General features: G+C 49.0%; 175 protein-coding genes, 1 tRNA gene and 9 pseudogenes (1 of these 185 cut by a window edge). 59 read left to right on the top strand and 126 right to left on the bottom strand.

Annotated features, from left to right (window positions below; translation table 11 throughout):
* Positions 1-99: the 3' portion of a hypothetical protein gene (locus tag WC959_03305; GenBank protein MFA5688164.1), read on the top strand. The gene continues 162 nt to the left of window position 1, outside the view; only the last 99 of its 261 coding nucleotides appear in the window; the start codon falls outside the window, past its left edge; the stop codon is at positions 97-99.
* A gap of 206 nt (positions 100-305) precedes the next feature.
* Here WC959_03305 and WC959_03300 read toward each other — a convergent pair whose 3' ends face one another.
* The 4 genes from WC959_03300 to WC959_03285 are packed head-to-tail and all read right to left on the bottom strand — an operon-like array spanning position 306 to position 3149.
* Complete coding sequence (locus WC959_03300) at positions 306-1184, bottom strand: hypothetical protein (protein ID MFA5688163.1); 879 nt, start codon at positions 1182-1184, stop codon at positions 306-308.
* A 41-nt stretch (positions 1185-1225) separates the two neighbouring features.
* Positions 1226-1975 carry an energy transducer TonB gene (locus WC959_03295; GenBank protein MFA5688162.1) on the bottom strand — a complete coding sequence of 250 codons (750 nt, stop codon included), beginning with the start codon at positions 1973-1975 and terminating at the stop codon, positions 1226-1228.
* 5 nt (positions 1976-1980) lie between these two features.
* A complete protein-coding gene (locus WC959_03290; protein MFA5688161.1) occupies positions 1981-2385 on the bottom strand; it encodes a biopolymer transporter ExbD in 405 nt (134 codons plus the stop codon).
* Between the two features lie 11 nt (positions 2386-2396).
* Positions 2397-3149 (bottom strand): MotA/TolQ/ExbB proton channel family protein, encoded by a 753-nt coding sequence (locus tag WC959_03285; GenBank protein MFA5688160.1) that lies wholly within the window; start codon positions 3147-3149, stop codon positions 2397-2399.
* Positions 3150-3323: 174 nt separating this feature from the next.
* On the opposite strand from WC959_03285, the gene WC959_03280 reads away from it, so the two are divergent.
* From WC959_03280 to folB, 4 genes are all read left to right on the top strand, one after another.
* Positions 3324-5450: a tetratricopeptide repeat protein gene (locus WC959_03280; protein ID MFA5688159.1), complete on the top strand. Its 2127-nt coding sequence runs from the start codon at positions 3324-3326 to the stop codon at positions 5448-5450.
* A 110-nt stretch (positions 5451-5560) separates the two neighbouring features.
* Positions 5561-5842 carry a heavy-metal-associated domain-containing protein gene (locus tag WC959_03275; protein ID MFA5688158.1) on the top strand — a complete coding sequence of 94 codons (282 nt, stop codon included), beginning with the start codon at positions 5561-5563 and terminating at the stop codon, positions 5840-5842.
* A 76-nt stretch (positions 5843-5918) separates the two neighbouring features.
* Positions 5919-6617: an SDR family oxidoreductase gene (locus WC959_03270; GenBank protein MFA5688157.1), complete on the top strand. Its 699-nt coding sequence runs from the start codon at positions 5919-5921 to the stop codon at positions 6615-6617.
* A gap of 38 nt (positions 6618-6655) precedes the next feature.
* A complete protein-coding gene (gene folB / locus WC959_03265) occupies positions 6656-7006 on the top strand; it encodes a dihydroneopterin aldolase (protein ID MFA5688156.1) in 351 nt (116 codons plus the stop codon).
* Positions 7007-7139: 133 nt separating this feature from the next.
* Here folB and WC959_03260 read toward each other — a convergent pair whose 3' ends face one another.
* The 4 genes from WC959_03260 to WC959_03245 form a co-directional block, all read right to left on the bottom strand.
* Positions 7140-8345: an argininosuccinate synthase gene (locus WC959_03260; GenBank protein MFA5688155.1), complete on the bottom strand. Its 1206-nt coding sequence runs from the start codon at positions 8343-8345 to the stop codon at positions 7140-7142.
* A gap of 88 nt (positions 8346-8433) precedes the next feature.
* Positions 8434-8787 carry a DUF3127 domain-containing protein gene (locus tag WC959_03255; protein ID MFA5688154.1) on the bottom strand — a complete coding sequence of 118 codons (354 nt, stop codon included), beginning with the start codon at positions 8785-8787 and terminating at the stop codon, positions 8434-8436.
* Positions 8788-8974: 187 nt separating this feature from the next.
* On the bottom strand, positions 8975-10114 hold the full coding sequence (locus WC959_03250; GenBank protein ID MFA5688153.1) for a tetratricopeptide repeat protein: 1140 nt from the start codon (positions 10112-10114) through the stop codon (positions 8975-8977).
* Positions 10111-10503, bottom strand: coding sequence for a secondary thiamine-phosphate synthase enzyme YjbQ (locus WC959_03245; GenBank protein ID MFA5688152.1), 393 nt, complete (start codon positions 10501-10503; stop codon positions 10111-10113). The genes WC959_03250 and WC959_03245 overlap by 4 nt, the downstream gene beginning before the upstream one ends.
* 60 nt (positions 10504-10563) lie before the next feature.
* Here WC959_03245 and WC959_03240 point away from each other — a divergent pair, with 60 nt between their 5' ends.
* The 3 genes from WC959_03240 (at position 10564) to WC959_03230 (ending at position 15741) form a co-directional block, all read left to right on the top strand.
* Positions 10564-11523, top strand: a complete 960-nt coding sequence (locus WC959_03240) for a type I phosphomannose isomerase catalytic subunit (protein MFA5688151.1) — start codon at positions 10564-10566, stop codon at positions 11521-11523.
* Between the two features lie 72 nt (positions 11524-11595).
* Entirely contained in the window at positions 11596-12759 is a 1164-nt protein-coding gene (locus WC959_03235; protein MFA5688150.1) for a family 10 glycosylhydrolase, read from the top strand.
* A gap of 87 nt (positions 12760-12846) precedes the next feature.
* A complete protein-coding gene (locus WC959_03230; GenBank protein ID MFA5688149.1) occupies positions 12847-15741 on the top strand; it encodes an insulinase family protein in 2895 nt (964 codons plus the stop codon).
* A gap of 34 nt (positions 15742-15775) precedes the next feature.
* Here the strand turns inward: WC959_03230 and WC959_03225 are convergent, their stop codons facing one another.
* The 7 genes from WC959_03225 to WC959_03195 form a co-directional block, all read right to left on the bottom strand.
* Positions 15776-16495, bottom strand: coding sequence for a pseudouridine synthase (locus WC959_03225; GenBank protein ID MFA5688148.1), 720 nt, complete (start codon positions 16493-16495; stop codon positions 15776-15778).
* A gap of 118 nt (positions 16496-16613) precedes the next feature.
* The gene (locus WC959_03220; GenBank protein MFA5688147.1) at positions 16614-16766 is read right to left on the bottom strand and encodes a small basic protein; all 153 of its coding nucleotides are present in this window, start codon (positions 16764-16766) and stop codon (positions 16614-16616) included.
* Positions 16767-17217: 451 nt separating this feature from the next.
* Positions 17218-18672, bottom strand: coding sequence for a CRTAC1 family protein (locus WC959_03215; protein ID MFA5688146.1), 1455 nt, complete (start codon positions 18670-18672; stop codon positions 17218-17220).
* 143 nt (positions 18673-18815) lie between these two features.
* Positions 18816-20915: a beta-galactosidase gene (locus WC959_03210; GenBank protein MFA5688145.1), complete on the bottom strand. Its 2100-nt coding sequence runs from the start codon at positions 20913-20915 to the stop codon at positions 18816-18818.
* 64 nt (positions 20916-20979) lie between these two features.
* Positions 20980-22626, bottom strand: coding sequence for a sulfatase-like hydrolase/transferase (locus tag WC959_03205; GenBank protein ID MFA5688144.1), 1647 nt, complete (start codon positions 22624-22626; stop codon positions 20980-20982).
* A 75-nt stretch (positions 22627-22701) separates the two neighbouring features.
* A complete protein-coding gene (locus WC959_03200; GenBank protein ID MFA5688143.1) occupies positions 22702-23535 on the bottom strand; it encodes a PEP-CTERM sorting domain-containing protein in 834 nt (277 codons plus the stop codon).
* 82 nt (positions 23536-23617) lie between these two features.
* Positions 23618-24391 carry a hypothetical protein gene (locus tag WC959_03195; protein MFA5688142.1) on the bottom strand — a complete coding sequence of 258 codons (774 nt, stop codon included), beginning with the start codon at positions 24389-24391 and terminating at the stop codon, positions 23618-23620.
* A gap of 230 nt (positions 24392-24621) precedes the next feature.
* On the opposite strand from WC959_03195, the gene WC959_03190 reads away from it, so the two are divergent.
* The gene (locus tag WC959_03190) at positions 24622-25776 is read left to right on the top strand and encodes a DNA-binding transcriptional regulator (protein ID MFA5688141.1); all 1155 of its coding nucleotides are present in this window, start codon (positions 24622-24624) and stop codon (positions 25774-25776) included.
* 185 nt (positions 25777-25961) lie between these two features.
* Here WC959_03190 and WC959_03185 read toward each other — a convergent pair whose 3' ends face one another.
* From WC959_03185 to WC959_03125, 13 genes are all read right to left on the bottom strand, one after another.
* Positions 25962-27572: a sulfatase-like hydrolase/transferase gene (locus WC959_03185; GenBank protein ID MFA5688140.1), complete on the bottom strand. Its 1611-nt coding sequence runs from the start codon at positions 27570-27572 to the stop codon at positions 25962-25964.
* A 138-nt stretch (positions 27573-27710) separates the two neighbouring features.
* Entirely contained in the window at positions 27711-28577 is an 867-nt protein-coding gene (locus WC959_03180) for a hypothetical protein (GenBank protein MFA5688139.1), read from the bottom strand.
* A gap of 169 nt (positions 28578-28746) precedes the next feature.
* On the bottom strand, positions 28747-30141 hold the full coding sequence (locus WC959_03175) for an MFS transporter (GenBank protein MFA5688138.1): 1395 nt from the start codon (positions 30139-30141) through the stop codon (positions 28747-28749).
* Between the two features lie 38 nt (positions 30142-30179).
* Positions 30180-31382 carry a hypothetical protein gene (locus WC959_03170; GenBank protein MFA5688137.1) on the bottom strand — a complete coding sequence of 401 codons (1203 nt, stop codon included), beginning with the start codon at positions 31380-31382 and terminating at the stop codon, positions 30180-30182.
* 21 nt (positions 31383-31403) lie between these two features.
* Positions 31404-33017: a sodium:solute symporter gene (locus WC959_03165; GenBank protein MFA5688136.1), complete on the bottom strand. Its 1614-nt coding sequence runs from the start codon at positions 33015-33017 to the stop codon at positions 31404-31406.
* A 15-nt stretch (positions 33018-33032) separates the two neighbouring features.
* Positions 33033-34994 carry a glycoside hydrolase family 2 TIM barrel-domain containing protein gene (locus WC959_03160; protein ID MFA5688135.1) on the bottom strand — a complete coding sequence of 654 codons (1962 nt, stop codon included), beginning with the start codon at positions 34992-34994 and terminating at the stop codon, positions 33033-33035.
* A 142-nt stretch (positions 34995-35136) separates the two neighbouring features.
* The gene (locus tag WC959_03155; GenBank protein MFA5688134.1) at positions 35137-37575 is read right to left on the bottom strand and encodes a sulfatase-like hydrolase/transferase; all 2439 of its coding nucleotides are present in this window, start codon (positions 37573-37575) and stop codon (positions 35137-35139) included.
* Between the two features lie 277 nt (positions 37576-37852).
* Positions 37853-39943, bottom strand: a complete 2091-nt coding sequence (locus WC959_03150; protein ID MFA5688133.1) for a sialate O-acetylesterase — start codon at positions 39941-39943, stop codon at positions 37853-37855.
* A gap of 205 nt (positions 39944-40148) precedes the next feature.
* The gene (locus WC959_03145) at positions 40149-40877 is read right to left on the bottom strand and encodes a hypothetical protein (GenBank protein ID MFA5688132.1); all 729 of its coding nucleotides are present in this window, start codon (positions 40875-40877) and stop codon (positions 40149-40151) included.
* Between the two features lie 129 nt (positions 40878-41006).
* Positions 41007-41663, bottom strand: coding sequence for a hypothetical protein (locus WC959_03140; GenBank protein ID MFA5688131.1), 657 nt, complete (start codon positions 41661-41663; stop codon positions 41007-41009).
* A gap of 78 nt (positions 41664-41741) precedes the next feature.
* Positions 41742-44171 carry a sulfatase-like hydrolase/transferase gene (locus WC959_03135; GenBank protein ID MFA5688130.1) on the bottom strand — a complete coding sequence of 810 codons (2430 nt, stop codon included), beginning with the start codon at positions 44169-44171 and terminating at the stop codon, positions 41742-41744.
* A gap of 172 nt (positions 44172-44343) precedes the next feature.
* Positions 44344-45450: a carbohydrate kinase family protein gene (locus WC959_03130; protein MFA5688129.1), complete on the bottom strand. Its 1107-nt coding sequence runs from the start codon at positions 45448-45450 to the stop codon at positions 44344-44346.
* Between the two features lie 91 nt (positions 45451-45541).
* Positions 45542-46708, bottom strand: coding sequence for a DNA-binding transcriptional regulator (locus WC959_03125; GenBank protein MFA5688128.1), 1167 nt, complete (start codon positions 46706-46708; stop codon positions 45542-45544).
* A gap of 121 nt (positions 46709-46829) precedes the next feature.
* On the opposite strand from WC959_03125, the gene WC959_03120 reads away from it, so the two are divergent.
* From WC959_03120 to WC959_03105, 4 genes are all read left to right on the top strand, one after another.
* On the top strand, positions 46830-48020 hold the full coding sequence (locus WC959_03120) for a carbohydrate kinase family protein (protein MFA5688127.1): 1191 nt from the start codon (positions 46830-46832) through the stop codon (positions 48018-48020).
* An 8-nt stretch (positions 48021-48028) separates the two neighbouring features.
* Entirely contained in the window at positions 48029-48856 is an 828-nt protein-coding gene (locus tag WC959_03115) for a hypothetical protein (protein ID MFA5688126.1), read from the top strand.
* A complete protein-coding gene (locus WC959_03110; GenBank protein ID MFA5688125.1) occupies positions 48853-50049 on the top strand; it encodes a hypothetical protein in 1197 nt (398 codons plus the stop codon). The genes WC959_03115 and WC959_03110 overlap by 4 nt, the downstream gene beginning before the upstream one ends.
* Before the next feature lie 492 nt (positions 50050-50541).
* Positions 50542-50676: a hypothetical protein gene (locus WC959_03105; GenBank protein ID MFA5688124.1), complete on the top strand. Its 135-nt coding sequence runs from the start codon at positions 50542-50544 to the stop codon at positions 50674-50676.
* 7 nt (positions 50677-50683) lie between these two features.
* On the opposite strand, the gene WC959_03100 is transcribed toward WC959_03105, so the two are convergent.
* The 14 genes from WC959_03100 to WC959_03035 all read right to left on the bottom strand — a co-directional run bounded on the left by WC959_03100 (position 50684) and on the right by WC959_03035 (position 60868).
* Complete coding sequence (locus tag WC959_03100) at positions 50684-51022, bottom strand: NifB/NifX family molybdenum-iron cluster-binding protein (protein MFA5688123.1); 339 nt, start codon at positions 51020-51022, stop codon at positions 50684-50686.
* Positions 51023-51024: 2 nt separating this feature from the next.
* Positions 51025-51717 carry a class I SAM-dependent methyltransferase gene (locus WC959_03095; GenBank protein ID MFA5688122.1) on the bottom strand — a complete coding sequence of 231 codons (693 nt, stop codon included), beginning with the start codon at positions 51715-51717 and terminating at the stop codon, positions 51025-51027.
* Entirely contained in the window at positions 51701-52033 is a 333-nt protein-coding gene (locus WC959_03090; GenBank protein MFA5688121.1) for a CGGC domain-containing protein, read from the bottom strand. The genes WC959_03095 and WC959_03090 overlap by 17 nt, the downstream gene beginning before the upstream one ends.
* Positions 52034-52115: 82 nt before the next feature.
* Complete coding sequence (locus WC959_03085) at positions 52116-52985, bottom strand: ATP-binding protein (protein MFA5688120.1); 870 nt, start codon at positions 52983-52985, stop codon at positions 52116-52118.
* Positions 52982-53881, bottom strand: a complete 900-nt coding sequence (locus WC959_03080) for an ATP-binding protein (protein ID MFA5688119.1) — start codon at positions 53879-53881, stop codon at positions 52982-52984. Before WC959_03080 ends, WC959_03085 begins: the two co-directional genes overlap by 4 nt.
* Complete coding sequence (tsaA, locus tag WC959_03075) at positions 53829-54311, bottom strand: tRNA (N6-threonylcarbamoyladenosine(37)-N6)-methyltransferase TrmO (GenBank protein MFA5688118.1); 483 nt, start codon at positions 54309-54311, stop codon at positions 53829-53831. Before tsaA ends, WC959_03080 begins: the two co-directional genes overlap by 53 nt.
* Complete coding sequence (locus WC959_03070) at positions 54308-54670, bottom strand: NifB/NifX family molybdenum-iron cluster-binding protein (GenBank protein ID MFA5688117.1); 363 nt, start codon at positions 54668-54670, stop codon at positions 54308-54310. Before WC959_03070 ends, tsaA begins: the two co-directional genes overlap by 4 nt.
* The gene (locus tag WC959_03065; GenBank protein ID MFA5688116.1) at positions 54667-54942 is read right to left on the bottom strand and encodes a DUF5320 domain-containing protein; all 276 of its coding nucleotides are present in this window, start codon (positions 54940-54942) and stop codon (positions 54667-54669) included. Before WC959_03065 ends, WC959_03070 begins: the two co-directional genes overlap by 4 nt.
* A gap of 23 nt (positions 54943-54965) precedes the next feature.
* The gene (locus tag WC959_03060) at positions 54966-55328 is read right to left on the bottom strand and encodes a DUF134 domain-containing protein (protein MFA5688115.1); all 363 of its coding nucleotides are present in this window, start codon (positions 55326-55328) and stop codon (positions 54966-54968) included.
* Positions 55329-56011: 683 nt separating this feature from the next.
* A complete protein-coding gene (locus WC959_03055) occupies positions 56012-57820 on the bottom strand; it encodes a sodium/solute symporter (GenBank protein ID MFA5688114.1) in 1809 nt (602 codons plus the stop codon).
* A gap of 12 nt (positions 57821-57832) precedes the next feature.
* Entirely contained in the window at positions 57833-58897 is a 1065-nt protein-coding gene (locus WC959_03050; protein ID MFA5688113.1) for a kelch repeat-containing protein, read from the bottom strand.
* Entirely contained in the window at positions 58894-59448 is a 555-nt protein-coding gene (locus WC959_03045) for a hypothetical protein (protein ID MFA5688112.1), read from the bottom strand. The genes WC959_03050 and WC959_03045 overlap by 4 nt, the downstream gene beginning before the upstream one ends.
* Entirely contained in the window at positions 59448-59936 is a 489-nt protein-coding gene (locus WC959_03040; protein ID MFA5688111.1) for a hypothetical protein, read from the bottom strand. Before WC959_03040 ends, WC959_03045 begins: the two co-directional genes overlap by 1 nt.
* 2 nt (positions 59937-59938) lie before the next feature.
* The gene (locus WC959_03035; protein MFA5688110.1) at positions 59939-60868 is read right to left on the bottom strand and encodes a dihydrodipicolinate synthase family protein; all 930 of its coding nucleotides are present in this window, start codon (positions 60866-60868) and stop codon (positions 59939-59941) included.
* A 186-nt stretch (positions 60869-61054) separates the two neighbouring features.
* On the opposite strand from WC959_03035, the gene WC959_03030 reads away from it, so the two are divergent.
* Positions 61055-62122 carry a GntR family transcriptional regulator gene (locus WC959_03030; protein MFA5688109.1) on the top strand — a complete coding sequence of 356 codons (1068 nt, stop codon included), beginning with the start codon at positions 61055-61057 and terminating at the stop codon, positions 62120-62122.
* Positions 62123-62530: 408 nt separating this feature from the next.
* On the opposite strand, the gene WC959_03025 is transcribed toward WC959_03030, so the two are convergent.
* The 6 genes from WC959_03025 to WC959_03000 form a co-directional block, all read right to left on the bottom strand.
* Positions 62531-64756 (bottom strand): discoidin domain-containing protein, encoded by a 2226-nt coding sequence (locus WC959_03025; protein MFA5688108.1) that lies wholly within the window; start codon positions 64754-64756, stop codon positions 62531-62533.
* Between the two features lie 34 nt (positions 64757-64790).
* Complete coding sequence (locus WC959_03020) at positions 64791-66053, bottom strand: hypothetical protein (protein MFA5688107.1); 1263 nt, start codon at positions 66051-66053, stop codon at positions 64791-64793.
* Between the two features lie 99 nt (positions 66054-66152).
* Positions 66153-67115, bottom strand: coding sequence for a hypothetical protein (locus WC959_03015; GenBank protein MFA5688106.1), 963 nt, complete (start codon positions 67113-67115; stop codon positions 66153-66155).
* A gap of 71 nt (positions 67116-67186) precedes the next feature.
* Positions 67187-67936, bottom strand: coding sequence for a hypothetical protein (locus tag WC959_03010; GenBank protein ID MFA5688105.1), 750 nt, complete (start codon positions 67934-67936; stop codon positions 67187-67189).
* Positions 67937-68522: 586 nt separating this feature from the next.
* The gene (locus WC959_03005; GenBank protein MFA5688104.1) at positions 68523-69944 is read right to left on the bottom strand and encodes a platelet-activating factor acetylhydrolase IB subunit; all 1422 of its coding nucleotides are present in this window, start codon (positions 69942-69944) and stop codon (positions 68523-68525) included.
* Positions 69945-70016: 72 nt separating this feature from the next.
* Positions 70017-70748, bottom strand: a complete 732-nt coding sequence (locus WC959_03000; protein MFA5688103.1) for a hypothetical protein — start codon at positions 70746-70748, stop codon at positions 70017-70019.
* 440 nt (positions 70749-71188) lie between these two features.
* Between WC959_03000 and WC959_02995 the strand changes: the two genes are divergently transcribed.
* Both WC959_02995 and WC959_02990 read left to right on the top strand, forming a co-directional pair.
* A complete protein-coding gene (locus tag WC959_02995) occupies positions 71189-71974 on the top strand; it encodes an SDR family oxidoreductase (protein ID MFA5688102.1) in 786 nt (261 codons plus the stop codon).
* An 8-nt stretch (positions 71975-71982) separates the two neighbouring features.
* A complete protein-coding gene (locus WC959_02990; GenBank protein ID MFA5688101.1) occupies positions 71983-72816 on the top strand; it encodes an aldo/keto reductase in 834 nt (277 codons plus the stop codon).
* A 93-nt stretch (positions 72817-72909) separates the two neighbouring features.
* Here the strand turns inward: WC959_02990 and WC959_02985 are convergent.
* Together WC959_02985 and WC959_02980 are read right to left on the bottom strand one after the other, a co-directional pair.
* A pseudogene (locus WC959_02985) lies at positions 72910-73937 on the bottom strand (IS481 family transposase).
* Between the two features lie 21 nt (positions 73938-73958).
* Positions 73959-74195 carry a hypothetical protein gene (locus WC959_02980; GenBank protein ID MFA5688100.1) on the bottom strand — a complete coding sequence of 79 codons (237 nt, stop codon included), beginning with the start codon at positions 74193-74195 and terminating at the stop codon, positions 73959-73961.
* A gap of 45 nt (positions 74196-74240) precedes the next feature.
* Between WC959_02980 and WC959_02975 the strand changes: the two genes are divergently transcribed.
* The 4 genes from WC959_02975 (at position 74241) to WC959_02960 (ending at position 78417) form a co-directional block, all read left to right on the top strand.
* Positions 74241-74924, top strand: a complete 684-nt coding sequence (locus tag WC959_02975; protein MFA5688099.1) for an IS1595 family transposase — start codon at positions 74241-74243, stop codon at positions 74922-74924.
* A gap of 426 nt (positions 74925-75350) precedes the next feature.
* A tRNA-Cys gene (locus WC959_02970) sits at positions 75351-75424 on the top strand.
* A 26-nt stretch (positions 75425-75450) separates the two neighbouring features.
* A complete protein-coding gene (gene gcvH / locus WC959_02965; GenBank protein MFA5688098.1) occupies positions 75451-75834 on the top strand; it encodes a glycine cleavage system protein GcvH in 384 nt (127 codons plus the stop codon).
* A 120-nt stretch (positions 75835-75954) separates the two neighbouring features.
* Positions 75955-78417, top strand: a complete 2463-nt coding sequence (locus tag WC959_02960) for an AsmA-like C-terminal region-containing protein (protein MFA5688097.1) — start codon at positions 75955-75957, stop codon at positions 78415-78417.
* Between the two features lie 99 nt (positions 78418-78516).
* Here the strand turns inward: WC959_02960 and rsmB are convergent, their stop codons facing one another.
* Positions 78517-79809 carry a 16S rRNA (cytosine(967)-C(5))-methyltransferase RsmB gene (gene rsmB / locus WC959_02955; protein ID MFA5688096.1) on the bottom strand — a complete coding sequence of 431 codons (1293 nt, stop codon included), beginning with the start codon at positions 79807-79809 and terminating at the stop codon, positions 78517-78519.
* 137 nt (positions 79810-79946) lie between these two features.
* Between rsmB and WC959_02950 the strand changes: the two genes are divergently transcribed.
* Positions 79947-80798, top strand: a complete 852-nt coding sequence (locus WC959_02950; protein MFA5688095.1) for an alpha/beta hydrolase — start codon at positions 79947-79949, stop codon at positions 80796-80798.
* A 56-nt stretch (positions 80799-80854) separates the two neighbouring features.
* On the opposite strand, the gene WC959_02945 is transcribed toward WC959_02950, so the two are convergent.
* The 4 genes from WC959_02945 to WC959_02930 form a co-directional block, all read right to left on the bottom strand.
* Positions 80855-81004, bottom strand: a complete 150-nt coding sequence (locus WC959_02945; protein MFA5688094.1) for a hypothetical protein — start codon at positions 81002-81004, stop codon at positions 80855-80857.
* Positions 81005-81072: 68 nt separating this feature from the next.
* Positions 81073-81207 carry a hypothetical protein gene (locus WC959_02940; GenBank protein MFA5688093.1) on the bottom strand — a complete coding sequence of 45 codons (135 nt, stop codon included), beginning with the start codon at positions 81205-81207 and terminating at the stop codon, positions 81073-81075.
* Positions 81208-81232: 25 nt separating this feature from the next.
* The gene (gene carB / locus WC959_02935; GenBank protein ID MFA5688092.1) at positions 81233-84445 is read right to left on the bottom strand and encodes a carbamoyl-phosphate synthase large subunit; all 3213 of its coding nucleotides are present in this window, start codon (positions 84443-84445) and stop codon (positions 81233-81235) included.
* Between the two features lie 239 nt (positions 84446-84684).
* The gene (locus tag WC959_02930) at positions 84685-86205 is read right to left on the bottom strand and encodes a DUF1846 domain-containing protein (GenBank protein MFA5688091.1); all 1521 of its coding nucleotides are present in this window, start codon (positions 86203-86205) and stop codon (positions 84685-84687) included.
* A gap of 653 nt (positions 86206-86858) precedes the next feature.
* On the opposite strand from WC959_02930, the gene WC959_02925 reads away from it, so the two are divergent.
* The 5 genes from WC959_02925 (at position 86859) to WC959_02905 (ending at position 95082) form a co-directional block, all read left to right on the top strand.
* Complete coding sequence (locus WC959_02925) at positions 86859-90086, top strand: helicase-related protein (protein ID MFA5688090.1); 3228 nt, start codon at positions 86859-86861, stop codon at positions 90084-90086.
* Between the two features lie 156 nt (positions 90087-90242).
* Positions 90243-91223 carry a Fic family protein gene (locus tag WC959_02920; protein ID MFA5688089.1) on the top strand — a complete coding sequence of 327 codons (981 nt, stop codon included), beginning with the start codon at positions 90243-90245 and terminating at the stop codon, positions 91221-91223.
* Complete coding sequence (locus WC959_02915) at positions 91220-92257, top strand: Fic family protein (GenBank protein MFA5688088.1); 1038 nt, start codon at positions 91220-91222, stop codon at positions 92255-92257. The genes WC959_02920 and WC959_02915 overlap by 4 nt, the downstream gene beginning before the upstream one ends.
* A 52-nt stretch (positions 92258-92309) precedes the next feature.
* A complete protein-coding gene (locus WC959_02910) occupies positions 92310-92966 on the top strand; it encodes a hypothetical protein (protein MFA5688087.1) in 657 nt (218 codons plus the stop codon).
* Positions 92890-95082, top strand: coding sequence for an N-6 DNA methylase (locus tag WC959_02905; GenBank protein MFA5688086.1), 2193 nt, complete (start codon positions 92890-92892; stop codon positions 95080-95082). Before WC959_02910 ends, WC959_02905 begins: the two co-directional genes overlap by 77 nt.
* Before the next feature lie 2 nt (positions 95083-95084).
* Here the strand turns inward: WC959_02905 and WC959_02900 are convergent, their stop codons facing one another.
* Complete coding sequence (locus WC959_02900; GenBank protein MFA5688085.1) at positions 95085-95933, bottom strand: TaqI-like C-terminal specificity domain-containing protein; 849 nt, start codon at positions 95931-95933, stop codon at positions 95085-95087.
* Positions 95934-95987: 54 nt separating this feature from the next.
* Here WC959_02900 and WC959_02895 point away from each other — a divergent pair, with 54 nt between their 5' ends.
* The 3 genes from WC959_02895 to WC959_02885 all read left to right on the top strand — a co-directional run bounded on the left by WC959_02895 (position 95988) and on the right by WC959_02885 (position 103058).
* A complete protein-coding gene (locus tag WC959_02895) occupies positions 95988-96602 on the top strand; it encodes a master DNA invertase Mpi family serine-type recombinase (GenBank protein MFA5688084.1) in 615 nt (204 codons plus the stop codon).
* A gap of 257 nt (positions 96603-96859) precedes the next feature.
* Positions 96860-99469: an ATP-dependent chaperone ClpB gene (clpB, locus tag WC959_02890; GenBank protein ID MFA5688083.1), complete on the top strand. Its 2610-nt coding sequence runs from the start codon at positions 96860-96862 to the stop codon at positions 99467-99469.
* A gap of 202 nt (positions 99470-99671) precedes the next feature.
* A complete protein-coding gene (locus WC959_02885; GenBank protein MFA5688082.1) occupies positions 99672-103058 on the top strand; it encodes a homocysteine S-methyltransferase family protein in 3387 nt (1128 codons plus the stop codon).
* A 39-nt stretch (positions 103059-103097) separates the two neighbouring features.
* Here the strand turns inward: WC959_02885 and hflX are convergent, their stop codons facing one another.
* The 5 genes and pseudogenes from hflX to WC959_02860 form a co-directional block, all read right to left on the bottom strand.
* Positions 103098-104378 (bottom strand): GTPase HflX, encoded by a 1281-nt coding sequence (gene hflX, locus WC959_02880; GenBank protein ID MFA5688081.1) that lies wholly within the window; start codon positions 104376-104378, stop codon positions 103098-103100.
* Positions 104379-104618: 240 nt separating this feature from the next.
* A complete protein-coding gene (gene thrC, locus WC959_02875) occupies positions 104619-106037 on the bottom strand; it encodes a threonine synthase (GenBank protein ID MFA5688080.1) in 1419 nt (472 codons plus the stop codon).
* A gap of 196 nt (positions 106038-106233) precedes the next feature.
* Positions 106234-106683, bottom strand: a pseudogene (locus tag WC959_02870) (IS5 family transposase).
* A 78-nt stretch (positions 106684-106761) separates the two neighbouring features.
* A pseudogene (locus WC959_02865) lies at positions 106762-106914 on the bottom strand (IS256 family transposase).
* Positions 106904-107383, bottom strand: a pseudogene (locus tag WC959_02860) (IS481 family transposase). Before WC959_02860 ends, WC959_02865 begins: the two co-directional pseudogenes overlap by 11 nt.
* 400 nt (positions 107384-107783) lie before the next feature.
* On the opposite strand from WC959_02860, the gene WC959_02855 reads away from it, so the two are divergent.
* A complete protein-coding gene (locus WC959_02855) occupies positions 107784-108569 on the top strand; it encodes an IclR family transcriptional regulator (GenBank protein MFA5688079.1) in 786 nt (261 codons plus the stop codon).
* A gap of 3 nt (positions 108570-108572) precedes the next feature.
* Here WC959_02855 and WC959_02850 read toward each other — a convergent pair whose 3' ends face one another.
* From WC959_02850 to WC959_02775, 16 genes are all read right to left on the bottom strand, one after another.
* The gene (locus WC959_02850) at positions 108573-110195 is read right to left on the bottom strand and encodes a sialate O-acetylesterase (protein ID MFA5688078.1); all 1623 of its coding nucleotides are present in this window, start codon (positions 110193-110195) and stop codon (positions 108573-108575) included.
* Positions 110168-111676: a sulfatase gene (locus WC959_02845; GenBank protein ID MFA5688077.1), complete on the bottom strand. Its 1509-nt coding sequence runs from the start codon at positions 111674-111676 to the stop codon at positions 110168-110170. Before WC959_02845 ends, WC959_02850 begins: the two co-directional genes overlap by 28 nt.
* 18 nt (positions 111677-111694) lie before the next feature.
* Positions 111695-112375 carry a hypothetical protein gene (locus tag WC959_02840; protein ID MFA5688076.1) on the bottom strand — a complete coding sequence of 227 codons (681 nt, stop codon included), beginning with the start codon at positions 112373-112375 and terminating at the stop codon, positions 111695-111697.
* A 16-nt stretch (positions 112376-112391) separates the two neighbouring features.
* Entirely contained in the window at positions 112392-113741 is a 1350-nt protein-coding gene (locus WC959_02835) for a sulfatase-like hydrolase/transferase (GenBank protein ID MFA5688075.1), read from the bottom strand.
* Between the two features lie 147 nt (positions 113742-113888).
* Positions 113889-116723, bottom strand: a complete 2835-nt coding sequence (locus WC959_02830) for an FAD-dependent oxidoreductase (GenBank protein ID MFA5688074.1) — start codon at positions 116721-116723, stop codon at positions 113889-113891.
* 69 nt (positions 116724-116792) lie between these two features.
* Positions 116793-117506, bottom strand: coding sequence for a hypothetical protein (locus WC959_02825; protein MFA5688073.1), 714 nt, complete (start codon positions 117504-117506; stop codon positions 116793-116795).
* Positions 117507-117611: 105 nt separating this feature from the next.
* Complete coding sequence (locus WC959_02820; protein MFA5688072.1) at positions 117612-118241, bottom strand: hypothetical protein; 630 nt, start codon at positions 118239-118241, stop codon at positions 117612-117614.
* A 34-nt stretch (positions 118242-118275) separates the two neighbouring features.
* Complete coding sequence (locus WC959_02815) at positions 118276-119169, bottom strand: metallophosphoesterase (GenBank protein ID MFA5688071.1); 894 nt, start codon at positions 119167-119169, stop codon at positions 118276-118278.
* Positions 119170-119241: 72 nt separating this feature from the next.
* Positions 119242-119940 (bottom strand): hypothetical protein, encoded by a 699-nt coding sequence (locus WC959_02810; protein MFA5688070.1) that lies wholly within the window; start codon positions 119938-119940, stop codon positions 119242-119244.
* Positions 119941-120059: 119 nt separating this feature from the next.
* Positions 120060-120692 (bottom strand): hypothetical protein, encoded by a 633-nt coding sequence (locus WC959_02805; protein ID MFA5688069.1) that lies wholly within the window; start codon positions 120690-120692, stop codon positions 120060-120062.
* Between the two features lie 29 nt (positions 120693-120721).
* Complete coding sequence (locus WC959_02800) at positions 120722-122542, bottom strand: right-handed parallel beta-helix repeat-containing protein (protein ID MFA5688068.1); 1821 nt, start codon at positions 122540-122542, stop codon at positions 120722-120724.
* Complete coding sequence (locus WC959_02795; GenBank protein MFA5688067.1) at positions 122539-124878, bottom strand: right-handed parallel beta-helix repeat-containing protein; 2340 nt, start codon at positions 124876-124878, stop codon at positions 122539-122541. Before WC959_02795 ends, WC959_02800 begins: the two co-directional genes overlap by 4 nt.
* A 9-nt stretch (positions 124879-124887) precedes the next feature.
* On the bottom strand, positions 124888-126054 hold the full coding sequence (locus WC959_02790) for a glycoside hydrolase family 43 protein (GenBank protein MFA5688066.1): 1167 nt from the start codon (positions 126052-126054) through the stop codon (positions 124888-124890).
* A gap of 13 nt (positions 126055-126067) precedes the next feature.
* Positions 126068-127675, bottom strand: a complete 1608-nt coding sequence (locus WC959_02785) for a solute:sodium symporter family transporter (GenBank protein ID MFA5688065.1) — start codon at positions 127673-127675, stop codon at positions 126068-126070.
* 8 nt (positions 127676-127683) lie between these two features.
* Positions 127684-129207 carry a sulfatase-like hydrolase/transferase gene (locus tag WC959_02780; GenBank protein ID MFA5688064.1) on the bottom strand — a complete coding sequence of 508 codons (1524 nt, stop codon included), beginning with the start codon at positions 129205-129207 and terminating at the stop codon, positions 127684-127686.
* A gap of 160 nt (positions 129208-129367) precedes the next feature.
* Entirely contained in the window at positions 129368-131911 is a 2544-nt protein-coding gene (locus tag WC959_02775; protein MFA5688063.1) for a PQQ-binding-like beta-propeller repeat protein, read from the bottom strand.
* A gap of 351 nt (positions 131912-132262) precedes the next feature.
* Here WC959_02775 and WC959_02770 point away from each other — a divergent pair, with 351 nt between their 5' ends.
* Positions 132263-134125, top strand: a complete 1863-nt coding sequence (locus WC959_02770) for a sodium/solute symporter (GenBank protein MFA5688062.1) — start codon at positions 132263-132265, stop codon at positions 134123-134125.
* 149 nt (positions 134126-134274) lie between these two features.
* On the opposite strand, the gene WC959_02765 is transcribed toward WC959_02770, so the two are convergent.
* A complete protein-coding gene (locus tag WC959_02765) occupies positions 134275-134703 on the bottom strand; it encodes a family 43 glycosylhydrolase (GenBank protein MFA5688061.1) in 429 nt (142 codons plus the stop codon).
* Positions 134704-135275: 572 nt separating this feature from the next.
* On the opposite strand from WC959_02765, the gene WC959_02760 reads away from it, so the two are divergent.
* Positions 135276-135650, top strand: a complete 375-nt coding sequence (locus tag WC959_02760; GenBank protein ID MFA5688060.1) for a hypothetical protein — start codon at positions 135276-135278, stop codon at positions 135648-135650.
* Positions 135651-135732: 82 nt separating this feature from the next.
* Positions 135733-136071: a transposase gene (locus tag WC959_02755; protein ID MFA5688059.1), complete on the top strand. Its 339-nt coding sequence runs from the start codon at positions 135733-135735 to the stop codon at positions 136069-136071.
* Between the two features lie 22 nt (positions 136072-136093).
* Here the strand turns inward: WC959_02755 and WC959_02750 are convergent.
* The 16 genes and pseudogenes from WC959_02750 to WC959_02675 form a co-directional block, all read right to left on the bottom strand.
* Positions 136094-136335, bottom strand: a pseudogene (locus WC959_02750) (IS5/IS1182 family transposase).
* Positions 136336-136452: 117 nt separating this feature from the next.
* Positions 136453-137412, bottom strand: a complete 960-nt coding sequence (locus tag WC959_02745) for an HAD family phosphatase (protein MFA5688058.1) — start codon at positions 137410-137412, stop codon at positions 136453-136455.
* A gap of 7 nt (positions 137413-137419) precedes the next feature.
* The gene (locus WC959_02740; GenBank protein MFA5688057.1) at positions 137420-140194 is read right to left on the bottom strand and encodes a glycoside hydrolase family 38 C-terminal domain-containing protein; all 2775 of its coding nucleotides are present in this window, start codon (positions 140192-140194) and stop codon (positions 137420-137422) included.
* Between the two features lie 23 nt (positions 140195-140217).
* Positions 140218-141555 carry an FAD-dependent oxidoreductase gene (locus WC959_02735; GenBank protein MFA5688056.1) on the bottom strand — a complete coding sequence of 446 codons (1338 nt, stop codon included), beginning with the start codon at positions 141553-141555 and terminating at the stop codon, positions 140218-140220.
* Between the two features lie 236 nt (positions 141556-141791).
* The gene (locus tag WC959_02730; GenBank protein ID MFA5688055.1) at positions 141792-143729 is read right to left on the bottom strand and encodes a hypothetical protein; all 1938 of its coding nucleotides are present in this window, start codon (positions 143727-143729) and stop codon (positions 141792-141794) included.
* 34 nt (positions 143730-143763) lie between these two features.
* Positions 143764-144408, bottom strand: a complete 645-nt coding sequence (locus WC959_02725) for a hypothetical protein (protein MFA5688054.1) — start codon at positions 144406-144408, stop codon at positions 143764-143766.
* 53 nt (positions 144409-144461) lie between these two features.
* Complete coding sequence (locus tag WC959_02720; GenBank protein MFA5688053.1) at positions 144462-147572, bottom strand: hypothetical protein; 3111 nt, start codon at positions 147570-147572, stop codon at positions 144462-144464.
* A gap of 86 nt (positions 147573-147658) precedes the next feature.
* Positions 147659-148507, bottom strand: a complete 849-nt coding sequence (locus WC959_02715; GenBank protein MFA5688052.1) for an alpha/beta hydrolase — start codon at positions 148505-148507, stop codon at positions 147659-147661.
* A 24-nt stretch (positions 148508-148531) separates the two neighbouring features.
* Positions 148532-149140, bottom strand: a complete 609-nt coding sequence (locus WC959_02710) for a hypothetical protein (protein MFA5688051.1) — start codon at positions 149138-149140, stop codon at positions 148532-148534.
* A gap of 23 nt (positions 149141-149163) precedes the next feature.
* Positions 149164-150879, bottom strand: a complete 1716-nt coding sequence (locus tag WC959_02705) for a right-handed parallel beta-helix repeat-containing protein (protein ID MFA5688050.1) — start codon at positions 150877-150879, stop codon at positions 149164-149166.
* An 88-nt stretch (positions 150880-150967) separates the two neighbouring features.
* Positions 150968-152704 carry a right-handed parallel beta-helix repeat-containing protein gene (locus tag WC959_02700; GenBank protein MFA5688049.1) on the bottom strand — a complete coding sequence of 579 codons (1737 nt, stop codon included), beginning with the start codon at positions 152702-152704 and terminating at the stop codon, positions 150968-150970.
* A 19-nt stretch (positions 152705-152723) separates the two neighbouring features.
* Positions 152724-153344: a hypothetical protein gene (locus WC959_02695; protein ID MFA5688048.1), complete on the bottom strand. Its 621-nt coding sequence runs from the start codon at positions 153342-153344 to the stop codon at positions 152724-152726.
* 128 nt (positions 153345-153472) lie between these two features.
* On the bottom strand, positions 153473-154582 hold the full coding sequence (locus WC959_02690) for a uroporphyrinogen decarboxylase family protein (protein ID MFA5688047.1): 1110 nt from the start codon (positions 154580-154582) through the stop codon (positions 153473-153475).
* A 264-nt stretch (positions 154583-154846) separates the two neighbouring features.
* Positions 154847-155884, bottom strand: coding sequence for a LacI family DNA-binding transcriptional regulator (locus WC959_02685; protein ID MFA5688046.1), 1038 nt, complete (start codon positions 155882-155884; stop codon positions 154847-154849).
* A gap of 48 nt (positions 155885-155932) precedes the next feature.
* Positions 155933-157309, bottom strand: coding sequence for a Gfo/Idh/MocA family oxidoreductase (locus tag WC959_02680; GenBank protein MFA5688045.1), 1377 nt, complete (start codon positions 157307-157309; stop codon positions 155933-155935).
* Between the two features lie 82 nt (positions 157310-157391).
* On the bottom strand, positions 157392-158066 hold the full coding sequence (locus WC959_02675; GenBank protein ID MFA5688044.1) for a PEP-CTERM sorting domain-containing protein: 675 nt from the start codon (positions 158064-158066) through the stop codon (positions 157392-157394).
* Positions 158067-158339: 273 nt separating this feature from the next.
* Between WC959_02675 and WC959_02670 the strand changes: the two genes are divergently transcribed.
* Positions 158340-159935, top strand: coding sequence for a trehalase family glycosidase (locus WC959_02670; protein MFA5688043.1), 1596 nt, complete (start codon positions 158340-158342; stop codon positions 159933-159935).
* A 258-nt stretch (positions 159936-160193) separates the two neighbouring features.
* Here the strand turns inward: WC959_02670 and WC959_02665 are convergent, their stop codons facing one another.
* The 3 genes from WC959_02665 to WC959_02655 all read right to left on the bottom strand — a co-directional run bounded on the left by WC959_02665 (position 160194) and on the right by WC959_02655 (position 165889).
* Entirely contained in the window at positions 160194-163403 is a 3210-nt protein-coding gene (locus WC959_02665) for an alpha-amylase family protein (GenBank protein ID MFA5688042.1), read from the bottom strand.
* Positions 163404-163517: 114 nt separating this feature from the next.
* Positions 163518-164903, bottom strand: coding sequence for an FAD-dependent oxidoreductase (locus WC959_02660; protein MFA5688041.1), 1386 nt, complete (start codon positions 164901-164903; stop codon positions 163518-163520).
* Between the two features lie 8 nt (positions 164904-164911).
* Positions 164912-165889, bottom strand: coding sequence for a D-2-hydroxyacid dehydrogenase (locus WC959_02655; protein ID MFA5688040.1), 978 nt, complete (start codon positions 165887-165889; stop codon positions 164912-164914).
* Between the two features lie 117 nt (positions 165890-166006).
* Here WC959_02655 and WC959_02650 point away from each other — a divergent pair, with 117 nt between their 5' ends.
* Positions 166007-166894: an AraC family transcriptional regulator gene (locus WC959_02650; protein MFA5688039.1), complete on the top strand. Its 888-nt coding sequence runs from the start codon at positions 166007-166009 to the stop codon at positions 166892-166894.
* 129 nt (positions 166895-167023) lie between these two features.
* On the opposite strand, the gene WC959_02645 is transcribed toward WC959_02650, so the two are convergent.
* A complete protein-coding gene (locus WC959_02645; protein MFA5688038.1) occupies positions 167024-168598 on the bottom strand; it encodes a right-handed parallel beta-helix repeat-containing protein in 1575 nt (524 codons plus the stop codon).
* Between the two features lie 146 nt (positions 168599-168744).
* Here WC959_02645 and WC959_02640 point away from each other — a divergent pair.
* Positions 168745-169297 (top strand): annotated as a pseudogene (locus tag WC959_02640) (IS1595 family transposase).
* Between the two features lie 145 nt (positions 169298-169442).
* Here WC959_02640 and WC959_02635 read toward each other — a convergent pair.
* Together WC959_02635 and WC959_02630 are read right to left on the bottom strand one after the other, a co-directional pair.
* Positions 169443-170192: pseudogene (locus tag WC959_02635) on the bottom strand (IS5 family transposase).
* A 50-nt stretch (positions 170193-170242) separates the two neighbouring features.
* Positions 170243-172123 carry a C10 family peptidase gene (locus WC959_02630; GenBank protein ID MFA5688037.1) on the bottom strand — a complete coding sequence of 627 codons (1881 nt, stop codon included), beginning with the start codon at positions 172121-172123 and terminating at the stop codon, positions 170243-170245.
* Positions 172124-172349: 226 nt separating this feature from the next.
* Between WC959_02630 and WC959_02625 the strand changes: the two genes are divergently transcribed.
* On the top strand, positions 172350-175349 hold the full coding sequence (locus WC959_02625; GenBank protein MFA5688036.1) for a DUF2723 domain-containing protein: 3000 nt from the start codon (positions 172350-172352) through the stop codon (positions 175347-175349).
* 274 nt (positions 175350-175623) lie between these two features.
* On the opposite strand, the gene fni is transcribed toward WC959_02625, so the two are convergent.
* Entirely contained in the window at positions 175624-176640 is a 1017-nt protein-coding gene (fni, locus tag WC959_02620; protein ID MFA5688035.1) for a type 2 isopentenyl-diphosphate Delta-isomerase, read from the bottom strand.
* Positions 176641-176805: 165 nt separating this feature from the next.
* Here fni and WC959_02615 point away from each other — a divergent pair, with 165 nt between their 5' ends.
* The 5 genes from WC959_02615 (at position 176806) to WC959_02595 (ending at position 181595) form a co-directional block, all read left to right on the top strand.
* Complete coding sequence (locus WC959_02615; protein ID MFA5688034.1) at positions 176806-176979, top strand: hypothetical protein; 174 nt, start codon at positions 176806-176808, stop codon at positions 176977-176979.
* Between the two features lie 300 nt (positions 176980-177279).
* Positions 177280-177561, top strand: a complete 282-nt coding sequence (locus WC959_02610; GenBank protein MFA5688033.1) for an HU family DNA-binding protein — start codon at positions 177280-177282, stop codon at positions 177559-177561.
* An 81-nt stretch (positions 177562-177642) separates the two neighbouring features.
* The gene (locus WC959_02605; GenBank protein ID MFA5688032.1) at positions 177643-178539 is read left to right on the top strand and encodes a methylenetetrahydrofolate reductase; all 897 of its coding nucleotides are present in this window, start codon (positions 177643-177645) and stop codon (positions 178537-178539) included.
* A gap of 74 nt (positions 178540-178613) precedes the next feature.
* A complete protein-coding gene (gene hisG, locus WC959_02600) occupies positions 178614-179492 on the top strand; it encodes an ATP phosphoribosyltransferase (GenBank protein ID MFA5688031.1) in 879 nt (292 codons plus the stop codon).
* 129 nt (positions 179493-179621) lie between these two features.
* Positions 179622-181595, top strand: coding sequence for a tetratricopeptide repeat protein (locus tag WC959_02595; GenBank protein MFA5688030.1), 1974 nt, complete (start codon positions 179622-179624; stop codon positions 181593-181595).
* A gap of 35 nt (positions 181596-181630) precedes the next feature.
* On the opposite strand, the gene fmt is transcribed toward WC959_02595, so the two are convergent.
* Positions 181631-182551: a methionyl-tRNA formyltransferase gene (gene fmt / locus WC959_02590; protein ID MFA5688029.1), complete on the bottom strand. Its 921-nt coding sequence runs from the start codon at positions 182549-182551 to the stop codon at positions 181631-181633.
* An 87-nt stretch (positions 182552-182638) separates the two neighbouring features.
* Positions 182639-184471, bottom strand: a complete 1833-nt coding sequence (locus WC959_02585) for a glycosyltransferase family 39 protein (GenBank protein MFA5688028.1) — start codon at positions 184469-184471, stop codon at positions 182639-182641.
* 201 nt (positions 184472-184672) lie between these two features.
* Between WC959_02585 and WC959_02580 the strand changes: the two genes are divergently transcribed.
* Positions 184673-185623 (top strand): ketose-bisphosphate aldolase, encoded by a 951-nt coding sequence (locus WC959_02580; protein MFA5688027.1) that lies wholly within the window; start codon positions 184673-184675, stop codon positions 185621-185623.
* A 186-nt stretch (positions 185624-185809) separates the two neighbouring features.
* Here WC959_02580 and WC959_02575 read toward each other — a convergent pair whose 3' ends face one another.
* Entirely contained in the window at positions 185810-186697 is an 888-nt protein-coding gene (locus WC959_02575; protein MFA5688026.1) for an SDR family oxidoreductase, read from the bottom strand.
* Positions 186698-186837: 140 nt separating this feature from the next.
* A complete protein-coding gene (locus tag WC959_02570; protein ID MFA5688025.1) occupies positions 186838-187275 on the bottom strand; it encodes a divergent PAP2 family protein in 438 nt (145 codons plus the stop codon).
* Positions 187276-187522: 247 nt separating this feature from the next.
* On the opposite strand from WC959_02570, the gene mgtE reads away from it, so the two are divergent.
* Positions 187523-188896 carry a magnesium transporter gene (mgtE, locus tag WC959_02565; protein ID MFA5688024.1) on the top strand — a complete coding sequence of 458 codons (1374 nt, stop codon included), beginning with the start codon at positions 187523-187525 and terminating at the stop codon, positions 188894-188896.
* A gap of 1 nt (position 188897) precedes the next feature.
* Positions 188898-189638, top strand: coding sequence for a DNA repair protein RecO (recO, locus tag WC959_02560; GenBank protein ID MFA5688023.1), 741 nt, complete (start codon positions 188898-188900; stop codon positions 189636-189638).
* Here recO and WC959_02555 read toward each other — a convergent pair.
* Together WC959_02555 and WC959_02550 are read right to left on the bottom strand one after the other, a co-directional pair.
* Complete coding sequence (locus WC959_02555) at positions 189635-190999, bottom strand: DUF2961 domain-containing protein (protein MFA5688022.1); 1365 nt, start codon at positions 190997-190999, stop codon at positions 189635-189637. The two genes, recO and WC959_02555, sit on opposite strands and share 4 nt — an antisense overlap.
* 50 nt (positions 191000-191049) lie before the next feature.
* Positions 191050-191802, bottom strand: a pseudogene (locus WC959_02550) (DUF2961 domain-containing protein).
* Positions 191803-192089: 287 nt separating this feature from the next.
* On the opposite strand from WC959_02550, the gene WC959_02545 reads away from it, so the two are divergent.
* From WC959_02545 to WC959_02535, 3 genes are all read left to right on the top strand, one after another.
* Positions 192090-192797, top strand: coding sequence for an FkbM family methyltransferase (locus WC959_02545; GenBank protein ID MFA5688021.1), 708 nt, complete (start codon positions 192090-192092; stop codon positions 192795-192797).
* Between the two features lie 302 nt (positions 192798-193099).
* Entirely contained in the window at positions 193100-193519 is a 420-nt protein-coding gene (locus WC959_02540) for a hypothetical protein (GenBank protein ID MFA5688020.1), read from the top strand.
* On the top strand, positions 193474-194007 hold the full coding sequence (locus tag WC959_02535) for a glycosyltransferase (GenBank protein MFA5688019.1): 534 nt from the start codon (positions 193474-193476) through the stop codon (positions 194005-194007). Before WC959_02540 ends, WC959_02535 begins: the two co-directional genes overlap by 46 nt.
* 483 nt (positions 194008-194490) lie before the next feature.
* Here WC959_02535 and WC959_02530 read toward each other — a convergent pair.
* The 4 genes and pseudogenes from WC959_02530 to WC959_02515 all read right to left on the bottom strand — a co-directional run bounded on the left by WC959_02530 (position 194491) and on the right by WC959_02515 (position 199762).
* Positions 194491-195473, bottom strand: a pseudogene (locus WC959_02530) (IS481 family transposase).
* Positions 195474-195545: 72 nt separating this feature from the next.
* Entirely contained in the window at positions 195546-196421 is an 876-nt protein-coding gene (locus WC959_02525) for a polysaccharide deacetylase family protein (GenBank protein ID MFA5688018.1), read from the bottom strand.
* An 11-nt stretch (positions 196422-196432) separates the two neighbouring features.
* Entirely contained in the window at positions 196433-197449 is a 1017-nt protein-coding gene (locus WC959_02520) for a DUF6786 family protein (protein ID MFA5688017.1), read from the bottom strand.
* Positions 197450-197512: 63 nt separating this feature from the next.
* On the bottom strand, positions 197513-199762 hold the full coding sequence (locus tag WC959_02515) for a hypothetical protein (protein ID MFA5688016.1): 2250 nt from the start codon (positions 199760-199762) through the stop codon (positions 197513-197515).
* A 255-nt stretch (positions 199763-200017) separates the two neighbouring features.
* Here WC959_02515 and WC959_02510 point away from each other — a divergent pair, with 255 nt between their 5' ends.
* The 3 genes from WC959_02510 (at position 200018) to WC959_02500 (ending at position 201076) form a co-directional block, all read left to right on the top strand.
* The gene (locus tag WC959_02510; protein MFA5688015.1) at positions 200018-200236 is read left to right on the top strand and encodes a hypothetical protein; all 219 of its coding nucleotides are present in this window, start codon (positions 200018-200020) and stop codon (positions 200234-200236) included.
* The gene (locus WC959_02505; GenBank protein ID MFA5688014.1) at positions 200233-200535 is read left to right on the top strand and encodes a hypothetical protein; all 303 of its coding nucleotides are present in this window, start codon (positions 200233-200235) and stop codon (positions 200533-200535) included. The genes WC959_02510 and WC959_02505 overlap by 4 nt, the downstream gene beginning before the upstream one ends.
* A 241-nt stretch (positions 200536-200776) precedes the next feature.
* The gene (locus WC959_02500) at positions 200777-201076 is read left to right on the top strand and encodes a hypothetical protein (protein MFA5688013.1); all 300 of its coding nucleotides are present in this window, start codon (positions 200777-200779) and stop codon (positions 201074-201076) included.
* 170 nt (positions 201077-201246) lie between these two features.
* Here the strand turns inward: WC959_02500 and WC959_02495 are convergent, their stop codons facing one another.
* The 3 genes from WC959_02495 to WC959_02485 all read right to left on the bottom strand — a co-directional run bounded on the left by WC959_02495 (position 201247) and on the right by WC959_02485 (position 203889).
* The gene (locus WC959_02495) at positions 201247-201999 is read right to left on the bottom strand and encodes a PEP-CTERM sorting domain-containing protein (protein MFA5688012.1); all 753 of its coding nucleotides are present in this window, start codon (positions 201997-201999) and stop codon (positions 201247-201249) included.
* 239 nt (positions 202000-202238) lie between these two features.
* Positions 202239-202937, bottom strand: coding sequence for a hypothetical protein (locus WC959_02490; GenBank protein ID MFA5688011.1), 699 nt, complete (start codon positions 202935-202937; stop codon positions 202239-202241).
* Between the two features lie 151 nt (positions 202938-203088).
* Positions 203089-203889 (bottom strand): PEP-CTERM sorting domain-containing protein, encoded by an 801-nt coding sequence (locus WC959_02485; protein MFA5688010.1) that lies wholly within the window; start codon positions 203887-203889, stop codon positions 203089-203091.
* Positions 203890-204360: 471 nt separating this feature from the next.
* Here WC959_02485 and WC959_02480 point away from each other — a divergent pair, with 471 nt between their 5' ends.
* On the top strand, positions 204361-205779 hold the full coding sequence (locus tag WC959_02480; protein MFA5688009.1) for an arylsulfatase: 1419 nt from the start codon (positions 204361-204363) through the stop codon (positions 205777-205779).
* 645 nt (positions 205780-206424) lie between these two features.
* Here WC959_02480 and WC959_02475 read toward each other — a convergent pair.
* The 5 genes from WC959_02475 to WC959_02455 form a co-directional block, all read right to left on the bottom strand.
* The gene (locus tag WC959_02475) at positions 206425-210342 is read right to left on the bottom strand and encodes a glycoside hydrolase domain-containing protein (GenBank protein ID MFA5688008.1); all 3918 of its coding nucleotides are present in this window, start codon (positions 210340-210342) and stop codon (positions 206425-206427) included.
* A 155-nt stretch (positions 210343-210497) separates the two neighbouring features.
* Positions 210498-212255 carry a hypothetical protein gene (locus WC959_02470; protein MFA5688007.1) on the bottom strand — a complete coding sequence of 586 codons (1758 nt, stop codon included), beginning with the start codon at positions 212253-212255 and terminating at the stop codon, positions 210498-210500.
* A 23-nt stretch (positions 212256-212278) separates the two neighbouring features.
* On the bottom strand, positions 212279-213400 hold the full coding sequence (locus tag WC959_02465; GenBank protein ID MFA5688006.1) for a Xaa-Pro peptidase family protein: 1122 nt from the start codon (positions 213398-213400) through the stop codon (positions 212279-212281).
* Between the two features lie 156 nt (positions 213401-213556).
* On the bottom strand, positions 213557-214954 hold the full coding sequence (locus WC959_02460; GenBank protein MFA5688005.1) for a sulfatase-like hydrolase/transferase: 1398 nt from the start codon (positions 214952-214954) through the stop codon (positions 213557-213559).
* 15 nt (positions 214955-214969) lie between these two features.
* Positions 214970-216331 (bottom strand): Gfo/Idh/MocA family oxidoreductase, encoded by a 1362-nt coding sequence (locus WC959_02455; protein MFA5688004.1) that lies wholly within the window; start codon positions 216329-216331, stop codon positions 214970-214972.
* Positions 216332-216707: 376 nt separating this feature from the next.
* Here WC959_02455 and WC959_02450 point away from each other — a divergent pair, with 376 nt between their 5' ends.
* The 3 genes from WC959_02450 (at position 216708) to WC959_02440 (ending at position 219098) form a co-directional block, all read left to right on the top strand.
* On the top strand, positions 216708-217085 hold the full coding sequence (locus WC959_02450; protein MFA5688003.1) for a hypothetical protein: 378 nt from the start codon (positions 216708-216710) through the stop codon (positions 217083-217085).
* A gap of 56 nt (positions 217086-217141) precedes the next feature.
* Positions 217142-217867, top strand: a complete 726-nt coding sequence (locus WC959_02445) for a hypothetical protein (GenBank protein ID MFA5688002.1) — start codon at positions 217142-217144, stop codon at positions 217865-217867.
* Positions 217868-218030: 163 nt separating this feature from the next.
* Entirely contained in the window at positions 218031-219098 is a 1068-nt protein-coding gene (locus tag WC959_02440; protein MFA5688001.1) for a LacI family DNA-binding transcriptional regulator, read from the top strand.
* A gap of 22 nt (positions 219099-219120) precedes the next feature.
* Here the strand turns inward: WC959_02440 and WC959_02435 are convergent, their stop codons facing one another.
* The 5 genes from WC959_02435 to WC959_02415 all read right to left on the bottom strand — a co-directional run bounded on the left by WC959_02435 (position 219121) and on the right by WC959_02415 (position 224832).
* On the bottom strand, positions 219121-219612 hold the full coding sequence (locus WC959_02435) for an IS1595 family transposase (protein ID MFA5688000.1): 492 nt from the start codon (positions 219610-219612) through the stop codon (positions 219121-219123).
* 117 nt (positions 219613-219729) lie between these two features.
* Positions 219730-220542 (bottom strand): amidohydrolase family protein, encoded by an 813-nt coding sequence (locus WC959_02430; protein ID MFA5687999.1) that lies wholly within the window; start codon positions 220540-220542, stop codon positions 219730-219732.
* Between the two features lie 55 nt (positions 220543-220597).
* Positions 220598-221470 carry a DMT family transporter gene (locus WC959_02425; protein MFA5687998.1) on the bottom strand — a complete coding sequence of 291 codons (873 nt, stop codon included), beginning with the start codon at positions 221468-221470 and terminating at the stop codon, positions 220598-220600.
* Positions 221470-222345 carry a hypothetical protein gene (locus WC959_02420; protein ID MFA5687997.1) on the bottom strand — a complete coding sequence of 292 codons (876 nt, stop codon included), beginning with the start codon at positions 222343-222345 and terminating at the stop codon, positions 221470-221472. The genes WC959_02425 and WC959_02420 overlap by 1 nt, the downstream gene beginning before the upstream one ends.
* Positions 222346-223575: 1230 nt before the next feature.
* Positions 223576-224832 (bottom strand): hypothetical protein, encoded by a 1257-nt coding sequence (locus tag WC959_02415; protein ID MFA5687996.1) that lies wholly within the window; start codon positions 224830-224832, stop codon positions 223576-223578.
* Positions 224833-225533: 701 nt separating this feature from the next.
* On the opposite strand from WC959_02415, the gene WC959_02410 reads away from it, so the two are divergent.
* The 4 genes from WC959_02410 to WC959_02395 all read left to right on the top strand — a co-directional run bounded on the left by WC959_02410 (position 225534) and on the right by WC959_02395 (position 228291).
* Positions 225534-225875 carry a hypothetical protein gene (locus WC959_02410; protein ID MFA5687995.1) on the top strand — a complete coding sequence of 114 codons (342 nt, stop codon included), beginning with the start codon at positions 225534-225536 and terminating at the stop codon, positions 225873-225875.
* A 377-nt stretch (positions 225876-226252) separates the two neighbouring features.
* Positions 226253-227044 carry a type IV toxin-antitoxin system AbiEi family antitoxin gene (locus WC959_02405; GenBank protein MFA5687994.1) on the top strand — a complete coding sequence of 264 codons (792 nt, stop codon included), beginning with the start codon at positions 226253-226255 and terminating at the stop codon, positions 227042-227044.
* Complete coding sequence (locus WC959_02400; protein ID MFA5687993.1) at positions 227037-227948, top strand: nucleotidyl transferase AbiEii/AbiGii toxin family protein; 912 nt, start codon at positions 227037-227039, stop codon at positions 227946-227948. Before WC959_02405 ends, WC959_02400 begins: the two co-directional genes overlap by 8 nt.
* A gap of 58 nt (positions 227949-228006) precedes the next feature.
* Entirely contained in the window at positions 228007-228291 is a 285-nt protein-coding gene (locus WC959_02395) for a sigma factor-like helix-turn-helix DNA-binding protein (protein ID MFA5687992.1), read from the top strand.
* Here WC959_02395 and WC959_02390 read toward each other — a convergent pair.
* A complete protein-coding gene (locus WC959_02390) occupies positions 228251-230077 on the bottom strand; it encodes a site-specific integrase (GenBank protein MFA5687991.1) in 1827 nt (608 codons plus the stop codon). The two genes, WC959_02395 and WC959_02390, sit on opposite strands and share 41 nt — an antisense overlap.
* Positions 230078-230357: 280 nt before the next feature.
* On the bottom strand, positions 230358-230686 hold a 329-nt coding region (locus tag WC959_02385), incomplete at its 5' end, for an integrase core domain-containing protein (protein ID MFA5687990.1).

The raw sequence follows: 230686 nt of genomic DNA, 5'->3' as shown, positions 1-230686 counted from the left end.
GTGACAATAATCATTACACTGCTTTTGCTCATTGCCGCATTTTCGCGCTACGGGTTTAAACATCTGCATCATCACCGTGCCGGTTACAAACGCGGATAGGTGATGTCTGCAAATTTTTGATGGAATAGTTTAAGAATTCTTTCTACAGCAGCAGCGCCTGATGTGTTTTTAATCCGGTTCATCGCCTGTACGCTGAAAAGCAGCCTAAAAACAGAATGTCTTATTTAGCAATAAAACGCACAAAAAGCGGCGGAAATATCCGCCGCTTGAATTCCCTGCAGTCAGTTTTGTTAGCAAAGAAAAATTTAATCTCTTTGGGGGGCACGGGCACGGATGCGATAAAACTTTGACGGGTCAGATTCAAGGTCAGGCTGAATATCTCCACCGGCGACCGTTTGGACATTTGTAAATCCGGCCATCAAATCGGTTGTCCACTCAATCTCATACGTCCGGCCAGCTTTGGCACGCCATCTTAATCTGCCATGTTCATCTGTACTGAGCGCGAGAACATCATTTTCATCCGTCGGGTCGAGTCCGGCGATGAAATTTTCTAACATCGTCATACCGTTTGCCGGTGTTGCACTATCCGACAGGCCGTAATGCGCTGCCCAGCCCGCCGGCACAGAATCGTCTTCCTGGACGGCATCATCTGTGATAATTAATGTATCGAGATAGACAGAATCACTGCTATTGTTCGCAATAACAACAGATTCAATGGCAATTCCGGGACTGTAAAATTCAAGACCGCCGGCGATTTTTTGTCCGTCCATGCTGATCGACCAGGCCTGGTTTTCTGAATAATCGCAATAGATGTCGAATCGCGCCGGTTCACCAACGATGAGCTGAGCTGAGGTTTCTTCACTTTGTTCGCCATTAAACACGACTAAATTACAATTCGTATTCACATAGAAAGCAACACTGGTATTGCCCTGGAGAGTTGTTGAAGGCTCTTGCGGCATTGCCGTGATTTTCGCAGTGAAACTGATACGAATCTGCTGAACGTTTTCTGCAGGAACCGTTCGTGTTGCTGAGCCGGCCTGGATCTTTAAGGCGCTGTTTTCGATACTTGCTCCGCTCGTCGTCCAATAGTTTGTATCAAGCGCGGAATCGAAATTTTCAATAACGGGCAATGACGCAAATACGCCGCCTGCCACAGCTGACAGAATTACAATGAATGTTTTCATGTCAATATATATACACCTGAACCTGACATTTAAAAAGGAATTTATTCAGATAAAATGAAGGTTATTTCGATGGTCCGGCTGGGCAAATCGGATGGTGGCGGAGACAATCGGGGCACGGCGTTAAGGGCCGCGCGAACGGACTGGTCGAATTCGGCATTGCCGCTGGGTGTGCGAATAGCGCGGTAGGAAATGGTGCCGTTTGGCTCGACGGTGATTACGGCGGTGGCGGTCATGCCTAAAACGGCGGTGGACGGCTGGCGCCAGGCGGCATACATACGGGTTTTTATCTCTGCGTAATACCATCCGAATGAAGCACTTGAGCTGCCGGTCGGTCCGACGGAAACCGCATTTTGAAGTGCCTGTTGAATGCGGTTGACATCAATTTTCGGACGTTCCGGTTCTTTCGGTGCGTCCGGGTTTTGAATACGGCGATTCTGCCGGACAACTTCCGCCGGCTTCCATTTCGGTTGGGGCGGTTCCGGCTTGGGTTCAGGTTTCGGAACGGGTTTGGGCTCGGGTTTAGGTTCCGGTGTGGGCGGCGGCGGAATTTCCGGTTTGGGTTCCGGCGGAGGTTCGGGAGCCGGTTCAGGCTGTGGAGGCGCCGGCGTCGATGCCGGCGCAGCGGACGGAGCGTCCGAAGGCGCCGCAATATCGACATATGTGATGATTTCCACCGGCGCCGGTTTCGGGCGGCGCGTACACTGGATGATCGGAAAAACCGAAATGATGGAAATGACGGCAATATGCGCGATCAAAACCCACCAGAACGTTTTTTTTGATTTTTCCCCCACCGCAATTACTCCTGTGTCACCAGCGCCATGCGGCTGATTCCGGCCTGATGCAGCAGCACCATAATATCGGCAACGAGTTCGTATTTTATCTCTTTATCGGCGCGCACATAAACCGGCGCTTCGTTGCCGATTCCGGCAATGATCTGCAGTTCCACCGCCAGTTCGTCACGGGTTACGGGAAGCTGATCAAAATAGAGCCGGCCGTTTTTATCAATTGTGATGCTGCGCGATTCGAGGTTACCGATGTTCGAGGCTTTTCCGGTGGGCAGATTGACCGGCACGCCCTGTTCAATCAGCGGGAAAGTAATGATAAAGGTAATGAGCAGAATAAATGTTAAATCCATTAACGGCGTCATGTTGATGTCGCTAATTTCTTTAAGTGCAATCAGGCTGGTTTTACGACGTGACATTTCAGGATTCCTTATTCTGCGCCGTAAACACTGTAACGCTGCTGAACGGCTGAACCGAATTCCTGCACAAAATTATCCATTTGTACGGTGAGCTGCCGGATTCGTGCCGTTAAAATGTTGTAGCCAATCGACGACGGCAGCGCAACGATGAGCCCGACAACCGTTGTCAGCAGCGCCGATGAAATGCCCGGCGCCACCGCCGACAGCACCGCCGACCCGGCGGTGGCGATTCCGGCGAACGCTTCCATTACGCCCCACACGGTACCGAGCAGACCGAGGAACGGACAGGCATTCACCGCCGTTGCCAGTACGCCCATTTTTTCTTCCAGCCGCAGTGCTTCATCCGCCATCGTCCGGTCCATCACAATCCGTATGGCCTCGAGCTGCGACGGATTCAACCGGCGGAAGTCTTTTTCGTCCAGCGCGCCGGAAAGCAGTTGATCAAACTGTACTCCGAGCAGTGCAAACTCATTTGACAGCGCTTTCATGCCGATTTCGTACAGTGCATACAGCGGCGATTGCGGATAACGGATATTTTTCATTTTCAATCCGCCGATCAGCCGTTCGGAATGAAACGCACGCAAAAAACCGTCCGACTCTCTGCGTGCGGCGTTAATTTGCGAAAATTTTGTAATCATTACCGTCCAGACGCCGACAGAACTTGCAAGCAGAATCCAGACAATAACTTTTCCGGAAAGTGAACTGTCGCCGTATGCGGTGAACAGCACGCCGGAAATCAGAAGAGACGATAATCCAAAAACCATAAATACCAGCTCCGTTTTAAGAAATTTAAACTATGCGATAAGAGAGTGGAAATTGGAAATTCGAAATTGGAAATCCGGCGGAAAAAATATGCATATAAATTATAAAAGCAAGTAATTTTTGGTTTGAAGAGTTGAAGTCCGAATTTTCATAGGACATTATACATTTTCTTGGTTATGGAAAATATTTTCACAGATTATCCGGGCGTGGTATGGAAAGCGGACTGGGCTTTCCGCTCCAGTCCGGCGGATCGGACCGTTTTTGTTACCGGCGCCGCAAGCGGTTCGGTGACCATGCGCGGTGCGAGCTGGACGCTGCACGTAATGCCGCCGGCGGTTTCGTCGGGTGCGCGTTTTCTTTCGAATGGATTCTCGGTTCGCCCGCGCCGCAGGCATAAAGAAATTGTTGAACTGCTGGCGGTGGCGCCCGGCGTCATTTCCGGCCGTACTGCCAATCCTTTTGAACCGCAGTTGAAAGCACCGGATTTAAAAACCGGCATGGACGATGCGGTGTGGGTTGAAAACAATAAAATAATTACGCTGCTGCTTTGCCGTGATGACCGGTTCGCGCTGGTGCACGGCGAATGGTCGCCGGACATCGCGTTCGGCAAAGCAGTTGCGGCGGTGGAAGAAAAATTTCATCTGCGGATTGCGGTAGAAACCTGGAAACGCGCGCCGGTGGCAAAAACGTTTAGTGTGAGCCTGCAATATAATCCGCCGGCAGCGCTCGCGGCGGAAGCGTTTTTCACCCGGTTGCGTCCGCGTGCCGGAATTTTATCCGGCATGTGGAGTGTTACCGATGGATTTGACACCGAAACATTTTCACTGAACGAACTTTATCCGTTGGTCAACGCATGGAATATCATTGATCCGGCCATTGCACTGGAACTGGTAACCACTGCACTCGCACTGCAGCAAGCCGGCGGCGGATTTCCGGCGTGGGTAGAAAAAAGCGGCCGCACGTCCACCGCCGCCGCGTGGCCGTTGATTGCCCGGGCATTCGAACTTGCATGGAAAAACTCCGGCGAGAAAACACTGTTGCGTAAAACACTGCCGGCGCTGCGGAAATATATTCAGTGGGCGCTGCTCTATTTCGATCCGCACCGCGATTCCCTGCCCGCGTGGCAAAACGAACTCGAAGCGTTCATTCCGGACAGCTATGAACGCAATAAAGCCACGCCGGAATTAACCGTAATGCTGATTACGGAGATAGAAGTCATTCTCCGGCTGTGTGCCGAAAACGATCAGGTTGAGCCGGTGGTTGAAACGCTGGAAACTGAGCGCGCAAATTTAATCAAAACACTAAACACCGCATTCTGGAATCCGGACACAAAATCATTTTCTAACGCGTGGCGCAACGGACACCAGCTGACTGAGATCACCTTCGGCTCCTTCATGCCGCTTTTCTGGCAGGAACTCGATGTTGAAAAACGGCAGGCCGTTCTGCGTGCTTGCGAAGAATCGCACGTCATCCCGGGACAGCCTGAAACATCCGGGCGGAAATATGACCGGCTGCTGGACGCCATGCGCATGCCGTCGATTCACCAGTTCTTTGCGCTGGCGGCGCTGCAGCAGAGTAACGCTGCGCGCGGAATGCGGTTGGCGTTTATTAACACCGCACGCGAAAGTTTTGTCACCTGGTTCGAAACGGAAATAAAAAAGAATTCCGGCGGCAATGAATCGCCTTATTCGCCGGGACCGGTAACATCCGCGCTGATTCTCGCCGTGCAGGACGAATTCCGTCATGAAGCGGAACGTGCGCCGGTCATTAACCGGCAGGTGCAGAAAATCGGCCGGCGGTTTAAGCTTGATGTGTCCGACTTGAAATTTTTTATCATTCTTGCATTTCTGATTATTGGCGTACGCATGATCTACAGCATCAACCGCAACCGGAATAAGTCGGTGAACGTCACCGAAGCGATGCTGTGTTACCGGCACGGGCGTTACACCGAAGCGTTGCAAATTGCACAGCGCCATCCCGATCATCCGGTCGCACAATTTTTGCAAGCCAATCTGCTGATGATTTCTGAACGCGCGGATGAAGCTGAACAGCTTTATCTTAAAGCATTGAAAAAGAATATGGACAGTCCGTCTGCACTTTTCGGACTCGCGCTGGCGCATCAGATGAGCGGCAAATTTGATGCCGCCGTAAAACGCTATACAAACTTTATCGACTTATATTCCGCCGACTATTCCGAAGCCGCTGCACTTGCCGAAGAATATCTTGATCTTGCACTTGAACATTTTGATAAACCGCCGGGCTGGCGCCGCGTCTTTTCGCTGGCAATGATGAATGATTTCTAAAAAGTCGAAAGCCCGGCGATATTTGACTTATGACGTTCAGACTTTCGACAAAATCCTCTCTTTTATCCTCATCTTTTTTTGTTATATTTTGCGGCATGAAAACACTGTTTATGCTTTTGCTCATTGCTGCTGCATTGTGTGCCGGCGCCGGATGTCTGCGCAAAGACACACGCACTGAAACATTTCACATTGAATCACTGCAAGGAGCCGGCGACGTTGCAAAACTTGATCGTGCGCTGCGCTCTGTTGAAGGTGTCATCGACGCGCGTTTCGATCTCTCCGGAAAAACTGCCACCGTCATTTTTAACGGGCGTGTTCTCTACTTAAAAAACATTGAAGACACCATCGTTCGCGCCGGTTACGGCCTGCCGAATAATCCGGTAAAGAAGTAAACACTTCCGATCTTCATTCGCGCAGTCCCTTTTTCTGAACCCGTTTATATCCGTGCAATCTGTGATTAAGTAAAAAATGAATCTTACAGGCAAAAGAGCGTTGGTGACCGGCGGTGCGGTGCGCATCGGCAGAGCCATTACCGAGGCGCTGATCGCCGCCGGTGTTGACGTAATTGTCCATTATAAAAATTCCGGTGACAACGCCGGCACACTTTCACAAACGACAATTCAGGCCGACTTAAACGATCCGGCGCAATGCGAAACACTCATCGCGCGCGCCGCCGAAAAATTCGGCACAATTGATATTCTCATCAACAATGCCGCCGTTTTTTATAAAACCGGTTTAATGGAATCGACGTACGAAAAACTGCTGAACGAACTTCAACCCAACCTGTTTGCACCGCTGGCACTCATGCGCGGATTTGCCAGGCAAATGACCGCCGGGAAAATTATTAACATGCTCGACCGGCGCATCACGTCGCACGACACATTGTGTGTTCCATATATGCTCGGCAAAAAAGGACTGGAAGAATTGACCAAACTCGCCGCACTCGAATTCGCACCGGAAATCACCGTCAATGCCGTCGCACCCGGCGCTGTTCTTCCGCCGCCGGAGCAGGCAAACGACATCGCCTGGGAACCCGCCGGAAAAATTCCGCTTGAAAAACGTCCGACGCCCGCCGACATCGCCGGCGCAGTCATCTACCTCTTAAAAACCGATGTCATCACCGGGCAAATTCTCTATGTCGACGGCGGACAGAATTTGCTACATTGAAACTCTAAAATCGGGAATCGACAATCGGAAATGCCTGTATGGATAAAATTTATATTCGAGATTTAGCCCTGCGCTGCATCATCGGCGTCTATCCTGGGGAGCGCGACAGCAAGCAGGACATACTCGTCAGTGTCACCATGGAAACCGATCTGCACGCCGCCGGGGAAAGCGATAACCTCGCCGACACCGTAAACTATAAAGCCATCAAACTTGAAATCCTCGACTTCGTTGAAAACAGCAGCTTTCAGCTGATTGAATCCCTCGCCGAAAATATCGCCGCCATCTGCCTCAAATATGCCGGTGTTCAAACTGTTACGGTTACCGTCGATAAGCCCGGCGCTCTTCGTTTTGCCCGCAGCGTTGCGGTTGAAGTGACCAGAACAAAATAAGCACCGCAGTGTCTAACGTTTGTTGGCTTACATCGTGTGGAGCAGACATTCCTGTCTGCTCTTCTTATGTAAAAAGGCAGACAAGAATGTCGGCGCCTCATCTCTCCGATGAATAAAAAAGTGAACAGGAATCCTAATCTTTGTTTGCTTGCATGGCTGCACGGACGCGCAGGCGCAGGGCATTGAGCTTAATGAATCCGGTCGCGTCAGTCTGATCGTAACCGCCGGCCTCATCAAAACTGACGATTTCCGGATTGTAGAGCGAGTAGGGTGAGCGGCGTCCGCAAACATGCACACCGCCTTTAAACAGTTTCACACGTACATCGCCGGTGATCATTTTCTGACTTTCTGTAATTGCCGCCTGCAGCATTTCGCGTTCCGGCGCAAACCAGAACCCGTTGTAAACCAGCGTGGCGTATTTCGGAATCAGCGAATCGCGCAGATGCATCACTTCGCGGTCCATTGCAAGCGACTCAATCGCACGGTGTGCGTGATGCAGAATGGTGCCGCCGGGCGTCTCGTAAATACCGCGGTCTTTCATGCCGGTGAAGCGGTTTTCAACAATATCAATCCGGCCGATCGCGTGATTACACCCGATGGCATTCAGTTTACGCATCAGTGCCGCCGGCGAAAGTTTTTCGCCGTTCACCGCCACCGGAACTCCTTTTTCAAAACTGACTTCAATATATTCCGGCGCATCGGCGGCCTGGCTCAGCGGCTTTGTCATCGTCCACATGTTTTCGTCCGGCTCCTGCCACGGATCTTCCAGAATGCCGCCTTCAAAACTGATGTGCAGCAGATTGCGGTCGGTGCTGTACGGTTTTGATTTTGTCACCGCCGTCGGAATGTTATGTTCTTCCAGATAGTTGATCATATCGGAGCGGCCTTTAAAGGTGAATACGTCCGGCATGCGCCATGGCGCAATAATTTTAATATCCGGCTTCATCGCATACGCCGTTAATTCAAACCGCACCTGATCGTTGCCTTTGCCGGTTGCACCGTGACAGATCGCTTCTGCGCCTTCAGCGATGGCAATCTCCATCATGCGTTTGGCAATCAGCGGACGAGCAATTGATGTGCCGAGCAGATAGGCGCCCTCATAAATCGCGTTCGCCTGCATCATCGGGAAAATAAAATCGCGCGCAAACTCCTCTTCAACATCATCGACGATACATTTCACCGCGCCGTGTTTCAGTGCCTTTTCTTCCAGTCCGTCGAGCTCCTCCTCCTGCCCGACATTTGCGCAATAACAAATCACCTGTGCGCTATACTGTTCCTGCAGCCACGTCAGCAAAACTGTTGTGTCCAGTCCGCCCGAATATGCCAAAACTACTTTCATGATTTCTCCTGTCTAAAACGTCAAAAGTTTCAGGTCTTAAAATCCAAAGTCTGACATTTGACTTTCAGACCTTTGATCCCGGACTCTCTCAAAACGGAATATCATCCTCAAAATCCGCCGGTGCTTCGACATCGCCGGGGACCGGCGGGCGGTCATCATCGGCGTCATCGTCCTGTGCGCCGGCTTCAATTTTCCACGCCTGCAGATTATTGAAATAGCGCCCGTTATATTCACGGCCGCGAATATCAAATGTCACCGTAACCGTCTGTCCTTCTTTCAAATCGTCCAGCAGTTTCACTTTATCCTGAACGCACTCCAGACAAATGTCCTGCGGATAACGCCCGTCCTCCACCGTCACTACAAACTCGCGCTTGGTAAAACCGCTGGCAAATGTCTGCGGCTCTTGCAGCACCTTCACTTTTCCTGTCAAATCATACGCCATCGAAAACTCCTCACTTTTTAAGCGGCGTACTATCCGTCAGAACAGGCAAGATTTCAACCATTCAATCTGCCTCTTTAAAAATTTGCCCGGCGGAAACGGCCGACAGCCTTTTCGTTGCCGGAATCCCGGCACGAAGGTGTAAAACCATTTGCGCCCGGCGGTTGCAGGAAGCACTCAATTTAGTAACTCATCTCTGAAGCAGCGCCTTCAAGTCGATGGCCGGTTGATACTTTGGCTGCTGCTCGAGGACAGTATTGAGTTCGCGAAGAGCGGCGCTGGTGTTGCCGAGCCGGCAATAAACCAATGCATTATTGTAACGCGCAGACGTAAATGCCGGATTGAGTTGTACAGCATGCGTGAATGCTTCACCGGCTTCTTTATTTCTACCTTGTGCGTAATAGGCAAGTCCAAGATTTAAAAAGGCCTGTTCATACGTTTCATCACCGGCAACGGCCTGCCGTAAATTTTTTATGGCGTCGTCATATCTTTTATCACGGTACGCCGCAAATCCGGTGCGGAAAAACCGTTCGGCGACGGCACGGTTGCGCGCGCCGGTAGAGGGGATGATTGCCGGTGTGCCGGAAATAAGTTCAATCTGTTCGCGTGCAAATCCGGCATACGCACCGGAATTTTTCGTAACGGTAAGATAGCGTTCAAACTCTTTTTTGGCTTCGCCGGAGTTGTTTATCCATTTTTGCTGAATTACGGCGATGTTAAAAATCGCCGGCGCATAGCCGGAATTCTGCCGCGCGGCGGTTTGCAGCCGTTTCAGCGCATCGCCGGTTTTTCCGGTATGCAGCTCGGCGAGCGCGAGCGCGTTTTGAATCCGCGGATCGGCGGGATTGCGCTGTATGGCGCGGTGCAAATTACGTTCGGCTTCCGCCCATTTTTTATTGCGCAGAAATACGGCGCCGGCGAATGTGAGCGGACGGGCATCGGCGGGATTCATGAGCGACGCTTCGCGAAATACGCGTTCAGCTTCACCGGGATCGTTGTTTACGCTGAGTGCGACACCGAGGTTGCAGAGCACTTCGTATTGCGCCGGATCAATCCGGTTGCTTTCGGTAAATGCGTTTACCGCACCGGCAATGTCGCCGGTTTCATACAGCAGGAGCCCGAGCTGATTGCAGGCGCCGGCATTTTCCAGGCTGCCGGCGCGCCGGCGAATCGATTTTTCAAGCAGCGCGCGCGCGCGAACAAGATGCCCTTTCTGCCACTCAACCATTGCTTCATGATAAATTTTTTCGCCGGGTTTTTGTCCGCAGCTAAAAAAAAACAGACCGGCGAACACCGGAAAAGCCAGGATGAAAAAACTCCGGCGTTTCATACCGACTCCTTCAGCCAGACGCGCCGCGTGCGGGGACCGTCGAATTCGCAGAAGTAAACACTTTGCCAGGTACCGAGCATAAGTTTTTCGTTTTCAACAATTACCTGAACGGATGAGCCGCACATAACGGCTTTGGCGTGCGCGGCCGTGTTGCCTTCGAGGTGCCGGTAATTCCCGTGCCACGGCACAACGCGATCGAGTACGGCATCCAGATCGGCGGTAACGTCCGGATCGGCATTTTCATTGATGGTGATTCCGGCGGTAGTATGCGGCACAAAAACAGTGATAACGCCGGAAATGATTTTTTTTGCCGCGACAAACCGCTGCACATCGGCGGTGATGTCAACGAAGGCGGTGCGCGATTTTGTCTGGACGGTAATTTCGTTCATGCTTAACCTCAGCACTTTAATCATCCCGAAAAACGAAACCAGAAAAAAACAGGAACGAAGATGGAAAAACTTTATCCTTTACGGTTTGTGCCGGTATATAAAGATTATATCTGGGGCGGCAGCCGTATCCCGCAAATTTTCCACCGCAATATGCCCGCCGGTACGTACGCGGAATCATGGGAAATTTCAACACATCCGGACGGCGCTACTAAAATTGCCAACGGTCCGCTTGCCGGCAAAACGCTCACCGACCTTTTACCGGCACAGAAAAACGAACTGCTCGGCACGAATGTGAAAAGCGACGATTTTCCGCTGCTGATTAAACTGATTGATGCGCGTGAAAACCTCAGCGTACAGGTGCATCCGAATGACGCGACTGCCGCCGCCGTAAACGGTCAGGCGAAAAGCGAAATGTGGTATTTTCTCGGCGACGCCGAGCCGGCGTATATTTATTGCGGCTTAAAATCCGGCATCGGCAAAACCGAATTTATGCGCGCGCTGGAAAATAAAACCTTTGCCGATATTCTGCAGAAAATTCCGGTGAAACAGGGTGGCGCAGTATATGTTCCCGGCGGGCGCGTGCATGCAATCGGTGAGGGCTGTCTGATTTTAGAAATCCAGCAGAATTCAAATACCACCTACCGTGTCTATGATTGGGATCGCGTCGATGCCGCCGGGAAAAGCCGGGAGCTGCATATCAACCAGGCACTGCAGGTGATCGATTGGGAACATAACGGCAATCCGGTCTGCACGCCGGACGGAACGACAGTCTGCGCATCGCCGTACTTCCGGCTCGCACAGTTTAAACTGAATGAACAAACCGCATTTCCCGTAACCGGCGCAACATTCCACGCGCTGTTTATTGCCGCCGGCGGCGGAAAAATCTGCTGGAACACAGCCGCCGGACGCGTTTCCGAAGAACTGCTGCCGGGACAATCGTGGTTGATTCCGGCGGTACCCGGGGAATATTCCATCGCGCCGGAAACTGAAATCATGGTTCTGCAAGTAACGGTGCCGTAACAGGCAGAACTTCGGGTTTGGTTTATAAAAATTCAGATTTTAACCTTCAAATTTCACCGCTATGGTGCTGGCATGAAAGTTTGTTTCCTGAAAATACCGGTGATCGGCCTTCTGCTCCTGCTTTTTTCCGGCGGGGCGCAAGTCAAGCTGCCGGAAGTGCGCGCCATTTGGATTGTGCGTTACGATTATAAAACGCCGGAAGATGTCGCCGCAATTATGTCCAACTGTGCACGTGCCGGATTCACCGATGTCTTTTTTCAGGTGCGAGGCAATGCCACCGTTTTTTATCCCAGTAAAATCGAGCCGTGGGCGTGGGAACTCGCCGGAAACTCGGCGGCCGATACCGGTAAAAACCCCGGTTTTGATCCGCTAAAAATCGCCGCTACTGAAGCACGCCGGCACCGATTAAACCTGCACGCTTATATTAATGTGCTGCCCGGCTGGCGCGGATTTGCTGATCCGCCGGCGGAATCCGGACAGCTGTGGGCGGTGCACCCCGACTGGTTTATGGTGGATTCGACCGGCACGCGTATGCGCGCCACCAGTGCCTGGTACAATTTCCTCGCGCCGGCAAATCCCGCAGTTCAGCGTCATCTCGCGCGCATCGCCGCCGAACTCGCAGCCTATGATCTCGCCGGACTGCATCTTGACTACATCCGTTTCCCGTATGATTACAAAGATGTTGCCCGCGAAATTTATAAAACCGCCACGCCCGATGAGATCAAAGCACACTCCGATTTTACGTACGATGAAGCCACGCTCACCGCCGTAAAAAAATCATTCGGCAGCGACATTTCGCGCGATCACTGGAACAGTTTCCGGCGGGCATCCATTACGCACACCGTCGACAATCTGCGCACTGTTTTCAAAGCCCGGCGCGGCCCGCAAGCTATCCTTTCGTCCAGTGTTCTCGCCGATTTAAACGACGGTTACAACGACGCTTTTCAGGACAGTAAAAAATGGGCACGCGAACGCAAAGTCGACTGGATCGTACCGATGAATTACAACGCCCGGCTTTTTGATATCCGTCTCAACCGCCTGCGCAATGCACTTGGCAAACGCTGCACTGCGACTCAGCTGGTTATCGGAATCGACTGCAAGGCTGAACCCGCTGAAATCCGGCGGCAGATCAACACCGTCCGTTCCTCCGGCGCACGCGGCTTTGCTCTTTTCGCGTATTCACACCTTTTCAAAAACCATGCACCCACTGAAAAAGCATCTGTTCTTTTCCCGTAAAACTAAACCTTTCGCTTACCCGGATGAAATATCTAAAGTTCACTGTACTTGATTCCAGCATACGCAAATTCTACTCTCACCGGCTTTATGCAAAACGGCGCAAACCACTTTAAGCTGATCCGCGAACTGTTCGTAAAAGAGTTTAATGGAACAGTAAAAGAATACCGGCACGAACCGACCGGCGCGGAATATATTTCAGTTGAAAATAACGACAATAACAAAGTTTTCGGAATCACATTTCGCACCCCGCCAGACAGCTCCACCGGCGTTGCGCATATTCTTGAGCACACCGTGCTGTGCGGCTCACGCAAATATCCGTTGAAAGATCCGTTCGTTCAGCTGCTGAAAAGTTCGCTGCAAACATTTCTGAATGCGATGACCTATCCGGACAAAACCGTCTATCCGGTTGCCAGCCAGAACGAGCAGGATTTTTATAATCTGGTGGATGTATATCTCGATGCGGTTTTTTTCCCGCGCATTACACCGGCGTTTTTCCAGCAGGAAGGCTGGCACTATGAACTCGAAAATTCCGGCGCTCCGCTGACGATTAAAGGTGTGGTGTATAACGAGATGAAAGGCGTCTATTCATCGCCGGACACCCTTTTAATCGAACGCTCACAGCAGGCGCTTTTCCCGGACACCACCTACGGGCTTGATTCGGGGGGAAATCCGGAAAAAATCCAGGAGCTCACCTATCAGCAATTTCGCGACTTTCACGAACAGTATTATCATCCGGCGAATGCGCGTATCTTTTTTTACGGCAACGATGATCCGGCGCGCCGCCTGAGAATTCTTGGCGAATATCTCGATGGATTTAAATCGCCGGCCATACTGCCGGATACATCTGTTCCATTGCAAAAACCGTTTTCGACGCCGGTGGAAATCACGGAGTCATATGCCGCCGGCGAAGAAGATTCCAAAGCATACATCACCGTCAACTGGGTCATTCCCGACGGTATTCTGCATTTTGCACTCGTCATGCTTGACCAGATTCTCACCGGAAACTCCGGCTCGCCGCTGCGTAAAGCATTAATTGAATCCGGCCTTGGTGAGGATATTTCCGGCTTCGGACTCGACACACATTTGCGCCAGCCCGCCTGGTCAATCGGCATGAAGGGCGTCGAACCGGATGATCTCGCAAAAGTGGAACTGTTGATTTTTGATACACTAAGCCATCTCGTTCAAACCGGAATCAATCACGGCGATATCGCAGCGGCGCTCAATTCGTTTGAATTTGATTTACGTGAAAATAATCATGGCAGTTTCCCGCAGGGGCTTTCCATCATGCTTAACATGCTGGAAACATGGCTTTACGGCGGGGACCCGCTCGGTCTCGCCGCCTACGAATTCCCGCTTGCTGAGCTCAAAAAAGAGATCGCCGGTAATCCGCGCTATTTTGAAGAACTCATCGAAAATGTTTTACTGAAAAATCCGCACCGTGCCACCGTTAAATTTATTCCCGATTCCGGTAAGGCCGCACGCGATGAGACCGAAGAAAAAGAGCGCCTGGCCAGAATAAAAGAAAAAATGATCCCCGATGAAATCAAGCGCGCAGTGAATGCTGCCGCGCGCCTGCTGGATATGCAAACAACGCCGGATTCGCCGGAGGCGATCCATTCACTGCCGCTGCTCCGCCGCGACGATCTGCAAAAAAACATTCATGTCATTCCGCGTGATATTGAACACCGTGATAATGCCGATGTCCTGTTTCACAACATTTTTACCGGCGGCATTGTTTATGTCGACATCGGTTTAAATCTGCATGTACTCGACGCCGAAGAGCTTCCCTGGGTGTCACTGTTCGGCAGTGCATTGCTCGAAATGGGAACGCAGAAAGAAGATTTTGCGGAATTTTCGCGCCGGATTGCGCGCGTTACCGGAGGGATTTATACCTGTCCGTTTGCTGCCGCGCCGCAAGAAGAATCTGCTGCCGTCGGCCGTCTGTTTTTGCGCGGCAAGTGTATGAGCGGACAAGTCGAAAAACTGTTCGCAATTTTCAGTGATATTTTCTTTGCACCGGCATTTGATAATAAAAAACGCTTTCGCGAAATTCTGCTCGAACAGAAAGCTGAAATGGAAGGCGCACTCATCCCTTCCGGACATTCCGCCGTACTGTCGCGACTGAAAGCACATTATCACGAAGCACACCGCACCGCTGAAATACTCAGCGGAATCGATGCTCTTTTTTTCCATCGCGCCGTCGAAAAACTGGTAAAAAAAGACTGGACCGGTATCGCTGCTAAACTCGAAACGATTTTGCAGAAACTGATTTCCGGCGGACTGATTATCAATATCACGGCTGACGAGAAAGATCGCGCTGGAATTGAAAAAGAGTCCAATGCATTTCTTAAAAAATTCCCGGCGATCACTGCCGGAGTTACACAGTGGAACTTTTTCAGTACCCCGGAAAAAGCCGAAGCGCTGATCATTCCCTCACGCGTGAATTATGTCGGACTGGGAACCAATTTGTTTACAAACGGCTATCAGGCACACGGCTCTGCGCTTGTCATCACCAAATATCTGCATACGGCCTGGCTGTGGGAAAAAATCCGTGTACAAGGCGGCGCATACGGCGCAGTATGTGATTTCGATCCGAATTGCGGCGCATTCACCTTTGCATCCTATCGCGACCCGAATCTCGACGCCACGCTGCGTGTTTATAAAGAAACGGCGGACTTCCTGAAAAATCTTCAGCTGGACAATGACGAACTCACCCGCGCGCTGATCGGCGCTATCGGCAGCGTTGACGCCTATCTTCTGCCGGATGCCAAAGGGTTTGCGGATACGGTTCGTTATCTGACCGGACAAACGGATGAAAAACGCCAGCAGCGCCGCGATGAAATGCTTGCAGCCACCGCCGAAAATTTCCGGCAGTTTGGAGAATTTCTCTCCGTCGGCGATACCGCAATCTCCGTACTCGGTTCGCCGGATGAAATTAAAAAGAGCGATGTGACATTTGAGCAGACGATTAAGGTTTTGTAGAAAATACAGACGCAGCATCCCCCCGCCGCATATACTATAGGCCTACAGCCTTTTTCAGTTTTTCAACTTCCCAGTTCTCAAGATTCCGGTATTCACCGGAACGCAGTTTTTCGAGTCGCAACGGACCAATCGAAACGCGCATTAACCGGATTACTTGCCGGTCGAGCGCATCCATCATCCGGCGGATATGCCGGTTACGCCCTTCGCCGAGCGTCAGCGTATACCCTGGCTGACTTGCAATCAGCCGCTTCAGCGGTTCAACCTTCAATGCACGCAGTTTTTCGCCGCGACAGCTCAGCCCTTTCAGCATCCGGTCAACTTCCGGTGATGTTAATTCACGGTCAATCCAGACCTGATATTTTTTTTCAATCGCATGGCGCGGATGCATCAGCCGGTGCGCCAGTTCGCCATCGTTTGTGACCAGAATCAGGCCTTCGCTCATTACATCGAGACGGCCGACAGTGTAAAGCCGGCCCGGGGCATCCGGCAGCAGATCAATCACGCGCTCGCGTCCTTCGGGGTCGGCGGAAGTGCAAATCACACCGGCCGGTTTATTCAGCATAATCCAGGTTTTTTCTTCGCGCGCCACCGGCTTGCTGTTGCAAACCACCGTCTGTACCGCCGGATCGATTTTTGTGCCGAGTTCCGTCACTGTTTTGCCGTCCACCTGAACCAGACCGGCGGTAATCAGCTCTTCTGCCGCCCGCCGGCTCGCCACACCGCACTCTGCTAAATATTTTTGTAAACGAATCATATTTTAAATGAGTCAACGGTCACCAATATTAATTCCGGCTTCCTAATGTCCGCCTCTTTGTTAAATACAAAAAAGCTCCGGCGAACCGGAGCTTAAATTCCTGCAAACCGCCAGCGGTTTATTCGGGCTTGGTTTTCGGCAGACCGAAACCGCGGTCACCGTCCTGCCATTTGCCTTCGACTTTGAGCTTATCAACGCGCTCAAACCGCTTCAGGACGTTGCGTTTAATTTCCATTTTTGCAGCGTTCTTTAAACTGGAATGCATTGTCATTGGATTACTCCTCTAAAATTGAGCTATGTAGAATAACCAACCGCCGGTAAACGTAAAGCGTAATGTACAGAAAAATCTGCATTTTCCGGCGCGGGGTAGATTGTAAAAGCAAGTGTCCGGTTGAAACTTTTTGATTCATGCCGCGATTCCCCGGGTGAACCGTTCTTCCGCTGTTTTAAAATTCAATATCTTACACGGATAGGCGTTAATCCATGTTTCGATCTCCTGGAGTATGGTTTCTGTTGATTTTAAAAGAATGTGAGTTCCGTTTCAATGATGGCACGGTAACAATGCTGTTGCGGATAGATCAAACCGGAACAGAGAGTCGGATGAGGTTTTAGCGGCTATCGATGCCTGCCCCAATAAAAAGTATTCCAAAGGTATTAACGAAGAGAAATTAAAAAATGTAATTCCGGTATCGACCACTGAGTGCGGCTTCAGTTCGACGTGACTATTTTTCCTGTTTTTTGATTATGATCAATTGATTTGCATTTATGATCTGCATGGTTTGTACACTTCTGTCTGTCCAGATAACTTTCAGTTTCAGCGGAAAAGAGGGATTTTCACCCAGTCCAAAATGCATGATAAAATCATTTTGATTTAAATGCCCAACAGCGCTTTCAACCTGACGACTGTAAATCCGGTTTCCATCGGACAAATAGACCTGACTGCCGATTGCCAGTTGCGGCACATTTCCGCTCCCTGTCAACCGTACTTTCAACCATTGATGCGATGTCCCCTGATTCCGGAACAGGCGGCCGCCGGAAAACAAATCTAAATGTCCATCATTATCAAAATCTGCGACCGCCGTCTGATATGTCTCTTTAATTTCGCCAAGATTTGCGGTGCCGGTAACATCCGAAAATGTCCAATCCCCGTTGTTCCGGAACAATACGCCGTGGTCACGCGGATATGCAGTGGACATATATACATCCAGAAAACCGTCATTATCAAAATCTCCGGTTGTTGCCGACACATACGACTCCTGCCAGAAAACCCCACAAGTTCCCTTGTCTTCAAACCGGAACCCGCCGGAGCGTCCTTTATTCCGAAAGAAATCTGATTCCGGCTGAATTCCATCCCTGCCCCACTGTTCACCGCGATGAGAAAAATTTACAGAAAACAGATCGAAAAAACCGTCATTGTCAAAATCCGCCCAGCACGCACCGGTGGAATGACCTCCCTGCCATCCTCGTTCCGTACTAAGCACATGATATTCTGCAGCTTTGTTTTTAAAACCTCCGTTACCATCATTAATCAGCAGAGTATTCGGGCTTAACCGGTAGTTGGAAATATAAATATCCAGATCGCCGTCCTGATCGAAATCACACATCACAACCCCGCGTGCCGGAGAACCGGTTTCCGCCTTGACAGATTCAAGATATTTACCGCGCCGGTTTATCATGACAACATCATCCGAGATCACCGTTCTATCCTCATTTTCATATCCGGAAACAAACAGGTCCAGAAAACCGTCGCTGTTAAAATCCCCCCAGGCAGCACCAATCGAATTGCTTACGGCCGCATTATTCCACCGGAGTTTTTCTTTCGCCTGAACAAATGAACGGCCATGATTGTTAATAAAAAGGGTCCTGGCTGCATAACAATAGGCGTCCGGATATCCGTCATTATTGAAATCACCCCAAATGCATGCTGTTCTCATCTGCGGCGGAATTTCCTGTAAAACAAATTTTTCCCCGGTGATATTCCGCCACAACTTCCCGCCTACAAATAAATCGACCCAACCGTCCTGATCATAATCAATCCAGGTTGCCTGCAAATTCAGATCAGCGGGAGTTTTCAAATGCAGTCCGACCTGTTCAGTCACATCTTCAAATACCGTAAATATTTGCGCACAGACACAGCCGGCCCGACACAAGCATACGGTGTGAATCAGAAAAATCATTATTCTTATCCTGCACGAAAAACGTGATGGCAATATCATATCGCGCCGACTTTCGCAGATTTTGTGTTCCGGACAATATTATTCATTGTGTTCTATGCACGCCGGTTCCTTTGCGAACTGAATAATCCTGTTATATATACTGCTTATATTCCTTCGAAGAGAAAAACACAAGATGCATAAGGATCGAGATGTATCACCGCTTTTGCCCCTGCCTCGTCTTTTTCAAATGCAATGACACATTCATTGTAAATATCATTAGCATTTGCAACATCGGCATTAACGGTCAGGCATGTATCGACAGCCTGATCGGTTATGTTGAAAAGAAATACAATCCGTGCTCCGTCGGCTTCCATGATTTTCAAAAATGTCTGTTCTGATGCACTCGTCGCCGCCCAGCGTGAAATGCCGGCGTGAAAACGCTTTTCAAAGAAATTGCAGACCTCTGCCGCCGGTGAATGATAATATTGATTGAAAACGTTTGATCCGAAATAGACCGCTTTTCCTTTCCCGTAATGATTCAGTGTGATGGCAGGTTCGCCGGTTTCATACCTTCCGATAACTTCTGCACTCTCAGGAATCAATATCTCGCGCAAAAAGCGTGCAGTCAAACGCCCCCCATCAACATGAATCGTTACGGGGGTATCTTTTGTGTTGCCCATGATTTCGCGCCGGCAGCCAAACACCTCATGCAATCCCATGCCGGGAACTGTATCTGCAGAATAATAATCGGTTTCAATCAACGCCAGCGACGGCTCAGAAATCACTGTTCCGCCCTGTTCAACAAACTGTCTGATTTTTTCTGCAGTTTTCTCATCCATCCACAGCGCAAGAGGGATATACAGCACTTTATAGCGTGTAAAATCATCATCCACAGCCTGAATATCCAACCGGACAATATCCACGGACGACACATTTGCATTACACAGCATCCGGTAAGTACCCAGATACGAATGGTCAAACGCAGCCACCGACCCATCGGCGACATACAACATCAGCGGATTCATCGGGGAATAGCCGACCGCTATTTCCGCCGGCTGCGGTTTCATGCGTGCAAACAGTGCTTCATTATTAAGCATCAGCCGCCCGACACGTTCCACAGCTTTCAAGCGCTGATTAGGCGAACCGTCAAGGTTTACAAGATTAAATCCATATTCAGCACCAAACTGCTCTGTCCGGAACTGCCACATCAACAATCCTTTTGCCCCTTGAGCAATTGTTGTCAGCGCCCAGCCGGCGACACGATCGCCCGGCAAATCAACCGGCGGAATATCCAGCCCTATTCCATACGGTCCTGATGCAAGTTCATGCATCCAAAATTCTTTCCCTTGAGCCGCTGCCCGGTTGATGTCTCCGGCCATGGCATGATCCAGTATCGAAACCTCCGCCGGAAAGCTGGCAAACCCAAAACTATCCACGAACTGCGAAAGCCTCCAGTCATCCGTGCAATCAAAAACAATATTACGTCCGGAAGATGCAGAGCGGGTGTGAATCATTACAGGATGATCCGGATCATTATCGCGGATTACCTGTGTTCTCCATTTATCCTGTTCAACGAGATCTTCGATATGGAAAAGCCGCCAGTCAGCCCAATCGGAGTAACTGCCCCGTTCAACCGGCGGAATAATTTCATCAAAAAAGCCGTACCGGCGCTGCCAGATCTGATTCAATAGGTTAATCTCATTATTATATTTAACTTTGAGCCATTCGATAAATTTTTCCAGCGTTTTATCACAGTAACAGAACAGCTCTCCGTTTCCGTCGCGATAATACCGTGCCGGCTCATGCAACGGTTCATTATGAGGCTCCCACCCGTAAAGCGCCGGATGCCCGGCAAACTTTTTAACCAGCGCTTCAATAAACTCAACCGCTTTTCCCTGTATCTCCGGCCAGTGCAAACAATGCCCGGGGAATCCGCCGCAGCAGGTATTATGAACCGTATGCGGAACAACCTTTATACCACGCTGGTCAGTATACAACGTTTCAGGATATTTTTTATACAGCCAGGCCGGTGTGCTTTCGAGATTCACCAGAAGAATCGTTTTAATATCATATTTGAGACCGAGATCGCAGAACCGCTCCAGTTCTGAAAAATCAAAAACGTCCTCTTTTGGATTCAGCCAGCCCCACATTGCCCAGCCGCGAACCATATTGAATCCGTGGTCTTTCATCGTTTTAAAATCGTTTTCCCACTTATCCATTTTTGGTGTTGGCGGACGATGGTACTGCGTTCCAAATGCAAACATTATTTCTCCCTTCCTTATCATTAATTAAATTGTTCCGGAAACGGTGAATCTGAAATTAAATGCTCTATCTTTCCGACCAGGGATCAACTGCATACTCGTCCAGAAACGGAAAACCGTTTTCTTCAAGGACGCTGCGGAGTTTGGCATGATACGCTTTAATCTGCGTTCTGTATTTCGAGTCCTTAAACAGATTCCTCTCCTCAAAGGCATCATTTTTTACGTCTATAAACCGCGGGCCGCAGTATTGATCATTCTTGGCCTTATTATTAAACCGGGTATAAATGTATTTATAATTTTCATCTCTGATCCCTATTGCATAGTAAAAACCGTTTTCTACAAATGTATGGTCCGGGTTCCGCACAACTTCCATAAATTTTTCTAATAGATGATAATCACGCCATTCAGCATCAGTTTTTTCTATCAACGGCCGTAACGATTTCCCGTCCAGATTATCAGGCAGAGAAATTCCGGCATAATCGAGCATGGTTGGCTTAAAATCCACATGCATAACCGGCTTGTTTACAACCTTCCCGCCCTTTATCCCGGCGGGATAACGGATGATGCATGGCGTGTGGAACAGTCGATCATACAGGTTATTGTTGATTTTCCCCAGATTCTTGTGCAGTCCAAGCATATCACCGTGATCGGATGTAAAAATAACCAATGTATTTTCCGTTAAATTCAGCCGGTCGAGCGTGTCTAAAACCCTGCCGATATATTCATCCATCATCACAACCTGTGCGTGATAAATGGCCATATATTCCTGAATACCACGGTCATCAACGCGCTGGCCTACGCGCCACGAAATACTGCTTCGATGATCATCCGGATCAGCGTTTCCCGGAATCTCCATCTTATCCACCAGCGGCATGGCAATGTCGGAATAATACGGCTCCGGCACGTTCCACGGATCATGCGGCGGGCTGATTGATACAGTCAGCGTCCACAGCCGGTCTTTGTTTTTTTCTATAAATTGAATTGAATCTTCTATGATGGAATATTCCATTGTCATTTCAGACGGAATAAGCATCTCGCCAACAATGGCCCAGTCCGGCAGCTGTCCTCTGTCAAACACGGCCTGCCAGCTGGGAGTTAAGCGCGTCGGCTCGTCAGTTTTTCCTTTAACATAACCGCCCTTGCCGGTTTTCGTTGTCCGGTCCCAGGGAAACTCCTGCAAAATTTGCGGTTTGGTGTTTTTAACCCATGTTGGACAATAGCTTTCGGAAAAATCCGGGTCGGCCGTAAAACAGGTGCCCCAGTCTCTTTTTGATCCGGTATGCCACTTGCCCCGATGCCCAACCATATAACCGGCATCCTGCAAATATTCTTCAGTAAGCCGGTACCCGTCCAGCGGTGTTATTCCTTCAAGACCCCTGTCTGCATGAACATTATCACACAGATTATGATTAAACGCATATGCGCCGGTAACAACCGTCGCACGGGACGGGGAACAGGATGGATAGGTACAAAACGAATTTAAAAACAAAACACCCTCTCTGGCCAGTCTGTCAAGATTCGGCGTTTGAATGTATTTATTTCCTTCGCAGCTCAACATTCCGAAATTCTGCTCATCCGTCCAGATAAACAGAATATTCGGCGGCGGCTTTTCCTGGGCGGTCACTGTAACGGCGAATGAAAATCCGGTTTTAGCCAGAACTGTGGCACCCAGACCAACTGTTTTTGCTAACATTCTTGCTGTATTCTGTTTCATAATATCTATCCTTCAGAGCCCGCAAAATGCAGGCTCCATATGATCAATGTGTTCTCTCCTTGAGCAGAAAATGCCCTAAAACGTCTGGCAGGCTTTATGCAACGATTTTCTGGCTGATAAAAAGATCCAGCAACCGACGATAAACAGCACGACAGACCCCGGCTCAGGCACAACGGTTAAACGTGTTACATCAGCAACAGAATCATACGCCATCGTTATTGCATCAGCACCGTAGATCTGACCGTCATTAATATATCCTTGCAATATTGCATTGCCTGTCCGGTTGCCTGAAAGTTCTATCACACCGGATTCGCCGATATAAAGATACCCGTTACCCTCAATGGTTAATGCATTTGTAACAGTGCCATGCAGTGTTTTCAGAGTCCCGTCAACTGTAACGTTTCCGTTCGTACCGATCAAAAACCGTCCGCTGGTTTCATAAATACCGCCGGACTCTACAGTCAGAGTCCCGGTATACCCTTCCGTTCCTAAAAGCGTGCGTGCGGCATTTTTGGTTATTAGCACGTTCCCGCCATTCGCCACAACCAGAGCGCCATTTGCCAGCACGCCTAAGTCTAAAAAGTTATCAATTGTAAAATTTGTTGATACCAGCAGCGTAGGAGTCCAGTCCGTGCCGACGGTCTGATAATTTGATCTGAAAGATAGAACTGTTACCGCACCACCGGAAATCGTCACCGTATAATTGACGGGTTTCGCTGCCATTTGAACATTACTTCCCGATTCTGCGGGCTTGACTCCATTATTCCAAATCGCATCTTCGCTCCATTCATGCGATGTCTGCCAGAACTCCACATTTAGATTTTGAACAGTAGGCTGTTGCGAGACTCCCGTGTGTCCAACACACAGCACGATCATCCCGACGGTTATTATTAAACGAACTCTCTTCATGACTTCTCCTTGTGTTATAGTTAACTCCGTCCTATCGACTTCAACCAACATCTGTTTATGAAATTATATAATTGATTTACAATCACTGCTCTGCAGTTAAAAGCGTCTGACCCGACACGATATCATAGGCCGGTTTGATTTCACCTGCTCCGCTGATCTTCCCGTCGCTGATATATTTCAGCAGCGTTCCGTTCGCAGTAAGATCTCCGCGCAGAATAACCTTGCCGTCTTTACCAATATACAGGCGTCCCGATTCACTAATGGACAATGAAGTATTAAAAACCGGGTAAAGCGATTTTAATATACCGTTAACCTTAACCGTACCTTTTTCGCCGATCTCAAATGCACCGCTGCATTCAAAAATTCCGCCGGACTCTACAGTCAAAGCCCCGGAATATCCTCCCGCTCCAAAACACGAGCGTCCGCTACGTAAAGATACGTGCCCGCCATCCGTCACAATCAGAGCGCCATTCGCCTGCACGCCTAATTCTAAAAACTTCTCAATTGTAAAATTTGTTGATACCAGCAGCGTAGGAGTCCAGTCCGTGCCGGGGTTCTGATAATTTGATTTGAAAGAGAGGACTGTTACCGCACCGCTGGAAACAGTCACCGTATAATTGGCGGGTTTCGCGGCCATCATCGTAGCGCTTCCCGATGCCAAGGGCTTGATTCCCTTATTCCAAATCGCATCTTCACTCCATTCATGCGATCTCTTCCAGAACGCTGCATCCAGATTTTGAACAGTAGGCTGCTGCGAGACTCCCGTGTGTCCAACACACAGCACGATCATCCCGACGGTTATTATTAAACGAATTCTCTTCATGACTTCTCCTTGTGTTTCATCGCTTAATTCCACCTGCTCCGCTGATTTTTCCGTTGTCTGCGGCATGAAATATCGTCCAGCGTCAATTTTTTTACCATGTAAAATTTTGACGACTATCTGTCAAAAAAGGATGTGATGAATAATATAACGACGCTGATCTGCAATACATTGAGACGATGAGCTGTGCTCTTCCAGAGAACAACGAATGCCGCAGGAGCATACAGACGTTGACTTGATAAAAACAGACATGTTAAAAAAAACAGATGACACAAATTAAAAAACGAAAACGGGTTTTACTGGCGCTGGGCTGGCATTCCTACCTGTTGCAACGCGGCGTTGCGCGTTATGCAAATCAAGTGCGGTGGGTCCTCAATGTTGAAATGGAACGGACAGGAACTGTTCCGCCATACTGGCGGGGAAACGGCGTGATCTGTGTGCTGGGAGTTGATGATAAACTGGACAGACAGATTCTGGCACTGAATCTTCCCACCGTAAGTATCAGTCCCGTTGCAAAGCCGCATATTCCGCGTGTTTTCTGTGATAATAAAATTATGGCTGAAATGGCGGTGGAGCATTTCAGCGCCAGGGGATTTAAACATTTCGCCTATTATATCTGTTCCGGCGGACCCGTAGAAGAAATGCGGGCGACAGAATTCTGCAAGGCGCTTCGGTCTCAACCAACTGCCGAACTCCACGAATTAAACTGGATTGCCGCAAATAAAAACCGGAACGCCGGCAGTGCCATGCGTATTGACTGGCTGGGAAAACGTTTAAAACAGCTGCCTAAACCACTGGCGGTGATTACTGAATTCGATGACCGGGGTGTCGAAGTTTTACAAGCCTGTGAAAACGCCGGATTGCGTGTTCCGGATGATGTTGCGGTCCTCGGAGCGGATAATGACGATCTGCTATGTGATTTTGCCCCTGTTCCCCTCTCCAGCATTGATACGGATCTTGAGAGACAGGGATATGAGGCGGCGGCTCTGCTGAACCGCATTATGAGCGGGAAAAAACCGGCCAGGCGGACATTACTGGTGCCGCCGACAGGAGTGATTATGCGCAAAAGCAGCGATCTGCTCGGGATTGAACATCCGCATGTTGTCGCCGCACTGGGTCAAATACGGGAACGTTACCGGGAACCGGTGACAACTAAAGAGTTATGCAGGGAAATCCCGATGTCTTATCGCTGGCTGCACGCCGCGTTCCAAAAACATGTCGGACATACCATGGCGGAAGAGTTGCGCAACTGCCGCATCCGGCAGGCTGAAAAACTTCTATTGGATTCTGCCAGACTGAAAATGGAGGACATTGCGGAACAGGCCGGCTTTTCTTCCGCCGGGCAAATGACCCGTGTTTTTTCACATTTTAGAGGGGTGTCACCCTCAAATTACCGTAAAAAGCACACATTTAATGAGTGAATTGCTGATGTGATCACCGGCGGGATTGTTATTTAAGCTTCATCCATTTCTGCGCAGCATCCCGGCAAAAAATGCTAAATAACCGGCACTGAAAGAGACGATCTTCCAGCGCCGGCTATGTAAGGTACGCCTGGAATAATTTTTTGTGCGATCAGACGCAAATCGTCACGAATACAGCGTAAACATTAAAATGTCTTTCCACCTCCTGCCGGGGCTCCACTCCATCCGGTTCTTTCCAGCCATGCATTCAACTCTGCGAACATCTCTTTTTTCACCGGAAGATATTTCGATTTATCAGCAAGATCGGCAACCTCTCCGGGATCTTTTTTAAGATCGAACAGGTAGTCTGTTCCGTCGGGATAGATCATGTATTTGAATCCTCTTCCCCGAATCATAAAGCTGCCCTTGGTGTCCGGGAGCACCTCTCTTAATCCGGAGGGATGCCCATCCACCCGTTCGCTGAATGTATAGGGATAAGCATCTGAAGCAGTTTTTGTTCCGGTCATATACGGCACTAAACTTTTCCCCTCAGCCTGTGCCGGAACAGGGCGGTTAAGCATTTCCAGAATCGTTGGCATAAGATCCAGAGTCTCTGCCGGGACATCATTCACCCGGGGCTTAATAAGCCGGGGATAACGGATAATAAGCGGAATAACCACGACCTCTTCATAAAATGACCGTGTCTCTTTCCAGGCCATTCCATGCCCCCCGACCATGTCACCGTGGTCAGCAAGAAAAATGATTATTGTATTATCAATCTGTCCGGTCTCTTCCAGTGCCGTTAAAATGCGTCCGACCTGATCATCAAGAAATTTAACTGCGCCATAATAAATGCGCATAAATTCGCGCAAACCGGTCTCTTCCCCGTTCGGTCCCCGCATCTGTGTAACAACCTGGCGCCCCCAATCCCTTTTAAAACTCTCTTCGAGAACTTTGTGGTTCGCCGGCAGCTCAATTTTATCAGGATCAAACATTTCATAGTAAGGCGAATGCAACGCATAAGGATCGTGCGGAACGTTGAAGCCGGCCGTAATCATAAAAGGCTGTTGCTGCCCGCTGCATTTTTTTATCATGTTAACCGCGCGATCTCCGACACGTTTATCAAACACGTCTTCTTCGCCCAGCCTGAACCGTCCCTGCTTCATTGCAAACTGTGCGAATGTGCGGTCAGCCCATTTTTTTTCTAAATCGTTGTATTTAATCGCAATTTTCATCGGGTCACTGAGCTCCACCGGCAGAATGATCCCATACCAGTCCTGATATCCGAGAGGATCTGTTCCTCTGTGTGTTTTAAACAGCTCCAAAACTTCATCGCGATATTCAGGGAACTGGCGATACTGATCAGAATAATACGGCATTGTATCGCCCATGCGGACCGGTTCCAAATGCCATTTTCCATAATGATGCGTGCTGTACCCTGAATGATTTAAAATTTTTGCATATGTCTCATCATTGAGCGTCATGCCATTCTGCTTCCATCCGCAATTTTGAACTATACCGTGCTGGTGCGGATACAGACTGGTCTCTAATGACATACGCGAAGGTGAGCAATACGGCGTTGGACAGGTCGCCTGAGTAAACTTAACGCCTTCCGCGGCCAGACGATCGATATTGGGCGTTGGAACCGGCCCTCCATAGCAGCTTAATACATTTCGGTTTAATTGATCCGGAAAAATGACCAGCAAATTGGGCGCCGGACACTCCTCCCCGAATGCAATACCGGATGAAAATGCAGAAGACAATATTCCTGCGCCAACTGTTTTAAAAAACAGATTCTGTTTATTATATATTCTCACGTTTTGTTCTCCTTTCTGTTGTCTACTTTATATTAGGCATATTATTACCGTTATTCAAAACTCCCCGGAGGGAACAAGGATCATCGTCTTTTCGTCCGCGGATCACTGCATATTCGCCAGAATAAGAAATCGTTTACGTCAAAAATAGCGCGACATTTTGCACGATAGATCTGAATCCGGTTTTATATGCAGATTAAAAACTACTGAATAACATGCCAATGTATTGAAAATATTGTGACTCAAAATAATTAACCGGACTGGTTTTTTCGGCACAACGGTTAAACGTGTTACATCAGCAACGGAATCATACGCCATCGTTATCACATCAGCGCCGTAGATCTGACCGTTGTCAATATATCCTTGCAACATTGCATTGCCTGTCCGGTTGCCTGAAAGTTCTACCACACCGGATTCGCCGATATAAAGATACCCGTTACCCTCGATGGTTAATGCATTTGTAACAGTGCCATGCAGTGTTTTCAGAGTCCCGTCAACTGTAACGTTTCCGTCCGTGCCGATCAAAAACTGTCCGCTGGTTGTATAAATACCCCCGGACTCTACAGTCAGAGTCCCGGAATACCCTCCTGTACCTAAAAGCGAACGAGCGGCATTCTTACTGATTAATACGTTTCCGCCATCCGCCACAACCAGAGCGCCATTTGCTTGTACGCCTAATTCTAAAAAATTATCAATTGTAAAATTTGTTGATACCAGCAGCGCAGGAGTCCAGTCCGTGCCGACGGCCTGATAATTTGATTTGAAAGACAGGACTGTTACCGCGCCACCGGAAATCGTCACCGTATAGTTGACGGGTTTAGCTGCCATCATAACAGCACTTCCCGATGCTGCGGGCTCGAGTCCATTATGCCAAATCGCAGCTTCGCTCCATTCATGCGATGTCTGCCAGAACTCTACATTTAGATTTTGAACAGTTTGCGAGATTCCCGCATGCCAGACACACAATACTATCGCCCCGGCAGTTATTATTAAACGAACCTTCTTCATCGTTTTCTCTTTTTATTTATTTCGCCCAATCTCCTTAAGCCTGTGTCGCAAGAATAATCCCGGCGGCAAATGTTTTGCTATGTAAATTTTTGATGAGTGACAGTCAAAAAATGATGTTCGGTGAAAGCCGCAATCTTCAATTGGATTGCTGTTTGAAGGTTATCAGGTTTTAATCCGTTTCAGCCGCTGACTTCAAGTTGCACATCCGCAAAGAACTCTCGATCTCTTTTTCCATTTCTCCGTCAATTTTATAAAAGCAGGTTGTCAGCGCTGTAAGCAATGCAAAGGCTGCCGGAACGAAACTCATCAGCAACCGCAAGGTGTGCACTGTTTCCGGCGTCTGATTTGCATTTGCAACATACCCCGCCGTTCCCAATATCCACATCGCCACAGCCGGCCCGATTGACCAGCCGATTTTCTGCGAGGCTGTCCCGGCGGAAAAAATGATGCCTGTAGAGCGGTGCCCGAACTTGATTGCGCCGTAGTCGGCCGTATCGGCGATCATCGACCAGAAAAGGGGCATCATCGGCGCCGCGATAAACGCCATTAAAATCTGATTTGCAACCATTAATTTAAATGAATCAGCAGGGATAAAATAAAACCAGGCTAACAGCGCGGCAAAAAGCAGATTCAACGTGATATACGTCCGCTTTTTATCTCCGATTGCGGAACAGATCCATTTACTGAGCAGGACGGCGGCCACGGCGGTGATACTGTTATATAAAAGAAGCCTGGTACCCCACTCCTCCCGTCCGGACACATACTTAAAATAGTGCAGTGTTGTAGTAGCTCGAATCGCCTGACCAAGCACCGTCAGAATACTCAGCGTAATCACCAGCAGCCACGGACCGTTTCTGGAGAGTTCTGCTAACTCTTTCCGTAAGGGCTGATATTTTTTCTCTACTGGACGAATGCGCTCTGTACTGGTTTTAAAGGTAATAAAAAACAATACACCGGACATCACGGCCAGAACAGCTGCCGTTCCGGAATAACCGAACCGGTCGTTTCCCTGTCCTAATGTTTTTACCAGATACGGCAGAAGCAGAGTTACGGTAAAAACACCGCTGTTCGCGCCCACAAAGCGAAATGATGCAAGTACTGTCCGTTCATCTGATTTAGCAGTCATTACGCCCATTAAGGCACCGTAAGGAACGTTAATTGCCGTATAGACCATCGTAAGCAACGTATACGTCACATAAGCATATACGATTTTCATAACCGGACTCAGGTTAAACGTAGTGAATGTTAAAATCCCCAGAGTCATATACGGCAGAATCATCCATAACAGCCATGGCCTGAACTTTCCCATCCGGGTATTCGTGCGATCTGCAATGGCCCCCATAATCGGATCATTAATCCAGTCCCAGGTCCTGGTAAAAATCAGCATCGTTCCCAGAGCCGCCGGTGTTATGCCAAACACATCTGTATAAAAAATTGCGAGGAAGTTCATGAATATGCCGAAATAGAGGCACGACGCCATATCGCCGGCGGCATATCCCAGTTTTTCCGTCATCCTGAGTTTTACCGCCGGATCGTTTTCCGGCGATTGAATCGGTTTTCCCATTCTACCCCCTGGATTGTAATGTTCTGCATTAAAAACAGTTAATTTGTTACTTTTAATAATGTTTTCATTTTAGGAATGAATTTCTCCGGCGCAGGCGGAGTTCCGTCGGTTCCGAAATTTTTCCTCAGATACTCTCTGGCTTTCCGGTAATACCCTTCAAGCATATAATATACCGGTTGTTTTACGCCTTTATCATCAATCAACCAGTATCCTTCATACCTTCCATTTTCAAATTCGTTATCATACAATTGCCAGTAAAGAACAAACGGACATCCCCAGGTAACAGCATTTTTTATAAAGGCAATGCTGTTACGGCATTGTACTTCCGGAGAAAATGCCGCACCTTTGTAGCCGAACTCACCGATAAAGACACGAGGGCCGGAAATTTCTTTTTTCTCCGGAAGATGTTTTTTGATGAAATTCAGCGCTTTAAACAATATATCCGACTTTTCAGGATTTGCCTGAGCGTCATACGCAGAATATGAAACGAAATCGACATTTACATGCGGCAGAACCTCTGTTGTTAAACAAGGTCCGCCATTCATTCCTTTAATGACAAGATTAACCTCGGTGTAATGAAAAACTGCCACATCATGATGCGGCGTATCATGTTTTGCATCATCCACGGCCTTCTGCCGCAGATTCAGCCAGTGAATCATATTCTGAACACACCACGGCTCCGGATCGATGGTCCGGTCATATCCGCGCAGTAGCAGCCAGTCGCCCTCCCAGTGACCGAGGTAAAATGATTTTCCGGATCCGGAATATTTTTCCAGCAGGTAACAGGTCAGATCATATAACTCCTGATATTCGATTTTTGCATCTTTTTCAGAAAACGGTTTTTTATCTTTTCTCCACTGCCATTCTGATTTAGCCATCGGATTCACCCAAAGAAAATAGTAATAAAACGGCATATCAAAAACCCGGGCGATAGAAGGCTCATACTCCGCAAGTTCAACCAGACTGTTAAATTTCCCGGGGTGTGCTCCGGCATAATTATCGCGACCGAATGCCGGACCCAGATTAAACTTTATGATATTGGAGCCCATTCCGAGAATGATATCCGCCGTCTCAATCAGCCGGGTTTTTTCTGTAAACTGGTATTGTGAACCGATCGTATGGATGCCGACAACATAGTTATACCGTGCAACCATTTCAGCCCGGGTTAACTCTTTACTTTCTGCTGCCAGCGTACAAAGCGCGACCAGTGCGCACCCAAATACTTTAACCAACCTCAGCATATTATCTCCTGTTTGCAATTGTTACCGGAACAGAATCAGCTCAACAATACAAAGTCCAAGCAGCACTGCACCCCAAAATAAAAAACGTTTTAACACAGGGTACTGTTTCTGCTCGGCCAGCTCGGTCTTCATTAAAGACAGCGTCCAGATCGAATCACGAATCGCGTTCATATCCGGGGATTTTGTCAGCAGACTGACTGTGATAATCAGCACGGCACTCAGTCCGAAATACAGTGGAACAGTCAATAAAAAATGTATGTTTCCGAAAACTGACCCGCAACCGGATATTTTAAAACAAATCGCAATCAGCCCCAGTATCATTCCCCCCATCAACCCTGCGAAAGCACCGGCGGCATTCGCCCGTTTCCAAAATACACCGATTAGAAATACAGCAACGATCGGAGGCGCAACCATCGACAGCATTTCCTGATAGTATGTAACAAGAGAGCTGTAACGGGCAATCATCGGAACCCATGCGACTGCGATCAGCAGCACGATAAATGAAACCGCACGACCCGCCCATACAAGATGCCGGGAAGAACGATCCGGTCGTATCTTCACATAAAAATCCATTGTAAACAGTGTCGCTACGGCGTTCAACAGTCCGCTGACCGAGGAGGTTAATGCGGCAATCAGTGCCGACAGAAGAAATCCGATCAGTACATTCGGCAGCAACTCAATCACCAGTTTAGGGTAAACCATATCCCCCTTTTCCAGTCCCGGAAACAGCTGCTGCGCCATGATGCCGGGCAGATGGATTACAAACAGAGTAAATAATGTCAATGCACCGGCGAGCAGTACGCCCTTGCGGCCTTCGTCCACATTTTTTGCCGTCAAACAGCGCTGAACCAGCATTTGGTTATTGCCCCAGAAAAAAAATCCGAGCACTGGAATTCCGATAATCAGTCCAAGCCACGGTACCGTGGGATCATCCATCGGACGGATGAGATGCAGCATCATATTTTCCGGATCGGACAGTAACAGACGGACATATTCCGCGCCGCCGCCGCGCGCTGCAGCAAATGTGATAATAATTGATCCGGCCAGCAGGATAATTCCCTGAATAAAATCCACTCTGATTGCGGCCGAAAGTCCGCCGGGAATCGTATAAACTGCAACCAAAACGGCAAATATAGCTGCAAGTAAAATCAGGCTTGCTTCCGGGAAAATCAGTTTCATGACCAGTGCCGCAGCATAAAGAGATCCCGCCGCGTCCAGAAAAATATTTACCAGAATGGTTACTCCCGAAAAATAATACCGGGATGCAGCACTGAAACGCCGTTCTAAAAATTCCGGCATCGTATAAATTCCCTGCCGGATATAAAACGGCAGAAAAAAACCGGCAAAAAATACCATAACCGTCACAGATATCAGGTTATAATTAAATACCGTCAGCCCGGTGTTGTAGGACTCCCCCGCCTGTCCGATTAAGGTTGAGCTGGATATACTTGCTGCAAAAAGTGAAATCCCGATGATCGGCCATGTCATACTCCGTCCTGCCAAAAAATAGGACTGTGTATCTTTGCTCTTTCCGTATTTTATACCCAGTAAAACGATCCCCAGAAAATAAACTGCGATAATAAGTATATCCCAGAGATTTATACCTTGCACGTGTTGCGTAAGCAGACTGTTCATCCATTCCATAAATTTTTACTTCAATTGTTTTTCGTACGTTGCAGGTACTGGACTGCGAAAAACCTCCCGCAACACAAAAAAAGCCGGTTTTGGATTCAACTCGAAATCAATGATTGATGTGTTCGCAGTACATGGAAATGAATCGTGCCCCATCCAGATAATAAATCCGCCGCATTCCGGAAAACGGGCTTTGCAATACTGTGCAGCTACTTTGAGCTCACAGGCCTGATATTCAGTGCTCCACACAGTAAACTCTTCCAGTGATACAGGCGTGCGGCCAAAATTTTTTTTAAATACCGCCCAGTCATTCCACCAGGGCATCCGCCGCCAAAGAGGATTTGCTTCGTCCGCCGGAAACGCAATAATATCTTTTCTGTATTTATTTATAAGTTCGGCAGAACTCGCTCCCGCCGCGCCGGTTTCGGAGCGGAGCAGTGCATCGTCAGAGCGCCAGTATGCCTCCCATTCAGAAAAATCCGCATACGGGTTTTTCCATGGCCCGTGAACATCCCAGTGTATATGTTTACCGTAATTCTTTTCATCAGCAGAAAAAGCCGGTCCGGTCGGTGAGGTTGGAACAAATCTCCGGCCTGGATCAAATTTCTCAACCAGTTCCCTAAACCTTTTTAACAAAGGCTCGGTTCCGTCACACGGTGTTCCCATCCCGTCCCGGCCCTGCCGCCTATTTAATTCGTTTCCGCCACCCCATAAAATAAGCGCCGGGTGGTGCTGCAAGCGCATAATATAACTGTATGCCGCTGCTGAAAACATTGTCAGGCTGTATTCATCGGACGGCGGAATACTTTCCGTTCCTGACGATGATAATGGAAATTCCTGCCATAGCATGAGTCCTGCCCGGTCGCATAACTCATAAAAAATCTCTTTTTCCAGCGCTGCACCGCCCCATATACGCAGGATATTGCATCCCATGTCTCGATAAAGACTGATTAACCGTTCATACTGTTCCAGAACAGTGTCTGCAAAGTTGGGAAGCACCGGCGTCCAGTTCACTCCCTGCAGAAACACCGGCTTATTATTAACCGTACAAAGCCATGGATCTGCATCATCAGCTGAATTTTCGCACCGTTCCCAGTGAATATCTCTGAATCCGATCCGCTTATCCCATTGATCAAGAATCCGCCCGGCGTCATCCATCAGAACGCAGGATAATTGATACAGCTTCTGTTCTCCCATCCCGTTCGGCCACCATTGTTCAACAGGCAGATGATCCGCTGTTTCAAAAAACGACCCGGCAACCGGAATATTTTTTTTGAAAAGAAGTTGTTCCCCATCGAATAATTGAACGCGTAATATCCCGCGATCGCCGCAAACTTCCCCGTGAACTGTGAATCCGGAGGATGTTGTAGTTGCAGACAAAGAATTAAAAATTGATCCTTTTCGTTCTTCCAGTGTAATCCGGTCCCAGATTCCAATCTGAACCATGCGCGGCATCCAGTCCCATGTATAATAAAACCGCGGCTTCTGGACGGTATAATCGGCGGTTTTACCGAACTGACCCTGATAGCGGGGAGGCGTATCAAATATAATCTGAAGTATGTTTTTCTGTCCGGAAGTCAGGTATGCGGAAAGGTCGAATTCATATGGAATGAAAGCACTTTCAAATGTATGTGCCGGAATTCCGTTTATTAAAACCCAGCCGGCATGATCGAGACCCTGACAGCACAAAATATATCTGCTGCCGGCATCCGGATGAAAAACAGGCAGCTCTGTTTCAAAAATCCAGTGCCGGTTTTCCACCCATTCACACTGCAGCGCATCCAGCCCGTAATTCCAATCCGGAATAATCCCGGCATTGCGTAATGCAAACTGCACAGAACCGGGAACTTTCGCCGGAACAGCATCCAGCTCAGAGTTCAACTTCACACCGGTTTCCATGGAAATTCCAAACTGCCAGCTGTACGGAGTCACTCCTGTCAGTGTCCATTCATTATCGGATAACTTATATATTTTTCTCATCTTTTTTTTCTAAAAAATCAGTGCGTTTTCTAACAACCATCTATCACACTGTAACCAACCGGAAAGCGGACAGCCGCGGCTGCAAAAATTCTTTTACAGCCGCACAGATACCGGTTTGTTTTTACGCAATCTTATGAATGCGTCAGTTGCTCCCCAGCCTGACGTCTTTAAACTCAAATTCCATTTCAGGCAGTACACAAAATCCCGGTTTCCCCGGCGGCAGCGGATCGGGATCGGTAAAGACAGATACCGGAACATCATTGCACAGGATTGTAATTTCCGAACCGCTCATTTGTACGCCGAGACGATTCCACTCCCTGGGATTGACTCCCGGAACAGCGACCTCATGCAGCGTTTGAATCGCCCGTCCGGAACCGTTCATTTTTTCAAGCGCGATGCTTCGATTATTTTTTAGCGTCAGCTGATAAAAATAGTTGCAATCCGTATAGTTAAATACAACAGAACCCATGTCCCATGCTTTCGGTCCGGATTTCGTTGTGCGTACCATCGCACTGAAGGAAAAATTTCCATCCAGCCATTGCCGGGCAATAATAAACGAATTATTTGAACACACTGCCGTTTCATTCGATATACTCAACGGATAGCCTGTCCATATCCAGTCGATCCCTTCAAACGTTCCGCCGTTCCATGACACATATTTTTTCGTTTGTATTTCTCCCGGAACCGCCTGAATATCCACACGCCCGCTGGCAGGCAGCACGCGCGGATACTTTGCCGTCAAAACCGGGGTTGTTCCGTAGCGCTGTTTCCCTAGCTTATCAGTGAACACCTGCGTCAACGGGACATCAGCCATCACCCAGTATGAATAGTGCGCACCGGCATTAACGGATGAATCGGTATACGTCAGCTGCCGTATATTTTTCCCTACCGGCACTGCTTTTAAGGCATCCGGCGAATCAGACCGGAAGAGTGTGTAAACCGCACCTTCCCCGGCCGGCTGCCAGTTCAATGTAATGTGCTTTTCAGCGGCGGCGGCCTGGATTTCCAGTTGCGGATAGTTGTCCAGCTCCCAGCTCTCAAGTGTTAGGAATTTAAGCTGCCGGCACGTCTCATTGTATAAGGATTTTACCGCCAGATTCTCCAGCTCCTGCGGATCCTTTACTCTGTCGAACAGCTGATCAATGCATCCGTGTGTATAAACGTATTTATATTGATCAGTAACGGCCATGCGCATCGGCACCTGCGGTCCTTTCCATCCCATATACCCTGTTTCATAAAATTCTGAAAAAACCAGTCTTGATGGCGCAGTCCCGTTAATCACTGATTGCAAGGAAACGCCTTCCAGCGATGCCGGACGCGCGATCCCGCACAAATCTACCAGCGTCGGAAAAATATCGATAAGACCAACCGGCACCGCACAATGAGTTTTCGGTTTAAATATTTGTTTGTATTTCACGATTAAGGGAACATTGACAGCTTCTTCATACATGTTCTGTTTGCTGCACATACCGTGATCAAACAGCATCTCGCCGTGATCGCTGGTAAAAACAAATACTGTATTCTCATCAATGCCGAGTTCTGTGCATAACCCCGTAATGCGCCCCACCTGTTCATCCATGCTGGCAACACATGCGTAATATGCGGCCATTGCATTCTTTATCCTGTCATCCAGCATACTCATACCGCTATGAATCCACTCCAGATGTGTCGGCAGCATGCCTTTTTCCCGCCATTCTTTCCGTGTTTCCGGCAAGGGCATTTTTTCCGGATCAAACAGATCCAGAAACCGCTGGAATGTATCCCAGCGCGGATGCGGTTTTTCCAATCCGATGTAAATAAAAAACGGAACGTTCTGCTGCACACTTTCCTCGATAAATTTGAGCGATTCCGTTGTTACCATGTAATCAAACATTTCCTCTTCGCGTTCAACCAGTGTTTCCAGATAATACGGGTTTAAGTTATTCTCTACCACGGTCAGCCCCGCCGGTGCATTTTTAAACCGTTCGGCATCGATGTCCTCAAATTTTTTATGTTTGTAGTCATAGGCGCCGCGATATCGTGCATTTACATCTCCATCACGAAGATCCGCATAGTGATCCCCCGGAAACACTGTATAAAATCTCAATTTTGTGACATCGAAACCCATATCCCAGACATCCTTCAACTCTCCATGCGTATGCATTTTGCCAATCCCAGCGGTACGGTAACCGGCGGTGCGGAATACTTCTCCCATTGTAAGAACGCCTTCTCTGATTCCCGGAAAGCGGGTAATTCCCGGATTCCGGCGGTCAGGCTGGTGTAGGATCGCCGTTGTGGTATGAGGATACGTGCCGGTTATGAACGATGCCCGGGACGGGGCGCACAGCGGAGAGTTGCAATAGGCATGATCAAACCGTACACCGTCCGCCGCCAGCTTGTCAAGAAACGGCGTCGGGGACGATCCGTCTTTCCGGCGGACCGGGGAATTATATGCACCGCATGAATCAGAACGCTGCTGATCGCATGTTATAAAGACGACGTTTGGCCGGCGGGATATCTGATCTGAAGCAACTCCGGAAATTTGGAACAAAACAGGCCCGATACTCAGGTATTGGAAAAAAGTTTTTTTGCGCGTCATCATAATAAACACCCTTTCGTTATAACTGTCTGTTTTATCGACAAACCATATATTCTGTATTCAGTAAACATATTATTTACGCTGATGCATACAGCATTTTTTGATGATGATTTGTATTTTTATGACATTTTTATTTTTGAATTTACGTTGCCCGGATACGACGGAAGAACATCTGTTTTTATACTGACCCCCTCTCATTTTTGACAAAATGAATCGCTTTGAGGGTTGAAATGAAAACTTCGACTCCTGGTTATCATCGTAAAAGCTATGTCGTGCCGCATCAGTTCGAAAATTGTATGCTATCTAAAATAATATAATTTTCAGACAATGCGCCGGACGGTATTTCAAAAATTATTTCAATTTCTCTCACTTCTGAAATCCCAGCCAGCTGTGTTACACCATCTGAATCTAAATAAGGTGATTCAAACGAAAACCAGAGTTCATGCCAGCCCGGTCCGGAGACAGGTACGATTCCGTTCATGTGACTTTGTGGCTGCGCTGTTCCTTTAAGGCGCCGCCGGACACCGTCTTTTCCCGTAAATACAAGCGAGACATTTATCGTTTCATCTACCGGTTTATACAGACTCAAACTTAATCCCGGATATTTATTAAACAATAAATTACCAACCTCAAGAACAGGCGATACAATCACCCGGTTCGTCGATAAATTCCGGATATTATAATCAATCCGGAGCGCGGCATCGCCTTCACATCTGTGATCAGTCAGTGATATTTCTGTAACTCCGGAACCGGCAGACCACGTATTGGTGAAATATGCATTTGTTTTGACATTGTACCAGTTTGTCACCGTATCGCAATGCATCCACAGGAGCGGCGCATTGTATACTGAAGCAGTTTTATCTGTCCGGAACGGCATGGCCGGCAGTCCGGCTCCATTGGCGAGGTTCGCAAAATAATTCAACGATGAAAACGCATACGTCGCGGCAACCGGAGCCTCTACACTGGGATTTGACAGTTTTACTGTATTACTGTTGATAATTACTGCATCTGCCGGATAAAATACACGGTCAGTCCCGCAAATTGAAAATCCCCGCAGTGTTTCTCCTTTCCCCTCGAGTATTTTTAATCCGCCGGATGTATGGGTAAAGGTTATTTCCAGGCCGGCTCCGTCCGGATGTATCGATGTATATACGGGTCCGGAATATTCAATATCGCCGGCGTAGTGAGTTGCATACGCGGCATTACCCAGACGGGTTCCCACCTCCTGCTTTGTTAACGGATGAATCGGCGCTTTAGACGGGAAGGTATCTGAATACCACGTCTGCGAAAGATCATAGATCGGGATCACTGTCCCCCCAGGATTTATATCAAAACATAACGCTTCATATTGCGCTTCGCGGATATATGCGGCAGCTTCAAGTACGGGCCAGTAGTGATGCGATGCGAGCAGAACGGAAAGCACCGCAGCCTCATTGGATGCAAAATCTTTTCTCCAGCTTTTTATTAATGCGGCCATCGCACCCCGGTAATAAACTCCCGCTGCTTCATTCCCTACATTATTTTCCCCCTGATACCATATAATCCCGGCAATGCATAAATTAGTTAACGGTCCAATCAAATGGTTATAGCAGGCGGTCGCCTGATTAAAATCACTGACGGCGCTTCCGCTGCCGCTCCATGTCCCCGGATATTTCTCCATCAGCGCCGGGCTTGCCTGCGTTGCATCATAAGATAACCATGCGTGAATGCTTGTCCCGCCCCTGGTCTGGCTGAGAATTGCCACCGGTACTTCATTGCCGTTCTGATTAAGCAATTCAAATAATCTCCGTGCAAATGTAATACCTACACCGGAAAGATCTGCAACTCCTGTAAAATTTTTAGCAGAACCCCACCGGGCTTCAGGAATATCATCCAGAGGGGTCTGTGAACAGGCTGTCGATCTAACCACAATACCTTTCGTACTGTTCAATCCCCTGATATATTCGTTGCCGGCGGCATCGACGGCCGATTTTATTTCCTGATTATTTTGAATGTATTTCAGTGCCAGGTTCATATTTGACTGTCCGCTCGCCAGCCAGACCTCGCCAAAAAGCACATCGCGAATCGTGATCACATCCCTGCCGTCTTCGATCTTAATTTTATATTTCGTATACGAAGCGGTCTGTTCAGACATCAACACCTGCCATTGGCCGCCGGCATCGATCAATGCTGATTTTACATCAATAACAACCGCATCGTTTTCCCGGGATAATGTCACGGTAACTGTTCGGCCGGGAGTTCCTTTCCCCCAGACTTTCACAGGCTTGTTTTGTTGAAAAACAACTCCGTCAGACAGCACATTCGGAACTTCTAATTCCGAATGCGCAACGCTGATTGCCATGAATAACAATAAATGAATAATAAAATGCATCTGTGTATTTCTTTTCAATTTTCCCGGCGGTTATTTCCAACGTTTAAATGTCCGGACCTTACCCTGTTACTGCCGGTTTCAAATCTGCACCTTTGCAGAAACACCTTCAATTATCTGTTAATACATGGATATTTGTATACGCAAAAACTACGGTTCTGCGCTGCAGTCTTTGATTTCAACCTGCTGGCACAAAAGCCCATCATCTTTATTTATTGAGACGCAAGCTGCGATATCCAAAAATCCCGACGGCACTGATGAGAAAAAGATTTAGTGTGGCCGGCTCAGGAATTACAACCACGATTCCGCCCAGCCCCCAGTCGTTAGTTCCTAATGATTCCACCGTAATTTTTTTCCCGGCAGCAATCGTAACAGGGGTATCGAATGTATAAACACGGTCTTGTTGTGTGCCGGTCCAGGATGCCACCGGCGTAGACTGTGCGTAAATTTCATATGTACTGCCATCTTCGACCGTTATTTTCGCAATATCCTGAAGATAATTAAATCCTGTAAACAGCAACTGCTGGAGCGTAACATCTTTATTGAATTCAAACGTCCAGGTCGTTTGCGCCGCCGTATTAAACACCGCATCATTATAAACTGATCCGGCAGCATTAATTCCCAGTGCACGGCCGGACACGACAGTGTTTGTTCTTGCCGGATCCGTTGATGTAATACTCACAGAGGTTAACACGAGTCCGCTGCTGATTTCCGTAAGCGTTGCGCCGGCGGGTTTATCTTTTAAACTGCCGGTCTTGGTTGCCGGATTTCCTGCATTATCTGTGCCGAACCATGCCACAATCTTATCGGCGCCGACCTCTGCCTGATATGCTGCTTCCGCTGCATCATCTTTGTTCCCGCCGAATTGAATAATAATATCGCCGAATGCACCGCACGCAATGATCATGCTCACTATAGCTAATATACACCTTTTCATTCTGTACTCCTTTCTTCTTACAATCCAATCACCCGCTTCTAAAAGCGTGATACAGTTTTTATGGCCTATGAAATTAAAATTAACCATCACATTTTCGGACAAGAATGATGCTTTTTCGGATGTGGAGGCTTACAGGGTCTCAACAATAATTCCTCCCAATCCCCAATCATTTTTTCCCAGTGATTTTATTTTTATCTTTGTCCCTGCAGAGACTGTAACCGGTGTGGTTAATGTATAAACTCTGTCTGTTTGCGTTCCGGTCCAGGCCGCTAAAGGGGTTTTATTACCGGTAACAGTAAATATGCTCCCGTTTTCAACGGAAATTTCTGCGATATCCTGAGGATAATTAAATCCTGTAAAAAGAATTTTTTGAAGGGTGATATCTTTATTAAATGAAATGATCCATTCTGTTGCATCTTCTGTATTAAACATCGCTGCGGCCCCGGTCGAGCCGGCGGAGTTGACTCCCAGGGCGCGTCCATAAGTAACCGTTTTTATTCTTGCCGGATCCGTTGATAAAACTGCGATTGATGTTAAGGAAAGTCCGTTTTTAACGGATGTAAGCAGTGCGCCCGCTCCTGCATCTTTCAAGCTGCCCGTTTGCCTTGCCGATGTCCCCGCGCTGCTGCCGCCAAACCATGCCACAATTTCATCAGCGTCGACCTGACTTTTGTATTTTTCATTCAAAATATCATTCTTATTTCCGCCGAACTGTATGACTGCTCCTCCGTATGCACTCCACGTGCTGAATATTATTAACATTGCAACCAGCTTCAACGTAATCATACGGCCCGCCTTTCTGTTTTTATAATACACATTCGATTCTATTATTCAGAAATTCACAGATAGATCGTATCAAACGGTTTATTCTGAAACCGTGATGTCTTTAAATTCACATTGCATACCCACTCCCGCACAGAATCCTGATCTTCCGCTCCGCAACATATCCTGATCCTGATATACGAACACCGGCTTTTCATTACAACTGACAGCAATCTGTTTTCCGCGGACTTCGACACGGATCCGGTTCCATTCCGCAGGATTCCCGCCGGGCTCCGGATGTTCGTATAATAATTCCGCCGGCTTCCAGAATCCTGCTGTTTTCTCTAATGCCAGACGGCCGTTTGCCTTTAATGTTAAGCGGTAATAATGGTCATAATCTGTATAGTTGAAAATTATTGATCCGCGTTCCCATGCTTTTTGCCCGTTTTTTACCGTGCGTATCATCGCATCAAAAAAATGGTCTCCATCCATCGACTGCTGAGTAAGAATAAAAGAACTTCCGGAACATATGCCGATTCCATCGGCTGCATTCAAGGGATAACCGGTCCATATCCAGTCGATCTCTTCAAAAGTTCCGCCGTTCCATGGTACGTATTTCTTTGTTTGTATTTCTCCCGGAGCCGCCTGAATATCCACACGCCCGCTGGCAGGCAGTACGCGCGGATACTCCGCCGTCAAAACCGGGGTTATTCCGTAGCGCTGTTTTCCAAATTTATCTGTGAATGCCCGCGTCAGCGGAACATCCGCCATCACCCAGTATGAATAGTGCGCGCCGGCGTGAACGGAAGAATCCGTATACGTCAGCTGCCGTATATTTTTCCCTACCGGTACTGCGTCTGATACATCCGGCGAATCAGACCGGAAGAGCGTATAAACCGCGCCTTCTCCTGCCGGCTGCCAGCTCAGTGTAATATGTTTGTCGCCGGCGGCGGCCTGGATTTCCAGTTGCGGATAACTGTCCAGTTCCCAGCTTTCAAGCGTTATAAACTTCAGCCGTCGGCGCGTTTCATTGTATGCAGAGTCTACCGCCAGATTCTCCATCTCCTGCGGATCCTTTACTCTGTCGAACAGCTGATCAATGCATCCGTGTGTATAAACGTATTTGTATTGATCCGTAATACACATCCGTACGGGAGCATATCGATCCCGCCATCCCATGTATCCTGTTTCATAGAATTCTGAAAACACCGGCTGAGACGTGCCATCGCCTTTTATAACAGATAACAAAGAGACCCCTTCTAAAAGAGATGGCGGAGTGAATCCGCACAGTTCGGCAAACGTCGGAAAAATATCAATTAATCCGACAGGGACGGAGCACTGGCTCCCTTGTTTAAATGCCTGTGAATATTTTACAATCAACGGAACTCTGACGGACTCTTCATACATATTATGTTTGCCGCGTATACCGTGATCAAACAGCATTTCACCGTGATCGCTGGTAAAAACAAAGATTGTGTTTTCGTCAATGTCCAGTTCTGCGCACAGATCCGTAATACGTCCCACTTGTTCATCCAGACTGGCAACGCAGGCGTAATATGCAGCCATTGCATTTTTTATTTTATCATCCGCCATGCCGTTATGAATCCACTCCAGATGTGTCGGCAGCATGCCTTTCTCCCGCCACTCTTTCCGTGTTTCCGGCAAGGGCATTTTTTCCGGATCGAACAGATCCAGAAACCGCTGGAATGTATCCCAGCGCGGGTGCGGTTTTTCCAATCCGATGTGAATGAAAAAAGGGACGTTCTGCTGTACACTTTCCTCGATAAATTTAAGCGATTCCGTTGTTACCATGTAATCAAACATTTCTTCTTCGCGCTCAACCAGTGTTTCAAGGAAGTAAGGATTCAGATCATTTTGCACAACAGTAAGATCTTCAGGAGCATTCTTAAACCGTTCAGGATCTACGTCTTTAAGCGTTTTGTCTTTATAGTTGTAAATTCCCCGATACCGTGCATTTACATCTCCATCACGAAGATCCGCATAGTGATGTCCAGGGAACTCCGTATAAAATCTCAATTTTGTGACATCAAACCCCATATCCCAGACATCTTTCAGCTCTCCATGCACATGCATTTTACCGATCGCGGCGGTACGGTAACCGGAATTGCGGAATACTTCGCCCATGGTAAGAATACCTGCTCTGATTCCCGGGAAGCGGGTAACCCCAGGATTCCGGCGGTCAGGCTGGTGGTTGATTGCCGTCGTAGTATGAGGATACATTCCGGTCATGAACGATGCCCGGGACGGAGCGCACAGCGGAGAGTTGCAATAGGCATAATCAAATCGCACACCGCCTGCTGCCAGCTTGTCGATAAACGGCGTCGGAGATGATCCGTCTTTCCGGCGAACCGGCGAATTATATGCACCGCATGAATCAGAACGCTGCTGATCGGATGTTATAAAGACGACGTTCGGCCGGCAAGATATCTGTTCTGAAGCCAATCCGGACACCTGAAACAGAACGGAACCGGCGCTGAGATACTGGAAAAAAGTTTTTGTGCGCGTCATCATAATGAACACCCTTTCATCATCACTGCCTGTTTCATCAACAGACGATCGTATGTATCCAGTAAACAGATTGCCTGCACTGCTGCATATAGCATTTTTTGATGATAATTTGTGTTTTTATGATATATCCCGGTGTTGAGCCCGCACCTTGGATACCGGCACAGAATCTTCTCCGTTAACCTTTGTATAAAAACTTTCCAGGAGACTTCATCCAGCCGTCCCTGATACGCTGCTGTAATATGTCTTTGTGAGGAATCGCACTGACTGCATCCAGCGACTCCACGCAGGCTGACCCGGTCGCGGCGGCCATTTGAAGTGCGTCTTCTGCACTGAATCCGTTTACATAAGCGGAAAGAAAGCCGGCGATGGCACAATCGCCGGCACCGGTTGTTCCGCCCTTTTTAACCTTGAATGCCGGCGTGAAAAACGACTGTTTATTCCATGAGCGGTCTTTGCCCGGCACCTGTTCCGCTGTGCGTAAATACAACCCGTGTGCCCCGAGTTTGATTACGACAACCGGGACACCGGCATCGATCAGTTTCTGTGCGATCCGTTCAATCACCGCAGCATTCACCTGTTCAATCAGTTCCTCTCGCGCGCTTGAGGTCAGGTGAAAATATAAATCCCGGTCGGTCATAAACAGGATTTCATCAAGACTGGGCAGGAAAATATCCGTGAGCGGCAATACGTTGTTCAGAAAAGCCGGCCAGTCAATTTTTCCGGCATCCGATGCGGGATCAACAAATGTCATATCTAACGACGTTGTAATTCCCCGGCGTTTCATCCGGGTGAATATCGTTTTTAATTCCGCGCCGTTCCGCTCAAAAATACATTTCATCAGCGGCGGATATCCGAAATGAAACAGCGAACAGCCGCTGATTGTTTCTTCATCAAGATCACGGCTGGAAAAAGAGTGATTGGCTCCCGGCGAATGCAGGAAAATCCGGTCAATGCCCGGAGGGTTGATTACAATTGAATATGAGGTATGTTCCCCGGGAGAAATAATTAAATTATCAGCAATGCCGGCGCCCTGACGATTTAACAGCCGGCGGACGGTGTGGCCGAATTCATCATTTCCGACTTTTGCGATCAGTACAACATCTTCGCCTAAGCGGTGCAGCGCCTGGCCGGTATTGGACACCGCTCCGCCGGTTGCCGCCACCGCCTGGCCGACTTCAACCAGAGTTCCCGGGACCAGCAAAGTCTTCGGGTTGTATTTGCCGGGAAAAAATTCCGGAATAATATCTAAACAGATATGTCCCGCCACTGCAATTTTCGCCATTGTTCTTTTCCTTCGAAAAACCAAGTCCACAGTGCAGGTTCTATGCATTTTCGCAACCGGCAGACGCGAATATTTTTTCCCAGATTGCGAATCAGGGACGAATGCTGAACTGCTTGCGGTAAGCCAGCGGACTGACGCCGATCGCCTGTTTGAAAGCACGGGAAAAATATTTTACCTCTTCATAATTCAGCGCCTCGGAAATCTGCGCCACCGACAGGCTGCTTTCCAGCAGCAGCAGGCAGGCGTGATTCATGCGAATCAATAACACCTCTTCATAAACCGAGCGATTGATTGCCTTCCTGAACCGTATCTCCAGCACCCGCCGGGAAACGCCGGCATTACGGGAAATTTCAGCGACAGAAACCCCTTTCCGATAATGCTCCCGGATATAATTTAGGGCGGTCACGACGACCGGATCCTCAACAGCAATCATGTCTGTAGATTTCCGTGTAATCACCCGGGACACCGGAATTGAGATAACCGGCCTGCCGGTTTTTTTACCGCGCATTATCCGGTGCAGCGTTTCCGCTGCATCATAACCGCTTTTTTCCGTATCCAGTAAAATGCTTGATAGCGGCGGAAAGGCAAACTCGCAGGTTAATTCGTCATTATCAACACCCAGCAGTGCAACCTCCTCCGGAACGCGCCGGCCAGCCAGACGACAGGCTGTCGCAACCTGCCGGCACCGGTCATCAGTACAGGCAAAAACCGCGCACGGTTTCGGAAGAGTCTTTATCCAATGCGCAATCAGCTCCGGCTCACCGTCGCGCGAATGCGGAGCATCCTGCAGCGGCGGAACGTATAGGCTGACCTGAAATCCTTTCAGGGACAGTGCCTCAGCAAAAAACCTCCCGCGATCCACTGACCACCACATATCGTCGAACCCGCAGAACCCGAAATGTCGGAATCCTTTATCCAGCAGATAGCGCGCCGCCAGCTGGCTGATCTCCCGGTCGTCGCCCAGAATATTCGGCACACCGGCAGCCGGCCCGTTCCGGTGTCCGCTGTAAATTACCGGCACACCAAGTTTTAACAGCGATTTATCCAGCGCGCCCTGTTCACGCATTATAATTCCGTCCGGTCGCCATTTTTTTATGCGCTGCAGGCGCTCGGCATCCGACAGCTTTTCATAGAACGGCTCTTCGCGATAAAACATCCACGGACCGAAATTGCGCGAATACTGCGCGATACCGCGCAACAATCCGCGCCCTACTTCCCGCTCTTCTTCAATTAATAATACCACCCGGTACGGTTTCATCTGCGGCAGTAAAACAGAAAAATTTATTTTTCGCAATATGGGAAAAAATCAGCGTATCAACAGGTTCTCATTAACCGTGCAATCGCTAATGTAATGCCGGAAATCAACCAAAGGATTGCATATGAATAAAAAAGCTGTTGTTGCCGGACATATTTGCCTGGATATTATTCCGGACCTGAGTGACATGCATCTGAAGCGTCCGGGCGACTTTTATACGCCCGGAGCATTGAAAACGGCCAGGCCGGCCAAAATCAGTACCGGCGGCCCGGTAAGCAATACCGGATTGAATCTGATTAAGCTGGGAATCGATACGGCGCTGATGGGAAAAACCGGTGACGACGCATTCGGTGATATGGCGCAGTTCCTGCTGAAAAAAGAGTGGCATATTGAAAATACGCTGATCGTCGATCCGTCCGCCTCGACCAGCTACACCGTGGTGATTAATCCGAAAGGCTTCGACCGGATGTTTATTCACGATTCCGGCGCAAATGACACCTTCAAAGCAGACGACATTAATTATGACCTCGTTGCGCAGTGCGATCTGTTTCATTTCGGCTATCCGCCGCTTATGAAACAGATGACGGCAAACAACGGCAAAGAACTGGTGGAAATATTCCGGCGTGTGCATGAACTCGGCGTGACAACGTCGCTGGACATGAGTCTGCCGGATTCGCAAAAAGATACAACGAATTGGCCTGAAATTTTTAAACAGCTCTGTCCGCATCTCGATTTATATCTCGGTAGCGCCGAAGAAACGCTGTTTATGCTGCACCGCGACCGGTATATGGAATTCCGACGCTCATGCGACGGCGACCTGCTGCACTTGTTCACCGGCGATATGATGCACGAACTGTCCGGTGAACTGCTGGATATGGGCGTACGCGTGGCGGTGATTAAAAGCGGCTATCGCGGTTATTATGTCCGTACGCCGGAAAAATCTGTCCTGGAAACCATCGGCAGAGCCAAACCCGGCAATCTCGATGAATTTGCGAGCCATGAATTCTGGCATCCGGCGTTTTTCTGTCCTGTTCCGCCGAATGCCACCGGCTCCGGCGATGCATCCATTGCCGGTTTTCTTTCCGCGTACCTGCGCGGACTTTCTCTGCTGGATTGCGTGATCACCGCAACCTGCACCGGCAGCGCCAGCGTGGAAAAACCGGATGCGTTAAGCGGCGTGCCGAACTGGAACGGTGTACAGGAGCGCATCAAAACGATTCCGCGCGATCCGTTGACAGTGGAAGGCGCCGGCTGGAGTGTTGATGCACAGCATCCGTTTCTGTGGACCGGTCCGTCAGACAAATCAAAACTGTGAGGTGTGTTATGAGCGTTGAAGTTAAAATCCTGAATGAAACAGATAAAACCAAAACGGCGGAATTATACGCTGAGTTATACAAACAGGCACTGCCCGGCACCGGCGGAATTGATCCGGCGCGCATTGAAATTGCCACATTCAACTGCTCGGAAACATTGGCTGAATTTCAAACAGTTGGACTCGGACTTGAAACCGTCGTCATTTTCCGCGATGAATCGGGTAGCGGACACACCGGAAAAGTTCTGCTGAATCTGCCGGGGCAGCTGCTGCTGGAACACGGACACGTCGACACATTCGTTCTGAAAAAAGGCGTCGCTGTAGCCTCCGGGTTTGTAAAACTCTCAGAACTGATCAACAGCTTCGAAGGCATTGTGAAATATAACAGCGATGCATCCATCGCCCGCGATGCAAACGGCAATCTGGACTATCTGTACCGCGATTCGGATTATGAAATCGTGCAGGCGCAAAACGGAATGGACACCTATCCAATCGTCGCAGATATTGTTGAAACGTTCGCCGGCAAATCGGAAACCTTCAAAGCGATTTACGGTGACGGCATTCTGTTTGCCGATACCGCACAGGTGGTTTATGCGCCGGACGGTGTGAATCCGGAAATTATTCCGGAAGAACTTCTGCCGCTGGCCGAGCGCGTCAGACAAGAACAGAAAATTACAACAACGCGCATGATTTATATGACGAAAGGGATGAACGTGCTGCTGCCGAAAAACACAAAACATGCATTCCTCGGCGGAAAAAACGGCTGTGTTTATCTTGAGTTTTCCACTCCGTCGATGGACGAAGCCGACCGCTTCACAGACCCGCGGGTTATCCGATGAACCGCACCTATCTTGGATTCGGATTCGGCGCAATTCAATCCGGTCTGTTTTTATATGAAGCATTCCGGAGCGGAAATTTTGCGCGACTGGTTGTTGCAGAAGTTGTGCCGGAAGTTGTCGACGATGTTCGCACTGCCGGCGGATACTGGCTGAATATCGCCACCCCGCACGGAATTGAAAAACAGTTCATTTCCGGCGTTGAAATTTATAATCCGGCAGTTCCCGCCGATGCCGGGAAACTGATTCAGGCGGCGGCGGAAGCGCATGAAATCGGCACCGCCCTGCCCAGCGTAGATTTTTTCAGCCGCGGCACCCCGTCCATCGCCGGAATTCTGCGTGCCGGATTTGAGCTTAAACTGCAGGATAAAACTCTGCCGGACGCTGTGGTTTACACCGCCGAAAATAATAACCACGCCGCCGGAATTCTTGAACAGCAGATCGGGCTTTCGCTTAAAAACCGCGTTCAGTTGTTAAATACCGTCGTCGGAAAAATGAGCGGTGTGGTTACCGCTGCGGAACAGATTCAGAACGGCGGGCTGATGCGCGTCACGCCGTCCGCTGCACGCGCGTTTCTGGTTGAAGAATTCAACCGGATTCTGATTACAAAAATCACCCTGCCGGAATTCCGGCGCGGCATCACGGTGTTTGAAGAGAAGGCTGACCTGCTGCCGTTTGAGGAGGCAAAACTGTACGGACATAACGCAGTGCATTTCTGGATTGGACTGCATATGCGCCGCGCCGGCGCACAGTTTATGCATGACATTTCCGGTAACGAGAAAATTTTTATCTCGGCGCGCCGCGCATTTATTGAAGAATCCGGTGCGGCGCTGTGCAGAAAATATTCTGATACGGACGCACTGTTTACACCCGCCGGTTTTGCTGCTTATGCCGATGATCTTCTTATCAGGATGGTCAATCCGTTTTTAACCGATCGCGTTGACCGTGTCTGCCGCGATATGGAGCGCAAATTGGGCTGGAATGACCGCGTGATCGGAACGATACGGCTTGTGTTAAATCAGGGGATTTCACCGGTGTTATTTGCAGAGGGCGCAGCGCTGGCCGCGGTTGAATTTTTCGGAAAAGACGCGGGAAGAATCCGCGCCGGATTCGAAACCTTGTGGGGAGTCTGGAACGTTGAGACCGAAACGGTTTGGAACGAAATTCTTTTCCCGCTGAAAAAATTGCCGAAATAACCTCATAATATAAACACTGAAACGGGACTGTCCGGTTTTTGCTTATTATCTTTCGCCAGGCGTCCAATTGTATTATTTCCAATTCCGTTATAGTGTCAGCAATCATTTTTGAAAGCAGTGCGTAAAAATTTATAGTCGGCTTCTGGTAGTTTTACGCTGGATTCCGTAAGGTCTATGACACCGGAAAGGATGAACAGGAATTGGCAGAGGGAGTATCTCCGACCGCGCTCGACTGGATTTTGCCCAGCGTGACAAAGAGGACAACAGGGATCTGCACATATCAATTACTGATCTCATACGTCATTCCGCATCCTGACGGATTTCGGCAATCTGTTTAAAAATGATCCGTTATCTGAATGACTGACTCCGAAGCTAATTGAGAAACACCGGAAGCTGCCCGGTCCTCATACGATCCAGGATATCAGCATGTACGACAACGTAACGGATCTACAGTATCCCCGCCAGCCGTAACGTTTGCGATATGGAGGGGAGATGCGCAAAATGACCGGCGGTTACAACTACGGTATCCGCTATGCCGATGAACATGCCGGGAAAATTCTTGCGGCGCTTGAAGAGCAGGGAGTTGTGGAAAATAAGCCCTGCACGGATTCCGGCTGTTTGCGGTGAAAAATGATCAATGATCGCAGACGTTTTCGCCGGGGATCAGTGTTCCGCTTAAATAGCCGGCAGCCAGTGCTTCCGGCCCGGCGGAGGGCGCGCCGACTACGACGGTGATGTTCTGCTCTTTAAACAGCTCCTGCGCGCGCTGTCCCATGCCGCCGGCGATGATGACACTGACCTTCTGTTCACCGAGCCAGCGGGGCAGAACTCCCGGCTCATGCGGCGGCGGAGTGAGGTATTCCCGCGCAAGGACCGCTTTGTTTTTTTCATCCACAGTCAAAATTGTAAACACTTCGCAATGCCCGAAGTGCATACACAGTTTCCCGTTTGCGGTTGGAATGGCAATTTTCATAGTTATTTCTCCTTTGGATTATGCAAAGAACCGTCCGGATTCTTCGCGGGTTTTACTCCGGTCAGCACAATAAAACCGCCGCGGTCGCAACCTTGCATCACCGGATCGGGAGCAGTCAGATTTTCCGGCAGATCAAACAGAGTTTGAACGCAGGCAAAGGAACTAAAGCCGGCTGTTTTCATCATGCGCTTTACGTCGTCGACGGTAAAAAAACGCGCGTGCTGATAGAAGCGGCTCGTTTGACGCCGCGCTTCATAATGCCGCCCGAGAAAACTGTCGCGATTGATCAGCCCGGCGATCAACCGTCCGCCGGGACGCAGTATCCGCGCTGCTTCGCGACAGGCCTGTGCCGGGTCGGATACAAAACACAGTGTTGTATTCATCAGCACAAAATCAAAGATGTTATCCTGATACGGAAGATTTTCGGCGACTCCGTTCGTCAGCTTTACGCCACGCCGGGCCGCCAGCTCCCGCATGGCTGCCGCCGGCTCAATACCGTCGACTATACCGAGTGGAGCAGTGAAGCGCCCGGTTCCCGCACCGATATCTACTCCGCGTCTACATGGTGCGAACATCTTAAGTGCGGCACGAATCGCCGCCAGTTCTGATTGATACGCTGCGTCATACTGCTCGAACCAGCGGTCGTATGCTTCCGCATCTGTTTCAAACGGATTCATCTCAATGGGTGTATTCAAGAATTTTTAGATCCGGGCCGACGGCTTTTATGACGGCGTTGCGCATGCCGGTATAGTGCGGACAGGGATAGCCGATGGGGTTGCCTTTCGAAATGCAGGAGGCGAAAACGATGATTTCTGCGCCGCGGTCAACCAACATTTTTGAGCGAGCAACAGCCCGCTTACCGGGACAGCCGCCACAGGAAACAAAGCCCATAATTTCAACCGGTCCAATCTCCTCAAACGCGAGCCGGCCTTCTTTAGCAACTTTGAAGTCAGTTGTTCCCGGACAAATATCTTCGGTTTGCTGACACCGGATAATACCTGCTTTTTTCATAAAGATACCTCGCTCAATGAATATTGAATCTGTTCCGCCGTTTCCTGCAAGAACCTATGCGGTGATGAAGCATTTGTTCCATTTATTGCAGCTGACTGCATAGTCCTTTCCACAGTTCCTGAATTGCCTGAGATGCGGGCCCGTTTCCGTGCTCTACAACGCACTGCGCATTGATTTGCGCTTTGGTTACATCGCTGTCATACGGAATGCGCGGCAGAACGGCCGCGCCAGACTCTGTTGCAGCTTTTTCAATTTGGCCGGTCATTTCCGGATTAATATCCCATTTGTTGACACAGATGAAAACACGGATTTTAAAATGGTGCGCCAGTTCGATCACGCGCAGCAAATCATGCTGTCCGGACAGTGTCGCTTCAGTGACTGCCAGTACTGCGTCTGCACCGGTAATCGATGCAATCACCGGACAGCCGGTACCTGGCGGTCCATCCGTTAAAATCCAATCTGCCTGAACCATCGTTGCAAACTGTCTGGCCCGCTGCCGGACGGTACTGACCAGTTTACCGGAATTCTCCGCACCGATGCCCAGACGGGCATGCACCATCATTCCGAAGCGGGTTTTCGAAAAAAACCACTCGCCGCAGAGCCGGTCATGAAAGTCAATCGCCTTGACCGGACAGAACTGCACGCATACGCCGCAGCCTTCGCATGAGACCGGATCGATTTGAAATTTCTCTCCAGACAGTCTTACGGCCTCAAACCGGCAGAGTTCCTCGCACAATCCGCACCCTGTACAGTCTGCTTCGCGGATAACCGCTTCGCGACCGCTGTAAAACTCATGTCTTTCATGGATTTCCGGATTTAGGATCAGATGCAGATCAGCGGCATCGACATCACAGTCGGCAAAAACCGCGTTGCCGGCCAGCGCGGCAAATGATGCTGTAATGCTGGTTTTACCGGTTCCGCCTTTGCCGCTGATGATAACGAGTTCTTTCACCGCAGGATCTCCAACAAATTGTTCAGGGGCTGTTTTAGTTCCGGCATAGCCGTTAACATACTTTTACCGCGCGAATAGAGTTCGGCAATTTTACGCAACTCCGGAATTTTCAGCAGCAGGCGGATGTTCTGTTCCCGGCAATACCGCACGACGCGATCATCGCCCGCATCCGCACGGTTAATCACCACACCGAACGGAAGATTCAGCAGCCGTACAGTTTCAACCGCCAGCGTCAAATCATGCAATCCGAATGGGGTCGGTTCGGTGACAAGAATTACAAAATCCGCTCCGGTGATCGATGTAACCATTGGACATGAAGTCCCCGGCGGACAGTCGATTAAAACCAGCGGAGCGGAAGCAGCTTCTTTTTTTACCGCGCGAATAACCGGCGGCGCCATGGCACATCCGATATTCAGCCGGCCTTCAATGAGCTGAATGGTTCCGCTTTGCCCTTTGCGAATAGTTCCAATGGAACGGGGCTGTTCAGTAATTGCATGTTCCGGACAAATGCGGGCACAGCCGCCGCAACTGTGGCACAGTTCCGAAAACACCAGAACAGACCTTCCGGCGACAGCCAGCGCATTGAACTCGCAGAGTTCCGCGCACTTCCCGCAACCGGTGCAGCGCGAGGCATCAACCTCAGGAATCGGGACAAAGACGGATTTCTCCATCTGATTTTCTAATGTCAGGAAAAGTGATGCATTGGGTTCTTCGACATCGCAGTCCAGCAAAGTAACCGGCCGGTCAAATGACTGCGCCAGCGCAACGGCCAGCGTGGTTTTCCCGGTACCGCCTTTTCCTGATGCAATTGCAATCTGCACGCGGGAACCTTCTGCGGAGCGATCACTCATAATTCCGTTTTCCGCGCCGTCCAGCCTCTTGTTCGTTAACTTCATCGTGCCAGCCGTTGCGGTCGGTCTGAATACAGTCAAAGCGTGTCACATACGGTTTGATATCAAGCAGCGGTGTGCCGTTGAGCACGTCAATGCCCTGCACATGCAGTATATTGTCTTCCCGGCGGATCAGCCGGACAATGCTCATGCCGATACCGTTCGGTCGGCAGGGCGCCCGTGTTGCAAAAATACCGCGTTCTGTATCCTGCAGAAACGGTTTTACTCTGAGCCGCACCGGTCCGGCCCGGTGAAGATGATACAACAGGTAGAGGTGTGAAAATCCTTCCAGATCGGCAAGGCCGCCGGCGTATGTATCGAATACTTCAACGGCTCCTTTACAACGCTGTGCATAAACCGGCTGGATCGGCGTGTTTTCAGGAACGGTATGCTCGCTGTGAATCACGCCAATCGAATGATATATAACGGCGCTCACAGCCAGTGTCCTTCTGCGTTTGCCTCCTGTGCGACCGTTAGTTTTCCCTGCGTAAACAGATCAAGCGCCTCCTGCGCAGTCGCGGCCGTCATCAGATAAGCTTTTATTTTCGACGCCGTCAGAACGCGAAACGCTTTCGGACCGAAATGACCGCTGATCACAGCCCCGACCCCGCTTGATGCAATGTTCTGTGCCGCCTGAATTCCCGCACCCTGAGGTGCATTCAGATTTTGCTGGTTGGGTTCATACGTTATTTTGCCGGTTTCAGTGTCAACCACCAGAAAACCGGCCGCCCGGCCAAAGCGGGGATCGAGCGGCGCGGAAAGATCACGGCCTGAGGACGCAATTGCCACTTTCATGCGTTTTCCTCAAGCGCGCTGATCTGCTGCTGAATACGGTTCATCTGTGCTTTCAGCGAAACAATCTGATCTGCGTTATTCATCGGTTGAACCAGTGTTTGCGGAGTGGTTCGCCATCCGGCAAACCACCGGCTGCAGAATCCGCGTCCCATTCCACGGCCGAAACCGCCGCCCGTTACAAAGCCGGGCTGATTCAATTCGGCACAGTATCCCATGCCGCGTCCACTCATCGGGCCTGCGCCCGCCGGACCTGTTCTATCTCCTCTTGGCATTGTCTGCCTCCTTTCTTTTAAATTTACTGTCTACCGCATCTATGGCGGCCCCGGCACCCGCAACCTCTGCCTCTTGGTGATTTGTCCGGAACGGCCGGCATGATTACTTGCGCACTTTCGACACGAATGGCTTTCCCGAACGTCAGCGCTTCCGCTGTTTTTTTGTGTGCCCGGGCGATGATCAACCCGAAAGTCTGGCGCGAAATACCCATCTGCTCCGCAGCCTGTTCCTGATAAAGCCCTTCATAATCGGCCAGCCGGATAGCCTCGAGCTCATCAGCAGCCAGTTCCACCGTTTCAAGGATTCGTATCGGCGCGCCTTGCGGCTTGAAATACGTTACGGGTGCGCGATGACAGATTCGCCGTTTTTTGTGCGGTCTTGGCATGTGCAAATAAATAGCATATGCTAAAAACTAAAAGCAACCGCTTTTTTATTTTTATAAAATTTTTATGGAAATTGAACATCGGGCTTTTTGGCGATATAGATATTTACTCCCGGGATGTCAGAACGGACTGACTTTACAGCGATCCGATTTAAAGGTCTGCATAACTGCTTCATTCGACGTATTGACCGGAACCATCGTTTTCGGCAGGGAGTAGTTGCCGCCATTGCATTTGCGGCAAAACCGCGGGCTTTGCGCGATTTTAACTGCCGGATGGTGCGCTCCGAACATCTAAGTGACTCTGCGATATAAGGTGCTGTGGCTCCGCCGCGCAGCAGCACTTCAATCTAAATGCGCTCTTCCTGACTCAAATGTTTTCTTTTTATGAATGATGTGTGCTACGCTTCATGTGTTTTCCATGCAATGCGCCTTTCCTTTGTTTTAACTGTATGAAGAAAGGTTCATTCTGGCATGGAATTTCTACGCCTCCAACCGGACACTTGCGTTTATAATCTACCCCGTCCGCTGCGCTGGCAACCCCCTCTTTTAAACCCGTAATCTCCTGAGTATGCTTTAACTTGCCGGTTGTCGTCTATTTCCCTTTCGGTGGTAATGCATTGAAAGAAAACGACAACTGGCTCTTTTTTTCAACCCTTAAGACGCTTTTCCACGATGAACCACTTTTTTCATCCTCTCTCTTTCTTTTTCCCGCCGGTGAGGAGGCTGATGATGACACCGGCAATAATTCCGCTGATCAGCGAGCACGGCAGGATCCACAGAAAGCTCAGTCCGAAGATGCTGAAAAAGGCGATGGCCACCGCCGCCGCTACACTGACGGCTGCACCGATCCAGGTGCCGATCGCGTTGGCAAACGGAACGAAGATGGCCATGAAAAATAATAAAAACAGCGGCGCCACCATCAGGTTGGCAATCTTGTTGATCACTTCGGTGAAGTTTCCCGGCACACGATTCATCAGCAGACTCATCAGCACGACAAGAACGCCGATGCTGAGGGATACGAGCCGCGCACGGTGAACATGCTTTTTCTCCGCCAGTTTTTTCCGGCTGAACCGATCAAGAAAGTCCACTGTGACTACGGCGCAGGTAGAGTTGAGTCCGGCGGACAGACTGGAAAGAGCTGCGGCCATTAAGCCCGCAACGATCAGGCCGCTAATGCCCGGCGGCAGACCGCTGACGATGAAGTGCGGGAAGATCCGGTCGGCATCCACACGGATGTTCATGCCGTCCGCCAGTTTATGCGGACACGCCTGAAAATAACCGTAGAGCGCAAAGCCAAGAATACCGAGCAGGATAATGACCAGTGCGGCGGCGATGATGTTGACGTTAAATGCGGAACGGGCGGCTTTGAGATCTTTGGTTGCAAGGTAGCGCTGCACGGCAACCTGATCAGAACCGGCGGTGCAGATGTACCAGAAAAACATCATCATGCCGGCGCCGGCAAAGGTGACGCGGGCTTTAGTGTCGAACCAGATGACCGGCGGATCCCAGGTCGGCGCCCACTGCGCCGGAAACCAGCTGAAGCCTTTGAGCTGAACGGTAATAAAGACGATGGAAATAATGGCGCCGAAGTAGAGAATAAAACTTTGAATCACATCGGCCAGCACCGCGGCTTTCATGCCGCCGGAGGAGGTGTAGGCCATGGTGATTACACCTAAGAGCAGGCAGAGCCACGGCAGGTGCTGCGGCCCTGCTCCGAGAATCGGACCGAGAATGGCTTTGGCGGTAATGAAGATAATCATCGCCATCCACGCCAGGCGGGACAGCAGAAAAAATGCACTGCCGAGCATGCGCACGCTTAATCCAAGATTCATTTCAAGAATTTCATTGGCGCTGGTAACGCGCAGTTTCATAAAGGTGGGAATTAAAAACCAGCCGACCACCCAGATGATCAAGGGAATCGCGGTGAGCTGCGCAAGAATCATCGGGCCGTGTTTTACAATCTCGCCGGGCACGGACATATAGGATGCGGTGCTCAGCAGTGCGGCGAAGAGAGACAGCCCCACCATCCACGCTTTCATGTTGCGTCCGCCGAGCAGATAATCATCGGCGGTCTGAGCTTTGCGGGCGTAATAGGCGCCGATTAAAATCAGCGAGAGAAAATATCCGCCCAGCACCAGCCAGTCGATGAAACCCAGCCGTCCGGTGTGCTGGCGCTCCAGCCGCAGCAGCGATTCGGCCGCAGCAATGCGCACGTCTGCTGAGGAATCGGTCAATAGCGGAATGTAATATGCACGATCAGATGAAACCAGCGGTTCAGTTAACGGTGTTAATTGTTCCATTTTATCCGCGTATTCTTCCAGCCCGTCGATATATCCGAGCTGAAGCAGTGCGGTGGCGGCTTTCATTCGAATTTGTTCGTCGGTGTTAGATAATTCGTGCCGCAGCGTTTCAACCGCCAGCGGGCGCAGTTCCTCAAAAGACGTTGCGAATGCTGAAGTTAAAAATGCAGACCAGACTAAAATTATTTTTAACATAAATACTCCTCCTTATTTTTCTACCGGCGTGATACACCATGAACTCAAACTGCGCCGGCGCGGGCCGTTTTCGCCGGAGATCAAATAAATGTTTCCGTTATATTTAATTGCCGGAGTTACAATCTGATTATCCTGCGCCGGTGTGATTTCGTTCCATGCATCGGCAATGGCACCATAAATCCACGCGCGCGGCGAAAATCCTGAATTTCCGCTACCGGCGGGCCGTGTCGCAGTCGCTTTGTCGATACCGGTGAGAATTAAAAGTTTTTCACCGTCGATCGCCGCGCCGGTGCCGGCATACACGGCCTGAGGAATATCTGCGCACCGGCGCCATTCACTGCCATCGGGATTAAATTCGTACACATCCTGCAGGATATCGCTGCCCGGAACTGCGGCATCAATCGCACCGCTTCGTCCACTGATCACATAAATTTTGTTGTTCTGTGCCAGTGTCAGATTCAGTGTACGCGCCGGTCCCGGCCACGCCGGCAGTTCCTGCCAGCAAAAATCTGCGTCGCCGGTGTTTAGTAATGATATGTCCAGCATCCAGAAATTGTACAACGCGCTATCCAGCCCTTTTCTGCTCTGTCCGCCGGCCAGATAAATTTTATTATCAATCACCGCCGCCGCGCCATACGCACAGGGCGCCGGCAGATCGGGCAGCGGGACTTGAATAAAGCGTCCGTTTTCTTCACGCAGCAAAAAGCATTCTTTAAATACGGTGGATTCATCTTCGCCACCCATGCAAACAATGCCGTACGGCGTTGTGACAGATGCACCGTACGCCACCGGCCGGTCCAAATGAAATTCACTGCGCCACCGTTTTCCGGTGACCGTACAAAGCGTGTGAATATCCGGATGCCACACTTTCGGCACTGTGAGTAAATCTTCACCGGGACTCACCGGAAAATTTGCGCCACCGGCAAACACTAACGTTTCACCTAACATGCCGGCGAACGGGCCGGCGACTCCCGGCGCAGGAAAGTCCGGCAGTTTTTGTAAATCCAGATACAGCTCCGCCGCACTGCTGATTCCCATACAACACATGAACACCACTCCCCTGATCATCCGCTTCATTTTATAATTTTATTCCGGGCGTCATTGGCATGCTCGAAATAATCCACCGGCAGTTTTTCTTCCGTCCACCGGCGCATGAGTTCCGCTTTTGACGCTTCAATCGCCGGTTCGGATTTGCCGATATTGTCTGCCGGCAGATATTCCCAGAAACATTGTCCGCCGTGGTTATGTGCATGGTTGACGGTAAAGCCAGCATCCCGCATTAACGGGCCGCCCCAACCGATGCAATGGTCACAATAATCGCCGGAAAAATCGATTCCGTTGCGCAAAAGAAATCCGCGCGACGGACAATCCGTCATTTCCAGCCAAAATCGATCGCCAACTGCACCGGCGCTGTAGCCACCGTCCGGCGCCTCTTCACTCAGCGTGTGCCCCCAGTATTCTTCCATTCCGGCAACGCCTTTTGAGAGAATTAAATCAGCGGCATGTTTCTGAGAATCGCACCGGATGGCTTCATCCCAGTATTGATACAGCAGTTCTTTCCCGCCCTGTTCCGCAATCCAGTGAAACGTCCAGTCGTAATGTCCGCAAAAATCGTAGCACCCGATCATTACCGCACCTCCGCAACATCGGACATGTTCTGCCGGAATTTTCCGGCCGCACCGTAGCGGTGAAAACAACTGCCGTTCCCGCCGGTGAGCTGCATCGACAACCCGGCAGATTCTGCGCGCGCTTTGCCGAGAATCGCGCAATGCCGGCAGTATTCCGGCACAATCTCACGATGTGATTTTTTCAGATGTGAAATCGCCGGACATTTTTTTACATGAATTTCCACCGCATCGCCGCTTTCGCACACATCAACGTCCGAACCCGGTTCGGCCGCAAAAAAATCGCGCCAATACTGCGCCACCGCCGGCAGTCCGCCGTTTTTCCATAATACATTTGCCGGCGCAAAATATTCTTTGCCCAGCGCCGTCAGCCATTCCGTAAATCCCGCATCGCCGAACCGGCGCAACATGAACCGGAACGTCGCATTAATCGCGAAATAAAAATCGGCGGCACCTTGCGGTTTTGTGTCTGTATACGGCAGCAGGCTCATCGTTATTTTTTTCCGGCCAGTAACGGCTCAATCAACTCTTCCCGCTGCGTCCCGTCGAACAGCAGATCAATTTCTGCCCGGACATCAGCAGCCAGCGGATATTCGAGGTACGATGCCGTGGTGGAAAAAATACCGAGCCGCACAAGAAAATACTTCAGCCCGGTCAGCCAGGCACTGATGGATGGGCCGCCGTACACGACGAACATAAAATCATTCATGCGTTTCTGAGTTGCCTGCGCACGATCCGGATTTCCGGCTTCTATATCCTCCAGAATCGACCAGGCCTGCAGCGCGTTAAAAATCGCGCCGCCGAGGAATCCGCCGTTCATGTCGCCAATCACCGCATCCGCCATTCCAAATTCATCACCGCACAGTACCGCCACATCCGGACGGTTTTGCTGCGCGGCGTGCCGTGCCGCTGCGCGTTCCGCATTACAGGAACTGTCTTTAATCATTCCCATATTTTTTAATGCGAACAGCTCCGGCAGCTGCTCAACCGTCAGCTGATACCGGTCACCGGCGCCGCGATCATAACAAACCACCGGCAATACACTTTTTTCAATCGTTTCGCGGTACACATTTAAAATGCGTTCCGGCGTCGGGTTCATCATAAAATACGGCGCGGCAATCACCGCATAATCTGCACCGGCGTCGGCCATGCGTTCAATGTGATGTAGCATCCGCTCCGCAGAATTATCCGTTATTTGCGCCGCGATTTTGAATCGGCCGGCCGTATGAGCCGATGCACGTGTCACTAACTGTTCAAGATCTTCCACCGGCATCCACGGCCCTTCGCCGCATGTTCCGCCTAACATTACGCCGTCGACATGCAATGCGGCATGATGATTCATCATCCGGTCTACCGCCGGCAGATCAAGTTGTAAATTTTCTGTAAACGGTGTCGGCGCTGCCGACCAAAGTTTAAATTTCATCGTCCTGTCCTTATTGTTTTTTTATTTCGCACATACATTAAATCAGCGATATGCCTCATTGTTCGTTTATACTTATAATAAGGAATAAATGTGATCGTCAACATTATTTCTAAAAAAATAGAAATTTTTATTGTATTGAGTTACTCTATTTTTATTGAAAATCTTTGAATTAAAAGATATATTTAAATGATGTATAAAAAAGTACCCATCAGCGAAACCGCAATTGAGCTTGCCAACCGGATTGAACAGAAAATCCGGATAAAAAAACCGGCGCCCGGAACACCGGTTAAAAAGACCAAAGCCATTGCCAAAGAATACGGTGTAAGCACGTCCTGCGCAAATCTGGCGATGCGTCTGCTGGTGCAGCGCCGGCTGATACAGCGCCGCCCGCGCGCCGGCACATTTATCGCCGATTTTCAGCGGCTCTCCGCCTCGCCGGCGGCAAAAATTAATTTTATGATGCCCGGCACAGGCACTGGAATTATGCCGGAATTGCTGACGGATATGATTCTCGGGGTGCAATCAGTTTTTCCGACAGCGGAAATTATTTTTACTTATTATGAGAACGATGCCGAAGGCGGCGGCGGCGGAAAAGAAATCAATGAGATTATAAAAGACAATGCCGGACAGGCGCTGGTGCTGGTGCGCGCACCGTTAAAACTGCAGCGGCTGGTCAGTGAATCCGGATTGCCAGCCATTGTCCTCGGGCACCCTTTTCCGACAGTCAAACTGCCGTGGATTGACGCTGATTCAATTCAGCAGGGAGCCTTGGCGGCGGAATGCGTTCTTAAGCAGCATGATGCTCCGGTTCTGCTGATGATACAAAACCGGATTGCGCCGGGAGATCAGTTATTCATGGACGGCTTTAAGAAAAAACTGCACGCCGCGCAACGGAATCTTTTCAGTGTTACCGAGCAGTTTGTTCCGCTGGATACCAAGGTAATTGAACATACAGTAAAAGAATATCTTTGCCAGCAAAAAGGCCGGTGCTGCATTATTGCATCCATGCATATTACGGATACGGTGCTGAAAAAAATAAAACAGTTAAAAGAGACAAAACGGGTTTATCCCATCAGTATCCGCGGTATTAATTGTAAATTAACCTCTGCAGATGACTGCACGGTAATCGACTGGAATATTTCGTTGTACGAATTCGGAGAAAAACTCGGGAAGCTGCTGTTGCGCCGAATTACGACAAACCGCACTGGCGATAAAACAGTATTGTCTCCACGCATCGTTTTTCCATCCAAATAAAGAACGATTAACCACGAAATACACGAAAAAATCAGTATTGATCCGTGTGAATTAGTGATTTTAAAATCTTCGTTCCTCTGCGTGAATAAATCCGATTGATGTAGGCCGCGTGACCTCACGCGGCGCGCCGGCTGAGTCAGCCGGCCTACAAAAAATCATCCGTTTATATCATCGGTCTTTTTTTCGTGTTATTCGTGTATTTCGTGGTTGAAATTTTTTCACCGCGGATAACACAGATATAAACGGATGTTTTTCAATCGTTCGTGAACATTAGAATAAACTAAGAAAAGCCATGGCCACGAAAAACACAAAAACTCACGAAAATTTTGCGTTCCTTGTGTTCTTTTGCGGTTACAACAAAAATTAAACCGCTTCTAATTTACGCGAATAAAATTATCGCCATTATCGTTAGTGCAAAAATGTTCCGAGCTGAATTTCCTGCACACGAACATCGCCGATGGTTTGTACGGATGTATTTCGCAGAATGGTCAATTTATTAAAATCTGAATTTTTCAACAGGAAATCACGCGGCACGGGTATAACCATGTAATGTGTCGGCGCCGGAGCCGCAAGCCGCGTTGCCATCTCAACAATATGAGGCGGTGTACCGTCTAACAGCACATCAGAATCATTCAATATAATTTTAAAACTAAGATCATCCGTATCTTGATCTGCCGCCAGCCGCACACCCAGCCGTAAAAACCACACTTCGTCCGCGCCCATCGTTTCCCTGCCAATAACAAACAACCGGAATTCATGAAAATCAGTTTCCGATTTAACCAGTTTCCCATCCGCCGAATTGATCCACAGCGATCCGTTGGACCGGAATTCCGCCGGCAGTTTTTTTGCATATTCTAAACGTCCTTCATATCCAACAGCATACACAGGAGTAACTGCCATGATTTTTTCATGGGATGAAACATTCACATTTTTTGTTAATATATCTGTTAATTGCTTCAGTCTGGTTCGCCCTGCCGCGCTCGCGACGCTGCCGGCAAAGTTGTAGAGTTCAATTCCTTCAACTCCCATATCGAAAAAGCCTAACGCAGCGCCGAGTAATTGAGCATTTTCAGCAATTTGTCCGACAGTATATGAATCCGGATTTATAAATGTCCGCGGGAATGTCCAGCCGTTCGGCTTCCGGGCGGGCAGTCCGGCATAAAATGCAACACCCGGATCCGCAGTGTGATTCGGCTGTCCGATCGCAATCCAGTTCCGGATATCCATATCGTGCGAAATTGACATGATCATTGAAGACACAATATAATCAATGCGCCGGTCACGAATTTGTTTTTCAACATCAAGCCCCTGTGAAAAAGCCAAGGACTGGTCCCACGGGACACGCAAGCCAAACCATAGTTTATTTGATGAACTCTGCATATCATTGATATACTCACGCACATCCTGAAGGAATTCTGTTACCAGCTCTGTTTTTTCCGCGCCTGTGCCCAATGGAAACAATGCTACCGACCGGGTGAATTCCAGTTCAAATCCGTCAATGGTATCGTGATATCGATCCAGCGCTTCGCAAATTATATTCAACCGGTGAGTGCGGACGTGCTCCAGGTCAAAATTCATCAGGGTATTAAAGCGTGGAGAATACCCGGGAACTGGAGAACTGCCGCTGTGCTTAATGGCGACAGACAGAGATGAATTCGAACCGAATTCATGTTCCATATAGAATTTTTCTGTTAATGGATGATTCGCTGGATCTGCGGTAAAATGTGTGTCTGCGATGCGCCAGGAAAGAAAAAACCGCATTCCATTTTTCCGGGCCTGTTCAGCCGCAATCCGGATTGGATCCATGTTGTGATCAAAAAAACTCTGCGCGGTTTGCGCTGTTCCGTGCAAAACAGCATACTTGGTCCAAGTCTCCGGCGACAGCGGCCAATCTGGATCATCTAATCGCCAGGCGCGTGAACTTCCCGTGCTTGAATTCCAGTTCAGTACGTCGGTGCCGATGCCCATTTTTAATGTTTTGAATCCGGCGGTGAAAATTTCTTCCATTTCGGAACGGACAATAACTTCAGCATCAGCAGCCGGTATCCCTGTTTTATTGGCTGAAACCGGAAACAGGCGATCTCCGTCGGAATGCAGTGTAATTCCGAAATCAGAAATCTTGAGCGGAAACGACCAGACATCTTCCTGCAGTTTTTGAAGAATAAACGTATAGCCTGCTTTCGTGTCAACTCCGGTGTTGATTTTTATGTAGCGGGCATTCACATCAAAACCGGTGAATGTGTGCACCAGCCGTCCATCCAGAAATTCCTCGGTCAAATACCAGCCGGTGATTGCGGTGTAATTGGTATTATCGGAACTGTACCAGAGCGAATAATCTGTCGCGGTTACACGCGATGTATTATCGCTGTCGCGCAGTTTGACCGATTTGACAGGTCGAACACCGCCGAAATCGAGTGCGATACTGCGCCGGGAATAATCCATCGCCGCACTGCCTGTTCCGCCCCATAGTAACACCGTACCAGATGCTGGATTAATATCATCGTTTAGAAAACCGGCGACCGGTGCAGGCGGCGACACCCCTGCAAAAAATGAAAGCCCCGCAACACCATGTAGCGTCAAGGATAGAATTATAAAAAAAACAGAAATTCCTGTCTGATAAAATTTCATTTTCATTATAGCCGGCAGGCAACTACGGTGCTGTTACAGTTTATTTTCCGCGCGCGATGTAAAGCTGTGCTTCGACCAGATCGAATGCTGTATTCTCTTTACTGGTTATTGCAAATAATAACGTATTATCTCCCTGTTGAAACGGAACAGTTTTATCAAGAGAAACATAGAGATATGATTTTGCACCGCGGCTGGCTCCGCTTACCGGCACGAGCACCGGTTTTGCCATGCCATCATAAACCGTTTCACCGTTAATAGAAATTTTCACTTTCGTATCCGGTGCTAACACCTTAGAAAATCCGAAGCGCAGTGTGCGGGTGACCGCCTCTTTCGTTTCCGGATCAGAAAGATTTTCTCCGATAACCATAACAACAGAGTGGCTTTCCTCTGAAGTTATCGGAAGCGGGAGCTGTTTGCGGTATTGATAATTATCTTCATGATCCATAAAATATCCGGCGGTAACCATATAGGCACGATCACAAATCAACTGCGGATCATTTGCATAATCCATAATTTCAATATCATCTGATCGCAACGGCATATCAAAATTATACAACTGAAATCCGGCGGCGCCGGCAGTACAGGCATTCATGATTACACCCGCCGCCTGTGCCGGAGTAACAATCCGTGCAAAATCTTTACCAATAATTTCCGACGGGATTTCACCGCTCATCGGCGCATTATATTGCGTCCGTTCATAAATAGTTGGAAATACGGAAACGCCATGCGATGAACAGAGATCAACGAATTCTTTAACCGGCATATCGTGGGCAATCGTCATTAACTGAGAAGGAATAACCACATCCACCAGTTTTTCTTTAGCCCAGGTTTCAATATCCAGTCCGGACCACCGGCAGTTTTTGAGCGCCGGCGGAATGCGAACAAACAGCGCATAATTTTTTCCGGTTTCTTCGCCTTTTTGATCAAGTTTCGTACGGATTTCACGAACCAGATCCGTCATTACCGGCATCCCCTCTTCCGCTTTTCCCGCCGGAAAAAATATCTGAACCCGATTAAAGTCGAGCTCCAATCCGTCCATTTTAGCGGCGTACCGGTTAATCACTTCGGTGATAATTCTCATCCGGTACGTGCGCACTTCTTCATGCAGAAAATTCAACAGCGCGCTGTAATCATATCCGGCAACCGGCGATGTTCCGATGGTTTTATCCTGATTTTCCATCCAGAATTTTCCAGTCAACGGATAATTCAGCGGATCCGATACAAAATGCGAATCATTCATCCGTACAGATGGAACAAAATATAATCCCATCTCTGTGACCGTTTCTGCCGCAACCATCAGCATATCTGCACCGGCTTCACCGATACCCCGCCCGGCTCTGATGCGCGGCCCCCAAACAGCATGATCTTCATACTTCGGAAGTTTGCGCCAGCCCCAGTAACTTCAGTATTCTGATGGATAATACAGAATATCTGATGCGGCGCCGATACTGTGCATCACAGTCTTCACCGGTGTCCCGGCAAGCTGTTTCAGCATATTCCGGATATATTCGGCCGCAATTTCCGGATCGGGATCTGTGATTGAAAAATCACCATCTTCATTAAAAAGCAGCCCCCAGCCATTCCGCGCTTTTTCAGAGCACGGGATATAAGGCTCCCCCGCAGAAGCCGTTACCTCCATTCCGGCAGATGCGCGGTCAGATGCAGCGTTACACCTCCAGCGAATCGATTCCCAGTCCACTGTGCCGCCGCTGGGCGCATTCATATCGCCGAAACGCAATGAATTTAACACCTGAGTGCTGGTTGGATACCAGGTTCTGTTTATCAATACAGGTTCCGTTCCTCCGTTAACGAAAATCTCAACTTCTGCTAACGCCGGATTTTTCATATTTTTAAACATCAGGCGAACCGTTGTCCATTTCGTCATATCATGCCGATAATATGTTCCGGCGCTGGTGCGAATGCCATCTTTAGTAAATCCGATAAAAGAACGGATTTCCGGATTGCCGTAACAAATCTGCTGCGCACCGGCAGCGGGAAGCCCTTTAATATTTTCTACTACACGCAGGGTTGCTTCAACCACAGCATCATCTGTTAAATCCCACCCTGTCGTTATGCTGAATATCTGGCGCGTTTCCGCCTCTCCGCCCCGATTACTTTTTGTGACGATCCGCAAATAATTTTCTTCAAGGCTGTATGATCCGGTATTATAGGCAGAAATCCACGCCGGTGAGGCAGACACCGGCAGCCCGTCATATTCGGCGCCGCCGGACCGTTTATCCGGATTGTAATAGTTTGTGCCCCAGTCAATCCCGTTTGTCGTTAACGGCAGCTTTGCGCCGGAGACGGCCATGCAAACAACCGTAACCCAAACTCCTGTTATCCATAATTTTCTTTTTGTTCCCATTTGTTTACTCCGTTCGATTGCTGAAATTCCGGCGCAAAACCCGGATGTTTCAAACATCCGGGTTTCCTGTTTTATCTGGATTTTAATTTGCGGGCAGCATACAGCATTCCGGACGAAAATAAAAACAGTGTAACGGTGCCCGGCTCAGGAACCGGAGCAATAGCGCCCGCCGTCCAGCGGACCGACTGCCACTCCATCACACCGTCCGTTGTGGTTGCGCTTGCATTAGGATCTCCAAACCGGAGAAAATTTATACTCGTTCCGGTCGTCCAGATTGAATTTGTAACCACTGCATCGGGATTATTATTAATATACACTTTAACTGTGGCGGTGGCTTGACTGTCCATTCCTTCAAAAACCAGTCGCACAGTGGTCCAGTCTGTAAAATCATGGACTCCCTTAGCTGTTCCTGTTATCTGGTTTGTGCCGATAAGCACGGTTCCGTAAAACGATCCGTTCCCATATACAATTGCACCGGCGCCATTGTTGGCTTGCGCGGTCATGCTGATTACACGGAACGTAGCTTCAACCGTCATATCCTGTGTTAAATCCCAACCGGAGACCGTTCTGAAAGAACGCTGCTGGCCGGATGTCGTTTCGATACGGATGGCATTGTTATTCGTCAAATAATGAGTGCCGGTTGCGTATTCTTGGATCCATACCGGATTCGCTGCAGTAGGCAAGCCGTCCGTATCCGCCCGGTAATAATTCGTCCAGGTAATGCCATTCAGTTCCCAGGGAACAACTCCGGCGAATGCCGAATATCCGTAAAAAACTATCGTTATCAGACCTGTCATCCATTTTCCTGCTGTATTTCTCATTGACCTCTCCTTTTGTTCCGCTGCTAATTGCAGCCCGGTTTGTTCCTGCTTTTTTGCTGTCCGCACCTCAGACAGTCATCTTCTAAAAATATAATTTCTAAAATTTCAGAAACTATTTCTATCGACTTTCAGAATTTTGTCAACGTTTATTTTTGGCAATGTGTAAATTGCGAAGTTAGGTAGATTATAAAAGCAAATGTCCGCATGAAGCTTTTTGAGTCATGCCACCATTCTCTGAGTAAACAGTTCTTCGGCGGTTTCCAAATTCTGTCTCTTGCGGGAATGGTGTTGACCATGTACTGACAATCCGCTCAACATCCCAACACCCAGACTTTTTCCAGGTTGCAACCTCAACCGGCCGGTAAAGAAGTTTTTCCGGCCTCCGCCAATCCTGCTATGAATACTGTTTGCTATTGACCGTATTGGAAAAATCCGAAACAGACCATCAGGGTGAAAAAGCAGCGACACAAACCGGCCGCAGCCCATCCGCTTGGCGCACCTGTTTAAAAACTCACCGGCGTCAGCGTCCGGCAGTATCAAAGTAATTGCCGGCTGCAGAAAGCCCACGCGCCAATACATCAAAAATTTATTCCGCCATCAGCTGGCTGATCATTGGTTCAACCTGCTCGGCCCAGATGCGGTAGCTGGATGCGTTCAGATGCAGCAGATCCGGCATCACACTGCGGCGCAAAACGCCATCAGCGTCGAGAAATGCCTGGTTGATATTGAGAAAAAATATATTTTTGTTATTGGCGATTGTCGAAACGATCTCGCTGGTTTGATCATTTTTGGCCCACTGATCATTATAGGTTGCATCGTTCGCTGTATCCGCACGTTGCGCCGCATCGCCACGCGGGAAAATTGCGAGAACCAGAGTTTTTGTCTTCGGCAGTTTGTGGCGGATGCGCGTTACAATCGCTTTAATTCCGTCGGCAATTTCTTCTGCCGAATCTCTACCGGAATTATTTGTGCCGATCATAATCATCACGGCTTTCGGATTGATTCCATCCAGCTCGCCGTGATCGATCCGCCACAACACCTGCTCGGTGCGATCACCGCCGAATCCAAGATTTACTGCATTGCGCGGCGCAAAATATTCATCCCACACCGGTTTGCCGGCATTTTCCCAACCCTGCGTAATTGAGTCACCGATAAAAACCAGATCAACATCCCGAGATTTTATCTCTGCCAGCTTTTCTTCATGACGCGGTATCCACCAGTCGCGATCCGCACGATCCGCCGGCTTCACGGCTGCATGCATTTTTTTTTCGACGAGCTGTACCACCATTCCACCAGATACGCCGTCAGATGCCGCATTGCACTTCCAGCGAATTGATTCCCAGTCCACTGTGCCGCCGCTGACCGCATTCATATCTCCAATGCGCAGCACATTCAATGCGGCTGAACTCGGATACCAGGTTTTGTTAATTAACACCGGCTCAGTTCCACCGTTAACATATACATTCACCGCGGCCAGCGCAGGGTTTTTTATATTTTCAAACACGAGCCGGACCGTCGTCCATTCCGTCATATCATGCTGATAATACGTTCCGCCGCTGGTGCGGATTCCATCCTTAGTAAATCCAATAAAGGAACGAATTTCCAGGTTTCCGTAACAAATCTGCTGCGCACCGGCTGCGGGAAGTCCATCAATATTCTCCACCACACGCAGAGTTGCTTCAACTACAGCATCATCTGTTAAATTCCACCCTGCTGTTATGCTGAATGTCTGGCGCGTTTCCGCCTCTTCGCTCCGGCTGCTTTTTGTGACGATCCGCAAATAATTGTCTTCCAGACTGTATGATCCGGTATTATAGCCCGAAACCCACGCCGGTGAAGCAGACATCGGCAGCCCGTCATATTCAACGCCGGAACGTTTATCCGGATTGTAATAATTTGTACCCCAATCGATCCCGTTCGTCGTTAACGGCAGCTTTGCGCCGGAAACGGCAATGCAAAAACCCGCAACCCAAACTCCGGTAAGCCATAATTTTCTCTTTGTTCCCATTTGTTCTCTCCGTTTGATGGATGAAATCCCGGCGCAAAAACCCGGATGTTTCTAACACCCGGGTTCTGTGTTTTATTTAGATTTTAATTTGCGAACAGCATACAGCATCCCGGATGAAAATAAAAACAGTGTAACTGTCCCCGGCTCGGGAATTGCCGCCCAGCGGACCGACTGCCACTCCATCACACCGTCCGTTGTGGTTGCGTTTCCATTAGGATCTCCAAACCGGAGAAAATTTATGGCCCCTGACTCTGTCCACTTTGAATTTGTAGCCACCGCGACAGGGTTGTTATCAATATACACTTTTACTGTGGCGGTAGCTATATCATCCATTCCTTCAAAAACCAATCGCACAGTGGTCCAGTCAGTAAAATCATGTACCCCTTTCGCTGCTCCCGTTATCAAGTCTGTACCGATAAGCACAGTTCCATAAAATGATCCGTTTCCATATACAATCGAACCGGCGCCATTGTTGGCTTGTTCGGTCTGGCTGATTACGCGGAATGTAGCTTCTACTATCATATCCTGTGTTAAATCCCACCCGGAAACCGTTCTGAAAGAACGCTGCTGGCCGGGCTCTGTTTCAATACGGACGGAATTATTCGTCAAATAATGAGTGCCGGTTGCATATTCTGAGATCCATACCGGATCCGCTTCAGTAGGCAAACCATCCGTATCCGCCCGGTAATAATTCGTCCAGGTTATACCATTCAGTTCCCAGGGAGTAACTCCGGCGAACACCGAATATCCGCAAAAAACTGCCATTATCAGACCTGTCATCCATTTTCCTATTGTACTTTTCATTGACCTCTCCTGTTGTTCCGCGGCTGATTTCAGCCCGGTTTGTTCCTGCTTTTTTGCTGTCCGCACCTCGGACAGTCATCCTCTGAAAATATAATTTCTAAAATTTTAGAAACTATTCTGTCGGCTTCCAAAATTTTGTCAACATTTATTTTGAGCCATCTGTAAATTGCAAAACTGCAATATCCCTCTTTTGCCGGTTACGCGCTGTTATACAGACCGGGGGATCGATTTGCTTTTCCCGCAGCATTGCTTTATTGTTAACCTCACACACCGCAAAGGGCCTTCATTGCGCATTTCTGCTTTGTTTAAAAGTAACAAGCTGTTTTACTCCGCCCGGGCAAAGAAAAGTTTAAAACACATTATAATTTCTAAAATTTTAGAAATATTTATTGAATTAATTTTATCGTCAGTTAAAACTCAGTTCTGTTAAAGGAGTATGTATGCAATTTCTCAATACGTTTTCGCTTAAAGGAAAAGTTGCGCTGGTGACCGGCGGCGCAGGATTATATGGCCGGCAGATTTTCGAAGCGCTGGCAGAAGCCGGTGCAAGTACATGTATTGCTTCGAGGAATCTGGAAAGCCTGCATTCTGTAGCATCCGGTTATGCCAACGTCACCTGTTTCGAACTGGATCTTACTGACGAGGAATCCATTCACAGTACAGTCGCGGCAGTACTATCCAGATTTAATAAAATCGATATCCTAGTGAACAATGCGGTCTCCCGGTCTGCATGTACAGCGTGGAATTTACCTATGGATGATTTTGATGCCAGCTTGCGGGTTAATGCATCCGCCCTGTTTTGTTTAACCAGACTGGTGGCAGAAAATATGAAACAGCAGCGGGCAGGATCCATCATCAACATTGGATCATATCTGGGGATGCGCGGCATAAATTATACAAATTATGCCGGAACCGATATGTATTCAGGTGAGACATGGCCATCCCCTGCTTATTTTTATGAAAAAGGCGGCTTGGTCAACTTCACCCGCTTTGCCGCCAGCGTGCTTGGGCCGTTCGGAATTCGTGTCAACTGCCTGAGTCCCGGCGGATTTCAAACAGAAGATCATTCGCAACGATTTGTTGAAAATTACAGTGCAAACACGTTTCTGGGACGACTGGCCGGAACAGATGATTTAAAAGGCCCTGTAGTTTTTCTGGCATCCGAGGCATCAAAATATATTACAGGGATTAATCTCGCAGTTGACGGCGGTTATACTGCTAAATAGGACGTTTTATGAACTATTCAAAACTCATGCTTGGCACTGTTCAATTCGGTATGAATTACGGCATCGCCAATATTCATGGCAAACCTTCGTTTGATACCGTTAAACAGATACTCAGAATTGCAGTTGATTCGGGCATCACCGCCTTTGACACTGCCGCGGCCTACGGCGACAGTGAAGATGTGCTGGGACGTGCATGCGCAGAACTCGGAATCAGCAATAAAATTCTCATTGTCAGCAAAATTCCGCCGCTGCCTGCCGATATCGATCCTGAAAAATTTATAAAAACTTCATTAGTAACCTCACTTAAGCGCCTTCGTCTGGAAATACTGCCGGCGGCATTATTGCATCGGGAAACTGATATTCATGCATTGCCGATATTGCAATCTATGATCGCACAGGGATTCATTCAAAATGCCGGCATTTCATTAGACAGTGTCATATACCGTGACCAAGCGTTAAACATTCCTCTCGTTCAGATTCCGTGTAATCCGGTTGATCATCGTTTTGATGCCTGGATCGAACAGCGTATTCATCATACATTCATCCGCAGTGTCTATCTGCAAGGCATGCTGTTAATGCCGGAAGATAAAATTATACCCGGACTCGCACCATATCGCCGGAAATTAGAGGTTTTTGGAATCCCGTTGAAAGAGCTGTGCATGCGTTATCTGCTTGGGTTTGGCGAGAGGATCAGCATTTTAACCGGCGTCGAAACCCCTGAGCAGTTAACGGAGAATATCCGGCTTGCTTCACTGGGTCCGTTGCCGCCCGAAATAATGCAGGCTGTAAAGACTGCTGTTCCGTTGCTTGATGAGACATTAATCCGTCCAAAGTTATGGTAAAATGGATTTTTATAGAGTCATCCGTAATACGATCAAGTGACGTTCTTGGCGCGGTCAGAACAGCATATTGATAAGCATGCTTATTCCATTCCATTAATTTGCCGGATAAATTCCAGCAGAATGCGATATCCGGCGTGTGTTTAGTCCCACAGTGTACTGGAACGGATCAAACTTAAACCGATCCGGATCAGAAGTCCAGATGTTGCAGATATATTCGTATGGCGTAAGACCATGTAATGTTTTGAGCCGTTTGGCAAAGTGATAGGCCATCAAAAAGGTCTGTATGTGTTCTTTCAGCTGATCATGGGTTCCATAGTGATACCGCTTCACCGTTGCCTTTTTCAACGTCCGGTTCATCCGCTCAACCTGTCCGTTGGTCCAGGGATGGTTGGGTTTGGTCAGCCGGTGATCTACATTGTTTCGGGGCAAGCCAGTTCAAAGGCATGTGCGCGAAAAAGACTTCCGGAATTTATCGCCTGCTTGATATCCGATGTTGCAGACCGTCGGTTACCCGGAGAGGTAAACCGGGTTCCGTTATCCGTTAATACGGTGTAGATAGTATAAGGAACGGCCCGGATGAGCTCTTGAAGAAAGTCGGCAGAAATTCGCCGCGTTGCCTTTTCGTGAAGCTGAACAACAGTAAATTTTGACGTACGGTCAATGGCAACAAACATATATAACCTGCCTTCTTCCGTGCGGACCTCGGCGATGTCGATATGGAAAAACCCGATCGGACAGGTTTTGAATTTCCGTTTGCTCCGAGAATCTTTGGTATCCGGCAGCCGGCGAATACCATGACGTTGGCAGCAACGATGCAGAGAGGAGCGTGTTAAATGAGGTATGGCGGTCTGCAGGCTGTAAAGACAATCATCGAGAGGAAGCAGCGTGTGTTGCCGAAAAGCGACGCAAGCGGCTTCTTCCTCCTTGCTCAGCACCGTTGACCGGGGTTGTCTGGGTCCCATCGGGGCATCCTGTACTGTTGTGCGCTGTCGCCGTTTCGCTACGGTTTTCGGGTTAATACCGTGCCGGCGCGCCAGAACATTCAGGCTCTCTTGACGATGTTGTATTGTTCGACGCACTGCCTCAGTCGTACGGGCGCATCCGTGTACTATCTGTCCCATAATTCAGCCCTCCGGAGCTGGTTATACATCACTCCAGCACACTGTGGGACCAAACACATAGGTGTCGTTTGTAATAATAATTTCATCGCCTGCCGCCGCTGCATCAATTGCCGCCTGAATTGTTTTTTTAGCAACTGTCCAGCTCTGGTCGTTTCCGGAGTCATTTGCACGGTTTGCGTCCACATAATATGTCGCCGCAGAGCACACACCATGAACGAAGATACTCAGATAAAGAATCCGGATTAATTTTAGGTTCAAGACAAGTTAACTGGGTTGACATAGCCCTTAAGATGTTGTCTTGAAATGAGTAATAAATATATTTTCCATTCACGGATTTCGGAGCATGATTTCCGGCGTATTATCCGCTACTTTTCGGTGGATATTGAAGCATCGAAGATGGCTGTTCTTGCCGGGCTGAGTCGTAACACAATCAACCGGATTATTTCTGCGGTACGCCGGCGGATCGCTGAATGCTGTGAACTGGACAGCCCGTTTAAATGCGGTGAAGTCGAATTGGATGAAAGCTGTTTCGGTGCCCGGCGTGTACGAGGAATTCGCGGTCGTGGCGCGAAAGGAAAAACCATCGTGTTTGGACCGATAAAACGAAGAGACCGGGTCTACACTCAGATTGTTAAGAACTGTTCTGTAAAGGAGTTACTTCCTATTATACAACAGAAAGTTGATGCAGAATCGATCATATATACCGATGGATTTAAAAGTTACGATGGCCTGGTAAATTTCGGTTACCGGAAGCATTACAGGATTCATCATGGGAAGAATGAATTTGCTGCCGGACGAAATCATATCAACGGTATTGAAAACTTCTGGAGTATGGCCAAGGTCCGGCTTTCAAAGTTTAGAGGGATTCACAAATCAACGTTTTATCTCCATCTGAAAGAGTGTGAATTCCGATTGAATCATCATCACGAAGACCTCTATCAGATACTGTTAAAAATGTTCAGAAAACGACCCATTAACTTGTCTTGAACCAAAATTTTTATAGAAATTGAATATCGGGCTTTCCGGAGATATAGATATTTACTCCCGGGATGCCAGAACGGACTGACTTTACAGCGATCCGGTTCAAAAGTCCGCATAACTGCTTCATTTGACGTGTTGACCGGAACCATCGTTTTCGGCAGGGAGTAAGGTTTTGCCGCCATTGCGTTTGTAGCAAAACCGGGTTTTACACGATTTTAACAGCCGATGATTGCTGCCGGGCTGATGTTATAATTGTCGTTTGCATTCGTTACTCAACCCCCGTACGGTCTCTCAAATACGGCTGTTCCGGTACAAGTTATAGCACTGTGAGCGTGTTGAGGAATTCCGGCGCTGAATTTGATATGTAATTTTTTATGAAATTTTCCTTTAAACAATTTTTCCGCTCATTACATTGGTGAACCTTTAAATGAGGGCGTGATGGCCGAGAGGTTAGGCACGGGTCTGCAAAACCTGCTAGAGCGGTTCGATTCCGCTTCACGCCTCCAGATTTTTAATTGTAAGGAGAAAAATTATGCAGGCACCTGCTGATCTTTATTACGCGGAAACGCATGAATGGCTCAAACTGGAAGAGGGAGTTGCGATTGTTGGAATCACCGACTTCGCTCAGAACCAGCTTTCTGATGTCACATTTGTAGAGCTGCCGGACATCAGCCGCGAAGTTGAAGCCGGCGATGAAATTGCCGTTGTGGAATCCGTTAAAGCCGCATCTGATATTTATGCCCCGGTGGCCGGAACCATTATTGAAGTGAACAGCGATCTTGAGGATTCTCCGGATCTAATCAACTCCAGCCCGTATGAAGACGGCTGGCTTTTCAAGATTGAACTGCGTAAAGAAGAAGACGTTGACAATCTGATGACCGCCGAAGAATATGCTGAACTCTGCGAAGAGGAATAAACAGCGTACATATTGAAAACAAAAAAGGACGGTGCTGCCGTCCTTTTTTTTTGGAATAGCGAAAAACTGGATTCAATTTTTTCCAGACATCGCCGGGTTTAAACAGTACGGTTTTTAACCATGAGCAGATTTAAACAGCGCTGCGAACGATGCCGCCGGTTTTTTTACCGGCTTGGCCACCTGTTTGTTTTTTCACTATTGCTCATCGCCGCACTGCTCTATTTCACACTGCGCGTAAACGGCCTGCCGGAATCTGCCGTTGACCGCGTGCGCAGCGCGCTGAATTCCGCCGGCGTGCCGCTGCAGTTCGATTCTATCCGGCTTACACTCCGGCGCGGCTGGCTGTTAGAAAACGCACGATTCTACGGCTCGCCGGACGAAGTGAAGCCGATGCTCAGCACACGTAAACTTTATATTACAACCTGGCCGGTCAACTGGAGTACATGGACGATGTGGCGGCTGAAGATTTCAGCGAAAGCTGTTACCGTATCGCCGGGGTATGCGTGGGACGAAATTTTGTCGCCGGAAAATCCGTTCAACACCATCTCCACGCTCGAAGCATCGCTCTATTATGAACCGGGGCGCATTACACTCCGGCGCGCTGCAGCGCAGTGGGGCGGCATAAATTTCCGCGCCGGCGGCACCGTAGCGTTTTCCGGCAGCAAAATAACGGAAGAAAAAATTCCGCCGGACGCGAAAATCGTTGCGCGCCGGTTTCAGCGCAGTACCGCCCTTGCCGCCGATGCGCTGAGCCGCCTGGCATTTGAACGCGTGCCGCAGATTTTTGTCGAGTTCGATATCAACACCATGCAGCCCGAGACATCCGTACTTACCGCCGCGCTGAATGCCGAACGGCTTGTCTGGAATGAACACCGCTACCGCACATTCGCCGGCGCATTTAATTTCAGCAATCAGGTGTGGACGGTTTCGCAACTCGATTTGCTGCAGACCGACGGCTCCGGCGTCCGTTTGCATGGTACATTCGACACGGTTTCCGAAGAGCTCACCGGCACGCTGGATGCAGATATTTCCGCTCCGGATTTTCTGCCGCTGCTGTCCGACAACCTGCGCAGCCAACTGAACACTGCCGGAATCGTGCTGTTCGGCCATCTCGATTTTTCGGCAGTCGCCGGACCGGCACCGCTACCGGAGGTCATTCATTCGCTGTCTGCTGATCTCCGCCGGATTTCTGCACGACGTGATGATCTGATTATTCATTCACTCGCCGCGCAGCTGATGTACAAGGATGATCAGCTTTCCGCATCCAACATCACCGCCGCTATTAATAACGGCATCGCATCCGGACAGTTCACAATGAACACCGCAACACGGATGCTCGCAGCACATGTTCACACTAAACTTCATCCGGCAGCGATCAGTCCGCTCTCCAGTCTGAAGCTGCGTCATTTCATCAACCGCTTTACGGTTACAGATGACAATATCACTACAGATCTGATAATCACCCACGCCGGCGTTTCAAATTCGCTCACTGTCGCCGGCACCATCAGTGCCGGGAATTTCAGCTGCGCCGGCGTTCCTGTTGAAACACTGCACACGGTCATGCTCTACTCCAACAATACCGTGCGCCTTGACCCGCTAAAGCTTACCCGCGATACCGAATACTTTAACGGCATGATTGACATTGATTTCAATGCCGACATCGCGCACTTTGATGCCGTCAGCAGCTTCCCGCCGCCGGACGTTGCACAGATTATCGCGCCGGATGTGCAAACGCCGCTGAACTGTTTTACATTTAACGGCGCCGTGACTGCTGAAGCATCCGGCACTGTTGATTTCGGTGCTGAAACCAATCACGCATTCGCCGGAAGCGTTCAGTTGCACGACGTTCATTACGAACAATTCAAAATTGATTCGTTTCGCAGCGATGTTGAAGGACGCGGCACGCAGCTCATCTTTCATAATGTTTCCGCCGGGGCGTATCACGGCACCATCGCCGGCTCTGCCGATTTTGATCTGTTCGCCGCCGACGGCCGCCTGCCCTACCGCGCCAGTGCGCGCGTTGCCAAAGCGGATGTCCGGCAGCTCATTCCGGCGTTCACGGCCGGTGTGCATCCGCGCACACACGGCGATCTTTCCGGACATATCAATTTGACCGGCGATGCCGCCGCCGGATTCTGGGACAGTGTCGCCGGTTACGGTCACGTGGATATCATTGACGGACATCTTGCTGATCTGCCGCTGTTCGGCGGACTCGCGCGTTTAATGCAGGCCACCGTTCCGTTCTTCAATATTTTCACACTCACCACACTCTCCGGCGACTTCACGCTGCGAAACGGCGCTCTGCACAGCGAGAACGCGTATCTCGGCGGTACGCTTTTCAGTGCAAACGGACGGGGACAATGGACGCCGGAAAACGGGCTCAACTTCATCGTGCGCGCCGAACCGCTGCGTCAAACCGCCGACGATCGCAACTGGTATAATGTCGCCGGCTGGTTCGTTGAAGCGCTGAAAAAAGGAACCTCGCCGCTCTTCCGTATTCTTGAATTCGACCTCACCGGTCCGCTCGAACATCCCGACTGGCAGCTTTCCAATCTGCCGCGCTTCCGCTCCGGCCCGGAATAGAGGGAAACCTCCAAATACAAAATAAATCCGCCGGCGGAATTTTTTAAATCTGGTCTGTTTCGTGCTGAAATATCCGCTTTATATCAGCGTTATCCGCGGTTAAGCACCCCGCTTGAGCAAGGCGGCATAGGCGCCGTCGGTGCCGGATTTCGGCGGGAAAAGGCGTTTGGCTTTAGTAACGCGAAACTCCGGATTGGCGCGCGCCCAGCTGTTGACCATCTCCTCGTTCTCTTCCACTTCAAGACTGCAGGTGCTGTAAACCATCCGCCCGCCGGGCTTCACAAATTTTGACATCGCGGTGAGAATCCGGCGCTGTGTGCTCTTAATCGTTTCAATCCGCTCGCGCGTAAAGCGCCAGCGCGCATCAACGCGCCGGCGCAGTACGCCGGTGTTCATGCACGGCACGTCGAGCAGAACAGCATCGAACTGTTTATTTTTTTCCGGAAATCCTTTAGCGGCGTCGCCCTTCACAATCTGCACAAAATCCCAGCCGGTGCGCGTGAGCGTCTCCTTTAATGTATCGAGCCGGTCATCATGCACGTCCATGGCGTAGAGTTCGCCCGTGCCTTCCATTAATCCGGCGATCATCGCGGTTTTACCGCCGGGTGCGGCGCACGCGTCGAGAATCACTTCACCGGGCTGCGGGTCGAGCAGCTCCACCGGAACCGCTGTCGCCGGATCCTGCACGGTGAACCATCCCCGGGCGTAGCCGGGCATGTTCGGCACGGCGACGCCGCGCGGCAGTGTGAAAAATGTTTCGAAGCCGGATGCCGGATGCAGCGTCGCCTTGATTTTGGCAGTCTCAAGTTCCTGCGTAAATTCGGGTACTGTGATGCGCGCCGGTTCAACGCGGATAATGGTTTCCGCCGGCAGGTTATTCCATTCGCATAACAGACGCGCATTGCGCTCGCCATACTGTTTTGTCCAGCGGTGCACGAGCTGTTCGGGATGTGACAGGCGAATATAATCGGGCTGATGTTCAAGGTTTTTCAGAATCGCTTCGCGCTCGTCCTGCACGTTGCGCAGCACCGCGTTAATCATACGCGACACGCGCATAGCATCTTTGTGGCGCCGGTTTTTCACCACATTGACCGTTTCGTGAATTGCGGCAAACTCTTCCACATTGTCCATGAACAACAGCTGATACACTCCGGTGTGCAGCGCCGCGAGCGGAAAGTTTTCGGGGCGGCGGCTGACATATTTCTGTTCGATATATTCCAGCGTCACTTTGCGCCGGACAATGCCGTAAACCAGTTCGGTAATAAATGCGCGGCCGGATGTCACCTCTGCCAGCTGCCGGTCCGGAAAACTTTCGTTTTCCAGCCAGCGGGCAATAATTCCGGTGGCAACGGCGCGACTGTCCGGTTTACTGTGCTGCGGTTTTCTTATCATCGGGCGTGCAGTGAACCGGAAAGCGCCGGCGAATGAAAGAATAATGAAAAATACATTTTCATTATTCCATTGTTCCGCTGCTACATTATCTTTGTTGCATAAACCTGTTAAATATTTTTGTTTCAGGAGTTTTAGTTATGAATCTTTTTCCCGGCGCCAATACAATTAAAATCCCGGTGCGTGAACTGCTCTGGCCAGACGGCGCACCGTTCGCCAAAGGCAGTGCGCCAGACGACCAGCCTGCAATTACAATTTTCAGACCGAGTGCCCGCACCGTTTCCTCCGGTGCCGCTGTTATTATTTGCCCCGGCGGCGGCTATCAAATGCTGGCCATGAATCACGAAGGCGTGGACATTGCACACTGGCTCAATCTGTTCGGCGTGACTGGAATTGTCCTTGAATACCGTATGAGTCGCGGCGGTTATCAGCACCCCGTTCCCTTGCTCGATGCACAGCGCGCAATCCGTACCGTCCGTTCGCGGGCGGCGGAACTCGGCATCGATCCGGAGTGCATCGGCATTATGGGATTTTCCGCCGGCGGACATCTTGCGTCGTCCGCCAGCACGCATTTCGATTCCGGCGACGCATCCGCCGCCGATCCGGTTGACCGCGCAAGCTGCCGTCCCGATTTTATGATTCTGTGTTATCCGGTGATCGCATTCGATGAAGCATTCACTCACAAAGGTTCGCAGAAAAACCTGCTCGGCGAAAATGCCTCGCCGGAAACGATTCAAAGCATGTCGACCGAAAAACAGGTAAGTGCCGCCACACCGCCGGCATTTTTATTTCATACCGATGAAGATACCGGTGTCCCGCCGGAAAACAGCATTGCATTTTACCTTGCACTGAAAAAACACAACATCCCGGCGGAGCTGCACGTCTATCGCAAAGGCTCGCACGGACGCGGTATGGCGCAGGATATCGACGGTACGCGCGACTGGCCTAACAGACTAAGAACCTGGCTGAACGTCCAGGGATTTCTGCGGTAGGGACGCTTCGATGAAGCGTCCGCGGCGGCCTCATCGAAGCCGCCCTACCAAATTTTTCACCAAAAATAGGCGTACAGCGCGAGTATTGCAGCCACGACAATAATGCCGGAGATGAGCGCACCTTTGGACGGCGTAAGATCGACGGTTTTCTCTGCCTGAATTTTTCCAGGATGCGCCGCCGGTTTAATCAGCGTGATTATTGCCATAACGATAAAAACAATCCCCGGACAGATCGCCATCCGGTTCAGGAAAGCGAGTTGCGGTAGGTAAACTTTTAACAGTTGATACGCAACCGGGTTGACCAGCAATCCGGCACCACCGCCATCGCCGGCACTTCTTTAATGATCAGTCCGAAAACAAATACGCCGAGAATTCCAGGAAAAAACAGTCCTGCCGTTTTCACTTGCACACGGTATACGCCTTTTTACTGCGTCTTATGCATCATAGTTTAACAGTCTGTGCCATTCCTGCAGCGAGCGCACAGGATCTTCGCCGGCGATGCGCGCGGCAATTCCCTCGGCGGCGGCGAAGGCCGCAGCCACGGTAGTGATGTACGGCACATAATGTTTGATGGCTGCTTTCCGGATGTAGGAGTCATCATAGGCGCTCAGTTTTCCGGACGGCGTGTTGATGATAAGCTGAATCTCCCCGTTTTTAACGGCATCCACAATGTTCGGGCGGCCTTCGTGCATTTTCAGAATGCTCTTCGCTTCAACACCGTGTTCTTTCAGGAACGCGGCGGTGCCGCCGGTGGCGATCAGACCAAATCCGGTGGTTTGCAGGATACGTGCGGCTTCAATGAGTTTTTCGGAGCGGTCGCGCGGCGAGACGGTAAAGAGTACACTGCCGCTCATCGGCAGCATACTTTTTGCACCCTCTTCCGCTTTATAGAACGCGAGCCCGAACGACGATGCCATGCCGAGCACTTCGCCGGTGGAACGCATTTCCGGCCCGAGCACCGGATCGACTTCCGGAAACATCGAAAAGGGCAAGACCGCCTCTTTGACGCCGTAATACGGCACGGTGCCGCGGCTCAGCGTGAAGTCGCTCAGTTTTTTGCCGAGCATAATTCCGGTGGCAATGCGCGCCATGGAGAGTCCGCAGACTTTCGAGACGAGCGGCACGGTGCGCGATGCGCGCGGATTGGCTTCGAGCACATAAACGGTGTCCTGGCAAATTGCGTACTGAATGTTCATCAAGCCGGTAATGCCCATCTCCCGCGCGATGGTGCGCGTGTATTCATAGATGGTATCGATGTGTTTGGCGGGAATGCCGACCGGCGGGATGACGCACGCGGAGTCGCCGGAATGAATACCGGCCTGTTCAATGTGTTCCATGACCGCCGGCACAAACGCATCAGTGCCGTCGGCGATGGCATCGGCTTCCGCTTCGATGGCGTTTTCGAGATATTTATCGATGAGAATCGGGCGGTCGGGCGTAACGCCCTGTGCGGCGGCCATATAGGAGCGCAGCATCGGTTCATCGTAAACAATCTCCATGCCGCGTCCGCCGAGCACATACGACGGGCGCACCATGAGCGGATAACCGACGCGGCCCGCAATCTCCACCGCTTCGTCCACCGTAACCGCCATGCCGCTCTCCGCCATCGGAATTTTCAGTTTCCGCATGACGCGGTCGAACTGGTCGCGGTCTTCGGCGAGATCAATAATTGCCGGCGGTGTGCCGAGAATGTTCACGCCGGCCTCCTCGAGCTGGCGCGCAATGTTCAGCGGCGTCTGTCCGCCAAACTGACAGATCACACCGAGCGGTTTTTCTTTATTATAAATCTGCAGCACATCCTCCACCGTGAGCGGTTCGAAGTAGAGGCGGTCGGAGGTGTCGTAGTCGGTAGAAACGGTCTCCGGATTGCAGTTCACCATCACGGTTTCATATCCCATTTCGCGCAGCATCAGCGCGGCGTGTACGCAGCAGTAGTCAAATTCAATTCCCTGTCCGATGCGGTTCGGTCCGCCGCCGAGAATCATCACTTTTTTCGGATTGGTTGAAACCTCAACGCTGTCCGGCGCGTTGTAACTTGAGTAATAATAGGCCGCATCGGCGCCGCTGACCGGCACCGCATGCCAGCCCTCCACAATTCCGGCGGCGGTGCGCTGCGCGCGGATCTCTTTCTCCGGCACGCCGAGAATTTTAGCCAGGTAGGCATCCGCAAAGCCGTCTTTTTTTGCCGCGGCGAGCAGATCGTCCGGCAGTTTCCTGCCTTTATGGGTGAGAATTTTTTCTTCCAGCTCCACCAGTTCTTTCATCTGTTCAAGGAACCAGTGCTTGATCGCTGTTTTCTTGTGGAGCTCTTCCACAGTCGCGCCCTTGCGCAGTGCTTCGTACAGTACAAACTGGCGCTCGCTGGTCGGGAAGGCGAGTTTTACCATCAGTTCATCGAGCGACAGCGCATGGAAGTTTTTAACAAAGCCGAAGCCGTAGTTGCCGTTTTCAAGCCCGCGAATAGATTTCTGAATCGCCTCTTTATAGGTTTTGCCGATGCTCATCACTTCGCCGACGGCGCGCATCTGCGTGCCGAGCCGGTCTTCGACGCCTTTAAATTTTTCGAATGCCCAGCGCGCAAATTTAATCACGATGTAATCGCCGGAGGGTGTGTACCGGTCGAGCGAACCGTCGCGCCAGTAGGGAATATCTTTAAGCGTCAGCCCGCCGGCGAGCTTGGCGGAAACGAGCGCAATCGGAAATCCGGTGGCTTTTGAAGCAAGCGCCGACGAACGCGAGGTGCGCGGATTAATTTCGATAACAACAATGCGGCCGGTTGCCGGATCGTGCGCAAACTGAACATTGGTTCCGCCGATCACGCCGATGGACTCAACAATGGCGTACGCCGCTTTCTGCAGCCGGTCCTGCAGCTCCTGAGAAATCGTGAGCATCGGCGCGGAGCAGAAGGAGTCGCCGGTATGCACGCCGAGCGGGTCGATATTTTCGATGAAGCAGACGGTGATCAGCCGGTTTTCTTCATCGCGCACCACTTCAAGCTCAAGCTCCTCCCAGCCGAGAATACACTCTTCCACCAGAATCTGATTCACGCGGCTCGCCGCAATGCCGCGCATCGCCACCGCGCGCAGCTCTTCGAGGTTGTAAACAATTCCGCCGCCGGTTCCGCCCATCGTGTACGCCGGACGGATCACCACCGGATAGCCGAGTTCCGCCGCCGTCGCCTCCGCGTCTTCTACCGTATACACCGCCCGGCTGCGCGCCATTTCGATGCCCAGCCTGTCCATCATTTTCTTAAATTCGATCCGGTCTTCTCCGCGCTCAATCGCTTCCAGATTCACGCCGATCACCTTGACGCCGTACCGTTCCAGCACTCCCTGTTTCGCCAGTTCCATAGAAAGGTTCAGTGCGGACTGTCCGCCGAGATTCGGCAGCAGAGCATCGGGGCGCTCTTTCGCGATAATTTTTTCGAGCGTATCCACATTGAGCGGTTCAATATAGGTGACGTCCGCCATGCCCGGATCCGTCATAATCGTCGCCGGATTTGAGTTGACGAGCACAATGCGGTAGCCGAGCTCGCGCAGTGCCTTGCACGCCTGTGTGCCGGAGTAGTCAAATTCGCAGGCCTGGCCGATAATAATGGGCCCGGAGCCGATAATCATGACCGTTTCAATATCGCTGAGTCTGGGCATTAAGTACTCCTTAAATATGCTGTGTTATTATTCGTTAAATTTTGTTTTTCAGTGACGAGTGGCCGGTGGAAAATTTTCCCCGCGAATATCACGAATTTTCGCGAATGAAAACGGGCTGGATTCGTGTTTATTCGTGATATCCGTGAGCAGTTTAAAATCCGTATTCATTCGTGATATCCGTGGTTTCTTTTTTACGTTCTTTTGCGATTCCTGAATTCTGTATCCCGTATCCTGTTAAATTACGCTTCGGTTAAAAAAAGCTGGTGTCCGGCAAACTCCGGATCGCTCGTCACATTCACGCCGAGCCGCCGCAAACCGGCTTCATCGCCCGACGACGGCATGTGCGACAGATGCACCTCGCACCCGCGCAGCTCCGGCACCTTTTCTAAACACATTTGCGCCGCCGGATTCGACGCCGCACTGACGCTCAGCGCAATCAGCGTCTCCTCCAGATCCAGGCTCGGCGAACGCGCCGCGAGCAGATCCTGCTTCAAGTGCCGGATCGATTCAATCACCACCGGACTCAGCAGCAGCATTTCGTCCGGCATACCGGCGAGAATTTTCACGGCATTCAGCAGCATCGCCGAGGCCGCGTGCAGCAGCGGCGAATTACAGCCGGTGACCATCTCCCCGTCCGGCAGCTGCAGCGCCGCACCGCAAAAAATGCCGTCGCGGCCCTTGCCGGATGTTTCAGCGCGCACCGCCGCCCGGCGCGCCGGAACCACCACCGCACGGTCTTCCAGCGCCACGCCGGCGTCCCGCATCAGTTTTTCGACGCGCGCCACCGTTGACAGATCGGTTGCGCCAAGTGCGTATTCGCATTGATACCGGAAGCAGCGCCGGATAATTTCCTGAATCGCCGCCGCACGCACCACCTCGTCATTCACAATCGCACAGCCGGCGCGGTTTACGCCCATATCCGTCGGCGACTGATAAACACAGGCGGCGCCGGTGATTTTTTCAAAAATCTGTTTCAGCAGCGGAAATGTCTCGATATCGCGGTTGTAATTCGTCGCGGTTTGGCCGTACGCCTCTAAATGAAACGGATCAATCATATTCACGTCCGCCAGATCCGCCGTGGCCGCTTCATACGCCACATTCACCGGATGATTCAGCGGCAGATTCCACACCGGGAACGTCTCGAACTTCGCATAACCGGATTCGATGCCGCGCCGGTAGTCATGGTAAAGCTGATTCAGACAGGTTGCCATCTTGCCGCTGTTCGATCCCGGCGCTGAAACCACCACAATCGGCTTGGCCGTTTGAATATACGGATTCGTGCCGAAACCCGCTTCACTCACAATCCGGCTTACGTCCGCCGGATAACCGTCGATAGCCTGGTGCACATAGACCGGTACACTGCGCCGTTCCAGCCGGTTGCGGAACTGCATGGCGGCGGGCTGATTGTTAAAGCGGGTAATCACAACACCGGCGATGGAGAGACCGTGATCGCGCAGATCGTCAATCAGACGCAGCACATCCACATCGTATGTAATGCCATAATCCGCGCGTATTTTTTTGCGCTCGATGTCGCCGGCATAAATACAGAGGATCAGTTCCGCGCGCTCTTTCAGGCGCTGCAGCAGGCGCAGTTTCACGTGCGGATCAAACCCCGGCAGCACGCGCGCCGCATGATGGTCGCAGACCAGTTTGCCGCCGAATTCGAGATACAGCTTGTTCTCAAACTGTTCTGCGCGCTCGATAATATACCGGCTCTGCTCATCCAGATAGCGCTCATTATCAAAACCGGTTTTATCCATTCGTAAAAAATATCCTTCCTGACCTGCAGGTCGGGAAAATACGCTATCAGTTAAAAAATCGTGTATCAAAAGAAAAGTGATGCCGATATTCAGCACCGCAGAATTTAATAACAAAAACGCCGGCTTTTTAGGTTTCGGCGTACAAACCGCACCGTTATCATCACTAAACTCGGCGCCCTCCGCTTTACCCGCAGCGTCGCCGTCGAAATTACACGGGCAAAATAATGTGCACATTTGTGGTTTTTTGACGGGATTTACCGGATTCATCAGGATTTCGTACAAGAAAACCAAATGTGTTCGCGGTTACTTTAGTTGCGTTCTATGTGTTCTTTCGCGGTGAATAAAATCCTGTCGATCTGCTCAATCCTGTCGAAACTCACCGCTCTATTCGCCCCTCTATACTTTCCCGCCCGCAAAAACTGAAATCGCCGGTCATGATTCTTGAGTTTATAACTCCTGCAACGTATCATAAACCAGTATGACAAAAATTAATACGACTGAAGAACAGATCTTTCTTAACGAGCTCGACAAAAAACTCTGGAACGCGGCGAATAACGTTATCCCGCTCCTGATGTCATTGAAAATCACGCGCATATCCTCGTTAAGGAAAGATTGAATATTTCTATGTAGTTTGTAGATTTTTAAGGAAATATATGAGTACAAAATTTTTCAATAATACTGCAGAAAACACCCTTTTTAATAATGTTTTTCGCCAGCATAGCAAAGCAAATCTTTGGTTCGGTGACCCCGAAAAAGCAAAGCAAATTTATACACAGGAATTTATTGATGATATTTGCGATGCTGGATATTCAAATGAGATTGAAAGTGGTATCCTCCAATTCATTGAAGATGTGAAAAGCGGGCGCCTTGAAATGCGCATCCATCCATCAAAAACGCTTCATGCCAAATTCTATCTTTGTATTCCAGAAAAACATGATGAGCACTCTGATGGTTGGGTGATCATGGGATCATCTAATATTTCTGATGCCGGGTTGGGGCTCACCCCCGATGTTCATTATGAGTTGAATGTCGCTATGAAAGATTATGATGACGTAGCTTATTGCAAAACTGAATTTGATCGGCTATGGAGTCAGGGGATTCCGTTTGCAAACGAAGATATAGTCTCCTCTGTTTCAAAAACTCACCTGGGGATTCAACCAGCTCCTTTTGAACTTTACATGAAGGTGCTCATTGACACCTTTGGCGAGCAGGTGGAAGACGCGTTCTCTCTTGCACTCCCTGAAGGATTTAAAGATCTGGCGTATCAACGTGATGCTGTTATCCAAGGATATCAAATGCTTTGCCGCCATCATGGATTCTTTCTTGCAGATGTCGTTGGACTCGGGAAAACGGTCGTTGCCGCTATGATCGCCCGGCGGTTTGTTGAAGCTAACGGAAGACAAACAAAAATTCTTGTTGTTTATCCTCCTGCTGTTGAGACTAACTGGAAAGAAACCATCAAAAATTTTGACCTCAAACGGCATACGCAGTTTATCAGTAACGGCAGTTTGTCCAAAGTATTAAAAGAAGATGGCAATTACAGCTCTAAAGAAGAATTTGATCTCATTATTGTGGATGAATCTCACAACTTCCACCACACGGATAACACCCGGTTTAACGATCTCCAAAAAATCTGTAAAGCCCCTCGTTCTAATCCTGGTAATTTCGGAGAAACTCATGGCACACGTAAAAAGGTAATGCTTCTTTCTGCTACCGCCGTCAACAACGAACCGGATGATTTGCGATCCCAGATTTTACTTTTTCAAGACGCGGCCCGTTCCACCATCGAAAATGTGCCAAATATTAATTCTTTTTTCGCGCCACTTTCAGAGCGATACAAACGCGCCATGCGTGATCGCAACGACCCAAACAAGTTTGATCCAAAAAAAATTGATGCCATTTACGAAACTATTCGTCGTGTTATTCTTGAACCTGTTACTGTCCGCCGCACCCGACAAAATATTTTAAACGACCGCGATTATGCTGCCGACCTGAAAAAGCAAGGTGTTGTCTTCCCTGATGTTTCCGCCCCGGAAGTCCTCAATTACAAACTCGACCTGCCGCTTGAAATCCTCCTGTTAGAGACACTTTGGGTTCTTACGGCTCAACCAATTTATCGTGACAATCTTGCTGACCTCAATGCACCAATCCCTGCCGACACGGTTTGTGCCTCTTATGCACGGTATCGCGCTATTGAATTCCTCGACCCCAAATACCAATCCCGCTACCCCAACGCCAAGCAGATTTCTGCTACCCTCCAGGGCATCTACCGCGTCCTGATGGTCAAACGGCTCGAAAGCTCTTTTCACGCCTTTCGCTGTTCCCTTGAAAACGCTATCAGAGGTATTGACCAGATGTTGGAGATGTTTGCTTGTGACAAGGTGCTTATTGTGCCCGATGTTGACATCAGGTCATGGCTCGACCAAGGCAAAGAGCTAGATGATATCATCGCCAAGCTGATAGATGAACGTGGCTACACCGAATCTGATATCCTTTACCAAGCCTCGGATTTCTCCCCGGCCTTTATTGACATGCTCCATGCCGACAAAACCGTCTTTGAGGGTCTCCTGACCCGCTGGCGAGACGTCACCATTGATCCCAAACTCGATGTCTTTCTCGATGCCCTGCAATCCCGCCTGACAGCCCAGCCCGAGAACCCCTCCGGCAAACTCGTCATCTTCTCTGAAAGCCTCGACACCATCGATTACCTGGGTAGAAAACTTACCGAGCACCTCCAGCGCAACGACATCCTTGTTGTCTCTTCCCAAAACCGCGACCGTCGAAAAAACGATATCCGCCGCGCTTTCGACGCCAACCTTCCCGCCGCCGAACAGGACAACCGCTACAACATCATCCTCTCCACCGATGTCCTCTCGGAAGGCATCAACCTGCACCGGGCCAACACCGTCATTCACTACGACACCCCTTGGAATGTCGCCCGCCTGATGCAGCGTATCGGCCGCATCAACCGCATCGGCTCTACGGCACCCGCTATCCGCAATTTTACCTTCTACCCCTCTGACCAAGGCAACCGCGAAATCGGACTTTACGAGAACGCCCTCATCAAAATGCAGGGCTTCCAGTCCGCCCTCGGCGAGGATGTGCAAATCTTCTCCCGTGACGAGATTGTCAAGCAGTTCACGCTCTTCGACCGCGATGTCAGAGATGATGTTGATGAAACCCTCGCCCTCTTGCGCGAGATCCGGGCGTTTTTTGCCAAAGACCCCGCCGCTTACAAACGCATCAAGGCGCTCCCCCTCAAATCTCGCTGCATCCGCGCCGGGCAAAAAAATCACTCTGTCGCTTTTATCAAAGCCGCTGGTCGCATCCAGTTTTACGACGTAACCGCAGCATCACCAAAACCCATCACCTTTCTCGACGCCGTCAAACACCTGCGGGCAGATCCCGACGAAAAACCGCTCCCCTTTGCGCCGCCTGCCAGTGATAATCATTACACGGATGTCGCCGCCGCTCTGGCCGCCTTTGACGCACCCGCCTGCGGCGGCCTGGCCGTCGACCACCCCACCACTGCTGCCAGCAGAGATCGCAACTCGCTGATGGCTGACAAATTCCTGCGCACCTGCCTGCGCTGGGCAAGCAGTGGCGACCTCCCCGCCGATCTCGTCCCGGTCATCAATGCGCTGCAAAACGACCTCGCCGCCGGTATCCACACGCAACTCCCCAGCAAACTCGTCGCCCAGACGAAACAGATCAGCGAAATCGCTGCCCAACCGACACCCGAGCAAGCCGCCCAGCTCCCCGATATTCTCAACCGCCTCCATGACGAATTCGCGCCCAGGCAACACGCCACCGCCGCTGCAGACGATGCCCAGGACGCTGTGATCGTAATTTCTGAAACCTTCGTAAAAATGGCACAATAAGGATGATTCACCCAAAAGAGTGTTATAAAGAGTCTAATAACCTCACCGAATTGGGTACGATCCTTTGAATCATGTTTTTCAAACCTGGCAAACAATCCGTGAAAATCATCCGATTTATATTTACTTTCACGGATAATTCGGGGATGGTTCTTGACGGTGATTAACAAAACTACAAAATCGAAAATAGAAAAACTCGCCGCCCAATACCGCGAACTCGCCCCAACGCATGAGCAGATTCTTCACGACATAGCCATCGCGGAGATTCCGGAGTCCGTCTATAACTCCAACGCCATCGAAAACTCCACGCTCACACTCAAGGACACCGAGGACATCCTTCTCCGCGACATCGTCCGCAAGGATCGCGATATCCGCGAGATCTACGAGGCGAAAAATCTCGCAAAAACCACCGAAGACCTGCTTGCCGACACCACCCGCCCATTGACCATTCCGCTCATTCTTGGTTGGCATAACATGCTTCTCACCAACATTAACAACGATTACGCCGGACGCTTTCGCTCCGGCAGCGAGTGGGTGCGTGTGGGCTCTCACATCGGCGCCAACCCCGCCTTCACCGCCTCCCTGATGGAAGAACTCGTTGCCGGTTACAACACTCCGCCCGCCGGCAAAAAAAATAACCACGCCCCGTCAGCCGATGCCTGGTTTCTCGACCGCATTGCCTGGTTTCACGCCGAGTTCGAGACCATCCACCCCTTCTGCGACGGCAACGGGCGCATGGGGCGCATCCTCATCAACCAACAACTCCTGCGCCTCGGCTATCCGCCCATCATCATTCAAAACAAAAGCAAACGCATCGACTATTATCCGCACTTTGACCGCTACCGCACCACCGGCCGGGCGGATGGTTTTAGCGCACTCTTTGCGCTCCTGCTGTGCGAAGCCCTTCACAAACGCATCGCCTATCTCACCAGCCGCCGTATCATTCCGCTTTCCGAGTGGGTGAAAACCGCTGGTCTCAACGCCCCCTCCGTTTTAAACAAAGCCAAACGCCAGACCATCCCCGCCTTCCGTCTCCGCGAAAAATGGATGATTGATGCCGACTACAGTTTGGAGAAGCAGCCTTTAATAAACCACACCGCCGACAAGCCCAATAACTCAGAATCAGGAAAAACCACATGAAAACTCTTGAACTACTGCAAAACCGATCTCTGCAAATACCATTGAATATCTCCTGGTATCTCTCCGACCTGGGGCAATCGCAGGGACTTCAGGAACTTTACATCCGCCAATCTCCGCAAAGACTCAAAACCTTGCGTGAACATGCCATCGCTCAAAGCGCCATCTCGTCCAACCGCATCGAAGGCGTGCAAATCGAGCGTAGCCGTGTTGGCACCGTCGTTTTCGGCAACCCACCCCTGAAAGATCGCGACGAGGAGGAGGTCGCCGGCTATCGGGACGCGCTTAACCTCATACATGCCGAACCACGCCTCCCCCTTTCAGAAACCAACATCATGCGACTCCACAAACTCTGTCGCGGCCAAATCTGGGATGCAGGCAAGTACAAAGAGAAGCCAGTAGACATTATCGAACTGTTGCCCAATGGCGAACGGCGCATTCGCTTTCAAAGCGTCCCGCCATCCGAAACGCCCAGCCAGCTTTGCCGGAGCATCGAACTTTGGGAGACCCTCTCCGTAGAACGTGGCGTTTCAGCTCTCATCCTTTTGGCAGCCTTCAACCTCGATTTCCTCTGCATCCACCCCTTCCGCGATGGCAACGGCCGCGTCTCCAGGCTGCTCCTGCTCCAGACTTGCTATCTTGCCGGCATTGAGGTCGGACGCTACGTCAGCCTTGAACGCCTCATCGAGGAGCACAGAGAGCGCTACTACGAGACCCTTGAACAAAGCTCACATAGATGGCATCAGGGTAAGCACGACCCATGGCCATACATCGGCTATCTGTTATTCATCATCAAAAAGGCCTACGACGAGTTCGAGCAACGCGCTGGAGCAATCACTGCCCCACGGGGTGAGAAAACCGCTTTTGTTGAAGCTGCCATCAAACGGCAGACTGAAGAATTCCGTGTCTCTGACCTTCAAAAGGCATGCCCCGGCGTCAGTCTCGATTTGATCCGAAAAGTGTTGAAGCACCTGAAAGGGACGGAAGTTGAATGTCTGGGACGCGGGCATTCCGCTCGCTGGCGAAAATTGAATTAGGTATTACCCATTTAAATAGGTATTGAATTAGGTACTAACTGAAAGTTTTTTTATGAGCTACACCACCGACCAACTCAAACAACTCTTCTCCAATTCGTTTAACAATGAACAATGGACAACCTTCCTCCACGAATTTTTCGGCGCGGATACGCTCTACACGCACCCCAAACCGCTCGGCAGCAGGGACGGTGACGACGGCTGCCTGTTAGGCGAGTTTACCACCGCCGACCACTACAAGGTCGGCCCCTTTCGCTTCGATATCACCAGCGGCTCCGTCCTCCGCCGCAAATCAGGCCTGCGCGCCCTTGCCGACCGCTTCTTGCGTAACCACGGCTTTGACTCCGCCATCGCCGTCTTTCACGAGACCGGTTCCAACCGCTGGCGCTTCTCCTACATCTGCGATATCAAAGACGTCGACACCCACCCCAAACGTTTCACTTATGTCTTCGGCGCTGATGCCCAGCAATATCGCACCGCCATCGAACGCTTCATCATGCTCCAAACCGTCGGTATTTCTCACAAAAATATCCTCGCTGCCTTCGCTGTTGAGGCCATTGCTAAAGAGTTTTACACTGAACTCTTCGCCTGGTACGAATGCGCCCTGAAGCAAGTCCGCTTCCCTGCCGACATCATTGCCGACGATTCCCGGCGCAACGCCGAGCCAGACCATCCGCCTCATCTCCCGCCTCCTCTTCTGCTGGTTTCTTAAACAGAAAAACATCATCCCCATCGAATTTTTCGACAAGGCGCAGGCCGACCACTGGCTCAACTATACCGACGTGACCGGCTCCACCTATTACAAAGCCATCCTGCAGAACCTCTTTTTCGCCACGCTCAACCTCGACCCCAATGAAGCACGGCGCGCTTTCATCAACGACAACCGTAACTATCAAGTGATCGGCGTTGAAGGCTACCGCTACAAACGCTTCTTCAGGCCCGGCATGGCCGACCAATTCATCAACACCTGTGCCGCCATCCCCTTCCTCAACGGTGGTCTTTTTGAATGTCTCGACAAAAACCGCGAGGACCGAGCCAGCGTCCGGCGTCTTGACTGCTTCTCCAACCGCAAGGAGAACGAACCGCTCCTCGCCGTCCCCGATACGCTCTTCTTCGACCCGCAGAGAGGGCTCTTCCCTCTCCTCAACCGCTACAACTTCACTGTCGAGGAGAACACCCCGCTCGATCAGGAAGTTGCGCTCGACCCCGAGCTGCTCGGCAAAGTCTTTGAGAACCTCCTCGCCTCCTACAACCCCGAGACCGGCGCGACCGCCCGCAAACAGACCGGTTCTTTCTACACACCGCGCGAGATCGTTGATTACATGGCCGAAGCCGCTATTGCCGCCGCATTGGGAGAAAGGCTCCCGAATAAAGATAAGAAGACAGGAGAAAATGGGGACAAAGGTGCCAGCGTCCATAGTGAAGCATCCCTTGCTTCTGCCTCTGCACGCGAAAAACTCTTCTCCCTCAAAATTCTCGACCCCGCTTGCGGCTCCGGTGCCTTCCCGATGGGCATCCTCACTCGGCTGCTCGAAATCCTTGGCCCCAAGCCTGCCGAGCGTTACGCCACCAAGCTGCGCCTCATTGAAAACTGTATCTACGGCGTGGACATCCAGCCTATCGCTGTCCAGATCGCCAAGCTCCGCTTCTTCATCTCCCTTGTCTGCGACTGGCCCGACGGGCAGACACCGCCGTTACCCAACCTCGAAAACAACTTCGTCTGCGCCAACACGTTGGTCGGTAAAAAAAAGCAGGCCGTTGCCACCCTATTCGACAACGCCGAGATCGAAAACGTGAAGAAGGAACTGAGCCAAGTCCGCCATGATCACTTCTCCGCCCGCCACACCTCGCAAAAGAAGAAACTCCGCAAGCGCGATGCCGAGCTTCGTGCCCGCCTCTTTGTGCTTCTCTCAGAGAACGACCTTTTCGCCCCTGAAGATGCCCGCCAACTTGCCGCCTGGGATCCTTACGACCAAAACGCCACCTCCGCCTTCTTCGACCCCGAATGGATGTTCGACGTCAAAGACGGTTTTGACATCGTTATCGGCAACCCGCCGTATGTCCAACTGCAAAACAACGGCGGTGCTCTGGCAAACCAATACAAAGACCTCGGTTTTGAGACATTTGAACGCACCGGTGATATATACACCCTCTTTTACGAACGTGGATACCAATTCCTTCGGAAAGGCGGACATCTTTGCTATATAACATCCAACAAATGGATGCGCGCGGGATACGGGGCGAGTCTGCGTCAGTTCTTCTCGCAAAAAACGCATGCCAAAACCCTAATCGATTTCGCCGGACAAAAGATATTCGACTCTGCCACCGTGGACACAAATATCCTTCTTCTGGAGAAAACAACACAGGAGCAAGATACCCTCCCAACTAGCGCTGTTATTGCCACCGATGATTGTCGTGAAAATTTGAGCCTTTTTGTGCGACACAATGCCGAAAAATGTTGTTTTAAGGGGGATTCTAGCTGGGTCATTTTGTCGCCAATTGAGCGGAGTATCAAAGAGAAAATTGAGCGTATCGGAACGCCACTGAAAGATTGGGATGTGAAAATATATCGTGGCATTCTAACGGGATGCAACGAGGCATTCATTATCGATGAAGCCAAGCGACAGCAACTTATAGCAGAAGACCCAAAATCTGCTGAAATTATACGACCAGATTTTCTAAATCACATTCACATACCAGTTGATGCCATGCTTTTTAAAGAAATAACTCTTTTAGTTCGCAACAAAAACCATAGTGCTATCAATAAAGTGTTTGCTAATTTTTACAACCTTACTAATGAGGAGCAAGTTTCTTTAGAAACAAATTAAAACTATAGACAACAAGTTTTAATTGACTGGATCTCTTTGTCATCAAACCCGAAAAAACTGTACAGAACAGCGTCTATTTCGGTATAACTTTGCCTCAATAATAAATCATTTATAATATTTATATGTGGCAAGGTTAACTCTGGTACTGGAAGTATTTCAACAAACTGCTTGAAATATCTGGTACCTTTTTCACCGAGATCAGTGGCTATCTTTGGAAAGTACCATTTCATAACTGTAGAGTTTAAAAATCCAAGCACCCAGGTAGGGGCTCTAGTCATTATGTAACAAGTATTATTAAAAAACATCTGATCAGCTACGAAGGAAAATGAAGGCTCAGTTGCAATATCAGACCACACAATTTTAGGTTTAGAAAAATCCTCCATATAAGCACAACTGCGCAGATTATATGGGGTGTCTCCTTGGTCGGATCGATTTTCAATTTGAGCCCAATAGGAGTTAAGGTGAGTTTTCACTGCTTGATATTTTTCAATGTCAATTTTAGGAATGCCTTTATCAGGAATACCGTTGTGAGTGGCAATCAAATATAGCCCAGCCCACTCGTGGGCATAGCGTTTGATATCTCTGCCGCGCAAAATCGGTCTAATTAATTCATCAGTCCGTCTGCGCTCGGCCGCATTGGCGCAATTGGCAAGAATCTCTATGCGCTTTTGCTCGGTTATGATGAAAGCTTCGTTAAACCCTGTTTTGATCCCATAGTTGATGGAGATGTCCCACTCTTTTAAAGGGACACCGATTTTTTCAATCTTTTCCTTTATACTGCGCTCAATCAGTGAAAGGACTACCCAGCTTGCAGAAGTCCCGAATCGGCAAGGTGTAGCATTGTGTCGCACAAAAAGGCTCTTTTTTAATATCCTTCTTCGTTCAATTAAACAGAAAGTGATATTATGAACTACGGATACATCCGCGTCAGCACCGATAAACAAACTGTTGAGAACCAGCGTTACGAAATCAATTGCTTTTGCGAACGCAAAAACATCGTGATTGAGCATTGGATCGAGGAGACCATTTCAGGGACAAAGGAACCTGAAAAGCGGAAACTCGGCAGTGTACTGGCCAAGTTGCAGAAGGACGACATTCTCATCTGCGCTGAACTTTCACGCCTTGGACGCAGCCTGCTCATGATAATGGATATCCTGAATCAATGTCTGAAACGTGATGTACAGGTTTGGACGATAAAGGACAATTATCGTCTTGGTGCAGATATCAGTTCAAAAGTATTAGCATTTGCTTTTGGTATCTCCGCCGAGATTGAGCGCAACCTGATTTCACAACGAACAAAAGAGGCACTTGCCCGACGACGATCTGAAGGCGTCATACTTGGTCGGCCAAAAGGGCGAAAGAGCACCAAGGTAAAACTCACTGGACGGGAGGAACAAATTGACAGATTATTAAAACGCGGTTATTCGACATCAAAGATTGCCCGTAAACTAAAAGTCCACCGCATCACACTCGGAAAATTCATAAAAGAGCGCATGTATGAAAATCGGTTCGAAATGTAAATTAACCGGGCGTGTAGTTCTGGCGCGATAAATTAAACCGGAACTGCTCTAAAAATCATTATATCTATTAATAATCCGCTGAACCGCGAGTTGTATGACGACTCTCAAAAACGGGCATCCGATGAGACATTCCGGCGCATATCTGTTTTACCGTAAATCATTTTTATTGTAATCTATTCATTAAAAACTGATTAGATGCTATATTAATATATGGTACGAATCCTGCTTCTAGAGATTGCAAAGAGAAGGAGTTTGTTATGGATTTTAATAAAATGACACAAAAGGTTCGTGAGGCGTTTCAAACGGCGCAGTCGCTGGCCGCCGAACATGGACATCAGCAGGTGGACGGCGAACATCTGCTGCTCGCCCTGCTCCGGCAAGAGGAGGGTCTGGCACCGCAGCTTTTTGAACGGATGGATATCTCCACGCCGACGGCGCTGGCGCGGCTGGAGCAGGAGCTGCAAAAAATTCCGGCAGTTTCCGGTCCGGGCACGGAGTCGGGCAAAATTTATGTGACGCAGCGGCTTAATGAGCTGATGGTAAAAGCGCAGAAGGCGATGCAGCAGCTCGGCGATGAGTTTATTTCGGTCGAACATCTGCTGCTGGCGTTTGCGGATGAAAAAACGAAAACGCCGGCCGGTAAAATTCTCGACGAGTTGAGCGTAACGAAAAACCGGATTTTCGACGCCCTGAAAACGGTGCGCGGGAATCAGCGCGTGACGTCGGACAATCCGGAAGGCGCGTATGATGCGCTGAAAAAATACGGTCAGGATTTGGTGGAGCTGGCGCGCGCCGGCAAACTGGATCCGGTGATCGGGCGCGATGCGGAGATCCGGTCGGTGATTCGCATCCTTTCGCGCAAGACGAAAAACAATCCGGTGCTGATCGGCGAACCGGGCGTCGGAAAAACGGCGATTGTGGAGGGTCTAGCGCACCGGATTCTGCGCGGAGATGTGCCGGAGGGGCTGAAAAATAAGACGATTTTTGCACTCGATATGACCTCGCTGATGGCGGGCGCCAAATATCGCGGAGAATTTGAAGAGCGTTTAAAAGCGGTGCTGAATGAAATTAAATCGGCGGAAGGCCGGATTATTCTCTTCATCGACGAGCTGCATACGATTGTCGGCGCCGGCAGAACGGAGGGTTCGACGGATGCCGGCAATATGCTGAAGCCGATGCTGGCACGCGGCGAACTGCATTGTATCGGCGCGACGACGCTCGATGAGCACCGGAAATATATTGAAAAAGACGCGGCGCTCGAACGCCGCTTTCAGCCGGTGCTGGTGGAGATGCCGAGCGTGGAAGATACGATTTCAATTCTGCGCGGATTGCGCGAACGGTTTGAAGTTCATCACGGCGTGCATATTAAGGACACCGCGCTGGTGGCGGCGGCGACGCTGTCGGACCGCTACATCACGGAGCGGTTTCTGCCGGATAAAGCGATCGACCTGATGGACGAGGCGTGTGCGTCGATCCGCACCGAAATTGATTCGCTGCCGGCGGAGCTGGATGAAATTACGCGTAAAGTGATGCGCCTTGAAATTGAAGAAACGGCGCTGAAAAAAGAGAAGGATAAAGCGAGTCAGGAGCGGCTGGAGCATCTGCAGAAAGAGCTGGCGGAGCTGAAGACCGAAGAACAAACGCTGCGCACGCAGTGGGAAAATGAAAAGAGCGGCATTCAGCGCGTGCGCGATCTGCGCGAAGCGCTCGATCTTGCGCGGCGCGAAAGCGCGGAAGCGGAACGCGCATACGATCTGGAGCGCGTGGCAAAACTGCGGCATGGAACCATCCCGCAGCTTGAGGCGCAGTTGAAAGAGCTTGAGGAAAAACTGCACGCGGTGGACAGCGAAAAAAGTCTGTTGCGCGAAGAGGTCACCGAAGAGGAAATTGCGGAGGTCGTCTCGCGGTGGACTGGTATTCCGCTGACGAAACTGCTCGAGGGCGAGCGTGAAAAACTGCTGCAGCTCGCCGGCGATCTGCACAAACGCGTGATCGGTCAGGATGAGGCGGTGGATGTGGTGGCGGATGCCGTACTGCGCGCGCGCGCCGGCATTAATAATCCAAACCGTCCGATCGGCGCGTTTCTGTTTCTCGGTCCGACCGGCGTCGGTAAAACCGAACTGGCGCGCACGCTCGCGTTTGAGCTGTTCGACAGCGAAGAGCACATGGTGCGCGTGGATATGAGCGAATATATGGAAAAACATACTGTGTCGCGGCTCGTCGGCGCGCCGCCCGGCTACGTCGGGTATGAAGAGGGCGGACAGCTCACCGAAGCGGTGCGGCGCAACCCCTATTCCGTCGTTCTACTCGATGAGATTGAAAAAGCGCATCCGGATGTGTTCAACATTCTGCTGCAAATTTTTGACGACGGACGGCTGACCGATTCACAGGGCCATACCGTCAGTTTTAAAAATACAATTATCATCATGACCAGCAATATCGGCTCGACACTGCTGCTGGACGGCATTGATGACCGGGGCGGCATCGACGAAAAAACGCGCGATCAGGTGATGGAGCTGCTGAAAAGCAGCTTCCGTCCGGAATTTCTCAACCGGCTCGACGATACCGTGCTGTTCAAGCCGCTCACCGAAACAGAAATCGGCTCGATTGTTGAACTGATGCTGGACGATCTGCGCGGCCGCCTGGCGGCGCGCGACATTCAGCTGGAGGTCAGCGACAACGCGAAACAGTACATCGTCAAAGAAGGATTCGATCCGGTGTACGGCGCGCGCCCGCTCAGGCGTTTCATTCAGCGCCACTTTGAAACGCAGCTCGCGCGCAGCCTGATCTCCGGCGAAATTACCGACGGCCATACCGTCCGCGCCGATCTTAAAAACGACAACCTCGTTTTTAAAATTAAAGAATAAGGGTCTGAAAAGAGAAATGAATGGTAGGGCGGTCAGTCCCTTGCGCGCCGTTGAAATAGAATATTCCATACTAAACGGCGGTCAAGGGACTGACCGCCCTACCTTTTTTGCGGGAAATTAAAATTTTACTTTTATTTATTCGTTTATCCGGATTTACGAATTTTTATTGCTCTGCCCGGCGCTGCTTTGTTAGGGTGCCGGTATGACTCTGAAAGAAAAGCTGCATTCCGGCACGCTGCTGCTCGACGGTGCAATGGGCACGATTATTCAAACGCTGGAGATCACGCCGGAGCAATGGAACGGACATGACGGCTGCAATGAATGGCTGAATCTTTCTGCGCCGGAGATTCTCCGCAGTTTGCACCGCGCCTATCTCGCCGCCGGTTCCGATGCGATTGAAGCCAATACGTTCGGCGCGTCCCCGCTGACGCTCGGCGAATATCAGCTGGCGGAGCGCGCGTATGAAATCAGTAAAGCCGGCGCACAGCTTGCGCGTGAATGCGCCGCTGAGTTTTCAACACCGGAACAGCGCCGCTTTGTTTTCGGCGCGATCGGCCCCGGCACCAAACTGCCGTCGCTCGGACACATTTCATTCGATGAGCTGTACGATGCCTATCAAGTTCAAATTCAAGGTCTGCTCGACGGCGGCGTGGACGGTCTGCTGATTGAGACCTGTCAGGACCCGCTGCAAATCAAAGCGGCGCTCGCCGCCGCCGATGCTCTGCCTGGCGCGAACAGTGAGATTGTGCGTTATGTTTCGCTCACCGTTGAGACCACCGGCACAATGCTGGTCGGAACCAGTGTCGCCGCCGCGGCGGCAATTCTGGCGCCCTATCCGGTGGATATTCTCGGACTCAACTGCGCGACTGGTCCGGATCGCATGGCGCCGCACATTGAAATGCTGGCGAAACTCTGGCGGGGAAACATCGCATGTATGCCGAACGCCGGCATGCCGGAAACAGACGCCGCCGGAAATGTGGTTTATCCGCTTGCACCGCTGCCGTTCGCCAAAAAAGTTGCGGCGCTGATGGCAGCGCATGGGATTTCTGTCGCCGGCGGATGCTGCGGCACAACGCCGGAACATATTGCGGAGTTGAGGAAATTGGTAGGGACGGCGCTCCGCCGCCGTCCGCAAAAAATTCCGGCGCTCGACGGAGCGAACGCCCTACCTCAAGCCGCCAGCCTGTTTCAGCCGGTGGATTTAACACAGCAGCCGGCGCCGCTCTTTATCGGTGAGCGCGCGAATGCCACGGGGTCGAAAAGATTCCGCGACGCACTGCTCAATAATGATTATGAAAATGCTTTTCACATTTTAAGTGAGCAGGAGGAAACCGGCGTGCATATACTTGATTTGAGCTGCGGGTACACCGGTCGCGACGAGCGCGCTGACATCGCCGTACTCGTTCCGCGCATGGCGCGCGAATGCCGCGCACCGCTGATGATTGACTCCACATCCGCCGCAGCGATTGAAGACGCACTGAAACGGTACGGCGGGCGGGCGCTGATTAACTCCATTAATTTTGAAGACGGCGGTGCGCGCGCTGAACGCGTGGTTGCACTGGCGCGCCGGTACGGCGCGGCGCTGGTCGCGCTGACGATTGATGAAAAAGGCATGGCGCTGCCGGCGGATGAAAAATTTGCGGTGGCAAAACGGATAGTCGATTTCTGCACCGCACGCGGACTAGCGCCTGACGATCTGCTGATTGATCCGCTGACCTTTACGGTGTGCAGCGGCGATGAATCGCTGCGCGATGCGGCGGTACAAACCCTGAACGCCATCCGCCGGATTAAAGCGGAGCTGCCGGGCGTGCGCACGCTGCTCGGACTTTCCAATATTTCATTCGGACTGAAACCGGCGGCGCGCAAAATTTTAAACGCGGTGTTTTTACATCAGGCGGTGGCTGCCGGTCTGGACGCCGCGATTGTGCACGCGGCGGCGATTGTGCCGCTGAATGAAATTCCGGCGAATCTGCGCACCGCCGCCGAAGCGCTGCTGAATAACGATTTTTCCGCCGGCGATCCGCTGGAAAATTATATCAACCTGTTTGAATATTTTCAGGAAGCACCGGAAGAAAAACCGGAGACGCGCCCGCCGGCGGAACTGTTAACGGATGCGATTGTGCGCGGGAAAATTCCCTGGATGCAAACCGCTATGCCGGTATTGCTGAACACGGAGCGCGCCGAAACGATCCTGAATGAACTTCTACTGCCGGCGATGAGAGAGGTCGGCCGGCTGTTTAACGACGGCACGCTGCAGCTGCCGTTCGTGCTGAAATCCGCCGAAGTGATGAAGCACGCGGTGGATCTGCTTAAACCGCATCTGCAAAAAACCGGCGCCGGCGAAAGACCGCCGCTCATCCTGCTGGCCACCGTTGCCGGCGATGTGCACGACATCGGCAAAAATCTGGTTGGAATTATTTTATCGAACAACGGGTTTGATGTGCTCGATCTCGGCATTAAAGTTCCGGTGGAACAGATTATCAACGCCGTAGAAAAACATCATGTGATTGCTATCGGGCTGAGCGGACTGCTGGTAAAATCCACTACTGTGATGGCAGAAAATCTTTCCGCGTTTGAACGCGCCGGCATTAAAATTCCGGTGATGCTCGGCGGCGCAGCGCTGTCGCCGGAGTTTGTCGATCAGGTCTGCCGCCCGCTCTATTCCGGCGAGGTGCTCTACTGCAAAGATGCATTTGTCAGTCTCGCAGCGTTGCAGGAATTTAAACAGACCGGACACTTTCCTGAACCGGCGCCGGTCAAAAAGAAACAACCGGCCGCGCCAAAGAAACCGGCGCCGGCAAACGAGATCATTCACCGCGATGTGCCGGTGCCGGATGTGCCGGCCGACACATGGATTGCGGAGCGGATTGATCCGGATGAAGTCTGGCACTATCTCGACACCCATGTGCTGACGCGCGGCGTCTGGGGATATAAGCAGGGCGAGCTGTCCGACGCCGATTATCAAACACTGCGCGCGGTGGAAATTCTACCGAATCTTGCCAAAGTAAAACAGATTGCGCGCCGTGTCTTTGTTCCGCAAATGATTCATGGATTTTTCAACTGCCGCGCCGCCGGCGACACACTGCTGATTCAGAATCCGGCAACCGGCGGGGAAATTCCGTTTGCCTTTCCGCGCAGTGCGCGCACCGGAATCTGCTTAGCAGATTATTTCCGCACCGACCGCGACATCGCCGGCTTGATGGCCGTCACGCTCGGCGGCGGCATTGCAAAAAAAGAGCAGGAACTGCGTGCCGCCGACCGCTATCTGGATTATCTGCTGTTTCACGGGCTCGCTGTGATGAGCGCCGAAGCGCTGGCGGAATTCGGGCACCGGCAGATCCGCCGGCAGTGGGGATCGCATGAAGGCGACCTTTCGCTTGAAGAAATCCGGCGGCGCAAACTCGATCAGCGCCGGTTTGCCTTCGGCTATCCCGCCTGCCCCGATCTGGCGCTGAATAAAATCTGCAGTGAACTGTTAGACACCCGGCGAATCGGAATCACCGTCACTGATCTGTTTATCCTGGATCCTGAAGTCTCCACCTTTGCGCTGATTACACACCACCCGCAGGCGCACTATTTTGCGATGTAGGCCTGGGGACGTCGTATCGGCCATTTCCGCCTTACAATTTTATGTCTGCCGGAATTTATCAACCCGTGAAACCAGCTGTGCCGGCACACGGACAAGAATTTCGGCGAACTCGTCTTCATATTTTTCTTCGAGCACAGTGGCGGAATTTTGCAGGAGCGCGAGCAGGCGTCCTTCACCGAACGGAATCCGCAGCCGTAATGTTTGCTTATCACCTTTCAGGCAGTCAGCCAGTTCGTTCAGCAGAGCATCAATTCCTTCGCCGGTTTTTGCAGACACCGCGACAGAACGTCCGGGCTGGCGCGCCAGCCGGCGCGCGGCATTTTTGCCTTCCGGTGTATCAATTTTATTCAGCACAAACAGCACCGGTTTGTTTTCTGCACCGAGCTCCTGCAGCACCGCGTGCACCGCGTCGATCTGCTGTTCCACCTGCGGATGTGAACAATCGGCCACATGCAGCAGCAAATCCGCCTCCGCCACTTCTTCCAGCGTCGCTTTAAATGAATCAACAAGATGATGCGGCAGCTTGCGAATAAAACCGACCGTGTCCGTGATTAAACACGGCTCGCGGTTCGGCAGCTCAACCTGCCGAGTCGTCGGGTCCAGCGTTGCAAACAGCTGATCCTGTGCATAGATATCGGCGCCGGCGATCCGGTTGAGCAGGGTTGATTTTCCGGCGTTTGTATAACCGACGAGCGACACAAGCGCCCAGCCGTGCCGGTGCCGGCCGCGCCGCTGCTCCGCGCGCCGCAGCCGGACAAGCTCGAGCTCTTTTGTCAGCGTACCGATTAGAAGCTGGATGCGCCGGCGGTCCATTTCAATCTGAGTTTCGCCCGGTCCCTTTAATCCGATTCCGCCGGCCTGCCGTTCAAGATGCGTCCACATCCGGCGCAGGCGCGGCAAAAGATAGCGGTGCTGTGCGAGTTCAACCTGCAGACAGCCTTCGCGCGTCTGCGCGCGGCGCGCGAAAATATCAAGAATCAACTGTGTACGATCGAGCACGCGCACGCCGACAATCTCTTCCAGATTACGTCCCTGCGCCGGCGAAAGGTCTTCGTCGAAAATCACCAGATTCGCATTAAACGCCTGAACCTGCTGTGAAATTTCTTCAGCCTTGCCTTTGCCGATATAATGCCCCGGATAAATTTTTGCCTGCTTGCACAGCACACGATTCAACACTTCCGCGCCGGCGCTTTCCGTCAGTTGTGCGAGTTCATCCAGCGTGTCGCGAATATCCCACTCCTCATCGCGCCCGCGCATCATCACGCCAACCAGAATTGCACGCTCTTGAATTTTCGGATCCGTCTCTTTTAAATTTGTCATAAAAATTTCAGTCGAAAGTCAAAAGTCTTGAGGTCGAAGGTCTGCCGGGGAGGGCATTTGCTCTGCACCGGAATTCGGATTTCCAAAATACGCGTGGCGCGGACATTCCTGTCTGCGCAAAATGAGCAGACAGGAATGTCTGCTCCACAATCAATGTATACTGTAACATAAACGTTGTTTTCCCAGCGCTGTTCTGCCCGGCAATCACATGACAGGCTGGTTGAGGAGCAAACATGTTCATTAAGTATTCCGCACCAAATAGTCACGCACGGCGGATTCATCGTTGGCGATGGTGGTACAGCGGGTTGCGGCGCCGGCGAGTGCATCGAGCGCCGGATGATGTGCGGCGGTGCCGATAGCGCGTTCGATGGCGGCGGTGAACTTTGCCGGATGCGCGGTGGCGAGGCAGATGGCAGGGACGGATCGATGATCCGTCCGCGGACGCCTCATCGAAGTGTCCGCGCCTTCCATAAACCGCTCCGCAACGGCAACGCCGACAGCGGTGTGCGGGTCGAGCACATAGCCGGTGGAATCATAAATTTTCTTAATGGTGGCAAGCGTCTGTTCGGTGCTGCCTTCGCCGGCAGCAAAAAGGTCATCGACTATGCCGCCGGCGTTCAGTTCCACCGTGAGTTTTTTATTTGTTGCAAAGCAGTTCATCAGTGCACGCAATTTCCCGGCGTCCTGTCCGGTACGATAATAAAGATAGCGTTCAAAGTTGCTGGCGACCTGAATATCCATCGACGGACTGAGCGTCGGCATGACGCTGCCGATACTGTATTCGCCGCTGTTGAAGAAGCGCGAGAGAATGTTGTTTTCGTTGGTGGCAAGGATCAGTTTTTTCACCGGCAGTCCCATTTGCACCGCGAGATATCCGGCGAGAATGTCGCCGAAATTTCCGGTGGGCACAGAAAACTGAATTTCCGGCGCGCCGGTTTCTGCCTGCACGCGGAACGCAGCGTAAAAATAATAAACGATCTGTGCGAGCACGCGCGCCCAGTTGACGGAGTTTACGGAACCGAGCGAATGTTCTGTTTTAAATGATACGTCGGAAAAGATGGATTTCATCAGATGCTGACAGTCATCGAACGTGCCTTCAACGGCAAGGTTGAAGACGTTATCGTCAAGCACACTGGTCATCTGCAGTTCCTGCACCGGACTGGTGCGTCCTCTGGGGTGCATGATGAACATGCGGATGTTCTCTTTGCCGCGCACGCCGTAAATTGCAGCGGAGCCGGTGTCGCCGGACGTCGCGCCGAGAATGTTCAGTTTACCGCCGCGTTTTTGTAAAATATATTCAAACAGATTGCCGAGAAACTGCAGCGCAATATCTTTAAACGCCAGCGTTGGGCCGTGCCAGAGCTCGAGCACGAAAAACCCGCCGACCGAAACCACCGGCGCAACTGCCGGCGAGCGGAAGGTGGCATAGCTTTTTTGAATTAAATTTTTCAAATCTTCCGCCGGGATATCGGTGGCGAACAGGCGCATAATTTCGAATGCCAAATCCTGATACGACAGATTTTTCCATTGTTCCAGCCGGTCGCCGACCGCCGGAATGGTTTCCGGCAGCAGCAGGCCGCCGTCCGGCGCCAGACCCGTCATTACGGCATCCAAAAACTCCACCGGCGCCATTTTCCCGCGTGTGCTGATATAGTTCATAATGTAATGCGTAATGCGGATTGCGTAACGGGTAAAGCACAAACTGCACAATCGTTTCCGGCCGGTAATTTTATGACACCGCGGTTTGATATACTTTAAAAATACGAATCAGATGATTCCGGTCAGTATTTTTTGTCATGGCCAGCACCGGCAGGAGGCATTGAGCCAATTCACAGTTTCGGAAGTTTAGGGCGTGTTAACACAAGCGTAAGAATTCCACGATGAACGCGAAGACAATGAATCCCAAAAACATAATGTCCAGTTTGTCATACCGGGTGAATACCCGGCGACAGGATTTCACCCGCCGGATGAGTCGCTCAACCTCATTCCGTCTTTTATAGATTATTGTATCGTAATCCCATGGGTTTTTCCGGTTCGGGTTGGGCGGAACAACAGGTATAAATCCCAGTGTCTGAGCCAGTTCCCGGGTTTCATCCCCTTCATACGCACGATCCATAAGCAGATGGCATGGTTTCGGGATTCTGCCCATGCGCATCAGCAGTTTTCTGCCCCACGGCGCGTCACCCTCGTTGCCGGCAGACAAGCAGAAAATTACTGCCTGACGAGCAGTTGCGGCAACCAGATGTATCTTGGTAGTTCGTCCGCCCCGTGACCGCCCGATGGCTTGCGGGCCGTTTTTTTCAACGCCCTGCAGGCGTCCGGATGAAGGTCGTGTCCATAATATTTCGCACATTTATTTTGAGGCTCTCCATTCTCCGCAGCCTTATGCTGCCCTCCATTCTAATTCATAAAGCCGTTCCATGTTCAGGTAGCGCCGGGTGCCCCATTGGGTTCCGGCGACATGCCGCAACCGTGCCGAGACCAGCATCAGCGCCGATTGGCCATCCGGGAAGCTGAACAACAGTAAACTTTGACGTACGGTCAATGGCAACGAACATATATAACCTGCCTTCTTCCGTGCGGACCTCAGCGATGTCGATATGGAAAAACCCGATCGGACAGGTTTTGAATTTCCGTTTGCTCCGGGGATCTTTGGTATCCGGCAGCCGGCGAATTCCATGACGTTGGCAGCAACGATGCAGAGAGGAGCGTGTTAAATGAGGTATGGCGGTCTGCAGGCTGTAAAGACCATCATCGAGCGGAAGCTGTGTGTGCCGCCGAAAAGCGACACAAGCGGCTTCTTCCTCCTTGCTCAGCACCGTTGACCGGGGTTGCCTGGGCCCCATCGGGGCATCCTGTACGGTTGTGCGCTGTCGCCACTTCGCTACGGTTTTCGGGTTAATACCGTGCCTCCGCGCCAGAACATTCAGGCTCTCTTGACGATGTTGTATCGTTCGACGCACCGCCTCAGCCGTACGGGCGCACCCGTGTACTATCTGTCCCATAATTTATCCCTCCGGAGCTGGTTATACATCACTCCAGTACACTGGGGGACTAAACATCTAGGCCGGAAAACAGTCATTAAGTGTCTGATCCGCCGCCGCCAGAACCGCCAGGAAGTCGTCGGGCCACGACCCCGGCAAATAGCCGGGGTGGTTGGATAAACTGGCTTAAAAAAGAGACATCGGAAATGGCGGCCTCTTTTTTTAGGTTATAGAACAAGTTGAGTCCTTGTTCCCAGACAAGAGTATAACACATTTGATTTCAGTCGGCTTGTGTTTCTCCAACCACGAACCACAAACGATTATCCATCGTGCCTTTATTGGAAAACGTTCTGATCATCGTGTATATAATTACAACACGAAGAATTGCTTTTATTTACGATCTGCGTATATTCTGAATGTAATGAATAAATTTGTTTCTAAATATAAGGTGCCGAATCTGGAACGAGCTCTAATTATCATTGAACTGCTGAAGGAACATCCGGACGGCATGACGATGTCGGAAATTGCAACGAAGATCGGTGCATCACCGACCAGCGTCTTTCGCATCACAATGACGATGATTGAAAAAGGATATTTTTCACGGGATGAAGAGACGAAAAAAGTCCGGATGTCCGGCAAACTGTTCGCCATTTCGAGCATCGGGACGTGCGATAAAAATATTACAGAAATTGCAGCGCCCTATCTCCGAAAACTGCGGAATCAAACCAAAGAAACCGCGATTCTCGGCGTACTGCTGCCGAACCGCGCGCGCGGCGTTGCGATTCTGGAATATCCGGGACTTTATCCGTTTAAATTTCTACACGATGTCGGTGAGCCGATCATTCTGCACGTCGGCGCTCCCGGGAAAGCGTTGATGGCGTTTTTACCGGATGACGAACAGGACGAACTCCTGAAAAAGATGACGTTAAAAAAATTTACGGAACGCACCATTGTCAGCAAAAAAAAATTAAAACATGAACTGAAAAAAATCCGGCAGCAGGGCTATGCAGTTGGGTTCGGCGAATGGATGGAAGAAATGCATTGCATCAGTGCACCAATTCTTGACCGGTTTAATTATCCGCAGGCTGTTGCCTGGATCACCGGGCCGTCTTCACGAATTATTTCTGAAAATATTTCTGAACTGACGACTTATGTAACAGAGTGCGCGAAACGGATTTCTACAGATTTACAAAATGACCGGCCGTAATTTTTAAAGTGAATCTAGATAGAACCGGCCTTTGGTGACAAATGGAAAATCATCTGTTCTGAACGGGGAAGCAGGAAGTCCGGCGGTGTTGAAAAGAGACGGAACAAACCATTTTTTCCATCCGTAGCGGACGAAAACGGGATTGTTAATTTCCGGCGATGAAACAATGATTTTCCCGTCACGGCAGACAGCGCCGGCGGCAACAAATTTCCTGTCTTCTCCACAAATTTCGAATGCGTTCTCTGTTCCGGAAACCGGAATTAACCGGACATCCGGAGTATTAAATGTGAGTTCAATGACAGAGCCGCTTACTTTCGATTCTTTTAATTCCGGACCGCGGCAAATTAAATTATTTTCGCCATAAGCAATATTTCGCGCGAGCAGACCAAGCCGTCTGCCGGCTTCCGGTTTAGAATGCGGATGAATATCTTTTTCTTCTCCGCCGTCAACCAATACTGCCATGCCGGTGTTTTGTACATTTTTTTCTGTCCAGCGCTGCACTTCCCGTAATTCCGCCCACTGAGGTTCATTCGCATCTTTGCCGCCGAAAGTTGCCAGTTGAACGAATAAAAACGGCAGATCCGGATTATTAAAATCAGCGCGCCATTCGTTAATCAGCGCCGGAAAAATTTTCCGGTAATGCGCGGCGGCATGATTGTTGGCATTATTTTCGCCCTGATACCAGATCACACCGCGAATTGTATACGGGATAACCTGTTTAAGCATCGTTTCATATAATCCGCCGGGGCGTTTAAAATTCCGGCAGCTCATTTCGATTTCCGGTTTCCAGCCGACCTTCTGCCTTTCCGCCTTCTTCCGCAGCCATTCTTCGACAAGACGGTCATATTCTTTCAGATATTCTGTGAAACTGCTTTCGTCTGGAAATGTTTTTTTCACATGCGAATCATACGCATCAATCACCTTTTTTAAATCCGTATCAGCCTCCAGCGTTTTCCGGCTCATCCACGCTTCCGCTGGCGTTGCACCGACAGCGCAGACGATAATTCCGACGGGCACGTCCAGCGCATCCCGGAGATTTTTTCCAAAATAGTATGCGGTTGCAGAAAATGTCCGGACGGTTTGCGGGTTTGTCATCTTCCATTCCGGTGCACTGTCATTCTCGCCGGAATAATCCAACCGCGGAACAGTTGCCACGCGCAGCAAAGAATCATTTGCGCTCATTACATCATCTTTCACCGTGCGCATATAATTTCCCATCGTGGACGCCATATTGGACTGGCCGCCGGCAAGCCAGACTTCGCCGACAAGAACATTTATAATTGTAGATTGCAGATTGTTGACTGAAGATTTGAAGATCATTTCACACGGTTCGGATGATGCCGGCAGCGGATCAAGCTGCACCTGCCATTGACCGCCCGCATTTGCCGCCGTTATTTTTTTCTGGCCGGCAAATTCAATCGTTACCGTTTCGCCCGGTTCCGCAGTTCCCCAAACCCGGACAGGCTCATCGCACTGAAGAACCATGTTATCTGTAAAAATTCCGGCGGGACGAATTTCAGAAAAAACCGGTGCCGGAAAACTTAATAACGTGAGTGCGCACAAAAATGCGAAATTCAATCTGTCTTTAAAACCGGTTTTTAATTTTCCGGAATAAACTGTTTCCATGAATCTGTCTCCATTAACTCACCGGACTCTAGGCGGTTCCAGAGTTCCGGATGAAGTTTTTTTACCACAGAACGGGCGAGGTTCGCCTTGAGATTTTGGTCAGGCTGACGGCAGTCAATGTCCTGAAGTCCCCTGTCGCTGTATTTTGACTGCCAGTCTTTTTCCAACTGCCTCATCTGCCGAAGCACGTCTGCATATCCCGGATTACAGGCAAGATTGGTCATCTGATCTGGATCTGTTTCCAAGTCATAAAGTTCTTCCGGCGGTTTTTGTTCTGCCAAAAATATCAGCTCTGCCGGGGAAAGTTTTCCTGCGTTTTTCAGCCGGCGCATTACATGAATTGCCGGACGGTTCAAATCAAGATACGCCTGATGCGCATCCCATGGAACTTCCGGCATACGGTTGGCAATATAAGTAAATTTTCTGGTTGTGATGCTGCGGGAACAGTCATTGATTTCATCCCAGATGTCGCGAGCGGAACGGATGTATTCGCGGTATTGCGGATTACTGACACCGAACACCGGTTTTCCGTCGAGCCAGTCCGGCATTTCCGCGCGGGCAAGTTTTAAAATCGTGGCAGTAATGTCCGTCATACAAACCAGTTCATCTATCACCGTTCCCTTTGGAATCCCCGGGCCGCGAACAATCATGGGCACATGAATTCCGGTATCCTGCAAATATCCTTTTCCGCGCAAATGGCAGCGGCCGTTATCCGCGATGAAAATAACATATGTATTTTCTGCGAGACCTTCATCTTCCAACCTTTTCAGAATCTGCCCGACCTCGTTGTCCATATACTCAACCGTGTCAAGGTATGCCGCCCAGTCGTAGCGGATTTCCGGTGTATCAGCAAACCAGGTCGGCAGTTTAATATCATCAAGCGAAACCGGATGCGCTGAATTTTCTCTGACTTCATTCCACCAGTCGCCGCGATGCGTCACAATACATTGAATCTGATTAAAAAACGGCTGATCCTCAGCGCTGAACCGGTCAAATTTATCGAACAGCCCAAACTGTTCGATGCCGTCATACGGACCAACGGCAGTATGCTTGAAATTGCAATCTGTTTTCCGCCCATTTCCTTTCACCAGGTCACTTCCAAGAATACAGGTGTATCCGGTGCGCCGGAGCCAATACGTAAACGGTTTGTACGGTGCTTCCAGCGGAACATCACGATTGCTGCGATGATGCTGCGCATTAATAACCGTCTGATGTGCGCCGGTCATCATCGCCGAACGGCTAGGAGAACAAATAGGATTGCTGCAGTATGCACGCATGAATTTTGCGCCCTCTTCCGCCAGCCTGTTCAGATGCGGCGTTTTTACACCTTTCATCCCATAACATTCCAGATCCAGGCTCATGTCTTCAGCCATAATCCAGATAAAATTCGGCTGGTCCGGCAAAGCGGCGGCGGAAAATACCGGAATGAATACGCCGGCGGCGGCCCAGATATAACTCTGCGTTTTAAATTTTTTTATCATTTCAGCCAAACTCTTCCGTCACATCTGAGATGTTATCATATATAATCCGATCCGCCGATAATCCGGCACCTTTACAATCTGGAATCCGCCGATACCAATATTTGCTTGTATGGCTGATACCGTCAGGGTTAATGAATCCGCCGTCAACGGGTTTTCAGCCGTGCCGAAAAGCACATACGAACCGATCGCCGATGCGATCGAATTACTGTCGGTATTGGTTATCTGACTTAAAAAAGGCGGATTACTTTCGTCAACCGTCGGCATCGTATAATAATATGTTGTCGAACCGTCGCTTGAAGACCCTTTTCTACCATTCCAGCCGCTCAAGTAAGCAATAACATAATATTGAGCATAAGGAATATCGCTCAACGTCATCGTTACCTGCGTACCGGCAGTATCACAGCCAGGTCCGGCGCCGTTAACCCAGTTATCCCATGCCGCATTCCCGGAGAGCCGGATTGCCGCTGAAGAACTGATATCCAGCGTTGTTCCGGCAAAATCAACGATTGCCAGTCCGTTCGTATCCATCACGACATTTGTCCATGTGCCCGGCACAACACCGGGAAAATCTGCATCTACGCCATCTTTAGCAATATTGCCGGATCGGAAAAAATTGACGCTGATAACATCATCCGACTGTCCAACCTGTGCCGTTGAAATAAATGCAGTCAAAAAAAATATTATAGAATATATTTTCATTCTGATCCCTCCCGATTCATTCCGCTTGCAACCCGCGAAATGCAGGCTCGATCATTTCTTTATCCAGTTCATCCCACATTGCTTTCAGCTGTTCCGCTTTTTCCGGATACTGCTTGATCAAATTGGTTTTTTCTCCGATGTCGTTCGGTAAATCCATCAATTGCACCGCCGGCCCCGTTTTCACCAGCTTCCAATCATCATACCGTATGGAGAAGAATCCCTGGTCGTATTTCCGCCACCACAGCATCCGGTGCGGCCGTTCATCATTTTTTCCGGTCAAATACGGAACCAGATTCACACCGTCCAGCGGGCGGTCTGCGGACGGCGCTGCGCCCGCAACAGCGGCCATTGTCGCCGCAATATCCAGCGACGAAACCGGAAGTTCATACACTTTATTTTCCGGCAGAACCCCGGGCCAGCGCATCAGAAACGGGACCCGCACGCCGCCTTCATATAAACTGCTTTTTGCACCGCGCAACGGCTGATTGTTCGACGCATTATCCCATGTCGGTCCGCCGTTATCCGACAGGAAAAAAATCAGCGTATTCTGTGCAAGATTTAACTCGTCAAGCAGACTGAGAATTTCGCCGACACCGTCATCCACTGCGCTGAGCATCGCCGCGTATGTCCGGCGTTTTTCATCCTGAATATCCTGATGCCGCGCCAGATATTTTTCGGTCGCTTCCAGCGGCGTATGCGGCGCGTTATAGGCGAGGTATAAAAAGAACGGTGCATCTTTGCTGTCACAGATAAACTGCAGCGCTTCGCGCGTCAGAATATCCGTTAGATATCCCGTCTCTTCCACCTGTGTTCCGTTACGCTCCAGCGGAGTGAGATATTCTTTATAGCCGCCGCTTTTCAGTCGCGTTTCATATTCCGCCGGAAAATAGCGGTGTCCGCCGCCGGTAAATCCGTAAAAATAATCAAATCCGCGCAAATTGGGATAAAATTGAGGATGATCGCCAAGGTGCCACTTGCCGACCGCGCCGGTACGATATCCGGCGGACTTCATCAAATCGCCCAATGTCTTTTCACTAAGCGGAAGCCCGATCGTCGGATCAGTCCGGTCATACGCCGGATTCCGCTCGAACCCGAATCGCTGCGGAATCCGTCCGGTCATTAAACCGGCGCGGCTCGGTCCGCAGACTGAATACGTCACATACGCCTCCGTAAACCGCACACCTCCTGCCGCCATACCGTCCAGAAAAGGCGTCTTAATATCGCTGCTGCCTTGAAAACCGGTGTCGGCATAGCCCTGGTCGTCCGTCAGAATAATTAAAATATTCGGCGCCGGAATTTTTTCCGCCGGACTTGCGCCGGAAAATGAAAACGCCATTCCCAGAGTAAGCAAACTTCTTTCGATCATAATTTTTCTCCTTTCATAAAATTTTCTGTCTACTGCGTCACAAAACCGGTAGGGTACTCGCGCCGCCGAGCGCCGTTATTTTTTCGCCGTGCGGCGGACGGCGATGGCGCGCCGTCCCTACCCGTGGACAACAAAATAGAAATTATTCTAATATGCCCGGATTTCAAAAATACGCGCGGACCGGTCACCGCCGGTTTCTTTCACCATCACCCGCAGCCGCTGTGTTGAAACCGGTTCAAACTGATGCACGCGCCGGCGCTGAATATTATCATCCATCGCAACAACGGTTTTCCATTCGCCGGAAATTTCCGCCTGCACATCATAACTGCGGACACGTTCAGGAATTTCGCCACCGTTATATCTGTAGCGGTCAAGGTTCGTATCAAAAATCAACTGCACTTCTTTGATGGTCTGCGGTTCATCCCATTTTAATTCAATCCACTGCGGCAGCGGCTGCGCCGGATCGGACGACCACATATTCACCGTGCCGCTGTTCAGGCAGCGCGTGATGCCGTTAATTACATTCGCCGCGCCGAAATCATACTCCCATTCAAGCGCCGGTTCGGCGTAAAATGCCGGAATAAATTTATCATCAACGCACCATACGTCGGAATATTTATGCAGCGCACACATGCGCGGTGGATTGGAAATGCTTCGCTGCCAAAGCACCTTGCTGATACCGCCGGATTTTTCCAGAAAACTCAGCATCAGGAAATCGCCCTTCACCGGCAGATTCACATCCACCGGCAGCACACCGGAAAATCCGGCGGGAATCGACACCGGAATTTTTGCAATGTTCGTCCGGCTGTCGAAATCACGGAACGTTGCGGTTGTGTCAATATTAAGATAGGCCTCGCAATCCGTGCCGCCGGTATTCCTGATCCAGAAATTCAGCGATCCGATTTTCTGCTGGCGCCCAACCGGACACATCACTGTTCCGGCGTTCAGCGCAACTGTTTCACTGCCCTGAATTGTTCCGGGGCGGTAAAAATATTCCTCTGTAACTTTCCACACATCCTGCACGCTCGATGCCGAGCAGACCGCTTTGCGCGCCAGATCCGCCGGATCTTCATTCTTGAGCGCCGGAATATATTGATCATCACGCAGCAACCGCTGTTGCAATTCGCGAATATGATCGCGCCCGACATCCCGCGGAGTGATTCCGCGCGCGGCGCACATCGCCGCCGCCGTGCCGGCGGCCTGACCGGTAGACGCACACGTCATCATAATCCGCACCGTGCCGAGTGCATAATGCGTCACGCTGATGCACCGCCCGCCCATCAGCAGATTGCTGATATTTTTTGAATAGAGACAGCGGAACGGAATCCCGCCGCCCATCGGAACTCTGTAGTTGCATTCATACGGATTGTTCACCGAAAAAATACCGAGCGGATGATGCACATCCAGATTCCAGCCGTAGTGCGCAATGGAATCTTCAAACCAGTGCGCGCCCATCACATCGTTCAGCGTTAGAATATAATCGCCTTCCAGCCGCCGGGATTCGCGCCGCCCTAAAAACGGGCCGACATAATTCACATCAAAATTTTTCGCGGTGTCTTTTTTACTCCACCGGTTTTTAAGAAAATCCGCATAGCCGTAAGCAATCCGGAAAAGATAATCGCGGGCATACTCTCCCTGCCAGAGATCGTCAACCGTTCCCGGATATTCAAGCCACCAGGGACGCGCGGCAGGGCCGCTGATCGAACGGGCAAAACCGTCCGGCAATACAGCCGCCCACGGCTCCCGTTTTAATTCAACCGGAACGCCGGTATTCACCATAAACGGCGAACCCGCATTCAGGCTGCCGCTCATCGTAATGTCGTCGGATTCCACCGGCGCCGGCGCTTCATTAAATTCATCTCCGGCTTCACGCCCCAGCCGGAATGTTGCGCCGGCATAATAACCCAGCCAGCCATCGCCGGTGCAGTCAATGAATGTTCCACCGTAAAATTCCGCACGCGTCCCGTCCAGCGAATGCACCGCTTTTACGCCGCGGATTTTTGAATCCGATTCCATCACGACGCCGTCTACGCGCATATTCACAAACACCGTCAACAGCGGTTCAGCGTCCGCCAGTTCGTGATATACGCCGGCATAATTTGCGGCGCCGGAATCCGCCTGCAGCAGAATCGCTTCATTAATAATTCCGCCGTCGCGCATATGTCCGTGCATTTGAATCGCACCGTTCATGCCAACGGAGAACTCGGCGCCGCTGTTACCGCCCAGCATCGGCCGGTCTTGAATCAATGCGGTTTTCACACCATGCCGCGCCGCCGCAATCGCGGCACTCACACCGGCCGGGCCGCCGCCAACCACAATCACATCAAACCCGTCATGCACCGCCGGTTTTAAATCCAATCCGGCATACACCGCACGCGCCGCCGTCATGCCGTCCTGCTCCGGTGGAATAAAATTTTCATCCAGCGTTAAAATCAGCGCGTCGCACCGTCCGAAATAACCGGTCTGGTCAATCAGGCGCAATTCAATTTCGTCCTCTTTCAGCGCAAACAAATCGCCTTTCTGCCATTCCCATGCGTCAGAATTTCCACCGCCAAACACACCGGAGCTTTTTTTACCGTTAATGCTGATCTTGAACATTCCCGGCGAGTGTTCCCGATCCCAGTTTCTCGACCGCACCCATAACGTATAATTTCCGGTACGGTTGATTTGAACTTTCGTTACAGCATCAGCCACCGGGACGCCCGGCTTGCCGGTGCCGCCGGCAAGCAGATAACCGGAACCCATCAAATGCACAAACTGCGTATCGTGATACCAGCCGCCGTAATCTGCAAAATCTTCGGCGTCAATCCAGACTGTACCCGGCACAACGTCCGCCACAACCGCGCGCGAATTTTTCTGCAACGCCTGCGCCACCGCCGGCACCGGATATGCCAAGGGTTCAGAGGCCAGCGATTTTCCACTTTGGAACGACACCAAAACGCCTAGTGCCGCCGAAAACATACCGAATAAAATTTTTTGCATGGTTTCTCTCGCAACGTTCCGGACGGCAGACGGCCTGCCGCCCGGAAATTAATGATCACTGAATTAAATTCAGCCCTGCTGTTTCAGCCGACGGAACAAAAGAACCAGCACTCCGCCCAGCACAAATGTTCCCACTGCCGCCGGCTCGGGAACTTGCACCAGCTGGAATCCGCCGATACCAACATTGGCCTGGATGGCTGATACGGTCATAGTTAATGAGTCCGCCGTTAACGGATTTTCGGTACTGCCGAAAAGTACATACGTACCGACCGCCGACGCTATCGAATTACTGTCTGTATTTGTCACCTGACTCAAATAAGGCGGATTACTTCCGTCAATTGTCGGCATTGTATAATAATATGTTGTCGAACCGTCGCTCAAAGAGCCTCTTCTGTCATTCCACCCGCACAGATAAACAATAATATAATATTGATCATAGGGAATATCGCTTAATGTCATCGTTACCTGTGATCCGGCAGTATTGTGTCCAAATCCTGCACAATTCACCCAGTTCGCCCAATTCGTATTTCCGGCAACGGTAACTCCCGCCGAAGAAGAAATATCAAGCCCTGTTCCACCCAAATCGGTTATCGCAAAACCGTTGGTTGCAATCACGATATTCGTCCACGTTCCGGGCACAACGCCGGAAAAATCAGCAGCAACGCCGTCCCTGTTTATATTACCGGTTCTGAAAAAATTAACGCTGATGACATCCGCCGGTGTGCTCAATGCAGCCAGCATGAGCGCTGCAACTAATACTATGATTTTTTCTTTATTCCTCATTGTATACTCCTCTCTCTGCTCTGTTTCCTGACAGCTCCTACTCCCTTTCAGAGCTGTTTTATCGCGAATAAACATCCTTTTCGTTCATCCGCAAAATTTTTTATATCAATTGATTTTAACAATCTGGAATCCCCCGATTCCGCTTGTACTGGAAATACGTGTTAGTGTGAGCGCTAACGGATTTGACGTTAACGGGTTTTCAGCACTGCCGAATACAACATACGAACCGCCGTCAATGCCGCCCCTTGTGCTGGTATCTGTGGACAGCACCAGCGCCGGTTTTTCAATTTTCTCAAAATCGTAATAGTACGTCGTTGTTCCGTCGCTGATGGATCCTTTCGCCTTATTCCATCCGCTCAAATAAACAACGATATAATATTTGGCATACGGAATTTTGCTCAGCGTCAGCGTTGCCGTCGGAACATCTTTTCCAACGCCCGGGCCGGAGCAGTTTGCCCACCGTTTCCAGGGAACTTCATTAACCGCCCCGGTTATCGGCGTTGAACTGATATTTAATCCTGTTTTCCCGGCGTTTGCGGAGATTTTTTCTCTTGGCAGATACGCAACGTTTTCCCATGAAGACGCCGGCACAACACTTTTAAAATCCGTGCCAATCCGGTCTCCCAGATGTGTCTGCCGGAAAAAATTTACATTGATCGACTCGGCGGACTGCGCACCCAGCGCAATCAAAATTATTCCGGCAACCAATCCTGTGATTTTTCTTCTGATACTCATACGACGTTCCTTTCTGCTTCCCAATACTGCAAAATTAAGTAAAACGCATTTCACGCGAAGGTTCCTGTCCGTGCCCGATTTCTTTAATCCGGTCGGAATAAACTTCAACCACCGCATAGGCATTTTCTTCCGGATGTTCGACCATGCCTTTTACAGTGACGTGGTAAATTCCGTCCTGACATGTATATCCCCCGCCGTGATGGTGCCCGGCAAAATATGCGGCCACACAACCGGCGTTGTTAATCAGATTCAAAACCGGTTCCGGTTCCGCCATCAGATAACGTGGTGCGGCTTCTTTTAATAATGCATAGTGGCAGAACATGATGACTTTTTCATTTGCCGCCTTTGCCTGAGTCAATTTTTCATCCAGCCATTCAAGCTGAGAATTGCTGACGATTCCGTATCCGGCGTCGTTTCCGTCAAGCACGATGAAACGCCAGCCGGCGGCAGCGGGTGATGTAAAGTCATAATAATAAACCCCGTTCAAACGCGGGTCTTTGTCCATGTATTTTCTCAGAAGAATTACCCCGTGATTTCCGAGAGCATGATATGCCGGCATGGTCAGTCCACCGTAAATACTCAACGCATGCTCTAAATCGGCAGAGGCTCGGGAATTGCCGCCATCGATAAAATCACCCAGTTCAATGGTGAATGCCAAATTCTGCCGGTTCAGGTCATCGACACACCGTTTCAGACTTTCAGATGCCGCGCGAAAATTCCGCTTACCGTTCGTATCTTTATCCGCAACGTGAACATCGGTCAACAGTCCGAAAGAGAATAGCAGTTTTTTAATCCCGGCAATCGTCACAGCCTGAGAAAATGCCGCCGGCGCCATTGCAGCACATGCCGCCGCCGTCCCTAAGCGGCCCAGACAATGCCGGCGGGTGATCATATCCGGCGTTTCACAGTTTCTGCTGATCTTATCCATTGGCGTTTCACAATTTTCAAAACATCCGTAACGGCAAAATGGTTACGGATGTTTTGAAAAATATATTTTTACTTATATGGATTTTAATTTTCTGAAAATTAACGATCCGGCAGACGTGATTAAAAACAAGCCGATCGTTTTTGATTCAGGCACCTGCACAATTTGAAACCCGCCGATTCCCGACATCGAAGCAATACGGGTCAGCGTCAGAGTCATTGAATCCGCCGTCAACGGATTTGCAGCGCTGCCGAACACGGCATACGAAGCGACACTCGGACTGGCGCTGTCTGTGCTGGTGGCCTGCACCAATGAAGGTTTTGCAAGGCCGTCAAACTTATAATAATAGGTCGTTGTTCCGTCATCAACTGCACCTACCCCCGCATTCCATCCGGAAAAATAAACAATCACATAATAGTTGTCATACGGAATGTTCGTCAGCTCAAACGACACAAGCGCGGCACCGTTACGTCCAACTCCAGCCCGATTTGCCCATCCTACCCAGGCAGCTTCATCTCCTACCGCTACAACACCCGGAGTAGTGCTTGTTTCGGTAACATTCAAACCCGTTCCCAGCACATTAGCTACAGAGGTGCCGTTGACTGTATCTATAACAACGTTCACCCAGTTCGTACTGGGAACCACGCCGAATTCACCCGTTACAGCATCTTTTCCTTCGCGCCGGAAATTAACGCTGATGACATCCGCCTGTACACTCACTGCTGTTAAAATAAACGTTATAATAAGCGCTATGATTTTTGCTTTGCTCCTCATGGTATACTCCTTTCTGTTTGTATCTATTCGCAACCCCTACTCCCTTTCAGGGCTGTTTATTCATGCGGATAAATCATCCTTTCTTTTTTTATCATTTGTTTTATCCGCAAAATTTTTAATCAATCCACTTTTACAATCTGAAATCCGCCGACTCCGCTGGCGTCTTTAATACGCGTTAATGTGAGCGCTAATGAATTTGATATTAGCGGGTTTTCAGCACTGCCGAATACAACATACGAACCGCCGTCAAGGCCGCCTCTCGAACTGGTATCCGTGGACAGCACCAGTGAGGGCTTTTGGATTTTTTCGAAATCATAATAATAGGTCGTTGTCCCGTCACTGATGGATCCTTTCGACTTACCCCACCCGCTCAAATAAACAACGATGTAATATTTGGCATACGGAATTTTGCTCAGCGTCAGTGTTGCGGACGGAACATCTTTTCCGACTCCCGGTCCGGAACTGTTCGGCCAGCGCTTCCAGGGTGCTTCATTAATTGCTCCGGCAATCGGCGTTGAGTTGATGCTCAATCCCGTGCGTCCGATATTGGAAACAGATATCTTTTCGTCCCGCACATACGCCACATTTTCCCACGTTGCAGCAGGGGCAACACTTTTAAAATCCGTGTCGATTCTGTCCCCGGGATGTGACTGCCGGAAAAAATTAACGCTGATCGATTCTGCAGACTGTGCACCCAGCGCAATCAAAACCAACCCTGCAATCAGCCTTACGGCTCTTTTTCTGATATTCATATTGTCTCCTTTCTATTTTTCGGTTCCTTTCAGAACCCTTCATTACCGGAAACCGCCAATCCTGTTTTTGACGGTTCATCCGTAAAAACCGTCCGGGTGTGTTCGCCCTGATAACGGTTGTTCTTAATCACGGCATTTCCACAATGTTTCAGATCAATCAAGTAAGCATCCGGATGAAACGGCGTTTCGGTTTTGGTTTGGATGATTTGATTGCCGGAAACCGTTAAGCGGTCGGCATGTTCAGCCACCACAATGCGGTTATCGAAGGTTTCAATCATGTTGTCCTCGAAATGAATGCCGCGGTCATACAGTGTTGTGGCTGAAAATTCGCGGCCCAGACGCGGACTGATCATCAGCACCGCGTGGTCGCCGCCGCCATACACGCAATCCATAAACCGGTTGCGCCGGATCAGTGCATCATTCACCGCGCCGGATTCGTACCATAACGACGGATCGCCGCGAAACAGCACCGCGCTCATCATGGTGGACAAAGTATTCTCCTCGATAATAATTTTTCCCGGCGTTTTCAGCAGAATGCCGCGCGCACGGTTTTTCTGCACTGTACAGCCGCGCATGGTGAAATCCGGATTCCACGTTTTATTTTCCAGCACATCACCGGCGGACAACCCAGCCGGAAGTTTTTCTTTGAAGGTTAATTCCGTGAATACATCGTTCAGCACGTTTACGCCAACCACTGTATTTTCCGCCGCGTGATCCATCAGCGGCCGGATAATCATCCAGATTTCATCGCCGGGCGCGGCGAATTCAAAACCGGTCTGCTCAAAATGCATCAGCCTGGTGCGCAGCGTGTATTCGTCCAGCACCGCATCCACCGTCACATAGGTTCCATGTACATTCGTGGCGTCATCCAGCATGCTTTCAAACCGGCAGTTTTCAAGCAGCACCTCACCGCGGCAGTTGCAGAAATGCGTTGCATCCGCCGCGGTGGAAACAAGACGTGACGAACCTTCTTTTACAAACACACTGCACCCGGATAGCCGGACATTTTCGGTCCGCTCGCAAAGAAAACCCATGCCCGGCGCATAGTGAACCGTTACATTTTCAAACACGACATCCTGTGAAGATTTCACATGAAATGCCGGACCGTAGCGTTCTTCACCTTTCCCGCCTTTGGAAACAACCACCGATCCAACCGGCGGAAAAGCCCGCGGGCGGTCATAAAAACGCACCGTGCCGTCCGGTTGTTTATCGGTGCGGTAAGGCCGGCTTTGAAAGTCGTAGAGACTGCTGCCGTAAAGCGGCTGACGTTTTTCCGGATCGAACGCGATACTGCATCCCGGAATATGAAAACTGAAACCGTCGATTTTCGGAAAAGAAAGCCGGCTGTCGCAAATCTCCCAGGAAAATCCGTCTGTTTCTAAAACAGCGTCATACCAGCCCTCTTTTTCATTTACGGCCGTCACTGCCGCCTGCAGCACAAACGGAATATCCCAGTCGATGGAAAGATCGCGCACAGTCACGCGCGAGCAGGACTCAATTAGAAACGGGATGATCTGCCCGTGAAAAATAAATTCCGCGCCGTTTCCTTCCATCTCAACATCCTGCATTCCGGTCAGCGGAATGGCGATCTGTTTGTATCCGTTGCCATGATTGGTGATACGGCAGTATTCGCCTTTGGCGTGATCCGGGTAGAAATAATACCGCCCCGGAGAAAACACCAGTTTCACCGCCGATCCGCCGGCCTGTTTCAATGCCGCCGCGAGAGCCGGTACCATATCGCCTTCCGCCGGATTGATAACAATGGTGCGGACTTCCGCCGATACCGTAGAAAACGATAACAAGCAGACTGTCAGCAGCATCCACTGTTTAATATAAGTTCCCGCAGTCATTTTATTTTTTTTGCTTCACTGTCTGATAAAATTTTACCGGTAACGTTTTTCGCGTTGGCGCCGATACTGATCAAATTTGCTTTGTCGATGTACGGACCGGGATTCTGATAGACATTGGCATCCGCGCCGCTGCCCAGTGTAACGTCCATCGCGTTATCAACATGAATGAACGAACCGTTATTCACACCGAGTTTTTCAGCGGCATTGTCTTTATACCCGTGCGAATTAATGAACCGGTTACGGTTTATGGAAACATTGCCGGCGTTGTTGATGTTGATATTCACTCCGCCGACATTCACAAATTCGTTATCGTTGATTTGAAGATTGAAGTGGCCGATCACGTTCTTGCCGGAAAATGAAACGGTAATTGCGCCGGCATGAATCAGCCGGTCGGAAGCATGGCAGCCTTCATTGACGGAATTCAGCACATTGCTGCTGACAATCACATTCGAAACCATATCCGCTTCCATAAAATTATCCGCCTCCGCCGCCAGCAGAATTCCGGGCAGCGCACAATGACTGATCGTGTTGCCTTCGATCACACCATCGGACGCTTTAATGATGATCCCGCGTGCCCGGGTATTGCATATTTCATTATTGCGCGCGACGAACCCGGATCCGTTGCGGTTGCGGTTCGACATCAATTCTCCCGGCTCCGCGTCAACCGCCTTGTCCAGCGTTACCGTCATCACAACTTTATAAAGCCCGCGGAAAGAGTAGCGCGGATATTTTTCCGCCAGCAGTGTCTGAACATCCTGCAGCGGCACTGCCGAATCTCCAACTGCAACAATTTTCCGTTCAACAAATGTTCCGGTGGTGTCGTTATAAACACGAACCGTGTCGCCGGGATGAAAAATTTCATCCTGTGCAGAAATATCCAGCGTTTTGCCGGAGGTCTTTTTTAAAACAACACCGAAGCCGCCGTGAATCGCAATGGCATCGTCGCCGAGGCCGATAAACCGGCAGTTTTCAATACGCGGGCCGACATCGCCGAATTTACTGTGAATGCCGTCGGAATGCGCGCTCCGCAGGCGGGCAACTTCCGCCAGCAGCGGCCGCGGCCCCGGAATCAGATTTACGCGCTCGTAGGCACAGCCGGTACTCATGTATTCGCAAATGCTCCAGCCGCGCGCGCAATGCAGTGTGACATCCTGCAGAACAATTCCGGCGCTGTCTTTAATCCAGACAGTATAACCCATTGCCTGATTCGGCGTGCTGACATAATCGCCGGCACTCCAGCCGTGATCTGTATGGCGGGTTGTTGTAATCAGCCTGTACGTTGAATCGCTCTGCTTCACAATGCCGGACAGACGAAGGTCTCTGGAAAATTTTTTCCGCATCAGCGAGTCGGAATGATGCACCATTAAACGATCGGCATCCGGCCAGTTCGGCGCCGGATATCCGGTATGAACCGCCATATCAATCCATGAACCGTTTGCCGCCACATCCAGAATTGTTCCCTGCGAAAACAGCAGCGGATCATAATCGGAAATCAGGCCTCTTAATGTAATATTTGACGAAGACTCCACCTGAAGCACGCGCCGCTGGACATTGCGGATAACCATCCGGACACCATGGGCATTAATATCTATATCGGACCGGTTCGTCAGATAAATTTCCGCCGGATGATAACCTCCGGCATAATAACGTCCGGGATGAATCCGGATCGAAGATTTCCCGGCGCTGCAACCGTTATCCACCTGCGTCCGGATATCCGGGCTTTCCAGATAGACGATATCATAATCCGCTGAAAAATTTCCGGCGCCGGAAAGTTCAATGCAGATGCGATCGCCGGAACCAAGCCAGCCGATCTCTGTATCAAACTCCGTTGCACCGTTAATCTGCCGGCGCAAAACCGGCGCCTGATCTCCGACGAACACCTGAATTTCCGGCAAGGCGGCGCCGGAAGACGGTGCGCTTATTTTGGCGTTTACTAATCCGTAAAAACCGGATTCAGCAACCTGATGCAAAACTGTTTCGCCTGCACCGAGCTGCCGGCCTGTTTCATTTTTTATCGTTTTTGCGGCGGCCTTATCCAGTGAAAATGCGGATGCGGCAAGCACCGGCTCTGCTTCAACACACACGGTTTCATCTTTTACAATAAAACCCAGCGGTAATGTGGAGCCACCGGCAGAAACAGCATCCGATAAAAGCTGCAGCCCATCAATTCCGCCGGAAATTTTCGCTGCCTTCGGCGCATTAACGCGCAGAACATAAAACCCGGATTCCGGCACAGCCATTTTTGCGGCGGACGCGCTTTCTATTGAATAAGAAAAACCGGCTCCGGAACCGGCGAGAACCGTCAGTGCAATAAAAACAAAATTCTGAATTCTCATGATCATCCCTTATTTATCAAACACCGACAGATCCCATTCGTTCTGCCATTCAATCCTGAACTGGATCGCTCCGGTAAATTCAATCGGCAGCCAGACATAACGTCCATCGATCGCATTTTCAGGATTCCAGATATCGAACATTGCAATGTATGCATCTTTCTTTCCCTGCACCTGCTGAATGTATGTGCTTTGCGCACCGAATGTTTTTTCCGGGCCGAACCCGTTTTGCAGATTCACGCCGATGCTTGGATTTTCCAGCTCCACCCACGGGCCGAATATATTTTCCGCCACCGCGCCGCGCGCCGCATTCGGCGCCCAGCCGGTGCAGCCGCTGGCAATCAGGTAATATTTTCCGTTCCGTTTGCAAACCGCCGGCGCTTCCATCCAGCGGTGTTCAAAAATGCGGACATATTCTCCGGTAGGAGCAAGATAATCGTCGGTCAGCTTCGACACATGCATCGTGCTGTTATTTTCAGATGAATAAAAGTGATACGCGGCGCCATCGTCATCCACAAACACCGTCATATCTCGCGCCATCTGCCCGGTTTCAAAATCGCGGCCGAGAATGTTCTGCTGCACGATATCAAGCAGCGTATTATCGCGCGCATTAATACGGATAATCTCCGCTTCTGTCGGAATGGTTTTTCGCGTTTCACAAAGATTCAGCGGCCATTTTCCGGCGTTCGGGCGATATGATTTCAGATATTGAAACGGGCCAACCGGTGTGTCGCTGACGGCTACACCGCTGCGCGCAGTGCTGTAGCCGGTATCCTTAAATTCCAGATGAAACCACATGACAAACTTGCCGGTTTTTTTATTAAAGACCACTTTCGGCCGCTCGAGGATGCAGCTTTTTTCGATCTCACTGCCTGGCGTTTCTGATACCGGCAGCGCAATCCCTTCATCTTTCCAGTTATATAAATCTGTTGATGAATAGCAATGTACGCCGACCATCGCCTTGTTTCCCGCTTTCCCTTCAATTTTATGTTCGCCGTACCAGTAATAAACACCGTTGTGATAAAGCAGCCCGCCGCCGTGTGCATTAATTGCCACGCCGGAAGTATCCTTCCATTCCGCACCCGGATAAAACCGGTCATACTGTTTAGCGCATGCTGTTAATGTGATGCCGAAAACAACCGGAAACACCCATCGAAACACGGTTTTTGATAACTTCATTTCTCCTCCTGTTTTACGCAATTAACGTCAGGCCCCAATACAGCAACACAACCAGCAGGATCACCGCCGCGCCGGAAATCTTTGCGCCTTTCCAGAATGTCAGATCCACTTCGCCGGTATATTTTTGTACATACTTTTCCGCTGCCGGTTTGAGCAGGCGGATAAAAAACATGATCATTAAAATCAGCAGAAGATTGATTCCGGCGACATGCAGCCAATGAACAGGATTGCTGAAAAATACTCCGTTCTTATAAAACCCGAACCAGCCGTAGAACAGAATCCCGATCGGCACGGCGATGTACACTGACAATGCTGTCGCGCGTTTTGAAAGCACGCCGAGTAGAATGATGGCAAGAATCGGAATATTAAAAAATGCCATCAGCTTGCGCATCAGCGTATAAAGTCCGTCCGGCGCGTTTGCAATTTCCGGCGCAATCAGAATGCAAAGCACAACCAGCGCCAGGCCGAAAATCCGTCCGGCAGCCACCGTTTCACGCTCCGTGGCATTTTTGTGTAAAACATTTTTATAACAGTCAACGCTGAACAGTGTGGTTACGCTGTTCAGCCCGCCGTTAAATGAACTTAGAATTGCACCGAACATGACCGCTCCGAAAAATCCGGTCATCCACGAAGGCAGCACATTGGCAACCAGCACCGGATATGCCACGTCTTGATGCGACACCGTGATTTTCCCCTGCGCATGTAAATGCCATGCAATAATTCCGGGCAGGACAAGTATACCGATGCCGAGAATTTTCAGGAACGCGGCAAATAGTACACCCTTCTGTCCTTCCGCCAGATTTTTCGCCGCAAGCGTTCGCTGAACGATCATCTGGTTCGTGCACCAGTAAAACAGGTTGATGATCAGCATTCCGGTGAACAGCGTACTGAACGGCACGCTGGATTCCGGCCCGCCGACCGGCGACAGCATTTCCGGACGGTTTTGAGTCATAATGCGGAACGCTTCATAAAAACTTCCATCGCCCAGTTTCCACAAACCGAGTACCGGAATTAAAAATCCGCCGATCACCAGACCAACACCGTTCACGCCATCTGAAACCGCCGCTGCTTTTAGCCCGCCGACAATCGTATATGCAACGCCCGCCAGCCCCAAAGCAATAATCATAATCCACAGCGACGCCCGTTCACTGACGCCAAGCAGTCCGCTGACATTAAACAGGTTATTCATTCCAATCGCACCGGAATAGAGAACGAACGGCAGGAAACTCAGCGTCAGCGCAACCAGAAACATCAGTGAGACGATAGTGCGCACGTTTTTCCCGAAGCGCATTTCAAGAAACTGCGGAATGGTTGTAATTCCGCTTTTTAGATAGCGCGGAAGAAAAAATAACGCCATGGCAACCATTGCAACCGCCGCCACTGTTTCCCACGCCATCACCGACGCACCGTGTAAAAAGGCATTGCCGTTCAGCCCGATAAGCTGTTCCGTTGAAATATTTGTCAGAATTAATGAAGCGGCGATCACATACCAGCCGAGACTGCGCCCGGCCAGAAAATATCCGGTCGTCGCGCTGAGATTTGTACCGCGAGCCTTCCACCACGAAATCACCGCAACCAGTGCAATAAATCCAAAAAATGTTATGGTCGAAATAAAATTCATTTCCCCTCTCAAATATCGGCGTACTCTGGAACGTTTTTGTTTCGTACTGCTTTTTCCATCGGTAGACCGGTGTCATAATCAAGCTGGCACGGTTCACCGTCATCCGATTCGCGTTGACGCGTAAAACCGGTAAATGACCACGTTGCTTCGGGTGCATCGGCGCGCCACGGACGGCGCAGCCAGTAATAGCCGCGGAACGGGTCACGTGTAACATTCATCCATTCGATGAGTTTATCGTGCAGTCCGTTGCGGACGGTTTCGTGTTCCGGCGACAGAATCAGATTGTTCATTTCACCGGGATCGTTTTGCATATCATACAGTTCATCGGATGAAAGCAGATTGATTGTTAATTTATAACGATCACCGCGAATGCAGCGCTCCGGCTGAAATCCGCCAAAGCCGTCGTGGTCGATTTCGTAGCGGCCGAATTCGATAAAAATTTCTTCATTCGTTTGTTCATCCAGATTCAGGAACATCGGCACCATGCTTTTGCCCTGCAGCACTTTGGACGGTGCTTTACATCCGGCGGCATCCAGCGCCGTTGAAACAACGTCGATGTGCGACATCAAATTATTGCTCACCGAATTTTCCGGAATTACGCCGGGCCAGCGCACAATGAACGGGATGTTGGTGATTTCATCATACATCACTGGACCTTTATTCATCAGCCGGTGACTCTGCAGCATGTCACCGTGATCGGCAGTGTACATGATTAATGCATCCGGCGCATATTCATCAATCGCATCAATTACTCGCCCGATTTCATAATCAACAAATGAATTGCAGGCAAAAAAACTCTGCCAGTGCAGATCAAGATTCCGGCGGTCTGTCTGCTTCAGATTATCACCGGCCCAAACACGCTGATGTTCCGGTTTGTTCATCAGCGGATCGGCCATGTTTTCCATCCACGGCAGCGTTGTATCGCGGTGCATATCGAGAAAGCGTTTCGGCGTTAAAAACGGGCCGTGCGGTTCATCGAACGAAACGACGAGCAGAAAATCTTCATCACCGTGATTTTCGAGAAAATCCACCGCGCGGTTTGCAACACGGTGTCCGAATGTAAACTCATCCGTAACACCGGCGGCGGCATAATTTGTTTTTTCCTGCCGCGAACGTTTCCGCTCTTCCGGCGTGAGTTCGTCGAGATAATTTTGCATATCATACCAGTACGCCGGATCCCAGCCGTCCGGACAGATGCCGCAGCCGAAATAGTCGCCGCCGTCCAGATGCCATTTGCCCATATACGCTGTGTGCAACCCGAGCGCCTGCGCCCGCTGTCCCACGGTGCGCGTATTCGCATCCAGCGCCATGCAGTTCGACCAGGCATTATTAATGTGCGGCCATGTGCCGGTAAAGAGCGCGGCGCGCGCCGGTCCGCAGACCGGCTGACAGGTATAGGCCTTTTCAAATCGCACACCGCCGGCGGCCAGCCGGTCAAGTTGCGGTGTTTTCATATCGGGATTGCCGTAGCAGCTCACCATGTCCTTGCGCTGCGTGTCGGTCATAATAATTACAATGTGTCGTTTTTTCATATTTTATAAATTTTCGTATTTAAAATCAATTTCGTATATAAAAGATAGTAGCCTGTGCTCAATTACGCAACTTCTTTTTCAGAAAATATTCTATCAGATTATATCGTTGCTTTTTTTGTGTCGCGAATGCCGGGGACTTTTGCCTTCACTAGCGCCGAGATTAACTGCCGCGCAACAAAAATTTTAATCCTGACGGTACCGGCGCAGCAAATGCATTAACGGTTCCGTCGATTCCGGTGATAAAAATTGCATTTCCAGAAACTGCTGCTGAAGAGCCGATTGGAGTTCGCAAGTCATAGCTCCACTGTTCTGTGCCGGTATTGAAGTCGAGCGCTATAAAACGCCCGGACGGCGCACCAAAATAGAGCGTCTCACCGGCGATAACCGGCGAACCGGCGATTGCCGGCGCCCTCCCGCGCCCGCCAAGGAAAATCGGTGCGGTGCCGGCGCCGGAAAAAGTCCACTGTGCTTCACCTGTATTTTTATCGAGACATAAAATTTTTCCATCCGGCGTGCCGATAAACAATTTCTTGTCAGACACTGCCGGGGAAGAAAGCCCCCATGACGCGCCGGATGCACTGAGCGGTTTTAACCATCGGACGTCTCCCGTCGCTGCATCTAAGCAGGCAAGACTTCGTTCGTGCGGATAATATAGTGCTGTCCCGTCAACTACCGGCGCACTGGACGCATGATTCTTTTTGTTTTCCCAGATTTTTTCACCGGAAACTCGGTCCAGAGCGATAAGTCCATACTGATATGGGATGGATAAATAGACCAGATCAGAACCAATCGCTGGATGCATGTAGCACCCTTTGGGTTTGCTCCCGGCATTCGTAAACGTTTCCCAGATTTCTACGCCGGTAAATCTATTCAATGCTGTAAATTTATCGCCGGGACCGGTATACACGATATCATCGGAAACAACCGGCGCCGCATAATTCCACGCCGCGCGGCTCGTTCTATTCAATTCGAAATCGTATTCCCAGATTTTCCCGCCGGTGAGCGCATTTATTGCAATCACCATTCCCTGCATTGTTGAAATATAAACCATCCCGTCTTTTACAGCGGCGCTGCATTTCACGGCAGACCGGGTTTTATAATGCCATAAAATTCTGCCGGTGGTTGCATCCAACGCGATCACGCCAGATTCACCAGCACGCCCATCTGCATCCACTGCCATAAACAGCATGCCATTTTCAACCACTGGTGATGCAACATTTACACACCGGTTTAACGGCGTGCTCCAAGCCAGACGAAAGCCGTCTGCCGCAATAAGATCACCCGCACCAGAATGTTGTGCATTACGCTGAAACTGCGGCCAATCACCAGCGGATTGCACCAGCGGAATTTCAAGAGCTTTACTGGAAACTCTGAACGAACGTTTACTCCTCGTGGCCGGTACACCGGAAGTCCATTCTACCTCAATTTCAGCCGTATGCTGTCCGTCTGCTGACACACTGCTTTTTGCATTCCACATCCAGCCGTCTTGATGCGTTAAAGAGAACCATGCCCCGGAATCAATCCGTCCGCGCACCTGAACCGGCGGATCAAAAGCATCATAAACTGCAACCGAAAAATCCAATGCACCGGGACGATACTGCGCATCGTTTTCCGGCAAAACGATCCCAACGGATTTTTTTACTGTGCTGAGCCTGTATTCAACATCTGTAATTTTTCCCCCGCATGCAGTAATCCACGCGAGCGCATTCGGGGAACCGTCATCGCCGCTGTTCAAGGCGCGCGGAGAATTAATATTAACCATGTCGTCGATGTAATACATCTGCCGCGAATGATAATGCCCTGTAAATGACGCTTCGACGGTATGTCCGTACTGCTGTGCATCGTCAACGAGTGCCGGGCGCACCGGCGAATGTGTGCATAGAATTAATTTTGTCCCCTTGCTTATGAGCGGCAGGAGATTATCAAACCATGTTTTGACATACGCTGTAGTGTACCGGCCTCCGCTCTGGTCGAGAAACGGTGTAATGATAAACAGAAAATCGCTGAAATGAAATGCATATTGCGCCGGACCAAGATGATATTCGTATCCTCCTTGAAGATAATCATCATATCCCGGCGCCGGTGTGCCGGCATCACGGGCGCCGGTAATATCATGATTGCCGATCGTGCTGAAGTATGGAACGTCTCCGAGTTGTTTCAACGCATCTGCATAAACCGAACCTATTACCCAGGGATTATCATTAAAACAGTCGCCGGTATCGAGTACGAAGTCCGGTCGTATTGGCGCATCTGCAATATCTGTTAGTAATTGTTTGAATGCCGTCACAGTGCTGTTTAACAGGTGAATGTCAGTAAAATGCGCAACGGTAAATTCCGCTTTGTTCGACGCAGCCCATGGACATAATTCAAAATTCAAAACTGCCGCTGTCCCGGTTCTCGGAATCGGCTCACAGGGAAAGACAGTGGAATATTTTTCAGTGCCGCGATATCCGCGAGGCAGAATAACATACACGAATCGCGTTCTATCACGACTAACCGTCAGCTGATATTTTCCTGCAGCATCCGTTAAAACAACACTGACTGAGTCAGAAACCATAACATTGGGAAGCGGCCGGTTGTTGGTATCGCATACGGTACCGGTAACTGTTACAGCGCCGGCCGACTGCCCAAAGACTCGACCGGCTGACAGCATGCCGGCGGCGGTAATGCCCGCCTTTAAGCAATTTCTACGGGTTGACTTCATCCTTAAGCCTTTCATTTGCCTTCTTTCAATTAAATTACTTTTAATGCCGCCAGTGATATTCGTTTCAAAAAAACGGCATTTGCGCTGCGGTGCAAATGATTTGCGCAGATTTATATAACCGTTTTAACATTCGGCAGTTTCATACCAAAACTATCACGACAGCTCAGCATAGCTTTAGTACCGTTTAATTAATCACTAGAATCAAAATATTATATTTTTACATTATTTATTTTTTCGTATTTAAAATTGATTTTGCATATGAAAAGTATTTAATTGATATCGATTACGCAATATTTTTTTCATACAATCGGTCTAAATAAAATTAATGCGGCAGCAAGCAGGGAGTATAAAATGCAGGGATTCACACTGGGCATCGTGGATATTGTTGTATTTGTGGCGTTCATTATCGCCGTCATTTCCATCGGACTGATCAAATCGAAAGGCGGCGAAAACAGCGAAGATTATTTTCTCGCCGGGCGCGGATTAAAATGGTGGCTGATCGGGTTTTCGCTGATTGCGGCGAATATTTCCACTGAGCAGTTTGTCGGCATGTCCGGCAGCGCCGCGAGTTCGCTGGGCATTGCGATTGCCAGTTATGAATGGATGGCGGCGATCACGCTGGTCGTTGTCGGTTTTGTTTTTCTGCCGCACTTCCTGCGCGCCGGGATTTATACCATCCCGGAATTTCTTGAATACCGGTATAACGCCGCGACGCGCATCTTTATGGCGGCGTTAACGATGTTCACCTATGTCGGCATAACGATTGCGGCGGTGGTTTATTCCGGCGCAGTGGTCATCAACACGCTGTTTCCAACAATAGATATTGCCATGGCGTCCATCATTATCGGCGCCATTGCCGCCGTGTATGTCACCGCCGGCGGATTGAAAGCCAGTGTATGGGCGGATTTAATTCAGGGTTCGGCACTGATTCTTGGCGGCGCCATTGTGGTGGTCTGGGCAATGAAAGAACTGGGACATGCCGACCTCGCCACGATTGGCGCCACGGCGGAACAGGTACAAAATCTCGGCGATGCCGGCGTGCTTACAAAGTTCAAAGAACTCAATGCCGATAAACTGCATATGATTCTGCCGGCGAGTAATCCCGCGATTCCGTGGACGGCGCTAGTCATCGGCCTCTGGCTGCCGAATTTTTATTACTGGGGACTCAATCAGTATATTATGCAGCGTACGCTCGGCGCATCGTCGCTCGTCGAAGGACAGAAAGGTGTTGTATTTGCCGCCGCGTTAAAACTGATTGTGCCGTTCATCATCGTTATTCCCGGCATTATCGCCTTCAACCTGTTTAAGCCGGATATGACGGAGCTGGCGTACACCGCCAACAACCGTTCTGTTCTTGAAGCGTTTGCCGCCGCAGATGCATCCACCGGCAAAGAAGCCTTTGCGTTTAATGCCGATTTTGCTGCTGTTCAGCCGGAAACCGCTGCAGAAATTATCGCTTATAATGCCACCGTGGCGAATGCCGTTCCGGCAGGTGAAACGCCGATGGAAAAAAATGCGTTTGTGCTCAGTAAACTGCCCGCCGGCGTTACTGTTCACAAAACGCTGATCGGATATCATTATGATTCGGCATTTGCACTGCTCATTAAAAAGCTGATTCCCACCGGACTGCGCGGATTCATGCTCGCCGCCATTCTCGGTGCTGTCGTTTCCTCACTAGCTTCTATGCTCAATTCTGCATCAACGGTTTTTACAATTGATTTTTACCGTCGTTTTTTTGCGAAACACTCTACCGAAAAAAGCCAGGTGTTCGTCGGGCGCATTTGCGTTGTTCTGTTCACCGTCATCGGCTGCGCAGTGGCGCCGCAGCTGGCGAATCCGAAATTCGGCGGTGTCTTTAATTTTATTCAGGAATTTCAAGGCTATATTTCGCCCGGAATTCTCGGCGTATTTATTTTCGGACTGATCGTTAAAAAAGCGCCGGCGATGGCCGGTGTTGCCGGACTGATTGTTAATCCGGTTGCATATCAATTACTGAAAATGTATGTGCCGCAACTCGCTTTCCTGAACCGGATGGCGATCTGTCTGGGTATTGTTTTTATCGTTATGGCAATCATTACACTGATTAAACCGGCGGTGCATCCCGGAAAAATTCAAGCAGAGAAAACCGTCGATCTTACGCCGTCCAAAGATGCGCTCATCGTCGGCATTATTGTCGTTGTTGCAACGCTCGCGCTGTATGTTTATTTTTGGTGATCTAACGTTTGTCGCACCGCGTGGAGCAGACATTCCTGTCTGCTCAATTCCGGTCGTGCGGGTTTTGTAAAAGGGCAGACAGGAATGTCTGCCCCACATTTTTTAACCGTTGTGCGAAAAACTAAACGGGAAATGCTTTAAGGTTAATTTCAAACAGACATATTCCAGCGGTCATGCCACCGAATTGAAAACTCATTATTTTTATTGAATGTTACCGGCAGCCAGACATAACGGCCGTCGATGGCATTTTCGGGATTCCAGATATCAAACATAGCGATAAAAGTATCGGGATTCCCAGCAACGGGGAAAACATATGTGCTTTGCGCGACAAATGTTTTTTCCGGCCTGAATCCGCGGTCCGGATTGGTTCCTTCGCGGAGATTTTCCCATTCCAGCCACGGGCCGAAAATGGAGTCGGATATGGCACAGCGTGCGGCATTCGGTTCCCAGCCGGTGCATGCGCTGGCCAGCAGATAATACAACCCGTTCCGCTTAAAAATCGCCGGCGCTTCCATCCAGTGATATTCAAACGCCCGCACGAAGGTACCGGACGGCGCGAGGTAATCATCGGTGAGCAGCGATATGTGCAGCGTGCTGTTGTTTTCGGATGAATAAACGGCCGGCGGCGGCCGAAACGCAACCGGCTGTTATCGGAAATATTTCCCATCAGCGGATCGGTGATTGCATCCCATAACCGGCTGATGCCAACCACCATGCCGATTGCCGCTGCCGCAACGCCAGAATTAACAGTTTCATCAGTTCAATATTCTACGGATTCTGGTGAAAGAAGAGGATGTCTTCCGGCCGGATCTACTGCATGAACTGCTCGCAGCGTACCGCTGAATCGTCATCAATACACCCTTCTCAAAGCGTCTGGTCGCAAAGGATTTTGTTCATTGAAATATTGCAACATCTCACAAATCACTTTCCTTGTATGTTCCCCCGTGTGTTCTCTTAGGGTTGCTTTCAATGACACTGCGGTTGTTGGAAGGGTTTACCGGGGACGGCCGTCCCCGGTAAACTAGAGGGAGTGAGGCTGGTTCGCCCTTGGACTTTAAGTCCGTTTGTAGCTCAGTCCCTGCCTCCCGCATGTACTAACCCGGACTGTTGTCTGAGCAACCGGGCTCGTATCACAAGGATGGAGTATACAATGAATGACAAGGCCGTCTACATCGGTGTCGATGTTTCAAAGGAGTTTCTGGACATCGATTCGTTTGATTCAAAACCCGCGCACATTCCTAATTTCAAAGCCGGCATCCGCCGGCTCATTGAGCGGATTAAGAATGCCGATCAACACATGATCATCTGCTGTGAATCCACCGGCGGATGCGAACGCCTGCTGTGTGACATGCTCACAGACGCAGCCCGGGTTGATCCCAAAAGCGTACGCGACTTCGCGAAGTCGCGTAAAATCCTCGCCAGGACCGGTCAGCTCGACGCGAAAGTTCTATCGTTGTTCGGTACACTGAATAACCGCAGCTGTATGTACAGCAGCCGTAGTGGCGGACCGCGCTCAATGCACTGATCCATCGGCGCACAGTACTCGTTGAGATGCGCAAGGATGAAAAACTTCGTTTAAACATGGCTGAACCACAGATAGAAACGCCATCGGACTCTCCGGTGCACTGACACTCGTCAGTACGATGCCTGAACCCGGGCAGATCGGTGATAATCAGGCCTCGGCGCCGGCCGGATTAGCGCCGCACAATCGTGACAGCGGAAAGTTCCGCGGCCAGCGCCATATCCATGGCGGCCGCGCGGAAGTGCGGCATGCACTTTACATGTGTGCCATGAGTGTGCGACGCAGCAACCCGATTCTGAAGGAGTTTTACGAACGGCTCATTGCCAGCGGAAAAAAGAAAAAAGTGGCGCTCATCGCAGTGGCACGCAAGCTGATCGTACTGGCCAACCGGCTGCTCGCAGATCCCGGGTTCCAGCTCTCATAACTTTTTCAACAAACACTGTTGCTACCGCTTCATCGCTCAGATCCAACGTGTACTTCAGAAAATGCAGCGCCACCATCAGCCGTACGCTCACCGCCGGCCGGCCGTTGTTCTCGCAGTACGTTTCACCGAACGCCTCCTCAAAGCGCACCCGGTCCACCGCCCGGCTCAAACATACCAGTGCATGATCCGGATATCAATGATGCAAGCCGGCTCCATACGGAACAGATCGCCTTGCGGGGAATGAGGAATTTTAACGGCTTTCATAGGAGAGATCATTGCAAGGTTTGGAGTGAAAAGCCACCAAACCCTGGTAAAAACGTTCACTGAAAAAGACAACTTCACCCTTGCAAACACTGATCCATGTGCTTCTTTCAGCGTCGGCTATTTTAAGTTTTGAAAAATTTGTTCGAAGCTTTCTTCGTAATGCGTGCAGAGATTTTTGGTGCCGCTGTCGATAATGTTACCACCGGAAATCCCAATCGGTGCAAAACCGGCAAGCAGGATTGAAACAATTCCGGCGCCGGAATCTTCAATGCCAACCACGCTGTGCCGCTCTTCGAACGGAATGCCGAGCCCGACGCGCGCCGTTTCGGCGTAGAGCCACGGATGCGGCTTCGGCGACAGTTCACCGAGCGTACCCGGTTCGCCGGGACGGATAGCAAAACCGGCGGTGATAATTGCATCGTAAAATTCTTTCGGGTCGCCCATGCCGAGCGTTTTAAATGCATCCAGAATTTCCGGCCAGGCTTTTTCGTAAAGTCCTGATGTGACGAGTCCGATTTTCAAACCCAGCGCTTTGAGTTCGTAAAGAAATTCTTTGATGCCCGGCGATGGCGTGAACGCGCCCTTTTTACCGCGCCCGGCCATAATTTCGTTCATCTCATAATTGGTGTGTTTGAAATACCACTGACGCGCTTCTTCCACCGATTTTTCGGGGCAATATTTTTTTATGCAATACTGCAAATGCTCTGAAACCGAATGACCGGAAACATACGGCTCGTCCGCTGCTTCTAATTTGAAATTGGCATCGCCGAGCAGACTCGCGGTGGTTTTTTCAATAATCCAAATCCAGAAATGCTCGCTGTGAACCGTTGTGCCGTCGAGATCCATCAGCACCGCTTTCAGCGATTTTTCAATGGTTACATCGTACACCGGATAATACGCCGGATAACCCATCGACGATTTAATCAGCGCCAGCGCTTTGCCGTTTTCGAACGACACAAACTCCGCTTTTTTGTCCGCCGTCATTTTAATTGAAACCACACCGTTTTTTCCGGCGGTAAACGCCGCATCCGATGTCTGCTCCAATCCGATCAGTTCTTCATTCGTTGAAAAATTCATTAGTGTTTTAAAAATGTATTCTGAGTGTGATTATTTTTTTCGCAGCGACCAAAACACTGATCGCATGTTTTTCCACAGTGGCCTTTTGCTTCACTGTAATTTCATCCATTCCGATTATTTCCGCTGATTTTACAGGTACTCCGAAAATGAGTTCTGCATTGCACACACTTTGTATCGGATTATACAACCGGATGATAATTCCATCACTGTTTTCTGCGGGCTTTACCGCTGAGACTTGAATACCGTTTCCTCTTACACAAACGAAACTCTGCTCGTGCGGCAGGTTTCCTTTGCCTCGCCCAATTTGCATGGCACGCACCGGTGTGTTCCAGATTTTTGAAACTTCCGGGATTCCTGCGGACTGCCAGTTTCCGGCGTGCGGGTAAATTGCATATTCAAAAACATGTCTGCCAAGGCACTGAACACCTTCATCAGGCAGCTCGGTTACTTTTTCTTCAGAAACCGCCAGTTTAATACGGCAGGCTCGAATGAGTGTCAGCGCCAGCGTCCGCTCTGCATCGTCTATAGCTTCATACTCAAAAAGTCCTTTAGGCAACATGGCCATGCCATTCTGTCCGTCAGAGATATCGGCGAATGTCTGCAGCGGCTGCATGCCGTAAACCCGCTCGATCCATCCGCGGCTATCGGTCAATTTAATCGGACGTTCCATAATGTTAAAATGTGCATCACTAACAGAAACGTCCGCAGTCAGATTTGTTGGAATACAAACACGTAACCAATGATCTTTCACGGGACTGTCGAGTTCCATCCGCACCTGCAGCAGCGGAGAATTAAAATGCAGCGTGTAATCAACCGTCACCGGAATTATTACTGTATTATGACTGCGACTGCGTCCGTCAGCATAATCCTGCGGCACAGCGAATTCATATTCGGCGCGAACGGTTGAAACCACCGGCCCGCTTTCGATCACACTGATCCGGGCGGCGCAACCGGTGGATGTACAGATGCGATCAAACACCGGCGGCACATGTTTCCATGCATTACCGGTTTCGCCCTGATCGCGCAGGAAATTGATCTGCTGATAAATTTTTCCGGTGGATTTACAAATGAGATCCACGGTGCCGTTGCCGTTAATCTCAACTTTAACCCATTCATTTTCCAGCGTGTTCGCACCGGTAACCAGTGAATCATTCAACCGCAGTTCTTCTTTTTCAGGAACGATGGTGTATGTGCGATAGCCGAGCGCCGGTAATTTCCGGAACCCGGCATAAAATTTAATGCGGCTGGATTCCATAATTCGCGGCAGATCCCAAATGCTGTCAACAAACGAGCTGGATACTTCATGTGAGATCGGCTGCACCAGCAGATTCCTGTCTGTATCGCTGTCTAATACGGCTGCCGCCGCTTTATATTTGCGTGGAATTTCAACGTCCACCGTGACGACCGCATTACGCTCAACCGGCAACGGATTGAATACGATTAACTGCATGACATCCGCCGGCTGATCTGCCGAATTCAGATTTTTTGCAATATGCGTGATGGAATCTTCGGTAACAATATCGGCAATCTCGCTGACTTTCCGGTAGCGGTATTCCATGTCTTTGCAAACTTCATCCGGCGCGCAACCGCCGTTGGCATCGTGCGTATGATTGCTGAGCAGATAACGCCAGCCGCGATCCAGATATTTTTCCGGCGCCGGCGCACCGAACGCAACGGCCAGCGCCGCCAGCGGTTCGGCGCGGCAGACCAGTTTTTCTGTCGCGGCATAATCCTGCTGTTTTAAATAGGTGCGGGCGCTGATGGTGCTCGGGAAAAGATAGGTCCACATGCCCTCTTTCAAATACTTCCGGCGTTCGCCAACCAGCACCGGCAGAGAGCTGCGATCGAGATATTTTTCCGCTTCCGCCCAGAAGTCTTCGAGCGTTCCGTGCCGGATTTCATATTTGCCGGCGAACAGTTTTTGCGCTTCTTTGATGACTTTTGATTCATTCGGATGCGCTACGGAAATATCGTGGCCGTTCATCGCCAGAAAAACCGGCGTGGTGAAATGCGGCCCTTCAACGGCAATCATACGCTCGATTGCTTTTTCCAGTTTTGCCGGATTAAAAAGATTTTCCGGACATTTCAAATCAAACGTTAAATCTTCACCGGAAAGTCCGTCGGCGGGACGCAGCGGACATTCATCAAATTCACCCCAGATATAATCTTTTTCAAATTCCCGCCCGGATGTCACCGGACGATGCACCTGACAGTACCAGTTATATCTGGCATAAAGTGCAAAACGCGACGCGGTGACCTGCGTGCCGTCCGGCGCTTCCCATATCCACTCTGCGTCGGCTTCGTGATGAGAAATACCGCGATAGAACATCATATATTTTAAACCGAAATCCGCCAGAATCTGCGGCAGCTGTCCGGACTGCCCCCAGGATGACGGCGTATATGCAACGGTTCCGAATGTTCCGCCGTATTTTTCAACCGTTTTTTTCCCGAACAGCAGATTGCGAATCAATGCTTCCTGTCCGATTGAAAACTGTTCCGCCAGCGTATAATACGGCCCGATAATCAGCCGGCCGGCGCGCACAAATTTTTCAATCTGCCGCCGGCGTTCGGGGCGCAGTTTCAGATAATCATCAATCATGATCGAATGACCGTCCATGGTGAACGAATGATAATCCGGATCGTTTTCAAGAATATCCAGCGTGACATCCATCATGTCCAGCAAGCGCCGGCGCGTCTTTTCAAGCGAGCGCCGGAATTCGCGGTCCCAGTGTGTATTGGAAACAACAATAATTTTTTTTATGTGCGAAGCGTCTGATTTCATAAAATGAGTTCCTGCCGGTTTAATTAAAAAGGAGATTCCTGTGTGCCTTCAACAAACTGATTCTGCTGTTTTAAAATATAACGTATCCACGCCGGATTAATTTCGCGGACATCCGTAAGATCCCGGCGCGCCGCAATTGCCGCCGCGACACCGCAGGCCTGTCCGATGGCCGTCACCGGCGCCATCACACGATAGGATGAATGCGCTTCGTGCGTTCCGCTGATGCACCGCGAGCCAAGCAGCAGATTTTCAAAACCTTTTGCGTATAGACAGCGGAACGGAATGTGATAATAGCCGCTGCCGGGAATGTGCACCATGGTTGTATCAGCGCCTTGCGGATTATGAATATCAATCGGATAACAGCAGGCGGTGGCCATATCATCGAAACGCGCTTCAGAGAGGCAATCGTCCTGCGTCAAAACATAATCACCGGTAACGCGACGGCCCTCGCGGATTCCAAGCACCGGCGAAACGGTGAGTGCGGCATTTTTGAGCGCCGGATGATCTTTAATTTCATTCCACAAATCATACACCTGCTTTCCCGCGTTTTTACGCCCGGCCTCAACGGATTCGGGATTGGCCGGATCAATTCCGGTAACGCGGGTGTGATTAAACACCAGCGTGCGGACATCAGGGCTCGGGAAAAATAAAACTTCCTGATCCGCGCCTTTCGGATTTTCAGTGCGCCCCTCTTCTTTCAGCCGGATGTAGGCTTTCTGCAATCCGAGTGCATCAATTATTTTATTTTTGTCCGTCCAGATTTCGGCGCGCAGCGGCGGCTTGCCTGCCGGTGTCAATTTATCGGGATCAATATTTGAAATAACAAACGTCAACGTTGCCGGTTGCATCTGTCCGTCAGAATCGCGTCCCAGCCGGAATTCCGCCCCGGCCTGCGCCGCGAAATTTCCATTACCGGTGCTGTCGATAAACATTCCGGCAGAGACTTCTGCCGGACCGGCGGTGCCGGAAATTGTAATTCCGGCGATCCGGCAGCCGGAATCAATCTGTATCGCATCAATTTGCGTTGATGGTTGCACCGTCAGATTTTTTTCTGCGGCGATTAATTTTTTATAGCGTTCGAAAAGATCGTCTGAATCATAATATGTAATCATTTCGTCGCACTTGCGGTACGGAAACAGATGCGGAAACAGTTCCGGCAGGAATCCGTTATTCACATTCTGCTTCGCGCCGGGACCGAGTCCGCAAAGAATGCCAAGCGGACTGATTACGCCGGTACCGCCGATCTGCGCGGTTGTTTCAATCAATAAAACATTTGCGCCGGCGCGCGCGGCGCCAACCGCCGCACAAATTCCTCCGGTTCCTGCGCCGACAACAATCACATCTGTTTTTATTTTTTTCATACCGATTCCTGATATTAAATCAGTTTAACTTACATTTGTTTAACCGCGGATGACGCGGATGAAAACGGGGTTTTTATAGCCACAAAAATCACAAAAATTAACAAAATATTTTAATTACAGAATACAGAAGACAAATCCGCAATGTCATTATTTTGCAAATCCCGGTTAAATTATTTTTCCTTTCATCCGTTTATATCCGTGGTATCTGCGGTTATAATTAAAGTTAGTTTCGTATATTACTCTGCTTCACGATGAACAGTTCCGTCGTCCGTTTCATCCGCCCGTTTTGAGCGGAGTCCGGCAAAAAAGACGCGTAGATCTCGCAGCACACCGCCAGTAAACCAGACAGTTGTAAACACGCCGATCACTAAAGGGAAGCCGATTGCAGCCCACCACCAGAAATGCGGCCAGACATTTCCGGACCACGGAGAAATCTGATTCCATGCCGTGCCAATGACCATGACGATAAACCAGAGAATGCCCCAGCCGAAAACACCGCCGGCAATCCACCGGTCTGCCAAAGAAAATTTATCTGTGATGCCGACAAACATCGACCATCGGAATTTTTTCCTGCTTTCCTGATAAACTTTAACCTGATCTTCTTTTACGGCGTAGTCACCGCGATGAAGCAGCCAGTTCATATTGAAATTTTTCCGGCACGTCAGCAGAGAAACAATTATATAAACCAGCACGGCAACCGCTGCCGCACTACAGGAGATCTGAGTGCCATTCATGAAGAAATCCGGCACAAACTGACGTACCAGAATTCCACCGAATGACAGCAGCGATCCAGTCAGCATGGCCGCCCACGCGGCATGCACGGTGCCTTTTTTCCAGTACAGTCCGCCGATAATCACCGCCCCGGCGCCGCCAACGTAAATCGCCATAGTGAGCTGGAACCACATCACAATATATTCAGTCTGTGTAAATAGACAGCCGAACAGAAATGCAAAAATTCCGACACCGGCCATGGCAATACGAAGATATTTTATGTGCTGTGCCGGAGACAGCGGCTTTTTCCGGCGCGGAAGAACTACATCCTGCACAAACATGCTGCCCCACGAATGCAGGTGCGTTGTATCGCCGGCAAAAATTCCGGTCAGTACAATCGCCGCAAAAATTCCTTTCAGTCCGATCGGCAGCAGGACGCCGAGCGCCGCCGGTGCGAGCATCTGTTTTTGAATCTGCGGGTTGGCAATGCCGTCAATCACTTCGTGTACCGGCGCGGCGGCAGCGGCATAGTTTGCATGATTCAAAAATGCCACCGCGCTCATGGCGAGAACAGTGGTGGTTAGCAACCGTGCATATTCACGCCACCGGCCGAGAACACCGCCCATACGCGATTCGTGCGGTGTGCGCGCCGCCGCATTATACGCACTGGCATTCTGCCATGCCATCGTGCCGTAGAATTTCAGGAATATAACCATGAAAATAAACCAGATATTAAAATCGCTGAGATTTTTCGTATCCATCGGATTCATCATGGACTGACCGGCAGGACGGTTCATCATCACTTCCGTTATTTCCGACCAACTGAAAGTGAGAATCAACACAACCGTTACAATTAAAAAGAACCACTGGTCCATTAAACCGGAAATACAGTCCGTAACCATCACGGTTACCTGCCCGCCGGCGAGCGTTAAATAAATTGTGATGGACATAAATAATGCCATCAAAATGATAAACGTCGGCACTGCAAATTCACCGATTACAACCGTTTCAGGAATCCCCAGATAATAAACGAAAAAGCGCGCACCCACTGCCGGAATAATTCCGAAATTCATAATTCCGGCAACGAAGCCCAGTCCACCGGCAAAAATACGGAACCTGCGACTGTACCGCATTTCGAAAAACTGCGCGAGCGTCAGCGCACGTGTTTCGCGATAGCGGTAAACTACAAATCCGGAAATACTCAGCAATAATACCACCGGCATAATCATCCAGTTCCACCACAGATAGGTGAACCCCGCCTGATTAAAAATTTCAAAAAACATCGCAAAAACAACCGCGCCGGTACTCATCTCGTCGCGCGCGACACACAACATATAACGTCCGGCACACCGTCCGCCGGCCATATAGTCAGCAACGCTTTTTAAAAACCGGCTGGTGTATTTGGCAATTATAATAACAATTAACAACGGCACACATAGGACAATCCAGTCAATTAAAGACATTTCCGTTATCCTTTCAATTTATAAGAACAGATCATTACTGACTGATAATCAAAAGCCGGACAGTTTTCTGATTTTCAGACTGAACGCTAAATGCAAAGTCATTTACCCCGGAACTGCCTAATGCTCCACCGTTGTTCGCCTGCCAAAGCCGTCCCGAAGGATACATATCTGTACCGGTATTATGCAGGAACGCATGGTTTCTTGACACTGCATAATCGTCAAAAGATAAAACAAATGTATAATAAAACCCACCGGACAATGTAATATTGTCAATATCAAATGTAATCCAGTCTTTCGCTTTTACCCCGTCAGAGGATAAGAAATATGTTCCGGTTTGTACTGAAATAGCAGATCCAATTGATGATACAGCATCACTTTTATAAATTGTTACAGTAAACGCAGCGCCGGAAGCTCCGGCGCCGATCCCGCTCGAAGCGCAAAGAGAAAATGAGTCTATCCTTAGATCATTTGTAACATAAAATGATTGACCGATGTCCCGGCAGTCCGTTGAAGAAATCGCTTTCCATGCATATCCAGCAGTACCGGCAACGGATTGCGCTACAACATTCTCCGTCGGAATATTTGCATTGGCACTGACTGAAACATTTGTCGCCGCAGATATACAGGCAACAAATCCTGCCAGGACACTGAAAATTAAATTTACTTGTTTCGCAGCCATAACTTTTTCCTTTCTATTTAAGTTGAAGAATCAACACCTGCTACCTTTTGTTTTTATTTCACCCGTAAGACAAAAAACCCATCCGCAGAAATTTCGGAACTGCCAAGTCCCGGTGCGGCGGATATCCAGCTTTTGGCACCCTCACCGTCGTTATCGTGAACCGCAAAATTAAACCGGATACTGCCGGCTTTCGTCAGTCCGAGATCTTTGAATCCGATTATCACCTCATATTTAGTATAAGGGAAATTCCAGTTCTGCTTTACTTCACTGCGGGTTATGCTGACCTCCGGTTTTTGCACGAACGATGCATTTGCACCGTTTTTACGGAACTGCATACGCGGGGCTTCGCCCGGCTCCGCCGCAATCACCAGATGTGCAACTTCATTCGATGCACTGCTCCATGCAATTTCAAGTGCATCGCCGTCAATAAGCGGTTCATTATGCGGTACCGCATACAACGCATTATCTTTGACGGTAAATATCATTATGACGGCATTGGTGGCGGCATTGATTGAAAAATCCGCCTGCACACTCAGATCCACCGGACTGCCCCACAGTAAATGCAAAGTGCTGGGATCGTTATCCTGCTTGTTCCGCACCTGTTCCATTTTATCCAGCAGGATGGTTGCGCCTTTGCGTGCATCCAACACATTAAACGGAACAGGAATTTCAATTTCCGGAGCCCAGCCTGTTCCCTCGAAATTAAAGGCGGCATACAGCGCCGTGCTGTCGCCGAGCTTTCCGGGCTGCATCGAAATTCTCACCGGAAATACTGCGGTAGATCCGGCAACGACAGTTTGCGCGGCTGGAGCTGAAATAATCTGAATATCATCGTTTCCGCGAAACGCCGGAATAACTTTTATGTTCCAGGACAACGGGTTCCACACCGTGATTTGAATTTCAACGGTATCATCCGATCCAATGATAATGTCTTCCGGTACCGAAATTAACGGCTGCAAATATTCCGGAACTGTTCCGCCGGAAAATTTAAAATAACGCGGTGCATTCAACGTCAGCAGCGAAAATCCGTCCTGTGACGGAACGGCGACAGGATTTCCAAACAGATCCAGCGCCGTCACCGCCGCGCCGTTATTTTTTACAACCAGCGCCGGCACAGAAAGAAGTTTGTCTTCGCGCCAGCCCGTAACCAGACAATCGCCGGCTTTCCCGAATAGAAAAGCGTAAACGCCCTCATCTTCAAGCCAGGTTGCCAGCAGCGGCAGCCGCCGGAGTTCCGCCACTGCCGTAGCCGCGGCGACAAACGATTCCTTCGGACGAAATTCTTCTTCGATGGCAATAAAGTTATCGGTTCCGGTCGGATTTGTAATCAGCCCGAATGTTTTTCCCGTCTGTTGCGGAGCATCTCTGCCGGAGCGGTCGATGATATTATACCAGCAATAACTTTTCGCACCGATGGATGCCGCATAACTCATTTTTTTCATCAGCGTTTCCGCCTGAAAATATTCGCCGTTGCGGGTGTCGTATCCGGTTTCGGTAAACACAAACGGCATATCCATGGCGTTGTATTTCTGCTGGATAGTTGCCAGCTGTTTGTGAATGTCGTTATAAAACTGCTGGAACGTATCGTGCATGTGATAGGCAAACCAGTCGAACGAGCGCGGATAATCCCCGATGGCGGCATCAAATGCACCGGGCTTCGTTGCCCAATGGTTTAAACTCGCATATCCGCCGGAGGTGACAACCAGATTTGAGTCCACCGCTTTGATTGCATCATGTGCAATGCGCTGTGTCCGGGTATAATCATCCACCGTTCCGGTAAACGTTGCGAGGTCGGGTTCATTCCAGACTTCCCAGAATTCGATGACATTTTTATAGCGGGATGCGACAGCGCTGATCCAGTTGCGCCAGGCCTCCGGTTCCGGCGGATCGGAGCGTTGCGCCGCCGCCCACAATACCGACCAGGTTGAAAGCACATGCCACCGCAGATTATACTGCTGGATCAGATTGATATAATCATCCTGAGTCTGCCAGTTCCATGTATCCGCTGTCGGCTGAACAACATTCCACGGAATATTAAACCGGTAAAATTCAAATCCCAGTGACGCCGCGAGTTCAAGCATGCGCGGCGTACAGCGCGGTGCGCCGGAAGCAAATCCGATCGGCATGGCACTCTCACCCGGTGCCGGCTGTCTGTTTTTGGGATACACACAAAATGTATCGCTGTTCCACTCCGTGGTTGCGCCGGAAAAATTCAGCCGGTACGACAGCTGATAAATTCCGTAAACCGGCAGATCGTCCGCCGGAATTTTTACATCCTGAGCTTCGCCGGGATTTAACGTAATCTCCTGTTGCCATGTCCGGTTTTCAATGTTTGACGTAACGCCGGAAAGTTCCAGTTCCACTGTTATCGTTCTAGATTCTTTCTCCCGGTTTGAAATGCGAAACCAGGTATCCGGAGAATAATTTTCCCGCTCAACAGCAATAAACCGCGCAACCGCCGGAACCGTAATTTCACAACCTGACGGATTAGAGTCATCCTCAATCAGCTTTGAAATCTGCACACTGAAAAGAAGATCATTTACAGATGATGCCGCCGCCGCGGCACCGTTATTCGCCTGCCAGAGACGGCCCAAAGAAAATCCGGCGCCATCGTCAGAATGCAGAAACGACTGTTCCTGCCGCAAAACGCCGGATTTATCCCACGAAAGCATCACCGTATAAAACAGGCCTTTCGTTAAATTCACTTCGCTGATTTCAAATGTCATCCAGCCGGGATTCACCGGATTGGCGGATGTGCTTAAAAAAAGTCCTTTCTGAATTGAGATTGCCGTTCCAAGCGCCGTGTCATTATCGCTCTCATAAATTGTTACAGTAAACGGTGCCCGGCCGGCACCCGGCTGAATATTTCCAGCGACGGCGAGACTGAAAGAATTCATCACCGCATTCTCCGGCGAACGGAATGACTGCCCGAGCTTGCGGCTGCCGGTATTGTTCTCTTTCCACTGGTATCCTTTGACGATATCTGTTGTATAAGCAATCAGCACATCGGTATCCGGCGCGGAAGAACCGGCACGGACTTTTACTTCGGCATATACCGGATCCATTGTAAGGAACGTTAAAAAAGCCACGCCGAATGCCGGCTGCAAAAAAGACTGCAGGACAACCATCGTCAGCGTCGCCGGAATATTAATCAGTTTTTTCACTCACGTTCCCTTTCACTCTGCAATCCAACCTAATTCATATTAGGTTTAAAATCAAATCTCTCATGCCAATCTGTTAACTTAATGTGTTATCCGCGTAGTACGCCGTTTTTCAGCATCCACGCTGCTGCGACAGACGGCCAGCCGGCATTGTCCTGACCGGGATTTCCCATGCCAAACCCATGCCCGCCTTCATTGTAAAGGCAGAGTTCGGATGGAATACCGGCGGAAATCATCGCATTGTGCATGACAACACTGTGCTTAAAATGAACCGTTTCGTCATTCATTGCATGAATTAACAATATCGGCGGTGTGTCTCCGGTAACATTTAATTCAGGCGAATAAAATTTTCTTTCATCTTCCGCCGGAGAATCTCTGAGTAATGCCGACATCGATCCGGTGTGACAGATGTCATCCTGCACAAAACTGATTACAGGATAAATTAAAATTCCGAAATCAGGACGATAGATCGAACTGTTGATTTCTGCCGGAACTTCGAAATGAGTCAGCGCCAACGCTGCCAGATGTCCGCCGGCAGAAAATCCCAGTACACCGGTTTTTCCGGCGCCGTTTTTTTTAATCTGCTGAACTGCCTGCCAAATATCCTGAAGCGGCACCGGATATTTTTCGCCGGGAGAAACTTCCGGCAGACGGTATTTCAAAATATACGCATCAATACCCAGTCCGTTCAGCCACTCAGCAACCGGATACCCTTCATTTAAACAGGACAGCCAGCGATAGCCGCCGCCGGGACAGATAATAACGGCGGTACCGGTGCGAATGCGCTCATCCGCTTTATATGCGATCAGATGCGGCGTCCGGATACTCCGGAATTTTCCGGGTTCAAATTCTTCACCGCCGGAAAAAGCGCCGGTAATTCCGTCAGGCCGTAACGGAATTACCAGTTTCTGTGATGCTCTTTCCAGCAGTACATTCATGATATTATTTCTTCAAACACGTCTTTACGGCTGAACCTGAACACAAAATGAAAAGTCGTTCACCTGAGAATTCGAAAAGCCATTTCCGTCGACTCTCGACTGCCACAGCCGTCCATCCGCATACCCTGATCCGCCGGCATGGTTGAATATCTGATGCTGATTCGGAATCGCCATATTATCGAATGATAGCATTATGGTGTAAGATTTTCCTTCGTTTAATGAGACCGGCTCGAGCGAAAATACAATCCACTGACCGGTAACCTGGCTGTTCCGGGAACCTAAAAATTTTCCATTTTGAGTGGATATAACTTTTCCAAGTGTCGATTGCGAAGAGCTTTCATAAACTGTCACCGTAAATGGCGCATCAATTGCGCCACGCTGTACGTTCCCAAGCGCCAGTAAACTGAATGCTGTCATCTTCGCCGCCTTTGGTGCGCGGAAAGACTGCCCGATATCCCGTTTGCCATCCTGATTATTTCGTAATGAATAACCTGTTCCGGCGCAATCATAACTGGCCAGCACATTTTCCGCCGGCATTTTCGGCTGCTTTGAAACGGTCACTTCTGCCATCAACCCAAACGCCACTCCGCATATAATTCCAACAACTGCACCTGCTTTACACTTACTTCTCATCTGCGTCTCCTTTGGTTTGTACTTCACAAAATATGATTATCCCGAATTTCAGTTTCTTCCGAAAAAAGCACATTGATCGGTTTGCCCGGCTGCAATCCGTATGAACTGCCGGCAGTCGGAACTAATTTCTGATTCACGTTCTGAATTGTGTTACTTTCAATCAACGTATTGTACGCGGCAACAACACTGATACCGTCCAGCGAACATCCGTTGATTGTATTTCCGGTGATCGTAATATTCCGGTTGCCGCAATAATATACGGTTTGCGCCGCTTGCGGCAGAACACGCGCAAACACAGAAATTGCACCGAGCGTGTAACTGGCGGGAAATGTAATATCGAGTCCCTGACCCACATCCTGAATTATATTATTCCGCACTGTAATGTCATTAACCCAGCCCGCTTCTCTCCAGGAAATAAACTCCGGCCCCAGACTGATTGCGGCACCTTTGATTCGCTCAAGCCGGTTGCTTTCCACCAATCCGTTTCCAGCCATTAAACGCAACCCGCGCCCGCGGTGGTCATGGAAATAGTTATTCCGGATCTCGTATCCGGCGGATGAAACGGCAGGCGCATCAATAAAAAGTTCCGGTGTCGAAAAATCGTCAAGCTCAGGCTCCTGTTCCAAAACAATTCTGTAAAATGCATGGTTCACTGTTGAAACGGATGACCACGTATTGGTCATAATAGAATACCAGTCGACATCATCCGGAGCAGATGTCAGTGAAATCGAAGCAATGCGATTGCTTGCAACCAGCCGGTAATCCGGCTCCCGCAAAAACCGGATTGTATCGCCGGGGCGCAGAATTTTCTGAAACGGATCGGCGCTCGGTCGCATGGAAATGCACGTCCGCGAATCTTCCCATTTAAGCACCGGCAGCGTTACTCCGTGCAGATTGATTCCGTCGTCTGCCATAAATGAAAATTCGCAATCTGTAAGCACCGGCCCGGTTCGTGTATATCCCGAATTAAATGCGTCCGCGCAGGAAGAAAGCAGCCGCGGCTCAACCGCACCGTCCGGCAGCGGGCCGGGAATCACGTTCGTCCGGTTGAATTTTCCGGCGCTCTCCGCAAACCGGATCATCATTGCAATTCCGGGCGCGGTGTGAATTGTCACGTCTTCGAAACAAACATTATCGCATCCTTCGCGGACATACACTGCGCCGGCGTTCCGGATGTTTAACGCAATATGATCGCCTGGCGCCACCAACGGAAATCCCGAATCGGTCTGCCGGAAAAAAATCCGTCCCTGCCGGGAATTTACCGGTTCAATCCGGATTATATAATAATCCGGTGCACCGGGTTTCCACCGCCGCGACACCGCATCAAATAAATGCACACGGTTGCTGAGGTAAACCTCATCCAGATCCGGATATCCGGCATGAATTGTAAAATCGGCGGTGTATGAATTTGTGTCGACAGCGGTCAACGTACCTTGCGTGAACGGCAGCGGGTCATAATCCAACGTCAGTCCGTGAAAGACAACATTCGTACAGTTAAATAATGAAATTGCGGTGCGCTGCGGATCCGTTGCAATAAAGGTGACGTTCGAGGCCTGAATCGTGACATCTGTTAATCCATTCAGCCGGAGTCCTGCTGCCGGCAATTGATAAACGCCCGGTACAATGTTAACCTGCGCCGCTCTGCCGGGAGATAACGCCGTCAATGTTCCTACAGGAGTTGAGGTTTCAATCTCCAGCGAAGAAGACATCAATACCATGATGGATAAAAAAACAATCACATTCAAACCTGCTTGCAGACCGGCGAACCCGCCGGCTGCATGTTTATCCGGCAAAACATTAATTTGTTAACCGGATCATTGTTTATATTTATTTTTCGATCTGATTATCTTTGATTTCAATGGACTCAGCGGAATGCTGTACATTCACCGGATTTCCGGTGCGGATGCCGTACGAAGTGCTGGCGCCGGGAATTCTCCGCTGATTGACACGCCGGATGATGTTGCTTGCGATAAGAGAATCCTGCGCGGCCACCATGCTGATCCCATCCAAAGGATATCCGTCAATTTCATTGCCGGTAATCGTGATATTTTTATTTCCCTGATAATATGCCGTTTTGTCTTTATTCGGCAGAACCCGGGCAAAAATTGAAATGGCTCCGGGCGTATAACTGTCCGGATAAAAAATGTCCATACCCTGCCCGGCATCACGAATGATATTATCGCGTATAATTAAATTCTCAACCCAGCCTGCTTCTCTCCAGAATGCAAACTCCGGCCCGGAACTGATGCCCGCACCTTTAACCCGTTCAATGCGGTTGCTCTCCACCAGTCCGTTTCCGGCCATTAAACGCAACCCGCGTCCGCGGTGATCATGAAAATAGTTATTCCGGATCACATAATCGGGTGTAGCGCTGGCAAAACATTCAAAAAATACACCGTCCTTTCCGAGACTCTTCATATCGCGGTCAAACCGGACGCGATAAAAAATTGTGCTTTGCGTTCTCTTCGCCAGTGACGGCCAGATTTTACCGAGCGCCGCACGGGCATCCATTGATGCCGGCGGATCAGCTTTTTCAATTCCGGTGATACATGCCGTGCCTGTCAACCGGTAATCCGGTTCAATAAGAAACCGGACTTCATCGCCGGAACGCAGTAGCGTATGAAACGGGTCAGACCCCGGCCGCATCGAAATACAGGTGCGGGCATCTTCCCACAGCAGAACCGGCAGCGTGGCGCCATGCAGATTCACTCCGTCATCCGCTATAAATGCAAACTCACAATCCTGCAAGACCGGTCCCTTGCGTGTGTAGGCCGAATTGAATCCATCGGCGCTGGCTGATAAAAGGCGCGCCTCTGTCGCCCCCGCCGGCGTCGGACCGGGAATAATCCGCACCCGCTCAAATTTACCGGAATTTTCTGCGAACCGAATCATAATTGCGATTGCCGGTGCGGCATGAACGGTTACGTCCGTCATGTTAACGTCGGCACAGCCTGATCGTATATAAATACCGGCGGCATTACGCAGATTGATCGCTACATGATCGCCCGGTTTCACCAGTTCAAACCCCGCTTTTACCGGTTCAAAATAAATCCGCCCGGCACGAAGTCCCGGCAGCGCTTCAATTTTCCGGACATAATAATCCGGCGCGCCGATTTTCCAGTGCCGGGTTTCAGCATCAAAAAGATTAAAACGGTTGACTGTGAAATCAGCGGTTAAATCGGAATAGCCGGCATGCACTGAAAATTCCGCCGTATGCGTTTTCGGATCAACCGCCGTAATCGTTCCCTGCGTGAACGGCAACGGATCATAATCCAGCGTCAGACCCTGCACATGTACATTCGTGCAGCTGTAAAAACTAAGCGCCGTTGTTTTGGGATGCGTTGCAATAAACGTCACGTCTTTGGCCTGAATACTGACATCTTTCAGATCTTTCAACGCCAGACCTTCTTCCGGCAGCCGGTATACACCCGGCTCAATGATCACGTCTGCCGCTTTACCCGGAGGCAATGACTGCAGCGTTTTTACCGGATCCACAGTTTTTACCGCAGATGCAAATACAGAGCTGCACAAAAAAAATCCAGATACAATCAGCTGATACTTCATGATTTAAAAATCCTTATTATTACTTTCCCTGAACACAGAAAACCAGATCAGCTCCTGTCGATGACTTAAACTGCTTTCCGTCGGCCGATTCCCATAGCCGCCCGTCGGAATAAATGTGATTAGCGCTCGCAAAAACCTGATCCTGCCGCGCTATTCCGAGATTATCCCAGGAAAAAATAATGGTATAATATTTACCCCCGGTCAGCGACACAGCCTCGAGCTCAAACGTGATCCAGCCGGGATTGATCGGATTAGAAAACCGGTCGAGATACGTTCCTTTTTGAGTTGAAACAGCTTTCCCCATCTCAGAACTTCGGTCGCTTTCATACACGGTAACCGTAAACGCTGCATTATAAGCGCCGACCTGAACATTGCCCGCAACCGCAACACTGAACGCAGTCATCGTTCCATTTGCCGCTGCTTTAAACGACTGTCCCAGATCACGCCGTCCACCGGAATCGTTGTTCCGCCATTGATAACCCGTCAGTGATTCCGGAACGGAGCTGGCGGCAATCACATCCTTATCCGGTGCCGAAGAATCGGCAGACACTTTCACCTCGGCGGACACCATCGTTCCTGCCGAAAAAATAAGTGCAAATATCGCCGCCCATATTAATCCTGTTTTACTCCTGTTCATCATATCTCCTTTCCTTAATAATCACTATGTATTCCCAATACGTTTTAGGTTGTAGATTATTTATGAGTTATCCGGTGTTTTTGTTCAAGAAAAAACATCGGCGATTTTTTAACTCAGAAACCGTACCCGCCTCACCATGCGACAGACTCCAGCGCATCATACAAATTCATCACATCATCATATGGGATGTCAGGCATTGCATCAGTCGTAACCATCAGACAAAAAGGAGTCGTCAGCAGTGCGGGATAAATCTGCTGCCGGATGATTGATTGAATCTCCGCCTTGCTTTTTCCGACCCACAGACAGGCGTTCAAACGTCCGATGATGGTAAAATCCGGCTTGAATGTATCCCGGATCAGTTTATACGGCGCATCTCCGAACGGCGGCGGTGTCACAGAATCAATGCCATCTATGCCGGTCTCAGGGAAACAGTCCGCCAGATTTTTAAGCAGACCGCACATGTGAACAATCAGGCGTGCATTTTTTTCATGTACAATCTGTGCGTATTCCCGCATATGCGGCAACGTAAGCCTCCGGTAATACGCCGGTGAAATTTCTGTCGACGATGTATTTTCCGCCCAGTACACCCAAAACGTCTTTTTAAAAAGAGATAATCCCAGCCGCAGCCTGTCTTTACAGCGTTCATGCATAACCGCCAGCAACCGTTCCATTTTTTCCGGCTCATCTGCCAGAAAACAATAGAAATTCTCCATTCCCATATCGAACTGTAAAAGCTGCTGTACCGGCGACCAGTTCATATCAAAATGAATCTGATCCGACGTATTTTTTTCAAACCATACCGGATTTGTCTGAAACGTCAGATTTTCATAAATAAATGTCCAGAGTTCAATGTCATCCGGCGTCTTCACTGGATACTCTGTAAAATGATTATTATGAGATTTCCCGGTTACACTCCCGAGCGGAGTATTCCATGTCACTACGTCATAGATACCGTCTTCGGACTCAACATAACCGGTCTGATGATAAACAGGATTATAAAACACCGGCGGGCGGTTTTTCCGGCGGCGCGTCATCGATTCGAATGCAGTTGATTTCAGCACCTTGCACCTGTCTTTTACGACAAACCGGTCTTCCGCCGGCGGACGCTGATTTCCCGTTGTCTGCTCAAGAAACCACACCAGTCCGTTCGCCGGTTTTCCTTCGCAAACATCTTTAATCGTAAAGAAAAACGGATCGACACCTTTTTTTGAACCCGGCTCAGCCGCTTCGTTTACAGACATTTAAACTCTCCGCTGTGTTTTAACACCAAATACGTTTTAGGTTTGTCTGTTTTGTTATATTTAGAAAAAAATTTTGCTCAAGAAAATAATCAATGATTGTTTAAAAAACGGTTCCCGCAGAATTTTACGAAACCGGTTAACGAACTGCAGATATCACGGATATAAACAGATTCTGGAAGCCACAGAGAGATCACTGAGGCACAGAATTTTAATTCTCCAAATCTATCTCTGTGGTTAAAAATCCCGTTATCCTGCCAAAAAAAATTATTCCGGCACCGGACCGGTGGATTCGCCGATAATGAATTCCGGCTCGATGCGGATTGATTCAGCTGCGTGTTTGAAATCCGGCGCATCAATCTGCCGCAACAGCAGATTTCCCGCCTCTTTCATCATCACGCTGACCCGCTGATCAATCGTTGTTAATATCGGATAAAATGAGCTGGATAAATTATCAAATCCGGTCACAGAAAAATCTGCAGGTACAGAAAAACCTGCGTGCTGCAGTGCCTGTATTACACCGAGAGCAATAAAATCATTGAGACAAATCAATGCCGTCGGTCTTGGCGACTGATGAATAATCTCTTCAGCCATTCGTACTCCGGCGGCTACCTCACTGCGATCACCCTTCTGTTTTTTTAAAGCCGTAAATTCTTTTGCAGGATTCATGCCGAAATCAATAGCGGCCTGCTGCAATGCCGGCCACCGCCATTTATCATTTTTCCCATAACCCAGCAGAGCAAACTTCCGGTGCCCTAACGTGTATAAATGTTCAAATATACGCCGTTGCGCGACAGCCCGGTCTAAATAAACCGCATTTCCGCCAAACGCCGGAATCCCCGGATCCACCAAAACCCACGGGACACTGCCGGCCAAAGACCCCATCTGCTCTACAGTCAATCCAGACTGAATCAGAACAATTCCATCAACATGAATTTTGAGGAGATTCCGTATTCCCTGAATTTCCTGCTCAAGATCATTATCAGTCGTTTCAAGCAAACACTGGTATTGTTTTTCACGGAAAAACGTTTGAATATTCAAAACTTTCTGATTCAAAATCGGAACATTCAACCGGAAAAAACTGATGCCGATCATCCGTGAACTGCGTCCGCGCAATCCGCGCGCGAAAAGATTCGGACGAAATCCCGTCTCATCCATCGCATCCATCACACGCCGGCGCGTAGCTTCGCTGATGTCCTTATGATTATTGATCGCGCGTGACACCGTCCATTGTGACAGCCCGAGATAACGAGCTAAGTCCGCAGTAGAAGAAATTTTATGCGTTTGTTTTGAACGGGAATTCATAAGCGTAAACTTATCAACTCCTGCTCAGAGCTTCACGCATTATTTACATCAGATTAATTCGGACAGGCGGGCAGCATCCGGCCGCAACGGAACAAGATCCGTAATTTTTTCATCCTGACCGGTCCGAATACTCCGGTTTGCCGCAATTCCGATTAAAATGGATGCTGCGCCCTGCTCGTGTCCGGCATGCCGTCCGAACGGATCTTTCGGCGGATTGGCCGAAAAAATCTGTTCCTGCAGAAGAATATCGCCGCCGCCGTGACCACCCTTGCCGGGGATCACCTCAATCTCATACGGCTCTTTAAACATCGGAAAAACCTTCAAGTGATGCCGTCCGCTGTGCGCATGCTCGTTCACCGGTTTTTTAGTGCCGTCCTCAAACAAAATATGTGCACCGTGAACTTCGGAATATTCAATCCGGCCGCGGTTGCCGGTAAATGTCACCCGGTATCCTTCATTCGGGCTGAATGCGTTTAATGAATAGTTCAGCAGTATGCCGTTGCGATAACGTACGGAAACATTCATCACATCTTCAATATCAATGCCGGCGCGAAACACATTCATATCACGCAGGTATCCGTTCTCTTTTTCTGCATCGAGATAAATATTGCGGTTATATACCTGATCGTAATCCGCATCGTCATAGATAAATGCAAACGGATCCTGTTTACCGGAAGTTATATTTCCATGATACCGATCATATTTAGTAAAAACTTCATCGCCGCGCTTTACCGCATTCTCTTTGCCGTAAAAAAACAGGCCGCCGCGTGCAAACACGCGGTCCGGAACCGCATCAATCCACCAGTTAATCAAATCAAAATGGTGTGTCGACTTATGCACCAGCAGGCCGCCGGAACACTCTTTGATTGAATGCCAGCGCCGGAAATAATCCGCACCGTGACTCGTATTCAGGCAGTATTCCATATTCACCTGATAAATATTGCCGATTACACCGGTCGACAGCAGTTCTTTCACTTTGGTGGCGCCCGGTGCCCAACGATAATTAAACGTCACCTGAACCGGCCGCTGAGTTTCACTTACTGCATCAAGAACGGATTGGCACTTTTCCGCATTCACCGTCATCGGTTTTTCTGTAACCACGCTGCATCCGGCATGAAGACTCTCGGTAATATAATAATCGTGCGTGCAATCCACTGAACAGACGACCACCGTATCCGGCTTTGTCTCTTCCAGCATCCGATGAAAATCCGCCGCTTTATACAGCGGAACTTCACGATATCCAAGCTCCCTGATAATCCGGTCGCGATGATATTCAGCGCGCACCATACTGCTGTCGCACAGCCCGACAATCTCAGAATCCTCTGCATACGAAGTTGCCACCGGATCCAGAAACATTTTCACCCGCGATCCTGTTCCGACATACGCAAACCGCCGGCGTTTTTTTTCAGTATGATGTGAACTCACAAAAAAATCCTCCCGAAAACCTTGAATTTACAGCCAAAAAACGGCGGCTCTAAAAATGAGCCGCCGGAAAAAAGCATACTGATTATTTTTTAAACCGTTTCCGGAAGAACATCAGCGCAACGCCACCGATGGTCAACAACCCAGCCGATACCGGTTCAGGAATCGCCTGCACAACAAATACAAAGTCTGCAACGCCTGAAGCTGCCCAAGAGGAGCCATTATTTTGCCAGAGTCTACCTTCTGAAAACGTGCTTCCTGTATTCTGATGGAAAAAATTCTGGTTTTTCGCCGGAACAGCAGGATCATCCCATGTAAGTGTAAAAGTATAATAATTTCCTGAATAAAGATTAATATTATCTTCCAAATCAAAAGTAATCCATGCACCACTCGAAACACCATCGCTTGTCGTCAAATAAGTCCCTGTTTGTGTTGAAATAGCAGTTCCCAAAGTAGTATCAACTGAATTTGAATAAATCGTCACAGAAAAACCGGCCCCCGAAGCACCGGCACCGACTCCTCCGCCAGCCTTTAAGCTGAATGAATCCATAATTGTATCCATCGACGCTAAAAAAGACTGTCCGATTTCTCGCACTGGATCCGTACCGTTATTACGCCAACCCAATCCTGCAGTTCCAGTAGCGTTACCAATTAATACATTGTCTGTCGGTATATTTGAAACAACACTCACAATAACATCGGAAAATGCAAACATTCCGCATCCGAAGATAATACATGTGATACTGCTGATTTTTCTCATCTCGACTCTCCTTTTCCTATAGTCGGTCTTCCATACAAGCCGCGAAAATCGTATTCGCTACTAACTCGTATTTGGATAAAAGGTAACTTTTATTTTTAAAAATGCAACTGAAATTTTAAATATTTTTTTGCCGGTGAATTTTTATTTATGCTTATAAAATCACAGTAAAATTAAAAACTTATGAATTCAACATCGTAAATCAAAGATTTGTGTTTTCTGCTTTACCAACTTATTTATTAAGTTATTTTTACAAACTCGAATAAGGTAGTTTTTATGAAAAACAATGTTTTGACTGTATGGGGCAGCGGGCAGCTGCTGGCATTTTCAGGACTGGACGGTGAAACGAAATTCGGCAAGTCGCTGGTGCTTCGCACCGCATTGTCCGGCGTGGCAATTGAAATTAAAATTCCGGAAAACGGCGGGACACTGGTCCTGCCGGAAAAACCGGTGGAATCGTTATTGCTGGCCGGCGATTTTTTCAGAATCAGCTTTTCCGGCGGGAGCAGTGTGTGCGGAGCGTTTGTCGATAGTTTTCATTTTCTGGTCTCCGGCGATGTTTCATTCGAGTGCGGCAAATCAATGCAGTGCTGCCGGAAGAACGATATGCTTTTAATCGGGCATGAAGAATGTTTCCAGCCGGAATTGCTGGAGAGCAGCCTTGAGCAGGTGATTGCAGACCGCCGGCGGTTTCTTGATTCGCTAACCTTTCCGCCAAATGCTGACACGGCGCTGTGGAAAGCCGCCTCGCAGTTAAAAACGCAATGCTGTTCGGCGGAAGGACAGATTCACCATTTATGGTCTACACCGGACCGGTGGCCGCACGCCCGCATGTGGCTGTGGGACAGTGTGTTTCACGCCGCCGGTATGCGGCACATTAATCCTGAAACGGCGCGCAGTTTTCTGCTGGCGGTTTTTGATTTGCAGCAGCCGGATGGTTTCATTCCGCATGCGATGGATCCGTATAAACACAGCAGTATTACCCAGCCGCCGGTGCTTGCGCTGGGAGCGCAGCTGATTCAGGAAAAAGATCCGTCGCCGGAATTTATCGCCGGAATTTACCCAAAACTGGTGAAGTTTCTTCAATGGATTCGCGAAAACCGTGACAGCGACGGCGGCGGACTTGTTGAGTGGGCTATTGAAGCGGATGCAAACTGCCGGAGCGGTGAAAGCGGAATGGATAACTCCCCGCGCTTTGATGATGCCATCCAACTGGATGCGCCGGATTTTAACGCGTTTCTCGCGCACGAATATGAAATTATCGCCGGATTTGCGGAAGAGCTGGGATTAACCGATGAAGCGGAATCGCACCGGAAAACTGCGGCGGAAATCAACCGGCTGATGAATGAACGGCTGTGGAATGATGCCGCCGGTTTTTATGTTGATCTCGATGTTGTTAATCAAAAGCAAAGCGCAGTACTGGCGTCATCCGGGTTCCTGCCGCTGCTTTCCGGCGCGCCGGATGCTGAAAAACTGGAACGGATGCTCACACATCTGGCCGTTCCGGGCTCATTCGGCACCGCGTTTCCAGTGCCGTCAATTTCGCGGCAGTGCGAAAAATATTATTCCAAGGATATGTGGCGCGGACCGGTCTGGATCTGCATGAACTGGTTAATCATTCGCGGATTAAAACGCTGTAACCGCCACGCAGAAGCAGAACAGTTGCGCATAAAAACCGTTACGGAGCTTGAAAAATATTATCACCGGTGCGGAACATTTTTTGAATTTTATGACGACCGTGGCGAACTGCCGCCGCCGCAACTGCTGCGTAAAGGCAGATGCGCGCCGGAAATCAGTCCGTACCATCAGGCCTTTTCAGACTTCGGCTGGTCCGCCACACTTTATATTGATATGGCGATGCAGAGCTTTTGAATTCCTGCCGCCACTGCAAACGCGGCAATAGATACAATTTTAACCGCGGATAACACGGATGGAACGGGTTTTTTCAAAAAGAAAGCGGAGAGTTTTTAGACAGGATTAACAGGATAAAAAATTCTAACGGTAGGGCGCTCAGTCCCTTGAGCGCCGATATAATGGAATATTCAATATTTTCCACCGCCGCTAACGCTATGGCGGCAGACGGCAAGGGACTGCCGTCCCTACCCATCCAAACACGTCAAATTATTCATCCTATTTTTCCGGCGTTAACTTAAACAGCCGGAACTCGCCCTGCTCCATTGTATCAACTGCAATTGTTATCGACTGATTTGAGTCCGGTTTAATTTTGCCCATTGAGCGTTTTTCGCGATGGAACAGTTCTACCGTATATCGATCGGCACTCAGCTGATGTACAGTCACCGTGCACCCAACCGTGTCACCGTCAAATGTTTCCTGCAACGTTGCTCCCGGTAGCCGTCCGTATTGCAGCCGCCGGAAAACCGCGGCATAAAGACATCCATCGTCCCCGGTGCGCAGCAGCACAGCGAATCCCGGCGCAGACGTCGTAATATTCCGCTGAATTCCCGCCCACTCAAGCACAGGTTCAAGTTCGGTCTGATTGAACATGGTTTTTACATGCCCGTGAGTACTCCAATATGCATTCGGCACGGTAACCGCCGGCGCAGAAATGCGGCGTACATTCGGCAATGCAATCAACCGCTCACTTAACACATTCCGGCTGGACGGATTCCCGGGCTCATACTGCCCGGCAGAGCCGGACAGCAACACTTTGCCGCCGTTCTGTGCATAGGCAGTAATCCGTTCAGCAACGTTTTCAGGAACAACATCGCCGGCGAGTATAACCAGTTTGAATTTTTGCAGATCAACCCAGTCTGTAAATTCATTGGCGTAATGTGCGGGGATCTGATGAAACAGATACAGTGCGACAAATTCCGTAAACCCGGCCAGACCGGGCAGCTCAATCCGCCGCGGACGGGACAGCAGTTTTTCCGCCCGGCTGCCGAGGACCAGAATTTCAGGTTCCATGCGTCCGGTTGCATACCACTCCTGATACGCCGGCATGGATTTTTTTAAAAACTCCAGTGCAGGCAACAGATCGGTCTGCTGTCCGTAAGCGTCCTGATGCCAGCGGAAGTTCCAGAATGCTTCATTGCCGAAACAGCTGGAATAAAAATAGCTGCTGTCGATATGCGCCCGTTCTTTGGGAACAAATGTACTCGGCTCGTGAGCATACGGAAGCCCCATCTGTGTCATGAGACTGGACTCATATAATTCATTATAGTTCGGCCCGCCTTCCGGCAGCAGTGTTCCGCCGTATTGTTTAAGCAGAGGAATCACATTTTCCATGGTGGCCATCTGATAAACAATAAGCATCCGTCTCGGGTCGATTTCACGGATTGTTTCCATGGATTGTTTGACCCATTCATAACCGGAAAATGCACGGAATGCCATGGTTGACTGCCATTCCGGAGAAAGATCCGGCCCGGTATCCGGCGCATCAACTCCCGGCAGAGAAAACCGCTTCGCCAATGCTTCCGGCGCCAGTCCGTTGTTTGTGCGCCATGCCGTATACGCGTTTTGTGCATCCAGAGAATAATCGGCGATTCTGAGTTCCGCTTTGGTTTCGCTGGATTCGCGATCTCTTGCCGCCAACTTTTCCAGCTTGTATGCCACAACCACCGGGTTTTCCGCAAAGTGCGCGGCCATTGCCTTTAAGAACGGAAAATAGCTTTCGCCCATACTCCAGCTGCCCGGCCAGGTGTATTTTCCCGCTGTGTCCAGAAACGTATATCCGTACTGGTCAAGCATCGGCATCGAATCGGACCAGATGGGTTCGCGGTACGGATTTGAATTCGGTGCAGACGGATTAAGTATCACCTTAAGGCCTAAACTGCCGGCCAGTTCAATCCGGCGGTCAAGTTCCTCCCAGAAAAATACTCCCGGCAGAGGTTCAACCATTCCCGAAGTAAAATAAAATCCGGCAATTTCAACACCATGTTCCGGCAGGCTGTTCAGCCACTCATCCAGTTTCGCCGCGCGCGCCGGCGTCATCGGAAGTCCGTATCCGGACGGCGGACAGATCGGGCCGTAATGCTGCAAATATTCGCCCCAGTGTTCCGCGGCAAACTGAACTTCTCCGCGCAACAGTTCTTCGCGGTACGGCACAGATTCCGGAACCGTATACGAACCGGACACAGTTTCCTGATTTTTAAAACCGAACATTAACTGGGTCTGATTAATCAATCGCGTGCCGAAAAACAGTTTTCCGGTAATCACATATGCCTGACCGGGAGTGCCCTGAAATGAAATGCGCTCGCCGGGGACGCAGTTTGTTTTAAAAACTTCTGTCTCCTGCCAGTTGCGAATTGAAACATCGCACCGCGCCGATTTCGGCAGAGAAAAAACTTCTGATGCACTGCACGCTAATGTTAACTCCGCCGCTTCATTCGCCTCAAAGACATTCCATTCCCGTCCGCTGACCCATTCCATTGAGGACTGAACCGATACCGTTTCCGTTTCAGGACTCTGATACACATACATATGCATCCACCGGGTGCCTTCCAGTGTTCCATCAGGAAGCCAGACTTTTGCATCCAGAAAATAGCGACCGCGCGGCGGAACAGGAAGTTTCACCGCGTTGCGGAACAGATTCGCAGCATTGTCCTGCTGGACAGTTAATGTACCTTCCTTTTTCCAGATCACCTCGCCCTGAAACCCTTTCCGCAACTCGAGCTGATAGCGTCTCTCACCGGAAGTCATCGTAAGGTCATCCGGGAAAATAACCGGATTTGTATTCCAGCCCCACCGGCCCCGTTCTTCTAAAAACCAGTTTGTATCGGCACTCAGTCCGTCAAAAGAGATCGCATCCCAGTTCGCCAGACAGACCCGGACTTTCCCGGCAGCCACATCCTGGGCATTCGCCAGCGCATTGCGCGTACTTGTTGCCGGAACAATCTTCAGTCCGGAAAGCTGCAGCGGCTGAGGCCAAAGCATACTGCGGACTGTCTTCAGATATTCTCTCTGTACGCGATCCTCAATTTTTGCAGTTGGCGCAAGCAGTCCAGAATCCGCCTGATACCAGCAGGAAAATTTTTCCAGCACACTTTTCGGATGAATCCACGAACTGAAATACCGGCTGGTTTCCAGCTTCACCTCATGCTCCACTTGCTTACCGTCAGTAACTAATAAAATTAAATCAAATTCTCCTTGAAGCGACGCAAACCACAACCGGATTCGTGAGGTATCTTCAGTCAGAGGAACCGGTCTTGACGGACGAATTATCACCGCTTTTTTTTGTGCCGACTCATAAGAAACTTCAATAAATTCACCATTCCGCTGAATCCGCACACCCTCACCCGCCTGTGCATTCCACTTCGAAAAATCACCGCCGCATGCCCCGCGCGTAGACAGCATTAAAACGATACTCAATATTCTTAACATACCCGTCTCCTTAATATTAACAGCCTGACTTCCTAACTCGTATTAGGATTACAAAATATAATTTTTTGTCAAAAGATTAGCACTGTTGCCTGATATTTTTTTTTGATCCCCCGATCAGTTTTTCGTCATTGTTTTAATAAGTTGCCGCTGCGGAAGTACTCCGCCCTGCCGGCGTAATGTTTTTACAAGCATCGCAGTGTTCAAATCACAGGCAGGTTGTCCGGTTTTTATTGATTGTACCGCCGCCGCACCGGCAGCTTCTCCCATCATAAAACAGGCCGGCTGATCACGAATGGCACCGTGCATTTTTATGTCACTGGAATTACACCGTCCGGCGACCCATAAATTATTCCAGCCGCCTGCCGGAACCAGAATTCCATACGGCAGTCCGTAATATTCGCCTTTCCCGAGGCGGTCGATTTGAAGAAATTCTTTTGTATAACGTTCCCACTGTTCATCAGAACAATCGTGAACATGAATATCCACCGATTTATTATAAATGCAAATTTGATCAGGGAAACTGCGGCGCGCGATAAAATCATCATAATTCAATTCATATTCACCCCGAATGCGCCTTGATTCACGAATCCCCAGCAGTGCGCCGGTTGCCATAAGACGCATGTTTTCACACCCCCGCAGATATTTTTTGAAGAACCGCGTATATTCTTCTGCAAATCTGCGCCCTTGCACCATCCCGTCACTCAGACTGCGGCAATTTAACGCATCCGTACCGAAAAGGTGCCCAGCATTCATAATTGCTGTTGTATCACTGTGAATAAACAAGCCGGGAATATGACGGTCATTTTGCGATAAAAAACCGTCCGCAATGGCTTTAAAGACCGCATCCTGTTGAACAGTCATATCGAACGTTTCTGTATCAATACCCGCCTGAATCGCACACAGTGTCGGTGCCATAATATCGGGAGTATCTCTGCCTGCTTCACGGCAGGCAACACCGCAAAGTTTCGCTAAAACCGCATCACCGGTTCCATCGATAAAAGTATGCGCCGGAATATAACGGTGCCCTTCAATGTTATTCACGATCACTCCTTTTACATTTCCCTGCTCGTAATCTGCATCTATCAGGTGCGTGAAAAAACGGACTTCTACGCCGGCCTCGGCACAGGATTCATCAAGGATCAGTTTGAGTCCCTCTGGATTAAATCCGAAACCGCCGTGCAGATCTTTGGCCCATCGGTCGGGATGAATACCCGGTTTTAAATAACCGCGTTGATGCAGCCGGTTAATTAATTCGGCTGCAAATCCACCGGCAATCATGCGCTCTCCATCGGCAGTATCCGACCAGGCTGAAACCAGCCCGGCTGTTCCCATTCCGCCTAAACAGCCTGTCGCTTCAATTAACAGTACGCGCAATCCGAGCCGTCCGGCACAAACCGCGGCGGCAGTACCGGCAGGACCGCCGCCGGCAACGACTAAATCATAACCTGCCTCAGCAGGAATATTTCTCTGCAACAAATAAGTACCGTCAACGTGTTTCATTTTCACCCTCATTTTTTATCCGGCAGAACGCCGTTCACAATATTGACTGCTTTGCCTTCTAGAAATCCCCGCACATTTTCCAGCGTTGTTTTCATCAGCCGCCGGCGTCCGGCCAGACTGCTCCATGCCACATGCGGAGTTAAAATACAGTTTGGCGCAGTTAATAAAGGATTCGCTGGAAGCGGCGGCTCAATAGACAGCACATCAAGCCCTGCTCCGGCAATCACACCATTCCGCAATGCTTCCGCGAGATCGTCTTCTTTTATCAGCGTTCCGCGCGCCGTATTAATCAGCAGCGCAGACAGTTTCATTTTTGCAATCAAGGCGGTGTTCACAAACTGAAAATTTTCCGGCGCCTGACTGCAGTGCAGCGAAACAACATCCGCCTGCTCAAAAAGTTCTTCAACACCGACCCGCTGCGCAGGAATTTCCGGCAGGTTGATTTCTTTTGCGTCCGCATAAATAATTTTCATTCCAAGCGCCGCGCCAAGCCGTGCCATTTGCTGTCCGATCCGGCCGAATCCGACAATTCCTAAAATCGCACCGCGCAATTCAATATTTGATTTATCCCAATAGCTGAAGTCCGGACACGAACTCCATCGTCCGTCGCGAATGCTTTTGTCCGCGGCGCCGGTGTGATTAGTTAATTCCAGCAGCAGCGCCAGCGCATGCTGCGCCACCGAATCAGTGCCATACGTCGGAACATTGGCAACAGGAATTCCTTTTTCTGCGGCCGCTTCTATATCTACAACATTATAGCCGGTGGCAAGGACTGCGATAAATTTCAACTTAGGGAGTAATTCAATCTGTTCACGGCCAATCGGCGTTTTATTCGTAAGCAGAATATTTGCGTTTGCAGCCCGCTCAAAAAATTCTTCCGGCGCCGTCCGGTCATATATTTCTACGGTTCCGAATTCATTGAGTTCATCCCAGGGATTGTCACCGGGATTGAGTGTATAACCGTCTAAAACCGCTATTTTTATCATCGCTTCCTTTCCGTATTGAAAAAACTGTTTTATCTAAGCAGAAATTCACTGATGTAAACGTGGTGAATATCGTTGAAAAATTGATCTTTTCTGTCGCATGATTTCACAGGTTTAATAATGAATGAAAATGTTCCAGTCCAATTTGATGCGGTTGAAAAAGCAATTTCTGCTTTTGAATCTATTCATTCTCTGAACATTACCGTTCACGATCTCTCTGGCATTCTCAGTCCGTTCATTCAGGCGCACCGTTTTCATCACCGTTCCAGACATTGTCTGGCCGTAAAAGCACAAGGACAGGAAAGCACCTGTGTTCATTTTGAAATTTCTTCGTTGCGTCCTGAGTTAAGTAATATTCCGGACGGACGGATTCATGTCTGTCCCGCCGGATTTGTTGAATGGGTTGTGCCTGTTTTTCATCAGCAGGAGCTGGCGCTGGTTCTTTTTGCCGGAATCCGCCTGCCCGGCAAAACGCTTGTTTCTGCAATACGCACCGCGCCAATCAAATGGGATAAATCGCTGCGGAATAAACACCGGCAGAAAATAAATGTTATCGGTGAAAAAGAGGCGCAGCTTATTCTTGAACACCTGCGCCAGCTTGCCGCCCGTCTGCAGTTATGGCTGGAAAATTTTTATTCAGTAAAAAAGAAAACAAAATCGCCGGATGCATTTTCCGCAAATTCACTCATTAAACGGAAACTTATTGTTTACCGGTTCATTGAAGAAAATTATCAGGAACATCTCACCGTAAAAATGCTGGCGCAGCATCTTCACCTGAGTGAAAGCCGGACAAGTCACGCAGTCCGGCAAAGCTGCGGTGTGAGTTTCCGCAGTTTACTGATTCAGCGCCGCCTCTGTGCCGCGATGGAACTGCTGCGTGACTCCGGCATGAGTATCCTGCAAATTGCCCTGTCCACCGGCTTCTCGGATATCACCCATTTCCACCGCCTGTTTCGAAAAAAAGTTGGAACAACTCCGGCAAAATATCGGATCATAGGTCAATCGTAATAATCAACATATGACAATTATTTCCAGTTTTTTAATCGCACTCTCGTCAAAAAGGTCTGATTCTGGAATGGACTTGCACTGTGCGGGTACCCTCGGTCGGGTTTTGAAATCTTATGCAATATAATAAATTCACTCCGTAGTGACATATCCAGCAACTTCCGCCTCCGGGTCAATTTTCACTGCCGGCATCACGGAATGATTTCTTGATTCCATATAACTGGTCCATTGCCGTTCCGTCCACGGCGGAACGGACGCAGTGCAATTGGTAATCTGAGCAATGGACTCGCCGGAAATTTCGATCTGGCAGATTCCGTTACTGTATGAATTGAACTGTTTTAAAATCCCGGTGCACTGATGATACTGCCGGAATCCCCAGCCGAGATTATTGTACACAGAAACATTTTCCATTAGCGTAACACTTGAGTTAATATTTACTATTCCGTTGTCATTATCATAAAACAGCCCGCCGCGAATCTCACTGGCGATGTTGTCGTGCGACGAAAACCCTTCGTCCAGATTCTGAAATCCTTCAATATTTTTAAATATAATATTGCTTCCGGTTCCGTGCAGATTGAATCCGTCATTCTGTGCACCGGACGCTTTCAGATTACGGTAGATATGATTTGATGCGTCCTGAATCCGCACTGCGAAATAACGGACAGAAACCTCCCAGTTGTTCGTATCAGTCCCCGGAAGCAGTTCAATCCGCTTACTGTCTCCGGAAAGACGGGCATATTTTGTGAACTGTCTGGTTGCGGCACTCTGCCGCAGCCGCTCGCCGCGATAAGTTACAACACAGGGAAACTCAACCGGCAGATCGCAAACCATCACACCGTTCTCTTCACGAAAACCGGCCAGAGGATCAAACCCGGTTACAAGCTCTCCATTACCTTCAACGGTAATCGGCGCATCCGGACGACCAGAAGCGCGGATATAAAGCTGTTCACGGTACGGTCCACTGCCCGGTGCAATACGCAGCGTATCCCCGGCACGAATTACATTGGCGGCGGCTTCAAGCGATGCGTATGGCGTGCCGCCCCGCCGGTCCACTTCCAGAATCCGCGGTATATTGGAATTTTCCACCTCCGCCCATGAATCCGACGAAAGAATAAAATTAATGGCGCGTCCGGCAACGATCTTTGACGGATCAGCAGAATAGGACTGCAGCCCTTCACCGCCGGAATATGCATTTGCGGCACCGGCGGTATTCAGCGTAATCGCCTGTCCGGCCGGACCAGCTTCTTTATACTGCAAAAGAAAACAATAGGCGCCGGATTCAAACTGCACTGCCGGAAATTCCAAAATCAGCCATGTTCCGCTGCGCGGGCGCTGCCCTTTTCCGGGAACGAATCCGTCCTGTATGGCAATCACTTTTCCCGGCTGTGTACTGCCGGTTTTCCGGTGCGCGAAAATAATACGAAACGGACACCCTTCAAGCGAAGAGCCGCCGGAGTTAATCTGCAATGCCAGACTGCGCGCACTGAATACCGAAGAAACGGTGAACTGCTGTCCTAAATCGCGCCGGCCTTTTTCATCAGTCCAGTAGCACTGAAATCCACTCTTATCCTGATTGTTTACATACGCAACATCACGTTTCAACTCAGGAATACCACTATTGAGCGAACAGACAAATACATTTGTCTGTGAAAAACCGGACGTACTTATAAACAAAATGCTGGATAGTAAAAATGTAAAAACAGCCATAAACACTCTCTTGCTCAATTAGAAAGACAACCATATCCAAATTCGAATTAGTTATTAACGATAAAACTTATTAATGTCAAAAAATATTTTATATTATATGTAACAAGTTAATGGAGTTGACATACCCTTGAAGACGTTGTCTTGAAATGAGTAATAAATATATTTTTCATTCACGATTTTCGACGTATTATCCGCTACTTCTCGGTGGATATTGAGGCATCAAAGATGGCTGTTCTGACTGGATTAAGTCGTAACACGATCAATCGGATTATTTCTGCGGTGCGCCGGCGGCTTGCTGAATGCTATGAACTGGACAGCCCGTTTAAATGCGGTGAAATTGAATTAGATGAAAGCTATTTCGGCGCCCGGCGTGTACGGGGAATCCGCGGTCGCGGTGCGAAAGGAAAAACGATCGTGTTTGGGCTGATAAAACGAAAAGACCGGGTTTATACGCAGGTGGTTAAGAACTGTTCTGTAAAAGAGTTATTGCCTATTATACAACAAAAAGTTGATATTGAATCGATTATATATACCGATGGATTTAAAAGTTACGATGGCCTGGTAAATTTCGGGTATCGGAAGCATTACAGGATCCGTCACGGAGTAAATGAATTTGCTGCTGGACGAAATCATATCAACGGTATTGAAAACTTCTGGAGTATTGCCAAGGTTCGGCTTTCAAAATTTAGAGGGATTCACAATCAGAAAACGTCCCATTAACTTGTCTTAAACCTATGTATAATTTACCATTCTGATTACGCAAATCGGATGTCGATTACGAGTGCGTACATGAAAGAAATCATCCCCTAAAAAGTTTCCGCTTTCTTTCCACCCTTAGGGCGTGTTAACACAAGCGTAAGAATTCCATAATGAACGCGAAGACAATGAATCCCAAAACCATAATGTCCAGTTTGTCATACCGGGTGAATACCCGGCGATAGGATTTCACCTGCCGGATGAGTCGCTCAACCTCATTACGTCTTTTATAGATTATTGTATCGTAATCCCATGGGTTTTTCCGGTTCGGGCTGGGCGGAACAACGGGTATCAATCCCAGTGTCTGAGCCGGTTCCCGGGTTTCATCCCCTTCATACGCACGATCCATAAGCAGATGGCATGGTTCCGGCGCATCAGCAATTCTCTACCCCGCAGCGCGTCACCCTCGGTGCCGGCAGACAAGCAAAAATTACTGCCTGACGAGCAGTTGCGGCAACCAGATGTATCTTTGTGGTTCGTCCGCCCTGTGACCGCCCGATGGCTTGCGGGCCGTTTTTTTCAACGCCCCGCAGGCATCTGGGTGAACCCGGACGCTGGTGCTGTCCAGTGACATGGCGTCAATCCGGACATAAAGCATAGCCTCTTCCTGCAGTCGCACAAAGATCTGGCTTAACACGCCGTTTTTTATCCAACGGCTCATGCGGATATAAATGGTATGCCAGTTGCCGAATTCCGTCGGCAGTGCCCGCCATTTACAGCCGTTTTCGAGCGCATAGAGAATGGCATTCATCACGGTTAGATGATCCAAAGAGACATTGCCGCGCTGCGTCGGAAACGCATCGGCAATCCGGTCATATTGTTTCTGCGCAAGTTTCATGCGGAATTTTTACAACCATCCGCAAATAAATGCAATAGTGTTAACACGCCCTAGGGCAGTTTAACTTTTACTCTGAAAAAACTGTGCGTTGCATTGGTTGCGGCAACAGTTTCCCACGGGTTGGTGAGTGTGGCACGCCCTTCGACAATGTAGTTGCGGCTGGTATACGCCGGCGACCAGGTAATTACTGCGGCGTTGGGTTGAAACGGTGCGAAGGAGACGCGGAAATAATCGGAAGCATCATTTGGATCGGTGCCGGCCACATATTCTTCCCACGCCTTCATGCCGTCGCCGTCTTTATCATTCATTGCCGCTGTTTCATACACCGCCGGCGGACTCCCGGCGGCCGCCAGGCCGTTGGTTTCAAGCCACACATAGGGGACCGATACCGGCGAGTTTTGTGTTGCCGGCGGCGGCGTGGCTGCCGATATATTAATGCCCCATTGATTCCCTGAACTGCCGGTAGACGAACTCCAGCCTTCGCCGGTTGCATCATTATAGGTTGTATTTGCCTGAACGCTTTTTGAAACAGTAACAGTCTTTGAACCGGTCCAGCCGTTCGCGGTAGTTGCCGTAATTTGATATGTCGCCGGTGCCGGAGCAATGACGGCATAAATTCCGTTACTGTCGGACGTGGTCGAAATGACAGTCGATCCTTTTTTTACAAAAGCGGTTGCGCCGGCTGCCGGAATACCGTTTTGATCCAGAATCCGTCCGCTGATGATTTCGCCGGTGTTGGTTGGAAAGATATTATAGATGATGGTTGTCAGGACATCGAACGTGTGTCCGCCGGCAGAAATCTCAGGAATGTTATACCAGACGTCATCCGTGCCATTCCATCCCATGTTTAAATGAACATAACGTATTCCGTTTTTATAGCCGTAGCCGTCTGCAACAACGGCATGCCCGGCATTCCCTTGAATGCCGAGTCCGACCGGAAGTTTTGCATCCAGATTTGCCAGCACGGCTGAATCAATATAACCGGTCAGCCCGGAGGAACTCACGAGTTTTTGTGCATTTGCATATTGAAACCGCGAAACAATTTCATCCGCAACCAGGAATGCGAAAGCGCCGGTACCGTTGGCTGTATATTGCGCACGGAGAGATATTCCAATGTCAGATGTCAATTTACCAATCGCTTTTTGTTGAGTTTCAGAAAGTGTCCCGACTGGGACTAGCGGCATGCTTCCCCAGTCATAAACTCCGCCCTGCATGGTGAGATTCAAGGAGATGTCGTTAACGACGCAGGTGTAGGATCCGGCCGGAATGCCTGTTGCCGGGAACTGATGATACCGCATAATCTGTGCTGTCATTGTGGCGACGCAACCACAAACATAATTGCTCGGCGTATAGTAATTGAAAACATTGGTTGTATAAAGCCGGTATCTGTCACGCCAGTTGTCCTGTCCCCATTTCGATTGAATCAAAGGTGCAACACGGACATCGTCCGGCAAGGCTGCACTGCGCATTCGTGATGGTGTTAATAATTGTGTCCATTCATCCTCCGGTAAAATTTGTGCTGCTGTTGCATGTGTGCTAAACGTTTGAACTGCGGTTTGCGCCGCGCGTGCAGCGGACATCCGCTCAGGCAGATCGCCGGTAAGCAATGCCCACAACGGATTCTGCTCGTCTGCTTCCAGAGCATCGCCGGAAGAAAAAGCAATGACCGGCCGTACGCCGGTATCGGCGGACAATACGGCAAAACCGCCGCCGGAAAATTTTACTACATGAAAAACCGGTGCGCGGGTGCTGTCATAATATGTTTCAGCATTGTCGACCGTTTGCCCCAGTGTTGTGCCCAGCGGTTCCGTGCTGCGCAACCGCCAGTTGCCGGCAGCTGTTTTGGCCTGTTCAACCGTAATTTCCGCCGCCGGCAGTATCGCGGCGCCGCACAGCAGAAAAATCACAGTTGTTTTTAACGGAGAAAGCATAATTAAGAATTCCGGTTTCTGCAAAAGCGGTCGAATTTTTCCATGCGCCGGTTTTAAAATTTTCCGGCAGGATTTACAAGCGCCGGAAACAGTGATCATTATACTGCATATTTTGAATAACTGGAAAACAGCGAACTCCCTCCAGTCAAAACAGCAACACGACTTTCGCGCGCGCAGAACTTGACCTTTATAGGGAAAACCGGCTTATTTTACCGTCCGTAAGTTAATGAAAGGACACGTTTTGGAATCAAACTCCTTTTTTCGCCGTTCTGACTGGATTGCCGCTGCATTGACATTTTTGGTATCACTGGCCGTCTATACACTCACGCTTGCGCCGACGGTTACGCTCGAAGATTCCGGCGAGCTGATCGTGGCGTCCGATTATCTCGGCGTGCCGCATCCGCCGGGCTATCCGATCTGGAGTCTGCTGACGTGGGCGTTTCAATGGGTTTTCCACGGCGTAAAATATCACGGCTATCCGAATCCGGCGTGGGGCGTAAACTTTTTCTCGGCGTTTTCCGGCGCATTGGCATGCGGCGTATTAGCGCTGCTCATCAGCCGTTCCGGGGCGGATATCCTGAATGCGCTGAAAAAAGAAACGGCCGTGCTCGGCGCAAAAACCGAACGTTTGTTTTGCGCCGCTGCCGGAGTTTCCGGCGGACTGCTGCTGGCATTCAGTCAGGGCCTTTGGTCTCAGGCGGTAATCGCCGAAGTATACGCGCTGAATATTCTATTTCAAACGTTAGTGATTTTATTTCTTTATCGCTGGGCGGTCGAACCGGATAATCCGAAACCTCTGTTTGTGATGGCGTTTATTTACGGGCTTGGTTTGACGAACCATCAAACGCTGATTTTTATGGGACTTGCGATTGGACTCGCGGTACTGCTGTTCAATCCGCGCCTCGCGGTGGATTTCATGATCATTTTTGTTTTTTACGGCATCATGATTCTCATCGACCGCGCCGGTCCGGACGACTGGCAGTGGGAGCTCGGTCCATCGCGCGCGGCGTTCTGGTTCTGGACAATCTACGCTGTTGCCGTGCCCGTCGCCGGAATGTTTTTTCTGAAAAACGGTAAAACAGTTTGTGCGACCTATCTGCTCGTTTTTCTGGGATTGTCGTTCTATCTCTACATGCCCTTTTCATCTGACCAGAATCCGCCGATCAACTGGGGCTATCCGCGTACATGGGAAGGGTTCATGCATGCGATCACACGCGGGCAGTATGAACGGGTGGTGCTCGCTGATGTGTTCTCGTCAACCTTCCTGTTGCAGATCGGCGCCTATCTGCGCGATCTGCGTGCGCAATATTTCGGGCCGATCGCCGCCTTCGCATTAGTCCCGTTTATATTCGTTTACCGCACCGGCCGCAAAAATGCGTACTGGCTGCTTACCACACTCGTGGCGTTTATTGGTGTCGGAATTATTTTCATCATTCTGCAGAATCCGAAAATTGATATTCAAACACTTTTCATCGCGCGCGTGCAGTATATTCAGTCGCATGCCATTTATGCCCTGTGGATCGGTTATGGATTATTAATGGTCATGGCGTTTCTGGAAACGCTCGTCAAAAATAATCCGATCACTAAATGGGGCGGCACTGCAATGGTTCTGCTGCTGCCGTTTTCGCTGATCTACAAAAACTATTACAGTGAAAAACAGCTGCAGGTCGTTGGCGGTTCGGAACAGAACGGACACGATTTCGGCTGGCAGTTCGGTAACTGGCAGTTGCAGGGTGTCGTCGGCATCAAGGAGGATCTCTGGTATTACTGCGGTAAAGATCAGGCAAAATTTGATGAAGAATGGGCGAAATATCCAAATCCTGCTTATCCGCCGCCGATGGGAACCAACGCAATTTTCTTCGGCGGAACTGACCCGGGACGCTTTGTACCAACCTATATGATTTACTGTCCGCAGGTCCGCCCTGACGTTTACCTTATCACGCAAAACGCGCTCGCTGACGGCACCTACATGAATGTCATGCGCGATTTGTACGGCGACCAAATCTGGATTCCGTCCGCCGCCGACAGCAACCGCGCATTCCAGGAATACGTCGGCGATGTTCAAAGCGGAAAGATTCAGGCCGGTGCCGATGTTAAAATTGAGAACGGCCGTGTGCAGGTGCAGGGCGTCGGCGGCGTGATGCAGATTAACGGACTCCTCTGTAAACAGATTTTTGACCATAACCAGTACGTCACCGAAGTGAAAACGGATGAGGCAACGCGCCAGTCCGGTGCCGCCGTGGTTCCGTTCGATCCGGTGCAGGAGGACGGCACACTTCGCCGGCGCGAATTTTTTGTGGAAGAAAGTTATGTGCTGCCGTGGATGTATCCGTACCTCACGCCGCACGGACTCATCATGAAAATTAATCATCAGCCGGTAGCGCTTACACCGGAAATGATCAAAAACGACCGCGATTTCTGGGACTGGTATTCCGAACGCCTGCTCAGTGACAAAAAATTTATTCGCGATGTTGTCGCCCGCAAAACATTTTCCAAACTGCGCAGCGCCATCGCCGGTCTTTATGCCGCACGCGGACTGCTCGACGAATCTGAATACGCATTCAAACAGGCCGTTGCGCTGTATCCGCTCAGCCCCGAAGCTGTATTCCGCTTAACGCAGCTGTATGTGCAAATGAACCGCCTCAATGATGCCATCGTCATTGCTGAAGAATTCGCCGCCAAAGATGTGAACAGCGACGCTGCCAAAGCCACCCTCGAACAGCTTCATCAGATACGCAGAATGCGCGACCGGCAGGCAGAGCTTGAAGGAAATGTTCAAGCCAATGGCATGCAAGACATCGGAGAAGCCTTTGAGCTGCTCCAGATTTATGCCGCGTTCAACGATCTGCCGAAAATGACCCGGTTGATTAACGACATCCAAACCGGCGCACCGCCGGAAATTACGTTGCAGATGGCGCGCCTGCTGACGCAAGTGCGGCAGTTCGGGTTAAGCGAAAATGTGTTCCGTAAATATTTAAGTGCGCGCCCGAATGACACCGCCGCGCGCATTGATCTCGCCGCCGCGCAGATTGCCGGCGGACGGGCGGATGCGGCGCTGAGCACTGTTACTGAAATTGTAAAACAGGGCGGTGAGCCGGCGCGTAATATTTTGCGGCGTGATACCCGTTTCCAACCAGTATGGAATAGTCCACACTTCCAGCAGCTCGTTCCGCCGCGCCCGGCGAACACACTGCCCGGCAGCTTTCCCGCCGGCTTCGGGTTTTAAAATAGGTTCAAGACAACATCCCAAGGGTCATGTCAACTCCATGAACTTGTCTTGAACCTATTTTAAAAAACCAAAATTTTGACAAAACCACAGTCTTCACTTTCCCACCGGAAACTTTTAAGGACGGCTCAGGAAATATTTTTCTATGCAACGAAGCGCATATTGCGTCAAATAAAATTCATCTCATACAATTGAAGAATCATATTTGGTGGTTGTTTTTTGGGATGAGTGTTCCCATCTCTTCGTTGGAATCAAGCAAAGGAAAATTTTTATTTTAGGCAATAATCAGCTCTGCACGGTTTTTAATTTTATCAATTGTATCAGCACCGAGCAGAAACATGGCGGTGACAAATTCGCGTTTGAGTTTCTGGATTTCGTGGCGAACGGCGGCGACAGAATCCATGGCCGGCGCAAGGAACGGGCGTGCGATTCCGCAAAACGATGCGCCGAGTATGGTGGCTTTGACCATATCAATGCCGGTGCGGATTCCACCGGATGCAATCAGTGTTGCACGATCGCGATACGGCACAAGCTGTTGAAGTGCGAACGGTGTAGGCAGCCCAAAGTCTTGAAAGAGTTTCCCGAGAGAAGAATCAGGAGTACGTTCGCTCTCGACTCGGCTCCACGATGTTCCGCCGGCACCGGCGACATCAATTATTTTTACACCGGCGCGAACCAGCAGTTCAGCATCCGCTGCTGAAATTCCGGCGCCGACCTCTTTTACGATCACCGGCACATCGAGTCCGCTTATGATTTCGCCGATTTTTTCAGCGAGTCCGGCAAAGGTTGTATCACCTTCCGGTTGAATTGCTTCCTGCAGCGGATTCAGATGCAGGCAAAGCGCATCGGCTTCCAGAATCTGAATTGCGGCGCGCGCATGCTGCAGTGTCAGTTCTATATTAAACTGAATTGCGCCGAGATTTGCCAGCAGCGGCGCCGCCGGTGCGACGCTGCGCAAATCAAAACTCGATTTAGCGAGCGGCGCCGAAAATAGAATTCGCTGCGACCCGACGCCCAGAGCAACACCCTCCGCTTCTGCTGCGGCGGCGAGATTCAGATTAATTTTTTTCAGCAGTTTATCACCGCCGCCGGTCATCGACGAAATAATTAATGGAAACGAAAGTTTTTTGCCGAGGAACTCAACCGACGGATCAACTGCGTCCAGATTAATTTCCGGCAGTGCGCGATAGATCAGACGGATTTCATCGAAATAATTTTTCCGGCGATCCGTTTCCTCATTTTGAGAAACGATTTTAACGTGTTCACCCTTCCGTTTTTCTAAATTATTCATAAGTTTCCGGCAGTAAAAATAATTTTCAGGAACTGTACATAAACTGCTTTCAATAACAAATTATATAATATTTTTCGGTTCATCACGGAATGGCGTCTTATAGTTTCTCTCTCTCCGGTCAAAACGGCGATACCCTGTTCTTACTGTGCTTCGGAACAGACACGCTTGGATCTGACCGGAACATCCCGCTGGATTTACGGTCTCTTTACCGGTTTGAAAAACGACTTTTCGGTGCCGGCACGCCGGATGATCTGCTATGCCTGCGCCCGCTCAACTCACGCGCCGTCGCCGTTTACCGATGCCCCGGTACGCTATACGACGGGCCGGTGTGCTTTATGATTGGATTGTACCGGAGGATGTCGATCCGGGCGGTAGCGGGAGCTGACCGGTCCAATCGCTCAACTCAAAGGCGGCTCTGAGACGCTCTTCCGTAATGAACCTTTTACTCTCAACTGGAGTCCCCGCCCCTGGCCGGAAACAGCGGAACCGGCCGGTACGAAAACCCCTGTCATACTTCAATATAATCACATTTTCCTCTTGCAGGAGTTGCGTCTTACGAGTATGAATCTACCCATAAATGGGGCCCTGAAATTTTTGAAGGGCAGAAACAATAACAGTAAAGTTCAAAGGAGAACGAACATGGCTAAAGCAGCTACGAAGTCTCAGATCATTGCGAAAATCGCAGAAGATGCCGGTATCACTAAAGTTCAGGCGAAAGGCGCTCTTGAATCTTTGATTGCTCAGGCATATAAAGGCGCTAAAGACGGGTTCACCGTTCCGGGCCTTGGTAAACTTGTCAAAGTAAAACGCAAAGCCCGCATGGGCCGCAACCCGGCGACCGGCGAAACGATCAAGATTGCTGCAAAAACGGTTCTGAAATTCCGCATCGCTAAAGCAGCAAAAGATGCGATTCTGGCTTAATCGTGTTTACATGCAAAAGCCGTCTGTTTCCGGGCGGCTTTCTGTTTGTACTCACGTAATCCCGCCTATCCGGATAAGCGGATGCTTATGACTGTCATCGAAAAAATCAGGACGGCAGAAAAACCGTTAATCTCTATTGAATTTTTCCCGCCGAAAACCGGCGGAGCACGGGCGGTGTTTGAAAAAAGCGCGGCGGAGCTGATTGCATTAAAACCCGATTTTGTTTCTGTTACCTGCGGCGCCGGCGGCAGTGCAGCGGGTCCGACACTGAATATTTCGCGGCAGCTTGCTGCCGACGGTTATGACACCGTGATGCCGCACTGCACCTGCGTTGGCATGTCGCGCGCCGATTTAAAAAAATCAACGGATGAACTGATTGCCGGCGGATTTAACAATATCATGGCACTGCGCGGCGATCCGCCGCACGGGGAAAAAATTTTTGTGCCGGTCAAAAACGGCTTCCGCTATGCCGCTGAACTGGTGGCGTTTTTACGTGAGCGCTATCCGGCGCTGTGCATCGGAGTCGCCGGCTATCCGGAAAAACATCCGGAAGCGATGTCGCTCGATGAAGATATCCGCCGGTTAAAAGAAAAAGTGAATGCCGGTGCCGATTTTATAACAACGCAGCTGTTTTTAAAAAATTCAGCTTACTTCCGCTTTGTTGAAAAATGCCGGGTAAACGAAATTTATGTTCCGGTCATCCCCGGACTTCTGCCGGTGATCTCGCTGGAACAGATCCACCGGATGCAGTCGTTCTGTGAATTTTCCGTGCCGCAAAAACTGCTGAGCGATCTTGAAGCGGCAAAAAATAATCCGGCGAAAATGAAGCGGCTCGGGCTGTACTGGGCAATGGAACAGATTGCCGGTTTGATCGAAGGCGGCGCACCGGGCATTCATCTGTATCTGCTCAACCGTGCCAAAACGGTATTTTTTCCGGAACTGGCCGCCTGTCTGAACCGTATTCGAAGCGGAATTTAGACAGTTTACGGTAGACGGCACCGGTAGTTTTCCGTATAGTCCGCCCTTCTTGTCGTAAAAGTAAGGAAGCGGTTTTGAGTATAAAAAAAGTGATTCTCGGTTTACCGAAAGGGAGTCTGCAGGACTCCACCTATGCACTTTTTGCCAAAGCTGGCTTTAATATTAAAGGGAATTCGCGCTCTTATTTCCCGTCGATCGACGACCCTGAAATTGAACTTCGCATTCTCCGTCCGCAGGAAATGAGCCGTTATGTCGAGTACGGCATGCTGGATGCCGGAATTGCCGGGCTTGACTGGATTGAAGCGAACGGTTCGGATGTTCAGGATATTTGCAGCCTGGTTTATTCCAAGCAGACAAAGCGGCCGGTGCGCTGGGTGCTGGCGGTGCCGCAGACATCCGAAATTAAATCGGTCAAAGATCTGGAAGGCAGGCGGATTGCCACTGAGGGTGTCGGTATTGTTGAACGCTGGCTGGCGAAAAACGGCGTCAAAGCCGAAGTTGAATTTTCATGGGGTGCCACTGAAGTTAAAGTGCCGGAATTTGCGGATGCGATTGTTGACATCACCGAAACCGGTTCATCGCTGAAAGCGCACAATCTGCGCATTGTTGATACGCTGATGGAATCCTATACCAAATTTTTTGCGAATAAAGCGGCGTGGGCCGATGACTGGAAACGCTCGAAGCTTGAAAAAATTGCTTTGCTGTTGACGGCGGCGTTGAATGCTGCGGATAAAGTACTTTTAAAAATGAATGTTGCGGCAACGAATCTGGATGCGATTTTGAAACTGCTGCCGGCATTAAATTCGCCGACAGTGAACAATATGTCGACTCCCGGCTGGTTCGCTGTTGAGACGGTTGTAAATGAAGAAGTTGTGCGGGAAATTATTCCCGAACTGAAAGCCGCCGGCGCCGAAGGCATTATTGAAATCGGGCTGAACAAAGTGGTGGCGTAACGCGCGTAAAGGAAGAGAAGCATGGGTACCATTAAGAAATGGCGTAAGAAAAAAATGTCGAACCACAAACGGCGCAAGCGCCGTCGTGCAGATCGCCATAAAAAGAAATAATTTCTGAAAGGGGTTGTCGTGCGCGCCCGTATTATCCTTTCCGGCATTGTCGCAATGGCCGGTGCTGTGGTCGGCGGATGCACAACCTCTTCATCAAGGCCTCAGCCCGGTAAAACAGCACAGGCTGAGGCTTTATCTCATTACAGCCTGGCTCTGCTTGCAAATTCCAACAGCGATTCTTCCGGCGCACTGCAGCATTTTGAAGCAGCGTTAAAACTCGACCCGCACGAACCAAAACTTTATGAAGCGCTCACCGCTCTTGCACTGAAACTGCATAATGAGGACAAAGCTATTCACACCGCCGGCGCCTATGCAAAACGCTTTCAGGAAAGCGATGCCGCACAGTTGATGCCGGGACGTGTTTACATCACACTGAAACAGCCGGAAAATGCTGAAGCAGCGTTCCAGGCGGCCGTAAAAAAACTGCCGCACTCGCCGGAGTGTGTCATGGCACTGGCACAGTTTTATCTGACAGAAAAAAACTGCGCCGGCGCAATTCAAACGCTGCGCACCGCGCTCTCTGTACAGCCTGAAAATACCGGGATCCTGCAACTGCTCGGAATTCTGTATGTTGAGTCTGCACGGGATACTGCCGATAAAACCGCCGGTGACAAAGCGCTGCACAACGGAATTATCCAGTTCCGCAAGCTGCTGAAAATTGACCCCGACAATGATACCGTGCGCCAACAGCTTGGACTTGTCCTGCTCAGTACCGGAGAAGAGGCTGAAGGTGCCGAAATTTTCCGGCAGTTCTATCTGAAAACGCCGGCGGATATCGATGCCGCACGGCAGTATCTCAGCATCCTGCTGCTCGCCAAAAAATTTGATGAGGCGATTGCGCTTTCCGGCGAACTGGCAAAAAACACAGAAACCAGCCCGGATGCGTGGTTGCAGTTGCTGGAAGAATCGCTGCCGGCGGAAGAGCATCCGCGCCTGATCCGGTATCTTGAGAAAATCATTTCCGGCACACCGGACGCTGCAGAGTTCTATTACGCGCGTCTTGCCGCGCTCTATCCCGAAACTGACGCCGATACCGCTGAAACAATTTTGCAGGCCGGTTTGCAGCGTTATCCGGAAAATGCACGGCTCAAAGCGGTGTTCGGATTTCTGCGCGTCCGGCAGAACCGGTTCGATGATGCGTATCTGATTTTAAACAGTGTTCGCTATTCCGGTGACGGCAAAAACTGGCTGGAAAATACCTTTTTTATTCTCAACTTTGTGCTCGCCGCGCAACTCAGCGGACATTCCGGCGACGCAGCAGAAATACTGGCGGCATCGGGTGAAAAACTGCCGGCGGTACTGGCGTATTATATCCGCACACTCATTGCCGGAAACACATCGCTGACAATTTCTAACGCGGTAAATTTACTCGAAGGTACTGCCGCCCGCGCACCAGACGCACCGGCACCGTTTTATTATCTGATGTATTTATATGCAGATTTGAAAAATTATGACTCCGCGCTGAAGACGGCAGTACGTTGCGAACAGCTTGCCGCAGGTCGCGACGAAGAGCGCTTTCTCGACAGCGGGTTTTATTATCGGCTCGGTGCAATCAACGAACGGCTCGGCAAACTTAACGATGCAGAAGCTGCCTTCTGCAGTGCCATCGAGGCCGGCGACGAAGACATCAGAGCATCGGCGCGGAATTATATTGCGTATATGTGGGCGGAACGCGGTGAAAAGCTGGATACCGGATTGGAACTGATTCAACTGGCGCTGCAGCACGAACCCGACAGCGGCGCTTACATCGACACTCTCGGTTGGATCTATTTTCAGCTCGGACGTTACAGCGACGCGCTCACCGAATTATTGCGCGCACTTGAAATTGAAAGTACCGATGCCGTCATCTGGGAACATCTCGGCGACACCTATTTCAAACTCGGAGACCGTACTGCCGCGATCCAACACTGGCAAAAAGCGGTGGAAATTGACCCGGGAAACAATGCCGCGAGACGGCTGGAAGAACACAGGCAGGACGATTCAGTCCCTTAAGCGCCGAAAACGTGCGCACAGAAGAGCTGCCGTCTCTACCTTAACCTCCCACCAACGGACAATGTATGCCCGCGCAGCCACGCGGCGGCATCCATCGATTTTTTCCCGGCGGGTTGAACTTCGAGCATACGCAGTGCATTCCCACCGGTAGCAACCAACGGTCCGGCTGAGTTTATGTTAATAATTTCGCCGGGCGCGCCGGAGCCGGATTCAACAGCGGCGCACAGAATTTTCAGCCGCTCACCGTTCGGCAGTTCACAGGATACGCCGGGCCACGGCTGAAAAGCGCGAATGCGGTTGCGAATGGTTTCCGCCGGTAAATTCCAGTTGATGATTCCATCTTCTTTGGAGAGTTTGCGGACTTCGACCGCACTGTTTTCGTCCTGCGGCACCGGTTTGTTTGTTCCGGCACAAATCTGACTGATCGCCTGCAGCATTAAATCTCCACCGAGTTCGGCGAGCCGCGGCTCCAGTGTGGCGGCGGTGTCGTCCGGCGCAATCGGATATTTTTTTTGCAATAAAACATCACCGGCATCCATTTTTTTCGCGACGTATATGATGGAAACGCCTGTGACGGTATCGCCGTTGGCAATTGCCCATTGAATCGGCGACGAGCCGCGATATTTCGGCAGCAGCGACGGATGCAGATTAATTGCCCCGTGCGCCGGCAGTTCACGAATAGATTGCGGTATGTATTGTCCGTAGGCGACAACAACAAAAAGATCGGCATTCAGCGCGGTGAGTTCAGTATATGCGTCAGCTGCATTTTCCGGTGACAGCACTGGGATTTTGCGATCGAGAGCAAATTGCTTTACAGGACACAGCGTTAAACGCCGGCGGCGTCCAGCGGGACGGTCGGGCTGCGTAACGGCGGCGAGCAGTTCATGCTCCGATGCCAGCAGTTTTTCCAGCGTTGGAAATCCAATGGCCGCCGATCCGAAATAAATAATTTTCATAGCGTTAGTTTAACTACGGAATACACCGAAGACACGGAGTTTATTTATTTTCAAAATCTGAAACCGGCAATCGAAAATCATCAATGTTTATTGTGCTTCGCCGCCTTCAGCGGGCGGCTGGCCGCCCTCGCCGCCGCCTTCACCCTGCTGCGGTGCAATGCCCCAGCGGATGCTGTCGGTGAGAAAGAGCTGATCCTGTTTGTTGAGCGCAAAGCCCTGCTTGAGCGGAAAGTCCGGCGGCATGCGCCCCATCATGATGGGAAACCAGGTTTTTTCGGGGCCGTCAAGCAGTGATGAAATGAACGGTTTATCTTTTGTCAGTGTGGTAAGATACATGCCGCTAATGTATTTGCGGTAGTCATTGATTTCATAATATTCGTCGAGCGTCTGCGGCAGTAGAATAGACAGACGTTTACCGTACCACGCTGTGGCCCACGGCATGTCGGAACAAATGACTTCGTTCGGGCGCAGCAGTTCACTGACACGCATAACGAACGGTGCAAAGTACGGCGGATACACCGGCCCCGGCGGCGGGCTCATCAGCACGTTGAAAAACAGCGGCAATGCGTTCAGCCCGACGACAAGCCAGGTGATAGCGTTTTTATAAATGTCCACGGTAATATCGAGCCTATCGAGCATGACAAAAAAGAATGAAAGTCCGTAGAGAATAACGAACGGCAGAAAGATATGATAATAACGCATGGCATCGTTATTAAATAACGGAACACCGGCCAGCAATAAAACCATCGCCAGTCCGATGCCCCACCGCAGTGTGTGAACGGAAACGCGTACGAAGCGGTAGAAGAAAGTGATCATAAAAAATGCAATCAGCAATCCGCCGCCGAGCGTGGTGAGATTGTTTTCGTAGATATCTCCAAAGTTTTTTTTCCACTTGGTTTTTACCGCGTCAATATCTTCCAGCAGGTTGAATTCCGGATTCAGCGTGCGGACGAGTGAATCATTGGACGGATAATTATCCGTACCGGCAAGTGCCATGTGCAGAGCAAGGCCGAACGGTGAACCGGATATGCGATAGTTGTTCATCAGCCAGGGCGATGCAATGAGCAGCGCACCGGTGAGATAAAAAAAGACAAGGTGCCCGCTGCGCTGCCGCTTTGTTCCCATCAGCAGTGTGAACAGTGCGAGGCCAATGATCACCGGAATGGCAGGATAACTGGTTAAAAATGCTGCACCGGAGAAAAGAATGGAAAGTCCAAACAACACCAGCCAGCCCCAGCGCGATTTACGTTCACGCCGCCGCACCAGTGCTAAAATTAGAAAATAAGCCGCGCTGAGAATGAAAAATACGAGAACCGGAATCCCGGTGCCGAGCAGACTGTCGCACCAGACAGCGTTAGTTAAAAAGTACGTGGTTACACCGGCCAGCGCAATTTTCTTGGAAAATAGATTTTTCCCGAGCAAATACATCATCAGTCCCGCCATACCGGTGAAAAAATGATGCAGCGGCAGAATTACCCATTGTTCTGCCGGATAGATGCGCATACCGATAAATTCATCATTGTTCGGGAAAATATTTACGCCGACCAGATCATAAAATTTAAACTGCGCTGCAAGGATCGCCGGATACATCGGCGGACGGAAAAGCTCGGGATGACGTTCAATCAGTGCATCGCCATTAAAGGTGTTCGCCGAAACCTGCGCAATGCTGAACGGACGAACACAATGCGTAATGTACCGCCCTGTCTGCGCCAGATTACGGCCGAGCTGTGCATAATCCATCGCTGCCTCGTTATTGAAACCGCGAAATTCACGTCCGGTATAAATCACTGCCAACCCGATAAAAAACAAACAGTACAACACGGTGCGAATAATTTTCAGACCGGTTCCGGCATCGACACTGTACACCAGATCCTGAAGTGTCGCTTCAAACGGCTGATGGTTATGCTGGTTTTTAGCCATTAGTTCTCCCTGAAAATCTTAAAAATAGAAGCATTGCGAAAACATTGAACCCATACAATCTTAAAAATAACCTGTTCATTGCCGGCGACGTTTTTGAAATGGCAGTATCAAATCAATGAAATCATCATTTTATGTTCGTAATCAAAACAGACGCCGTTATTATGTTATGCACTTTGTAAATTTAACTTGAGGAGAAACAGCATGATTGTAACAACGAAGGAACTGTTTAAGCACGCATACGGCAAATATGCCGTCGGAGCGTATAACATTAATAATGCTGAGCAGATTATGGGTCTGTTTCGCGGCTGCATGGACAGTAAAGCCCCGTTTATTGTCCAGATTTCAAAAGGTGCACGCTCATACACCGACACCCGCATGCTCGAAGCGATGATTCGCGCAGCTGATGAAATTTTTCCGAACGCCATCTTTGCGGTACACCTTGACCACGGTGACGAAGTCACCTGTATGGATTGTATCAACAGCGGTTTTTACAGTTCTGTGATGATTGACGCCAGTCATGAATCGTTTGAAGAAAATATCGCCATTACACGCCGTGTTGCCGACGCCGCGCATGCCAAAAATATTGTGGTTGAAGCGGAGCTCGGACAGCTCGGCGGCGTGGAAGAGCATGTTTCTGTCAGTGAAGCCGATGCGAAACTGACTGATCCGGCACAGGCCAAAGAGTTTGTAGAACGCAGCGACTGCGACAGCCTGGCATGTGCCATCGGAACATCTCACGGTGCATTTAAATTCAGCGGCTCACAGGGACTGCACTTCGACGTGCTCGCCGATATTCAAAAAGCACTGCCGGGCTTCCCGCTTGTCATGCACGGCTCCAGTTCCGTTCCTCAGGATGAAGTTGCGCGTATTAACGCCGCCGGCGGAAAACTGGCCGGAGCCAAAGGAGTAGATGAAAAACAATTCCTGCCCGCCGCAAAACTCGGTGTAACTAAAATTAATATTGATACCGACGGACGTCTCGTGTGGTGCCGTGTACACCGCGAAAGCTTCCGCGATAATCCGGAGAACTTCGACCTGCGTCCGCCGGGAAAAATTTTTATGGCAGAATACGCCAAATACATCGCACATAAAAATACCGTTCTCGGCAGTGCCGGACAGCTCGACAGCGTCCGCGAAATGCTCAAAAAGTAAAAAATTTACTTTTGTCCAGCGGTCTTTCCGGCAAGCCGCAGAGCATTTCGCCGGACTTGCATGCCGCAAGCGGCAGACGGAATTGGGCACGTTTATCTCCGTGGCAAGTTGCGGAGTGTTTCAGCGCTGGATTTCCATGAAAACCGGGCGGGTTGCCGTCCGGTTTTTTACATTCAGGGTATCACTTTATTCTAACAAATAGCTTCTCTGCAAAGCACGCATCCGCTCGAGGCGGAGTTTTGCTTCAGCTTTACGCTTTGCCGGCATGGTTTTAAACGGGCGTTCATACGGCAGCAGCTCACCGCCGATAGATGATGCACCGCCATCAACATAGATGGTTTGTCCGGTGATGCGGCGGGAATATTGTCCGAGCAAGAAGACGACGGCATTGGCAACTTCTGTTTTGTCGCGGACCGGATCCCACGGCAGCGGACTGATTTTTTTCCAGGTGCGTGCGAGGTGCGCAAAGTGCGGAATGGATTTGGCTGCTTTGGTGGTAAGCGGTCCGGCGGAAACGGCATTAACGCGCACGTGCTCGCGACCGAATTCACGCGCCAGCGCACGAACAAGAGCTTCAAGCGCCGCTTTATTGACACCCATCCAGTTATAATAAGGAAATGCCAGTTGCGATGCGAATGAGAGCGTTACAACAGATCCGCCGCGCGGCATGTGCTCCTGTGCGAATTGCGTGACGGCGGCAAGCGACGCACAGCTGATTTGAAAGCCCTGCTTAATATCTTCGGCGGCATCGGTGTAAACGCGGTCGCCGAGGCAGGTTTTCGGGTTGGCGTAGGCGATGGAATGGACAACACCCTGAATTTCACCGATTTCCTTGAACAGGCTGCGGATTTCTTCTTCCACAAGGACATCACAATAACGAATGTCCATTGCACACTTCTGTTCGGGCGTTAAATCGGTACAGCCGCGATCAAAAAAGATTTTTTTCAACCGTTCGTTCTGCACGGTATAAATGACTTTTCCGCCAAGCTCCGTCAGCATTCTGCCGGTGGCATATGCAATCGAATCGGTATTGAGCAGTCCCATCACAACGTATGTACCGCCTTTTTTAATCATTTTTTATTATCCTTTCGTTTTTATACCGGGGAAATGCGAAACAGTGTCGAGTAATCCTGCGGGGAAAAAGTAAAAAAATAGAACAATCAATTTTACTGTCGTTATGTTTTTCTAAGATTTAGAACCACAAAGGGATCCCATTAAACCCACCGTAAAATTGCCAGTGCAACAACAACGCCGGTGAGCATGCCGAAAAATACTTCGATGCGTGTGTGACCCAGCAGTTCTTTGAGTTTTTCATCAGAAAAATGACGTTCCGTAAAAAGTTCATCGACAATCTGATTTAACAGACGCGCCTGACGCCCCGCTGCGGCGCGGACTGTTTGGGCATCAAACATCACGACGAACGCAAAGATAACACTGAATGAAAACATGGCAGAGCTTAAGCCCTCTGTTATTCCAATTGTTGTTGCGGCGGCGCAAACGAATGCTGAATGCGCGCTCGGCATCCCGCCGGTACTTACCAGATAGCGGAAATCGAGCCGGTGCTGCTGAATTAGTGAAATCAGCATTTTAATCAGCTGCGCTGTCAGCCAGCCGGCCGCTGCGCACCAGAATGAGATATGGAGCGTGTTCATTCAGTTTTTCCTGTTTTAAAAAGAGGTGGATGTTAATGAACAGCAGAATCCCGAACAAGAAATTTCGAACTCAGAAATATGTCGAAAATAATGCGTGCCGGTAAAAAAATCAGCAATTTGACGGCAAGACTTTTTTAGGCCGGGCATGAACGGGATTCGGAAAATGCCGTCCGGATTAGCTTTTGCTTGGCGGCGGCATATGAAAATTATATGCTAAGTAGTAATCAGTCCAGCACCGGAGAAAGCGATGGATAATATTAACCGCATCAAAGAGCAGATTAATTTCTGCATCCGCAGCGAACTCTGGGCAAAACTCCCGGAGCTGCTCGATCAACTCCATCCGGCGGATATTGCAGATGTTATCCGGCATTCGTCCGATGATGCACAGATAAAACTCTTTGATCTGCTTTCCGATGAAACCAAGGCCGATGTTTATATCGAGCTTGACGACACTACTGCTGAAGACATTCTTGAAGATCTGACAGTTGAAGAAATCTCTGATATTATTGAGGAAATGGCGCCGGACGACGCAGCGGACCTGCTTGGTGATCTGGAAAAAGAGCGCAGCGAAGAGGTGCTCGATTTAATGCCGCCGGAGGAGTCCGAAGAGGTACGTGAACTGCTTAGCCATGATAAATATACCGCCGGCGGGATTATGACGACGGATCTCATCGCCCTGCCCGGTACAAAAACAGCAGCGGAAGCAATCGAGCATGTCGGCTCACTGGATCTCAATGAACCGTTTTACCTGATTTATGTCATTGATGTGGCAAACCATTTGATCGGCTATGTGCAGCTTTGGCAGTTATTGAGGACAGAAAACCGGCACAAAACACTTGCACAGCTCGCCGAAACCGCGCTGTTTACGGCGCAGACAGATACCGACCAGGAAGAAGTTGCGCGCATCATGTCAAAATACGATTTAACATCACTGCCGGTGGTAGACGCTGAAAACCGGCTCGTCGGCCGCGTGACGGTTGATGACATGGTCGATGTGATTGAAGAAGAAGCCTCGGAGGATATTTTTAAACTTGCCGGTTCAGATAATACCGAACTGAAAGACCCATCGCCGTTCGCATCTTGCCAGGCGCGTCTGCCGTGGCTGTTCATCACCCTCTTTTCAGGCTTCGTCACCAGCATGATTTTAAAAGGATTCATGCACAGCATTTCCATGATGGAAGTACTGGCGCTCAGCTTTTTTGTTCCAATCGTTATGGGTATGGGAGGGAACACCGGCATTCAATCGTCTACGCTGATCATTCGCGGACTGGCGCTCGGGACATTTTCACACAAAACACTGCGCCGGATGCTGTTGAGGGAGATGAGCATCGGAATGATGATGGGCATAATCTGCGGAACGATTATTGGATTGTGGGCGCGGTTCGTTATCAGCACAACGACGGCTTTTCATCCGGTGTTCCTCGCATTCTGCGTCGGCGCTGCGCTGTTCAGCGCAATGACATTTGCTGCGGTTTTCGGCGCGGCGGTGCCGCTGGTGCTGAACCATTTTAAAATTGATCCGGCGGTCGCTTCCGGTCCGTTCGTCAGTGCGTCGAACGATATCACTGCCCTGCTGATTTATTACGGCGTCACTTTTGCTCTGATTAGCCCGCTTATCTAACATGATCATCAAAACGCAGGCGATTCCGCTTTACTGGACCGATATTTCGAATACATCGCGCATCGTCACCTGGCTCACTGCGCAGTACGGCAAACTCTCGACCGGCATGAAAGGCGACCAACGCAAAAACAGCCTGTTTCGCGGACAGTACGACTTCTTTGCCACCAGCGAACTGCTTTTTTATGATCGTGCTGAGCGCGGCGCGCATATCGCCAAGGAGTGTTCCATGCTGCACCCGCGCACTATGTTCCGCACGGACTGGCGCGCCTGCGCTGCCGCCGGATATATTTCAGCGCTCTTTGCTAAAACCACACCGCGCCACGCGCACGAACCCGGACGGTTTGAATTTTTTGAAGAGATGCTTTCGTATGCCGAAGAATTCGGACGCGTACCGGAATTTTTAATCTGGTTCGATCTGCACTTTGCCGAATATCAGGGCTGTAAACTTCAGCTGAACGATGACGAACGGCGCGTCTATCGCTTCTCTGCCGAATACGGCGGCGTCATCAAGCCCGACTACGCCGCCGCCAACCGCATCGCCGCCGCGCCGCTTGCGCCGCAGGCCGTTGAGCTTTTAAAAGCATGGCAGCAGATCGATAATCCGGCAGAAGCGCTGCAAATGAAAATTAACCCGGCCTGCAGTGCACAAATCGACCGCGTCCTCGAAAAATTCGTCGCTTACCAATTCGACCTCCCGCCCCACGTCCGCTGTACCGCCATCGAAACCCTCCGCGCAGCTTAATATGAATCAACCGTATATGCTTTCAATTCGTCTGCACCCCGTTCTTTTTCTTTCTTCAGACTTAATTCCGGTAAATTTTTTTCCAATGTCCATTTTTTCCGTAAATGAACGGATTTTACTTCCGGCACCGGCGCCCAGAAAGGCCAAAGATTGATTCCCATTGCTGGGCTTTGCATATTGATATATGCATTAGGAACAAATGCCCAGACTGTCATATTCGGCAAAACCTGTTCGCCTTTAAATTCTCCAAAGTCCGGCCGGTCAGGAAATGCGACAGCTTCGATCGTTTCCCATTCACCGGCAGAAGTAATGTCTCCCGTTTGCATTCGCAAACAAAATGAAAAAAAACTTCCTTGCGCCGTCGGCTCCAGTTCAACATCCCATATATGTTCGCCGGCAGTTACAGATGTGCGCAACACACGTAAATTATTCCGCCCTTCGCCTTCTGCAATGACCTCCCCATTCTTTTTCAATTTATATTTGCACAAGGCATGAATACCTAATAGCGCATGAGATGAATCTTCCGATAACCAGAGCCGGTCGGAAGATGCTTGTGCCGCAGCCGCGTTTGTACTTTTCATAAAAACCTGATAATCGGCTTTAACAGAAAGAAACCCATCAATCTTTTCCCGATAGGCTAATGCCCGGACTTTAAAAAGATCATTCCACGGCTGATTCCGGTACCGCTCCGAAAAAAATTCCATTCTTGCCGCGGCATCAGCATAAAGCCCGTCCCGTTCCAGTAAAAAAAGCTGGGACATCATTCCCGCCAGTTCAAACCGGTCTACCGGACGGACTAACAGGTGTTTCTGCCCCACCGGAAGCATTGCGGATGATGCACGATCGGCATACCAATATACCACACCGGACATATATCCCTGTGCACGATTGCGGTCGCCGAACTCAAATCCCATTTCCATTGATTTATTAAACGAAACAGCATCTAACAAGTGAAACCGATATTGATCTGTCCGCATTGCGCCTTTTTCAATTAATCCGTGCAGAGGTAAATCAAAAAGGCTGGTATAATAATATGCCCCATTGAAATAATCTTCTAACCCGGTCCCAAGCTGCGGTGGCTGCGTACCGGCATCAGGCACCACAAATTCATCCCCTTCCAGAATATTCCAACTGCCATCCTGGCCAATCGCAGAAACAAAACTTCCGACATAATGCCCCCGTCCGGTTATCTTTAACATTCGGAACGGTGTACCGGAAACAGAGGATGCCCGCCATCCGGCATGGAATTTTCGTGACAACCCTTCAGTACTGTCGCGATTTCCCTCAGTGGAAATTGAAATGGAAACCGGGATTTTCGAATTATTTTCAAGAATACAAAGTGCTCCGTTTTTATACGGCATCGGAAACCGGCAAATAAATGTATTTCTACCCCCCTCCCCAATGGCATAGAAGCATACGAACGGAAATAAAACGGATTACAGAAGAAATCGCCCAGCGGAACATCGACGCTGGGAAAAGAAGTTCCATCCCAGATCATTTTCAATCGTAACTGACGTAATAACTCAGCATAAATTGCAGCAGCATCTGTCGGAGAATCAATCCGTATACATATCGTTTTAAGAACCCCTTTATCGGTGTCATTCCAGAACGGCAAGCTCTCTCCGGGCTGAATTGTTTGAGGCTGTGCATCGGTTAAGCATAATGAAATTAATTCAGATTGTTCCTGGCACTGAACATCCAGTGTATTATTTACAACTTCAACCAAATTACTTTGGTCAGCAGACCACGCTGCCGGAAAACTTTCAACATCGGCAGAATTCATATTTAATCTGGTATAATTAATCTGAAAATAATTCCGGTTTGCCGGATTTAAATCTTTCGGTATCACTTCGATACGAATACTTTTGCTGAACGGTATTGGGAAGAGGCAATAACGTCCGCCGCCGGATTGTCCTGCCAGAGGCGGAAGAAACGGAAATTTTTCACCGAAAAGTTCATCTTTTGACAAATTCAGCCGGGGCTCTGATTCCCCGTCAAAAAAGAAAAGCCAGCGGCTGGCATCAAAACTCGCAATCCAAAACCGCGAAATATAGCCGGGACCAATTGCTTCAAAAAGTTTGATGCGCCCGTTTGGCAGCGTATTGGCGCGTGTATAAACGACCCAGTCCTGATTGCCGCCGGTCCGATCATACGAACTTTCCATAAATGACAATCCGATTGGATTTTCCGCAAACGTGTTTAGATTTGTCATTTTCTCTAATAGTACGGCAACATCGACATAATCCGGCGCGCTGTTCTTCCGATTAGAGCAGCCACCTGCAAATAATCCGATGATCAGTATAGAAAATAAATACGTTCGCATATTAGGTTCTCCAGACTGCTTGCCAACAGTCCCTGCCACAGTTTTTATTCTGTATAGACTGAATTTTCAATGATTCTATTCCTAATTGTTTGATTGACGCAGATTTGATATACATAAAAGATCACTAAATGAATTTTTCTGATCTTTTTGCGAAAATACCCGAAGTGCCTCCAAAAAATGCATTGCGTTATTTTTTAGCTTTCAACCCGCTTGTTCCGGATTTTATCGCCGATTTTTCTCCGGTAAAAGGATATGAATTATTCCGGAAGCTAAAAAAAGGCGATATTGTTGTCGATGCAGGCGCTTATCCCGGAGATTACGCGGTTTATGCTTCCAGAAAAATCGGGCCGACAGGACGAATTATCTGTTTTGAACCGACACCGAAAAACCGGAAAATTCTCGAAAGGAATCTTTCCCGGGAAAAAAATAAAAATTTCATCATCGTTCCAAAAGGTTTGTGGAACACGTCAACTGTTTTAAATGCGTCCGGAGCAAACGGACTCTCCGTATCAGTTAATGATACATATCATGGAGACCCTATTCTGGTCTGCCGCCTTGATGATGAACTGGAAAGCCTGGGCATTAACCATATTGATGTTTTAAAAATGGATATTGGAGGCGCAGAAATTGAAGCGCTCGAAGGCTGCCGGAAAACGATTTCCCAAAATTCTATTTATGCGGCAATCGCCTCTTATCATGTTGTCAACGGGAAGCAAACATCGTTATTTGTTGAGAATTTTTTTCATTCTCTCGGTTATCAAACAAAAACGACTTTTGAAAAACACCTGACCACGTATGGATGGAAAGATAATGCTGATATTCCGGCAACAGTATGATAGCGCCTCTTAAAAATTCCATGAAGTCTAAAAAAATAGCGTTCTGGCATCGTTATGGTCCGGCAGGCCATACGGCAACCTGTCATTCCATTCCATATATTATTCAGAAACTAAACGAAGCGGGTATTGAAGTTCATTATTTCGGCATGAAAAGCACCGCCCCCGTCCCCGCCTTAATCCGGGCACATTGCACTGTTCACTGTCTGCCCGTTTGCATGAACCGGAGCTCAACAACCGGTAAACTGGCTGGTACTCTTTTCTGGTACGCAGCTCTGCCCTGGATCGCATTGCGCTGCCGGTTGATGAAAATCAATGCTGTGTTCTGGGATGAAACGCTTCCACTGGGTGCTTTTATCTCATTAATTTTTTATGGGAAAAACTTAAGCATAACTGTCGCGGATTTTTTCACCGTGATCTATAGCGAACAGCACCCTGCATTTCGAAAACTAAGCGATTTACTGTTAAAAATCGACTATTGGTCATGGAGAAAGCTTCCGTTGATTTTTACAAAAGTACCCTATACAAAAACATTCCTCGAAAAACAGGGTATCCCGCCCGATATAATTTGCTGCGCATACAATCCCTGCGATACATCACTCTATTCTCCAGGAGATAAATATGCGGCACGCCGGAAATTTGGTTTAAATGAAACTGATTTTATTATTGTTCACCCGGGATACTCCATCCGAATAAAGGAAACGACCGGATTATCCGTGCATTAGCTGAATTAAAAGATCAAATCCCGAATATGAAATATCTGTTAGTCGGCTCGGGGCCGGAAAAAGAAAATCTAATAAAACTCGCCGAAGAACTCGCCATGAACAACTGCGTTATCTTTACTGGCTGGCTTCCTTATGAAAGCGATGTTGTAGATGCGCTCCGCACAGCGGACATCGGCTTAGTTATGCGTATCGGCCAATTCTCAGATAATTTTCACGTTACTGACACACTCTCGCATGAAATGGCGTGCGGCCTGCCGATCTTGGCCGCCCGGTTGAAAGGGTTTGAAGGCCTGATTGAAGAAAATGAAACGGGATTGCTTTTTGATCCGGCGGATATGGAAGAGTTCAAAACGACCCTTTTACAAATGTACCGGCAGCAAGATGAACGGATCGCTATGGGGAAGCGAGCCAGAGAAAAAAGCATTCGCGCATTTGATATCGAATTGATCTCATCCTTTCAAACGGAGGCGTTGCTTCGTTTAATTTAACCTGGCATTTCCACCGCTCAGCCTTTTATATCTATTGAATATTGAGGTTTAGGAAAAGGAATCTCGCAGCAGAAGTAGTAAATACTATTTCTGATAATGCAACATTGCATATCAACTACAATTAACACCTTTACTGCCTCCAAAGTGTAGTAAAAGTATAGCAGTTTGAAAAGTATAACTTATTGTAAATTACATAGTTATCTATGAATCAAGAAGTTATCTCTGATGATCTGGAGGCAAGGGGAGTCGAACCCATTTTTTAGCAATGTTAACGTAATATCCTAATAATAAACAACCTATATTCTCCAGCTTTCAATTGCTACACTTCATTTCTGTAATAAAAGTGTAGCAATTTTGTACCATCAAAATCAAGGTAAGATTAAATATTTCTTCCGATTGTAGATTTATGAATTTTTACATCATCACCTAAACGCCACCTGTTCCATCATGGCTGGGAAATAAAATTATCATGCCTCACACCCATTAGCTGTTTAGTCCCACAGTGTACCGGAACGGATCAAACTTAAACCGATCCTGAGCAGAAGTCCAGGTTCAGGTTTTGCAGATATATTCGTATGGCGAGAGACCGCGTAATGTTTTGAGCCGTTTGGCAAAAGTGACAGGCCATCAAAAAGGTCTGTACATGTTCTTTCAGCTGATCATGGGTTCCGTAGTACTAACGCTTCACCGTTGCTTCTTTCAACGTCTGGTTCATCCGCTCAACCTGTCCGTTTGTCCAAGGATGGTTGGGTTTGGTCAGCCGGTGATCTATATTGTTTCGGGCGCAAGCCGGCTCAAAGGCATGTGCGCGAAAAAGATTTCCGGAATTTATCGCCTGCTTGATATCCGATGTTGCAGACCGTCGGTTCCCCGGCGAGGTAAACCGGGTTCCGTTATCCGTCAATACGGTGTGAATAGTATAAGGAACGGCCTAGATGAGCTCTTTAAGAAAGTCGGCAGACATTCGCCGCGTTGCCTTTTCGTGAAGCTGAACAAAAGTAAACTTTGACGTATGAACAATGGCAACGAACATATACAACCTGCCTTCTTCCGTGCGAACCTCAGCGATGTCGATATGGAAAAACCCGTCCGGATAGGTTTTGAATTTCCGGTTGTTCTGCGGATCTCTGGTATCCAGCAGCCGGCTACTACCATAACGTTGGTAGCAAGGAGCGTGTTAAATGAGGTATGGCGGTCTGCAAGCCGTAAAGACAATCATCGAGCGGAAGTCGTGTGTGCTGCCGAAAAGCGACACGAGCGGCTTCTTCTTTGCTCAGCACCGTTGACCGGGGTTGCCTAGGCCCCATCGGGGCATCTTGTACTATTGTGCGCTGTCGCCACTTCGCTACGGTTTTCGGGTTAATACCGTGCCTCCGGGCCAGAACATTCAGGCTCTCTTGACTATGTTGTATCGTTCGACGAACCGCCTCAGTCGTACGGACGCACCCGTGTACTATCTGTCCCATAATTTATCCCTCCAGAGCTGGTTATACATCACTCCAGTACACTGTGGGACTAAACATCTGGTAGGCTCATTTTTATAATACACTGATTTGTTTACACTGCAAAAATTCAGCGCCGCGTGCTTTCAGCAAGTCAATCAGCACATCGAATTGCTCTGTGGCATAATCGCCGCAGTTTTTAATCAGGAACGGATCCGGCAGGACAGACCCTTCGCCGTAATGCAGCAACCCTTCCGGCATTGCTGCAAATTCCCAGGGATGCATATAGAAACAGAGGAACGGCTCGGTTACACCGCGCTGTTCGCAATATCCGGTATAATTATCGATATGCGCGATCAGCGCAGCTGCACTTTCAGTGCGCCAGATCGGCCACTGATCCATATCACGCCCATACGGATCAGTGGACGTCATTGATAAATCGGCAAAATTCGGCAACTCTATTAATTTCATGTCGCCTTTTTTTGTCCAGTCGGTACGGGACGGATGATAGGGCTCAAGCTGTTTGCGATAAAAATAGAGCGGATAGGTCGCATCAGCGATATACCCGAGCTCTTCCAGTGCATTACATACCGCCGTTGAACCCCATAGCCGCGGGCAGCGGAATGACACCGGACGGATACCGGTGGCTTTTTCAACCTCTTCGGTTGCACGTTTTATGCGGTTCGGCACTTCCTCCGGCAGCAGCGGCAGTGCGCCGGGAATTTCAAACAGCGCATCGCCGACAGTTTCATGATGCAGGGTATGGCAGCCGATCTCATGTCCCGCCTGAATGATTTTTTGAACTGTATCAGGATTTTTATGAGCGGCATCGGCAGTAAAAAAAAATGTTGCCGAGATTCCATGTTTTTCCAATACATCCAGAATCGCCTGAGATCCGGCGGCAAAACCGTTATACCAGGGCGTCCAGCTGCCAATATCCGTTTCCATGTCAAAACCAAATACTGCTCTCATTTTTTCTTTCCTTATAGTACGAATGTTACCTTGAAAAAATCATGCAGACAGCGTTTCAACTGGTCTGCCTTGCCCTGCAGAATGATGGTTGTTGACTGCAGCCGGCTTCCGGTCAATCTGCCGCGTTCTGAATTCATCGGGGCAATGGTTTCAAGTTCATGAAATCCGAGTGTTGCACCATTAAAAATACTAAACTGATCGGCGGCGAAATAAACACCGGCAGGCTGATCGTTATCCGCAATATTAATATACCGGCCGTCATGCCGCACAGGCGTATAACGAACCACCAGCATGTTGCGTGCCGGATTGTAGGAGCCGATCAGTTCCGGTTGAGAGTCTGCTTTGATGCCGATCTGCAACCGGTCGGCGGCGCCGAGTTCAAACCGGAATCCGTTTTCGTAATATGACAAGCGACTGTGCGGATTGCCGTAAAAGTCGGCGTTGATACAATTCTCTACCGCGCCATTCACCCGCCCGAACGCAATCACACCGTCGGCATCAGGCAGCTGCTCGAGCGACCAGGCGCTCACAACAACATCATCCAGCTTATATTCCGCCAGCGGCACAAGCGATTCATCGGTACAATATGCCACACCCCGCAGTTGATAGCCATTCAACAGTTCGCGGATATCCGCCGGTGTAATCCGCCGGAAAAACCGCAACGCTATATCTGCGCCGCGCCGGTTACTCAGCTGCATATCCTTTGCAATTTCAATCTGTTCCGCAGTGGACATGATTATTTGCGCCGGCTGACGGTTCATTGCCGGCTGTACCGTCCATTTACCGTCGGCCAGATAATTATAAGCATACGCGCCGCCTTCGGGCGCCGGCCATAATGAATTTCCTCCGAAGTTATTGAACTCCACCGGATCCGGATTTTTCAATATGGCTTCATCCAGCCGGTGGACAAATGTTCCATCCACTTCACAGAAAATTCTGCCTTGCAATCCCGGCGACACAATAATTGTTCCAGCGCCGGAACGGATGGTTTGCACAGCGGCATCATATTCTTTCAACAGTGACAGCATATTAATCCAACAAATTTTTTATAATCGCTTTCAGAATATCACGCCCTACTTTCTGGAATCATCTTATTTTTCTACGCGGCCATCATCGGCCGCGTCAGGCTCCAGTTCCGCTAGCGTCCGGCAGAATTCGCGCATATCCCGGACTGCGCCAATGCCAAACCAGACAATGGTAATCGCACTGATCACAACAATTGCATAAAATTGACTTTTAAAAAAGATGACCCAAAACCAATCGCTGCGCACACTAATGGCATTCAGAATAATCAAGACGATATAAATTGTCATCCAGCCAAGGGACCAGCTCATGGCGGAAAAATAGATAATCCGGTCACCCAGAGAAAACTCATCGGTAATTCGAAATATTGCCCGCCAGCCACGCACCGGTGCAACATCAGGGACATCGGCAGTGGCATATTGTCCGCGATGAAGCAGTTTGTCCATATTGAATATCTGCGGACGAATTAATGAAACGATGATATAAATCATGATGGCGATCAGTATTGAAAAAAACCACATCCACTGTCCATTTATGCCGCGAATATAGTAATAAATCTGCTGTTTGGCGGAGTCGCCGGTAAGGATAAAACTGCCGGTAGCCGGTGAGATTTTCACCTCGGAAAATTCTTCTGGCCAGATATTTTCTGGCAGCGGAATATGTGGATATTCCGTGCCGTATGCATATGAAACAACACTTTCTGCAGTGCGATCGTCTTTACCGGTAATGCCAATATGCACATTCTGCCATTCATCATTCCGCCAGAACGCCACTGTTCCTTTCCAGCCATCCGCCGTTCGCACTGCAGGAACATGGTTAATCATCACAGATGCAGCCGTAGGTGCATCAATATGCACCGGTAGACGATGAAACGGCTGCTGCTGGATGATAATAGACGACACTGAAAGGACTGCACCGGTAAGCATGGCCGCCCAGGCGCCAGCGGTCGTGCCCTGTTTCCAGTAAAGCCCACCGATAATTGCTGAACCGGCTCCAGCAGTAAATAACGCACCAGTAATGGCGAAAAACATAAAAATATACTGTGTCTGCCGGAAAAGAAGGCTGAACAGGTAAGCGAATATGGCAACTCCGGTGATCGACCAGCGCAACAGCCGCAAATGTGCTCCCGGCGATAATGGGGTTTTCCGGAACGGCAGGATAACATCCTGGATAAAAATACTTCCCCACGATAACAGATAAGTATCATCGGTGGTCACCGCCATCGAAATAACCACTACAACTAGGCAACCCAGTAATCCAACTGGTAACGCGCTGCTAATCGCCAGTGGCACTGTCATCTGTTTTTGGACGGTCGGATTAAGAATAGCAGTAATCCGCTCCTGAGCCACTGCTGCGATATCCGCAAAATCCGTGTGATGCATCACCGTATATGCGACCATGGCCATACTGCCGACTATCAGGGCATATGTGGTCGTGCGGAACATCTGCAGAATTCCGGCCATTCGTGCTTCGTGAGGCGATTTTGCTGCCGCATTATACCCGCTGTTGCCCTGCCACGCCATACGACTGTAAAATGCTCCGAAAATTGCAATCGCATAAAACCAGATATTAAAATCACGCACCTGCGACGTTTTAAATGGATTGATCATAGAACGTGTTTCAGGATCCGGCGTATTGGTCAGCGCTTCACCGATCCGGTCCCAGCCGCACAGTTGAACAAGATATACAGACAATACCAGCAGAAGCGTTACAACTATCAACCCCTGAATGCCATCAGTTATCATAATACCAACCTGTCCGGAACGCAAGGTAATCCATAGAGCAAACCCCACCATGATAAGCATAATGAGTGCATAGCTCAATGAAACCGTCAGCCCACCGAACATCACATTGTATTCCGGAATGCCACAGACATATATGATAAACCGGCTCGTAACTGACGGAAAAATCGCATAATTAATCGCACCGGCAACAAACCCAGTTAAACCAGTGAACACCCGGAAGTTCCGGCTGTACCGTTTTTCAAAAAACTGCGCCAGAGTTAATGAACGCGTCTGCCGGTACCGGTAAATCACCCAGCCTGAAAGAACCAGTATCAGCACAAACGGCTGCTGAAGAACTCCCCACCAGGTCGCTCCCCAGCCGGAAAAATACTGCGATTCCCAAAGAGCAATAAGAGAAATTGCACCTACTGCTCCCATTTCACCGGCCACTGTTAGTAGATAACGTCCCGCTACTCGGCCTCCCACCAGAAAACTTGAAACCGTACGGACATAACGTTTCGTATATTGCACCAGAAAGATAACTAGTACCATTGTTATAACGGTAATGCTCCAATCAAACAATGTCATATACATAACTTCTATCTTTCTCCCTCAGGTTGGTACTGAGAAATTACACTGTCTTATCATCGGATACCATGATTTAGAATTGCAACCCGCCGCAGACTGTAATTATTTCACATTAATAATGTTAAATAAACAAGAACGCAGTGGCTGTTTTCAAGAAAAAAGTGCATAAACTTGGCGCAAAGTATACAGCTACGATCCGACGCCGGTAAATTCGCCACGGCAACGGCGTTATCATTTCTTTTCGTATTTCCGCTTTTTCAAATGCACCGCTGCGGTTATGCCCTGCGGGCGGCAGACACATTGAATGTTGATTCCGGCACTCTGGTGCAAGTGTCGGCAGTTCAATTCTGCGGTTATCTTCTGGCAGCGATTATTTACGGGATTCTGGCGGATTACATCGGGGGAAAAGCTGTTTTGTCTGTCGCCTGCATTCTGCTGCTTGCCGGTACACTGGTTCATGGATCATCGCAGCGCATTTGAATATGGCAATCACCGGCGGAATTTTGATGGATATGGGTGGCGGCATCATGATTGAAAATATGAGCACTATGGTATTTTCTGCCCTTTATCCGGAGCGCCGGCGTTTTTTTATGAATCCGTCACAGGTCGTTTTCTATGCCAGAGTAATCGCAGGGCCGACACTGACGAGCTGGCAGCCGCCGCACGACATGAGCTGGCGGTTTTTTATCGGTGTGGCAGCAATATCCTCCCTGCTCGTAATTCTTTTCCCGCGCACACAATTTTGCCAGCACCAGCGCAAGATGAACGGATTCATTTAACAGCGCTTAGCATAATTGTAAAACAGAAATCATTTCAACTTCCCTGCTATGCATCGTTTTTTATATACTGGCTGAAACCTATATTATTGTTTATGCTAGCGCATATTTACAAACTGTTCATCACACATCGGAACACCGAGCTATCTTGTTTTTATCCATTTCCTGATTCAGCATACTGTTCGGTCGATGGGTCTGCTCCGCGCTATTCCCGAACGCATTCCGCATATGCCTCTGACGTTGTATGACTATTACAGGCAGCATTTACACTCTGCCAGCAAATTGGACTATCAGCATCGTCACTTCCTCCACGCTCACCAACAGGGCAATCACCGGCATTTTGCCAATAATTATTAGCATTTCAGCGACAGAACATACTGAGTATTCAGGCACCGATCTCGGTACAACAACCATCGCCGCCGACGCGCTCGGTTATGTCGCGGCATCGACTGTCATGAATCTGCTGTTTGCACATTTTCCGACTGCACTGTTTTTGCATTCGTTGCAATTCCCTTGCTCATTTCCGCCAGCACACCGTTGTTAATAAATCCAGGGTTTCGGCGTAAAGCGAAGTCCGTTTAGTAGGAATCCATGATTCATCTACAGGTGCCTCACCGAGACGTGTTACGACCTGAAATTCCTAACAACCCACTCTTAAAGCGCAAAAAGCGGCCCGAGTACCGCTTTTTGCACTGCATATCCTGTTTTGTCTGATTACCGGCGAATATATTTACGTGATAAACATGCCGCGATTCCGGAAAGAATAAACAGCCCGGCGGTTGCCGGTTCAGGAACTAAAACAACGTTATCAAAACAAATCGTTTTCCCTGAAGTGTTACCACTATTCATGAATCCTACAGCTAGTATTTTCACAGCGATATAATCATACGCATCGGTGATTGTAAAAGTACCGGATTCCGTTGTCCAGTCGCTGGATGCGCCGCTTCCTAAACTTACCATTTTATCAAAAAGAATCTCACCGTCAGCCACGCCATCTGCATCTCTAAAAATGCCCATAGCATCGGTCGTATTCACCACATCCATGACAGTAAGGGCATTTGCATCAATTAAGCTGCCGGTAAGGGTTTTACTTGTTCCATTTAAGTTAAGCCCGACAACAACAACCCGGTATGCCGCATTGGCTCTATCAGTGTCATACGATACATCGAAAGAAAACTCAAACGCACCGGTTAAAGAACTGCTGTTCAAAATCTGTCCTATTCCAAGCACAGAATTGCCAGCGCCGGACGGCGCACTCAATGCCATATATTTATTAGTTCCCTGCGTAACGATTTTAAATCCGCGATCAGCCGAGGGTTCTGCATATATCCATGTAGATGTATCACCTGGAGTGATGAAACTCTGTTTCGTAAGCTGTTCATTCTCAAATCCGGGATCAACCAGTAGATTTGCCTGAATCATCCCCGCAATGCTTATAATCAGTCCCATGTTCACGATTACTCTCATTGTATTTTCCTTTCCTATTATTTTATTCACCCGTTCTGCCTGTACCGTGCTTGTAGATAATAACATTGTATATAATAAATTTACGATACTCAGTTTGCTTCTGCAAAAAAACTGTAAGTTTTAGATTATCAAAACGATCATGCCACCGGCGAATTCTCATTTTTATAAACGATAAAATACATTCACAAAAAATAATGTGCGCTCTTAAACAATATTTTATCCGGTACTGGTAAGCCGTATTATTTAACATTAAGATTAATATTATCAAAATGAACGTAAGCTTGCGTAACGTCTGTCCGGACTCCGGTAACCATTATTTTTATACCGAGATAGGTATATTTTTTATCAACCGTGAATGTTTTTGAAACCGTCTTCCAGTCAGACTTCCCGCTCAGCCCGGTTACGGTACTGTCATACAAAATATCGCCCCTGGCTCTTCCGCTCACGTCGTGGAAAAGACCTTTACTGACGTCCTGATTAACTGCTTCCGGCGCCTCGATTTCTCTCATGGCCTCTCCGCCGGTAAGTTTTGAACAAACCTGACTGGATCCATTCGCATTAATTCCGATAACAACAATCCGGTATGCCGCTCTGGAATCAACCGCAAGATATCTCATATCGTAGGAGAATTGCACTTCACCGGCATAAAAGCCACCGTCAATAAACTGTCCTAAGCCGGTCACCGCCGGAACGTAGTCGCATACGACCGCTGCATATCTGTTGGTGCCATCAGTCTCAATGACAAATTTGCGTTTACCTGCCGCCGTATGCGCAGACGTCCACGTACCGTTACTGTATTTATGTGAAAGGCGGAGAATGGATTCCAATATAAGCGACGGATCTGTTCGCTCAAAATTGTGGTTTTCTACTTTTGCTTCACAATTCAGAATACAAACCGCAACAATTACTGCTTTGATAATCCGTTTCTTATTCTTCATTCGGCACTCCGTTTTCCTTAGGCGCCTCCTGTAAAAATCCGCAATCAATTGCATAAAATGCCACAAAAAACCTTTTTTATTTTCTGCCTTGTTTTAAAGGCGGCAGTGCGTGCCGCCTTTTATAATGCAATTCTTGCAACGAGATGCGCGCTTACAGCTTATTTCTTCTTCTGACAATCAATGTGGCACCGGCCACACCAACAAATAAAAACGCCGACGTTCCGGGTTCGGGAATTGTCTGAATATCCGTAAGCGCCCACTCAAATGATATATTGGCGCCTCCGCGCTCGAACCAGAAATCGCGAATACCCCAATCCAGAGGATTCGCTGCGCCCAATGCCAGATCTCCAACAGGATTGCCGTTAATATTTAACGCCAGGCTGCCGGTAGCCCCATCTGCAAAGTTAAATGCTATTTCTATATCCATAAGCTCGTTATGATTATAGACAGACAAAAATGTAGTGGTGCCACCGCCTAAAGTAGTTGATAATAGCACATCTCCATTTCCCCGAAAGGTAACCGTTGAAAATATGTTATTGCTTGCATTACGAAATTTAAGTTGCAGAGTATTTCCTATTGTACTGGTTTCTTCTCTGTTAGCAAGTGCCTTAAAGCTTAACACAAATGTTTCTCCAGCCGTATAATCAGCAGTTGCACCCACGAAAGTAAGCTGCCTATTTTCACTGCCGGAAGGATGTGAAAATACGGCAGAAGACCCCGGCAGTATTACTCCGCCGGCAGTATAATTATTAGTAACAGTAATTCCAGCAGCAGCAACACCTGTCGGCCTCGTGTTTGTCTGGCCGGCAACCGCAGAGCCCAAAGTGGGCGCTACTCCCTCTGCCATTCCGGAAAAATCAACATCCCACATGGGTATTGCTGAAGAATTTAATGCGAATGTTAATATAATTGCTGATATGATTATTGTATTCAGTTTTACTCTATTTCTCATTTTATACCTCCATTTTTTTGTGATTGAACCATTCGTTTATTCTGTGCTTGATTTTATGCCTTGGTTGCTATCCCGAATTAATAGCTTACACTCCCTCTCGTGAATCAGAAATCGTGGATTTCGTATTTTCCTTGGATTCGCCATGTCTAAAAACTGTTCTCCTGTCGTCTGTCTGTCAATTAATACTTGTACACTATACATCCCAAGAAAACAGACTATTCTTCACTCGAAATTCATAAATTAAGCTTTCACCACCTTTTCTTTTAACATGCTATATGATATATAAAATTTATTCATTGAAAAGTAAATTTTTTACTTTTTTTCATGCCTTATTTTTAGCATAAATATTAATAAAAATGAAATTCGAATTGCTTTTATGGCTAGAAATACAGTATAAAACAAAATATGACATTTCGCTATCCAAACAATCTACGATCACTTTAAAAATGTTAAAAATAAGGAAAGTATAAAATGAACAGCATTATATCGTCTTCTCTAATTGCCGCTACCGCTGTTTCTGCCGGTGCGGAAAATGTGCAGCTTCCGAATATTATCCTGATCCTCGCTGATGATCTCGGTTGGGGCGAACTCGGCTGCTACGGCCAGCAGAAAATCAAAACGCCTCACCTTGATGCAATGGCGGCGGAAGGAATGCGGTTCACTCAGTTTTACAGCAGCGCACCGGTTTGTGCGCCGGCGCGCTATATGCTGCTCACCGGGAAACACGCTGGTCATTCGTATATTCGCAACAATAAAAAAATGGATATGCCGGAAAGACGGCTGGCCAACGGTGCTTTACTTTATCCCGGTCAACTGCCGATGCCGGCAGATGACATTACCATTGCAGAAATGCTGAAAGACGCCGGTTATGCCACGGCCTGTTTCGGTAAATGGGGGCTTGGTGTCGCCGGCACTTCCGGCGACCCGCTAAAACAGGGCTTTGACCGGTTTTACGGATACAGCTGCCAAGCGCATGCACACAATCTTTATCCGGCGTATCTGGATCGTGACGGCGTACCTCAACTGCTTGACGGCACACAATACGCGCCCCAGCTCATTGCCGATGAAATGCTGCAGTTCATTCGCGAAAAACGTAACGCACCGTTTTTTCTCTATTATGCTACGGTACTGCCGCACCTCGCATTGCAGGTTCCGGAAGAATACATCAAACCTTATTTAGATAAATGGGAAGAAATACCGTATACCGGACAAAGCTATCAGCCCCACCCGACGCCGCGCGCCTGCTATGCCACAATGATTTCTTTTATGGACCGGCAGGTCGGCCGGATATTCGCACAGCTAAAAGAGTTGAATCTTGATGAAAACACCATTGTGATCTTTACATCAGATAACGGTACCACGTTTTTAGGCGAGCAGGTTGATTACACCTTTTTCAACAGTGTCGGGCCCTTGCGCGGCTTGAAAGGAGATACTTTTGAAGGTGGTGTTCGCATTCCCTTTATTGCGCGCTGGCCGCAAAAAATTTCTGCCGGTACGGTTTCTGACTTTGTCGGCATTCAGTATGACCTGATGCCGACTTTTGCCGAATTAACCGGCGTCAGTGTGCCGCCGGCAGCGGACGGCATCAGCATTCTGCCGGAAATGCTCGGAGAGCCGCAGCAGAAAACACACGATTTTCTGTTATGGGACTACCCCGGGTATAGCGGACAGGTCGCCGTGCGCATGGGTGACTGGAAACTAGTAAAAGAATTGATACTCTACCAACCGGATTTGCCGGCCCGGCTTTATAACCTGAAAACAGATATCTCTGAATCAAACGATATTGCCGTGCAGCATCCAGACATCGTTGCACAAATGGAAGAAATTATTTTGCGCGAACGGCGGAAGCCGGAAGTCGAAAGTTTCCGCTTTGGAACATACCGTGATTAAGAAGATGACGTACGGGATTTAGTTATCAGCATAGATACCCCCGAGGAAACTCGGGGTTCTTGTTTTCATCACAGCTCCTCTCGGAGCTGGTATGAACGCAGCGAAACGTCGCGTTCGCGGCAATCAAGAAGCTCATTCATTGGTGTTCTGCCTTCAACCGCATAAAACGGGTCAGCCAGGCTGAATTTTATGAATGTGAAAAGCGCCGATGACGGCAAGATTGCCAAATACGGCGGGTCTGATTCTGAAAACGTGTGCGACTGCAAAATATCATTCTTCCATCTCAACGTGAGCGGCAACGTATTTTATATAAGTTATTAGCAAAGGATATATTATAAAATACAGCCCATAGCAGATTGTAAAAGCAAATGCCTGACTGGAATTTTTTGAGTCATGCCGCTATTTTCTGATTGAACTGTTTTTCAGCTGTTTCAAAATTCAAAAAATTGCGGTGGACGGATATTAATTCATCCGCAGCCAGATCTTTCGATCTGGCTCAAATGTTTTCCTTTTTGCGGATGAGGTTGTCTGTTCCATGCCCGAATGCCCCTTTCTTTTATTTTGAACGATTCATTCTGGCATGGAATTTCTTCCCCTCCAACCGGGCACGTATTTTTACAATCTACCTTTTGAGCTCAAGAGAAATTATTCCCCTATACGATCTGTCAATAAATATACCTGGTAAGAATACTGCGGCATATTGATTTGAATGCTTTTTTTAAGCGGTATTTCCTGATGGTCGGGCAGCATTTTCTGAATACTGGTATTTGCGGCAGACAATCCCATGGCCGCAAGATCTATCTCTAACTGCAGGCTTTGTTCCTGATCTGTTGCGTTGAATACAACGGCCATATACTGTTTGCCATCCGGTCGCTTATAGAAACTGACGGCGGTATCGTCGATCGGAAGTGTCTGAGTATACTGCTGTGTCCAGTACGGAATATATTCCCAGTCATTTCCCCAGCCGGTTTGATTAAATATATCATATAGCGGGGCCATAAATTCTTTCGGGAAATAAGCAACCCATAACAGGGCGTCATGCAGGAGCGTCATGCCGATAATGTAATCCGCATGCCCTGAACCTATTTCATTCCACTCTTCCCATTTAATACTCCCCACACGGGAGAATTGAGGAAGAAATCCGGTTTTATGACCTAAGTTGTCGCCCCTGTACGCAGCACGAAACGCATCTAACGTTAACTGTGTCTTCTCATAGCCGCGGTTATTTTTATGATCCAGCAGTGCAGCGAAATTTTCTCCCACAATTTGCATGTCGGCAAAACTTAATACCGGCATGTGAAACCAGCTGGATGAGTGAAAAACGATGATACTGTCAGGATCTTTACTTTTTGCCAATGAATACACCCTCCGCAGCAGAGCCCGTGTTGCTTTAAAATTCAGCCCGTCAAGCGCATGCTCTTTGCACATCGGGTTCGCGCAGTGGTTCGGCAATGATACATCATAATACAGTCCGGGGACATCTGTTTTTTCAAACAGATGATTCATCGTATACATATAATAATCACGATAGGACGGAGCCGGACAGGCAACTTCAAACACTTCATTAATCTGTTTATCCCAGGTTAACAGCCATTCATCTTTAAACAGTTCAAATTCCGGCCGTTTCGGCCAGGTGTTTTTCAGTGAGTTATATGGCATCTGAATAAGCTTCCGTCCGTCCGGCAGCTGTCTGATGAGCGGAGCGAGATTATCTTTCGGCATCGGATACAGCGTAGCACCGGCGGTGGCGCCGGTGTCCGGCGATACGGACCAGTTCGGCGTCCACATTTGCACAAAAGTCACATTGGTTTCTGCAGTTGTTGCCGGATCTGCAGCAATACGCCAGTCACGATACTTACGGATCGGCTTAACCGGCGTGGCCTGAAATCCAAACGGAAACTCGGCAATTGATCCTTTTTTATATACCGTCCGCTCAGCAATCAGATTCATTTGAACCGTAACATTATCACCGGCACACCGTACATGGATCTGCTCGTCAACCGGACCTTTCCATTGATCAGCCTGCTCCCAGATAAAATGTATGCCGGCATCTTCATCGCCGAGCCAAAGAGGTCTGACGGCGCCTTTCCAGCCTTCTTGCGGCAGCCTTCCGGTTGTAATCAGAGAGTGATCAGACGGATTAATCAGCGTCATGGCCTCTTTTGCCAGAGGGAATGTAACTGACAATTGATCAACTTCAATATCTTCAATTGCTTCCAGTGTAAGCACGGTCCAGCAGAACCCGTCGAATTCAACTGTACTGCGGCTTGAAAATTTCCAGCCGTTTCCAGCCGCACTGCCGGCAAGACAGATCTCTTCCGGAGTATGTGATGAAACCGTGTTTTCACCGGCGGCAAGTGTCTCTGATTTTTTATTTATAACACCGGTGAGATACGCCGGAGCGGTTAACAACGGTGTGTCCTGTGTATCAATCGCTACCGGGAGCAGTGAGCCGAACACATAGTCCCGACCCCATATTCTGATCTTGTTTTCCGACAGTTCAACCGGGCTCCATGGAACCGGAACACCGGTAACGCCGATTGTATTACCCAGCCAGTCCGGCAGCGGCTGTTTTTCGAATTTCCGTTCTTCCGTCAGTTCCTGTCCTGACTCATTATTTTTTAAGCGGAGCTCCATTGTATACAGTCCTGCCGGAACATTATGGATATCCAGCTCCGCGACAGCCAAACTTCCTTTTATTATAACTTCACATTGAGCGACGCTCTCTTCCGTGGTGCTTTTTTTCAGCGCGCACACACCGCTGACATTCTGTGCAGAACCCAGCGAAGAGATATTCGCACCTATCCGGATTTTTTCATATGAAGGATAATACTTGAAAGTAATACGTGCACCCTCTTCACGGGTTACCGGAAACTGCATGTTAAATAAGGAAGCTGCATCCGGTGCTGAAACGCTGACAGAAAGTTCAGCAGCGCCGGCTGAGTTATAAAATTCCGGCGCGGAAAAAGAAATTTCCTGCGCCTCACTGCCGGCAAGCGCCACGCGCTGTTCAAGCAGTTTTTCATCATTAGCGGAACATAAATTGAATTGTGCATCTATTGACTGAGCACTTTGATTCCGCACGGTGAATTTCAGATCCGGTTCGCCGACAGTCAATCCGTCCATTGAAACGATCTGCAGAACCGGGTCGTTTCCGGTAAGAAAAAGCATGCGTGCCATTCCGTCAACTGCATCGCGCCATCCAAGAGAACGTATCTCGCCCCACGGAACCAGCCCGTTTATCTCTTCTTTTAACATCCACCATATTCTGAAAAAAGATATCCCCCAGACATCGCCGGCTTCAGGCATATTTCCAAATGAGGAAAATGGAATTTTCCCCTCCACCTGCCAGCGATCACTGCTCAGCACAGAAGCCGTTTCCCAGTCTGGATCCCACTGCAATCTGGCATGGTTTTTTGGCGGAAGCAGCTCGTAATCGTAATGCGTATTGATTCCGTTCACAACTAAACGGTAAACAGAATCTTTAGTATTATCCGAGGCCGGATCAAATGCGGCAATGCGTAATTCATAACTGTCGTCAAAAATTACTGCCGTGTCATGTTTAGTTTCATTTGAGCGCAATGCTCCCCGAAGAAGCATCCTCTCGGGATCTTCGAGTGCTTCATCCGGAATACGAGTGGACAGTGAAAAATAAAGAAATTCCTTATCATATCCAAGGTTCACCCAGGTCAACGGATGAGCCGGCCCGCCACGGCTGGCATTATACGTTAGCGGGAAGCGCACGCTGTTTTTCCATTCATCAGAATCAATGACTCCATCCACAGTAACCGGTTCAGACAGCGGCGGTACACCGATCACCTGCGCGTGCATAATTTGTGCCTCCGTCCGGTACAGATCCATCATTTCAAACCGGTTGAATGCACGACTGTAAATTTTTAACTCATCTTGAATCCGGTTATCTTCCGCTCCCGCCCACGGATTCCCGAAAGAAAACTCCACCAACTCAGCCGGCATTTGATAATCGCCGTTTGAAGCGACGGGAACCCCGTTAAGGTAAACTTCAATACCGTTTTCTTTTTCCCAGACCATGCCGATGCAGTTCCATTCATATTCGTTGAATGCCGGGAAAACCAAATTATGAGTTGTCACAGAACCGTAATCGTCATACACCCTTAAAAACATCCAGACCGTCGCACTGTGATCATATTTATAAATGAGCAGATCCGATTTATTTTCAGCACGTGCACGGAAAAAAACATAGTTGCCTCCTGAACCGCGAACATTATGCCAGCCTTTGCCTTCATCAGCCTTAACCCAGAACGTCAGGCTCCCTTCATCCGAAAATATATTGCCATCAGCCTGATAGATCACCGCCGACTGTCCGCGACCGACACTGATTCCCTTGTCGGACTTCCCCGGCCTGAAAACAGGTTTTTCTTTTACATTCATGTACCTGCCGGCGCGGCTTCCGCCGGCAAAGTTTGCATCAATCGAATCTTCAAATCCGGCATGGAACAGCAAATCTTCCGATAGTGCCGCCGGTGGATTTGAAACAAACACCATAAACATAACAAACAACAAATTTATCATTATACGTTTCACACCCGTTCCCTTTCCTCTGTTAATTTTTTCTCTTTCAATTGTAACTGTGCCTTATTTCAAAACAAATTTATCATTATACGTTTCACACCCATTTCCCCTCCTCTGTTAATTTTTCATCCATTCAATTATAATTACGCTATGCGGCTAAACGCATTTCAGCCGGTTAGCTGTTTCGTCAATTCTTTAATTTGAGCTTTGATCCGCTGTGCATCGAACTGGTATCCGTGCGATTCAATATGATATCCGAACCGCGAATCTTTTTCGACCAGCGGCAGCAGTTTTTTCAGATTTTCAATCTCACTGGAAATAATCCGGCGGTATTCTGGCAACGAGGCATCATCCCAGTTTTTCCGCAACGCATAGACCTGCGAAAAATGCAACGTACTGGCGAATAGACAGCCGCACACGGTTGCATTATCCAGCTCCTGTCCGGCATGCACAGAATTGATGTTTTTTAGCCCGGCGGACAATATGTCCACTCCACGATCCCACCGTTCAACCAGCGCTGTAAAACCTTCGATCACCTCTTCAATGCAATATGGACTCAGCGCCGCACTCATATCGTCGCCGCGTTCATCCGGCAGCCACGACCGCCCGACCGGCGTTCCGCTTAACGGCGCCGGCTTCATCGGCAGGATGCAGGCAAAATTTGCCGGCCCGGCATAAAGGAATGGGATGGAGAATGGATAGGAGGCCATCGCCTCGCCAAACAGATCCCATGCCGCGACGATTTTTTCTGCATTCGCGCCGGGAAAATAATAGTCCGCAAAATTTTTCAACGCGGCGTTCTGATCCACCGGAGCGGTTTGATCCAGAAAGAAATTCAATGCCGCCGTGTTGGCCGTGATCATATTACCGAAATTCCAGGTTCCCATGAATCCTGCCAGCTTCATCTCCAGAATTTTGACCGCTTTTTGGTAAACATTACCGATTACGGGAAGATTCGCCACGGTGGCCAGTTCATGCGTTGTGCCGATCTGCAGTTTTGCCATAATCTGCAGACCGCAGGATTCCGCCAGTTTCCAGGATTCAATAAACTGTTCAGACGGGCCGGCATAACCGAGCGAATATTCATCAATATCCCGCTCTTTGCCCAGAATTACACGTTTTCCGCCGCGCTCAAAATCTGCCAGAAGAGTGACATCCTGCGGCAATCCGGAAATAATTTTCCGGCACGGCGGATTTTCATACATTGTCCATGACCAGTTCCAGACGATGATTTTCATCGCACTGTTTTCACTGCGGATTCCTGCGCGCATCAGTTGAATCACTTCACCGGCAACCTCACATGGATCGCGCCGCCGGCAGTGCGGGCATTCGATGTCTTTGTATTCCCGGTCGCCAAAAGCAGTAATCGTATTTCCGCGCCGCGACCAGCAATGCGCCGGAAATTCGGATGCCGTAATCAGAATAATACCGCCCAGCCCGGGCAGTTGCCGTGCCAGCTCTGCGGCTGAATTGTAAAGGTATGCTTTAACTGACGACAGAGAGGTGCACATGGAACAGACCGTGAATGTTTCGTCGTAATCGCACCCCTGAGCCAACTCGCGCTGTCCCATAATCTCAGGGTGATTCCGGAACAGTTCATGTTTTTCCGGCAGCGCGCGCGGCGGCTGCATATATAAAAATACGGACAGTCCGTACTGCGCCGCCCGGTCAATCAATCCATTCAACCGCCGCTGGTGCTCTGCGGCATCAATCCCCAGTTCCGGATAATCGGGCGTCTGAACAATATGATGGAGCAGCGCATGAACCCAGATGGCATTAAATCCGGAATCTGCAATGCGTTTGAGTTCGTCATCGGTATACGCGTCAAGCACATTCCAGGTTTCTTCCTCGGACGGATCATACCGGTCGCTGAATTTTCCAAATGCACTTGCCGGCGAGCGCCAGATTTTTAACAGCTCACTCACGCCTGCCCCCATTCCGCCCTGAATTACAGTTCAACGATTTTCATGTATTTCTGCGAAAGCAGTTCAACCCCCTGCGGCTTAATAATAACGCCGTTTTCCCAGCGCAATCCGTAATCCGGCGTATGGAAAAATGTATCCACCTGGAAGGTCATATTCGGAACCAGATTGAATGTGGAAACCGATTCCATCCATGGACGTTCAACCTCCATCATTCCGATTGAATGGCACGGACCGTACAGCATAAATTTGGTGTATCCCTGCTCTTCAACCCACGCTTCATACTGTTTCACAACATCCGCAGCAGGCCGTCCGCCACCCATCAATTCGATCGTTTTCTTATGCGCCTTCAAGCCGAATTCCAGCAGGTCTTTTTGATCCGCCGGAAGCGCGCCAATGGAAAACGGCAAACCGACACTGGACGAATAACCGGCCACGCGCGCGCCGATATTAAGCTGGATCATTTCATTGGCATTAATCACCTTATGACTTGGACGGCAGATGCCGCTGTTCGTACGTTTTCCGCTGAAACAATAGAGCGCATGCCCTTCATATTCACTGCCGTGCCTATAAATTTCGCGCTGAGCGATTCCGATTACCTGAAGCTCTGTCATGCCCGGCTTAATTTCATTTAAAATTGCTTTAATCGCCAGCTCGCCAATTTCATAAGCTTTGCGCATGCAGGCCAGCTCGGCTTCGGACTTGATAAAACGCAGCGACTGAAGCGTATCGTCAGCTTTGATAATTTCCACGTCCGGCAGTTCGGCCATCAGGGAATTGATCACCGGCATTGAAGTAATCGCAGAACTCACAATCCCGAGTTTTTTTATTGCTCCTATACCGGCTGTTTTCAGCACATCGGTCCAGCCTACGATTCCCGGCATTCCCGGATATTCCGGCTCCGCGGATTCACGGTAAGGAACCATTTTCAGAATCGTGGGAATCACACTGCGCTCTCTGGCGTACTCTTCACTTTCCGGGCCGATCAGCAAAATCGGGGTTCCTTCAGCCGGCACGAAAACTCCGGCGGCTTCAAACGTCGGCCAGTATTCAGAAAGATATCGGACATTGGCGCAGTCGCATTCGATGCCGTGCACCAGTGCGGCATCAAGCCCGGCAGCTTTAATGTTTGTCTGAAATTTCTGCATTCTTTCCTGAAATTCAGCTTTGGATATTGATGGGGTCATTGATTTACTCCTTCTGTTATTGAGACATACAAACCTGTCTGCACCTTGAAACCGAGCGGCGTGCGAACGGTTCCGCCGTACAGCGTTTTTTATAAAAATCATTATGATTATGCGTTTTCATCTTGTCGGATTATTGAACCAGCGGGTTGACGGATAATTCGTATCCGCCGGCTGCCAGTTCACCGGCTGCTGTATTTCCAGCTGCCAGTCCAGCAGCCGCCGGATTAACGTTTCACGGACATCCCGGTATGCCGGCGAATTAAACAGATTTTCATATTCATGCGGATCGTTCCGCAAATCAAACAGCTCACCGATTCCTTTTTCGCCATCAAATCCATAATTTAATTTGTATTCCCGGGTACGAACTGTTTTACAGGTCGCGTATTCAAAAAATACAGTGTCCCGTTCCGGTGCCGTAACTCCGTCAAGCACTGGCAGCAGCGATTTCCCCTGCACCGCCCGGGGAACATGAATGTCAAGCAGGTCGCATAACGTCGGGAAAATATCAATCTGCTCAATCAGCTCATCTATGCGTTCTGCCGGCGCAAACCGCTGCGGGAAATGGACAATCATCGGAATACGACAGATGGCGTCGTAACTCCAGCCTTTGGCCATCCGGCTGTATTCACCGGCGAAATCTCCGTGATCGGCGGTGAAAATAATAATTGTGTTCTCCAGATCGCCCGTCTCTTTCAAACTCTCCACAATTCGGCCGATCTGCTGGTCAATAAGCGTAATTAATGAATAATAACGTGCCAGCGCCTGCCGCAACACCTGTTCACCATGTGTGGCGGCCGACCATTTAAGCTCTACATTCCGGTTAAAATAAAACGGACTGTCGCCAATATTTTCCCGCCGGTTTTCCGGCAGGGTTAACGCGTCCGGATCATAGCTGAATGGGCAATCGTGCGAAGGCGACAATGGCGGGTGCGGCCGTTCGAAGGAGACTTCCGCAATAAACGGCTTAGACCGGTCGCGGGTACGAAGATAATTTATCGCTTCGTTGGCCGTCCAGACCTCCATCGAATGTTCATTCGGAATCGGGCTGTCAAAGCTGGTGAATTTTTCAACATCGCCGAGCTCGTCATAATGTGCATGCAGATTATGTTTTTTGAGATAGTTGTAATAATGGAGCTCACGCACCGGCGCATCGGCGTGATAACAAAGCCGCTCATATTGAAACCCGTGAGTCGGCCAGTTCGGCATATGTTTTTTTCCAATCATGGCCGTTTGATAGCCGAAGTTCTGCAAATATGCCGGCAGCGAGATCAATGAGGCCGGAATCCCCATTGTGTCACTGCCGAAAACACCGTGCGTTGAAGGATACTGTCCTGTTATTAAACTAACCCGTGAAGGAACACTGATGCCGTTTTGACAAAATGCATTCCGAAAATTCACGCCATCCGCCGCCAGGCGGTCAATATTCGGCGTCTTGACATCCGGATGTCCGGCATATTCAAAGCATCCCGCGTGATGCTGGTCGTTCATGAGTATTAAAATATTCGGTTTCTTCATCAACAAATCCTTTCTTCATCCCGCTGGTGTTGTTTCAGATAAATCAACATCCACCACTCCTAAAGGAACATTCGTTTTCCAGGCACCGCGCGTAAAATCAGGAACATCCACTGCTACACTTTTTTTAGATACTGACTCAATGCTCAACGGCGTAATACAACTCCACGCTGCGGCATCATACACATCCATATCCAGCGACAGCCCGTGTTTCAGGCAATAGATCAGCCGGTAATCCATGATAAAGTCCATTCCGCCGTGTCCACCGATTTTTCTAGCAATCGAACCGATCGTACGACTTAATGGATGTTCATATTTTGCTTCCAGTTCTTTCAATTCCTCCGGATTCAGCCATTCATGTCCCTCGTCTTTACCGGCCAGCGCAATATTTTGTACCGGCCATTTATATGCAATGCCCCCGGTCCCCTGCAGTAAATAGATCCGGCTGTAGGGACGCGGAGTACTGATATCATGCTGCAGCATAATCGTCTGCCCTTTAACGCATTTGATCAGCGACGTGTTCATGTCGCTGCGATAATGCTTCAGGTGCGTGTACTTTTCACGACCATGCCGTACCGCATAATCAGTAAACGCGGCTTCCTGGCTTGACATCGACACCATATATGAAAACTGATTGCCGCGGTTAATGTTCATACATTGAGCAATCGGGCCGAGCCCATGTGTTGGGTATAAATTTCCGTTCTTCGAATCGTTCTGTTTAAAGCGCCAGATTTTTCCGTTTTTCTCATCGTCCAGTGAGAGTTTGTTGCACATGTTATGAATATAAGCGCCTTCGGCATGAGTCAATTCACCAAACACCCCTTGACGCACCATATTAAATGTCTGCAATTCAAAGAAATCATAACAGCAGTTTTCCAGCATCATGCAGTGTCTGCCGCTTTTTTCCGATGTCTCCACCAATGCCCAGCATTCATCCAGCGTCAATGCCGCCGGCACTTCAACGGCAGCATGTTTACCGTTTAACATCGCATGCAGGCTCATCATGGCATGTTGCTTCCACGGGGTGGCGATGTATACGAGGTCTAAATCCAGATCGATCATTCTCTTCCAGGCCTCTTCGCTGCCGAAAAATGATTTTGCCTCTGGCCGGCCGACCTCGCGAAGCTTTTTCTGCGCTTCAAGCACCTGAGCTTCATCGATGTCACAAAGTGCGGTAATCTCCGCATCAGCAACCAGTGGCAGCCGATGCATCGCACCTCCCTCACCGTACCGACCGCGCTGCCCAAGACCTATGATTCCAACCTTTACTTTATCTTTTGCCGGTGGTGTCGCAAAATTGCACATATTCCGGTCGCACACTGCTACTTTTTCCCCGCCGTTGCTGGCCGCGAATGTTGATGTATCCTTGTTATGCGCCATCTTCACGAAATCTCCTTCTGATTAAAATCTTCCGTCGTTCAAATACGATTTGGGTTAGAAGAAAATTCTGTTATCATTAAGTGTTTCTATTCCAGATATGTTCATTTCTTTTTCTTTTGCTATCTCATATCCACAATATTATGCCGCGTTTAGAGAAGTAACGCTTTGGGCATACCAGAATTTCTTTATAAATAATTTCACAATATATTTGTTAAATAATCAAAACGGCCTATGTTGTGTCAACTAAATTTTATTTGAACATCGATTATACGATGTTGACTCATAAAAAAAGACACCGAGGCGCAGACAGAAGCGGGAGGCGGATTGTTTCGTTGACTCATAAGGATGACTCCCTGTTGCTGGAAGGATGGAAACGATGAGTCTGGAATTACGCGATCCGTATCTGGCGATTCAATGCCGCAGATATAAAACAGCGGGGAAGATGTATAAATCGCACCGGCTTGATGAGGTTTGCGCGGTGTGCGGCTATGAACGCAAATATGCCATTAAACGGCTGAATCGGTCGGATGCGCCATCGCCGAAAAAGCGCGGGAAACCGCCGGTGTATGCCTCGCCGGAGTTCCTAAAGGTGCTGGCGGCGTTGTGGATGGCAACGGGTCAGTTGTGTTCAAAGCGGCTGAAAACAGCTATCCCAGCCTGGCTGCCGCATGATGAGCGGCGGCATGGAGTTGTGAGCGATGAATGCCGGCAGCAGTTGCTTGAGATCAGTCCGGCGAGATCGACCGGCTGTTAAAATCGCGTAAAGCACAGTGCCGCCGGAAGCGCAACTGCGGCACGAAGCCGGGGTCGTTGCTGAAAACCATGATTCCAATCCGCACGTCGAATGAAGCGGTGGACCGGCCGGGGTATCTGGAGGTGGATACGGTGGTGCATTGCGGCAGATCAATGAGCGGGTCGTTCTGCCGGCCGGTTACCTATACGGATTTAATCTGCGAGTGGACGGTGCTGCGTGCGGAATGGGATAAGAGTGCAGCGGCGGTGGCGGAGCAGACGCAGGATGTGGAAGGTAAACTGCCGTTTGCGCTGCCGGGCTTTGATCTGGATAACGGCAGTGAGTTTATCAATCAGCACCTGGCGGATGATCTGCTGAAGCGCAAACGTCCGGTCTGTTTTACACGTAGCCGTCCGTATCGCAAAAACGACAATGCCCATGCTGAACAGAAAAACTGGACGCATGTGCGTGAGCTGCCGGGCTACGACCGGCTGGAAGATCCGGCGCTGGTGGGGGAACTCAACACCCTGTATGCAGACTGGGAGAAGCTGAACAACTTTTTTAAACCGGTCATGAAACTGACGGGCAAGGAACGGGTCGGGAGCCGGTATGTAAAAACCTGCGATGTACCCGCCACACCGTACGAGCGGTTGACCGCCAGCGGCATCCTCACCCCGGAAAAGTCCAAAGCGCTAAAAAAGGAGTATAACACACTGGACCCGTTCGAACTCAACCGGCGGATCGAAAAACAATTACGCCGCATTGAAGAACTGAAAAAACAGGCTGAGAAAACCGCCGCTTGACAAACGATAACGAAAGGACTAGCTCATGACCGGTCAATGATCAAAAATCCTCACCCCTTCAGTGTCTTTTTTATGTGAGGCAATACGTATACTAACATAAGAACGTTGAGGTTTTTGTCAGGATGCGGCAGTATTGAAATACACATTATAGAAAAAAGTTGTCATGAAAAAAACAAGCCGACAAAAAACAGTTAAAATTAAAACGAAACGTGTGGGTATTGGATTTACTGAAATTGCTGAAGCATGCGGAGTCAGCGCCATGACAGTCAGCCGGGCGCTGCGGCCGGGAGCTTCAATCTCTGAAACAACCCGTAAAAAAATTCTGGCCACCGCCGAAAAACTGGGATACCGGATTAACGCCCGACAGGGACGTCCCCGCAAAGACGAAATTATATCGCGTCCGGTAGTCGACGTTGTAATCAGCACCGCAACGTCTCTGTCCGGCATGTTCTTTTCCAAACTGCTGGTTGAAATTGAACAGGAACTGAATGCCCGTGAGCATGATTGCGCTATTCGATGCTGCGGCATAGGATATGCCGATTTTGTCTCTCTTTGTAATACACTTCGTCTTTCGCGCGCAAAAAAATTTATCATTTTAGGCTATTTTCCCGTTGATCAATTAAAGACATTACTGAATACCGTTCCCAAAGCAGTACTCGTTGACCATGCTGGAGACCCCAGGCTTGAAGAATCCTGTGAAACCATCACTACCGATTACGCTGAAGCCGCCCGCAAAGCAGTACGACATCTGTTGAAAATCAAAAGAAAACGTATTGTACTGTTACGCGGTCTGAAAGACCATTATTTTACCCGCGACACGGAAAGGGGCTATAGAGAAGCTCTGACAGCGCATCATATTGAAATAGATGAGTCTCTTTTTCTGGATGTGGATTTTACTGCCAAAAGTGCTAATGAAGCCATTAGAGACGCATTAGAAACCGGACTGTATTTTGATGCAGTTTTTACCAACGACGAAATGGCGCTCGGCGTTTTGCGCGCCTTATCAACCGCAGGGAAACGAGTACCGGAAGATGTCGCCATTGTTGGCTGCGATAATCTTCCGATGGGAGAACAAACCATTCCGTCCCTGACAACAATCAGTGTCGACATAAAAAAAATGGCTGGATTAGCTGTCGAACGACTGCTTTCAGAAAAATGCAATGATTCGATGCAGAACATACAATTAATTCCAACCCTGATCGAACGGAAGAGTACACACATCGGGGAATAATCCAGATGGCTTTAAAGATGGTTCAAGACAAGTTAAAGGGTCGTTTTCTGAACATTTTTAACAGTATCTGATAGAGGTTTTCGTGACGATGATTAAATCGGAATTCACACTCTTTCAGATGGAGATAAAACGTTGATTTGTGAATTCCTCTGAATTTTGAAAGCCGAACCTTGGCAATACTCCAGAAGTTTTCAATACCGTTGATATGATTTCGTCCGGCAGCAAATTCATTCTCCCCATGATGAATCCTGTAATGCTTCCGATACCCGAAGTTTACCAGGCCATCGTAACTTTTAAATCCATCGGTATATACGATCGATTCTGTATCAACTTTCTGTTGTATAATAGGAAGTAACTCCTTTACAGAACAGTTCTTAACAACCTGAGTTGTGTTACGACTCAGCCCGGTAAGAACAGCCATCTTCGATGCTTCAATATCCACCGAAAAGTAGCGGATAATACGCCGGAAGTCGTGCTCCGAAATCCGTGAATGGAAAATATATTTATTACTCATTTCAAGACAATATCTTAAGGGTTATGTCAACCCCGTTAACTTGTCTTGAACCTTAAAGATAATAAACACCAACAAGGTATCGGCGTCTTTTTTAAGGTTATCTTGTTTTTAAGCATCCTACCTCGGGATGAATATTTTTTCCGCATTATCATAGTAGATGCTTTTTCGTTCTGCAACACCCCAGCCGGCGGCGGTAATAATATTTTCGTAAATCGTAATTCCCTCCCCGATTTCGGCTTCATGGACATCGCTGCCGAATAATATTTTTTTATGTGCATCAGGGAACCACAATAGCTGTTTCCAAAGGTCCAGCGGGATATTTGCGCGCCAGCCTGGGTTTGACCCTGAAAGATCAGCATAGATATTCGGAAAAATCCGGATTAACGTGAGCGCGGTTAAATAATCCTGCACACCCAGATGAGCAATAATTATTTTCATATCCGGCAGTTCCTGAGCAACAGCTTCCAGATGAATACAACTCATGTTAAACGATGAAATGCCCTCTCCCGGCGCAGGCTGCGGCAAGCCGATCACACCGGTGTGAAACAGCGCTGGCAGTTTATGATCACAAACGCGCTGATACACAGAAAAAAACTCTTTTGAATCATATCGTTCTAAAGGAATGTGAAATTTTATCCCCTGAAAACCACGTTCATACAGCTCTGTTACTGTCTCCGGTCCGTCCGTGCCGAGGCGAATGAATCCTAACGGAATAAACCGGTCAGGGTGCTGGTGCGAAACCTTTTCAACTGCATCATTATCTGCTTTATAGGCAGGATCATATGGTTTTCTGATGAATAAATGCCGGAAAAGCGGGCCAAGTCCTATTAATGCTGATGTTTCGATACCCAACCGATCCATCGTCCTGAGCAGCATAGAGACATACCCCGCCTCTTCTATCAAATGATGATGGGAATCAATTTTTTTCATTCTCTTTACTCTGTATTTTCTGGAAAGGGATCGAGCAATATACCAGGTTTCTGTTTTATGAAAACAATTTCCGGAGTGCAGCGCTCCTGCCACCCCGAAAAGGATCAGTGCCATCCCCGCGAACTGTTGTACCGAACAGATACTCCCCGAGAAACACCACACCGGCAATGGCTATAACAATAGGAATCGCCAGCATTAAAATGCGTATTCCCCAGATCGGTAGATACTTGAATGCCTGATAATATCCGATGAAAAACAGATAAACACAGATATCGGCACTTATAAGCGCTGCGGGAGTTCCAATTGTTATTTTTGAAAAGTCATCTGTTACGTTACATACGAAACACAATACTGCGAATACGACGGCATTGATCAGGCAATTTGTACACCTGAGCAACGCAACCCCGGATTTTACAACCGCTTTTTTTATTATAAATAAATTCACACTTAACAAACATGCACTGCCCAGAATTAGCCAGTCTCCGTTCCGACCAGAACGGTTTAGTTCCATCGTTTCACCGGAACCCAGAATAAAAATTCTGATCAGCATCAGAGAAATAAATAAAACAGCACTTTTACGCAGTGATGCGTGAGAAATAAAAAAAGATAATAATAGTGAAAAAAGCACATCTGATTTTCCTAGAACAGCGGCATTGATCGTCGGCGTCAAACTGACCCCGAAAAGCAGCAGCACATTACATGCAACACCGACGAACCCAATAGTTATCAACGGTACAGCATTTTTTACAATCTGTTTCCAATGAAGTTCCCGTCGCAGTATCAAATGGAAAAACAGTAACATTCCGCCAGTAAAAAACATAATGGCACCGGCAGTTAACGGTGAAATCGCGTCCGCAGAAATTTTCATAAAAATATATTCAAAGCTCCATGCCAGCACGACAAGTAACAAAAACCAGTACCCTCTCATCAATTTTTTGTCTCGCCGATCTCTTGAGCCGTATTAATCATGGGCGGTTCTGCTGCCAGCGTTGTCATAACAATTGAGAAATTCGGATGTTCCTGAATCAACGAACCCGGAAATTGACTGGTTACCGGTCCCAAAAATGCTCTGCGCCACAACCCGGCATGCCAGTTACGCATGAACGTCAGAATAAACTTCTTGCTTTTCAGCATTTCATACATACCGATGGTTACAGCCCGCCGCGGCAGAATATCCAGATTGCCATTTGTCCCTCCAATCGCCATTTGCGCGAAAGACATTGGAGGGATTTCAATCTTGCGGGTTTTGCAGACACGGAAATCCTCAAGTTTTGTCGACTCCCCTGTCATAAACGGCGGATCATTGAATGCCACATGGCCGGTAATACCAAATCCTGCCCAGCAAATATCCGCACCGCCGATATCATCAATCAACTGTGTAACGAGTTGAGGAGCATCCGGATTGGGAAAAATAATATTTTCCGGCAAAGGCCGCAGCTCTTCCGGTAAATGGGAAAAAAATGTCTCTTCCATAAATCGGCGGAAACTCAAAGGATGTGATGAATCAATGATCCGGTCGTTGTCGTCCAGATATTCATCCATATTAACCGTTCTAAGATTTTTACAACTGAGGTTGCGCTTGATCACCTCCTGCGTGAAATAACGGTAGTTCAGAGGTCCTACGGGACATATTACCGTTAACATCTCATTTTTTGCGATTTTTTCTGCCAGCGCGTCGGCAAGCTCCGCCGCAATGTGCCGGTTTAATTGGTCAACATCATCGACAACGAGTATTTTCTGAGCCAACGGTCCCGTCAGATCAGAAATCCGTTTCACATAAATATCCATGTTTATTTTTTCCATATGCATAATTTTCTTTTTAGTCAACGACTTTAATTTCATGAAAATTAACATCGATTCTGTTAATGTCAACAAGGTAACGAAGTTTTGATGGAAAAAATGCAAACGGTCAGCCTGCAATAAAGAGCGTTCATCAACCTTATCACTGAGATATTAGATTTCTCGTCCAATACGCTCCCTGCGTGACTACCTCACATCCATTATCTGCCTGCAATATACCAAGCCATAAAAAATCAGCTTTTTACTGCTTTAAATAGTAATTATTTAAAAGGAGAAAAAATCATGGAAAATTTTAGATTTATCATAACACAAGAAGCCGCTAAATACTCAAAATCATCAAGTTCTATTTGCAACGATACGCTAGACAGGGCGATCTGTCCCCAGTAGATATTGAAGGCATTACATGCTGGGATTGCGAGGAGCTAGATAAACTGATACGAGAAATTCAAGATTCTGAGGAAGAGTAAAAATAATACCTCTATATTGAAGACTGCGTTTTTTGCCTAGCCATTTTCCGGCGAGATGCTCGACACTTTTTACATTCGCGTTCATACCTCTGACGTTGACGAGAAAAACCAAACTAGAAATCCTGTAAGATTCAAAGTTTTCATCAAACACTCTTGCTGGAAAAATGCCCTTATTTTGCTTTTAAAGCCATTATGAGAATTCCGGCACCATACTACCCTAAAGCCTCAAAAAGCTCTTTAAAGGGGATTTAAAGCTCATTTTACGCCTATCAGAGATTACCGAGGATAAGGTCATTTCTGAATTAGGAGCTGGTAAAAGAATTAAATTAAAAAACCATTACAAATCAGTTGAAAAAAGTTTTTTAACTTCTATCAATTACATGTCAGTAAAAATTATTTTATCGTGTACCAATTAAGTTATGCGGGTTGCAAATCCCTTAAATGTACATCTTAGTTTTTGGATTCAGGATACTTTTAAGTGTAAAAATTCCATTAATCTCCTGCTTACGAATAATCTCTAAATAGCGGCAAAGCTAAAAAATTATTTTTTATTTTTTTCAAAATTTATAATAATTGATATTCTACCTTTAACATATTGATTATTAATGGATTATAAAATATTCCTTAATTTGTTTAAAATCATTAATATTTTAGACATTTTAAACTCCTCAAGCATTTCATAAGGCTTCCGACCTCATTTATAGGCATTTCTCCATCGTTGAATTCTCAAAAGGCTCAGTCTGCATATACCTTCCAAGATTAATTGTCATGACACCTTGACATTAATATTTTTTTTAAATTTAGAAAAATATGTGCTTTTCATTACATTTTTGGCGATTTGTTCATGTCGTTCTTGCACAATAATTGAATCATGTATTGGCAACGCCACAATTTCTTTCTCCATCAATGTTTCTAAAATTTCCAGCATTAACTCTGAATCTTCGAATTGAAGCGTTTTCCATGCCGAAGAACAAAAAGAAGATTTTATTGATGAATGATACTTTTTTACATCATTTAAAAGGGTGTTGCATCGTTTATAAACCGTCGCTACTCCCTTGTAATGATTTTTAAGCACTTCGCCCAATTCTGGATGCTCTTTAAATAAGGCTTTATTTAAAGCCCGAATAGCTTCTTTATCGGAAGAGCAGTTTATTAAAATATTAAATGAGAACTTAACACATTTTCTTAAATTTTTATCAGTGGCCTGAGGGAATATATTATATGGATCACCCGAAACCTCCCGACTGGCAAGGTGATATAACATAGAGGGATGTAGTCCTTCAAAATCAAGTTCTACAGTTTTTTCACCATTGATCTTTATCCGTTTTCGCAGTTTTTTGCTTAAATGTTGAACGCAAAAGAAATCTTGATTATATAAACGACCACCAACTTTCTCTTGCTCTGAATAGATTCTTGCGATCTGGCTATTAAGATTAAACACTCCAGAAAATCCATAAAGGTGGTCATTGTTTTTAAAATCCCCCTCTTTAAATTTACATGTGATGTTTTGATTTTTTATGAACGTATTATAGGAAGAGATAAATTTTCCATCAGAAGTTGATGAGCTAAGAATTGTAATCTCTTTTGTTTGATTGTTTCCAGAAGCAGATTTTCGTTTTTTTGTAATAATCCGAACATTTAAAATATCTTTTAGAGGGATAATATTTATGTTCTTAAATTGAGAATTTAAACGTTCTGTCGGGCGGAATTTCGATAATTGGTAAAAATTTCTAATTTTGTAGCCGCTTTTAAATTTGATGTATTTTAAATCTTCCAGAGCCTTTAAAACGGATTTTAAGCTTTTAGTTCCATTTAAATATATAGCAACAGGTCTGGAGCATTTATATGAAAGGAAGCAATAGGTTAAAATGGTGTTCAAATGTTTCGAATGAAAGTCATCTGAAAATCTTAAAACTTTACTGTTTCGAATATCTTTTACGATATTTAAATATATTTTAGATTTTTCAGAGTACGGATAGTTTACATTGCAAATTATAGGGTTTTCATGCTGGAACCATTCCATAAAGATCCTCATACAGGAGATGCACAAGCCAATTTCTTTCCCATATAAGGATGCCACTTAATAAAAATATTTCTTTTCCGCTTTTTACGTACATAACATTTTATTAATATTCGATTGTACTAATGCACATCTCATTTCTCCGCCTGTTTGTTTCTAAGCAACCAATGGGAAGGCGATTTTGCCCATGCTTGCAATAATACTTCAGCTCTATCGAACAAAAGATTATCAATCACTTCTATTTATGCATGATTGCATTTTGATCTGCTTTTACTTTTTCAGTATCCAGATATGTTCCTGAATTCCAGGTCATTATATATGTATCTTTTGTTATCATTGATTTTTTACTTGTTTATTGTCATCTATAACTCCTTTTAGGAGTATAATAGCACATATAACATTAACTTTCAAGTATAAGTTGTAACTTTATTATAATTTATTTTTTATAAAGTTTATTATAAAATTTCTCTTTAAAAAAGACTGTGCAATCTCTAGTTAGGCAATTCACTCTATACATCTGACATTGCCTGCCTTAATATTGATAAAAAGTTGGTCGTCCCTTGGCGATTCAGGCATAACCGTGGTAAGAATGAATCATGCATTTATATAAACAAAGCGTTATCACACTCCTTGGAATAAACTGCCTCTGCTTTGGAGAAATCGCAAAAAAGTGTCCAAACAGCGGGGTAGCATTTCCGGATAAAGTGAAAATTGATCAGCCGATTGAGCAATTAGAAGAACTTTTAGAGGAGCTTGATCCGCAACAGTTCCGGAATTATACCGTCAGCAACATCGCATTCCTCTATGAGATCAAGGTATTCCTGCTGTTTTCTGAATATCTGAGTACTCTGCCGGAAAACGACAAACCTGCCGCTATTGCGGAACAGAACAGGTGGAAAGCTGAGCACACACGGAAAGTCGAGGAGGGCTATAATGAATATATCAGCGGAACACTTGCTTCGTACTCTGCCGGACTGGCTGGTATTGAGAGCTGTAAAGCGCGTATCGCTATTTTAGAACGGCAAATGCAGGCCCGATGCTTTTAAGTGTGGAAATCTCATTAATCCATTGCCAACAAGTGATCTTCAGAAATTGGCAAAGTCCAAAAAAATTATTTTTAAATTTTTTATAATTTTTAAAAATCAGAACAATCGATTCTGTAAGGATAATCCATTAATTATCAATTATTTATAAAATATATGCCGGAATTTAAGAATTTTATGCAGCTTTTAACACTGTTCAGCTGTGAGAAATTTCAAAATTCTTAATCTTTTCAGACATTTCTATCTCATCAGGCTTTTGATAGGCTCCCGTTCATTGAGATAAATATATTTTTAAAAGTATTCTTAAAGTATGCTTTTATAAATATTAATAAACCAACGTGTTGACATTGGCAGTTTATATTTTACTATTCAGGCAAACTATGAGTGTTCAAAATTCAATAAAGATAAACCGCCTTTTGCAACATGCGGTTCCTAAAACAGTCTTGACGCTGCCGTGGCTGGCATTGCAGGGCGTCTCAAAAGGTTTGGCTCAGCGGTATGTCTCTTCGGGCTGGCTCTATCGTATAGGGCATGGAGCATACGTTCGAGCCGGTGAGGCTGTTGAATGGGACGGAGCTTTGTTTTCTCTTCAAACCCAGTTGGAAATGAATACACATGTCGCCGGCTTAACTGCGTTGGAATTAAAAGGGTTGGCTCATTTTCTGCCGCTAGGTCAAAGATCCCCTGTTATCCTTTTCAGTGACGGGTTTGACCGGTTGCCATTATGGTTTTCTAAAAAAGACTGGGGTGTTGAACTTATACACCGGAATATTCATCTATTCGATGCCGCTGAAACGTTCTCAAAAAGCACGATTCAACGAGAGGGCTTTGTTCTGACTGCCTCAACCGCAGAACGTGCCGTTTTTGAATTGCTCTATGGCATCAACGACAATTCCAGCTTTGAATATGCTCAAACCGTTTTCGCCGGGCTTTCAATGTTACGCCCTGACGAACTTCAACAGCTTTTACAGGCGTGCCGATCCGTAAAGGTAAAACGGATATTCCTCTGGATGGCAGAAACCTGCTCTCACCCGTGGGTGAAATATCTGGATTATAACCGTGTAGATATCGGAAAAGGCAAACGGGTGGTTTATCAGGGAGGAGTTTTGGATAAAAATTTTTTAATCACTGTCCCGCCGGCAAAAATTTATGAAGGAGTTCCGGATGTTTAACCCAGCCTATAAAAAACAAGTCCAACTGCTGTTAGAAATCCTTCCACTTATACAGCAACACAAGAATTTTGCGCTGAAAGGCGGCACTGCCATAAACCTGTTCATTCAGGACATGCCGCGCCTTTCGGTGGATATTGATTTGGCATGGCTTCCGCTTATACCACGGGCAGAAGCACTGAGCGGCATCTCCGCATCCCTGGAAGAATTGACAGAAGAAATAAGTGCAAAACTGCCCCGGTCGATGATTACCAAGGTGCCTGTTTCAGGAGTTACAGGGCGGTTAATTGTGAATACGCCGGATGCTCAAGTGACGATTGAGCCGAACTTTGTTTTTCGAGGTGCGTTATATCCAACGCAAACAAGAGTCCTTTGCCCCTTTGCACAATCAGAATTTGAGCAGTTCGTAGAAGCCCAGACCCTTTCGCTAGCGGATTTATATGGCGGAAAAATTTGCGCTGCATTGGATCGGCAGCATCCGAGAGATTTATTTGATGTTCACTTAATGTTTGAAAAATTCGGTTTAACAGATGAAATCCGCCAGGCATTTGTAATTTATCTGGCAGGACATCATCGTCCGATGGTTGAATTATTGTGTCCGAATGAACAACCGCTGGAAACGCTATTTAATTCTCAATTTTCCGGCATGACCAGAGATGCCGTTTCGGTTGAACAATTGTCAGGCATTCGCCAACAGCTGATTAAAAAAATTAATTCAACTCTGATTGAAAACGAACGAAAATTTCTTCTATCGATAAAAACCGGAGAACCAGAATGGGCGCTTATCCCCATTGAGCATCTGGAACGACTGCCAGCGTTGCAATGGAAGATTCAAAACATCAAAAAGATGGACGCTGAAAAGCGCCTAGCGGCACTTCAGGCGTTAACGCAGGTGTTGCAGGTATAACCGGGTATTTTTTTCAAAACGAAGCGATGATGATAGAATGTTGTAATCCTTGAAATAGTTGCGTAAACGTCAAATAATAACTGATGTTGTGATTTCCCTTTTATCGACCATTGCCAAACAGGAACGCATACGGATTTCTGAACGTGTCAAAGCCGGTCTGGTTTATAGAAAAGAGGTATTGAAGAAACCGCTGGGACGTAAAGCCGGGTCACGCCTGAAAAAGACGGATAAGAAAATATCTCTAGCCAGTCAGTTGCGCTCTGAAGGACTTAGTCTTGGCGAAATCGCCCAATCAATGAACATCAGTCGCCAGCGAGTGCATCAACTGCTTCAGATGGTTTAAATCGTTTCGGTAATGGAATTCCATAGTCTAATTTTTCCATTTCTACGTGTAGTCTATCAACAGGTAATTTTCCAGCATATTGAAGATGCACTTTGGATGCTCCAGAATATCCATGTCCGGCAATATCCATTCTTGCCCTATCCCCCATTTGAGCTTGGTTTTGCGCCTGTTGAATGAACAGGTGGCGCAACGAATGGAATCCTATTTCATATTTATTCTTAGGAGATTTAAATTTTGGTTTTAATGTTTTATTGAACCACCGTGAAATTTTTCGTGCGTATCCTGCGGCTTCATCGTAAGTTAATTCAGGAAACAACAATCCATCATTTGATTTTAGATTATTCTTTCGGTGCTGAGTATAACTCAAAAACCCGATGTTTATGTTAATTAATTCGCGATGAAGTGGTATTTTTCGTGCAGAAGGTTTATTTTTCAGTCGTTTTTTTGTATTTTTCTTGTCGTTTTCATTAATATCGATATACCAAATCCCATTTTCGTTTTTTACATCTGAAACATGAAGTTGACACAACTCATTCAAACGTGCTCCCGTGAATAAGCCCAATAAAACGACGAAATATCGTGCAGGATTTTGGGCATCATACGTTAAATGACTCAACATTTTTTTAACTTCTTCCAGAGAATATGCGCGAGAAGTATTGTCATCTAACAATTTTATTTTGGATCGTAATCCATTTGTCGGATTCATTTCCAATCTAGGAATTTGTATCGTATGTGCGAAATGAAAAACAGTGATAATGCCGGAAAATATATTTCTGGCGGTTTGAGGGCTTATTAAATCTTTTAAATCATCATCTTCAGCTAAAACTTCCACTAATGACATTTCTCGCCAAGGATAAACCTTTTTTCTATTTGGTGGAAGTTTTGCCAAACACCGATCAATGAAATCGATCATATCTTTCTGTGTATATTCATCAATTAATCTGTCACCTGCCCACTCAATCAAAAGTTCTATAGACGTTTGTAATTTTTCTCTTGCTTTTTTACCTCGTTCCTTAAAAGCCAAACATGCATCTAATACTTCAGATAGCCTTGCAAATTTAGAGCTATATTTTTCTTGGGTAATTTCAGCGACATATTCCTGACGTTCATACTTTTCTGGCATAAGAGATAACGCATCGGATACTGATCGCCGAAGTTCGGTATATGCTTTAATAAGATATGCTATGACTGCTTGTCCGATGCTTTCAGGAAACGATAAGTCTGGGTATAATTGTTTCCCAGCGATTCCTTCACAAATTTCAAGGATATTTTGCCCATCGCATAAATAATCAACTGTAAACTTTTGAAGAATTTCGAAATTTTTATAAAGGGTGATATCTAAAAGTTTCTCCAGTCCATCCAACCGATTTTTTATAAATTCTAAAAGTGTTTGCTTTGTAGGTGCTCTTAAAATAGGCTCATTCTTATCAGTAACATCCGGTACCCACAGCTTTTTTGTGCGTGCAACCGCATCATCAACATTGTCTCTAAATTTATCGAAGGCTTTCCCTTGAGAATGTAACTTTTTATTAGAAAGAGTCTTAACACGTGCATTTGGCTGAAGTTGTGATGGTAATCTTTTCCTAAAATCAGAAAAATCTTTTGATGTTTCTCGCCGTCTTTTTTCGATTTTATTTTTGGCTGCTAGTTCATCACGAGTATAGAGTGATTCTATAATCTCACCTTGCCCCCCATAAAACTGTCGAATTTCCAAGGGGATCTTGCGGCGAAAGTAGTAAATACCGTTTTTGACACTACAACATTTCATATCAACTACAATTAACACCTTTACTGTCTCCAAAGTGTAGTAAAAGTGTAGCAGTCTGAAAAGTATAACTTATTGAAAATTACATAGTTATCTATGAATCAAGAAGTTATCTCTAATGATCTGGAGGCAAGGGGAGTCGAACCCATTCTTTAGCAATAGTGTAGCAATTTTGTACCATCAAAATCAAGGTAAGATTAAATATTTCTTCCGATTGTAGATTTATGGATTTTTACATCATCACCTAAACGCCGCCTGTTCCATCATGGCTGAGAAATACAATTATCGTGCCTCACACCCATTAGATGTTTAGTCCCACAGTGTGCTGGAACGGATCAAACTTAAACCGATCCGGATCAGAAGTCCAAAGTTTGCAGAGATATTCGTATGGCGTAAGACCGTGTAATGGTTTGAGCCGTTTGGCAAAGTGATAGGCCATCAAAAAGGTCTGTACATGTTCTTTCAGCTGATCATGAGTTCCATAGTGATAACGCTTCACCGTCGCCTCTTTCAATGTTCGGTTCATCCGCTCAACCTGTCCGTTGGTCCAGGGATGGTTGGGTTGGGTCAGTCGGTGATCTACATTGTTTCGGGCGCAAGCCGGTTCAAAGGCATGTGCGCGAAAAAGAC

It is taken from the genome of Kiritimatiellales bacterium, assembly GCA_041656295.1.
Classification (GTDB): Bacteria; Verrucomicrobiota; Kiritimatiellia; order Kiritimatiellales; family Tichowtungiaceae; genus Tichowtungia.
The sequence above is the reverse complement of the archived record's forward strand: the minus strand, read 5'-3'. Positions and strand labels throughout refer to the sequence as shown.

Bases quoted from the DNA above. Each gene is read 5' to 3' on its own strand.
- WC959_03190 (MFA5688141.1), top strand. From the start codon at position 24,622: ATGACACAAATTAAAAAACGAAAACGGGTTTTACTGGCGCTGGGCTGG.
- WC959_02650 (MFA5688039.1), top strand. From the start codon at position 166,007: ATGAATGAAAATGTTCCAGTCCAATTTGATGCGGTTGAAAAAGCAATT.
- fni (MFA5688035.1), bottom strand. From the start codon at position 176,640: ATGAATAATTTAGAAAAACGGAAGGGTGAACACGTTAAAATCGTTTCT.
- WC959_02645 (MFA5688038.1), bottom strand. From the start codon at position 168,598: ATGGCTGTTTTTACATTTTTACTATCCAGCATTTTGTTTATAAGTACG.
- thrC (MFA5688080.1), bottom strand. From the start codon at position 106,037: ATGAACTATATCAGCACACGCGGGAAAATGGCGCCGGTGGAGTTTTTG.
- WC959_02895 (MFA5688084.1), top strand. From the start codon at position 95,988: ATGAACTACGGATACATCCGCGTCAGCACCGATAAACAAACTGTTGAG.
- WC959_02545 (MFA5688021.1), top strand. From the start codon at position 192,090: ATGAATTTTTCTGATCTTTTTGCGAAAATACCCGAAGTGCCTCCAAAA.
- recO (MFA5688023.1), top strand. From the start codon at position 188,898: ATGATCATCAAAACGCAGGCGATTCCGCTTTACTGGACCGATATTTCG.
- WC959_02610 (MFA5688033.1), top strand. From the start codon at position 177,280: ATGGCTAAAGCAGCTACGAAGTCTCAGATCATTGCGAAAATCGCAGAA.
- WC959_02945 (MFA5688094.1), bottom strand. From the start codon at position 81,004: ATGGCAATAATCACGCTGATTAAACCGGCGGCGCATCCTGGAAAAATT.
- WC959_03030 (MFA5688109.1), top strand. From the start codon at position 61,055: ATGATGTATAAAAAAGTACCCATCAGCGAAACCGCAATTGAGCTTGCC.
- WC959_02625 (MFA5688036.1), top strand. From the start codon at position 172,350: ATGAAAGGACACGTTTTGGAATCAAACTCCTTTTTTCGCCGTTCTGAC.
- WC959_02495 (MFA5688012.1), bottom strand. From the start codon at position 201,999: ATGAGAGTAATCGTGAACATGGGACTGATTATAAGCATTGCGGGGATG.
- WC959_02925 (MFA5688090.1), top strand. From the start codon at position 86,859: ATGAGTACAAAATTTTTCAATAATACTGCAGAAAACACCCTTTTTAAT.
- WC959_02960 (MFA5688097.1), top strand. From the start codon at position 75,955: ATGAGCAGATTTAAACAGCGCTGCGAACGATGCCGCCGGTTTTTTTAC.
- WC959_02435 (MFA5688000.1), bottom strand. From the start codon at position 219,612: ATGAGTAATAAATATATTTTCCATTCACGGATTTCGGAGCACGACTTC.
- WC959_02845 (MFA5688077.1), bottom strand. From the start codon at position 111,676: ATGATAAAAAAATTTAAAACGCAGAGTTATATCTGGGCCGCCGCCGGC.
- WC959_03225 (MFA5688148.1), bottom strand. From the start codon at position 16,495: ATGATTCGTTTACAAAAATATTTAGCAGAGTGCGGTGTGGCGAGCCGG.
- WC959_02790 (MFA5688066.1), bottom strand. From the start codon at position 126,054: ATGAAGTTATCAAAAACCGTGTTTCGATGGGTGTTTCCGGTTGTTTTC.
- WC959_03080 (MFA5688119.1), bottom strand. From the start codon at position 53,881: ATGAAGTTAACGAACAAGAGGCTGGACGGCGCGGAAAACGGAATTATG.
- WC959_02760 (MFA5688060.1), top strand. From the start codon at position 135,276: ATGAATGACAAGGCCGTCTACATCGGTGTCGATGTTTCAAAGGAGTTT.
- WC959_02930 (MFA5688091.1), bottom strand. From the start codon at position 86,205: ATGGATAAAACCGGTTTTGATAATGAGCGCTATCTGGATGAGCAGAGC.
- WC959_03300 (MFA5688163.1), bottom strand. From the start codon at position 1,184: ATGAAAACATTCATTGTAATTCTGTCAGCTGTGGCAGGCGGCGTATTT.
- WC959_03020 (MFA5688107.1), bottom strand. From the start codon at position 66,053: ATGCTGATGGTTGCGGCAGAAACGGTCACAGAGATGGGATTATATTTT.
- WC959_03055 (MFA5688114.1), bottom strand. From the start codon at position 57,820: ATGTTAAAAATAATTTTAGTCTGGTCTGCATTTTTAACTTCAGCATTC.
- WC959_02480 (MFA5688009.1), top strand. From the start codon at position 204,361: ATGAACAGCATTATATCGTCTTCTCTAATTGCCGCTACCGCTGTTTCT.
- WC959_02465 (MFA5688006.1), bottom strand. From the start codon at position 213,400: ATGCAGAAATTTCAGACAAACATTAAAGCTGCCGGGCTTGATGCCGCA.
- WC959_02990 (MFA5688101.1), top strand. From the start codon at position 71,983: ATGAACTATTCAAAACTCATGCTTGGCACTGTTCAATTCGGTATGAAT.
- WC959_03090 (MFA5688121.1), bottom strand. From the start codon at position 52,033: ATGAAAAAAGCAGGTATTATCCGGTGTCAGCAAACCGAAGATATTTGT.
- WC959_02695 (MFA5688048.1), bottom strand. From the start codon at position 153,344: ATGATGAACAGGAGTAAAACAGGATTAATATGGGCGGCGATATTTGCA.
- WC959_03065 (MFA5688116.1), bottom strand. From the start codon at position 54,942: ATGCCAAGAGGAGATAGAACAGGTCCGGCGGGCGCAGGCCCGATGAGT.
- WC959_02855 (MFA5688079.1), top strand. From the start codon at position 107,784: ATGAATAAATTTGTTTCTAAATATAAGGTGCCGAATCTGGAACGAGCT.
- WC959_03175 (MFA5688138.1), bottom strand. From the start codon at position 30,141: ATGGGAAAACCGATTCAATCGCCGGAAAACGATCCGGCGGTAAAACTC.
- WC959_02975 (MFA5688099.1), top strand. From the start codon at position 74,241: ATGAGTAATAAATATATTTTCCATTCACGGATTTCGGAGCATGATTTC.
- WC959_02810 (MFA5688070.1), bottom strand. From the start codon at position 119,940: ATGAGGAGCAAAGCAAAAATCATAGCGCTTATTATAACGTTTATTTTA.
- WC959_03000 (MFA5688103.1), bottom strand. From the start codon at position 70,748: ATGAAAAGTACAATAGGAAAATGGATGACAGGTCTGATAATGGCAGTT.
- rsmB (MFA5688096.1), bottom strand. From the start codon at position 79,809: ATGATAAGAAAACCGCAGCACAGTAAACCGGACAGTCGCGCCGTTGCC.
- WC959_02630 (MFA5688037.1), bottom strand. From the start codon at position 172,123: ATGCTTTCTCCGTTAAAAACAACTGTGATTTTTCTGCTGTGCGGCGCC.
- WC959_02460 (MFA5688005.1), bottom strand. From the start codon at position 214,954: ATGAAGAAACCGAATATTTTAATACTCATGAACGACCAGCATCACGCG.
- WC959_03100 (MFA5688123.1), bottom strand. From the start codon at position 51,022: ATGAAAATTGCCATTCCAACCGCAAACGGGAAACTGTGTATGCACTTC.
- WC959_03290 (MFA5688161.1), bottom strand. From the start codon at position 2,385: ATGTCACGTCGTAAAACCAGCCTGATTGCACTTAAAGAAATTAGCGAC.
- WC959_02850 (MFA5688078.1), bottom strand. From the start codon at position 110,195: ATGGAAACAGTTTATTCCGGAAAATTAAAAACCGGTTTTAAAGACAGA.
- fmt (MFA5688029.1), bottom strand. From the start codon at position 182,551: ATGAAAATTATTTATTTCGGATCGGCGGCCATTGGATTTCCAACGCTG.
- WC959_02820 (MFA5688072.1), bottom strand. From the start codon at position 118,241: ATGAGTATCAGAAGAAAAATCACAGGATTGGTTGCCGGAATAATTTTG.
- WC959_03230 (MFA5688149.1), top strand. From the start codon at position 12,847: ATGCAAAACGGCGCAAACCACTTTAAGCTGATCCGCGAACTGTTCGTA.
- WC959_03070 (MFA5688117.1), bottom strand. From the start codon at position 54,670: ATGAAAGTGGCAATTGCGTCCTCAGGCCGTGATCTTTCCGCGCCGCTC.
- WC959_02710 (MFA5688051.1), bottom strand. From the start codon at position 149,140: ATGAGAAGTAAGTGTAAAGCAGGTGCAGTTGTTGGAATTATATGCGGA.
- WC959_02455 (MFA5688004.1), bottom strand. From the start codon at position 216,331: ATGGCGCATAACAAGGATACATCAACATTCGCGGCCAGCAACGGCGGG.
- WC959_02840 (MFA5688076.1), bottom strand. From the start codon at position 112,375: ATGAAAATATATTCTATAATATTTTTTTTGACTGCATTTATTTCAACG.
- WC959_03010 (MFA5688105.1), bottom strand. From the start codon at position 67,936: ATGAGAAATACAGCAGGAAAATGGATGACAGGTCTGATAACGATAGTT.
- WC959_03110 (MFA5688125.1), top strand. From the start codon at position 48,853: ATGAACCGCACCTATCTTGGATTCGGATTCGGCGCAATTCAATCCGGT.
- WC959_03260 (MFA5688155.1), bottom strand. From the start codon at position 8,345: ATGAAAGTAGTTTTGGCATATTCGGGCGGACTGGACACAACAGTTTTG.
- WC959_03005 (MFA5688104.1), bottom strand. From the start codon at position 69,944: ATGGGAACAAAGAGAAAATTATGGCTTACCGGAGTTTGGGTTGCGGGT.
- WC959_02725 (MFA5688054.1), bottom strand. From the start codon at position 144,408: ATGGCTGCGAAACAAGTAAATTTAATTTTCAGTGTCCTGGCAGGATTT.
- WC959_02655 (MFA5688040.1), bottom strand. From the start codon at position 165,889: ATGATAAAAATAGCGGTTTTAGACGGTTATACACTCAATCCCGGTGAC.
- WC959_02825 (MFA5688073.1), bottom strand. From the start codon at position 117,506: ATGAGGAATAAAGAAAAAATCATAGTATTAGTTGCAGCGCTCATGCTG.
- WC959_02780 (MFA5688064.1), bottom strand. From the start codon at position 129,207: ATGAAAAAACGACACATTGTAATTATTATGACCGACACGCAGCGCAAG.
- WC959_03270 (MFA5688157.1), top strand. From the start codon at position 5,919: ATGAATCTTACAGGCAAAAGAGCGTTGGTGACCGGCGGTGCGGTGCGC.
- WC959_02540 (MFA5688020.1), top strand. From the start codon at position 193,100: ATGAAAATCAATGCTGTGTTCTGGGATGAAACGCTTCCACTGGGTGCT.
- WC959_02700 (MFA5688049.1), bottom strand. From the start codon at position 152,704: ATGAAGTATCAGCTGATTGTATCTGGATTTTTTTTGTGCAGCTCTGTA.
- WC959_02735 (MFA5688056.1), bottom strand. From the start codon at position 141,555: ATGAAAAAAATAAAAACAGATGTGATTGTTGTCGGCGCAGGAACCGGA.
- WC959_02510 (MFA5688015.1), top strand. From the start codon at position 200,018: ATGCACCGCTGCGGTTATGCCCTGCGGGCGGCAGACACATTGAATGTT.
- WC959_02885 (MFA5688082.1), top strand. From the start codon at position 99,672: ATGACTCTGAAAGAAAAGCTGCATTCCGGCACGCTGCTGCTCGACGGT.
- WC959_03125 (MFA5688128.1), bottom strand. From the start codon at position 46,708: ATGAAACCGTACCGGGTGGTATTATTAATTGAAGAAGAGCGGGAAGTA.
- WC959_03205 (MFA5688144.1), bottom strand. From the start codon at position 22,626: ATGAAACAGAATACAGCAAGAATGTTAGCAAAAACAGTTGGTCTGGGT.
- WC959_03145 (MFA5688132.1), bottom strand. From the start codon at position 40,877: ATGAAAAGGTGTATATTAGCTATAGTGAGCATGATCATTGCGTGCGGT.
- WC959_02665 (MFA5688042.1), bottom strand. From the start codon at position 163,403: ATGTTAAGAATATTGAGTATCGTTTTAATGCTGTCTACGCGCGGGGCA.
- clpB (MFA5688083.1), top strand. From the start codon at position 96,860: ATGGATTTTAATAAAATGACACAAAAGGTTCGTGAGGCGTTTCAAACG.
- gcvH (MFA5688098.1), top strand. From the start codon at position 75,451: ATGCAGGCACCTGCTGATCTTTATTACGCGGAAACGCATGAATGGCTC.
- WC959_03120 (MFA5688127.1), top strand. From the start codon at position 46,830: ATGAATAAAAAAGCTGTTGTTGCCGGACATATTTGCCTGGATATTATT.
- WC959_02670 (MFA5688043.1), top strand. From the start codon at position 158,340: ATGAAAAACAATGTTTTGACTGTATGGGGCAGCGGGCAGCTGCTGGCA.
- carB (MFA5688092.1), bottom strand. From the start codon at position 84,445: ATGCCCAGACTCAGCGATATTGAAACGGTCATGATTATCGGCTCCGGG.
- WC959_02520 (MFA5688017.1), bottom strand. From the start codon at position 197,449: ATGCTGTCACTGTTGAAAGAATATGATGCCGCTGTGCAAACCATCCGT.
- WC959_02430 (MFA5687999.1), bottom strand. From the start codon at position 220,542: ATGAAAAAAATTGATTCCCATCATCATTTGATAGAAGAGGCGGGGTAT.
- WC959_02570 (MFA5688025.1), bottom strand. From the start codon at position 187,275: ATGAACACGCTCCATATCTCATTCTGGTGCGCAGCGGCCGGCTGGCTG.
- WC959_02490 (MFA5688011.1), bottom strand. From the start codon at position 202,937: ATGAAGAATAAGAAACGGATTATCAAAGCAGTAATTGTTGCGGTTTGT.
- WC959_02605 (MFA5688032.1), top strand. From the start codon at position 177,643: ATGCTTATGACTGTCATCGAAAAAATCAGGACGGCAGAAAAACCGTTA.
- WC959_03240 (MFA5688151.1), top strand. From the start codon at position 10,564: ATGGAAAAACTTTATCCTTTACGGTTTGTGCCGGTATATAAAGATTAT.
- WC959_02685 (MFA5688046.1), bottom strand. From the start codon at position 155,884: ATGAATTCCCGTTCAAAACAAACGCATAAAATTTCTTCTACTGCGGAC.
- WC959_03200 (MFA5688143.1), bottom strand. From the start codon at position 23,535: ATGAAGAGAGTTCGTTTAATAATAACCGTCGGGATGATCGTGCTGTGT.
- WC959_03215 (MFA5688146.1), bottom strand. From the start codon at position 18,672: ATGATTTTTCTGATTCACACCGTATGCTTGTGTCGGGCCGGCTGTGTC.
- WC959_02405 (MFA5687994.1), top strand. From the start codon at position 226,253: ATGAGTGTTCAAAATTCAATAAAGATAAACCGCCTTTTGCAACATGCG.
- folB (MFA5688156.1), top strand. From the start codon at position 6,656: ATGGATAAAATTTATATTCGAGATTTAGCCCTGCGCTGCATCATCGGC.
- WC959_02575 (MFA5688026.1), bottom strand. From the start codon at position 186,697: ATGATTAAAAAAGGCGGTACATACGTTGTGATGGGACTGCTCAATACC.
- WC959_02675 (MFA5688044.1), bottom strand. From the start codon at position 158,066: ATGAGAAAAATCAGCAGTATCACATGTATTATCTTCGGATGCGGAATG.
- WC959_02420 (MFA5687997.1), bottom strand. From the start codon at position 222,345: ATGGAAAAAATAAACATGGATATTTATGTGAAACGGATTTCTGATCTG.
- WC959_02690 (MFA5688047.1), bottom strand. From the start codon at position 154,582: ATGTCTGTAAACGAAGCGGCTGAGCCGGGTTCAAAAAAAGGTGTCGAT.
- WC959_03285 (MFA5688160.1), bottom strand. From the start codon at position 3,149: ATGGTTTTTGGATTATCGTCTCTTCTGATTTCCGGCGTGCTGTTCACC.
- WC959_02745 (MFA5688058.1), bottom strand. From the start codon at position 137,412: ATGAATTTTTCAACGAATGAAGAACTGATCGGATTGGAGCAGACATCG.
- WC959_02585 (MFA5688028.1), bottom strand. From the start codon at position 184,471: ATGGCTAAAAACCAGCATAACCATCAGCCGTTTGAAGCGACACTTCAG.
- WC959_02770 (MFA5688062.1), top strand. From the start codon at position 132,263: ATGCAGGGATTCACACTGGGCATCGTGGATATTGTTGTATTTGTGGCG.
- WC959_03255 (MFA5688154.1), bottom strand. From the start codon at position 8,787: ATGGCGTATGATTTGACAGGAAAAGTGAAGGTGCTGCAAGAGCCGCAG.
- WC959_02400 (MFA5687993.1), top strand. From the start codon at position 227,037: ATGTTTAACCCAGCCTATAAAAAACAAGTCCAACTGCTGTTAGAAATC.
- WC959_02815 (MFA5688071.1), bottom strand. From the start codon at position 119,169: ATGGATAAGATCAGCAGAAACTGTGAAACGCCGGATATGATCACCCGC.
- WC959_02580 (MFA5688027.1), top strand. From the start codon at position 184,673: ATGATTGTAACAACGAAGGAACTGTTTAAGCACGCATACGGCAAATAT.
- WC959_02515 (MFA5688016.1), bottom strand. From the start codon at position 199,762: ATGTATATGACATTGTTTGATTGGAGCATTACCGTTATAACAATGGTA.
- WC959_03060 (MFA5688115.1), bottom strand. From the start codon at position 55,328: ATGCCAAGACCGCACAAAAAACGGCGAATCTGTCATCGCGCACCCGTA.
- WC959_03180 (MFA5688139.1), bottom strand. From the start codon at position 28,577: ATGAAGAAGGTTCGTTTAATAATAACTGCCGGGGCGATAGTATTGTGT.
- WC959_03130 (MFA5688129.1), bottom strand. From the start codon at position 45,450: ATGGCGAAAATTGCAGTGGCGGGACATATCTGTTTAGATATTATTCCG.
- WC959_03015 (MFA5688106.1), bottom strand. From the start codon at position 67,115: ATGGGAACAAAAAGAAAATTATGGATAACAGGAGTTTGGGTTACGGTT.
- WC959_02485 (MFA5688010.1), bottom strand. From the start codon at position 203,889: ATGAGAAATAGAGTAAAACTGAATACAATAATCATATCAGCAATTATA.
- WC959_03250 (MFA5688153.1), bottom strand. From the start codon at position 10,114: ATGAAACGCCGGAGTTTTTTCATCCTGGCTTTTCCGGTGTTCGCCGGT.
- WC959_03280 (MFA5688159.1), top strand. From the start codon at position 3,324: ATGGAAAATATTTTCACAGATTATCCGGGCGTGGTATGGAAAGCGGAC.
- WC959_02660 (MFA5688041.1), bottom strand. From the start codon at position 164,903: ATGAAACACGTTGACGGTACTTATTTGTTGCAGAGAAATATTCCTGCT.
- WC959_02440 (MFA5688001.1), top strand. From the start codon at position 218,031: ATGAAAAAAACAAGCCGACAAAAAACAGTTAAAATTAAAACGAAACGT.
- WC959_03105 (MFA5688124.1), top strand. From the start codon at position 50,542: ATGCGCAAAATGACCGGCGGTTACAACTACGGTATCCGCTATGCCGAT.
- WC959_03115 (MFA5688126.1), top strand. From the start codon at position 48,029: ATGAGCGTTGAAGTTAAAATCCTGAATGAAACAGATAAAACCAAAACG.
- WC959_03050 (MFA5688113.1), bottom strand. From the start codon at position 58,897: ATGAAGCGGATGATCAGGGGAGTGGTGTTCATGTGTTGTATGGGAATC.
- mgtE (MFA5688024.1), top strand. From the start codon at position 187,523: ATGGATAATATTAACCGCATCAAAGAGCAGATTAATTTCTGCATCCGC.
- WC959_03210 (MFA5688145.1), bottom strand. From the start codon at position 20,915: ATGTTTGCATTTGGAACGCAGTACCATCGTCCGCCAACACCAAAAATG.
- WC959_02740 (MFA5688057.1), bottom strand. From the start codon at position 140,194: ATGAAATCAGACGCTTCGCACATAAAAAAAATTATTGTTGTTTCCAAT.
- WC959_02785 (MFA5688065.1), bottom strand. From the start codon at position 127,675: ATGAATTTTATTTCGACCATAACATTTTTTGGATTTATTGCACTGGTT.
- WC959_02425 (MFA5687998.1), bottom strand. From the start codon at position 221,470: ATGAGAGGGTACTGGTTTTTGTTACTTGTCGTGCTGGCATGGAGCTTT.
- WC959_02835 (MFA5688075.1), bottom strand. From the start codon at position 113,741: ATGATCGAAAGAAGTTTGCTTACTCTGGGAATGGCGTTTTCATTTTCC.
- WC959_03155 (MFA5688134.1), bottom strand. From the start codon at position 37,575: ATGATGACGCGCAAAAAAACTTTTTTCCAATACCTGAGTATCGGGCCT.
- WC959_02915 (MFA5688088.1), top strand. From the start codon at position 91,220: ATGAAAACTCTTGAACTACTGCAAAACCGATCTCTGCAAATACCATTG.
- WC959_02795 (MFA5688067.1), bottom strand. From the start codon at position 124,878: ATGAGAATTCAGAATTTTGTTTTTATTGCACTGACGGTTCTCGCCGGT.
- WC959_03035 (MFA5688110.1), bottom strand. From the start codon at position 60,868: ATGAAATTTAAACTTTGGTCGGCAGCGCCGACACCGTTTACAGAAAAT.
- WC959_02830 (MFA5688074.1), bottom strand. From the start codon at position 116,723: ATGCAAAAAATTTTATTCGGTATGTTTTCGGCGGCACTAGGCGTTTTG.
- WC959_02805 (MFA5688069.1), bottom strand. From the start codon at position 120,692: ATGAATATCAGAAAAAGAGCCGTAAGGCTGATTGCAGGGTTGGTTTTG.
- WC959_03025 (MFA5688108.1), bottom strand. From the start codon at position 64,756: ATGAAAATGAAATTTTATCAGACAGGAATTTCTGTTTTTTTTATAATT.
- WC959_03275 (MFA5688158.1), top strand. From the start codon at position 5,561: ATGCTTTTGCTCATTGCTGCTGCATTGTGTGCCGGCGCCGGATGTCTG.
- WC959_02555 (MFA5688022.1), bottom strand. From the start codon at position 190,999: ATGCCGTATAAAAACGGAGCACTTTGTATTCTTGAAAATAATTCGAAA.
- WC959_02450 (MFA5688003.1), top strand. From the start codon at position 216,708: ATGAGTCTGGAATTACGCGATCCGTATCTGGCGATTCAATGCCGCAGA.
- WC959_02415 (MFA5687996.1), bottom strand. From the start codon at position 224,832: ATGGAATGGTTCCAGCATGAAAACCCTATAATTTGCAATGTAAACTAT.
- WC959_02500 (MFA5688013.1), top strand. From the start codon at position 200,777: ATGACTATTACAGGCAGCATTTACACTCTGCCAGCAAATTGGACTATC.
- WC959_03220 (MFA5688147.1), bottom strand. From the start codon at position 16,766: ATGACAATGCATTCCAGTTTAAAGAACGCTGCAAAAATGGAAATTAAA.
- WC959_03045 (MFA5688112.1), bottom strand. From the start codon at position 59,448: ATGATCGGGTGCTACGATTTTTGCGGACATTACGACTGGACGTTTCAC.
- WC959_03160 (MFA5688135.1), bottom strand. From the start codon at position 34,994: ATGAGAAAAATATATAAGTTATCCGATAATGAATGGACACTGACAGGA.
- WC959_03245 (MFA5688152.1), bottom strand. From the start codon at position 10,503: ATGAACGAAATTACCGTCCAGACAAAATCGCGCACCGCCTTCGTTGAC.
- WC959_03235 (MFA5688150.1), top strand. From the start codon at position 11,596: ATGAAAGTTTGTTTCCTGAAAATACCGGTGATCGGCCTTCTGCTCCTG.
- hflX (MFA5688081.1), bottom strand. From the start codon at position 104,378: ATGACAAATTTAAAAGAGACGGATCCGAAAATTCAAGAGCGTGCAATT.
- WC959_02525 (MFA5688018.1), bottom strand. From the start codon at position 196,421: ATGAGAGCAGTATTTGGTTTTGACATGGAAACGGATATTGGCAGCTGG.
- WC959_03165 (MFA5688136.1), bottom strand. From the start codon at position 33,017: ATGAACAGTCTGCTTACGCAACACGTGCAAGGTATAAATCTCTGGGAT.
- WC959_02775 (MFA5688063.1), bottom strand. From the start codon at position 131,911: ATGAAGTCAACCCGTAGAAATTGCTTAAAGGCGGGCATTACCGCCGCC.
- WC959_02730 (MFA5688055.1), bottom strand. From the start codon at position 143,729: ATGTCTTTAATTGACTGGATTGTCCTATGTGTGCCGTTGTTAATTGTT.
- WC959_03150 (MFA5688133.1), bottom strand. From the start codon at position 39,943: ATGCATTTTATTATTCATTTATTGTTATTCATGGCAATCAGCGTTGCG.
- WC959_02910 (MFA5688087.1), top strand. From the start codon at position 92,310: ATGAGCTACACCACCGACCAACTCAAACAACTCTTCTCCAATTCGTTT.
- WC959_03135 (MFA5688130.1), bottom strand. From the start codon at position 44,171: ATGATGACGCGCACAAAAACTTTTTTCCAGTATCTCAGCGCCGGTTCC.
- WC959_02800 (MFA5688068.1), bottom strand. From the start codon at position 122,542: ATGACTGCGGGAACTTATATTAAACAGTGGATGCTGCTGACAGTCTGC.
- WC959_02715 (MFA5688052.1), bottom strand. From the start codon at position 148,507: ATGAATGTACTGCTGGAAAGAGCATCACAGAAACTGGTAATTCCGTTA.
- WC959_03040 (MFA5688111.1), bottom strand. From the start codon at position 59,936: ATGAGCCTGCTGCCGTATACAGACACAAAACCGCAAGGTGCCGCCGAT.
- WC959_02950 (MFA5688095.1), top strand. From the start codon at position 79,947: ATGAATCTTTTTCCCGGCGCCAATACAATTAAAATCCCGGTGCGTGAA.
- WC959_02995 (MFA5688102.1), top strand. From the start codon at position 71,189: ATGCAATTTCTCAATACGTTTTCGCTTAAAGGAAAAGTTGCGCTGGTG.
- WC959_03170 (MFA5688137.1), bottom strand. From the start codon at position 31,382: ATGCTGAGGTTGGTTAAAGTATTTGGGTGCGCACTGGTCGCGCTTTGT.
- WC959_03140 (MFA5688131.1), bottom strand. From the start codon at position 41,663: ATGATTACGTTGAAGCTGGTTGCAATGTTAATAATATTCAGCACGTGG.